The 229,173-nt window shown below is 72.8% G+C and carries 215 protein-coding genes, 4 tRNA genes and 2 pseudogenes (2 of these 221 cut by a window edge); 131 read left to right on the top strand and 90 right to left on the bottom strand.

The window, feature by feature from the left end:
- The 3 genes from AB0F89_RS07775 to AB0F89_RS07765 form a co-directional block, all read left to right on the top strand.
- Positions 1–36, top strand: the end of a protein-coding gene (locus AB0F89_RS07775; protein WP_367134012.1) for a hypothetical protein. It extends 441 nt beyond the left edge of the window; only the last 36 of its 477 coding nucleotides appear in the window; its start codon lies off the left edge, out of view; it ends in the stop codon at positions 34–36.
- Positions 37–157: 121 nt separating this feature from the next.
- Entirely contained in the window at positions 158–1,321 is a 1,164-nt protein-coding gene (locus AB0F89_RS07770; RefSeq protein WP_367138765.1) for a sensor histidine kinase, read from the top strand.
- A 28-nt stretch (positions 1,322–1,349) separates the two neighbouring features.
- Positions 1,350–2,006: a response regulator gene (locus AB0F89_RS07765; protein WP_367134010.1), complete on the top strand. Its 657-nt coding sequence runs from the start codon at positions 1,350–1,352 to the stop codon at positions 2,004–2,006.
- Between the two features lie 53 nt (positions 2,007–2,059).
- Here AB0F89_RS07765 and AB0F89_RS07760 read toward each other — a convergent pair whose 3' ends face one another.
- Positions 2,060–2,962, bottom strand: coding sequence for an SDR family oxidoreductase (locus AB0F89_RS07760; protein ID WP_367138763.1), 903 nt, complete (start codon positions 2,960–2,962; stop codon positions 2,060–2,062).
- 15 nt (positions 2,963–2,977) lie between these two features.
- Complete coding sequence (locus AB0F89_RS07755) at positions 2,978–3,550, bottom strand: TetR/AcrR family transcriptional regulator (RefSeq protein ID WP_367134008.1); 573 nt, start codon at positions 3,548–3,550, stop codon at positions 2,978–2,980.
- A gap of 50 nt (positions 3,551–3,600) precedes the next feature.
- Here AB0F89_RS07755 and AB0F89_RS07750 point away from each other — a divergent pair, with 50 nt between their 5' ends.
- The 4 genes from AB0F89_RS07750 to AB0F89_RS07735 all read left to right on the top strand — a co-directional run bounded on the left by AB0F89_RS07750 (position 3,601) and on the right by AB0F89_RS07735 (position 7,316).
- Positions 3,601–4,395, top strand: coding sequence for an HAD family hydrolase (locus tag AB0F89_RS07750; protein ID WP_367134006.1), 795 nt, complete (start codon positions 3,601–3,603; stop codon positions 4,393–4,395).
- 196 nt (positions 4,396–4,591) lie between these two features.
- Entirely contained in the window at positions 4,592–5,512 is a 921-nt protein-coding gene (locus tag AB0F89_RS07745; protein WP_367134004.1) for an ABC transporter ATP-binding protein, read from the top strand.
- A gap of 6 nt (positions 5,513–5,518) precedes the next feature.
- The gene (locus tag AB0F89_RS07740) at positions 5,519–6,277 is read left to right on the top strand and encodes a hypothetical protein (protein ID WP_367134002.1); all 759 of its coding nucleotides are present in this window, start codon (positions 5,519–5,521) and stop codon (positions 6,275–6,277) included.
- 133 nt (positions 6,278–6,410) lie between these two features.
- On the top strand, positions 6,411–7,316 hold the full coding sequence (locus AB0F89_RS07735; RefSeq protein ID WP_367134000.1) for an ABC transporter ATP-binding protein: 906 nt from the start codon (positions 6,411–6,413) through the stop codon (positions 7,314–7,316).
- A 52-nt stretch (positions 7,317–7,368) separates the two neighbouring features.
- Here the strand turns inward: AB0F89_RS07735 and AB0F89_RS07730 are convergent, their stop codons facing one another.
- A complete protein-coding gene (locus AB0F89_RS07730) occupies positions 7,369–8,571 on the bottom strand; it encodes a S8 family serine peptidase (protein WP_367133998.1) in 1,203 nt (400 codons plus the stop codon).
- 326 nt (positions 8,572–8,897) lie between these two features.
- Here AB0F89_RS07730 and AB0F89_RS07725 point away from each other — a divergent pair, with 326 nt between their 5' ends.
- The 4 genes from AB0F89_RS07725 (at position 8,898) to AB0F89_RS07710 (ending at position 12,820) form a co-directional block, all read left to right on the top strand.
- Positions 8,898–9,383 carry a hypothetical protein gene (locus AB0F89_RS07725; protein WP_367133996.1) on the top strand — a complete coding sequence of 162 codons (486 nt, stop codon included), beginning with the start codon at positions 8,898–8,900 and terminating at the stop codon, positions 9,381–9,383.
- 92 nt (positions 9,384–9,475) lie between these two features.
- A complete protein-coding gene (gene trmB, locus AB0F89_RS07720; RefSeq protein ID WP_367138761.1) occupies positions 9,476–10,117 on the top strand; it encodes a tRNA (guanosine(46)-N7)-methyltransferase TrmB in 642 nt (213 codons plus the stop codon).
- A 145-nt stretch (positions 10,118–10,262) separates the two neighbouring features.
- Positions 10,263–11,384, top strand: coding sequence for a nitric oxide synthase oxygenase (locus AB0F89_RS07715; protein ID WP_367133994.1), 1,122 nt, complete (start codon positions 10,263–10,265; stop codon positions 11,382–11,384).
- Positions 11,385–11,653: 269 nt separating this feature from the next.
- Positions 11,654–12,820: a sensor histidine kinase gene (locus AB0F89_RS07710; RefSeq protein WP_367133992.1), complete on the top strand. Its 1,167-nt coding sequence runs from the start codon at positions 11,654–11,656 to the stop codon at positions 12,818–12,820.
- Positions 12,821–12,840: 20 nt separating this feature from the next.
- On the opposite strand, the gene AB0F89_RS07705 is transcribed toward AB0F89_RS07710, so the two are convergent.
- Complete coding sequence (locus AB0F89_RS07705) at positions 12,841–13,719, bottom strand: hypothetical protein (RefSeq protein ID WP_367133990.1); 879 nt, start codon at positions 13,717–13,719, stop codon at positions 12,841–12,843.
- A gap of 174 nt (positions 13,720–13,893) precedes the next feature.
- On the opposite strand from AB0F89_RS07705, the gene AB0F89_RS07700 reads away from it, so the two are divergent.
- Positions 13,894–15,198: an amidohydrolase family protein gene (locus AB0F89_RS07700; protein ID WP_367133988.1), complete on the top strand. Its 1,305-nt coding sequence runs from the start codon at positions 13,894–13,896 to the stop codon at positions 15,196–15,198.
- A gap of 4 nt (positions 15,199–15,202) precedes the next feature.
- Here AB0F89_RS07700 and AB0F89_RS07695 read toward each other — a convergent pair whose 3' ends face one another.
- From AB0F89_RS07695 to AB0F89_RS07685, 3 genes are all read right to left on the bottom strand, one after another.
- A complete protein-coding gene (locus AB0F89_RS07695; protein ID WP_367133986.1) occupies positions 15,203–15,892 on the bottom strand; it encodes an SDR family oxidoreductase in 690 nt (229 codons plus the stop codon).
- 150 nt (positions 15,893–16,042) lie between these two features.
- Complete coding sequence (locus tag AB0F89_RS07690; protein ID WP_367133984.1) at positions 16,043–18,130, bottom strand: PhoX family phosphatase; 2,088 nt, start codon at positions 18,128–18,130, stop codon at positions 16,043–16,045.
- 170 nt (positions 18,131–18,300) lie between these two features.
- Positions 18,301–20,328: a PhoX family phosphatase gene (locus tag AB0F89_RS07685; protein ID WP_367133983.1), complete on the bottom strand. Its 2,028-nt coding sequence runs from the start codon at positions 20,326–20,328 to the stop codon at positions 18,301–18,303.
- 165 nt (positions 20,329–20,493) lie between these two features.
- Between AB0F89_RS07685 and AB0F89_RS07680 the strand changes: the two genes are divergently transcribed.
- Both AB0F89_RS07680 and AB0F89_RS07675 read left to right on the top strand, forming a co-directional pair.
- Positions 20,494–21,129, top strand: coding sequence for an HAD family hydrolase (locus tag AB0F89_RS07680; RefSeq protein WP_367133981.1), 636 nt, complete (start codon positions 20,494–20,496; stop codon positions 21,127–21,129).
- Between the two features lie 10 nt (positions 21,130–21,139).
- The gene (locus tag AB0F89_RS07675) at positions 21,140–21,868 is read left to right on the top strand and encodes an SDR family NAD(P)-dependent oxidoreductase (protein ID WP_367133979.1); all 729 of its coding nucleotides are present in this window, start codon (positions 21,140–21,142) and stop codon (positions 21,866–21,868) included.
- A 62-nt stretch (positions 21,869–21,930) separates the two neighbouring features.
- On the opposite strand, the gene AB0F89_RS07670 is transcribed toward AB0F89_RS07675, so the two are convergent.
- Both AB0F89_RS07670 and AB0F89_RS07665 read right to left on the bottom strand, forming a co-directional pair.
- A complete protein-coding gene (locus tag AB0F89_RS07670; protein ID WP_367133977.1) occupies positions 21,931–23,022 on the bottom strand; it encodes an inositol-3-phosphate synthase in 1,092 nt (363 codons plus the stop codon).
- A 40-nt stretch (positions 23,023–23,062) separates the two neighbouring features.
- Positions 23,063–23,608, bottom strand: coding sequence for a PadR family transcriptional regulator (locus AB0F89_RS07665; protein WP_141979900.1), 546 nt, complete (start codon positions 23,606–23,608; stop codon positions 23,063–23,065).
- A gap of 166 nt (positions 23,609–23,774) precedes the next feature.
- Here AB0F89_RS07665 and AB0F89_RS07660 point away from each other — a divergent pair, with 166 nt between their 5' ends.
- The 3 genes from AB0F89_RS07660 (at position 23,775) to AB0F89_RS07650 (ending at position 28,850) form a co-directional block, all read left to right on the top strand.
- A complete protein-coding gene (locus AB0F89_RS07660; RefSeq protein WP_367133975.1) occupies positions 23,775–24,179 on the top strand; it encodes a DUF5318 domain-containing protein in 405 nt (134 codons plus the stop codon).
- Positions 24,180–24,272: 93 nt separating this feature from the next.
- Positions 24,273–27,158, top strand: a complete 2,886-nt coding sequence (locus tag AB0F89_RS07655; RefSeq protein ID WP_367133973.1) for a transglycosylase domain-containing protein — start codon at positions 24,273–24,275, stop codon at positions 27,156–27,158.
- Between the two features lie 123 nt (positions 27,159–27,281).
- On the top strand, positions 27,282–28,850 hold the full coding sequence (locus tag AB0F89_RS07650) for a glycosyltransferase family 87 protein (protein WP_367133971.1): 1,569 nt from the start codon (positions 27,282–27,284) through the stop codon (positions 28,848–28,850).
- Positions 28,851–28,904: 54 nt separating this feature from the next.
- Here AB0F89_RS07650 and AB0F89_RS07645 read toward each other — a convergent pair whose 3' ends face one another.
- Positions 28,905–30,308, bottom strand: coding sequence for a glycosyltransferase family 87 protein (locus AB0F89_RS07645; RefSeq protein WP_367133969.1), 1,404 nt, complete (start codon positions 30,306–30,308; stop codon positions 28,905–28,907).
- A complete protein-coding gene (locus AB0F89_RS07640) occupies positions 30,305–31,075 on the bottom strand; it encodes a deoxyribonuclease IV (protein WP_367133967.1) in 771 nt (256 codons plus the stop codon). The genes AB0F89_RS07645 and AB0F89_RS07640 overlap by 4 nt, the downstream gene beginning before the upstream one ends.
- A gap of 154 nt (positions 31,076–31,229) precedes the next feature.
- Here AB0F89_RS07640 and AB0F89_RS07635 point away from each other — a divergent pair, with 154 nt between their 5' ends.
- From AB0F89_RS07635 to AB0F89_RS07595, 9 genes are all read left to right on the top strand, one after another.
- Positions 31,230–32,249, top strand: coding sequence for a hypothetical protein (locus tag AB0F89_RS07635; protein WP_367133965.1), 1,020 nt, complete (start codon positions 31,230–31,232; stop codon positions 32,247–32,249).
- A 116-nt stretch (positions 32,250–32,365) separates the two neighbouring features.
- Positions 32,366–32,719 (top strand): 30S ribosomal protein S6, encoded by a 354-nt coding sequence (gene rpsF, locus AB0F89_RS07630; protein ID WP_367133963.1) that lies wholly within the window; start codon positions 32,366–32,368, stop codon positions 32,717–32,719.
- Positions 32,720–32,734: 15 nt separating this feature from the next.
- The gene (locus tag AB0F89_RS07625) at positions 32,735–33,232 is read left to right on the top strand and encodes a single-stranded DNA-binding protein (RefSeq protein WP_367133961.1); all 498 of its coding nucleotides are present in this window, start codon (positions 32,735–32,737) and stop codon (positions 33,230–33,232) included.
- Positions 33,233–33,283: 51 nt separating this feature from the next.
- Entirely contained in the window at positions 33,284–33,523 is a 240-nt protein-coding gene (rpsR, locus tag AB0F89_RS07620; RefSeq protein ID WP_015805710.1) for a 30S ribosomal protein S18, read from the top strand.
- A 13-nt stretch (positions 33,524–33,536) separates the two neighbouring features.
- Positions 33,537–33,995, top strand: a complete 459-nt coding sequence (gene rplI / locus AB0F89_RS07615; protein ID WP_367138759.1) for a 50S ribosomal protein L9 — start codon at positions 33,537–33,539, stop codon at positions 33,993–33,995.
- 431 nt (positions 33,996–34,426) lie between these two features.
- Entirely contained in the window at positions 34,427–37,000 is a 2,574-nt protein-coding gene (dnaB, locus tag AB0F89_RS07610) for a replicative DNA helicase (protein WP_367138757.1), read from the top strand.
- Positions 37,001–37,093: 93 nt separating this feature from the next.
- A complete protein-coding gene (locus AB0F89_RS07605) occupies positions 37,094–38,320 on the top strand; it encodes a cytochrome P450 (RefSeq protein WP_367133959.1) in 1,227 nt (408 codons plus the stop codon).
- Positions 38,321–38,401: 81 nt separating this feature from the next.
- Positions 38,402–39,343 (top strand): ATP-binding cassette domain-containing protein, encoded by a 942-nt coding sequence (locus tag AB0F89_RS07600; protein WP_367133956.1) that lies wholly within the window; start codon positions 38,402–38,404, stop codon positions 39,341–39,343.
- Positions 39,344–39,369: 26 nt separating this feature from the next.
- Entirely contained in the window at positions 39,370–40,092 is a 723-nt protein-coding gene (locus AB0F89_RS07595) for an ABC transporter permease (protein WP_367138755.1), read from the top strand.
- Here AB0F89_RS07595 and AB0F89_RS07590 read toward each other — a convergent pair.
- Positions 40,076–43,210: a BTAD domain-containing putative transcriptional regulator gene (locus tag AB0F89_RS07590; protein ID WP_367133954.1), complete on the bottom strand. Its 3,135-nt coding sequence runs from the start codon at positions 43,208–43,210 to the stop codon at positions 40,076–40,078. The two genes, AB0F89_RS07595 and AB0F89_RS07590, sit on opposite strands and share 17 nt — an antisense overlap.
- A 180-nt stretch (positions 43,211–43,390) precedes the next feature.
- On the opposite strand from AB0F89_RS07590, the gene AB0F89_RS07585 reads away from it, so the two are divergent.
- Both AB0F89_RS07585 and AB0F89_RS07580 read left to right on the top strand, forming a co-directional pair.
- Complete coding sequence (locus tag AB0F89_RS07585; RefSeq protein ID WP_367133952.1) at positions 43,391–43,948, top strand: TetR/AcrR family transcriptional regulator; 558 nt, start codon at positions 43,391–43,393, stop codon at positions 43,946–43,948.
- 25 nt (positions 43,949–43,973) lie between these two features.
- Positions 43,974–44,813 (top strand): exonuclease domain-containing protein, encoded by an 840-nt coding sequence (locus AB0F89_RS07580; protein WP_367133950.1) that lies wholly within the window; start codon positions 43,974–43,976, stop codon positions 44,811–44,813.
- Positions 44,814–44,873: 60 nt separating this feature from the next.
- Here the strand turns inward: AB0F89_RS07580 and AB0F89_RS07575 are convergent, their stop codons facing one another.
- The 3 genes from AB0F89_RS07575 to AB0F89_RS07565 form a co-directional block, all read right to left on the bottom strand.
- A complete protein-coding gene (locus tag AB0F89_RS07575; protein ID WP_367133948.1) occupies positions 44,874–48,251 on the bottom strand; it encodes a beta strand repeat-containing protein in 3,378 nt (1,125 codons plus the stop codon).
- Between the two features lie 199 nt (positions 48,252–48,450).
- Positions 48,451–49,266, bottom strand: coding sequence for a hypothetical protein (locus AB0F89_RS07570; protein WP_367133946.1), 816 nt, complete (start codon positions 49,264–49,266; stop codon positions 48,451–48,453).
- 168 nt (positions 49,267–49,434) lie between these two features.
- The gene (locus tag AB0F89_RS07565) at positions 49,435–51,615 is read right to left on the bottom strand and encodes a hypothetical protein (RefSeq protein WP_367133944.1); all 2,181 of its coding nucleotides are present in this window, start codon (positions 51,613–51,615) and stop codon (positions 49,435–49,437) included.
- Between the two features lie 142 nt (positions 51,616–51,757).
- Between AB0F89_RS07565 and AB0F89_RS07560 the strand changes: the two genes are divergently transcribed.
- The 7 genes from AB0F89_RS07560 (at position 51,758) to AB0F89_RS07530 (ending at position 59,236) form a co-directional block, all read left to right on the top strand.
- The gene (locus AB0F89_RS07560) at positions 51,758–52,948 is read left to right on the top strand and encodes an AI-2E family transporter (protein ID WP_367138753.1); all 1,191 of its coding nucleotides are present in this window, start codon (positions 51,758–51,760) and stop codon (positions 52,946–52,948) included.
- Between the two features lie 129 nt (positions 52,949–53,077).
- Positions 53,078–54,220, top strand: coding sequence for a MacS family sensor histidine kinase (gene macS, locus AB0F89_RS07555; protein ID WP_367133942.1), 1,143 nt, complete (start codon positions 53,078–53,080; stop codon positions 54,218–54,220).
- Positions 54,217–54,867 carry a response regulator gene (locus tag AB0F89_RS07550; protein ID WP_367133940.1) on the top strand — a complete coding sequence of 217 codons (651 nt, stop codon included), beginning with the start codon at positions 54,217–54,219 and terminating at the stop codon, positions 54,865–54,867. The genes macS and AB0F89_RS07550 overlap by 4 nt, the downstream gene beginning before the upstream one ends.
- 3 nt (positions 54,868–54,870) lie before the next feature.
- Complete coding sequence (locus AB0F89_RS07545) at positions 54,871–55,443, top strand: DUF1707 domain-containing protein (protein WP_367133938.1); 573 nt, start codon at positions 54,871–54,873, stop codon at positions 55,441–55,443.
- A 74-nt stretch (positions 55,444–55,517) separates the two neighbouring features.
- Positions 55,518–56,981: an SDR family oxidoreductase gene (locus AB0F89_RS07540; RefSeq protein ID WP_367133936.1), complete on the top strand. Its 1,464-nt coding sequence runs from the start codon at positions 55,518–55,520 to the stop codon at positions 56,979–56,981.
- Between the two features lie 36 nt (positions 56,982–57,017).
- On the top strand, positions 57,018–58,052 hold the full coding sequence (gene tdh, locus AB0F89_RS07535) for an L-threonine 3-dehydrogenase (protein ID WP_367133934.1): 1,035 nt from the start codon (positions 57,018–57,020) through the stop codon (positions 58,050–58,052).
- Positions 58,052–59,236: a glycine C-acetyltransferase gene (locus AB0F89_RS07530; protein ID WP_367133932.1), complete on the top strand. Its 1,185-nt coding sequence runs from the start codon at positions 58,052–58,054 to the stop codon at positions 59,234–59,236. The genes tdh and AB0F89_RS07530 overlap by 1 nt, the downstream gene beginning before the upstream one ends.
- A 48-nt stretch (positions 59,237–59,284) precedes the next feature.
- On the opposite strand, the gene AB0F89_RS07525 is transcribed toward AB0F89_RS07530, so the two are convergent.
- Together AB0F89_RS07525 and AB0F89_RS07520 are read right to left on the bottom strand one after the other, a co-directional pair.
- Complete coding sequence (locus AB0F89_RS07525; RefSeq protein WP_367133930.1) at positions 59,285–59,755, bottom strand: hypothetical protein; 471 nt, start codon at positions 59,753–59,755, stop codon at positions 59,285–59,287.
- A gap of 209 nt (positions 59,756–59,964) precedes the next feature.
- On the bottom strand, positions 59,965–60,165 hold the full coding sequence (locus tag AB0F89_RS07520) for a hypothetical protein (RefSeq protein ID WP_367133928.1): 201 nt from the start codon (positions 60,163–60,165) through the stop codon (positions 59,965–59,967).
- Positions 60,166–60,219: 54 nt separating this feature from the next.
- On the opposite strand from AB0F89_RS07520, the gene AB0F89_RS07515 reads away from it, so the two are divergent.
- On the top strand, positions 60,220–61,089 hold the full coding sequence (locus AB0F89_RS07515; RefSeq protein WP_367133926.1) for a LysR family transcriptional regulator: 870 nt from the start codon (positions 60,220–60,222) through the stop codon (positions 61,087–61,089).
- Here the strand turns inward: AB0F89_RS07515 and ptsP are convergent.
- Positions 61,086–62,717, bottom strand: coding sequence for a phosphoenolpyruvate--protein phosphotransferase (ptsP, locus tag AB0F89_RS07510; RefSeq protein ID WP_367133924.1), 1,632 nt, complete (start codon positions 62,715–62,717; stop codon positions 61,086–61,088). The two genes, AB0F89_RS07515 and ptsP, sit on opposite strands and share 4 nt — an antisense overlap.
- A gap of 3 nt (positions 62,718–62,720) precedes the next feature.
- A complete protein-coding gene (locus AB0F89_RS07505) occupies positions 62,721–63,620 on the bottom strand; it encodes a ribokinase (protein WP_367133922.1) in 900 nt (299 codons plus the stop codon).
- Between the two features lie 136 nt (positions 63,621–63,756).
- On the opposite strand from AB0F89_RS07505, the gene AB0F89_RS07500 reads away from it, so the two are divergent.
- Complete coding sequence (locus AB0F89_RS07500) at positions 63,757–65,736, top strand: DUF2339 domain-containing protein (protein WP_367133920.1); 1,980 nt, start codon at positions 63,757–63,759, stop codon at positions 65,734–65,736.
- A gap of 267 nt (positions 65,737–66,003) precedes the next feature.
- Positions 66,004–67,020 (top strand): YncE family protein, encoded by a 1,017-nt coding sequence (locus AB0F89_RS07495; RefSeq protein ID WP_367133918.1) that lies wholly within the window; start codon positions 66,004–66,006, stop codon positions 67,018–67,020.
- 10 nt (positions 67,021–67,030) lie between these two features.
- On the opposite strand, the gene AB0F89_RS07490 is transcribed toward AB0F89_RS07495, so the two are convergent.
- Positions 67,031–69,136, bottom strand: coding sequence for an MMPL family transporter (locus AB0F89_RS07490; protein WP_367133916.1), 2,106 nt, complete (start codon positions 69,134–69,136; stop codon positions 67,031–67,033).
- A gap of 122 nt (positions 69,137–69,258) precedes the next feature.
- Between AB0F89_RS07490 and AB0F89_RS07485 the strand changes: the two genes are divergently transcribed.
- Together AB0F89_RS07485 and AB0F89_RS07480 are read left to right on the top strand one after the other, a co-directional pair.
- The gene (locus AB0F89_RS07485) at positions 69,259–70,005 is read left to right on the top strand and encodes a TetR/AcrR family transcriptional regulator (RefSeq protein ID WP_367133914.1); all 747 of its coding nucleotides are present in this window, start codon (positions 69,259–69,261) and stop codon (positions 70,003–70,005) included.
- A gap of 127 nt (positions 70,006–70,132) precedes the next feature.
- Entirely contained in the window at positions 70,133–70,771 is a 639-nt protein-coding gene (locus tag AB0F89_RS07480; protein ID WP_367133912.1) for a hypothetical protein, read from the top strand.
- A gap of 6 nt (positions 70,772–70,777) precedes the next feature.
- Here the strand turns inward: AB0F89_RS07480 and leuS are convergent, their stop codons facing one another.
- Positions 70,778–73,576, bottom strand: a complete 2,799-nt coding sequence (gene leuS / locus AB0F89_RS07475) for a leucine--tRNA ligase (protein ID WP_367133910.1) — start codon at positions 73,574–73,576, stop codon at positions 70,778–70,780.
- Positions 73,577–73,821: 245 nt separating this feature from the next.
- On the opposite strand from leuS, the gene AB0F89_RS07470 reads away from it, so the two are divergent.
- Complete coding sequence (locus tag AB0F89_RS07470) at positions 73,822–74,229, top strand: SdpI family protein (RefSeq protein ID WP_367133908.1); 408 nt, start codon at positions 73,822–73,824, stop codon at positions 74,227–74,229.
- Here the strand turns inward: AB0F89_RS07470 and AB0F89_RS07465 are convergent, their stop codons facing one another.
- A complete protein-coding gene (locus tag AB0F89_RS07465; protein WP_367133906.1) occupies positions 74,230–74,811 on the bottom strand; it encodes a YqgE/AlgH family protein in 582 nt (193 codons plus the stop codon).
- Positions 74,812–75,074: 263 nt separating this feature from the next.
- On the opposite strand from AB0F89_RS07465, the gene AB0F89_RS07460 reads away from it, so the two are divergent.
- On the top strand, positions 75,075–76,370 hold the full coding sequence (locus AB0F89_RS07460) for an MFS transporter (RefSeq protein WP_367133904.1): 1,296 nt from the start codon (positions 75,075–75,077) through the stop codon (positions 76,368–76,370).
- 174 nt (positions 76,371–76,544) lie between these two features.
- Here AB0F89_RS07460 and AB0F89_RS07455 read toward each other — a convergent pair whose 3' ends face one another.
- Both AB0F89_RS07455 and AB0F89_RS07450 read right to left on the bottom strand, forming a co-directional pair.
- Positions 76,545–76,802 carry a response regulator transcription factor gene (locus AB0F89_RS07455; RefSeq protein ID WP_367133902.1) on the bottom strand — a complete coding sequence of 86 codons (258 nt, stop codon included), beginning with the start codon at positions 76,800–76,802 and terminating at the stop codon, positions 76,545–76,547.
- Positions 76,803–76,899: 97 nt separating this feature from the next.
- Positions 76,900–78,303 (bottom strand): CCA tRNA nucleotidyltransferase, encoded by a 1,404-nt coding sequence (locus tag AB0F89_RS07450; protein ID WP_367138751.1) that lies wholly within the window; start codon positions 78,301–78,303, stop codon positions 76,900–76,902.
- Positions 78,304–78,487: 184 nt separating this feature from the next.
- On the opposite strand from AB0F89_RS07450, the gene AB0F89_RS07445 reads away from it, so the two are divergent.
- From AB0F89_RS07445 to AB0F89_RS07405, 9 genes are all read left to right on the top strand, one after another.
- On the top strand, positions 78,488–79,006 hold the full coding sequence (locus AB0F89_RS07445) for an NUDIX hydrolase (RefSeq protein ID WP_367133900.1): 519 nt from the start codon (positions 78,488–78,490) through the stop codon (positions 79,004–79,006).
- A complete protein-coding gene (locus tag AB0F89_RS07440) occupies positions 79,003–81,264 on the top strand; it encodes a DUF6049 family protein (RefSeq protein ID WP_367133898.1) in 2,262 nt (753 codons plus the stop codon). Before AB0F89_RS07445 ends, AB0F89_RS07440 begins: the two co-directional genes overlap by 4 nt.
- Positions 81,261–82,895 carry a murein biosynthesis integral membrane protein MurJ gene (gene murJ / locus AB0F89_RS07435; protein WP_367133896.1) on the top strand — a complete coding sequence of 545 codons (1,635 nt, stop codon included), beginning with the start codon at positions 81,261–81,263 and terminating at the stop codon, positions 82,893–82,895. The genes AB0F89_RS07440 and murJ overlap by 4 nt, the downstream gene beginning before the upstream one ends.
- Before the next feature lie 37 nt (positions 82,896–82,932).
- Positions 82,933–84,462, top strand: coding sequence for a protein kinase family protein (locus tag AB0F89_RS07430; protein ID WP_367133894.1), 1,530 nt, complete (start codon positions 82,933–82,935; stop codon positions 84,460–84,462).
- A gap of 49 nt (positions 84,463–84,511) precedes the next feature.
- The gene (sigM, locus tag AB0F89_RS07425; RefSeq protein WP_367133892.1) at positions 84,512–85,129 is read left to right on the top strand and encodes an RNA polymerase sigma factor SigM; all 618 of its coding nucleotides are present in this window, start codon (positions 84,512–84,514) and stop codon (positions 85,127–85,129) included.
- Positions 85,126–85,872: a hypothetical protein gene (locus AB0F89_RS07420; RefSeq protein ID WP_367133890.1), complete on the top strand. Its 747-nt coding sequence runs from the start codon at positions 85,126–85,128 to the stop codon at positions 85,870–85,872. Before sigM ends, AB0F89_RS07420 begins: the two co-directional genes overlap by 4 nt.
- A gap of 116 nt (positions 85,873–85,988) precedes the next feature.
- Positions 85,989–86,981 (top strand): thioredoxin-disulfide reductase, encoded by a 993-nt coding sequence (gene trxB / locus AB0F89_RS07415; protein WP_367133888.1) that lies wholly within the window; start codon positions 85,989–85,991, stop codon positions 86,979–86,981.
- 28 nt (positions 86,982–87,009) lie between these two features.
- Positions 87,010–87,336: a thioredoxin gene (gene trxA, locus AB0F89_RS07410; protein WP_367133886.1), complete on the top strand. Its 327-nt coding sequence runs from the start codon at positions 87,010–87,012 to the stop codon at positions 87,334–87,336.
- Positions 87,337–87,507: 171 nt separating this feature from the next.
- Positions 87,508–88,650, top strand: coding sequence for an N-acetylmuramoyl-L-alanine amidase (locus AB0F89_RS07405; protein WP_367133884.1), 1,143 nt, complete (start codon positions 87,508–87,510; stop codon positions 88,648–88,650).
- A gap of 11 nt (positions 88,651–88,661) precedes the next feature.
- Here AB0F89_RS07405 and AB0F89_RS07400 read toward each other — a convergent pair whose 3' ends face one another.
- Positions 88,662–88,886 carry a hypothetical protein gene (locus AB0F89_RS07400; protein WP_367133882.1) on the bottom strand — a complete coding sequence of 75 codons (225 nt, stop codon included), beginning with the start codon at positions 88,884–88,886 and terminating at the stop codon, positions 88,662–88,664.
- A gap of 40 nt (positions 88,887–88,926) precedes the next feature.
- Here AB0F89_RS07400 and AB0F89_RS07395 point away from each other — a divergent pair, with 40 nt between their 5' ends.
- A complete protein-coding gene (locus tag AB0F89_RS07395) occupies positions 88,927–89,346 on the top strand; it encodes a hypothetical protein (protein ID WP_367133880.1) in 420 nt (139 codons plus the stop codon).
- A 4-nt stretch (positions 89,347–89,350) separates the two neighbouring features.
- Here the strand turns inward: AB0F89_RS07395 and AB0F89_RS07390 are convergent, their stop codons facing one another.
- Positions 89,351–89,983, bottom strand: a complete 633-nt coding sequence (locus AB0F89_RS07390; protein ID WP_367133878.1) for a GNAT family N-acetyltransferase — start codon at positions 89,981–89,983, stop codon at positions 89,351–89,353.
- A gap of 145 nt (positions 89,984–90,128) precedes the next feature.
- Between AB0F89_RS07390 and AB0F89_RS07385 the strand changes: the two genes are divergently transcribed.
- Together AB0F89_RS07385 and AB0F89_RS07380 are read left to right on the top strand one after the other, a co-directional pair.
- Entirely contained in the window at positions 90,129–91,445 is a 1,317-nt protein-coding gene (locus AB0F89_RS07385; RefSeq protein ID WP_367133876.1) for a PLP-dependent aminotransferase family protein, read from the top strand.
- 14 nt (positions 91,446–91,459) lie between these two features.
- Positions 91,460–92,404, top strand: coding sequence for a D-alanine--D-alanine ligase (locus AB0F89_RS07380; RefSeq protein WP_367133874.1), 945 nt, complete (start codon positions 91,460–91,462; stop codon positions 92,402–92,404).
- Positions 92,405–92,716: 312 nt separating this feature from the next.
- On the opposite strand, the gene AB0F89_RS07375 is transcribed toward AB0F89_RS07380, so the two are convergent.
- From AB0F89_RS07375 to AB0F89_RS07360, 4 genes are all read right to left on the bottom strand, one after another.
- The gene (locus AB0F89_RS07375; RefSeq protein WP_367133872.1) at positions 92,717–93,712 is read right to left on the bottom strand and encodes a ParB/RepB/Spo0J family partition protein; all 996 of its coding nucleotides are present in this window, start codon (positions 93,710–93,712) and stop codon (positions 92,717–92,719) included.
- Positions 93,709–94,617 carry a ParA family protein gene (locus AB0F89_RS07370; RefSeq protein ID WP_367138749.1) on the bottom strand — a complete coding sequence of 303 codons (909 nt, stop codon included), beginning with the start codon at positions 94,615–94,617 and terminating at the stop codon, positions 93,709–93,711. Before AB0F89_RS07370 ends, AB0F89_RS07375 begins: the two co-directional genes overlap by 4 nt.
- A gap of 116 nt (positions 94,618–94,733) precedes the next feature.
- Positions 94,734–95,411, bottom strand: a complete 678-nt coding sequence (gene rsmG / locus AB0F89_RS07365) for a 16S rRNA (guanine(527)-N(7))-methyltransferase RsmG (RefSeq protein ID WP_367133870.1) — start codon at positions 95,409–95,411, stop codon at positions 94,734–94,736.
- A gap of 176 nt (positions 95,412–95,587) precedes the next feature.
- Complete coding sequence (locus AB0F89_RS07360; protein ID WP_367133868.1) at positions 95,588–96,046, bottom strand: NUDIX hydrolase; 459 nt, start codon at positions 96,044–96,046, stop codon at positions 95,588–95,590.
- 46 nt (positions 96,047–96,092) lie between these two features.
- Here AB0F89_RS07360 and AB0F89_RS07355 point away from each other — a divergent pair, with 46 nt between their 5' ends.
- Positions 96,093–97,085, top strand: coding sequence for a methyltransferase domain-containing protein (locus AB0F89_RS07355; RefSeq protein WP_367133866.1), 993 nt, complete (start codon positions 96,093–96,095; stop codon positions 97,083–97,085).
- Between the two features lie 97 nt (positions 97,086–97,182).
- Here the strand turns inward: AB0F89_RS07355 and AB0F89_RS07350 are convergent, their stop codons facing one another.
- The 5 genes from AB0F89_RS07350 to rpmH are packed head-to-tail and all read right to left on the bottom strand — an operon-like array spanning position 97,183 to position 99,618.
- Entirely contained in the window at positions 97,183–97,725 is a 543-nt protein-coding gene (locus AB0F89_RS07350; RefSeq protein ID WP_367133864.1) for a protein jag, read from the bottom strand.
- Positions 97,726–97,743: 18 nt separating this feature from the next.
- Positions 97,744–98,847: a membrane protein insertase YidC gene (gene yidC / locus AB0F89_RS07345; RefSeq protein ID WP_367133862.1), complete on the bottom strand. Its 1,104-nt coding sequence runs from the start codon at positions 98,845–98,847 to the stop codon at positions 97,744–97,746.
- Between the two features lie 3 nt (positions 98,848–98,850).
- Positions 98,851–99,123, bottom strand: a complete 273-nt coding sequence (gene yidD, locus AB0F89_RS07340; protein WP_367133860.1) for a membrane protein insertion efficiency factor YidD — start codon at positions 99,121–99,123, stop codon at positions 98,851–98,853.
- Complete coding sequence (gene rnpA, locus AB0F89_RS07335; protein WP_367133858.1) at positions 99,120–99,461, bottom strand: ribonuclease P protein component; 342 nt, start codon at positions 99,459–99,461, stop codon at positions 99,120–99,122. Before rnpA ends, yidD begins: the two co-directional genes overlap by 4 nt.
- 13 nt (positions 99,462–99,474) lie before the next feature.
- Positions 99,475–99,618 (bottom strand): 50S ribosomal protein L34, encoded by a 144-nt coding sequence (gene rpmH, locus AB0F89_RS07330; protein WP_073897783.1) that lies wholly within the window; start codon positions 99,616–99,618, stop codon positions 99,475–99,477.
- 477 nt (positions 99,619–100,095) lie between these two features.
- Here rpmH and dnaA point away from each other — a divergent pair, with 477 nt between their 5' ends.
- From dnaA to AB0F89_RS07275, 11 genes and pseudogenes are all read left to right on the top strand, one after another.
- Positions 100,096–101,784 carry a chromosomal replication initiator protein DnaA gene (gene dnaA / locus AB0F89_RS07325; RefSeq protein ID WP_367133856.1) on the top strand — a complete coding sequence of 563 codons (1,689 nt, stop codon included), beginning with the start codon at positions 100,096–100,098 and terminating at the stop codon, positions 101,782–101,784.
- 1,349 nt (positions 101,785–103,133) lie between these two features.
- A complete protein-coding gene (dnaN, locus tag AB0F89_RS07320) occupies positions 103,134–104,270 on the top strand; it encodes a DNA polymerase III subunit beta (RefSeq protein ID WP_367133854.1) in 1,137 nt (378 codons plus the stop codon).
- A 45-nt stretch (positions 104,271–104,315) separates the two neighbouring features.
- On the top strand, positions 104,316–105,230 hold the full coding sequence (gnd, locus tag AB0F89_RS07315) for a phosphogluconate dehydrogenase (NAD(+)-dependent, decarboxylating) (RefSeq protein WP_367133852.1): 915 nt from the start codon (positions 104,316–104,318) through the stop codon (positions 105,228–105,230).
- 4 nt (positions 105,231–105,234) lie between these two features.
- The gene (recF, locus tag AB0F89_RS07310) at positions 105,235–106,365 is read left to right on the top strand and encodes a DNA replication/repair protein RecF (protein WP_367133850.1); all 1,131 of its coding nucleotides are present in this window, start codon (positions 105,235–105,237) and stop codon (positions 106,363–106,365) included.
- 118 nt (positions 106,366–106,483) lie between these two features.
- Entirely contained in the window at positions 106,484–106,984 is a 501-nt protein-coding gene (locus AB0F89_RS07305; protein WP_367133849.1) for a DciA family protein, read from the top strand.
- Positions 106,985–107,220: 236 nt separating this feature from the next.
- On the top strand, positions 107,221–109,191 hold the full coding sequence (gene gyrB, locus AB0F89_RS07300) for a DNA topoisomerase (ATP-hydrolyzing) subunit B (RefSeq protein ID WP_367133847.1): 1,971 nt from the start codon (positions 107,221–107,223) through the stop codon (positions 109,189–109,191).
- A gap of 58 nt (positions 109,192–109,249) precedes the next feature.
- On the top strand, positions 109,250–111,787 hold the full coding sequence (gyrA, locus tag AB0F89_RS07295; protein ID WP_367133845.1) for a DNA gyrase subunit A: 2,538 nt from the start codon (positions 109,250–109,252) through the stop codon (positions 111,785–111,787).
- A 26-nt stretch (positions 111,788–111,813) separates the two neighbouring features.
- Entirely contained in the window at positions 111,814–112,662 is an 849-nt protein-coding gene (locus AB0F89_RS07290) for a DUF3566 domain-containing protein (protein ID WP_367133843.1), read from the top strand.
- A 63-nt stretch (positions 112,663–112,725) separates the two neighbouring features.
- A tRNA-Ile gene (locus AB0F89_RS07285) sits at positions 112,726–112,799 on the top strand.
- Positions 112,800–112,834: 35 nt separating this feature from the next.
- Positions 112,835–112,951 (top strand): annotated as a pseudogene (locus tag AB0F89_RS07280) (DLW-39 family protein); the annotation flags it as partial.
- 36 nt (positions 112,952–112,987) lie between these two features.
- Positions 112,988–113,060: transfer RNA gene (locus tag AB0F89_RS07275), tRNA-Ala, on the top strand.
- 276 nt (positions 113,061–113,336) lie between these two features.
- Here AB0F89_RS07275 and AB0F89_RS07270 read toward each other — a convergent pair.
- Positions 113,337–113,753 (bottom strand): DoxX family protein, encoded by a 417-nt coding sequence (locus AB0F89_RS07270; RefSeq protein ID WP_367133841.1) that lies wholly within the window; start codon positions 113,751–113,753, stop codon positions 113,337–113,339.
- Between the two features lie 127 nt (positions 113,754–113,880).
- Here AB0F89_RS07270 and AB0F89_RS07265 point away from each other — a divergent pair, with 127 nt between their 5' ends.
- Positions 113,881–114,435: a DUF2020 domain-containing protein gene (locus AB0F89_RS07265; RefSeq protein WP_367133839.1), complete on the top strand. Its 555-nt coding sequence runs from the start codon at positions 113,881–113,883 to the stop codon at positions 114,433–114,435.
- 59 nt (positions 114,436–114,494) lie between these two features.
- Here AB0F89_RS07265 and AB0F89_RS07260 read toward each other — a convergent pair whose 3' ends face one another.
- Positions 114,495–115,097 (bottom strand): hypothetical protein, encoded by a 603-nt coding sequence (locus AB0F89_RS07260; RefSeq protein WP_367133837.1) that lies wholly within the window; start codon positions 115,095–115,097, stop codon positions 114,495–114,497.
- A gap of 94 nt (positions 115,098–115,191) precedes the next feature.
- On the opposite strand from AB0F89_RS07260, the gene AB0F89_RS07255 reads away from it, so the two are divergent.
- Positions 115,192–115,740 (top strand): peptidylprolyl isomerase, encoded by a 549-nt coding sequence (locus AB0F89_RS07255; protein ID WP_367133836.1) that lies wholly within the window; start codon positions 115,192–115,194, stop codon positions 115,738–115,740.
- Complete coding sequence (locus AB0F89_RS07250) at positions 115,741–116,625, top strand: rhomboid family intramembrane serine protease (RefSeq protein ID WP_367133834.1); 885 nt, start codon at positions 115,741–115,743, stop codon at positions 116,623–116,625.
- Positions 116,626–116,685: 60 nt separating this feature from the next.
- Here the strand turns inward: AB0F89_RS07250 and AB0F89_RS07245 are convergent, their stop codons facing one another.
- Together AB0F89_RS07245 and crgA are read right to left on the bottom strand one after the other, a co-directional pair.
- Entirely contained in the window at positions 116,686–117,099 is a 414-nt protein-coding gene (locus AB0F89_RS07245) for a PH domain-containing protein (protein ID WP_367133832.1), read from the bottom strand.
- Positions 117,100–117,315: 216 nt separating this feature from the next.
- Positions 117,316–117,582 (bottom strand): cell division protein CrgA, encoded by a 267-nt coding sequence (gene crgA / locus AB0F89_RS07240; protein WP_367133830.1) that lies wholly within the window; start codon positions 117,580–117,582, stop codon positions 117,316–117,318.
- A gap of 522 nt (positions 117,583–118,104) precedes the next feature.
- Here crgA and AB0F89_RS07235 point away from each other — a divergent pair.
- Both AB0F89_RS07235 and AB0F89_RS07230 read left to right on the top strand, forming a co-directional pair.
- Positions 118,105–119,787 (top strand): class E sortase, encoded by a 1,683-nt coding sequence (locus AB0F89_RS07235; protein WP_367133828.1) that lies wholly within the window; start codon positions 118,105–118,107, stop codon positions 119,785–119,787.
- The gene (locus AB0F89_RS07230) at positions 119,787–119,945 is read left to right on the top strand and encodes a hypothetical protein (RefSeq protein ID WP_170185175.1); all 159 of its coding nucleotides are present in this window, start codon (positions 119,787–119,789) and stop codon (positions 119,943–119,945) included. Before AB0F89_RS07235 ends, AB0F89_RS07230 begins: the two co-directional genes overlap by 1 nt.
- Positions 119,946–119,982: 37 nt before the next feature.
- Here the strand turns inward: AB0F89_RS07230 and AB0F89_RS07225 are convergent, their stop codons facing one another.
- On the bottom strand, positions 119,983–121,344 hold the full coding sequence (locus AB0F89_RS07225) for an FAD-dependent oxidoreductase (RefSeq protein WP_367133825.1): 1,362 nt from the start codon (positions 121,342–121,344) through the stop codon (positions 119,983–119,985).
- Between the two features lie 65 nt (positions 121,345–121,409).
- Here AB0F89_RS07225 and AB0F89_RS07220 point away from each other — a divergent pair, with 65 nt between their 5' ends.
- Positions 121,410–122,054: an aminodeoxychorismate/anthranilate synthase component II gene (locus AB0F89_RS07220; RefSeq protein WP_367133823.1), complete on the top strand. Its 645-nt coding sequence runs from the start codon at positions 121,410–121,412 to the stop codon at positions 122,052–122,054.
- Positions 122,055–122,111: 57 nt separating this feature from the next.
- On the opposite strand, the gene pknB is transcribed toward AB0F89_RS07220, so the two are convergent.
- The 7 genes from pknB to AB0F89_RS07185 all read right to left on the bottom strand — a co-directional run bounded on the left by pknB (position 122,112) and on the right by AB0F89_RS07185 (position 131,701).
- Positions 122,112–124,121 (bottom strand): Stk1 family PASTA domain-containing Ser/Thr kinase, encoded by a 2,010-nt coding sequence (pknB, locus tag AB0F89_RS07215; protein WP_367133821.1) that lies wholly within the window; start codon positions 124,119–124,121, stop codon positions 122,112–122,114.
- A gap of 72 nt (positions 124,122–124,193) precedes the next feature.
- Positions 124,194–125,618 carry a serine/threonine-protein kinase gene (locus AB0F89_RS07210; RefSeq protein WP_367133818.1) on the bottom strand — a complete coding sequence of 475 codons (1,425 nt, stop codon included), beginning with the start codon at positions 125,616–125,618 and terminating at the stop codon, positions 124,194–124,196.
- Complete coding sequence (locus tag AB0F89_RS07205) at positions 125,618–127,081, bottom strand: peptidoglycan D,D-transpeptidase FtsI family protein (protein WP_367133816.1); 1,464 nt, start codon at positions 127,079–127,081, stop codon at positions 125,618–125,620. Before AB0F89_RS07205 ends, AB0F89_RS07210 begins: the two co-directional genes overlap by 1 nt.
- Positions 127,078–128,541, bottom strand: coding sequence for an FtsW/RodA/SpoVE family cell cycle protein (locus AB0F89_RS07200; RefSeq protein ID WP_367133814.1), 1,464 nt, complete (start codon positions 128,539–128,541; stop codon positions 127,078–127,080). The genes AB0F89_RS07205 and AB0F89_RS07200 overlap by 4 nt, the downstream gene beginning before the upstream one ends.
- 4 nt (positions 128,542–128,545) lie before the next feature.
- On the bottom strand, positions 128,546–129,976 hold the full coding sequence (locus AB0F89_RS07195) for a PP2C family serine/threonine-protein phosphatase (protein WP_367133812.1): 1,431 nt from the start codon (positions 129,974–129,976) through the stop codon (positions 128,546–128,548).
- The gene (locus AB0F89_RS07190) at positions 129,973–130,434 is read right to left on the bottom strand and encodes an FHA domain-containing protein (RefSeq protein ID WP_367133810.1); all 462 of its coding nucleotides are present in this window, start codon (positions 130,432–130,434) and stop codon (positions 129,973–129,975) included. Before AB0F89_RS07190 ends, AB0F89_RS07195 begins: the two co-directional genes overlap by 4 nt.
- A gap of 70 nt (positions 130,435–130,504) precedes the next feature.
- The gene (locus AB0F89_RS07185) at positions 130,505–131,701 is read right to left on the bottom strand and encodes a DUF3662 and FHA domain-containing protein (RefSeq protein WP_367133808.1); all 1,197 of its coding nucleotides are present in this window, start codon (positions 131,699–131,701) and stop codon (positions 130,505–130,507) included.
- Between the two features lie 116 nt (positions 131,702–131,817).
- On the opposite strand from AB0F89_RS07185, the gene AB0F89_RS07180 reads away from it, so the two are divergent.
- The 3 genes from AB0F89_RS07180 (at position 131,818) to AB0F89_RS07170 (ending at position 133,910) form a co-directional block, all read left to right on the top strand.
- Positions 131,818–131,903, top strand: a tRNA-Leu gene (locus AB0F89_RS07180).
- Positions 131,904–132,645: 742 nt separating this feature from the next.
- Positions 132,646–133,263: a hypothetical protein gene (locus AB0F89_RS07175; protein WP_367133806.1), complete on the top strand. Its 618-nt coding sequence runs from the start codon at positions 132,646–132,648 to the stop codon at positions 133,261–133,263.
- A 14-nt stretch (positions 133,264–133,277) separates the two neighbouring features.
- A complete protein-coding gene (locus AB0F89_RS07170; protein ID WP_367133804.1) occupies positions 133,278–133,910 on the top strand; it encodes an NAD(P)-binding oxidoreductase in 633 nt (210 codons plus the stop codon).
- A gap of 34 nt (positions 133,911–133,944) precedes the next feature.
- Here AB0F89_RS07170 and AB0F89_RS07165 read toward each other — a convergent pair whose 3' ends face one another.
- Entirely contained in the window at positions 133,945–135,222 is a 1,278-nt protein-coding gene (locus AB0F89_RS07165) for a D-arabinono-1,4-lactone oxidase (RefSeq protein WP_367133802.1), read from the bottom strand.
- 71 nt (positions 135,223–135,293) lie between these two features.
- Here AB0F89_RS07165 and AB0F89_RS07160 point away from each other — a divergent pair, with 71 nt between their 5' ends.
- Positions 135,294–136,481, top strand: coding sequence for an amino acid deaminase/aldolase (locus AB0F89_RS07160; protein ID WP_367133800.1), 1,188 nt, complete (start codon positions 135,294–135,296; stop codon positions 136,479–136,481).
- A 33-nt stretch (positions 136,482–136,514) separates the two neighbouring features.
- On the opposite strand, the gene AB0F89_RS07155 is transcribed toward AB0F89_RS07160, so the two are convergent.
- Entirely contained in the window at positions 136,515–137,129 is a 615-nt protein-coding gene (locus AB0F89_RS07155) for a TetR family transcriptional regulator (protein ID WP_367133798.1), read from the bottom strand.
- Between the two features lie 118 nt (positions 137,130–137,247).
- On the opposite strand from AB0F89_RS07155, the gene AB0F89_RS07150 reads away from it, so the two are divergent.
- The 3 genes from AB0F89_RS07150 to AB0F89_RS07140 are packed head-to-tail and all read left to right on the top strand — an operon-like array spanning position 137,248 to position 140,512.
- Positions 137,248–138,489 (top strand): glycoside hydrolase family 1 protein, encoded by a 1,242-nt coding sequence (locus AB0F89_RS07150; protein WP_367133796.1) that lies wholly within the window; start codon positions 137,248–137,250, stop codon positions 138,487–138,489.
- Between the two features lie 47 nt (positions 138,490–138,536).
- Entirely contained in the window at positions 138,537–139,709 is a 1,173-nt protein-coding gene (locus AB0F89_RS07145; protein WP_367138747.1) for an MFS transporter, read from the top strand.
- Between the two features lie 11 nt (positions 139,710–139,720).
- A complete protein-coding gene (locus AB0F89_RS07140; RefSeq protein ID WP_367133794.1) occupies positions 139,721–140,512 on the top strand; it encodes an SDR family NAD(P)-dependent oxidoreductase in 792 nt (263 codons plus the stop codon).
- Between the two features lie 261 nt (positions 140,513–140,773).
- On the opposite strand, the gene AB0F89_RS07135 is transcribed toward AB0F89_RS07140, so the two are convergent.
- Both AB0F89_RS07135 and AB0F89_RS07130 read right to left on the bottom strand, forming a co-directional pair.
- A complete protein-coding gene (locus tag AB0F89_RS07135) occupies positions 140,774–141,133 on the bottom strand; it encodes a hypothetical protein (RefSeq protein WP_367133792.1) in 360 nt (119 codons plus the stop codon).
- 13 nt (positions 141,134–141,146) lie between these two features.
- Positions 141,147–141,470, bottom strand: coding sequence for a hypothetical protein (locus AB0F89_RS07130; RefSeq protein WP_367133790.1), 324 nt, complete (start codon positions 141,468–141,470; stop codon positions 141,147–141,149).
- Between the two features lie 275 nt (positions 141,471–141,745).
- On the opposite strand from AB0F89_RS07130, the gene AB0F89_RS07125 reads away from it, so the two are divergent.
- The 3 genes from AB0F89_RS07125 (at position 141,746) to AB0F89_RS07115 (ending at position 144,366) form a co-directional block, all read left to right on the top strand.
- A complete protein-coding gene (locus AB0F89_RS07125; protein ID WP_367138745.1) occupies positions 141,746–143,068 on the top strand; it encodes a helix-turn-helix domain-containing protein in 1,323 nt (440 codons plus the stop codon).
- Between the two features lie 20 nt (positions 143,069–143,088).
- Positions 143,089–143,979 (top strand): aminoglycoside phosphotransferase family protein, encoded by an 891-nt coding sequence (locus tag AB0F89_RS07120; RefSeq protein WP_367138743.1) that lies wholly within the window; start codon positions 143,089–143,091, stop codon positions 143,977–143,979.
- Positions 143,980–144,072: 93 nt separating this feature from the next.
- Positions 144,073–144,366, top strand: a complete 294-nt coding sequence (locus AB0F89_RS07115; protein WP_367133788.1) for a hypothetical protein — start codon at positions 144,073–144,075, stop codon at positions 144,364–144,366.
- Positions 144,367–144,432: 66 nt separating this feature from the next.
- Here the strand turns inward: AB0F89_RS07115 and AB0F89_RS07110 are convergent, their stop codons facing one another.
- Genes AB0F89_RS07110 through AB0F89_RS07095 form a run of 4 tightly spaced genes read right to left on the bottom strand, consistent with a single transcriptional unit; the run spans position 144,433 to position 147,354 of the window.
- Positions 144,433–145,455 carry a copper resistance D family protein gene (locus tag AB0F89_RS07110; protein ID WP_367133786.1) on the bottom strand — a complete coding sequence of 341 codons (1,023 nt, stop codon included), beginning with the start codon at positions 145,453–145,455 and terminating at the stop codon, positions 144,433–144,435.
- Complete coding sequence (locus AB0F89_RS07105; RefSeq protein ID WP_367133784.1) at positions 145,452–146,027, bottom strand: copper resistance protein CopC; 576 nt, start codon at positions 146,025–146,027, stop codon at positions 145,452–145,454. The genes AB0F89_RS07110 and AB0F89_RS07105 overlap by 4 nt, the downstream gene beginning before the upstream one ends.
- Positions 146,024–146,782 (bottom strand): YcnI family protein, encoded by a 759-nt coding sequence (locus AB0F89_RS07100; protein ID WP_367133782.1) that lies wholly within the window; start codon positions 146,780–146,782, stop codon positions 146,024–146,026. The genes AB0F89_RS07105 and AB0F89_RS07100 overlap by 4 nt, the downstream gene beginning before the upstream one ends.
- Before the next feature lie 47 nt (positions 146,783–146,829).
- The gene (locus AB0F89_RS07095) at positions 146,830–147,354 is read right to left on the bottom strand and encodes a hypothetical protein (RefSeq protein WP_367133780.1); all 525 of its coding nucleotides are present in this window, start codon (positions 147,352–147,354) and stop codon (positions 146,830–146,832) included.
- Positions 147,355–147,447: 93 nt separating this feature from the next.
- On the opposite strand from AB0F89_RS07095, the gene AB0F89_RS07090 reads away from it, so the two are divergent.
- Positions 147,448–149,115: a BCCT family transporter gene (locus AB0F89_RS07090; RefSeq protein WP_367133777.1), complete on the top strand. Its 1,668-nt coding sequence runs from the start codon at positions 147,448–147,450 to the stop codon at positions 149,113–149,115.
- Here AB0F89_RS07090 and AB0F89_RS07085 read toward each other — a convergent pair.
- Positions 149,096–149,527, bottom strand: a complete 432-nt coding sequence (locus tag AB0F89_RS07085) for a DUF6474 family protein (protein ID WP_367133775.1) — start codon at positions 149,525–149,527, stop codon at positions 149,096–149,098. The genes AB0F89_RS07090 and AB0F89_RS07085 overlap by 20 nt on opposite strands.
- Before the next feature lie 105 nt (positions 149,528–149,632).
- Between AB0F89_RS07085 and AB0F89_RS07080 the strand changes: the two genes are divergently transcribed.
- Entirely contained in the window at positions 149,633–151,267 is a 1,635-nt protein-coding gene (locus AB0F89_RS07080; RefSeq protein ID WP_367133773.1) for a TM0106 family RecB-like putative nuclease, read from the top strand.
- A 47-nt stretch (positions 151,268–151,314) separates the two neighbouring features.
- Here the strand turns inward: AB0F89_RS07080 and AB0F89_RS07075 are convergent, their stop codons facing one another.
- A complete protein-coding gene (locus AB0F89_RS07075) occupies positions 151,315–152,067 on the bottom strand; it encodes an SDR family NAD(P)-dependent oxidoreductase (RefSeq protein ID WP_367133771.1) in 753 nt (250 codons plus the stop codon).
- Positions 152,068–152,347: 280 nt separating this feature from the next.
- Here AB0F89_RS07075 and AB0F89_RS07070 point away from each other — a divergent pair, with 280 nt between their 5' ends.
- Both AB0F89_RS07070 and AB0F89_RS07065 read left to right on the top strand, forming a co-directional pair.
- The gene (locus tag AB0F89_RS07070; protein ID WP_367133769.1) at positions 152,348–153,646 is read left to right on the top strand and encodes a UDP-glucose/GDP-mannose dehydrogenase family protein; all 1,299 of its coding nucleotides are present in this window, start codon (positions 152,348–152,350) and stop codon (positions 153,644–153,646) included.
- Between the two features lie 85 nt (positions 153,647–153,731).
- Entirely contained in the window at positions 153,732–155,528 is a 1,797-nt protein-coding gene (locus AB0F89_RS07065) for a gamma-glutamyltransferase family protein (RefSeq protein ID WP_367133767.1), read from the top strand.
- A 435-nt stretch (positions 155,529–155,963) separates the two neighbouring features.
- Here the strand turns inward: AB0F89_RS07065 and AB0F89_RS07060 are convergent, their stop codons facing one another.
- Complete coding sequence (locus AB0F89_RS07060; RefSeq protein WP_367133765.1) at positions 155,964–156,248, bottom strand: hypothetical protein; 285 nt, start codon at positions 156,246–156,248, stop codon at positions 155,964–155,966.
- Positions 156,249–156,422: 174 nt separating this feature from the next.
- Between AB0F89_RS07060 and AB0F89_RS07055 the strand changes: the two genes are divergently transcribed.
- Entirely contained in the window at positions 156,423–157,322 is a 900-nt protein-coding gene (locus tag AB0F89_RS07055; protein ID WP_367133763.1) for a sensor histidine kinase, read from the top strand.
- On the top strand, positions 157,219–157,878 hold the full coding sequence (locus AB0F89_RS07050) for a response regulator (protein WP_367133761.1): 660 nt from the start codon (positions 157,219–157,221) through the stop codon (positions 157,876–157,878). The genes AB0F89_RS07055 and AB0F89_RS07050 overlap by 104 nt, the downstream gene beginning before the upstream one ends.
- A 131-nt stretch (positions 157,879–158,009) precedes the next feature.
- Here AB0F89_RS07050 and AB0F89_RS07045 read toward each other — a convergent pair whose 3' ends face one another.
- The gene (locus AB0F89_RS07045; protein WP_367133759.1) at positions 158,010–158,384 is read right to left on the bottom strand and encodes a hypothetical protein; all 375 of its coding nucleotides are present in this window, start codon (positions 158,382–158,384) and stop codon (positions 158,010–158,012) included.
- A 364-nt stretch (positions 158,385–158,748) separates the two neighbouring features.
- Between AB0F89_RS07045 and AB0F89_RS07040 the strand changes: the two genes are divergently transcribed.
- From AB0F89_RS07040 to AB0F89_RS07030, 3 genes are all read left to right on the top strand, one after another.
- Positions 158,749–160,053 carry a hypothetical protein gene (locus AB0F89_RS07040; protein ID WP_367133757.1) on the top strand — a complete coding sequence of 435 codons (1,305 nt, stop codon included), beginning with the start codon at positions 158,749–158,751 and terminating at the stop codon, positions 160,051–160,053.
- 81 nt (positions 160,054–160,134) lie between these two features.
- Complete coding sequence (locus AB0F89_RS07035; RefSeq protein ID WP_367133755.1) at positions 160,135–161,619, top strand: polysaccharide pyruvyl transferase family protein; 1,485 nt, start codon at positions 160,135–160,137, stop codon at positions 161,617–161,619.
- Complete coding sequence (locus AB0F89_RS07030; RefSeq protein ID WP_367133753.1) at positions 161,616–163,574, top strand: glycosyltransferase; 1,959 nt, start codon at positions 161,616–161,618, stop codon at positions 163,572–163,574. Before AB0F89_RS07035 ends, AB0F89_RS07030 begins: the two co-directional genes overlap by 4 nt.
- A gap of 39 nt (positions 163,575–163,613) precedes the next feature.
- Here the strand turns inward: AB0F89_RS07030 and AB0F89_RS07025 are convergent, their stop codons facing one another.
- From AB0F89_RS07025 to AB0F89_RS07015, 3 genes are all read right to left on the bottom strand, one after another.
- Positions 163,614–164,729 (bottom strand): hypothetical protein, encoded by a 1,116-nt coding sequence (locus AB0F89_RS07025; RefSeq protein WP_367133750.1) that lies wholly within the window; start codon positions 164,727–164,729, stop codon positions 163,614–163,616.
- A 130-nt stretch (positions 164,730–164,859) separates the two neighbouring features.
- Positions 164,860–166,530 carry a hypothetical protein gene (locus AB0F89_RS07020; protein ID WP_367133748.1) on the bottom strand — a complete coding sequence of 557 codons (1,671 nt, stop codon included), beginning with the start codon at positions 166,528–166,530 and terminating at the stop codon, positions 164,860–164,862.
- Positions 166,530–167,621 carry a hypothetical protein gene (locus AB0F89_RS07015; protein WP_367133746.1) on the bottom strand — a complete coding sequence of 364 codons (1,092 nt, stop codon included), beginning with the start codon at positions 167,619–167,621 and terminating at the stop codon, positions 166,530–166,532. The genes AB0F89_RS07020 and AB0F89_RS07015 overlap by 1 nt, the downstream gene beginning before the upstream one ends.
- A 319-nt stretch (positions 167,622–167,940) precedes the next feature.
- Between AB0F89_RS07015 and AB0F89_RS07010 the strand changes: the two are divergent.
- Positions 167,941–168,282: pseudogene (locus AB0F89_RS07010) on the top strand (ATP-binding cassette domain-containing protein); the annotation flags it as partial.
- A gap of 21 nt (positions 168,283–168,303) precedes the next feature.
- Here AB0F89_RS07010 and AB0F89_RS07005 read toward each other — a convergent pair.
- The 5 genes from AB0F89_RS07005 to AB0F89_RS06985 form a co-directional block, all read right to left on the bottom strand.
- Positions 168,304–168,978 (bottom strand): hypothetical protein, encoded by a 675-nt coding sequence (locus AB0F89_RS07005; RefSeq protein ID WP_367133744.1) that lies wholly within the window; start codon positions 168,976–168,978, stop codon positions 168,304–168,306.
- Between the two features lie 45 nt (positions 168,979–169,023).
- Positions 169,024–169,425 (bottom strand): hypothetical protein, encoded by a 402-nt coding sequence (locus tag AB0F89_RS07000; RefSeq protein WP_367133742.1) that lies wholly within the window; start codon positions 169,423–169,425, stop codon positions 169,024–169,026.
- A 122-nt stretch (positions 169,426–169,547) separates the two neighbouring features.
- Complete coding sequence (locus AB0F89_RS06995; protein WP_367133740.1) at positions 169,548–169,976, bottom strand: OsmC family protein; 429 nt, start codon at positions 169,974–169,976, stop codon at positions 169,548–169,550.
- A gap of 119 nt (positions 169,977–170,095) precedes the next feature.
- Positions 170,096–170,168: transfer RNA gene (locus AB0F89_RS06990), tRNA-Gly, on the bottom strand.
- A gap of 13 nt (positions 170,169–170,181) precedes the next feature.
- Complete coding sequence (locus AB0F89_RS06985; RefSeq protein ID WP_367133737.1) at positions 170,182–170,592, bottom strand: hypothetical protein; 411 nt, start codon at positions 170,590–170,592, stop codon at positions 170,182–170,184.
- 248 nt (positions 170,593–170,840) lie between these two features.
- On the opposite strand from AB0F89_RS06985, the gene AB0F89_RS06980 reads away from it, so the two are divergent.
- The 5 genes from AB0F89_RS06980 (at position 170,841) to AB0F89_RS06960 (ending at position 175,459) form a co-directional block, all read left to right on the top strand.
- The gene (locus AB0F89_RS06980; protein WP_367133735.1) at positions 170,841–172,214 is read left to right on the top strand and encodes a sigma-70 family RNA polymerase sigma factor; all 1,374 of its coding nucleotides are present in this window, start codon (positions 170,841–170,843) and stop codon (positions 172,212–172,214) included.
- A gap of 84 nt (positions 172,215–172,298) precedes the next feature.
- Complete coding sequence (locus AB0F89_RS06975) at positions 172,299–172,733, top strand: DUF983 domain-containing protein (RefSeq protein WP_367133733.1); 435 nt, start codon at positions 172,299–172,301, stop codon at positions 172,731–172,733.
- Between the two features lie 27 nt (positions 172,734–172,760).
- A complete protein-coding gene (locus AB0F89_RS06970; protein ID WP_367133731.1) occupies positions 172,761–173,624 on the top strand; it encodes a DNA-formamidopyrimidine glycosylase family protein in 864 nt (287 codons plus the stop codon).
- A gap of 92 nt (positions 173,625–173,716) precedes the next feature.
- Complete coding sequence (locus tag AB0F89_RS06965) at positions 173,717–173,983, top strand: hypothetical protein (RefSeq protein ID WP_367133729.1); 267 nt, start codon at positions 173,717–173,719, stop codon at positions 173,981–173,983.
- Positions 173,984–174,199: 216 nt separating this feature from the next.
- Positions 174,200–175,459: a sensor histidine kinase gene (locus AB0F89_RS06960; RefSeq protein WP_367133727.1), complete on the top strand. Its 1,260-nt coding sequence runs from the start codon at positions 174,200–174,202 to the stop codon at positions 175,457–175,459.
- Positions 175,460–175,469: 10 nt separating this feature from the next.
- On the opposite strand, the gene AB0F89_RS06955 is transcribed toward AB0F89_RS06960, so the two are convergent.
- Positions 175,470–175,637: a hypothetical protein gene (locus AB0F89_RS06955; protein WP_367133725.1), complete on the bottom strand. Its 168-nt coding sequence runs from the start codon at positions 175,635–175,637 to the stop codon at positions 175,470–175,472.
- Between the two features lie 72 nt (positions 175,638–175,709).
- Here AB0F89_RS06955 and AB0F89_RS06950 point away from each other — a divergent pair, with 72 nt between their 5' ends.
- The 8 genes from AB0F89_RS06950 to AB0F89_RS06915 all read left to right on the top strand — a co-directional run bounded on the left by AB0F89_RS06950 (position 175,710) and on the right by AB0F89_RS06915 (position 183,396).
- Complete coding sequence (locus AB0F89_RS06950; RefSeq protein ID WP_367133723.1) at positions 175,710–176,576, top strand: S49 family peptidase; 867 nt, start codon at positions 175,710–175,712, stop codon at positions 176,574–176,576.
- 61 nt (positions 176,577–176,637) lie between these two features.
- On the top strand, positions 176,638–177,498 hold the full coding sequence (locus AB0F89_RS06945) for a LytR/AlgR family response regulator transcription factor (RefSeq protein WP_367133721.1): 861 nt from the start codon (positions 176,638–176,640) through the stop codon (positions 177,496–177,498).
- Positions 177,495–177,935: a hypothetical protein gene (locus AB0F89_RS06940; protein ID WP_367133719.1), complete on the top strand. Its 441-nt coding sequence runs from the start codon at positions 177,495–177,497 to the stop codon at positions 177,933–177,935. Before AB0F89_RS06945 ends, AB0F89_RS06940 begins: the two co-directional genes overlap by 4 nt.
- Positions 177,932–179,734, top strand: a complete 1,803-nt coding sequence (locus tag AB0F89_RS06935) for a cation acetate symporter (protein ID WP_367133717.1) — start codon at positions 177,932–177,934, stop codon at positions 179,732–179,734. Before AB0F89_RS06940 ends, AB0F89_RS06935 begins: the two co-directional genes overlap by 4 nt.
- 377 nt (positions 179,735–180,111) lie before the next feature.
- The gene (locus tag AB0F89_RS06930) at positions 180,112–180,462 is read left to right on the top strand and encodes a DUF485 domain-containing protein (RefSeq protein ID WP_367133715.1); all 351 of its coding nucleotides are present in this window, start codon (positions 180,112–180,114) and stop codon (positions 180,460–180,462) included.
- Positions 180,459–182,045, top strand: coding sequence for a cation acetate symporter (locus tag AB0F89_RS06925; protein ID WP_367133713.1), 1,587 nt, complete (start codon positions 180,459–180,461; stop codon positions 182,043–182,045). Before AB0F89_RS06930 ends, AB0F89_RS06925 begins: the two co-directional genes overlap by 4 nt.
- A 96-nt stretch (positions 182,046–182,141) precedes the next feature.
- Positions 182,142–182,489, top strand: a complete 348-nt coding sequence (locus tag AB0F89_RS06920) for a rhodanese-like domain-containing protein (protein ID WP_367133711.1) — start codon at positions 182,142–182,144, stop codon at positions 182,487–182,489.
- A 1-nt stretch (position 182,490) separates the two neighbouring features.
- Positions 182,491–183,396 carry a DUF4328 domain-containing protein gene (locus tag AB0F89_RS06915; protein WP_367133709.1) on the top strand — a complete coding sequence of 302 codons (906 nt, stop codon included), beginning with the start codon at positions 182,491–182,493 and terminating at the stop codon, positions 183,394–183,396.
- On the opposite strand, the gene AB0F89_RS06910 is transcribed toward AB0F89_RS06915, so the two are convergent.
- Positions 183,338–183,643 carry a hypothetical protein gene (locus tag AB0F89_RS06910; protein WP_367133707.1) on the bottom strand — a complete coding sequence of 102 codons (306 nt, stop codon included), beginning with the start codon at positions 183,641–183,643 and terminating at the stop codon, positions 183,338–183,340. The genes AB0F89_RS06915 and AB0F89_RS06910 overlap by 59 nt on opposite strands.
- Positions 183,644–183,734: 91 nt before the next feature.
- On the opposite strand from AB0F89_RS06910, the gene AB0F89_RS06905 reads away from it, so the two are divergent.
- Both AB0F89_RS06905 and AB0F89_RS06900 read left to right on the top strand, forming a co-directional pair.
- Positions 183,735–184,571 carry a helix-turn-helix domain-containing protein gene (locus AB0F89_RS06905; RefSeq protein WP_367133705.1) on the top strand — a complete coding sequence of 279 codons (837 nt, stop codon included), beginning with the start codon at positions 183,735–183,737 and terminating at the stop codon, positions 184,569–184,571.
- Complete coding sequence (locus tag AB0F89_RS06900; RefSeq protein ID WP_367133703.1) at positions 184,571–184,771, top strand: DUF397 domain-containing protein; 201 nt, start codon at positions 184,571–184,573, stop codon at positions 184,769–184,771. The genes AB0F89_RS06905 and AB0F89_RS06900 overlap by 1 nt, the downstream gene beginning before the upstream one ends.
- 29 nt (positions 184,772–184,800) lie before the next feature.
- Here AB0F89_RS06900 and AB0F89_RS06895 read toward each other — a convergent pair whose 3' ends face one another.
- Positions 184,801–186,033, bottom strand: a complete 1,233-nt coding sequence (locus AB0F89_RS06895; RefSeq protein WP_367133701.1) for a cytochrome P450 — start codon at positions 186,031–186,033, stop codon at positions 184,801–184,803.
- A gap of 93 nt (positions 186,034–186,126) precedes the next feature.
- Here AB0F89_RS06895 and AB0F89_RS06890 point away from each other — a divergent pair, with 93 nt between their 5' ends.
- The 4 genes from AB0F89_RS06890 (at position 186,127) to AB0F89_RS06875 (ending at position 188,695) form a co-directional block, all read left to right on the top strand.
- Positions 186,127–186,834 carry a glycerophosphodiester phosphodiesterase family protein gene (locus AB0F89_RS06890; protein WP_367133699.1) on the top strand — a complete coding sequence of 236 codons (708 nt, stop codon included), beginning with the start codon at positions 186,127–186,129 and terminating at the stop codon, positions 186,832–186,834.
- A gap of 17 nt (positions 186,835–186,851) precedes the next feature.
- Positions 186,852–187,799, top strand: a complete 948-nt coding sequence (locus AB0F89_RS06885; RefSeq protein WP_367133697.1) for a DUF5926 family protein — start codon at positions 186,852–186,854, stop codon at positions 187,797–187,799.
- Between the two features lie 63 nt (positions 187,800–187,862).
- Positions 187,863–188,183, top strand: coding sequence for a DUF952 domain-containing protein (locus tag AB0F89_RS06880; RefSeq protein ID WP_367138741.1), 321 nt, complete (start codon positions 187,863–187,865; stop codon positions 188,181–188,183).
- A gap of 14 nt (positions 188,184–188,197) precedes the next feature.
- Positions 188,198–188,695, top strand: coding sequence for a hypothetical protein (locus tag AB0F89_RS06875; protein ID WP_367133695.1), 498 nt, complete (start codon positions 188,198–188,200; stop codon positions 188,693–188,695).
- 48 nt (positions 188,696–188,743) lie between these two features.
- Here the strand turns inward: AB0F89_RS06875 and AB0F89_RS06870 are convergent, their stop codons facing one another.
- Both AB0F89_RS06870 and AB0F89_RS06865 read right to left on the bottom strand, forming a co-directional pair.
- Positions 188,744–189,304 (bottom strand): ferritin, encoded by a 561-nt coding sequence (locus AB0F89_RS06870; RefSeq protein WP_367133693.1) that lies wholly within the window; start codon positions 189,302–189,304, stop codon positions 188,744–188,746.
- Positions 189,305–189,400: 96 nt separating this feature from the next.
- Positions 189,401–190,648: an arginine deiminase gene (locus AB0F89_RS06865; protein WP_367133691.1), complete on the bottom strand. Its 1,248-nt coding sequence runs from the start codon at positions 190,646–190,648 to the stop codon at positions 189,401–189,403.
- Positions 190,649–190,848: 200 nt separating this feature from the next.
- Between AB0F89_RS06865 and AB0F89_RS06860 the strand changes: the two genes are divergently transcribed.
- Together AB0F89_RS06860 and AB0F89_RS06855 are read left to right on the top strand one after the other, a co-directional pair.
- Complete coding sequence (locus tag AB0F89_RS06860; protein ID WP_367133689.1) at positions 190,849–191,208, top strand: hypothetical protein; 360 nt, start codon at positions 190,849–190,851, stop codon at positions 191,206–191,208.
- Between the two features lies 1 nt (position 191,209).
- Entirely contained in the window at positions 191,210–193,279 is a 2,070-nt protein-coding gene (locus AB0F89_RS06855) for a TCP-1/cpn60 chaperonin family protein (RefSeq protein ID WP_367133687.1), read from the top strand.
- 4 nt (positions 193,280–193,283) lie between these two features.
- Here AB0F89_RS06855 and AB0F89_RS06850 read toward each other — a convergent pair whose 3' ends face one another.
- From AB0F89_RS06850 to AB0F89_RS06840, 3 genes are all read right to left on the bottom strand, one after another.
- Positions 193,284–194,546 (bottom strand): alpha/beta hydrolase family protein, encoded by a 1,263-nt coding sequence (locus tag AB0F89_RS06850; RefSeq protein ID WP_367133685.1) that lies wholly within the window; start codon positions 194,544–194,546, stop codon positions 193,284–193,286.
- Positions 194,547–194,645: 99 nt separating this feature from the next.
- The gene (locus tag AB0F89_RS06845) at positions 194,646–195,404 is read right to left on the bottom strand and encodes a CPBP family intramembrane glutamic endopeptidase (RefSeq protein ID WP_367133683.1); all 759 of its coding nucleotides are present in this window, start codon (positions 195,402–195,404) and stop codon (positions 194,646–194,648) included.
- Positions 195,405–195,428: 24 nt separating this feature from the next.
- Positions 195,429–196,187 (bottom strand): DUF2470 domain-containing protein, encoded by a 759-nt coding sequence (locus tag AB0F89_RS06840; protein WP_367133681.1) that lies wholly within the window; start codon positions 196,185–196,187, stop codon positions 195,429–195,431.
- Between the two features lie 141 nt (positions 196,188–196,328).
- Here AB0F89_RS06840 and AB0F89_RS06835 point away from each other — a divergent pair, with 141 nt between their 5' ends.
- Both AB0F89_RS06835 and AB0F89_RS06830 read left to right on the top strand, forming a co-directional pair.
- A complete protein-coding gene (locus AB0F89_RS06835; protein WP_367133679.1) occupies positions 196,329–196,802 on the top strand; it encodes a hypothetical protein in 474 nt (157 codons plus the stop codon).
- A 60-nt stretch (positions 196,803–196,862) separates the two neighbouring features.
- Entirely contained in the window at positions 196,863–197,327 is a 465-nt protein-coding gene (locus AB0F89_RS06830) for a hypothetical protein (RefSeq protein WP_367133677.1), read from the top strand.
- Position 197,328: 1 nt separating this feature from the next.
- Here the strand turns inward: AB0F89_RS06830 and AB0F89_RS06825 are convergent, their stop codons facing one another.
- The 6 genes from AB0F89_RS06825 to AB0F89_RS06800 form a co-directional block, all read right to left on the bottom strand.
- Positions 197,329–198,504: a VWA domain-containing protein gene (locus AB0F89_RS06825; RefSeq protein ID WP_367133675.1), complete on the bottom strand. Its 1,176-nt coding sequence runs from the start codon at positions 198,502–198,504 to the stop codon at positions 197,329–197,331.
- Positions 198,505–199,048: 544 nt separating this feature from the next.
- Positions 199,049–201,265, bottom strand: coding sequence for a DUF5682 family protein (locus tag AB0F89_RS06820; protein WP_367133673.1), 2,217 nt, complete (start codon positions 201,263–201,265; stop codon positions 199,049–199,051).
- Entirely contained in the window at positions 201,265–202,353 is a 1,089-nt protein-coding gene (locus tag AB0F89_RS06815; RefSeq protein ID WP_367133672.1) for an AAA family ATPase, read from the bottom strand. The genes AB0F89_RS06820 and AB0F89_RS06815 overlap by 1 nt, the downstream gene beginning before the upstream one ends.
- The gene (locus AB0F89_RS06810) at positions 202,350–203,819 is read right to left on the bottom strand and encodes a DUF5691 domain-containing protein (protein WP_367138739.1); all 1,470 of its coding nucleotides are present in this window, start codon (positions 203,817–203,819) and stop codon (positions 202,350–202,352) included. Before AB0F89_RS06810 ends, AB0F89_RS06815 begins: the two co-directional genes overlap by 4 nt.
- Positions 203,820–203,835: 16 nt before the next feature.
- Entirely contained in the window at positions 203,836–205,113 is a 1,278-nt protein-coding gene (locus AB0F89_RS06805; protein WP_367133670.1) for an SWIM zinc finger family protein, read from the bottom strand.
- Positions 205,114–205,152: 39 nt separating this feature from the next.
- Positions 205,153–206,331, bottom strand: a complete 1,179-nt coding sequence (locus AB0F89_RS06800) for a homogentisate 1,2-dioxygenase (protein ID WP_367133668.1) — start codon at positions 206,329–206,331, stop codon at positions 205,153–205,155.
- A 174-nt stretch (positions 206,332–206,505) separates the two neighbouring features.
- Between AB0F89_RS06800 and AB0F89_RS06795 the strand changes: the two genes are divergently transcribed.
- The 4 genes from AB0F89_RS06795 to AB0F89_RS06780 are packed head-to-tail and all read left to right on the top strand — an operon-like array spanning position 206,506 to position 209,742.
- Entirely contained in the window at positions 206,506–207,267 is a 762-nt protein-coding gene (locus AB0F89_RS06795) for a hypothetical protein (RefSeq protein ID WP_367133666.1), read from the top strand.
- Positions 207,264–208,436 (top strand): fumarylacetoacetate hydrolase family protein, encoded by a 1,173-nt coding sequence (locus AB0F89_RS06790; RefSeq protein WP_367133664.1) that lies wholly within the window; start codon positions 207,264–207,266, stop codon positions 208,434–208,436. The genes AB0F89_RS06795 and AB0F89_RS06790 overlap by 4 nt, the downstream gene beginning before the upstream one ends.
- Positions 208,437–208,439: 3 nt before the next feature.
- Positions 208,440–209,108: an IclR family transcriptional regulator gene (locus tag AB0F89_RS06785; RefSeq protein ID WP_367133663.1), complete on the top strand. Its 669-nt coding sequence runs from the start codon at positions 208,440–208,442 to the stop codon at positions 209,106–209,108.
- Positions 209,109–209,157: 49 nt separating this feature from the next.
- Complete coding sequence (locus AB0F89_RS06780) at positions 209,158–209,742, top strand: Uma2 family endonuclease (protein WP_367133662.1); 585 nt, start codon at positions 209,158–209,160, stop codon at positions 209,740–209,742.
- 204 nt (positions 209,743–209,946) lie between these two features.
- Here the strand turns inward: AB0F89_RS06780 and AB0F89_RS06775 are convergent, their stop codons facing one another.
- Positions 209,947–210,546, bottom strand: a complete 600-nt coding sequence (locus tag AB0F89_RS06775; RefSeq protein ID WP_367133661.1) for a TMEM165/GDT1 family protein — start codon at positions 210,544–210,546, stop codon at positions 209,947–209,949.
- 324 nt (positions 210,547–210,870) lie between these two features.
- Between AB0F89_RS06775 and AB0F89_RS06770 the strand changes: the two genes are divergently transcribed.
- Genes AB0F89_RS06770 through AB0F89_RS06755 form a run of 4 tightly spaced genes read left to right on the top strand, consistent with a single transcriptional unit; the run spans position 210,871 to position 217,575 of the window.
- Positions 210,871–212,355, top strand: a complete 1,485-nt coding sequence (locus tag AB0F89_RS06770) for a cytochrome ubiquinol oxidase subunit I (RefSeq protein ID WP_367133659.1) — start codon at positions 210,871–210,873, stop codon at positions 212,353–212,355.
- An 11-nt stretch (positions 212,356–212,366) separates the two neighbouring features.
- Positions 212,367–213,368: a cytochrome d ubiquinol oxidase subunit II gene (cydB, locus tag AB0F89_RS06765; protein ID WP_367133657.1), complete on the top strand. Its 1,002-nt coding sequence runs from the start codon at positions 212,367–212,369 to the stop codon at positions 213,366–213,368.
- Positions 213,365–216,457, top strand: coding sequence for a thiol reductant ABC exporter subunit CydD (gene cydD, locus AB0F89_RS06760; protein WP_367133655.1), 3,093 nt, complete (start codon positions 213,365–213,367; stop codon positions 216,455–216,457). The genes cydB and cydD overlap by 4 nt, the downstream gene beginning before the upstream one ends.
- Positions 216,458–216,462: 5 nt before the next feature.
- Positions 216,463–217,575, top strand: coding sequence for a GAF domain-containing sensor histidine kinase (locus AB0F89_RS06755; RefSeq protein WP_367133653.1), 1,113 nt, complete (start codon positions 216,463–216,465; stop codon positions 217,573–217,575).
- Positions 217,576–217,600: 25 nt separating this feature from the next.
- Here the strand turns inward: AB0F89_RS06755 and AB0F89_RS06750 are convergent, their stop codons facing one another.
- The gene (locus tag AB0F89_RS06750) at positions 217,601–218,230 is read right to left on the bottom strand and encodes a response regulator (protein ID WP_367133652.1); all 630 of its coding nucleotides are present in this window, start codon (positions 218,228–218,230) and stop codon (positions 217,601–217,603) included.
- A gap of 60 nt (positions 218,231–218,290) precedes the next feature.
- Between AB0F89_RS06750 and AB0F89_RS06745 the strand changes: the two genes are divergently transcribed.
- The gene (locus tag AB0F89_RS06745) at positions 218,291–218,773 is read left to right on the top strand and encodes a GNAT family N-acetyltransferase (protein WP_367133650.1); all 483 of its coding nucleotides are present in this window, start codon (positions 218,291–218,293) and stop codon (positions 218,771–218,773) included.
- A 44-nt stretch (positions 218,774–218,817) separates the two neighbouring features.
- Here the strand turns inward: AB0F89_RS06745 and AB0F89_RS06740 are convergent, their stop codons facing one another.
- On the bottom strand, positions 218,818–219,420 hold the full coding sequence (locus tag AB0F89_RS06740; RefSeq protein ID WP_367133648.1) for a macro domain-containing protein: 603 nt from the start codon (positions 219,418–219,420) through the stop codon (positions 218,818–218,820).
- Between the two features lie 113 nt (positions 219,421–219,533).
- Between AB0F89_RS06740 and pheA the strand changes: the two genes are divergently transcribed.
- The 3 genes from pheA (at position 219,534) to AB0F89_RS06725 (ending at position 221,459) form a co-directional block, all read left to right on the top strand.
- Entirely contained in the window at positions 219,534–220,427 is an 894-nt protein-coding gene (gene pheA, locus AB0F89_RS06735; RefSeq protein WP_367133646.1) for a prephenate dehydratase, read from the top strand.
- Positions 220,424–221,038 carry a histidine phosphatase family protein gene (locus AB0F89_RS06730; protein WP_367133644.1) on the top strand — a complete coding sequence of 205 codons (615 nt, stop codon included), beginning with the start codon at positions 220,424–220,426 and terminating at the stop codon, positions 221,036–221,038. The genes pheA and AB0F89_RS06730 overlap by 4 nt, the downstream gene beginning before the upstream one ends.
- Before the next feature lie 79 nt (positions 221,039–221,117).
- Positions 221,118–221,459, top strand: a complete 342-nt coding sequence (locus AB0F89_RS06725) for a metallopeptidase family protein (RefSeq protein ID WP_367133642.1) — start codon at positions 221,118–221,120, stop codon at positions 221,457–221,459.
- Positions 221,460–221,463: 4 nt separating this feature from the next.
- On the opposite strand, the gene AB0F89_RS06720 is transcribed toward AB0F89_RS06725, so the two are convergent.
- Entirely contained in the window at positions 221,464–222,534 is a 1,071-nt protein-coding gene (locus tag AB0F89_RS06720) for a septum formation family protein (RefSeq protein WP_367133640.1), read from the bottom strand.
- 120 nt (positions 222,535–222,654) lie between these two features.
- On the opposite strand from AB0F89_RS06720, the gene AB0F89_RS06715 reads away from it, so the two are divergent.
- From AB0F89_RS06715 to AB0F89_RS06705, 3 genes are all read left to right on the top strand, one after another.
- The gene (locus AB0F89_RS06715; protein ID WP_367133638.1) at positions 222,655–223,323 is read left to right on the top strand and encodes a hypothetical protein; all 669 of its coding nucleotides are present in this window, start codon (positions 222,655–222,657) and stop codon (positions 223,321–223,323) included.
- Positions 223,324–224,487 (top strand): glutathionylspermidine synthase family protein, encoded by a 1,164-nt coding sequence (locus AB0F89_RS06710; RefSeq protein ID WP_367133637.1) that lies wholly within the window; start codon positions 223,324–223,326, stop codon positions 224,485–224,487.
- Positions 224,488–224,578: 91 nt separating this feature from the next.
- Positions 224,579–225,031: a DUF350 domain-containing protein gene (locus AB0F89_RS06705; RefSeq protein WP_367133635.1), complete on the top strand. Its 453-nt coding sequence runs from the start codon at positions 224,579–224,581 to the stop codon at positions 225,029–225,031.
- Between the two features lie 53 nt (positions 225,032–225,084).
- Here AB0F89_RS06705 and AB0F89_RS06700 read toward each other — a convergent pair whose 3' ends face one another.
- Genes AB0F89_RS06700 through AB0F89_RS06690 form a run of 3 tightly spaced genes read right to left on the bottom strand, consistent with a single transcriptional unit; the run spans position 225,085 to position 226,567 of the window.
- Complete coding sequence (locus AB0F89_RS06700) at positions 225,085–225,684, bottom strand: hypothetical protein (protein WP_367133633.1); 600 nt, start codon at positions 225,682–225,684, stop codon at positions 225,085–225,087.
- Between the two features lie 35 nt (positions 225,685–225,719).
- Positions 225,720–226,169: an Imm1 family immunity protein gene (locus AB0F89_RS06695; protein WP_367133631.1), complete on the bottom strand. Its 450-nt coding sequence runs from the start codon at positions 226,167–226,169 to the stop codon at positions 225,720–225,722.
- Positions 226,157–226,567 (bottom strand): DddA-like double-stranded DNA deaminase toxin, encoded by a 411-nt coding sequence (locus AB0F89_RS06690; protein ID WP_367133629.1) that lies wholly within the window; start codon positions 226,565–226,567, stop codon positions 226,157–226,159. The genes AB0F89_RS06695 and AB0F89_RS06690 overlap by 13 nt, the downstream gene beginning before the upstream one ends.
- Positions 226,568–227,052: 485 nt before the next feature.
- On the opposite strand from AB0F89_RS06690, the gene serS reads away from it, so the two are divergent.
- The gene (gene serS / locus AB0F89_RS06685) at positions 227,053–228,303 is read left to right on the top strand and encodes a serine--tRNA ligase (RefSeq protein ID WP_367133627.1); all 1,251 of its coding nucleotides are present in this window, start codon (positions 227,053–227,055) and stop codon (positions 228,301–228,303) included.
- Between the two features lie 22 nt (positions 228,304–228,325).
- Here the strand turns inward: serS and AB0F89_RS06680 are convergent, their stop codons facing one another.
- On the bottom strand, positions 228,326–228,727 hold the full coding sequence (locus AB0F89_RS06680; RefSeq protein ID WP_367133625.1) for a ribonuclease domain-containing protein: 402 nt from the start codon (positions 228,725–228,727) through the stop codon (positions 228,326–228,328).
- Positions 228,728–228,834: 107 nt separating this feature from the next.
- Positions 228,835–229,173, bottom strand: partial view of a hypothetical protein gene (locus AB0F89_RS06675; RefSeq protein WP_367133623.1) — the 3' portion only. Its footprint extends 426 nt past the window's final position; only the last 339 of its 765 coding nucleotides appear in the window; its start codon lies beyond the right edge, outside the window; it ends in the stop codon at positions 228,835–228,837.

Genomic DNA, 229,173 nt, shown 5'->3' with positions numbered 1-229,173 from the left:
ACCGTCGACCCGACGCAGATCAAGACCGTCCGGTAGGCGGGCGGAGCGGGACCTCCGCTCATCCGCCTGGAGGACTAGGACCGGGTCAGCCCGTGGCGCGACGCGCCCGGGTTCGACCGGTGCCTAACCTGGTGACGTGCGGCGACTGAGCCTGTGGATGCGAGCGCACCCGGTCTTCGGGGACTCCCTGATGGCCGGGTTGCTGCTCGTCTTCGACCTGGGCACGCTGACCGTCGAGCGCATGCCGGTGCCCGGCTCGACGCTGCTGTTCGTCGGCGCGGTGATGATCGTCCCGGTGGTGTTCCGCCGGAAGTACCCGCTCGGCTCGTCCTACGTGATCCTGTTCGGCGGGGCGGTCCAGCTCCTCACCCACGGCGACCTGGAGACCGGGCTGCCGTTCCGGTTGTCGGACTTCGCGCTGGCCATCGCGCTCTACACGGTGGTGGCGTACGTCGGCAGGCGGCAGGGGCTGCTGTACGCGACCTGGCTGGCCACCGGCACGTTCGTGTGGGCGCTGTGGCCGATGGGCGCGACCACCGAGGCCGCGTTCATGGTGTTCGTGATCGCCGTCGTGTTCGGGTTCAGCTGGGCGATGGGCGAGTTCGTCGGCGCCCGCCGCGCCTACAACCGGGAGCTGGAGCAGCGGCTCAAGCTGCTGGAGACCGAGCGCGACCAGCAGGCCAGGATCGCCGTCGGCGAGGAGCGGTCGCGGATCGCGCGCGAGCTGCACGACGTGGTGGCGCACGCGGTGAGCGTGATGGTGGTGCAGGCCGACGGCGCGAGCTACGCGATCAAGTCCAACCCGGACCTGGCCGAGGCCGCGGTGCGGACCATCGCCGACACCGGCAGGCAGGCGTTGACCGAGCTGCGGCGGCTGCTGGGCGTGCTGCGGTCGGAGGACCGGTCCGGCACCCAGTGGACGCCCCAGCCGGACGCGGGCGACCTGCGCGAGCTGGCCGAGAACTGCCGGGCCGCCGGGCTGCCGGTGCGGCTGGAGACGGCCGGCGACCTCGACGCGCTGCCCGCCGGCCTCGGCCTCGGCGTCTACCGGATCGTGCAGGAGGCGCTGACCAACACGCTGAAGCACGCGGGTTCCGGCGCCTCGGCGACCGTCCGCGTCGAGCGGGACGACGACCGGGTGGCGGTGGAGGTGGCCGACGACGGGTTCGGCACGCCCCACGACCTGGTCGCGGTGTCCGGCGGGAACGGGCTGATCGGCATGCGCGAGCGGGCCGGCGTGCTCGGCGGCACGCTGGAGGCGGGCCCCAACCCCGGCGGCGGCTGGCGGGTCCGCGCCGTGCTGCCGCTGGCGCCGTCATAAGGTGCCCGTCGTCGATGGAAGGTGATCCGTGATCCGAGTGCTGCTCGTGGACGACCAGGAACTCATGCGCATGGGGTTCCGGATGGTGCTCGGCGCGCAAGAGGACGTCGACGTGGTCGGTGAGGCCGCGAACGGGCTCGACGCCGTGCAGCTGGCCGACCGGATGCGGCCCGACGTGGTGCTGATGGACGTGCGCATGCCGGTGCTCGACGGGGTCGAGGCGACCAAGCGGATCGCCGAGGCGGGCACCGCGAAGGTGCTCGTGATGACCACGTTCGACATGGACGAGTACGCGTTGTCGGCGTTGCGCAACGGCGCGTCGGGGTTCCTGCTGAAGGACACGCCGCCGGGCGACCTGGTGTCCGCGCTGCGCGCGGTGGCCAGCGGTGACGCCGTGGTGTCGCCCTCGGTGACCAAGCGGCTGCTGAGCCGGTTCCTCGGCGACGGCGGCGGCGAGCTGCGGGACGCGGCGGTGCTGGAGGCGCTGACCGAGCGGGAGCGGGAGGTGCTGGTGCTGATCGCCAAGGGCCTGTCGAACACCGAGATCGCGCGCAAGCTGTTCCTGTCCGAGGCGACGGTGAAGACGCACGTCGGGCGCATCCTGGCGAAGCTGGAGCTGCGGGACCGGGTGCAGGCCGTGGTGCTGGCCTACGAGACGGGGCTGGTCCGGCCCGGCGACGTCTGACCGGGCGAACGCCCGACCGGTCGAACACCTGGCCGGACCGGACCGGCGGCGCGTCACCGGTAGCGCGACGCGTCCACCGTCGTCGGGTCGACGCCCGCCTTGAAGACCTCCTCGTACCAGCGGCCCCAGTCCGGCTGCGAGCCGTCCAGGTCGGTGAAGCCGTACTCGCGCATCAGGGTCCACGACGCGAGCGCCTTGCCGGTGAACCGGTTGCGGTCCGGGTCGGCGGCCAGCGCCGCCACGCCGCGCCCCACGTAGTGCGGCGACTCGGCCATCGCGTAGTGCGGCTCCTTGGCGATCGCGTCGCGCCAGTTCCGCTCGGTCACGCCGAAGTGCTCCAGCATCTGCTCCGACCGCAGGAACCCCGGCGTGACCGCGACCGACGTGCCGCCGAACGCCTCCAGCTCCTTCGCCAGCACGGTGCCGAAGCGCCGGATCGCGACCTTCACCGAGTCGTAGGCCAGCGACCCGCTGTAGAACTCGTCGCTGTCGCCGTCGGTGACCTCGACCAGCAGCCCGCCCGGCCTGCGGACCAGCAGCGGCAGCAGCCGGTGCAGGGTGACCAGGTGCGCCTGCACGCTGTTGCGCCACAGCCCGAGCTGCTTGTCCAGGTCCTGCTCCCAGAAGACCTCGAACTCGGTGTCCGCCTCACCGCCCCACACGTCGTCCACCAGGACGTCCAGCCGTCCGTCCACCTCGGACTCGATCCGGGCGCGGAACGCGTCCACGTCCTCGGGCACGGTGAAGTCGCACCGCACCGGGACGCCCCGGCCGCCGGCCGCCGTGACCAGCTCCGCCGTCTCCTCGATCGTCTCGTCCCGCCCGATCGGCGACTTCCGCCCGCGCGTCGAGCGACCGCCGACGAACACCGTCGCGCCCGCCGCGCCCAGCTCGACCGCGATGGCGCGCCCCGCGCCCCGCGTCGCCCCCGTGACCGCCGCGACCTTGCCGTCCAGCGCCTTGCCGTCCACTCATCTCCCCTTCCACGCGTCCAGCACCGCGTCCACGTCCTGCGCCAGCCGGTCGGCCAGCTCGCCGCGCGGCCGGACCGACCAGTCCATCGACACGCCGTGGAGCAACCCGGTGAGCACGCGCGCCGCGCGTTCCGGCGCCGGGCCGTGCGGCAGGTCCACCCGTCGGGTGAGCTCCAGCACGGTCCGCTCGGTCGCCTCGTACAGCTCGGCGAGCAGCGCGCGCAGCTCCGGGTCGATCAGGTCGACCCCGAGCTGGGCCAGGTGGTTCTGCGCCTCGACGGGGTCCGTCATGCCCTCGAACCACGTCAGCAGCGCCGCCCGCAGCCCGTCGACCGGGTCCGCCGCGCCGGCCGCCGCCGCCCGCATCCGCTCCACGTTCCCGGCCATGACCTGCTTGGTCAGGGCTTGGAGCAGGCCGCTCTTGGAGCCGAACCGCCCGGCCACCGTGCCCACCGAGACGCCGGCCAGCTCCGCCACGTCGGCCACGGTGAACCCCGGGCCCTTGCGCCCGATCACCAATGCCACGGCGGTCAGCAGCCGCTCGTCCGTGATCGTCCTCGGTCGTGCCACCCGGTTATTGAACCATGGTTCAGTAACCATCGCCCAGTAGGGTGACGTCAGTGACTTGGAGACCCCGCCTCATCGCCCTGGACATCGACGGCACGATCACGCCAGTCGGCCGCGAGGACGTCGCGCCCGCCGTGCGCGCGGCCATCGACCGGGCGGTCGGCCACGGCTCGCACGTCGTGCTCTCCACCGGCCGCAGCCTCGTCGGGACCAGGCCGATCATCGACGACCTGGGGCTGCGCGGCACCACCGCGATCTGCTCCAACGGCGCGGTCTGGTGGGACACCGACACCCGCGAGGTGGTCCGGAAGGTCGAGTTCGAACCGGGCCCGTCGGTCGAGCGCCTGCGCGCCCAGCTGCCGGACTCGGTGTTCGCGGTCGAGCTGACCGGCGTCGGCAACCTGTCGCTCGGCCGGTTCCCGGACGGCGACCTGTGGGGCGAGGTGCGGGAGGTGTCGTTCGCCGAGCTGGCGGCCACGCCGACGTCCCGGCTGGTGATGCGCTGGCTCGGCGGCACGCCCGCGGAGCTGGCGCTGCGGCTGCTGGACGTGGAGCTGCCGGGCGTGACGGCGTCGTGCGACCACAACGAGCCGTGGCTGACGCTGTCGCCCCCCGGCGTGACGAAGGGCGCGGCGCTGGAGGTCCTGCGGACCGCGCTCGGGGTGTCCGAGCAGGACACGCTGGCCATCGGCGACGGCTCCAACGACGTGGAGATGCTGCGGTGGGCCGCGCACGGCGTCGCCATGGGCCAGGCGCCGGCGACCGTCCAGGAGGTCGCCGACTCGGTCACCGGGACGATCCTGGACGACGGCGCGGCGACCGTGCTGGACCGGTACTTCGCCGCCTGAGGACGCCCCTCCCTGAGAGTCACCCGGTGAATCCCCGGGGAACAACTCAGGGTGAACACGGATTACTACAACCGAGGTAGCGGGGACGATAAGACGGAAGTCGCACCGACGAGTCAACTACAGACCGATGTGCGAGCCGCCGGAACCGGGCAGGGTTGAGCCCAGTTCGGGGGATGTGCCTTCCAGGGGAGAAACCATGATCGAGGCTATCGGCCTCACCAAGCGCTACGGGAAGACGGTCGCGGTGGACGACCTGTCGTTCACCGTCGAACCCGGTCGGGTCACCGGCTTCCTCGGCCCCAACGGCGCGGGCAAGTCCACCACCATGCGGATGATCCTCGGCCTCGACCGGCCGAGCGCGGGCCGGGTGCTGATCGACGGCAAGCAGTACGCGCAGCTCGACCGGCCGCTGCGCACGGTGGGCGCGCTGCTCGACGCCAAGTGGGTGCACCCCAACCGGTCCGCGCGGGCGCACCTGCAGTGGCTGGCCAAGTCCAACGGCCTGTCCGACCGGCGGGTGGACGAGGTGCTGGACATGGTCGGCCTGACCAAGGTCGCCAAGCGCCGCGCCGGTGGTTTCTCGCTGGGCATGTCGCAGCGCCTCGGCATCGCGGGCGCCCTGCTGGGCGACCCGAGGGTGCTGCTGTTCGACGAGCCGGTCAACGGCCTGGACCCGGAGGGCATCCTCTGGATCCGCCGGTTCATGCAGGGCCTGGCCGCCGAGGGCCGGACCGTGCTGGTGTCGAGCCACCTGCTGTCGGAGATGGCGCTGACCGCCCAGGACCTGGTGGTCATCGGCCGCGGCAAGCTCATCTCGCAGTCCAGCACCGCGGACTTCGTGGAGCGGTCGAGCGAGAACACCGTCCGGGTGCGCAGCCCGCACGCGGACAAGCTGGGCGCGATGCTGGTGGACAAGGGCTTCACCGTGCGTGAGGACTCGGACGGGTCGCTCACCGTTTCGGGCGCCACCAGTGACGAGATCGGGGACATCGCGGCGGCGAGCGGCGTGGTGCTGCACGAGCTGAGCCCGCAACGCGGTTCGCTCGAACAGGCATTCATGCAGCTCACCGGCGATTCCGTCGAGTACCACGCCGAACTCGCCGAGACGGGGAAGTGACCACCGATGACTCTGCTCGCCGTTGAACGGATCAAGCTCTTCTCCACCCGCTCGCCGTGGTGGTGCATGCTGCTGGCGCTCGGGTTGACCGTCGGCCTCACCGCGCTCATCTCGGCCAACTGGACCGGACCGCTGCCGGTGATCGGCGCGGTGTTCACGCACACGTTCGGCCTGTACGTGGTGATGGTGATGGCCGCGCTGGCGGTCACCACCGAGTACCGCTTCGGCACGATCAAGTCGACGTTCCAGGCCGTGCCGGACCGCACGTCGCCGCTGGTCGCCAAGGCCGTCGTGGTGATGCTGCTGTCCGCGCTGGTCGGCGAGGCCGCCGCGTTCGGGTCGTGGGGGTTGAGCTGGCTGCTCGCCGACGACACCTCGCAGCTCGCGCTGACCTCGGCCAACGACTGGCGGCACGTCGCGGGCGTCGGCCTCGTCTACGCGGCGGGCGCGCTGCTCGCCCTGGGCGTCGGCGCGCTGGTGCGGCAGACCGCGGGCGCCGTGTCGATCATCCTGGTGTTCGCGCTGGTCATCGAGAGCGTGATCGGGTTCATCCCGAACATCGGCGACGACATCCAGAAGTGGATGCCGTTCACCGTGGTCGGGAAGTTCATCTTCGGCGACCCGGACGCGAGCGACATCCCGAACGGCGCCGGGCCGCCCGCGATCGGCGAGCTGAGCCCGTGGGGTTCGTTCGCCTACTTCGCCGCCATCGCGCTGGCGGTGTACGTCATCTCGCTCGTCGTGGTGAAGCGGCGGGACGCGTGAGGGGGACCGCGCGCCCGCCATCGGGGGTCGGCGCGCGGTCGGCTGGAAGGGGGAGCTCGGGTCACCTTCGGGGGGTGGCCCGGGCTCTCCTGCTCTAGGTTCGCCACGAGCGTTAGATCGGACGGGAGAAGTCATGATCGAAGCGACCGGCCTCACCAAGCACTACGGCAGGACCGTCGCCGTGGACGACCTGTCGTTCACCGTCGAGTCGGGCCGGGTCACCGGCTTCCTCGGCCCCAACGGCGCGGGCAAGTCCACCACCATGCGGATGATCCTCGGCCTGGACGACCCGACCAGGGGCCGGGTCACCGTCAACGGCCGGGACTACCGGTCGCTGCGCCAACCGCTGCGCGTCGTCGGCGCGCTGCTGGACGCCAAGTGGGTGCACCCCAACCGGTCGGCGCGGGCGCACCTGCAGTGGCTGGCCCGCTCCAACCGCATCCCGGTGGCGCGGGTGGACGAGGTGCTGGAGATGGTCGGCCTCACCCAGGTCGCCAAGCGCCGCGCCGGCGGCTTCTCCCTCGGCATGTCCCAGCGCCTGGGCATCGCGGGCGCGCTGCTCGGCGACCCCGAGGTGCTGATGTTCGACGAGCCGGTCAACGGCCTGGACCCGGAGGGCATCCTCTGGATCCGCCGGTTCATGCACCGGCTCGCCGACGACGGGCGCACCGTGTTCGTGTCCAGCCACCTGCTGTCGGAGATGGCGCAGACCGCGCAGGACCTGATCGTGATCGGTCGCGGCAGGCTCATCGCGCAGACCAGCACCGAGCAGTTCATCAAGGACGCCACCGAGGACACGGTCCGCGTCCGCTCGCCGCAGCTCGACCGGCTCCGGCAGCTGCTGGACGGCCGGGCCCGCGTCGCCGACGCCGCGTCCGACGGCGCGCTCGTCGTGCACGGCGTCGAGCCCTCGGCCATCGGCGAGCTGGCCGCGGCGAACGGCATCACGCTGCACGAGCTGAGCCCGCAGCTCGGCTCTTTGGAGGAAGCCTTCATGCAACTCACGAAGGAATCCGTGGAATACCACGCGCCCGAATGACTGACGCCCCGTCACCGGGTCGGGTAAACGGCCCGGATTTCGCCGGGAGCGCTCAGAACCGGTCGCTGCGCCAGAAGTCGTCGGACGGCGGCGGGATTTCGGTCACGACCGGAACGGGCGCCCGGCGGATTCGCCTGCGGCGGACCACCAGCAGGGTCGCCGCGGCCACCACGACGACGGCCGCGGCGATGCCGGCGACCACCGGCAGCAGCCCCGTCCCGCCGCTCGGACCGGGCTCGGGGAGCGCGTTCCCGGCCGACGTCGGCAGCGGGGCCGTCGCGGTCGAGGACGGTCGCGGCGGCGGCGCCAGCGGGTTGCGCTCCACCGGCGGCACGTCGGCGGTCAGCGCCGCGACCGGGTCGACCTGGCCGAACCCGGTCGCGTTGTCCCGACCGGGTGTCAGCAGGTCGGTGGCGGTGGTGACGAGCCGGTTCACCACGTTGCCCGCGTCCAGCCCCGGGTGGCGGGCGCGGACCAGCGCGGCCACGCCGGAGACCAGCGCCGTCGCCGCGCTCGTGCCGTCGACCTCGGCGTAGCCGGTGTCGGACACCCCCAGCGGCAGGGCGGTGACGATCCGCTGCGCGGGCGCGGCGAGCACGGTCTCCGGCCCGGTGTTCGACTCCGGCCACGGCCCGTTGCCCTCGACCGTGCCCGAGACCGCGATGACGCCCTTGATGTTGGCGGGCGCGCCGACGTGCTCCTCACCGGCGTTGCCGGTGCCCGCGACCACCACGGCGTCGTGGTCGAACGCGTAGTTGACCGCCCGCAGCAGGTCCGGGGTGAGGGTCGCGAGCGAGGTCAGGGACAGGTTCACCACGTCGGCGCCGTGGTCGACGGCCCAGGTCACGCCCTCGGCGACGGACGAGGTGGTGAACTTGTCGCCGTCCGCGCCGACCGAGACCGGCAGGATCATCGCGCCGGGCGCCACGCCGAGCGCGCCGCCGTCCACGCCCCGGCCGGCGATCAACGTCGCCATCGCGGTGCCGTGGCCGTCGTTGTCCGCCGTGCCGTCCGTGCCGCTCGCCGAGCCGAACCCGGAGCCGGGCAGCAGCGCGCCCGCGAGGTCCGGGCGGGTCGCGTCCACGCCCGAGTCCACCACCGCGACGACCACCCCCTCGCCGCGCGAGGTGGCGTGCGCGGTGCGGACGTCCAGGGCGGCCAGGTGCCACTGCTGCTCCTGGATCGTCTGCGCCGCGGCCGTGCCGGGCGCGCTCAGCGCGATCAGGACCGCGACGACAACCGCTCTCCCGGTCACCCGATTCCCCCTGTGGTCGGCATCACAGATATTCCAGCTGAATGATGTTTCACAGTTCCGGGTTCGGGCAAGCGGAGTAATCGGCTCGTTAAGACGTCGTGAACTCGCGCACAGCCCCATGACAAGAGCTTCTGAACCGGGTCAGATGGAAAGCGCGAATCGTGAGGTGGGCGCCTGCCCGCACGCGAATTCGGCTGTCCCCCGTCAAGGAACCCACCGGAGGTGAACCCGTGACGGTGCTCGATCCAGATCTGAACGCCGACCGCTCGGCAACCGGGTCGAAGGAGTTGCCACGGCAACGCGACCACGCCCTTCGCGTCGAACCGATGTTGGCACTGGAATGGTCGCACGCCATCGAAGCCGCGGGACCGGTCGGTGTCGCCGACTCACCCGCGCAGACCCGTCGCGCCTGGATCCACCGGGCCGACGAGCAACAAGTGCTCTCGCTGTTCCGCGCGGTCGGTCCGGACGCGCCGGCGCCCTGGTGGCTCCGGGCCCTGGACCGGGGCCGGATCGCCTCCCGCGCGGCGGCGTTCGCCGTCGAGGACGAGGTGACCCGGTTGCTGGGCGCCCGACCGGGTTGGGTGTTCGTCCCGTGGGCGAACGAGGGTGAGGTCGGTTACTGGGAGTTCGTGCCGTCGGAGAGCGGCGTGTACGGGCCCGCGGAGCCGACCACCGTGCAGTTCACGGACCGGCACACCGGTTTCGTCGACCTGCTCCCGGCGCACCGGGGCCCCGGTCAGCGCCAAGCCATCGAGTTCACCACCGCCGAGCTGCGCGAGCAGATCGAGGACCTGGAGAACATCGCCTAGCGCACCACCTAGGCTGTACGCCCGTGACGTCCAGCCACCAGCGACCGCCCCACCACCGTTCCGTCGTCAGCTACGTGCAGCGCGGCGAGCGGATGACCGTGGGGCAGCAGCGCGCATGGGACCGCCACTGGGAGCGCTTGGGCCAAGAGGTCAAGGCGCTCCCGGCCGGTCCCGTGCGGTTCACCGAGTGGTTCGGGCGCGAGGCGCCCGTGGTGCTGGAGATCGGCTCCGGGATGGGCGAGACCACCTCGCGGCTGGTGGCCGCCGCGCCCGACGTCAACTACGTGGCCGTCGAGGTCTACAAGCCCGGCCTGGCGCAGCTCCTGCTGCGCGCCGAGGCGCTCGACGTGACCAACCTGCGGGTCCTGCGCGGTGACGCGGTCGACCTGCTCACCGAGCACGTCGAGCCGGGCGCGCTGGCCGAGGTGCGGATCTACTTCCCCGACCCGTGGCCCAAGAAGAAGCACCACAAGCGGCGGCTCGTGCAGCCGGAGTTCGTGCGCCTGCTCGCCGGCCGGCTGGCCGTCGGCGGCACGCTGCACCTGGCCACCGACTGGGAGGAGTACGCCGAGCAGATGCTCGACGTGTGCTCGGCCGAGCCGCTGCTGCGCAACCGGTTCGACGGGTGGGCGCCCCGGCCGGGGTGGCGGCCGGTGACCAAGTTCGAGCAGCGGGCGGTCGAGGAGGACCGGATCAGCCACGACTTGATGTTCGAACGGGTCGAACTCACCTGACCGAGGCATGAAGTCACGGGGCTGACCCGCCGAAGCTACGACGGCCAGTGGTTTCGTCACCACATCGAGTGGGATTTGTTGATCACCCGATGTGCCCCGTCTGGCAGTGACGCGTGACAGCGGAACGCAACTACGGTTGCCGCCCGTGACCGTAGTCGACAACGAACCGATAACGTTCGACCTGGACGCGGCGGAGGGCTTCCTCCGCATGTTCCACATCGCCCACCCCGAGGCCGGGCCCGTCGGGCCGCGGCTGGCGCAGGTCCGCGACGAGGTCGCCGCGACCGGCGCCTACCGGCACACCGGCGAGGAGCTGGCCTACGGCGCGAGGATCGCGCTGCGCGACTCCGGCTGGTGCACCAGCGGCGTGCCGTGGCGCCGGCTCAAGGTCCGCGACCTGCGGGGGTTGCGCAACGCCGCCGCCGTGGCCGCCGAGTGCGTCGAGCACCTGCGGCTGGCCACCAACGGCGGCGAGATCCGGCCGCTGGTGACGGTGTTCGCGCCGGACACCCCGACCGCGCCGGGGCCGTGCGTCTGGAACGAGCAGCTGGTCCGGTACGCGGGCCACGGCGACGGCGCCGGCGACCGCCGCTACCGGGCGTTCACCGATGCCGTGCGGGGCATGGGCTGGCGACCACCGGCCGCGCCCGGCCGCTTCGACCTGCTGCCGCTGGTGGTGGAGACCGCGCACGAGGGCGTGCGGCTGTTCCCGGTGCCGCCGGACGTGGTGCAGGAGGTGCCGATCTCGCACCCGGAGCTGCCCTGGTTCGACCAGCTGGGCCTGCGCTGGCACGCCGTGCCGGTGATCACCAACATGCGGCTGGTCATCGGCGGCGTCACCTACCCCGCCGCGCCGTTCAACTCGTGGTTCGTCGGCGCCGAGATCGGCGCCCGCAGCCTGGCCGACGAGAACGCCTACGGCGCGGCCAGGCCCGTCGCCGAAGCCCTCGGCCTGGACACGTCCACCGAGCGCTCGCTGTGGCGCGACCGCGCCGTGGTGGAGCTGAACCGGGCCGTGCTGCACTCGTTCGACCTCGCCGAGGTCACCATCACCGACCACCACGCCGAGGCGCTGCACCGGCTGTCGTGGCTGCGCTCGCGGCAGCGCCACTCCGGCAACCGCCCCGCGTTCCGGCTCGACCCGGCGGCCGCCCGCCGTGCCCGCGCGGGCGGCCCCACCCGCTTCGCCCCCGCACCCGCGGAGACGACCCGACCCCACTCACCCGGACGGCTCGTCGAACTGCTCCGGCAGCGCGTCGGGGGCTGACCGCTCAGCGCTGGGAGTCGACGAGCACACCCGCCAACGCCATCAGGACCAGCACCAGCAGGCCCAGCAACGCTCCCGCCCAAGTTGCCACCACTCCGAACATGGTTCCTCCGTTCCCCGACTCGCAGTTCAAGAGTCACCCCGGCCCTCGTCATCCGACATCGGCCACTGGTGTGTTTCGGCGGGCGTTCGGGTCAGCCTCCCGGTGGATGCCCCGCCCGACCGGGGTCGGACGCGCAGGGGGACGCGACCACCTACCGTGAGGACCCGTGGACAGCACTCACCTCGGGTGGCGGACCCTGCTCCGCCGCCAGTGGCCGTTGGGCTGCGCCCTGCTCTTCTTCTTCGGCGGCGAACTGCTCGGCCACCCGAACTGGTGGCAGCTGCCCGGCTCGGCCGTGGTGTGCGTGCTGGCCGTGCTCGCGCCGCGGCGCCCGTTCGACGCCGCGCTGGCCGCCGCCACCGCGGTGGCCGCGAACTCCGTCGTGCTGCGGGTGGCCGACTCCGCGCCCGTGGTGCCCGCGATCAGCGGCCTGGTGATCTCCGAGACCGCGGCGGTGATGGCGATCGTCGCGGTGGTGGTGCGGCAGGCGCCGCTGGTGCGCGCCGCGGTGGGCGTGGCGCTGCTCGTCGCGGTGGCGGCGGCCACCCAGGCCGTGCGGCCGGACTACTGGTCGCGGCACTGGCCGGAGGAGTACGCCGGGCCCGGCGCCTGGCAGCAGGTGGTCGGCGGCGCGGTGCTGCTGGCCCTGTCGGTCGGCACCGGCCTGTACTTCCGCGCCCGCGACCGGGAGCGCGCGACCGCCGTCCGGGCCGAGGTCGCCGCCGCGCAGCACGCCGAGCGGATGGCGCTGGCGCGCGAGCTGCACGACGTGATCGCGCACTACGTGACCGGGATGGTGGTGCACGCGCAGGCCGCGCAGGCCGTGCCCAGCGCCGCGCCGGAGGCGTTGCCGATCATCGTGCGCAGCGGCAACGAGGCGTTGACCGAGATGCGCCGCCTGGTCGGCACGCTGCGCGGCACGGACGCCGACGCGCCGGAGGCGACCAACGACCTCGCCGACGACGTGCGCGGCGTCGTGGAGCGGTCCGGCCAGCCCGTGCGGCTGCACGTCGACCTGCCGACGCCGGTGCCGCCGTCGTTGGGGCGCTCGGTGCTGCGGCTGGTGCAGGAGTCGCTGACCAACGCGCGCAAGCACGCCGGCGGGCTGTCCACCGTGGACGTCTCGGTGTCCGTTTCGGACGACCTGGTGCACGTGGTGGTCGCGGACGACGGTCGGACCCAGAGCGCGAGCCCCGCCGGCGGGACCGGCGGGTACGGGCTGGTCGGCATGCGGGAGCGGGTCGAGCTGCTGGGCGGCACGTTCAGCGCGGGCAAGCGGGCGGGCGGCGGCTGGGAGGTCCGGGCGGCGCTGCCCGTCGCGGGCGGCCGGTGAAGCCCGCCGCCCGCCGCCGCTCAGCGCGCGCCGGGCCGCGACTCCGGCAGCCCCGCCGGGAGCGGGTAGGTGAACGCGCCCGCCGGGTCCGACAGGGCCAGGTGCCGGTCGGCGACCGGCCGGCGGGACCGCGGCCCCCGGGCCTGGCCGGGGATGCTCGGCTGGTAGTCGCCCAGCCAGCTGGTGACGTCACCGGACAGCCGGGCGTTCTCCTCGTGCAGCTTGCGCAGCTCGTGCTCCAGCTCGGCGATCCGCGCCAGCGCCTCGCGGTGCACCCGCACCACCGTCCACAGCAGCTCGTACGCGCTGCCCTCCGGCCGCGGCGGGCTGTCGACCTCCAGCCGCGCGGGCCCGGCGTCCGGGGTCGGCAGCTCGGGGACGGGCAGGCCGTGGTCGCGGGCCCAGGCGGGGCCGCCGATCATCGCCGTGGTGACGTCCCGCACCGACGGGTCCAGCCAGTGCGGGTGGCGGGCCGGGTCGACCCCGGTCGCGCCCGTGGCCAGCTCGTGCAGGTAGCGGGCGGTCGCCAGCACGTCGGCCGCGAGCGCGGGGTGCACGGCGTCGCGGAGCAGGTCCACGACCCGCTCCCACGGCGGCGGGCTGTCCGGCCGCGCGTGCAGGCCGATCCAGCGGGTCACCTCGGCCCGCACCGCGCCGAGCGACCGGCCGTGCGCCCAGTGCTCCGGTTCCCGCGCCGCGTGCCGGAGCACCCGGCGGTACGCGGTGCCCATCCGACCGTTCTGGTCGACCAGGTGCACGAGCAGGAACAGGCCGAGCCACCGGCGTTCCCGGGACAGCCCCGGGTCGGTGAAGTCGGCCTCCGACCTCAGCACCTCCACCGCGGGCTGCCCCTTGCCGCGCCGTTCGCCGGATCGGACACTCCCAACACCACGAGCCACAGTCACTCCTTCGCCGGATCAGCGGGACGACCACCTCTCCCAACGACCCGGAGATTACGTCCACCTGGCGGGTGAACACCCGCCCCAGGAGGTCAAACCCTCTTTTCGGGTTACCGCGCGACGCGGCGCCTCCACGTCGGGTGTAGCTCGATCGAGTGGGGCAGGATCAGGGCCATGTCGCTGCGCCTGCACGCCCCCGTCGTCCTGCCCTGCGATCCCGAGTGCACCGTCCTGCGCGACGCCGTCGTCGACGTCGTCGACGGCCGGGTCGCGCACGTCGGCCCGGCGGCCGACGCGCCGGAGTTCACCGGCGAGGTGCGCCGGTTGACCGGCATCCTGCTGCCCGGCCTGGTGAACACCCACGCGCACAGCCCCATGGTGCTGCTGCGCGGCATGGGCGGCGACCTGCCGCTGCTGCGCTGGCTGCGCGAGGCGATGTGGCCCGCCGAGGCGCGGATGAAGCCCGAGGACATCCGGGTCGGCATGCTGCTGGGCGCGGTCGAGATGCTGCGCAACGGCGTGACCACGAGCGCCGAGATGTACTTCCACGGCGAGCAGCTGGCGGACGCCGTGCTGGCGGCCGGGTCGCGGGTGCTGTTCGGCGCGGCGATCATGGACCTGCCGGGGATGCCGTGGCGGCCGATGACCGACGAGATCACCCGGTGGATCGACGCCGACGGGCTGCGGTTCGGGCCGGACGAGCGGGTCGAGCTGAGCTACGGGCCGCACTCGGCGTACATCCTGTCGCCCGAGGCGCTGGGCGAGGTCGCCGGCGAGGCGCGCGAGCGCGGCGCGCTGCTGCAGGTGCACGTCGCCGAGTCGGTCCAGGAGGACCTGGCGCAGCGGGCGTCGCACGGCTCGGTGCCGCGGTTGCTGGAGCGGGCGGGCGTGCTCGGCGGGCGGGTGCTGTCCGCGCACTCCGTGCACCTGTCGCCGGAGGACGTCGCGATCTACGCGCGGCACCGGGTCGGGATCGCGCACTGCCCCGGTTCGAACACCAAGCTGGCGTCCGGCATCGCGCCGCTGCGGTCCTACCTGGACGCGGGCCTGCCGGTCGGGCTCGGCACCGACGGGCCGGCGTCCAACGACGACCTGGACCTGTTCGAGGAGGCCAGGCTGGCGGCGCTGCTGGCGCGCGTGACGTCGGGCGACGCCACGGCGATGCGCGCGGCGGACGCGTTGCTGCTGGCGACGCGGGGCGGTGCGGCGGCGCTGGGCCGGGACGACCTCGGCGCGCTGGAACCCGGCCGGTGGGGCGACGTGGTGCACGTGGACGTGGACGACCCGGCGTTCGCCACCGGGTTGGACGCGCCGGACGAGCAGGTGCTGGCGAACCTGGTGTGGGCGTCGGGCACCCGGCGGGTCAAGGACGTGTGGGTGGCGGGCAGGCAGGTCGTGGCCGACGGCGAGACCACGAACGTGGACCGGCGCGCGGCGCAGGCGGGCGTGCGCGAGGTGGCGGCCCGGCTGCGCGGCTGACCGCTCACCCGTCGGCGCGCGGCCTCGGCCGGACGACGACCTCGGTGAAGTGGGCGTCGTCGCCGGCGAGCACGGCGGTGGCGACGGCCCGCGCGACGGAGTCCGCGTGCAGGTAGAGGTGCGGCTGGTAGTCGCCGCTCTCCTGCGCGCGGACGCCGCGCTGCATGTCGGTGTCGACGCGGCCGGGGTGGACGGACGTGACGCGGAGGTCCGGCTCCTCGGCGCGCAGGGCGTCGCCGAAGGCCCGCAGGGCGAACTTGCTGGCCGCGTAGACGCCCCAGTCCGGGTTGGCCCGCAGCCCCGCGCCGGAGTTGACCAGCACCACGTGGCCGCGGGTGGCGCGCAGCAGCGGCAGCACCAGCCGGGTCAGCTCGGCGACCGCGACGACGTTCACGTCGAGGGTGCGGCGCCAGACGTCGGCGGTGGCGTCGGCCAGCGGGCCGAGCTCGGCGATGCCGGCGCTGTGCACCAGGACGTCCAGGCGGGTGAGGTCGGCGGTGGCGGCGGCCAGGGCGTCGGCGTCGGTCAGCTCGACCGGCCAGGGCCGGGCGGACCCCAGCGAGCCGGCCAGCTCGGCGAGCGCGCCCTCGTCCCGACCGCCCAGCAGCAGGTCGTGCGTCGGCGCGAGGACGCGGGCCACCGCCGCGCCGATACCGCGCGACGCACCGGTGATCAGGGCGACTGGTCGACTCATGCGACGACCCTAACCGGTGCTCTGAGCGTTCAACTCAGGTGTTCCGAGCGTAGGACTCTCGCGTCCTGAACGTAGGACTCTCGCGTTCCGAGCGTAGGACACGCGAGGGTGTGGAGGGCTCGGCGGTGAGCGCGAGCCCTCCACCTCGGGTCAGCCGCAGATGCGGCCCTTGTCCTTCTTCCACACGGCGACCACGGACGGGCGGGGCTGGCTGGCGCCGCCGTCCGGCCAGTGCGACAGCGGGTTGGCCGCCGAGGCGCCGTCGATCTCACCGGGGTGCTGCACGGCCACCAGCACGAAGTCGTCCTCGATGACCGGGCCGCACGTCTCCGCGCCCCTCGGCACGGTCAGGAACTGCTTCACCCGACCGCGGTACTTCCCCTCGACCGGCACGGCGAACAGGCCGTCGTTGGACTTCAGGGCGTTGCCGTCGGTGGAGATCCACAGGTTGCCCCGGGCGTCGAACGCGACGTTGTCCGGGCACGAGATCGGCGACACCTGGGTCTTGTCGTAGCCGCCGAAGTACGTGTCGGGCGACGACGGGTCGCCGCACACCAGCAGCAGCTTCCAGCTGAACGCCGTCGCGGTGTTGTCGCCGCGGCGCTCCTCCAGCTCCAGCACGTGCCCGTGCCGGTTGTTCGGCCGCGGGTTGGGCTCGGTCGGGCCCTCCTTGCCCGCCTTGCCGCGGTCGGTGTTGTTGGTCAGCGCCGCGTACACCCGGCGGTTGCGCGGGTTCGGCTCGACGTCCTCCGGCCGGTCCATCCGGGTCGCGCCGACCTGGTCCGCGGCGAGCCGGGTGAACACGTAGACCTCTTCGGCGGTGAAGCCGGGCACGAACGACCGGTTGCCCGACGCCAGCCGGATCCACTCGCCGGCGCCGTCGAACTCGCCGTCGGCGGGCAGCTCGCCGGAACCGTCGATCTCGACGACCGGGCTGTCGCCGGTGAACTTCGCGACGTACAGCGTGCCGTTGTCGAGCAGCTTCTTGTTGTGCTCGCGGGCGTGCTTGCTGTTGCCCGGCTTGTACCGCTCGTCGGAGACGAACTTGTACATGTAGTCGAAGCGCTCGTCGTCACCCATGTACGCGACCACGCGGCCGTCGCGGGCGATGATCACGTTCGCGCCCTCGTGCTTGAACCGGCCCAGCGCGGTGTGCTTGACCGGGGTCGAGTCCGGGTCGAGCGGGTCGATCTCGACGACCCAGCCGAACCGGTTGACCTCGTTGGGCTCCTGCGCCACGTCGAACCGCTTGTCGAACCGCTCCCACTTGCGGGTCGACGCCGCGCCGGACAGGCCGTACCGGGCCAGCCGCGCCTTCGCCGCCGGGTCGGTGACCGAACCCGCGTTGGCGAAGTACTGGTTGAAGTTCTCCTCGCCGGACAGGATCGTGCCCCACGGCGTCACGCCGCCGGCGCAGTTGTTCAGCGTCCCCAACACCTTCGTGCCGGTCGGGTCGGCCGACGTCTTCAGGTGCGCCGAGCCCGCGGCCGGGCCGGTGACCCTGAACTCCGACTTCGCGGTGATGCGGCGGTTGTAGTGCCGGTCGAGCCTGGGCTCCAGCTTCCCGCTGCGCCGGTCGCGCTCGACCCGCACCACGGACAGGCCGTGCGCGGCCCACGCGATCTCGGTCTGCTCGCGGGTGGGGTTGTCGGCGTTCCAGTCCTTGAACAGGAACTCCTCGGTGGTGTACTCGTGGTTGGCCACCAGCAGCCACTCGTCGTGCCCGCCGATCGGCACCAGGCCGAGGAAGTCGCAGTTGTAGCCGAACTGCTTCGCCTGCGCCGCCGCCGTCTGCCGGTCGAAGTCGAACGCGGGCGCGCCGGGCAGCACCGGGTCGCCCCACCGCAGCACGACGCCCTGCTCGTAGCCCTCGGGCGCGACCAGGCGGTCCTCGGTGTTGGGCGCGACGGCGGTGAAGTTCAGGCCGTCCTTGCGCCGCCCGCCACCCAGGTCCACGTCGACGTCGACGTCGCGGCCGGGCTTCGCGGCGGCGGAGCCGGCACCGAGCAGCCCGACACCCGCGCCCGCGACGGCGAGCACCGCGCCCGCCTTGAGCAGGCCGCGCCGACGCACCACTTCGCCGACGACGTCACCGAAGTAGGCGTTGCCGGACGTGTTGGGGGCCTCGTGCGCGCAGGCGTCGCCGCAGCGGTACTTGCAGGTGATCGCCGAACGCCCGAGGGGGTGGTTGGGCAGCAGGGGCAGCAGTCGCCGCCCCAGGTCGGTGGACGAGGGCACGCGGACCTCCGAGATCGCTCAGTGGGAACCGGGCGAACCTAAGAGGGCAATTCCTCCTCCAGTGGGCTGCGAGGTGAACGCGGCGCGAACACCTCGCGCGACAACCGTTGCACGGCACCGGATCCCACCGCGCGTGGTCGCCCGGTCGCACCGGGCGACCACACGGGACCTCATTCGCCGATGCGACGCCCTTCGCGCCACACCGCGACGACCGACGGGCGCGGTTGCGAGTCGCCGCCGTCGGGCCAGTGCGAGGCGGGGTTGTCCGCGCTCGCGCCGTCCACCTCGCCGGGGTGCTGCACGCACACCGTCACCACGCGTTCGCCGATCACCGGCCCGCACGTCTCCGCGCCGCGCGGCACGGTCAGGAACGCCTTGAGGTGGCCGCGCCGCGCCCCGGACACCGGCACCGCGTACAGGCCGTCGTTGTTGCCGTCGAGCGCGCCGGCGGAGTCGCTGGAGATCCACAGGTTGCCGTGCCGGTCGAACGCCACGTTGTCCGGGCTGGAGATCGGCGACACGCGGCTCTTGTCGTAGCCCGCGAAGTACGTGTCCGGTGACGCCGGGTCGCCGCACACGAGCATGAGGCCCCACGCGAACGAGAGCGAGAGCGGGTTGCCGCCGCGCTCGGTCAGCTCCAGCACCTGGCCGTGCTTGTTGTTCACCCGCGGGTTCGGCTCGGTCGCGCCCTCCTTGCCCGCCTTGCCGCGGTCGACGTTGTTGCTCAGGGCGCAGTAGACGACGCCGGTGTGCGGGTGGGTCTGGATGTCCTCGGGGCGGTCCATCCTCGTCGCGCCGACCTTGTCCGCCGCGAGCCGGGTGAACACGTAGACCTCTTCGGCGGTCATGCCCGGCACGAACGACCTGTCGCCGGCGGCCAGCGGCACCCACTCGCCGCGGCCGTCGAACCGGCCGTCGGACGGCAGCCGGCCCGAGCCGTCGACCTCGGCGGGCGGGCTGTCGCCGGTGAAGCGGGCGACGTAGAGGGCGCCGTCGTCCAGCAGGGTCATGTTGTGCCTGCGGGCGGCCTTGCTGCCGCCCCGGCGCACCCGGCCGGTGGAGATGAACTTGTAGATGTACTCGAACCGCTCGTCATCGCCCGAGTAGGCGACCACCCGCCCGTCGGCGGCGACGCGGACGTTGGCGCACTCGTGCTTGAACCGGCCCAGCGCGGTGTGCTTGACCGGGGTGGAGTCGGGGTCGTTCGGGTCGAGCTCCACGACCCAGCCGAACCGGTTGACCTCGTTGGGCTCCTGCGCCACGTCGAACCGCTTGTCGAACCGCTCCCACTTGCGGGTCGACGCCCCGCCGGTCACGCCGTAGCGGGCCAGCCGCGGGTCGGCGAGCGCGTCGGCGTTGCCGAAGTAGCCGTGGAAGTTCTCTTCGCCGGACAGGATCGTGCCCCACGGCGTCACGCCGCCGGCGCAGTTGTTCAACGTGCCTAACACCGTCGTGCCGGTCGGGTCGGCTGAGGTCTTGAGCAGGTCCGAGCCCGCGGCCGGACCGGTGACGCGGAACGGCGTGGTGGCCGTGATGCGGCGGTTGTAGCGGGAGAACCGGGTGCGCAGGCGGCCGTTGCGGGCCTGCTCGACCTGCACGACGGACAGGCCGTGCGCGGCCCACGCGATCTCGACCTGCTCGCGGGTGGGGTTCTCCTCGTCGTAGCCGCGGAACATGAACAGCTCGCCGGTGTACTCGTGGTTGGTCACCAGCAGGTTCGTCCGGCCCGCCGCGTCCTGCGGCAGCAGCGCGGCGAAGTCGCAGTTGTAGCCGAACTGGCGGGCCTGCGCGGCGGCGGTCTGGTGGTCGAAGTCGAACGGCGGCGCGTCCGGGAAGAGCGGGTCGCCCCAGCGGATGACGACCTCCTGGTCGAACCCCTCGGGCACGACGACGGCGTCGAGGGTGTTCGGCGCGACGGGTTCGAAGTCCAGGCCGAGCGGGTGCCGACCGGCCGCGCCGGCCTTCCCGGCGACGTCGGCCACGTCGGCTTCATCGGCGCTCGCGCTGCCGGTGACGCCGGCGAGGGCGCCGACGACGACTGCGGCTTTGATCGCCGTGCGCCGGTCGACCAGGTCGTTGAAGTACGGGTTGCCCGAGGTGTTGGGCACGTCGTGGAAGCACGCGTCACCGCAGCGGTACTTGCAGGTGACGGCTGCGCGCTTGGGGGAGTGGTTGGTCAGCAGGGGCAGGTGTTTCACCACTCGGACGCCTCCTACGATCGGTGGGGGACCAACGGACCGTAGGCCGGCGTTCACCTCTTGTTAACCCACTCGTTCCTCTCCGACGAGAATCGCTTCGGCCGGGCGGAGGGGGCGGGGCGACCTGCGCCGCTGAGCGGGTGCGCTCGCACTACGGTCTGGGGTGTGGATGCGGTGGTGTTCGACCTCGACGGCGTGCTGGTGGACTCCGAGCGGATGTGGGACGAGGTGCGGCAGGCGTTCGCGGCCCGGCACGGCGGCGCGTGGCGGCCCGAGGCGACCCGGGCGATGCAGGGCATGAGCACGCCCGAGTGGGCGGCCTACCTGGTCGGCGAGGTCGGCGTCCGGCTGACCCCGGCCGAGGCGGCGGCGGGCGTGATCGGCGAGATGGCCGAGCGCTACGCCGAGGGCCCGCCCGTGCTGCCGGGCGCGGTGCGGGTGGTGCGCGAGGTGGCGTCCCGCTACCCGGTGGCCATCGCCAGCTCCTCGCCGCCGGTGCTGATCAAGTCGTTCCTCGCGGCGACCGACCTGACCGACGTCGTGCCGGTGGCGCTGTCCAGCGAGCAGGCGGGCGCCGGCAAGCCCGCGCCCGACGTCTACCTGCTGGCCGCCGCGAAGCTGGGCGTCGAACCGCCGCACTGCGCCGCCGTGGAGGACTCGACCAACGGCCTGCGCGCCGCCCTGGCCGCCGGGATGACCGTCTACGCCGTCCCCAACCCGCACTTCCCCCCGGACCCGGCGGTGTTGGAGCAGGTCACGGTGTTGCACGACCTCTCGGACCTGCCCGCCGCCCTGCCCTAGCCTCGCGCTCATGCAACGACGAGTAGCGGTGGTCACGGGCGCGGCGCGGGGGATCGGGGCGCGGGTGGCCGAGGTGTTGCGCGCGGACGGGTACGAGGTGGTCGGGTTCGACCTCGTGGAGACGCCGGGCGGGGTGGTCGGGGACGTGTCGTCGCCCGAGGACGTGGCGCGGGTGGCCGAGCGGGTCGCGGGGCGGGTGGACGTGCTGGTCAACAACGCCGGGATCAGCGGGATCGCGGCGTTCGAGGAGACGTCCCTGGAGCAGTGGCAGCGGCTGCTGGCGGTCAACCTGACCGGGCCGTTCCTGCTCACGCAGGCGCTCGGGCGGGTGATGCTCGGCGCGGGCGCGGGGTCGGTGGTGAACATCGCGTCCGTGGCCGGGCTGCGCGGCGTGGCGGACCGGGCCGCCTACAACACCAGCAAGCACGGGCTGATCGGGATGACCCGCACGCTCGCGGTGGAGTGGGGCGGGCGCGGGGTCCGGGTCAACGCGGTGTGCCCCGGCTGGGTGAAGACGGGGATGGACGTCGAGGACCAGGCCGGCGGGAACTACGACGACGCCGACATCGCCGACCACGTGCCGATGGGCCGGTTCGCCGCGCCCGACGACATCGCCCAGGCCGTCGCCTTCCTGGCCGACCCCGCCCGCAGCGGCTTCGTCAACGGGGTCGCGCTGCCGGTGGACGGCGGGTGGACGGCCGACGGCTCGTGGCAGTCGCTGCGGCTGTCGAAGCGCTGAACCGCGACACCCCCGCACCCGGCGGCACGAGCCGGGTGCGGGGGCACGTCACCTGAACGGGGTCAGCGCTCCACGTCGCCGCGGATGAACGCCTCGACCGCCTCGTGCGCCGCGGAGTCCGAGTACTGCTCCGGCGGGGACTTCATGAAGTACGAGGACGCGGACAGGATCGGGCCGCCGATGCCCCGGTCCAGCGCGATCTTCGCGGCGCGCACCGCGTCGATGATGATGCCCGCCGAGTTCGGCGAGTCCCACACCTCCAGCTTGTACTCCAGGTTCAGCGGCACGTCGCCGAACGCCCGGCCCTCCAGCCGCACGTACGCCCACTTGCGGTCGTCCAGCCACGGCACGTAGTCGGACGGGCCGATGTGCACGTTGCGCTTGCCGAGGTCGCGGTCGACCTGAGAGGTCACCGCCTGCGTCTTGGAGACCTTCTTGGACTCCAGCCGCTCCAGCTCCTTCATGTTCAGGAAGTCCATGTTCCCGCCCACGTTGAGCTGCATGGTCCGGTCGAGCTGGACGCCGCGGTCCTCGAACAGCTTGGCCAGCACGCGGTGCGTGATGGTGGCGCCGACCTGCGACTTGATGTCGTCGCCGACGATCGGCACGCCGGCCGCGCGGAACTTCTCCGCCCACACCGGGTCGGAGGCGATGAACACCGGCAGCGCGTTGACGAACGCCACACCGGCGTCGATGGCGGCCTGCGCGTAGAAGCGGTCGGCCTCCTCCGAGCCGACGGGCAGGTACGACACCAGCACGTCGACCTCGGCGTCGCGCAGCGCCTGCGCCACGTCGACCGGCTGCTCGTCGGACTCCTCGACGGTCTCCCGGTAGAACCGGCCGAGCCCGTCGAGGGTGTGCCCGCGCTGCACGACGACGCCGAGCGGCGGCACGTCGGCGATCTTGATCGTGTTGTTCTCGCTCGCCCCGATGGCCTCGGACAGGTCCGTGCCGACCTTCTTGGCGTCGACGTCGAACGCGGCGACGAACTCGACGTCGCGGACGTGGTAGTCGCCGAACCGGACGTGCATCAGACCGGGCACGCGGGTGCTCGGGTCGGCGTCGCGGTAGTAGTGGACGCCCTGCACCAGCGACGCCGCGCAGTTGCCGACCCCGACAATGGCCACTCGAACGGTGCGGCGGTTGTCGCCCATGCCGAGTCCTCCTTGGTTTCTTTCCGTGCTGATTCGGGGGTTATTGGTCCCGCTCGCGCTGCTCGGCCTGCTCGTGGGCGATCAGCTCGTTCAACCACCGCACCTCGCGCTCGGTGCTCTCCAACCCGAGCCGGTGCAGCTCCCGGGTGTACCGGTCGATGCGCTCGCTGGTGGCCGATAACGAGGTGCGCAGCCCTTCACGGCGCTCCTCGACGCGGCGCCTGCGGCCTTCGAGGATGCGCATCCTGATCTCGGCGGGGGTGCGGGAGAAGAACGCCAGGTGGACGCCGAACGAGTCGTCGTCCCACGTCTGGGGGCCGGCGTTGGCCAGCAGTTCGGCGAACCTCTCCTTGCCCTCGGCGGTGAGCTTGTAGACCTTGCGCGCCCGTCGGCCCCAGCGGGCCGAGTCGTCCTCGGGCACTTCCTCGACGATGAGGCCACCGCGTTGCAACTTGCGCAACGTGGGGTACAGCGTCCCGTACGAGAACGCGCGGAACGCCCCCAACAACTCGTGCAAGCGCTTGCGCAGCTCATAGCCGTGCATGGGCGCTTCGTGCAGCAGGCCGAGCACTGCGAACTCCAGCACGGAGCACCTCCTCGCTCAGGTGAGCCGATGGGTGTGGTGAGTATATCGGCCCGATACATCCACGCGGGCCCTCACGGTGTCGCGTGGCCCACAGCCGCGCCTGCCTTCGGCCTACTGCCCTGAACGGCCCATCACCGGGGTTGGGGCGGCACGTACTCTGGTCGTCGTGTCGACCCAACGCCAGGTCGTGGACTACGCCTTGCAGCGCCGTGCGCTGCTGGCGGAGGTCTACGCGGGCCGCGTGGGCACGATGGAGGTCTGCGACGCCGGCCCGTACCTGCTGCGGGCCGCGAAGTTCCACGGCCGTCCGAGCGAGGTGACCTGCCCGGTCTGCCGGAAGGAACCGCTCACCCTCGTGTCCTGGGTCTACGGCGACGAGCTCAAGCACGCGGCCGGGTCCGCGCGCACCGCCGACGAGCTGGCCCGCATGGCGACCCTCTTCGAGGAGTTCACCGTGCACGTGGTCGAAGTTTGCCGCACATGTAGTTGGAACCACCTGGTGCAGTCATACGTCCTGGGAACGCGTGGCCTGAACTCTCGGAAGCCACGCAGGAGGACCGCGGCGGAGTGAACCGCTCCGACCACGGGCGCCGCTCCGGCGAGGAGCAGCGGCGTACGACCACCGAACCGCGTGCGACTGCACGCCGGTCTGGGAGGCCATTTCGTGAACGACCAGCATGACGACAGGCATCGTGGCGCGGAGCCGCAGTGGCCGACCGGGGAGGACCCGGACGGCGGCGGTCACCCACCTCGCCACGGCGCCGGGGATCAGCCGGAGCGTCCGAACACCCCGCCAGGTGGCTTCGGGCGTGCTCCCATCGACGGCCCCGGAGCCAGGCACGGCACCCCGCCGGGCGGTTTCGCCCGGCCGGGCACGCCCCCGGGCGGCTTCCCCCAGGCCGGGGGACCCCCTCCCGGCGGCGTCCCCCGCGGCGGCCCGCCCCCGCGCCGGATGGTCGGCCCCAACGGCCCCGTCCCGCCCGGACCCCAAGGCGGTCCCGTCCCCGGCAGGCCGGGTCCGAACGGTCCCGGCGCGCGCCCGGACGGCCTCGGCGGCCCGGCGGCGGCGGGCAGCGCTCCCGGCGGTCCGCCCCAGCGACCCGGCACCCCGCCCGGCGGCGTGCGCCGTCCGGGCGCGCCCGGCGGCCCGGTGCCGCCCGGCGGACGCCCACCCGCGGCGGGCCCCGGCGGTCCGCGCAGGCCGGCGGGCCAGGGTCCCCAGCGGCAGCCCGGCGAGGAGCCGACGGACCTGCTGCAACCCGTCTACCAGACCACGCCGCGCGAGCCGGAACTGCTCACCCACCGCGAGGACGAGGTCGAGCTGGAGCCGTTCTACGACGACGAGTACGACGAGGAGCTGACCGAACAGGAGGCCCGCGTCGTGCGCAAGAAGAAGGTCTGGCGCCGCGTGCGCCGCTCGACCTACGTCGCCTTCGGCGCCATGCTGCTGGCCCCCGTCGTCGCGTTCGCCGTCGCCTACCAGGTGGTGGAGGTGCCGAACCCCGAGGTCGTCGCGGCCGAGCAGGGCAAGGCCATCACCATCCTCTACGCCGACGGCTCGGAGATGACCAAGATCGCCTCCGGCGACGCGAACCGCACCCTGGTCAAGTACGAGGACCTGCCGGAGTCCATCAAGCACGCCGTGATGGCCGCCGAGGACCCGACGTTCGAGACCAACGTCGGCTTCGACCTGACCGCCATCGCCCGAGCCGCGTACTACCAGCTCAAGGGCGAGCAGAGCGGTGGCTCCGGGCTGACGCAGCAGTACGTCAAGGAGGCCACCGACCAGGCCGACATGACGTTGACGCGCAAGTTCACCGAGGCCGTCACCGCCTACAAGATGTCCCAGCAGCAGGACAAGAAGGACATCCTGACCGCGTACCTGAACACGATCTACTTCGGCAAGGGCGCCTACGGCATCAAGACCGCGGTCAAGGCGTACTTCGGGCTGGACGACCTGAAGGCGCTGACGTACTCGCAGGCCGCCCTGCTGGCCGGCATGGCCCAGAACCCGGGCCGGTCCGAGCAGCCCGCGTACCTGCAAGAGCGCTGGAACTACGTGATGGACCAGATGCTCGAGTACAAGTGGATCGACCAGGCGTACCGCACCGCCGAGCCGTTCCCGGCGCCGATCGAGCAGGTGGACCAGTCCGGCCTCAGCGGCGGTCGCCTGCACATCAAGCAGCAGGTCATGCAGGAGATGGCCCGGCTGGAGTGGGACGTGGAGCGGCTGCAGAAGATCGGCGGCACCGTCTACACCACCATCGACCCGGTGATGCAGACGGCGGCCGAGGAGTCGGTGGCCGAGGTGCTGAAGGGCCAGCCGGAGGGGCTGAAGTCCTCGCTCACCGCGATCGACCCGAACAGCGGCGCGGTCAAGGTGTACTACGCCGGTGACGAGGGGACGGGCCTGGACTACGCGCGCGGCACGCTCCAGGAGGCGGGCTCGTCGTTCAAGCCGTTCGACCTGGTGGCCGCCCTCAAGGCGGGCAAGGGCCTCGGCTCGACCTACGACGGCCGGTCGCCCAAGACGTTCAACAACGTCGGCGACCAGCCCATCACCATCCGCAACGCGTCGGACCCCCGCAACGAGTGCGGCGAGGAGTGCCCGATCCGCGACGCCATGGAGATGTCGCTGAACACCGTGTTCTACGAGCTGGTCCTGGAGATCGGCACCCAGCCGGTCGCGGACGCGGCGTTCGCGGCGGGCATCCCGAGGACCGTCGAGCTGGACGGCGTCGAGAAGAAGCTGCTGGTCAACCCCGACACGGGTGGCCCGCCGAACGCCGGTATCGCGATCGGCGGCGGTGAGGCGCAGGTGCGGCCGTTCGACATGGCCTCCGCCTACGCCTCGTTCGCCGCGCGCGGCGTCTACCACGAGCCGTTCTTCATCTCGAAGATCACCAACACCGAGGGCAAGGCGATCCACCAGCACGTCGACCAGACGCGCCCCGCCTTCGACCCGGACCCGACGACGAGCCGGAACATCGCCGACAACGTCACCGAGTCGCTGAAGCCGGTCCTGACGTACTCCAAGATCCCGTGCACGGGCCGCGAGTGCGCCGGCAAGACCGGCACGCACGAGCTCCCGGGCAGCACCGGGCAGAACTCGAAGGCGTGGATGGTCGGCTACACGCCGTCGCTGTCGGCCTCGGTGTGGATGGGTCGCAACGCGGGCAACGAGCCGCTGCAGGACGCCAAGGGCAACCCGATCTTCGGTGGTGGCCTGCCGGGCCAGATCTGGAAGAGGTTCATGGACCGGGCGCTGGCCGGCACCCCCGCGGAGACCTTCCCCAAGGCCGTCCCGATGGGCCAGTACAACAAGCCGGTCAAGACGACGACCGCGACGACCACCACGACCACGACCAAGCGGGACGAGGAAGACCGCCCGACCACCACGGAGCAGCGCGAGACGACGACCGCGACGACCACCACGACGCGCCCCACGCGGCCGTGCCAGGGTCCGCTCTGCCCGACCAACCCGAGCACCACCACCGAGGACAAGCCCGACCCGATCGGCGGCGGCAACGGCGGTCCGCCGACCGGCTAGCACCGGTCGCCCCCGAAGGGCCCGGCTCCGGCGTCGCGCCGGGGCCGGGCCCTTCGGTGTTCCGGGCCGGGGTCGACCGGACCTCACAGCTGCTGTTGACCGGTGCCCGTAGCATCCGTGCCCGTGGCCAGCCCTTCGCAGCACCCGCAGGCGAACGCCGACGACGTGGACTCGCTCGGTCCGGACGAGCGGGTCAACCCGACCTGGACCGAACCGCTGGCGCGGGGTGCCAGCAAGCCCATCGGCGGCCCCGTCGGCAGGCACGCGTCGGTCGGTCGGCACTGGTTCTGGACGCCGCTGCGCGTGGTGCTGCTGTTCGCGGTCGTGACGCTGGCGCTGTCGTGGTTCCAGAAGTCGCCGTGCATCCAGCAGTACACCGACTCCAACGGCGTGCTGCAGCTGGACTGGCGGGGCAGCAAGCAGTTCACCGCGATGTGCTACTCCGACACCGTGCCGCTGTACACGGCGGAGCGGTTGGACAAGCCGGACACGTTCCCCTACAAGACGTCGTGGGTGGACGACGAGGGCAAGCCGACGGCGCACGTGCGGTACATGGAGTACCCGGTGCTGACGGGCATGTTCCAGCTGCTCAACGCGCGCATGGCGCAGGGCTGGTCGGCGATCGCCGCGTCCGGGTGGCTGCCGAACCCGATGACGGTGATCGTGTACTTCAACATCACCGCGCTGTGGCTGGCGCTGGCGTGGCTGGTGACCGCGTACGCGGTGGCGCAGCTGGCCAGGCGGCGGCCGTACGACGCGGTGCTGGTGGCGGTGTCGCCGCTGGTCGTCGTGCACGCGTTCACCAACTTCGACACGCTGGCCACGGCGTTCGCGACGGCGGGGATGCTCGCGTGGGCGCGCAAGAAGCCGGTGCTGGCGGGCGTGCTGCTGGGGTTGGGCGGCGCGGCCAAGCTGTACCCCCTGTTCCTGCTCGGGCCGTTGCTGCTGCTGTGCTGGCGGTCGGACCGCATCCGGGCCGGGTTGACCACGCTGGGCGCGACGCTGGCGACGTGGGCGCTGGTGAACGCGCCGATCGCGCTGCTGTACCCGGACGGCTGGCGCGAGTTCTTCCGGTTGAACACCGAGCGCGGCGTCGACCCGGACTCGCTGTACAACGTGGTCGCGCAGTGGACCGGCTGGCCCGGCTTCGACCCGGGGCTGGCCCACGGCGAGGCGCCTGAGGTGTTGAACGCGGTCAGCGCCGTGCTGTTCCTGGTGTGCTGCGCGGCGATCGGGTTCGTCGCCATGTCCGCGCCGCGCCGGCCGAGGTTCGCGCAGCTGGCGTTCCTCGTGGTGGCCGCGTTCCTGCTGACCAACAAGGTGTGGAGCCCGCAGTACTCGCTGTGGCTGGTGCCGCTGGCGGTGCTGGCGCTGCCGCGGTGGAAGCTGCTGCTGGCGTGGATGACGGTGGACGCGCTGGTCTGGGCGCCGCGGATGTTCTTCTACCTGGGCGAGGAGAACAAGGGCCTGCCGATCGACTGGTTCCTGGGCGCGGTGGTGGCCCGGGACATCGCGGTGGTCGTGCTGTGCGTGCTCATCGTCCGCGAGATCTACCGGCCGGAGCTGGACAAGGTGCGGCAGGCGGGCGACGACGACCCGTGCGGCGGCTTCATCGACGGCGCGCCGGACCGGTACGTGCTGCGGTTCGGCCGGCGGGAGAAGCCGGTCGCCGCCGCCGCCCCGGCGGACTGACGGCGAGCGGCGCCCTCGCCCCGGGTCGAGCCACGCGCGCTCGACCCGGCGGGGTCAGGACGCCTCGGCGGGCGCCGGCCGGCGGGTGGGCTCGCGGTCGGTGAAGGTGACCTCGGAGCGCAGGAAGACCAGGAACAGGGCCACCAGCAGCGCCGCCCGGCCCCACACGCCGATCACCACGGCCTGCGCCGAGAACCCGTCGTAGATGCCGGACGGCTCGCCGAACTCGATCGCGTAGTACCAGCGGAAGATGCCGACGCCCATGGCGAAGTCGGCCGCGAAGTACGCCGCCACCCAGCCCCAGTTCACCCGCAGCAGCACGAACATCGGCACCAGCCACAGCGTGTACTGCGGCGAGTGCACCTTGTGCAGCAGCAGGAAGCCGCACAGCATCGCCGCCGACACCGGCACCCACGGGTAGCTGCCCTCGCGCAGGTACCGCCGCCACCCGATCCAGCACGCCAGCCCGAACGACGCCAGCATGCCGACCGGCGACAGCACGCCGACCAGCGACTGCATCGCGCCGTCCGCCATGAACGGCCGCATCGACCAGAACCAGATCGAGTTCGTGGTGATGTCCACCCGGCGCAGGCCCTGGAACGCGAACGACGCCTTCCAGCCCTCCGCCCCGGCGATCACGAACGGCAGGTTGACCAGCACCACCGTGACCACGGACGCCACCGCGACCTTCACCGCGCCCGCGAAGTCGTACCGCACCCCGCGCGGCAGCCACCGGCCGCCCGGACCGCCGGTCAGCACGTACAGGCACAGCGGCAGCACGAAGATCGCCGGGTAGATCTTGAACGCGAACCCCAGGCCGAGCAGCACCGACGCGGCCACCGCGCGGTGCGCCAGAGGCCGCTCGCGCCGTCCCCAGCCGCGGTGCACCACGTACACCGCCGCCACCGCGCAGAACACGACCGGCAGGTCCCAGTTGTGGAACGCGTAGAGCACCATCGGCGGGCCGAGCGCCCAGATCAGCGCCCGCCACCGGCTCAGCTTGCCCAGCAGCCACCCGGTGGCCAGCCCGAACGGCGCCATCAGCAGCGCCGAGAACAGCAGGAACGCGGCGTCGGTGTGGGCGAAGATCGCGCCCGCCCAGATCAGCAGGCCGGTCAGCACCGGGTACTCGACCACGCCGCCGATCAGCACGCCCTTGCTGTTGATGCTGCCGTGCACGTACGGGAACACGTGCCGGTCCACGTCCCGGCCGATCCACAGGTGCTGGATGTCCGAGTAGCAGACCTCGGCCTTGTTGCGCTCCTCGTAGTCCGGCGCGCTGCGGCCCCACTGGTCGAACTCGGGACCGGTGCACCGGTCCTTGTTCAGGAAGCCGGCGAACATCGTCAGCCCGCACAGGAGGACGACCGCGGCGAGCGCGACCCGACCGAACCGCGGCAGCCGCGACCCGGCGTCCGCGCGCTCCGGCACGGTCACCACCTCCCGTGTCGCCCTCATCGGCCCAGGTGCTCGCGGAGGAACGCGATGTCCTCCGCTTGCCCTTCGTCCGGTGTCTCGACCAGCACCGGGCAGCCCGCCGCGGCGGCGACCGCGACCAGCTGCCCCGGGTCGATCGTGCCGGACGCGATGTTGGCGTGCCGATCGCGCGCGGAGCCGAACGGGTCGCGCGAGCTGTTCAGGTGGACCAGGTCGATCCGGCCGGTGATGGCCCTGACCCGGTCCACGATGCCGACCAGGTCCTCGCCGGAGGCGAACGCGTGGCAGGTGTCCAGGCAGAACCCGGCGTCGAACTCGCCGACCGCGTCCCACAGCCTGCCGAGCATGTCGAACGTCCGGGCCATGGCGTTCTCGCCGCCCGCGGTGTTCTCGATCAGGATCGGGACCGCGAAACCGCCGCTCCCGGCCTGCCGCTCGAACATCTTCCGCCAGTTCGCGATGCCGTCGCCCGGGTCCTCGCCCTTGGCGACGTGCCCGCCGTGCACGATCAGGCCCTTGGCGCCGACCTTCGCCGCCGCGTCGGCGTGCTGGAGCACGATCTTGCGGGACGGGATGCGGATGCGGTTGTTGAGCGACGCGACGTTGGCCAGGTAGGGCGCGTGGACGAAGACGTCCAGGTCGGAGGCCAGCAACCCGTCGGTCTGCGGGTGCGGCTTCGGCGCCTTCCAGCCCTGCGGGTCGGCCAGGAAGAACTGCACCACGTCGGCGCCGCGTTCGACGGCGGCGCCGAGCGGGTCTTCGTCGCGGACGTGGGCCCCGATGCGCATGACTGTGGAGGGTAGTCGGGCGCTGCAACGGTCCGCCGACCGCCGCCGATACCAAATTTGTCAGCGAGGAGGGTGGTCGGCGTCACCGCCACGACCTACGCTCGTTACTTGTAAGTAGGAAACCGGCGATCGACCGCGGCGCAGGAGGCCAGACATGCGGATCCGGCTCACTCGGCTGGTGGGTGCGGCGGCCGTCGTGCTCGCGGTCGGCACGGCCGGCGCCGCCGCTGGTTCCGGGTCGGCCGCGGCCGCCGAACCCGTCGTGGTCGGCGACTGCGCGGCGACCGTGCGGGGCGCGCCCGGCACGCCGGTGTCGCTGAGCCCGTCCGCCGTGCTCGACCCGGTGGTGCAGCTCATCCGGGCGGTCCCGCTGCTCGGCCCGCCGCTCGCCGCGCCGTTCCGGCAGGCGTTCTCGGCCCTGCCGCCCATCCCGGTCGGCGCGATCCCCACCGGGTCCGGCGTCATCACCGGCGGCGAGATCGCGAACAAGGTCAACGCCGAGCTGGCCAAACTGCCGCTGCTCGGACCGATCATCGTCACCCTCTCCAACGGCGTGCGCACGACGCTGACCGGCCTGTGCGGCATCACCGTGCAGGGCGTCAACGCCGTCGCCGCGCCCGTCCAGGACGGGTCGAAGGCGCTCGCGGAGGCCTCGGAGAAGGCCACCGAGCAGTTGCCTGGCCTGCCGGCCGGCACCCCGGCCCCCAACAAGCCGCCGCAGACCGGTCAGCCGGGCGGCACCCCCGGCACCCCCGGCACCCCCAACCCCGGCGGCACGCCCGGCGCCCAGCCCCCGGCAGGCTCGGCCGACGCGCCCGTCGGCGGCGTCGGCGCCATCGACCTGCGGCTCTACGGCCCGAACCCGTGGGGCGGCAACTTCGGCCGCGTGCCGCTGTTCAGCTACGGGTCCCTGCCGTTCGCCGTGCCCGGCCAGTACGCGCCGTCACCCGGCGTGCGCTACGGCGGCGGCGTGAGCGGCTACCGGCCCGGCTACGGCGTGCCCGGCGCGGAGGACTCGGACGGCGTGCAGACCGCGGGCCGGGCCCAGGCGCTGCCCGGCGTCGGCCGGATGGGCGGCGGCGTGGCGGCCCCCGTGCTGCTGGCGGTGCTGCTGCTGTCCTGCGTGACGGGCGCGCTGGTGCGCACCTGGGTGCTGCGCCGGGCGGTCGCCTGAACCCGGCCGCGGGACCCGCGCGCACGGCCTGTTACGCTCCTTCGGTTGCTGACGCGACGACCCTCCTGCCACGGAACGTCCGTGGCCGCCGAGTCCACAGGAGGTGAGTGGTCTTCATGCGTCATTACGAAGTGATGGTCATCCTCGACCCCAGTCTCGACGAGCGCACGATCGCGCCGTCCCTTGACACGTTCCTCAACGTCATCCGCACCACGGGTGGCAACGTGGAGAAGGTCGAGGTGTGGGGCAAGCGCCGGCTGAGCTTCGAGATCAGCAAGAACGCCGAGGGCATCTACGCCGTCCTCGACCTGATCTCGACCCCCGACGCGGTGAAGGAGCTGGACCGCCAGCTCGGCCTGCAGGAGACGGTGCTGCGCACCAAGGTCATCCGCCGCGAGCCCGCCAAGGCCGCGAAGACCGCAGCGCGGATCGCCGCCAAGGCGGCGGTCAAGGCCGCCAAGAAGGCTTAAGGGGCGTCTCACACCATGGCAGGCGAGACGACGATCACGGTGGTCGGGAACCTGACCGCCGATCCCGAGCTCCGCTTCACCCAGTCTGGCGCCGCGGTGGCGAGCTTCACCGTGGCCTCCACCCCCCGCACGTTCGACAAGGCGAGCGGTGAGTGGAAGGACGGCGAAGCGCTGTTCCTGCGGTGCAACGTGTGGCGGCAGGTCGCGGAGAACGTGGCCGAGTCGCTCACCCGCGGTTCGCGCGTCCTCGTGACCGGGCGGCTGCGCCAGCGCTCCTTCGAGACGAAGGAAGGCGAGAAGCGCACCGTCATCGAGCTGGAGGTCGACGAGATCGGCCCCTCGCTGCGCTACGCGACCGCGAAGGTCAACAAGGTGAGCCGCGGGGACGGCGGCGGCGGCTTCGGCGGCGGCGGTCAGTCCCGTGGTGGCGGCGGTGGCGCCCCGGCCGACGACCCGTGGGGCTCCGCGCCCCCGGCCGGCTCCGGTGGCTTCGCCGACGAGCCCCCCTTCTAGACCGGCACCGGTCCACTCCACACTTCACTGCGTAATACCAGGAGTCCACACATGGCCAAGCCGCCTGTGCGCAAGCCCAAGAAGAAGGTCTGCGCGTTCTGCAAGGACAAGAACGCCAACCTCATCGACTACAAGGACACCACCCTGCTCCGGAAGTACATCTCGGACCGGGGCAAGATCCGCGCCCGCCGGGTGACCGGCAACTGCTCCCAGCACCAGCGCGACGTCGCGGTCGCCGTCAAGAACGCCCGCGAGATGGCGCTGCTGCCCTACACCTCGACCGCTCGCTGAGAAAGGGGACGGCATCGTGAAGCTCATCCTCACCGCTGACGTGACCGGCCTCGGCGGCCCCGGCGACATCGTCGAGGTCAAGGACGGCTACGGCCGCAACTACCTGCTGCCCCGCGGCCTGGCGATCGTCGCCACCAAGGGCGCGGCCAAGCAGGTCGAGGTCATCCGCCGGGCGCAGGACACCCGCCGGATCCGCGACCTGGACCACGCCAAGGAGGTCAAGGCCTCGCTGGAGGGCCTGGGCTCCGTGACGCTGAAGGCCAAGGCCGCGGCCGGCTCGAAGAAGCTGTTCGGCTCCGTCACCTCGTCCGACGTCGTGTCGGCCGTGCGTGCGGCCGGCGGCCCCACGCTGGACAAGCGGGCCGTCGAGATCGCGGGTCACATCAAGACCCTCGGCAAGCACTCGGTGAACGTCCGGCTCCACCCGGAGGTCACCGTGTCGCTGTCCGTCGAGGTCGCGAACGCGAGCTGAGTTCCCGGGAGCGCCGTTCGACCAGGTGTTCTGGTCGGGCGGCGCTTTCGCACGTCCGGCTGTGGACAACTCGTGTGACACGTCGGCCGCGACACGCCGAGCCGGCGGTCACACGCGACACGCCGGGGTTGTGACGAAGGAGTTTTCCACAAACTTATCCACAGGGTCTGAGCTGGCAAAACTTTTGTCTTGACCCGAGTTGTACCCAGGTTGTCCACAGGTTTCCCCAGCCCTGTGGTCAGCTCGGCGCACCCATCCCCAAGCTGTCCACCGAGTTGTCCACAGGTGCGTTTGCCTACGCCATCCAGGTGGCTCTAGCGTCGCTGGACCACGAGCGTGGCGTGGCGTGAAATGTCGGACCCACGAGGTACAACATCCGCACGGCAGCAGATTGGGGTGAGCTCACGGTGGCGCTGGTGGACGACCGGGGCATGGCAGAGCCCGGCTTCGAACGGCAGCCGCCGCAGGACCTCGCCGCCGAGCAGTCGGTGCTGGGCGGGATGCTGCTGAGCAAGGACGCGATCGCCGACGTGGTCGAGGTCCTGGCCCCCAACGACTTCTACCGGCCCGCGCACCAGGCCGTGTACGACTGCGTCCTCGACCTGTACGGGCGCGGCGAGCCGGCCGACCCGATCACGGTGTCCGCCGAGCTGGAGCGCCGGGGCGAGCTGCTGCGCGTCGGCGGCGCGCCGTACCTGCACACCCTCATCGCCACCGTGCCGACGGCGGCCAACGCGTCCTACTACGCCGAGATCGTGGCGGAGAAGGCCGTGCTGCGGCGGTTGGTGGAGGCGGGCACGAGGATCGTGCAGCTCGGCTACAACGGCGCCGAGGGCGCCGACGTCGACGAGGTGGTCGACCGCGCGCAGGCGGCGATCTACGAGGTCACCGAGCGCCGGACCACCGAGGACTACGTGGTGCTGGAGGAACTGCTCCAGCCGACCATGGACGAGATCGACGCCATCGCCTCGCGCGGCGGCTCGTCGCTCGGCATCCCCACCGGCTTCGCCGACCTGGACGAGCTGACCAACGGCCTGCACCCCGGCCAGATGATCATCGTCGCGGCCAGGCCGGGTGTCGGCAAGGCACTGGCGCTCGACACCCCGCTTCCCACTCCCACCGGGTGGACGACCATGGGCGAGGTCGCCGTCGGCGACCGGCTCATCGGCGCGGACGGCCGGCCGACGACCGTCGTGGCCGCGACCGACGTGCTGCGCGGCCGACCGTGCTACGAGGTCGAGTTCTCCGACGGCTCGGTGCTGGTGGCCGACGCCGAGCACCAGTGGCTCACCGAGACGCGTGCCTCGCGCCGGTCGGCGAAGGAGTCCGCGGCCGGGTCACGCCGGCGCGCGTTCCCCGCCGTCCGCACCACGCGGGAGATCGCCGCGAGCCTCCGCTGCGAGACCGCCGACCGCCGCCTCAACCACTCGGTGATCAACGCCGAACCGCTCGACCTGCCCGACGCCGACCTCCCGCTCGGTCCCTACACGCTCGGCGTGTGGCTGGGCGACGGTCACTCCGCGAGCGCCCGGTTCACCACGGCGGACCCGGAGGTCGCGTGGCACGTCGAGGCCGAGGGCTACGACGTGGTGCGGCAGAGCGGTGAACTGCTCTACGGCATCAAGCTGCCGGCGCCGGAGCCCGTCGCGGTGCGCGGCTGCGTGGTCTGCGGCACGCCCTTCACGCCCAAGACCTCCCAGGTCAAGACCTGCGGGCGCAGCTGCGGCGGTCGTTCGAGGTTCGTCTCGGCCCCGGTCCCGGCTCCGACGTGCCCGGACTGCGGTGGACCGTCGTCCGGCCTGCGCCTGTGCCAGGACTGCCACGACGACCACGGCACCGTGCCGGCGATCCTGCGCCGGCTCGGGGTGCTCGGTGACAAGCACGTCCCGACGGCCTACCTCCGCGCGTCCACCGCGCAGCGGCGCGCGCTGTTGGCCGGGTTGCTCGACACCGACGGCACCGTGACGGTAGGCGGGTCCGTGCAGTTCTCGGTGACCAACCAGCGCCTGGCCGAGGGCGTGCGCGAGCTGGTCGTGAGCCTGGGCTACCGGTGCTCGACCACCACCAAGCGGGTCGCCGGTCGCAGTGAACGGACCTCCACCGCCTACACCCTGACGTTCGGCACCGACGACGACGTGTTCCGGTTGGAGCGCAAGCGCCTGGCGCTGAAGGAGCGGCGACGCGCGCAGGGCACCGCTCGGACGGGATCGCGGTTCATCGTGGACGTGCGCCCGATCCCGAGCGTGCCGGTGCGCTGCGTGGAAGTGGACAACCACGACCACCTGTACCTGGCGGGTCGGTCGATGATCCCCACCCACAACTCGACGCTGGGACTGGACTTCGCCAGGTCGTGCTCGGTGAAGCACGGGTTGACCAGCGCGATCTTCTCGCTGGAGATGTCGCGCACCGAGATCGTCATGCGCATGCTGTCGGCCGAGGCGCGGATCAGGCTCGGGGACATGCGCGGTGGGCGGATGAGCGACGACGACTGGACCAGGCTCGCGCGGCGGATGAGCGAGATCAGCGAGGCGCCGCTGTTCGTGGACGACTCGCCGAACCTGACGATGATGGAGATCCGGGCCAAGGCGAGGCGGTTGAAGCAGCGGCACGACCTGCGCCTGGTGGTGGTCGACTACCTCCAGCTGATGTCGTCGGGCAAGCGGTCCGAGTCGCGGCAGCAGGAGGTCTCGGAGTTCTCCCGGAACCTGAAGCTCATCGCCAAGGAGCTGGAGGTGCCGGTGATCGCGATCAGCCAGCTGAACCGCGGTCCGGAGCAGCGCACCGACAAGCGCCCGCAGCTGTCCGACCTGCGTGAATCCGGCTCGCTGGAGCAGGACGCCGACATGGTCATCCTGATCAACCGCCCGGACGCGTGGGAGCGCGACGACCCGCGCGCGGGCGAGGCGGACCTGATCATCGCCAAGCACCGCGCCGGCCCGACGGCCACCATCACCGTGGCCCACCAGCTGCACTACAGCCGGTTCGCCGACCTCGCCCAGGGCTGATCCGCCGACGCGCGCGAGGTGTCCGGGCCGTGTCAGCCCGGTGTCAGGCGCGTCGGTGATCGTGGTCGTAGTACCGCCACGAGAGGAAGTCCGATGAGTCGCACGGTTCCCGTACCGCACGGCCTGCCCATGGAGCGCGACGCCGGCCCCTTCGACCCGCCCCGCGCGATCACGCGGTTGCGGGCGGTGCGGCCGGTCAGTCCGATGATCTTCCCGGACGGGCACGAGGGCTGGTTGGTGACCGGGTACGACGCGGTCCGCCGGCTGCTGGCCGACACCCGGTTCAGCTCGCGGCAGGACCTCGGTGTCCTGCACGTGCCGTACGAGACGCCCGGCATGCCCGTGGCCACCGAGCCGTCGCCGCAGGTGCCGGGCCTGTTCATCGCCATGGACCCGCCGGACCACGCCCGGCTGCGGCGCAAGCTCACCGGGGCCTTCACCGTGAGGCGGATGAAGGCGCTCGAAGAGCACGTGGTGGAGGTCGTGGAGCGGCAGCTGGACCAGCTGGCCCGGTTGACGCCGCCGGTGGACCTGGTCCGGGAGTTCGCGCTGCCGGTGCCGTCGCTGGTGATCTGCGAACTGCTCGGCGTCCCGTACGAGGACCGCGACGCGTTCCAGGGCAACTCCGCCAAGTTCATGGAGAAGGACGTGGAGCTGGACGAGAAGGTGGCGGCGTACGGCGCGATCACCTCGTACCTGGCCGAGCTGGTCACCCGCAAGCGCGCCGACCCGGGCGAGGACGTCCTGTCCGACCTGGCCCGGCACGACGACCTCACGGTCGAGGAGCTGACCGGCATCGCCTTCCTGCTGCTGCTCGCGGGGCACGAGACGACCGCGAACGTGCTGGGGCTGGGCGCCTTCGCGCTGCTGGAGCACCCGGAGCAGCTCGCCGCGCTGCGCGCCGACCCGGACCTGCTCCCCGGCGCCGTCGAGGAGCTGATGCGCTACCTGTCGGTCGCCGACGTCTTCTACCGCTACGCCACCGAGGACGTCGAGCTCGGCGGTGAGACGATCGCCGCGGGTTCGACCGTGGTGGTCTCGCTGCTGGCCGCCAACCGCGACCCCGAGCGCTTCGAGGACCCCGACGCCCTGGACCTGCGGCGCACGGCCCGCGGTCACCTGTCCTTCGGGCACGGCGTCCACCAGTGCCTCGGCCAGCAGCTGGCCCGCGTCGAGCTGCGCGCCGGCTTCGAGGCGCTGCTGCGCCGCTTCCCGACCCTCGAACTCGCCGTGCCCGCCGGCGACGTGCGGCTCAGGACGGACATGAACATCTACGGCGTGCACGCGCTGCCGGTCACCTGGTCGGGAGCAGCCGGGTAGATCCCGTGCCCGGCGGTCGTGTCAGCGTTCGTGTCAGGCGGGGAGCAGGTCCGTGTCAGGGCCGCGGGCGACGGTGGTCGCATGACGAGTTCCGCGATCGTGGCCTCGGGGCTGCGCAAGGCGTACGGCGGCAGGACCGTGCTCGACGGCATCGACCTCGACGTCCGGGCCGGCACGGTGTTCGCCCTGCTCGGCCCGAACGGGGCGGGCAAGACGACGACGGTGAACGTGCTGACCACGTTGGCCCGGGCGGACGCCGGGGAGGTGCGGGTCGCCGGGCACGACGTCGCCACCGACGTGAAGGCGGTGCGCGCGGCGATCGGGGTGACCGGGCAGTTCGCGGCGGTGGACGACCTGCTGACCGGGCAGGAGAACCTGCGGCTGGTGGTGGACCTGAGCCGCCGCCCGGCCGCCGACGGCAGGCGGGTGGTCGCCGAGCTGCTGGAGCGGTTCGAGCTGGTGGAGGCGGCGCGGCGGCCCGTGTCGACCTACTCGGGCGGGATGCGCCGCAAGCTGGACCTGGCGATGACGCTGGTCGGCGACCCGCGGGTGATCTTCCTGGACGAGCCGACGACCGGCCTGGACCCGCGCAGCAGGCGCGCGGTGTGGTCGATCGTCCGCGACCTGGTGGCCGACGGCGTGACCGTCTTCCTCACCACCCAGTACCTGGAGGAGGCCGATCAGCTCGCCGGTCGGGTCGCGGTGCTCGACCAGGGCCGCCTGGTCGCCCAGGGCACCCCGGACGAGCTCAAGCGCCAGGTGCCCGGCGCGCACGTGCGGCTCCGGTTCACCACCGCCGCCGAGCTCGACGCGGCCGCGCGGGTGTTCGCCGACGCCTCCCGGGACGACGAGGCGCTGGCGCTGCGGGTCCCCGGCGACGGCGGCACGAGGTCGTTGCGCGCCCTGCTGGACCGGCTGGACCGGCACTCGATCAACGCCGAGGAGTTCTCGGTGCACACGCCCGACCTGGACGACGTCTTCCTCGCCCTGACGGGCCGCACCGCGGAGGTGGCCTCGAAGTGAGCGCCAAGAAGTCCCACTGGGCCGTGATGCTGCGGCGCAACTTCAAGCACATCGCCCGGAACCCGACCTCGGTGTTCAACGCGGTCCTGATGCCGATCGTGGTGATGCTGATGTTCGTCTACATGCTCGGCGACGCCTTCAGCGTGGGCGTCGACTACGTCGACTACGCGACGCCGGGGCTGATGCTGCTGGCCGTCTGCTACGGCTTGGGCGCCGTCGCGACGACGGTGAACTCGGACATGACGAAGGGGATCATCAACCGGTTCAAGGTCATGGACGTCTCCCGCGGCGCGGTGCTGACCGGTCACGTCGTGGCCAGCGTGCTGACCAACCTGGTCGCGATCACGGCCCTGGTCGGGGTGGCGTTCCTGCTGGGCTTCCGCCCGGCGGCGGGTCTGCTGGACTGGCTCGGGGTGGTCGGCCTGGTCGTCCTGCTCGGTTTCGCGGCCGGCTGGTTCACCGTCGCCCTCGGGTTGGCGGCGAAGTCGCCGGAGACGGCGGGGCTGGCCGCCGTGCCGCTGGTGATGCTGCCGTTCTTCAGCAGCGCGATCGTGCCCGCCGAGAAGATGGGCCCCGGCCTGCGGCAGTTCGCCGAGCACCAGCCCTTCACCCCGGTGATCGAGACGCTGCGCGGGCTGCTCGACGGCGCGCCGTCGGCGGGTGACGCGGTCGTCGCGGTGGCCTGGTGCGTCGGGATCGCCGTCGTCGGCCACACGTGGGCGCGGGCGAGGTTCAACCGGCGAGCGTGACGGCGGCCAGGTCCTGCCAGTCCGTCCGCGCGCCCTCCAGCGCCGCCTCGGTGAACCCCTGGTCGCCGAGGTGGCGCCGCGCGGCCCGCTCGACCCGGGCCACGTCCGGTTGGAAGCGGTCCGGCTGCCCGCGCACGACGTCGGCCGCCGCGAGCAGCCGCGCGGCCTGCTCGTGCCGGCCCTGGCGCAGCGCCAGGTCCGCGATGCCGACGACGGTCTGCGCGACCAGGGGCGCGTACCCGGCCCGGGTGGCCGCGCGGAGGGCGGCGGCGCGGTGTTCGCGGGCTTCTTCGAGCCCTTCGGCGAGGTAGCCGAGCAGGTCGTGCGCCACGGCCCGGATGTTCGACCGCTCGCCGTCGTCGTCCAGCACCGCGGTGACGGCGTCGAGCTGCCGGCGCACCTGCCCGTCGTCGCCGCTCCAGTGCGCGAGCACCGCTCTCGCCACGGTCAGCTCGACCTGTGCTTCCGGCCAGGCGGCCCGTTCCGCGAGCCGCCTGGCCTCGGCCATGGCGGCCGCGCTCGCCTCCCGGTCGCCCGCCAGCCAGTGCAGCTGGGCCTGGCGCGACCGCATCCGCACGACGTCCTCGATGGCGCCGACCTCGGTGATGACCGCGATCGCGTGCTCGTAGTGCTCGCACGCCTCGGCGAACCCGCCGCGCCGGGCGACCAGGTCGGCCAGCTCGGTCTGGGCGAACGAGGTGCCCCACCGCTCGCCGAGCGCGCGGAACTCGGCGAGCGCCAGCTCCAGGTGCGCCTCCGCCTCCCGGCCGTCGTGGCCGAGCACGATCCGCATCTTGCCGAGGTGCAGCCTGGCCATCGCCCGCACCCAGGGGTCGTCGTCGGAGAGCAGGGGTTCGAGGCCGTGCAGGAACGCCTCCTGGGCGCTCAGCATGCGGGCCAGCGGCGGGATGAACCGCAGCGCCGGGTGCCCGTCGACGACCCGCCGGCCGAACTCGTCCGCCTTGCGGATCCACTCCTCGGCCCGGTGCTGGTCGCCGAGCCCGGTGACGACGAACTGCACGACGGCCGAGTACACCACGGCCCGGACCTCGTCGGTCACCTCGCCCGGCACGGCGGTGGCCGCCACGACCAGCTCGTAGCCCTCGGCCTTGCGCCCGCCGAGCCACCAGTACGAGGCGGCCGACGCCGCGAGCCGCATCGCGCCCTGCGCGTCACCGGCCGCGATCGCGCCGCGCACCGCCGCGGTGAGGTTGTCGTGCTCGACCGCGAGCACGGCGAGCCAGTCCAGCTGCTCGGCGCGGCGGAGGTGCGGTTCCGCGGTCTCGGCGAGGTCGGTGAAGTGCGCGAGGTGCGCCCGGCGCGCCGAGTCCGACTCGCCCGCCTCGGCGAGCCGGTCGCCCGCGTACTCCCGGACGGTGCTCAGCATCCGGTAGCGCGGCGTCCCGTCGGCGGCGGTGACCACCAGCGACTTCTCGGTCAGCGCGGTCAGCAGTTCGAGCACCTGCCCCGGTTCGACGCCGTCGCCCGCGCAGACCCGTTCGGCCGCGTCCAGGCTCGCGCCGCCGGAGAACACCGAGAGCCTGCGCAGGACCACGCGCTCGGCGGCGTTGAGCAGGTCCCAGCTCCAGTCGATCACCGCGCGCAACGTCCGGTGCCGGGGCAGCGCGGTCCGGCTGCCACCGGTCAGCAGGCGGAACCGGTCGTCCAGCCGGTCGGCGACCTGCTCCAGGGACATGGTGCGCAGCCTGGCCGCGGCGAGTTCGATGGCCAGCGGCATCCCGTCCAGGGCCTGGCAGACGCGCGCCATGGTGGACAGCGCGGCGGCGTCGACCACGAGGTCCCGGCGCACCGCGGCGGCCCGGTCCCGCAGCAGCCGGACGGCGGGCGAGCCCTCGATCCGATCGGGGTCGGCGTCCGGCGCGGGCAGGGCCAGCGGCTCGACCTGCCACAGCGCCTCGCCGGTGATGCCGAGCGGTTCCCGGCTGGTGGCGAGGACCCGCAGCCGGCGGCACTCCCCGAGCACCCGGTGCGCGAACGCCGCCGCCGACTCGATCACGTGCTCGCAGTTGTCCAGGACCAGCAGCGCCTCCCGCTCGCGGAGCGCGGCGACGACCCGGTCCACCGGGTCGGTGTCGGGCGCGCCGAGCAGCGGGTCCCGCTGCCCGAGCACGGCGAGCGCCGTCTGCGCCACGTCGCCGCCCGCGCCGATGGGCGCCAGCTCGACCAGCCACGTGCCGTCCGGCACGGCGTCGAGGAGCGTGCGCGCGGTTTCCGCGGCCAGCCGGGTCTTCCCCGAGCCGCCGGGCCCGATGAGGGTGGTGAGCCGGTGCCCGGTGACCAGCTCGCGGACCGCGGCGACGTCGTCGTCCTTGCCGACGAAGCTGGTCAGCTCGGCGCGCAGGTTCGTCCGCCGGGCCCGCGCCGGTCGTCCCAGCTCGCCGCGCAGCAGCGCGACGTGCAGCGCGGACAGCTCCGGCGAGGGGTCGACGCCGAGCGCGTCGGCGAGCGCTTCCCGGGCCCGCTGGAACACCACCAGCGCCTCGGTGCTCCGGCCGGCCGCGCCGAGGGCGCGCATCAGCGCGCCGACCAGCCGCTCCCGCACCGGGTGCGCGGCCACCAGCCCGGTCAGCTCCGCGACCAGCTCCGCGCCGCGGCCCAGGCGCAGCTCCGCCTCGACCCGGTCCTCCAGCGCGACCAGGCGCAGCCCGTCGAGCCGGGTGACCGCCGCGTCGAACGCCGAGCTGCCCTCCAGGCCGACGTCCTGCATGGCCGTGCCGCGCCACAGGTCCAGTGCCTCGCCGAGCAGTCGCGCCCGCCGCGGCTCCTCCGCGCCGCGGGCCAGGCCGACGAGGCGTTCGAACCGCACGGCGTCGACGGCGTCGGGCCCCACCGCCAGCCGGTAGCCGCCCGCCTGCCCGTCCACCACCCCGTCCGGCAGCACCCGCCGCAGCCGGGAGGCCAGGCGCTGCAGGGCGTTCGCCGCGTCGGACGGCGGGTGCTCGCCCCAGATCCAGTCGACCAGCGCCGCCTTCGGCACCACCCGGCCGGGTTCGAGCGCGAGGGCGACCAGCAGCGCCCGCAACCGGGCCCCCGGCACGCCCGCCGGGGCGCCGTCGTCCAGGTGGACCTCGAACGGCCCGAGCACCCCGATCTGCACGACGGTGATTCTGCCCGCGCGCCGGAACACCGCGGCACCCAGCGCTCCCGGGGCCGCCCCCTGAGGTGGACGGCACCGCGTCGACCGGGGAGTTCCACCGCGCCGACGACCGGCGCGGTCACCGGTTCGGCCGGTTGCGAGTCATTCCCGGACCGCAGTACTGCGCCTTACGATCGGAAGATGCCACCCGACGCGGCGCGGCGCAGCGACCGTTCGAGGCGGGCGATCCTCCTGGCCGCGCTGGAGTTGGTCGAGGCGCTCGGCTACTCCCGGTTGACCATCGAGGCGGTCGCCGCCCGGGCCGGGGTCGGCAAGCAGACGATCTACCGGTGGTGGCCGTCGAAGGGGCCGCTGCTGTTCGACGCGTTCGTGGAGTTCGGCCCGACCGAGGCGGACGTGCTGCCCAGCGGTGTGCTGGCGCTCGACCTCCAGCGCGAGCTGCGGGGCGCGGCGGAGGAGCTGGCCGAGCGGCGGTTCGACCAGGTGTGCCGGGTGCTGGTGCACGAGTCGCGCACGGACCTGGTGACGCTGCTGCTGATGCCGCGCCGGGTGGCGCTGGAGGAGCGGCTGCGGTCGGCCCAGCGGTTGGGCGAGGTGCGGGCCGACGTGGACGTGCCGGCGGCGGTGGAGTTGTTGCTGGGCCCCGTCTACCAGCGCTGGTTCCTGCGCTCGGCGCCGTTGACCGGCGAGCACGCCGACGCGGTGGTGGACCTGGTGCTCCGCGCGCTGTGCCCGTGAGCCCGGTCGGTAGGGTCCGTCGATCATGGGGTACGCCGTGGTCGACGTGGAGACGACCGGGTTCGCCGCGCGCGGTTCCGACCGGGTGGTCGAGGTGGCCGTCATCGGGTTGGACGACGCGGGCCGGGTGACCGACGAGTGGTGCACCCTGCTGAACCCCGGCCGCGACCTCGGACCGCAGCACGTGCACCGGATCAGGGCGGCCGACGTGTGGCACGCGCCGACGTTCGCGCAGGCCGCGGGCGCGCTGGCGGCGCGGCTGGCCGACCGGGTCGCCGTCGCCCACAACCTGTCGTTCGACGCCCGGTTCCTGACCGCCGAGTTCGCCCGGATCGGGGTGGACCTGCCGGTGACCGGGCTGTGCACGATGCGGCTCGCCGACCGGTACCTGCCGCACCGGGTCGGGCGGTCGCTGCGGGCGTGCTGCGAGGCGGCCGGGGTGGTGCTGGACTCGGCGCACTCCGCGTTGCACGACGCCCGCGCCACGGCCCGGTTGTTCGCCCACTACCTGGGGTTCGGCGCGCCGGAGGCCGACCCGCTGCCGCGGGTGCCGCTGGCCGACGACGTGGTCGAGGTGCGCCGGGGCGTCGCCGCGCCGGAGTCGCAGCGGCCCCGGTTGGTCACCCTCGTGCGCGGTGACCGGGTGGTGTTCACCGGGCAGATGGGCGCGCCGCGCGAGGTCTGGGTCGACCGGGCCGCGTCGGCGGGCCTGGTCAGCCAGGGGTACGTCACCAGGCAGACCCGCCTGGTCGTCGCCGCCGACCCGTTCACGCTGTCGACCAAGGCGCGGCGGGCGCGGGCGTACCGGGTGCCGATCGTGTCCGAAGAGGACTTCGCCGGGATGCTCGACCGGCTGGGCCGCTGACCGCGCGCAGAAACCGGGCCCCTGGCGTGGAGTGCCAGGGGCCCGGTCGCGGGGGGTGGATCAGATGCGCGGCATCACGGTGGTGGTCTCCAGCGCGTTGAACATGCTGCGCGCGTCCATGTCGGCCAGCGCGGGAGCGCCCTCGGCGAACCGGGTCGGGCCGACGTCACCCTGCACCGGGTTGACGTTCAGACCGCTCAGCGACAGCGGCGGCACCATCGGCACGTCGGTGCGCGGCTGCGCCACACCGGGGACCGGCACCACGAACGGCAGCGGCGCCGGGGAGGCGATGGGCAGCGACGACAGGTGACGGCCACCGGCGGGCACGCCGGCCACCGGCAGGCCGTCCACGGCCGGGATCACCTGGGTGGCGTCGAGGTCGCCGGCCACCGGCAGGGTGCCGCCGAACGAGCGCTCCTCGTCGCCGTGCCGCACCGAGCGGTACATGCCGGGCACCGCGGACAGCGCGGTGGCGGCGGTGCGGGCCACGTCGGCGACCTCGGGCAGGCCGTGCTTGGCCTGCTTGGCCTGGCGGACCTGGCCCAGGCCGCCGAAGCGCGGCAGCTGGTCGCTGACGTAGGGCAGCGCGGTCACGGCGGGCACGACCGGCAGCTGCTCGGTCGGCAGCTCGGCCTTCGGCAGCAGCGTCCGCGGCGCGTCGAGGCGCGGCGCGTCCGGCTTGGGCAGCTCGGGCTTCGGCATGTCGGGCAGGTTCACGTCCGGCATGTCCGGCAGGTCGACGTCGGGCGCGTCCGGCAGGTCCGGCTTCGGCGCGTCGGGCAGCACGCGCTGGATCGGCGTGCCGCGCAGCTCGTCGAGGCCGGGCGTGCTCAGCGGCGCGCGGTGCGCCGGCAGCTGGCGCAGGATGCCCCAGCTCGGCAGCTCGGTGACCCGCAGCAGGCTGTCGATCCCGGCCGGGAGCTGGATGCCCCTGGTCGCGTCGGTGGCCCGCTGGTCATCGCCCTGGTCGTCGCCGGTCCGCACGTCGTTGCGGTCGTGCGCGTTCGCGGTGGCGGTGCCGACCACGTCCAGCGGGATGCCGAACACCCGGGCGAACGCCTCGGTGGGCGCCTCGAAGTCGTGCGCGGAGACCGCGCCCCGACCGGAGGTGGTGGTGACGCCGCCGGACTGGCTCTGCGACCGGCTGGCGGTCGCGGCGTCCGCGAGGCCGCCGACGGTCACGGCGTCGCCGTGCACCGACGGGGTGACGCCCGCGGGCGCGGTGAGCAGGTTGCCCGACCAGGAGCCGTCCTCGGCCGAGGTCAGGTGCTCGCCACCGGCGACCAGGCCGGTCTTGTTGTCGGTCTGCGACTGGCCGTTGCCCGCGGCGGTGACGGCGTCGCCGAACACCTGCAGCGGGACCGCCGGCTGCGCGCCGATGCCGTTGCCGGAGAACGAGGCGTCGTCGCCGGAGGTCTGCACGTCGCCGCCGGAGTGCGAGCCGAACTGGTTGCGGCTCTCCGACTCGACGTTGCTGCCCGCGCCGACCGCGCTGCCGAACACCTGCGGCGAGGACGCCTGGGGCAGCGAGAGCACGTTGCCCGAGAGCGAGCCCTCGTCACCGGTGGTGGTGGCCGTGCCGCCGGACTTGGAGTCCAGCTTGCTGTCGGTCCGCGACGAGCCGTTGCCGACGCCGACCACGGAGTCGCCGAACACCTGGGCCGGGTTCGAGGTGGGCACGTGCACGATGTTGCCCGACGCGGAACCGTGCTTGCCGTTGGCGTGCGGCGGGTTGCCGAGGTCGATTCGGGTGTCGCTGTCGGTCTCGGACGTCGGGTTGGCGACCACGCCGCCCGAGTTGCCGAACACCTGGCCGCCGAGGGCGGTCGGGGCGGACACCACGTTGCTGGACACCGTGCCGTTGTCGTCGACGCTGGTCGCGACCCGGCCCGAGTTGATGACCTTGTCCTCGGTGGCCCGGCCGGTGGGGGTGCCCGCCGCGCCGACGCCGTTGCCGAACGCCTCGGCGGGCAGGCCCACCGGCACCTGGCCGACGTTGCCCGAGCCGACCGCGTCGTTGCCGGTCGTGCCGTTGTAGCCGCCGGCGTCCGCGGTGACCGCGTTGCCGCAGTCCGCCTCGGCGATGCCGCCGCCGGTCAGGCCGTTGCCGCAGACGTCGGCCGCGCCGGCGGGCGGCAGGTTCGCCGAGTTCGCCGACAGCACGGACCGGTCGCCGTTGGTGTAGGTGTCGCCGCCCGCGACCGCGGAGGCCGCGTTGGTGTGCCGGGCGCTGGTGTTGCCCAGGCCGGACGTCGCGTTGCCCGCGCCGGAGACCGGCAGCGCGATCGGGGTGTCGGCGTAGTTGCCGGACAGCACGGCGTCCTGGCCCGCGGTGTAGCTGTCGCCGCCGGCTTCGGCGTCGTGGGCCATCGAGTTGTCGACCCGCGCGTTGCCGACGCCCGCCAGCGTGTTGTCGCCGGCCGAGATCGGACCGGCCAGCGCGGGCTGGACCACGTTGCCCGCGACCGTGCCGTCGTTGCCGGAGGTGGCGGTGTCCATCCACGTCGGGCCCTCGTCACGGCCGGCGCGGTGGCCGCCCGCGACCGAGGAGGCCCGGTTCTCGGTGACCGCGTCCGCGTTGCCCACCGCGCCGACGCCGTTGCCGGTGACCGCGACGACCGGGGCGAGGGGCGCGCCGACGACGTTGCCACCGCCGGTGCTGCGGTTGCCGGTGGTGGTCAGCGAACCGGACGCCTCGGCGTCGTTGGACGACCTGGCCTCGCTGTAGGAGTTGCCGCCCGCGGCGACCGCGTTGTTGGTCACCTGCGCGGGCAGCGCGCCCTGCACGGCGGCGATGTTGCCGGACAGCGAGCCGTCCTGGCCCGAGGTCCTGATGTTGTCGCCCGCGAGCGCGCTCTGCTCGGAGGTGGTGCGGGTCTCGGCGTTGGCCAGCGCGGCGACCGCGTTGCCGTTGACCTGGGGCGAGATCGCGGCGGCGCCGTGCGCCACGTTGCCCGCCAGGGGGCCGTACGAGCCGTCGGTCCTGATGTCGCCGGCGCTGGTGGCCGACTGCGTGCACAGGCCCTCGCTGTAGGCGTCGCCGGTCGCGGCGATCGCGTTGCCGCAGGCGCTGACCGGCACGACCACGTCGGCGTCGGCGGTGTTGCCGCGGGACACGCCCGTGGTGTCCACACCGGTCAGCCGCTCCTGCGCGGTGCGGACCAGCGGGTTGGCCGGGACGTCGAGGTCGCGGACCGGCATGTCCGCCGCGCTCGGCGTGGCGATCTCCTGGTGGATCGCGGGCAGGTCGTGGTTGCCCGCCAGGGTGCCCAGGTTGTTGTGGTCGACGTCGACCGGAACGCGGACCTTCGCGTCGAGCGGGTTCGGTTTCGCGTCGGGGTTGACGTTCTCCTGGGCTGAAGCGATGCCCGTGCCGAGCATCAGCAAACCACCCGTGACAAGTGCGGTCTGGAGACCGCGCTTGGCCCAGGTTTGCATGGGTTCTCCTTCTTCCGGTTTCCCTTGCGGGAGGTGAAGGGTGGTCGGACGCGGCGACCGCGTCGGAGATGACGACCACCCGGATCAGAGGGGGTGGGAAGCGCGGCATCTCGACCGGAGGGGGAGCGCACGCGAAGCGGCGCGACGGTCGATTACCGGGTCAGCTCGACGTTGAGCTGCCGCGGACCGCGCGCTGTGGTCAGTCGGGCGTGATGCCGGGCTGCTTGCCGGGCATCACGACGTTCCGCTCGGTGGCGGGCAGCAGGGCCCGGGCCACCGCGGGGTCGGTCTGGCCGGCGGAGCCGGCCGTGAACGGGCCGCCGCCGCCGGAGGAGGAGCCGGAACCGTCGCCACCGCAGGAGCAGTGGGCGGGCGCGCCGAGGGGCGCGACCGGCATCGACGGCAGCCCGGACGGGTCTCCCGGCAGGGAGGGGGCGCCGGTGTCGGACAGCGCGGTCACCGGCTGCCGCGGCGCGGCCTGCCAGGTGCGGCTGAACTTGTCGAACACCCCTTGCACCACCGGGGTACCGGCGGAAACCGGTACGGCGGTGGCGGCCGGGGTGGTCTCGGTGGCGCGCCGCGCCGCGGCCACGCCGACGACGTCCGCGCCCACCGGCTCGGGCGAGCGCGGCTGGAGCACCACGCCCACGTGCCCGACGGTGTCGCGGAGGTCGTCCGCGACCCGGCGCAGGTCCGGCCGGCTCGGCTCGGGCACCCGCGGCGCGCCCAGCGCCGCGTCGAGGCCCTGCACGGCCCGGCCGACCGGGGTCTCGCCGACCGGGGTCCCGCGGACCCCGGACAGCACCTCGACCGGGACGTCCACCGCACGGCCGGCGAGCGCGACGTCGGTGACCGCGTCGTGCTCGACCGGCGCCTGCGCGGAGGCCGCCGAGGTGGACAGCGCCCAGGCCGCGGCGGTGCCGGCCACGGTGCCGCCGACGACCAGCAGGGCCCGGGAGAGCAGCCGCCGAACGCGGCTCGCCCCCGTTCCCACTCGCTGGTCACCGCGCGACATCGCTGCTACCTCCGCCTAGAGCTCCGGGTTTCGCCGGCACCGTGATCGTGGTGATCAAGCCGACGACGAGAGAGTGCCAGTCGGTGCGGTCGGCGCGCACTCCTTCGACCGCTGGTTCGCCGGATCGTGTGACGGTGGCCCGGTGTCGCCCCGCACGGTTGCGGGTAGTCAGACCCGCTTGAGCACCCGGGCCGCGCCCGCGGCGGCCGTCGAGGCCAGGATCCAGCCGACCGCGATCAGCGTGCTGGAGATCCACTGCGAGGCGCCGGCGAACCGCCACTTGCCGTCCTGGCCCAGGTCGACGATCGGGATGAGCAGGTCCATCGACAGCAGCCACGCGTTCCACGACGGCGACTCGTCGTCGTTCAGCTTGGGCATCTCGTGGCCGAGGAACCAGAGCGCGCCGAACAGCCAGAACGCGGTCAGCCAGGCGATCGCGAGCCACGGCCGGTAGCCGTAGCCGACCGTCCAGCGCTGGAGGGCGCCCCACACCCGGCCCGCCACGCCCAGCTCCGAGTAGCGCCGGTGCTGCTTCTCCAGCTGCACGCGCTGCGCCAGCTCCTCCTCGCCGCCGTCGCGGTAGACCGCGGCCAGCTGCTCGTAGGGCCCCGGCGCGAAGTCCGGCTGCACCTCGCGCAGCCAGCGCAGCCGGGTGCGCACGTCGACGTGCGGCGCGGACGCGATCGAGCGGAACGTGAAGTCCTCCACGTCCACGCCGCCGGTCGCCGCCCACAGGCCGGGCCCGTCCAGCACGGTCGCCGCGGCGACCCTGGTCAGCACCACCCGGCCGACCGGGACCCGGTCCTCGGACAGCCGCAGCACGAGCTGGCCCACCGCGAGCCCGTAGGCGTTCAGCGCGATGTCGCTGCCCGGGCCGCCCAGCCGGGCGCCGGCGAACGTGGCCATCTTGCCGACCTCGGCCAGCCTGAGGCGCACGCCGCCCGAGGCGGTGAAGCCGTGGCTGCACAGCAGGTCCTTGCCGATGGTGGCCACCCGCGCGTCCAGCGACGGCTTGACCGTGCCGTCCGGCCGGCGGCGCGGCGCGAGCAGGGACGCGCCGGAGCAGTCGAGGGTGGAGCCGATCTCGGCGTTCTGCAGGCGCAGCGAGCCCCGGGCGCGCAGGTCGCGGAGGAACAGCGTGCCGCCGACCCGCAGCCGGTCGGCGAACAGCACGTCGATGCCGGGTCCGTGCAGCTCGACGCCGGACAGGGACGCGCTGCCGCGCACGTGCGCGTCGACCAGGCGCACCTGGCCGTAGGCCCGGAACGCGCCCTCGCGCTCGCCGGCGCTGTTGCGCGTGCCGCGCGCTTCGAGGTCGCCGCGGACCTGGATGCCGTCCGCGTGCAGGGCCACCGGGATGCGCTGGACCACCTCGCCGGTGTGGCCGGCCAACTCCTCCACCACGTCGCGGCGGCCGATCTCGGCGCCGGACAGCCGCAGGTAGCCGCCGATGTCGGCGTTGGGCAGCCGGACCGTGCCGGAGGAGGTGAAGCCGTCGTCCAGCTCGACGTTGCCCTCCACCCGGACGCGGTCGGCGACCAGCGCGGCGGCCTCGTCGGCGGTGCCGCGCGGGAGCACCAGGACCGGGTGGTCGACCACGCTGGCGCGCAGCCGGGCGCCGGAGAGCACGACGCTGCCGCCGACCCGCGCGCCGTCGAGCAGGATGCGGCCCTCGGCGGTGAACCGGCCGCCCTCGGCGTCGCAGAACAGGGTGCCCGCGATGGTGACGCCGGTGGCGTCGAGGGCGTTGCGGCCCGCGTTGAGCAGGCGCGCGCCGCCGAGGTGCACGTTGCCGCCGACGTTCGCGCCGCGCAGCCGCACCTCGCCGCCCGCGCGCAGCGCGACGGCCTGGAGCGAGCCGGACAGCCGGATGCGGGCGGCGAGCAGGGCGTGGTCGCCCGCCCGGCTCCGCAGCACCGCGCCAGCCAGCCGGAACGTGCCGTCGACCGAGGCGTCGGTCAGGTCGACCACGCCGTCGCTGGTGAAACCGGCCTCCAGCGCCAGGTCGCTGCCGATGCGGGCGTTGCGGCCCCACAGGCCGGGTACCCGGCAGCCGCGCATCCGCAGGCCGACCAGGCGGGCCATCCGGAAGTCCGGCGGCCGTTCGAACGCGCAGTCCAGGAAGTCGACCACCCGCTCGACGCGCGCGCCTTCGAGCGAGAACGAGCCGACGACGTTCGCGCCGACCAGCCGCAGGGCGCCCGCCCGCGAGCCGTCGGTGAGCAGGGACGCCAGCAGCTCGCCGCGGACCGTGCGCTCCCGCGCGGGCTTCCTCGGGTCGAACCGCAGCACGCGCCCGGCGGCGAACGCGGCGCGCACGGCGTCCTCGACGGTCCCCTCGGCGCTCACGTGCCGATCCGATCACCCGCGGCGCGGGTTCCGCCAGGGTTCCCGGAAATCCGAAACGTGGTGTCCGCCATGCGCCGCCGGCCGATCGCGCCGCTCGACCGGCCCACCGGGGGCGGTCCGGCGGGCTACCGTGATCGGCGTGATGGGGACGGAACGGAAGATCGCTGACAACGTGCCGGGGTTGCTGCGCGTGTCGGCGGCGCTGAGCTGGCGGTTCGTGGCCGTCGTGGCCGCTCTTTACGTGGTGTTCCACGTGGTCGGGTTCCTGGCCACCATCGTCATCCCGACCGGGATCGCCCTGCTGCTGGCCGCGCTGCTGTCGCCCGCGGTGTCCCAGCTGACCAGGGCGGGCATCCCGCGCGGGCTGGCCACCGGCGTGGTGCTGGTCGGCGGCATCGCGGTCGTCGGCGGCGTGCTGACGTTCGTCATCAACGAGTTCTCCAAGGGCCTGCCGCAGCTCCAGCAGCAGGTCGGGGCGAGCCTGGAGCAGATCCGGGACTGGCTGCGCGACGGACCGCTGCACCTGAGCGACGTCCAGCTCCAGCAGTACCTGGACGAGATCGTGAAGACCATCCAGGACAACCAGGCCGACATCACGTCGGGCGCGCTGACCACGGCGGCGACCCTGGGCGAGATCCTGACCGGGCTGATCCTGGCGCTGTTCACGCTCATCTTCTTCCTGCACGACGGCGACGGGATCTGGCGGTTCCTGGTCCGGATCGTGCCGCGCGACGTGCGCGACCGGGCGGACGTGGCCGGGCGGCGCGGGTTCGCCTCGCTCGTGTCGTACGTGCGGGCCACCGCGCTGGTGGCGGTGGTGGACGCGGTCGGCGTCGGCATCGGCCTGTGGATCGTGGACGTGCCGCTGGTCGTGCCGCTGTCGGCGCTGGTGTTCCTCGGCGCGTTCATCCCGATCGTCGGCGCGGTGATCACCGGCGCGGTGGCGGTGCTGGTGGCGCTGGTGGCGGTGAGCCCGGTGGCGGCGCTGGTCGTGCTGGCCATCCTGATCGGCGTGATGCAGCTGGAGAGCCACGTGCTCCAGCCGCTGCTGCTGGGCCGCGCGGTGAAGCTGCACCCGCTGGCCGTGGTGCTGGCGATCACCACCGGGTTGGTGGTCAGCGGCATCGCGGGCGCGCTGCTGGCGGTGCCGCTGCTGGCGGTGCTGAACTCCGGGATCAGGTCGCTGCTGTCGCAGTCGGACAAGGGTGTGGAGCCGGCCCGGGTCGACGTGCTGGAGCCGCAGGAGAGCGGGCCGGTGGACACCGGCGGCGACCGCGTCGAGGACGTGGACGACACCGAGGAGCCGACCGCGGACCACAGCGGGCGGCAGTAGGGCTCGGGCCGTCTCGACCGGGCCGCGGGGCCGCGGCCCTTCCGCAGGTGTCGGTATCGGAACAGACGTGCGCCCGGGGGTCGGTCGGGCCGCTCCGACACGGCAAGATGGCCGTGAAAGGAGCACACCGTGCGCACAAAGCCATCCGACCGGGGGACGTCGGTGCTGGAGGACCCGGTCGCCCACCTCTGGCGCGGAACCGTCGCGCTGCGCGTGGTGACGTTCCTGTTCGCCCTCGGCAACGCGGTCGTCAACCACGGCGGGTACGAGCGGCCCTGGCTGGCGTGGGCGGTGATCGCGGCGATGGCGCTGTGGTCGGTGTTCACCATCCAGGCGTACAGCCGGGAGGACGGGCGGCGGCCGTGGGTCGTGGTGGCCGACCTGGTGGTGGCGTGCGGCCTGATGTCCCTCTCGCCGCTGATCATGACGGACGCCCAGTTCCTGTACGACGTCCCGCTGATCACCACCATCTGGGCGTGCGGGCCGGCGGTGGCGGCGGGCGCGCTCGGCGGTCAGGTCGCGGGCGCGGCGGCCGGGTTCGCCGTCGGGCTGAGCACCTACCTCAACCGCGTCGAGCTGACCGTGGACCTGGTGCGCGACGTGGTCCTGCTGACCGGCGCGGGCTTCGTGGTCGGCATGGCGTCGACCACCGCGCGCCGCTCGGCGGTGCGGCTGGCGCAGGCGTTGCGGACCGAGGCGGCCACGGCGGAGCGGGAGCGGCTGGCGCGCTCGATCCACGACGGCGTGCTCCAGGTGCTGGCCAGGGTGCGCAAGCGCGGCCTGGAGCTGGGCGGCGAGGCGGCCGAGCTGGCCGAGCTGGCCGGTGAGCAGGAGGTCGCGCTGCGGTCGCTGGTGGCCGCCGCGCCCACCGAGTCCACCCCGGGCGGTGACGCGGACCTGCGGCCGGCGCTGCAGCTGCTCGCGTCGTCCCGGTTCCAGGTGTCCACCCCGGCCACCAGGGTGATGCTGCCCGCCTCGACGGTGTCCGAGCTGACCGCCGTGGTGCGCGAGGCGCTGTCCAACGTGGACAAGCACGCGGGCGGCGAGGCGCGGGGTTGGGTGCTGCTCGAAGACCTCGGCGAGGAGGTCGTGCTCAGCGTCCGCGACGACGGTCCGGGCATCCCCGAGGGCAGGCTGGCCTCCGCCGAGGCCGAGGGCCGGATGGGGGTGGCCCAGTCCATCCGGGGCCGGGTCGAGGCGCTGCGTGGGACGCTTGAGCTGCAAACGGGGCCGGGGGAGGGCACCGAGTGGGAGGTTCGAGTCTTCAGATGAGCGTTTCCGTGATGGTGGTGGACGACCACCCGCTGTGGCGCGACGGTGTCGCGCGCGACCTGGCCGAACGCGGCTTCGAGGTGGTCGCGACCGCCGGCGACGCCGCGTCGGCGGTGCGGATCGCCCGCGCGGTGCGGCCGGACGTGGTGCTGATGGACCTCAACCTGGGCGAGACGACGGGGGTGGAGGCGACCACGGTGATCACCGGGTCGCTGGAGGGGACCAGGGTGCTGGTGCTGTCGGCCAGCGGCGAGCACAGCGACGTGCTGGAGGCGGTGAAGGCGGGCGCGTCCGGCTACCTGGTGAAGTCGGCCTCGGCCGAGGAGCTGGTGGAGGCGGTCAACCGGACCGCGGCGGGCGACGCGGTGTTCACCGCGGGCCTGGCCGGGCTGGTGCTCGGCGAGTACCGGCGGATGGCCGCCACGCCGGACGAGGACAAGCCGCAGCTCACCGAGCGGGAGACCGAGGTGCTGCGGCTGGTGGCCAAGGGGCTGACGGCGCGGCAGATCGCGAACCGGCTGGTCATCTCGCACCGCACGGTGGAGAACCACGTGCAGTCCACGTTGCGCAAGCTGCAGCTGCACAACCGCGTCGAGCTGGCGCGGTACGCGATCGAGCACGGGCTCGACGTCGAACCGGAGGGCTGAGCCATGACCGACCCCAGGGACTTCCGGGTGTCCGACGCGGAGCGCGAGCACGTCGTCGGGCTGCTGCAGAAGGCGATCGGCCGCGGGTTGATCACGCTGGACGAGTTCACCGAGCGGACCGACACCGCCCTGGCCGCGCGCACCCGGGGCCAGTTGAACGCGGTGCTGCTGGACCTGCCGGGCATGGTGCACGACGAGCAGGTCCTGGCCGCCGCGCAGGACCGCCAGGAGCTCAGGTCGACCATGTCGACGGTCAACCGCAAGGGCAACTGGACGGTGCCGCGGCAGCTGGTCGTGCGCAACCGGATGGGCACGACGGACCTGGACTTCCGCGAGGCGTCCATCCCGCACGCGGTGGTGGACATCGAGCTGGACGTGACCGCGGGCTCGGTGAAGCTGCTGCTGCCGGACGGCGCCACGGTCAACGCCGAGGGGGTCGAGCTGGCCGCGAGCAACCTGAAGGACAAGGTCGGCACGGGGCTGAACGGCCGCCCGCACTTCGTCGTGCGCGGTCAGGTGCGCGCGGGCAACGTGGAGATCAAGAAGAAGAAGCCCCGCTGGTTCCGGCACGCGTGACGGCCGAGGGCCGGGCGGCCACCGCCGCGTGACGTCGTCCTGCGCGTCGGCGCGCGGCCGACGATGATCGTGCTGTGCACTGCCTCGTCACCGGAGCGACCGGCTACCTCGGCGGACGGCTCGTGCCCCGGCTGGTCGCGGCGGGCCACCGGGTCAGGTGCCTGGTCCGCGACCCCGGCAAGCTGCGCGACGTGCCGTGGGTCGACCGGGTCGAGGTGGTCCGCGGCGACGTGCTCGACCCGGCGACGCTGGGCGCGGCGATGCGCGACGTCGACGTCGTGCACTACCTGGTCCACTCGCTGGGCGACCCGGACTTCACCGACGCGGACCGCCGCGCGGCCGAGAACACCGCCCGCGCCGCGGAGGACGCGGGCGTGCAGCGGATCGTCTACCTGGGCGGGCTGCACCCGCCCGGTGTGCCGCTGTCGCCCCACCTGGCCTCGCGCAAGGAGGTCGGCGACGTGTTCCTGCGCGGCTCGGTGCCCGCGGTGGTGCTGCAGGCGGCGGTGATCATCGGGTCCGGGTCGGCCAGCTTCGAGATGCTGCGCTACCTGACCGAGCGGCTGCCGGTCATGGTCGCGCCGCGCTGGGTGCGCAACCGCGTCCAGCCGATCGCCGTGCGGGACGTGCTGCGCTACCTGGTCGACGCGGTGCGGCTGCCCCCCGACGTGAACCGCGCGTTCGACATCGGCGGGCCGGACGTGCTGACCTACCTGGAGATGATGCTCCGGTACGCGCGGGTGGCCGGGCTGCGGCCGCGGCGCGTGCTGCCGGTGCCGCTGCTGACCCCGCACCTGTCCGCGCACTGGGTCAACCTGGTCACGCCCGTGCCGCGCTCGATCGCCGCGCCGCTGATCGAGTCGCTGGTGCACGAGGTGGTGTGCCGGGAGCACGACGTCCGGGAGCTGCTGCCGGGCGAGAACACCGGCTACGACCGGGCGGTCGGGCTGGCGCTGGCGAAGGTCCGCGACGCCGACGTGGAGACCCGCTGGTCCGGCGCGTCGGTGCCGGGCGCGCCCGCCGACCCGCTGCCCACCGACCCGGACTGGTCCGGCGGCTCGTCCTACGTGGACGTCCGGGAGCGGCGGACCGCGGCCACGCCGGACCGGCTGTGGCAGGTCGTGGAGGGCATCGGCGGTGAGCACGGCTGGTACTCGTTCCCGCTGCTCTGGGCGGTGCGCGGGTGGCTGGACCGGCTGGTCGGCGGGGTCGGCCTGCGCCGCGGGCGGCGCGACCCGAGGCGGTTGCAGGTCGGCGAGGCGCTGGACTTCTGGCGAGTGGAGGAGATCGACCGGGGCCGGCTGCTGCGGTTGCGCGCGGAGATGCGGGTTCCCGGACTGGCGTGGTTGGAGCTGCGGGTCGCGGCGGAGGACGGCGGCGGGTCGACCTACCGGCAGCGGGCGGTGTTCGTGCCGCGCGGGTTGGCCGGGCACGTCTACTGGTGGCTGGTCTGGCCGTTCCACGGGCTGGTGTTCGGCGGCATGGCGCGCAACATCGCCTGTGAAGCTGAACTTACGAGTGAATTCAGAAAGTCCTGATGGACTGCACAAGGGGGTGAGGGCACACTCGCCCGCATGAAGGCACTGGTCAAGGCCGCCGCCGGGCCGGGTCTGTCGCTGACCGACGTCCCGGACCCCGCCCCCGGACCGACCGACGTCGTGGTCCGGGTGCTGCGCACCGGCATCTGCGGCACGGACCTGCACATCGACTCGTGGGACGAGTGGGCCGCGCACAACGTCCACGCGCCCCTGGTGCTCGGGCACGAGTTCGTCGGCGAGGTGGTGGAGACCGGCGCCTCGGTGACCGGCGTCCGGGTCGGCGACCTGGTCAGCGGCGAGGGCCACCTGGTCTGCGGCACGTGCCGCAACTGCAAGGCGGGCCGGCGGCACCTGTGCGCCAACACCCGCGGCCTGGGCGTGCACAGCGACGGCGCGTTCGCGCAGTACGTGGTGCTGCCCGAGCAGAACGCCTGGGTGCACCGCGCGCCCGTCGACCTGGACGTCGCGGCGATCTTCGACCCGTTCGGCAACGCCGTGCACACCGCGCTGTCGTTCCCGGTCATCGGCGAGGACGTGCTGATCACCGGCGCGGGCCCGATCGGGATCATGGCGGCGGCCGTCGCCAAGCACGCGGGCGCGCGCAACGTCGTCATCACCGACGTCAGCGAGCACCGGCTGGAGCTGGCCCGCAAGATCGGCGTCGACCTGGCGCTGAACGTCGCCGAGCGGACGATCTCCGAGGCGCAGTCCGAGCTGGGCATGACCGAGGGCTTCGACGTCGGCATGGAGATGTCCGGCAGGCCGATCGCGCTGCAGGAGATGATCGGCAACATGGCCCACGGCGGCCGGATCGCCATGCTGGGGCTGCCGGCCGAGGAGTTCGCCGTCGACTGGAGCAGCGTCGTGCTGAAGATGCTGCACGTCAAGGGCATCTACGGCCGCGAGATGTTCGAGACCTGGTACTCGATGTCGGTGCTGCTGCAACGCGGCCTCGACCTGTCCCCGGTGATCACGCACCGGTTCGACCACGCGGAGTTCGCCGAGGCGTTCGCGACGGCTCGCGAGGGCAAGTGCGGCAAGGTCATCCTCGACTGGACGGGAGCTCACTGATGTACGGCGCGATGCGCGAGGACCTGCGGGCCGGCCTGGACGAGATCCGCGCGGCCGGGCTCTACAAGGCGGAGCGGGTGATCGGCACCCCGCAGAACGCCGCCGTCCGGGTCGGCTCGGGCGACGAGGTGCTGAACTTCTGCGCCAACAACTACCTGGGCCTGGCCGACCACCCCGAGCTGGTCCGCGCGGCGCACGAGGCGCTGGACCGGTGGGGCTTCGGCATGGCGTCGGTGCGGTTCATCTGCGGCACGCAGGAGCCGCACAAGGAGCTGGAGCAGCGGCTCTCGCAGTTCCTCGGCACCGAGGACACCATCCTGTACAGCTCGTGCTTCGACGCCAACGGCGGCCTGTTCGAGACCCTGCTCGGCGCGGAGGACGCGATCATCTCCGACGCGCTGAACCACGCGTCGATCATCGACGGCGTCCGGCTGTCGAAGGCGCGCCGCTACCGGTACGAGAACCGGAACATGGCCGACCTGGAGAAGCAGCTCGAGGACGCCGCCGACGCGCGCTACCGGCTGATCGCGACCGACGGCGTGTTCTCCATGGACGGCTACCTCGCGCCGCTGGACGAGATCTGCGACCTGGCCGAGCGGCACGACGCGCTGGTCATGGTGGACGACTCGCACGCCGTCGGCTTCACCGGCCCGAACGGCCGCGGCACGCCCGAGCTGTTCGGCGTGCAGGACCGGGTGGACGTCGTCACCGGCACGCTCGGCAAGGCGCTGGGCGGCGCTTCCGGCGGCTACACGTCCGGGCGGGCGGAGATCGTGGAGATGCTGCGGCAGCGGTCGCGGCCCTACCTGTTCTCCAACTCGCTGGCGCCGTCGATCACCGCCGCCGCCATCGCCGCGCTCGACCTGCTCAGCTCGTCCGGCGAGCTGCTGACCAGGCTGCGCGAGAACACCGCCCTGTTCCGCTCGCGGATGACCGAGGCGGGCTTCGACCTGCTGCCGGGCGAGCACCCGATCATCCCGGTGATGATCGGCGACGCGGCGGAGGCGTCCCGGATGGCCGACCTGCTGCTGGAGCAGGGCGTCTACGTGATCGGCTTCTCGTACCCGGTGGTGCCGCACGGCAAGGCCCGGATCCGGACCCAGATGTCGGCGGCCCACTCGACCGACGACGTGAACCGGGCGGTGGACGCGTTCATCGCGGCCCGCGAGCGGATGGCGGACTGAACTCCGCGTTGGTGGGCACACGCGTGCCCACCAACGCTTGTTCGAGTTCTACGCGGACAGGTTCAACAACTCGTCGGGGACACGGAAAGCAGTAGCCTGGACCCCGCCGTTGTAGACCGGGGCGAGCAGATCGACGGCGGTGGCGGGAATGGTGCCCTTGGCACGCATGCGGCTCACCACGCGGTTGACCGGCCTTGTGAATCCACGCAGCATTCTGGTGGACTCGTACTGACCAATGGCGTAGACCTGCTCGCGGGAGACCGTGCCGCCGTTGTCGATCGCCGCACGGATGACTCCGGCCTGCACCCACCCGTTGTCGCGCTCGAGCGCGAGGAGCGCTTCTTGCACGGTCTCCTGTGTCCAGCCCGCCGCGGAAGCCTCTTCGGTCCCCTGGCCATCGAGGTACTTGCCGAGCAGGTCGGTGACCTCTTCGGTGAAGCGCAGTCGGTCGGCGTCACTGAGGTCAGTGACATCGACGGACAGGGTCAGCCGCGGGTTGGCCATGTCGTCTCTGTTCATGCACACTCCTGATGTCGGGGGCTCGGCCGTCCTGCTTGCCGGCTGCGCGGTCGAGCCTCGGCTTATTTCTATATAAAGAGTACATGAACCCCGCCCGGCCGTCAACCGATCATGCTCGTACCAGCAAGCTGATAGTGCCTCAACTATATAAATGAGGCTACTGTAATACTTAACATTCACCTGGCGGCAGCTGCGGAGAGATGCGGCGGTCAGCCCTTCTTCTCGGACCGCTTGCCCCAGATGCCGAGGAACACCAGCAGGATGGCGGGCACGATGATCGAGAGCAGCACGGCCGTGCCGTCCACCTGGAACCCGCCCGCCCGCGCGCTCGGCAGGACGAAGCCGAGGACGACCAGGGCGAGCAGGCCGAGGCCCGAGATGACCAGTTCCGCCGTGCGGTGGGAGCGCATGACACTTGGTACCGCACGGGCGGATCGGCCGCAGGGCGGTCCGGTGGTCGGCCGGTGATCGACCCGAGGCGGTTGCGGGTGCTGCGCGCGCTCGCCGACCACAGCACGGTGACGGCGGCGGCCCGGGCGCTGCACCTCACGCCGTCCGCCGTGTCGCAGCAGCTGGCCGCGCTGGAGTCCGAGGTGGGGCAGGAGCTGCTGCGGCGGCGGGGGCGGCGGGTGTCGCTGACGGCGGCGGGCGAGCTGCTGGTCCGGCACGCCAACGCGGTGGCGGCGGAGCTGGAGCGGGCGCAGGCGACGCTGGCCGCGTTCGCCGCGGGGGCCACCGGCCTGGTCGAGGTCGGCAGCTTCGCGTCGGCGATCACGCAGGTCGTCGCGCCCGCGCTGGCCGCGCTGCGGTCGTCCGCGCCGGGCGTGACGCTGCGGGTGCGCGACGTGGAGGGGCACGCCAGCGTGCCGCTGCTGCTGGACGGCGAGATCGACGTGGCGATCACCGAGGAGTACCGGCTGCGCACCGACGACCGGCGGCTGACCCGGTTCCCGCTCTACACCGAGCCGTTCGACGTGGTGCTGCCGCCGGGGCACCGGCTGGCGGGCCGGGCCGAGGTGGGCCTGGCCGACCTGGCGGACGACGACTGGGTGGCGCCGCTGCCCGGCAACCCGGTGCGGGACGTGGTGGAGCTGGCCTGCGAGCAGGCCGGGTTCGCGCCGCGGATCACGCACACGTCCGACGACTTCCGGGCCGTGGGCGCGCTGGTGCGCGCGAGCGCGGCCGTGGCGCTGGTGCCGCGCAACGCCGAGCCCGGTCTGCCGGTGCGCGGCACGGCGCCCCTGCGGCGGGTGGTCGCGGCGGTGCGCCGCGGCAGCGAGCGGCACCCGTTGGTCGTCCTGGTCCGCGACGCCCTGCTGGCCGCCGTGGTCTAGTGCGGGGCGCGGGCGGCGAGCTTGGCCGAGGCCGGGTCGGCGGCGGCCACCGCGCCGCGGGCCGCCAACTGGCACAGGTCGAAGCTGGTCGTCGCGAGCTTCGCGCCGACGCCCGCCAGCGCGGTGTGGTTCATCGACAGGCTCGTCACGCCCAGCCCGGTCAGCACGCACGCCAGCAGCGGGTCGGCGGCGGCCTCGCCGCACACGCCGACCGGCTTGCCCAGGGCGGCCCCCGCGTCGCCGACCAGCCGCACCAGCCGGAGCAGGGCGGGCTGCCACGGGTCGTTGAGCGCGGCCACCGCGCCGACCTGCCGGTCCGCCGCGAACACGTACTGGGCCAGGTCGTTCGTGCCGATGGACACGAAGTCGACCACGGCCAGGACCTCGTGCGCGACCAGCGCCGCCGCCGGGATCTCGATCATCACGCCGGCCCGCCGCAGACCGGCGGCGCGCGCCCGTTCCACGAACCAGGCGGCCTCGGCGGCGGTGGCCACCATCGGCGCCATCACCGACACCTCGGCGCCGGTGTCGGCGGCGGCCAGGGCGATCGCCTCCAGCTGGCGGTCCAGCACGTCCGGGCGGTCGAAGGCGACCCGCAGGCCGCGCACGCCCAGCGCCGGGTTCGGCTCCGGCTCGGGCGCCAGGAACGGCAGCGGCTTGTCCGCGCCCGCGTCCAGGGTCCGCACCACCACGGGCTTGCCCGCGAACGGCGCGAGCACCGCCGCGTAGGCCGCGCGCTGCTCGTCGACGGACGGCTCCGACGACGCCGACAGGAAGCAGAACTCGGTCCGGAACAGGCCCACGCCCTCCGCGCCACCGGCCGCGGCGGCCACCGCGTCGGCGGGCGAGCCGACGTTGCCGAGCACCTTCACCCGGTGCCCGTCGCGCAGCGCGCCGACGCCGTTCCACTCCGCCCGGCCCTCGGCGCGCGCCGCGCGGACCGTGCCGTCGGACGCCCGCACCTCGCCGGTGTCGCCGTCCACGAGCAGCGACGGCACGTCGAGGTCGAGCACGCCGCGGCACGCGACCACGGCCGGGATGCCGAGCGCGCGGGCCAGGATCGCGGTGTGCGAGGTGGGCCCGCCCTCCTCGGTGACCAGGGCCAGCACCTTGGCCGGGTCGAGCCCGGCGGTGTCGGCGGGCGCGAGGTCGCGGGCCACCAGCACCGACGGCGCGGCCAGCGCGGGCACGCCGGGCGCGGGCACGCCGAGCAGTTCGGCGACCAGGCGGTCGCGCACGTCGCGGACGTCGCGCGCGCGTTCGGCCATGTACCCGCCGGCCGCCTCCAGCGCGGAGATGAACCCGGCGGCGGCCTGGTGCACGGCCCGCGCGGCGGGCAGCGAGTCGGTGGTGACCAGCTTCTCGGACTGGGACAGCAGCGCCGGGTCGGCCGCCATCGCGGCGGTCGTCTCCAGCACGTCCTTGGCGTCGCCGCTCGCCGCGGCGGCCCGGTCCCGCAACCGGGTCGCGACCACGTCGGCGGCGGGCCGGATGCGCGCGGCCTCGGCCGCCGGGTCGGCGGGCGCGGGTCCGGCGTCCGGCTCGCCGAGCGGTTCCGCCACCCGGACCACCGGCCCGGAGGCCCGACCGGAACTGACCCCGACACCACTCAGGCGCGCGCTCGACATGGTCTAGACCATACCCTTCGGATCGTGGGGCCGTGAAGGACGAGACGCGTCCCGGACCCGCTCCGACGTCGGGTAGGACGGTTGCGCGCCGGCCGACGTCACCGACAGCGCGGCCACCCGGGCGGCGAACCCGGCCGCGTCCACCAGCGACGAGCCGGACGACAGGCCGGCCGCCAGCGCGCCCGCGAACGCGTCGCCCGCGCCCGTCGTGTCCACGACGGACACCTCGGGCGCGCCGACCTCGACCACACCGGACGGCGTGACCACGGCCGCGCCGCGCGCGCCCAGCGTGACCACGGCGGACTTCGGGCCGAGCGCCAGGAGCCCGGCGAACGACGGCGCCAGCGCCGCCGCCTCGTGCTCGTTCACGATCAGCGGGTCCAGCGGGGCCAGCGCCGAGGCGGGCACCTCGACCACCGGGGACAGGTTCAGCACCGGCCGCACCCCGTGATCGGCCGCCACCCGGATCGCGTGCGCGACCGTCGCCGCCGGGACCTCCAGCGAGCACACCAGGACCGACACGCCGTCCCAGGTGAGGGCGTCCACATCGGACGGGCCGACGTCCGAGTTCGCGCCGGGCGCGACGACGATCGAGTTCTCGCCGTCCGGGGTGACGGTGATGTAGGCCAGGCCGGTCGGCCGCGCGGACGTGCGGACGAAGTCGGTGCGCACGCCCGAGGACGACAGCGAGTCCAGCAGCAGCTCGCCGTACTGGTCCGCGCCGACCGCGCCGACCAGCGCGACGGTCGCGCCGAGCCGGGCGGCGGCCACCGCCGTGTTCGCGCCCTTGCCGCCGGGCAGCACGGCGGTGTCGCCGCCGAGCACCGTCTCGCCGGCCGCGGGGCGGTGCGGCACCGGGACGACGAGGTCCGCGTTGGCCGAGCCGAGCACCAGGACAGTCACGCCGACGACTCTGCCAGGTCCCGGCGCGACCGGTTCGGCACGCGGCCGGGCACGCGACTGAGTAGAGGTACGGATTCCGGATACCACCCGACCGGGCGATGCTGGTCACATGACCGGGACTGGGCAGGAACCCCTGATGAGGTTGGCAGACGAACTCGGCCACCTGGGCCGCCGCCTGGAGGCGGTGGGGCAGGAGCTGCACCGGGTCGGCAGCACCCAGGCAGTGGCGACGCTGCCGGCCCCCGCTGCTCCTGTGACCAGCACGGATGCCACAGCCCAGCCACCCACACCAGCACCACAGGCCGCACCGCACCCCGCGCCACAGCCGGCCGCCCCGGCCACGCCACAGCCGGCCGCGCAGGCCGCTCAAGCAGCACAGGCCCCGCAGGTGCCGCAGGCCCCGGCCCAGCCGACCACCCCGGCGCCACAAGCCGTGCCCCACCAGACCGGCCACCCGGCCGGTCACCGGCCCTTCCCGCCGAACCCGCACACCCCGCCGCACGCCCCACCCCCACCTCCCTCGGCCTGGGGTCCGACGCCGGGACCGCACTGGACCCCCACCCCGCCGCCGCCACCGGGCCCGACCCTCTTCGACCGCCTCGCCAAGGACGGCGCGGGCAGCAAGCTGCTGGCCTGGGTCGGCGGCGCGGTCACGCTGCTCGGCGTCGTGCTCCTGCTCGTCCTCGCCGTCCAGCGCGGCTACCTCGGCCCGCTGCCCCGCGTCCTCGGCGGCGCGGCGCTGGGCGGGGTGCTCGTCGGCCTCGGCCTGTGGCTGCACCGCACCCCGACCGGCCGGACCGGCGCGTTCGCCCTGGCCGCCACCGGCATCGCGGTGCTCTACCTGGACGTCGTCGCGGCCACCTCGATCTACGCGTACCTGCCCGAGGGCGGCGGCCTGGCGGCGGGCCTGCTGGTCGCGGCCGGCGGGCTGCTGCTGGCGCTGCGCTGGGACTCCGCCACCCTCGCCATCGGCGTGGTCGCCGCCTGCGTGGTGTGCGCGCCGGTCCTGACCCAGGGCTTCACGCCGCTGCTCGTCGCGTTCCTCCTGGTCCTCAAGATCGCCGCCGGCCCGGTGCACCTCAAGCGCGACTGGCCGTGGCTCGCCGTCACCGCGGGCGTCCCGCCGCTGCTGGCCGCGGTCCTGGTGATCGGTCGCACGGACGGGCGCGCGCTGGCCGGGATCGCCCTGCTGGCCGCCGCGGTCGGCGTGGCGTCGGCGGTGCTCACGATCAGGGTCCGGCCCGGTGACCGGACCGCGCTCGCGCTGGCGGTCGGCTCGCCGGTGCCCGCCCTGCTCACCACCGCCGTCCTCGACCGGCTGCTCGGCGCGGGTGTCGCGGGCGTGGTCGCGGTGGTGATGCTCGCGCTGTGGGCGGCCGGTCGGCGGTCGTTGCCGCGCGACTTCACCGCGGCGGTCGGCGGGGTGGGCGTGTTCGCCCTGTTCCAGGCGACCGCCCTCGCCCTGGACGGCAGCACGCGCGCCGCCGTGGTGCTGGCCGAGGCGTTGTTGCTGGCGTTCCTGGCGAAGGTCCTGTCGTCCCGCGGTCCGCTGATCGGCTCGGCGGTGTTCGGCGCGATCGGCTTCCTGCTCACCGTCGACGACGCGGTGCCGCCCCGCCTGCTGCTGGAGGAGCCGTGGCGGGTGGACAGCAGCGGCTACCTGGTGTCCGGCACGCTGACCTCGCTGGTCCTCGGCGCCCTGATGGTGGTGCTGCCGTGGGTCGCGTCGAGCCTGCGCGTCCTCGGCAGGCACCCGCTCCCGTGGGTCGCCTCGGGTGTCGTCCTGCTGTACGCGGCGGCCGGCGTGGTGCTGTGCGGTGCGCTGCTGGTGTCGCAGGACGTGACCGGATTCCTCTTCGGTCACTCGATCGTGACGGTGTCGTGGACGGTCGCCGCGCTGGTGCTGCTGGTGCGCGGCATCGACCGGAAGCCCTTGCGGGTGGCCGGGTTGGTGCTGGTCGGAGCGGCGGTGGCGAAGCTGCTGCTGTTCGACCTGGCCGCTCTGGACGGCATCGCGAGGGTCCTCGCGTTCATCGGCGCGGGCCTCGTCCTCCTGACGGCGGGCACCCGTTACGCCAAGCTGGTGGCAACTCGAAGAATTTCGGCTGATTCGTAGCTCTCGGGATCCAAAACGGCCCGGACTGCGTCAACCTGGTGGTAGTCCTACGTCGTCGGGGTCATGACCACCGGTGCCCAGCACCGGCAGGGGCCCGGCGTCGGTCGTTTCGCCCCCCGAGCGACCGGCGCCGGGCGCACAGGCCCCCGCGCTGCCGCCCGTCCCGCCGTCGCGGGCGGCAGTCGGCTCACCCGGTCCGGCACAAAAGGAACTCGTCCGTGGGACGAGGGTGGAAGCCGGCGGGCCGGCGGTGTTCCCATCCCAGCCATGTGGGGACGTCGACGCACCGCAGCCCTGGGCACCGCCGCTCTCCTCGTCACCGCCGCGCTGTCCGCCGCGGGCGGCGGGAAGTCGCACGTCGTCGCCGCCGCCGGCACACCCGCGCCCAGGGCGTACGTGGTCGCGCACAACGGTCGCGTGCAGGTCCTCGACACCTCCGACGGCGAGGTCGTGGCCAGTGCCAACACCGGCGCGTGGACCACCGGCGCGGTGGTCGGACCGGGCGGCGACCGGGTCTACGTGGTCAACGGCTGGGCGGGCGTGATCACCGCGGTCGACCCGGGTTCGGGCGAGGTGGTCGGCCGCATCCACGCCGGCGCGCAGCTGGCCCAGGCCGTGCTGCGGCCGGACGGCAAGCGCCTCTACGTCACCGGCAGCGGCGCGGTGGCGGTGGTGGACCCGGAGCGGTTCCGGCTGGTCGCGGCGATCAAGGCGGGCGGTCAGCCGCAGGGCATCGCGATCACGCCGGACGGCCGCAAGCTGTACGTGGCCAACGCGCAGGACGGCACGGTGAGCGTGATCGACACCGCCACCGCGAGCCCCCTGACGACGGTCGACGTCGCCGACATGCCGCAGCACGTCGCGGTGAGCCCGGACGGCGACGCGGTGTACGTCAGCTCGCTCGACGTCGGCGAGGGCGTCGGCTCCGTCTCCGCGATCGACCCGCGCACCGACGAGGTGCGCTGGTCCGCGTCCACCGGCAAGGGCGCGGCGGGCGCCATCGCGGTCTCGTCGGACGGCCGGCGGGTCTACGTCGCCCAGGACCGCCGGGTCGCGTTCGTCGACACCGCGACGCGCACCACCAAGGCGTTGCGGTTCAAGGCGAAGACCCTGGCCGTCGCACCCGGCGACCGCCGCCTGTTCCTGTCCAGCGGCAGCACCGCGACCGTGCTGGACAGCGCGGACCACCGGGTGCTGACCACGTTCCAGCTCAGCGGCCTGGACGACGACGGCCGCGGCTTCGCGGCCACGGCCATCGCGTTCGAGCCACCGGACCCGTCCTAGACGGTCTGCCCTAAACGGTCTGGGCGACCTTCGGCCCGTCCTCCGCCGGGGCCTCGTCGTGGATCGCCATCCGCTCCTGGATCCGCCGCAGCGGCCCGGGCGCCCACCACACGGCGTCGCCGAGCAGCTTCATCACGGCGGGCACCAGCAGCATCCGCACCACGGTGGCGTCCAGCGCGAGGGCGAGGATCATGCCGACGCCGACGAACCGCATCATCGTGATCTGCGAGAACGCGAACGCGCCGGTCACCACGATCAGCAGCAGCGCCGCCGCGGTGATCACCCGGCCGGTCTTGGCCAGGCCCGCGGTCACCGCCTCCTCGGTCGACGCGCCGCGACCGCGCGCCTCGACCATCCGGGACAGCAGGAACACCTCGTAGTCGGTGGACAGCCCGAAGACCACGGCCGCCATCAGCACCACGATCCCGGACTCCAGCGGCGCGGGCGTGACGCCGAGCAGCGACGCGCCGTGCCCGTCCTGGAACACCCAGACCAGCACGCCGAACGTGGCGGACAGGCTCAGCGCGCTCATCACCACGGCCTTGATCGGCAGCAGCACCGAGCCGAACGCCAGGAACATCAGCACGAACGTCGCGCCGACCAGCAGCGCGACCATCAGCGGCAGCTTGTCGCCGATGGCGTCGAGGCTGTCGGACACCATCGCCGTGCTGCCGCCGACCAGCACCTCGTCGCCGGGGCCCGGCAGGGCGCGCACGTCGCGCAGCGCCTGCTTGGACTCGTCGCTGAGCGCGTCCTGGTCCAGCCCGGCGTTGATCAGCCACACGCCGTCGGCCGGTTCGGCGGCCACCTGCGCCTCGCCGACGCCGGGCACCGCGCCGACGTCGGCGACGAACGCCTGCACGTCGGCGGGCGCGGGGTCGCCGGTGACCACGATCTTGAAGCCCGCGTTGGACAGCGCGGCGAAGTCGGTGTTGATCGACTCGGCGGCGACCCGCGCCGGGTTGCCCTCGGGCAGCACCTTCTCGGTGACCTCGCCGAACTTCACGCCCAGGAACGGCGAGCCGAGGGCGAGCAGCACCAGCACGATCGGCAGCGCGACCAGCACCGGCCGCTTCATCACGCGGCCGGCCAGCCGGCGCCAGCCGTCCTCGGTCGGGGCCTTCTTCTTCCGCCACGGCAGGGCGAGCTTGTCCACGCGGGGGCCGAGGACGGCGAGCAGCGCGGGGAGCAGGGTCAGCGACACGACGGCGGCGATCGCCACCGCGGACATGCCGCCGTAGCTGAGGGACTTCAGGAAGCCCTGCGGGAACAGCAGCAGGCCGGCGAGCGCGATGACCAGCAGCGTCGCGGAGAACAGCACGGTGCGTCCCGCGGACATGACCGTCCGGCGCACGGCGTCCGGCGTGCTGCGGCCGTCGGCCAGCTCCTCGCGGAACCGGCCGACCATGAACAGGCCGTAGTCGATCGCCATGCCGAGGCCGAGCAGGCTGGCGACGTTGACCGCGAACGAGTTCACGTCGGCGACCAGCGAGACGGCGTGCAGCACGCCCAGCGAGCCCATGATCGCCAGGCCGCCGACCAGCACCGGCAGCGACGCCGCGACCAGGCCGCCGAAGATGACCACCAGCAGGAGGAGGACGATCGGCAGCGAGACGGCCTCGGCCTTGGTGAGGTCGGAGGCGGACATGTCGCTGATCGCCTTCTGGGTCGGCACCAGGCCGCCGACCTGCGCCTGCAGCCCGTCGACCGGCAGCTGGTCGGCGATCTGCTCGTACTGCTTGAGCTGCGTGTTCGAGTCACCCGAGCGCAGCGTGATCACGACGAGCGACTTGCCGCCCTCCGGGGAGGGGAACGGCGGCTGCACCTTCAGCACGGCGTCGGCGGGCAGGTCGGCCAGCTGGTCGGCGATCTTCGCCAGCTGCGCGGGGTCGGCGGTGTCGTAGACGACGAGCACGTCGCCGCCCTGCCTGCCGAACGCGTCCTGCGCGACCTCGTTGGCCCGCGCCGCCTCGCTCGTGGGCGCTTCGTAGCCGCCCTGGCTCAGCCGGTCGAACACGCCGAGGCCCCAGATGCCGCCGACCACCGCCAGGACCGCGGTCGTGATCAGCACCGCCCACCTGCGGCGGTGCGCCAACGACCCCCACTTCGCGAACACGCGTCCTCCCAGGCAGATGGGTTACCGTTGCGTGAATGGCGTCAACTCCGTAAACACCGTTCACTAGACCTATCGGGAAGTTATACCCGGTGAACACTGTTTACAACCTGATTGGGTGACATATGACCGAGGCCACCCGCCGAGAACGGCTGCGCGCTGAGACCGAGCGTGAAATTCGGCGACAGGCCCGTGCCCTGCTCGTGCAGCACGGCCGGGACGCCGTCACCCTGCGTGCCATCGCCCGCGAGGTCGGCATCACCGCCCCGGCCCTGTACCGGTACTACGACTCCCGCGAGGACCTGCTGCGCAGGCTCGCCGAGGACATCTGCACCGACCTCGCCGCCGAGCTGAACGCCGGCCTGGCCGCCGTCGACCAGGGCGACACCAGCGCGCAGGTCTACGCGGTGTGCCGGGGCTTCCGGCGCTGGGCGCTCGCGCACCCGCAGGAGTTCACGCTCGTGTTCGCCTCCGCCGAGGACGCCCTCGGCACGTGCGGCCCCGACGCCGGCCGCGGCCAGGTCGGCGACCAGTTCGGCCGGGTGTTCCTGGAGGTCGCGGGCAGGTTGATCGCCGACCACCGGCTGCCCGAGGACGTCGGCGACGACGTGCCGGAGGAGCTGCGGGCCGACCTGGCGGCGTTCCAGCAGGTGCTGCTCGCCACCGTCAACGACCGCGGCGTCGTGGTCGGCGAGGACGTGCTGACGCTGGGCGCGGTGCACCACGTGACGCAGTCGTGGGTGCGCATCTACGGGCACGTGGCCCTGGAGGTCTTCGGCCGCTTCCCGTTCGCGGTGACCAACCCCGAGCCCATGTTCGACTCGATGCTGGCGCAGATCCTCGGCGAGCTGGGTCTCCCTCCGCAACCGTGAAGTGCGCCTTCCAGGCATACCTGCTGGTCCGTTCGAGCGCTTTTCACCTCCGCACCGCAACCGGGGTCACCCGGACGGGGTTGCATGGGTGGGCCGCACGGCGAGGGCTTCGCGGGGAGGGGGGACGGTGGCGGGTAAGGGTTCCGACAAGGGTTCCGGCGGCGTCGCGCTGATCGCCGCGGTGCTCGTCGTCCTCGCGGGCGCGGGCGGCGCCGGTGGCGCGGCGCTGAACTCGGGCGCGGGCGGCGCGGGTGGCGCGGCCCCGGTGGAGAGCATCGGCGTGCGCAAGTGGGACGCCAAGCGCGCGGCCCGCGGTGGTGACGCCGAGGGCGCGATGAGCCACCTCGGGGTCGGGATCAGCAAGCAGGCGCTCCGGCAGGAGCTCGACTGCCTGGCCAACTCGTTCGGCCAGGTCCAGGACTTCTTCACCCGGACGCCGTGCACGTCCCTCAACCGCCTGCTGCTGGCCGTCGGCGACCAAGCGGGCAACGCCGCGTTGGTCTCCGTCGTCTGGGTCACCTTCCCCGGCCGCAACCAGGCCAGGCAGTTCGACCGGGTCATCGACACCGCGGGCTCGGGCGACGTCCGACCGCTGGCGGGCGGCGTGGTGGGCCTGCCGGAGGTCGAGTTCACCGCCCGGCACTACTGGTCGGAGACCAGGGACACGACGATCACGATCGCCGAGTCGGAAGCGGCAACCGGGCACGTCGAGCCGGACCTGCTCGACGCGATGACCGAGGTGGCCGCCCAGTTGCCGCGTCCCTGACGCCCCCTACAGCACCACGTTGACCAGGCGGCCCGGCACGACGATCACCTTGCGCGGTTCGCCGCCGGTCAGCAGCTCGGCCACCTTGGCGTCGCCCAGCGCCGCCGCCTTCACCTCGTCCGCCGACGCCGACGCGGGCACGACGACCCGCGCCTTCACCTTGCCGTTGACCTGGATCGGGTACTCGACCGTGTCCTCCACCAGGTACTTCTCGTCCGCCGCCGGGAACGGGCCGTGGGCCAGCGACTCGGCGTGGCCCAGCCGCGACCACAGCTCCTCGGCGACGTGCGGGCTCAGCGGAGCCAGCATCAGCGCCATCGGCTCGGCCAGCGCGCGCGGCGCGCCGGCGGGGAAGTGCTTGGTGACGTGGTTGTTCAGCTCGATCAGCTTCGCGCCCGCCGTGTTGTAGCGCAGGTTCGCGAAGTCGTCGTGCACGCCCGCGATGGTCCTGTGCAGCAGCCGCAGCGCGTCCTCGCCCGGGTCCTCGTCGGTGACCCGCAGCTCGCCGGTGGTCTCGTCCACCAGGTTGCGCCACAGCCGCTGCAGGAACCGCTGCGCGCCGACGACGTCCTTGGTCGCCCACGGCCGCGAGACGTCCATCGGGCCCATCGACATCTCGTACAGCCGGAACGTGTCGGCGCCGTACTTCTCGCACATCTCGTCCGGCGTGACGACGTTCCGCAGGCTCTTGCCCATCTTGCCGTACTCGCGGCGCACCTCCTCGCCCTCGAAGAAGTACTTGCCGTCGCGCTCCTCGACCTGCTCGGCGGGCACGGGCGTGCCGCGCGAGTCGCGGTACGCGTACGCCTCGATGTAGCCCTGGTTGAACAGCCGCCGGTACGGCTCGTCGCCGGACACGTGGCCCAGGTCGAACAGCACCTTCTGCCAGAACCGCGCGTACAGCAGGTGCAGCACCGCGTGCTCCACGCCGCCGATGTACAGGTCCACACCGCCCGGGTCGGACGCGCCGTGCTCGGCCGTGCGCGGGCCCAGCCAGTACCGCTCGTTCTCGGCGTCGACGAACCGGTCCGGCTCGGTCGGGTCCACGTACCGCAGCTGGTACCAGCACGAACCCGCCCAGTTGGGCATGGTGTTGGTCTCGCGCCGGTACCGCTTCGGCCCGTCGCCCAGGTCCAGCTCGACGGTGACCCAGTCCTCGGCCCGCGACAGCGGCGGCGACGGCTCGGAGTCCGCGTCCTCCGGGTCGAACGTCCGCGGCGAGTAGTCGTCCACGTCGGGCAGCTCGATCGGCAGCATCGACTCGGGCACCGCGATCGGCGTGCCGTCCTCGTCGTAGACGACCGGGAACGGCTCGCCCCAGTACCGCTGCCGGGAGAACAGCCAGTCGCGCAGCTTGAACTGCACGGTGCCCTCGCCCCGGCCCCGCTCCTCCAGCCAGGCGATGATCTTCTTCTTGGCCTGGTCGACGTCCAGCCCGTCCAGGCTGGTGCTGCTCTCGTGGCTGGAGTTCACCGCCGGGCCGGCGCCGGTGTACGCCTCGCCGTCGAAGTCGGCGGGCGGCTGCACGGTCCGCACGACCGGCAGGTCGAACGCCTTGGCGAAGTCCCAGTCGCGCTGGTCCTGGCCGGGCACCGCCATGATCGCGCCCGTGCCGTAGCCCATCAGCACGTAGTCGGCCACGTACACCGGGATCGGCTCGCCGTTGACCGGGTTCGTGGCGTGCGCGCCGGTGAAGACGCCGGTCTTCTCCTTGTTCTCCTGCCGGTCCAGCTCGGACTTGCGGGACACCTCGGCGCGGTACGCGGCGATCGCGTCGGCCTGCTCGGCGGACGAGATCACGTCCACCAGCGGGTGCTCGGGCGCCAGCACCATGTACGTGGCGCCGAACAGCGTGTCCGGCCGGGTGGTGAACACCTCGACGTCGACGCCGTCGTGCCCGACCACGGCGAACTTGACCCGGGCGCCGGACGAGCGCCCGATCCAGTTGCGCTGCATCGCCTTGATCTTGTCCGGCCAGTCCAGCCGGTCCAGGTCGTCGATCAGCCGGTCGGAGTAGGCGGTGATCCGCATCATCCACTGCCGCAGCGACCGCCGGAACACCGGGAAGTTGCCGCGCTCGCTGCGGCCGTCCGCGGTGACCTCCTCGTTCGCCAGCACGGTGCCCAGGCCGGGGCACCAGTTCACCGGCGCCTCGGACAGGTACACCAGGCGGTGCTGCCCCAGCAGCCGCTCCCGCTCGGGGCGGGTCAGCTCGGCCCACGGCGCGCCCGGCGTCGCCCGCTCACCCGACGCGAACTGCGCCTCCAGCTCGGCGATCGGCCGCGCCCGGCCCGCCGCCGGGTCGTACCAGGAGTTGAAGATCTGCAGGAAGATCCACTGGGTCCACTTGTAGTAGTCCGGGTCGATGGTGGAGATGCGCCGGCGCTCGTCGTGGCCCAGGCCCAGCCTGCGGATCTGCCGCAGGTAGGTCTGGATGTTGTCCTCGGTGGTCTTGCGCGGGTGCTGCCCGGTCTGCACGGCGTACTGCTCGGCGGGCAGGCCGAACGCGTCGAAGCCCATCGTGTGCAGCACGTTGCGGCCGTTCATCCGGTGGTACCGGGCGAACACGTCGGTGCCGATGAACCCCAGCGGGTGCCCGACGTGCAGGCCGGCGCCCGACGGGTACGGGAACATGTCCTGCACGAACAGCTTGTCGGCGGGGACGTCGCCCTTGAGCGGTCCGACCGGGTTCGGCGCGTGGAAGGTGCCCTGCTCCTCCCAGTGCAGCTGCCAGCGCCGCTCGATCTCGCCAGCCAGCTCGGCGGTGTAGCGGTAGGCGGGCGTCGCGTCCGCGTCGGTGCTCATCGGGATGTCCCTCTCCATCGGTACCTGCCCCTGACATGACGAAACCCCCCAGCCCGGAAGGGCATGAGGGGTTGCCGCGCGGACCCGGCTGACGTGGTCTGCGCGGCTAGCTAAGGAGCAGGCGGGCCTTGCTCATGCCGTCAACGGTATCAGCGCAGCGCAAGCGGGGAGCACGGGGTGAACGCGGCGGCGGGCGGTCGGGGCTGGTTCGACCGGGGTCGAAGGAGCCGCCTACCCTCGTCAGGGTGAACATCGTGCTGCCTGTTGTGCTGGGTCTGATCGGCGTCGCGTTCGCGGCGGTCGGCTTCCTCGGCGTGCGGGGCCTGCTGCACCGCAACCGCTTCTTCGGCGTGCGCACCAAGGCCACGCTGCGCGACGACGAGACGTTCGCACTGGCCAACAAGGTCGCGGGCGTGCCCAACGCGGCCGCGGGCGCGATCGCGCTGGTGGCGGCCGCCGCGACCGCGGTGAACCCGGCGTCCGCGCTGGTCGTCGGGCTGGTCGGGCTGGTCGGCAGCGTGGTGGTCGCGAGCGCGGGCGGCGTGCTGGGCCACCGGGCCGCCGAGGCGCTGCCCGAGCAGGCGCCCGCCGGGTGCGGCGGGTGCGCGTGCTCCGGCGCGGGCGGCGGCTGCGGCGTCCTGCAGCGCGCCTGATCAGTTCCGGCGGATGTCCGCCGGGAACGTGGCGAGCAGCGCCGTCGGCATGCCCTGGCGGCGCAGCACCCGACCCCACAGGTCGACGTTCGGCGGCGTGAGCACGTCGTCGGGCAGGCCCTTCACCACGATCCAGTCGCCGCGCGAGACCTCGCCGTCCAGCTGGCCCTCGCCCCAGCCCGAGTAGCCCGCGAACACGCGCATCCCGCGCACCTTCGCCACCAGCACGTCCGGGTCGGCGTCCAGGTCGACCAGCGCCACCGGACCGTGCACGCCGACCACACCTTCGAGTGACGACAGGTCCTCGCCGGTGCGCAGCGCGGCCAGGCACAGCGCCGTCTTCTGCTCCACCGGGCCGCCGATGTAGACGGCCTGCGGGCGGCTGACGTGCGGGCCCCACGCGGGCAGCACGTCGTGGACCGCGACCTCGCTCGGCCGGTTGAGCACCACGCCGAGGCTGCCCTCGTGCCGGTGGTCGATGACGTAGACCACCGTCCGGCGGAAGTTGGAGTCGGTCAGGCTCGGTGCCGCGACCAGCAGGGAACCCGGTTCGACCTCGGCATCAGGGCGCACACCGAGCATGATCCCAGACAACACCGGTGGGACGTCCGACACAGCACTTCACCGCGCGGTGGAACATCCGGGCTACGGTGTTCGTTGCAGTGACTGTCAGGCGCCATCGAGTCCCCCGGGCCCACTTGACAGCCTGCGCGGAATACCGTTCGGCTGGAGCCGCGCAGTGCCACCCGCCGAGAGGCGACCGGGCGCCTGGCACCAGGGAGGCCGGACCCCACGCGGGGTCCGGCCTTCGTGGTCCGGCCCGCCGGAAGGCTTAGGCTCTGCACGTGACCACTGCCGGCACCACCGCGGCGAAGCACCACCTCGGTGTCCGGAAGCTCCTCGCGGTGGCGGACTTCCGCAGGCTGCTCGCCTCCCGGCTGGCGGCCCAGTGGGGTGACGGCCTGTTCCAGGCCGGCCTCGCGGGCGCGGTCCTGTTCAACCCGGAGCGCCAGGCCGACCCGCTCGCCGTCGCGGCCGGGTTCGCCGTGCTGCTGCTCCCGTACTCCGTGGTCGGCCCGTTCGCGGGCGCCCTGCTGGACCGGTGGGACCGCCGCCGGGTGCTGGTGGTGGCGAACCTCACGCGCGCCGTCTTCATCCTGCTGACCGCGGCGGCCGTCGGGCTCGGGCTGAGCGGCGTGCCGCTGTACGCGGCGGCGCTGTTCGTCACCGGGGTGAGCCGGTTCGTCGGCTCCGGCCTGTCCGCCTCGCTGCCGCACGTGGTCGGCAGCGACCACCTGGTGGAGGCGAACGCGTTCGTCACCACGCTCGGCGCGCTGACGTCCGTGCTCGGCGCGGGGTGCGCGGTGGGGTTGCGGTCGGTGCTCGGCTCCGGCGACGACGGGTCGGCGGGCACCACCGCGTTCGCCGTCGTGGGCTCGCTGGGCGCCGCGTTCCTGGCCGCCCGCTTCGCGCGTGGAGCCCTCGGACCCGATGCGGTGGACGAGCCCAGTCGGACGCTCACCGCGGTCGCCATGGGCCTGCTGGACGGCGCGCGGGCCGCGTGGCGCGCGCCCGCCGTGGCCGCCGCGCTGCTGGCGCTGCTCGCGCACCGGGCCGCGTTCGGGGCGTCGCTGCTGCTCACGCTGCTGCTGATGCGCAACGCGTTCACCGACTACGGGCCGTTCAAGGCGGGGATGGCGGGGCTCGGCGAGGTCGCGCTGGCCGGTGGCGCGGGCATCCTGCTCGCGGGGCTGGTGACCGACCGGATCGTGGACGTGCTCGGCCGGCGCGGCACGGTGTGCGGCGCGCTGCTGCTGGCGGCGGCGACCCAGCTCGGCCTCGGCCTGCCCATGCTGCTGCCGACCGTCCTGGCCGCGTCGTTCGTGCTGACGTTCGCGGGCCAGGTGGTCAAGCTGTGCGTGGACGCGGCCGTGCAGGGCGACATCGGCGACGAGGTCCGCGGCCGGGTGTTCGCCCTCTACGACACGCTGTTCAACGTCACGCAGGTCGCAGCCGTCACCGCCGCCGCCGCGGTCGTGCCCCTGGACGGCCGCTCACCGGCCCTCGTCCTCGCCGCCACCGCCGCCTACCTCTTCGGCCTCCTGGGCTACCTGCTCCTCAACAAACGCTCCACCCCCTGACCCCCTTAACCCCCTGCCCCTCTACCCACTCACCGCTGACCCCTTGACCCGCGAGGTCGCGTCGACCGTTCACGCCCGTTTTCCCGACGATCACGCCCTTCGATCGTCGGGAAAACGGGCGTGAACGGTCGACTTCCCAGCGACCGAGCCGCCGCCTGCGAAGCAGCGGCCATGTCACCGCGGCAGCGGCAGCCGGATCACGCCCGTCTCGTGGGCGTAGACCACCGCCGCCATCCGGTCACGCAGGTTCAGGGCCCGGAGGATCTCCGAGACCACCGCCCCCACCTGGTGCTGGCTCAGCGCCAGCACCCGCGCTATCTCGTGGTCGGCGAGCCCCCTGGCCAGGCAGCGGAGCACGGCCCGCTGCCGGTCCGACAGCTCTGCCAACCCCGGTGCCCGGGTGCCCCCCTCGGACAGTCCCCAAGCGTTCATGCGACACCACCCCCAGTGCGCGTCCGGCGCACACAGTCATGGTCCCGCAACTGGCTGTCACTGGCCAACCCAAAAGTACGAGATTGGTCACTCGGTGTCAGTCGCCCGGCGGCTGGACGCCTTCCGCGCGCGCCCACGCCAGCAGCTCGGCGACCGCCTCGTCGTGGTCCAGCGGACCGCGGTCGAGCCGCAGCTCCTTCAGGAACTTCCACGCCCGGCCGACCAGCGGCCCCGGTGGCAGGCCCAGCAGCCGCATGATCTCGTTGCCGTCGAGGTCCGGCCGGACCCGGTTCAGGTCCTCCTCGGCGGCGATGCGCTCGATGCGCCGCTCCAGGTCGTCGTAGGTGCGCTGCAGCGCGTTGGCCTTGCGCCGGTTGCGCGTGGTGCAGTCGGCCCGGACCAGCTTGTGCAGGCGGGGCAGCAGGTGGTCCGCGTCGGTGACGTACCGGCGCACCGCCGAGTCGGTCCACTCGCCGCCGCCGTAGCCGTGGAAGCGCAGGTGGAGGTACACGAGCTGGGCGACGTCCTCGATGATCTCCTTGGAGAACTTGAGGGCGCGCAAGCGCTTGCGGACCATCTTCGCCCCGACCACCTCGTGGTGGTGGAACGACACCCCGCCGCCCTCCTCGAACCGCCGGGTGTCCGGCTTGCCGATGTCGTGCAGCAGCGCCGCCAGCCGCAGCACGAGGTCCGGCTCCGGCCCGTCCTCCAGGTCGACGGCCTGGTCCAGGACGACCAGCGAGTGGTGGAACACGTCCTTGTGCTGGTGGTGCTCGTCGATCTCCAGCTTCATCGCGGGCAGCTCGGGCAGCACCACGTCGGCGAGCTTGGCCTCGACCACCAGCTCCACGCCGGCCCGCGGGTGCGCGCCGGTCAGCAGCTTGGACAGCTCGACCTGCACGCGCTCGGCGGTGATGCGGGTCAGCTCGCCCGACATGGCCGTCATGGCGTCCAGGACGCGCGGCGCGACGGTGAAGCCGAGCTGGGAGACGAACCGGGCCGCGCGCAGCATCCGCAGCGGGTCGTCGGAGAACGACTCCTGCGGGGTCGCGGGGGTGTCCAGGACCTTCGCCCGCAGCGCCGCGCGCCCGCCGGTCGGGTCGATGAGCCGCCGGTCGACCACGTCGTAGGCCATCGCGTTGACGGTGAAGTCCCGGCGGACCAGGTCGCCCTCGATGGAGTCGCCGAAGGTCACCTCGGGGTTGCGGGTCACGCCGTCGTAGCTGTCGGCGCGGAACGTGGTGATCTCGACCGTCCGCCCGTGCTTGGTCGCGCCGACCGTGCCGAAGGCGATGCCGGTGTCCCAGATCGCGTCCGCCCAGTCCTTGACCAGCGCCACGATCCGCGGCGGCCGGGCGTCGGTGGTGAAGTCCAGGTCACCGGACAGCCTGCCGAGCACGGCGTCGCGCACGCTGCCGCCGACCAGGTACAGCCGGTGGCCCGCGGCGGCGAAGCGGGCGGCCAGGTCGTCGGCGAGGGGGAGGGCGCTCAGCAGTTCCACCGCGGCGTCGTCCTGCCCGGCAGGAGCAGCGGTGGAGGGGTCGGGTCCGGACACGAGGAGCCAGCCTACTGGTCGCCGGCGCGCGGCCCGAACGACTTGCGCTGACGGGGCGCCGGAAGTTGATCACCACTCGCTACCTGCCGGTCACGTCCCGTAATCGCTGGTCGCCACTACCATCAGGGCCATGCCCCAGTCGTCCGGTCGCTCCGGCGGTCCCAAGCCGAGGCGCCGGAACCGGCGTCGCGGTCGCCGGCTGAAGACCGTCGACGAGACGTCGGCGGGCGGGTTGGTGCTGGACTTCGAGCGGCGCGCCGCCGCGGTCATCGGGCGGCTGGACCGCCGCGGCCGGCTGCTGTGGTCGCTGCCCAAGGGCCACATCGAGGCCGGTGAGACCGCTGAGCAGACCGCGGTGCGCGAGGTCGCCGAGGAGACCGGTATTCATAGCAGGGTGCTGCGCCCGCTCGGCTCGATCGACTACTGGTTCGTCGCCGAGGACCGGCGGGTGCACAAGACCGTCCACCACTTCCTGCTGGAGGCGCTGGGCGGCGAGCTTTCCGACGAAGACGTGGAGGTCACCGAGGTGGCGTGGGTGCCCCTTGGCGAACTGGACGACCGGCTCGCCTACGCGGACGAGCGTCGACTGGTGCGCCGCGCCGCCGAACTGCTCTCCGAGTACCAGACGGACGGAGCGGAGTCGGCGTGAAACGGCTGCTGTCCGCACTAGCGGCGGCGGGGATCCTCCTCGTGACGACGGCGTCCGCGGCGCCCGCGGCCCCGGCCGACGGCGGCAGGCTGCCCGTCCGCCCGGCGCCCGCGACGCAGGTGTGGTCCACCAGGGCGCTGTCCGGCCAGCCCGGCCAGCAGTCGCAGGTCTGGCTGCGCCTGGACGTCGAGGAGATGACGCCCCGGGTCGTCACGTCGGACGTGCCCGACGAGATCACCATCTCCGGCAAGGTCGTCAACATCGGCGACCGGCGGCTCGACGACATCGAGCTGCGCCTGGAGCGCGGCGACCCCATGACCAGCGAGGAAGAGGTCCGCAAGGCGCTGCGCGAGCCGACCGACGCCGAGGTCGTGCAGCCGAGCTTCACCCCCGTCGCCGAGCGCCTGGAGCGGGGCGAGTCGAAGCCGTTCCGGCTCACCGTCCCCCTGCGCGGCGCCGGGCCCACGTCGCTGCAGATCACCGAACCGGGCATCTACCCGATCCTGGCCAACATCAACGGCGTGCCGGAGTACGGCGGCCGGGCCAGGCTGGCCGCGCTGAGCACCCTGCTGCCGGTGCTCGCGGTGCCCGGCGGGCAGGCGGCGACGCCACCCGCGAACCCGGCCAAGCTCACCGTGCTGTGGCCGCTGGCCGACCGGCCGCGGCTGGTCGGCGTCGGCCCGACCGTGCTCACCGACGACGAGCTGGCCGGTTCGGTGGCCATGGGCGGGCGGCTGTACGGCCTGCTGACGGCCTACTCGTCGGCGTTGGAGGGCCCGCTGTCGACCAGCGTGTGCCTCGCCGTCGACCCGGACCTGCTGCGCACGGTCGCCGCGATGAGCGAGGGCTACGAGGTGCGCGGCCAGGGCGAGGGCAAGGGCCGCAGCGGCGCCGAGCTGTGGCTGGCCCGGCTGCGCCTGCTGACCGCCGGGCGGTGCGTGATCGCGCTGCCGGACGCGGACGCCGACCTCGTCGCGCTGTCCCGCGCCGACCTGACCGGGCTCCGCGAGATCGCGCTCGACGGCGCCGCCGTCGTCCGCGAAGTGCTCGGCGTCCAGCCCACCCAGGGCCTGACCTGGCCCGAGGACGGCGTCCTCGACCAGCGGACGCTGACCGGCCTGACCGGGCAGGGCGTCACGTCCCTGGTGATCGACCAGGCGGCGGTCGCCGGCACCCCCGGCACCGGGCCGGTCCGGTTCGACGTGGCCGAGAGCGCGCCGGTCACCGCCGTGCGCATCGACGGCATGGTGTCCGACGCGCTGGGCGGCGCGGCCGAGGCGCGGCCGGTCGCGGGCGTGAGCACGCCGAGCGAGACGCGACCGGTGTCGGTGCAGAACGCGCTGGCCGCGCTCACCTTCCGGGCCGGGTTCCAGAGCACCGGCCAGCACGTGGTCGTCGCGCCACCGCGCCGGTGGAACGCGCCGACCGGTGAGGTCGACAAGCTGCTGCGCACGACGGAGTCCCTGGTCGCGAACGGGTTCGTGAGCGCCGTCGGCCTCGGGTCGCTGCTGACGGCTCCCCCGGAGCAGGCGGCGACGTTGAGCTACCCGATCGAGGCGGGCGCGCGCGAGGTGCCGCCGCCGATCACCGCCGCGGTCTCCGACGCGTGGTTGCGGTTGCACCACCTGTCCGAGGCGATGAGCCAGCCGGACGCGGCGTCCGCCGAGCCGGGCGACCTGGTCGACCCGCTGCGGATGAGCCTGCTGCGGTCGGTGTCCGGCGCGTGGCGCGGCGACGAGGACGGCGCGCAGGCCGCGCTGTCGATCGGCCGCGAGCAGATCGCCGCGCTCCAGGGCCAGGTCACGGTGACCGAGCCGAACAGCCCGATCCTGCTCGGCTCCGGCGACAGCCCGATCCCGCTGTCCATCAAGAACCGGCTGGACGTGCGGGTCACGGTCCGGATCGTGATCGAGGACACGCCCGGCATCGTGACCAAGGAGCTGTCCGACATCGAGCTGCCCGCGCGCGGCGACCGCCTGGTGCGGGTGCCGGTCGAGGTGCTGCGGTCCGGCCGGTTCCCGGTGCACGTCCGGCTGGTCACCACCAACGGGGTCGAACTGGGTGAACGGGCCCGGCTGGAGGTGTCGTCCTCGGCGTACGGGACGATCACCGTCGTCATCACCTGCCTGGCCGGCGCCGCGCTGGTGCTGCTGTCCGCCCGGCGGATCTACCGCCGGGTGAAGGCGGCGCGCGCCACCGTCCAGGTGCCGAACGACGCGAGTGGGGTCACGCCGCCGGAGAGGTCGAGCACGAGTTGAGCGGAACAACCACGGTGACGCAGGAGCAGCAGCCGCAGGGCCCGTCGCTGGCGCGGGCCAGCGGCTCGATGGCCGTCGCCACGATCGTCAGCCGCGCTTCCGGACTGCTGTCCAAGCTGCTGCTGATCACGATCATCGGCGTCGACGTGCTCAACGACTCCTACCAGGTCGCCACCACGCTGCCGACGATGATCAACGAGCTGCTGCTCGGCGGGGTGCTGACCAGCGTGGCCATCCCGCTGCTGGTGCGCGCCGAGAAGGAGGACGGCGACGGCGGCGAGGCGTACGCGCAGTGGATGATCACGATGTCCGCGGTGGTGCTCGGCATCGGCACGGTCATCGCGGTCGCCTGCGCGCCGCTGCTGACGGCGCTGTTCATCGACTCCTCGAACGCCAAGCCCGAGCTGGTCACCGCGTTCGCGTACCTGGTGCTGCCGGGCATCGTCTTCTACGGGCTGTCCGCGCTGATCAGCGCGGTGCTCAACACCCGGCACGTGTTCGGCCTGCCCACCTGGGCGCCGGTGCTGAACAACCTCGTGGTGATCGTCACGCTGGTCGTGTACTGGCTGGTGCCGGGCGAGATCTCGATCGACCCGGTGCGGATGGGCGAGCCGAAGCTGCTGGTCCTCGGCCTCGGCACGATGCTCGGCGTGGCGCTGCAGGCGTCCGTGCTGGTGCCCGCGCTGCGCCGGACCGGCTTCCGGTTCCGCTGGCGGTGGGGCTGGGACCGGCGGCTGTCGGAGTTCGGCGGCCTGGCGTTCTGGGTGCTGCTGTACGTGGCGCTCGGCTTCGTCAGCATGGTGGTGCTGACCAAGGTCGCCACCCACGACCGGGGCGCGATCACGGTCTACAACATGCAGTGGCTGATCGCCCAGGTGCCCTACGGGGTGCTCGGCGTGTCGCTGCTGACGGCGCTGATGCCGAAGATGAGCCGCGCGGCGGCGGCCGACGACAAGGACGGGCTGGTCGGCGACCTGTCGCTGGGCAACCGGATGTCGTCGATCCTGCTGATGCCGTTCAGCGCGCTGATGACGGTCGCGGGCATCCCGATCGGCCTCGCGCTGTTCTCGTTCGGCAACTCGGGCGTCGAGGGCGGCGAGAAGATCGGCACGGCGCTCGCGCTGTCCGCGTTCGGCCTGGTGCCCTACGCGATCACGCTGCTGCAGCTGCGGGTGTTCTACGCGTTGAAGGACGCCCGGACGCCGACGATCATCCAGGCGATCATCGTGGTGGTGCGGATCGGCCTGCTGTACGGGTTCCTGGCCGTCTCGCCGCCGGACAAGCTCGCGGTCGGCGTGTCGATCGCGATGTCGCTGAGCTTCGTGGTCGGCGCGCTGGTCGGCCAGCTGTGGCTGCGGTTCCGGCTCGGCCGGCTGCGCACCGGCTACACCGCGTGGACGATCTGCCTGACCGTGGTGGCGTCCGCGATCGCGTTCGGCGCGGCGACCGGCCTGGCGTGGCTCGCCGTCCGCCTGTTGGGAATCGAGTCCCGCGTGGTGGGCGCTTGGGTCGAGGTCGTGATCCAGGCGGTCGTCGGGTTGCCGCTGAGCTTCCTGCTGCTGGCCCTGTTCCGGGTGCCGGAAGTGAAGCCCGCGATCGCCAAGATCAGTCGTTTGGTGGGTCGTCGGTGACGCATGTGGCGCGGCGCGGTCACGTACCCTCGGCCCCGTGAGCAGTGGCCCGATCCACAACACCTCGCTGGTCCCCGGCGGGGTGATCGGCGACGGCCGGTACCGGCTGCTCGCGCAGTCCGGTGTGGACCGCAGGTGCGACGCGCACCTGTGGCGGGCCAGGGACGGCCAGCTGAACCGGGACGTGGCGCTGACCGTGCTGGTGGGCAACCCGGCCGACCACACCGCCGCCGCGCGCGCCAAGCGGACCGCGGAACGCGCGATGCACGCGTCCAGCTTCACCCACCCGGGTGTTTCCCGGGTGATCGACGTGCTGACCCCCGGGGCCGGGATCAAGCCGGACGAGGGCATCCTCGCGGTGATCGTGGCCGAGTGGACCCAGGGCACCGACCTGATGGACCTGATCGCCGAGGGCCCGCTGCCCGCGGGCGCGGCGACGCGCCTGCTGGAACCGCTCGGCGCGGCGATCGAGGGCGCGCACCACGCCGGCCTGGTGCTCGGCGCGGACCACCCGCAGCGCATCCGGGTGACGTCCGACGGCCGGCTGCGGCTGGCGTTCCCCGGCCCGCGGCCGGAGGCCATCGCCCGGGACGACGTCAAGGGCCTCGGCGCGATCCTGTACCTGCTGCTCACCGGCAAGTGGGCGCTGCCGAACGGCCCGGACGGCGTGCCCGTCGCGCCGACGGCGCCGGACGGCTCGGTGCTCGCGCCGAGCGCGCTGCACCCGCACGTGCCGCACGAGCTGTCGTCGGTCGCGGTGCGCAGCCTGGAGGACACCAGCGTCGGCGGCATCCGCACCAGCGCCGCGATCCTGCAGGTGCTGGACCAGATCTCCCAGTCCGAGGCGCAGACCGCGCTGATCCGCCCGGTGCCCGACGACCAGGCGGACGACGGCGCGGTGTGGACCACCCAGCGCCCGGTCCGCGACAAGGGCCGCAAGCGCAAGCTGCTGATCAGCGTGGCGGTGCTCGCGGTGGCGACGCTGGCCGTGATCATCTGGCTGGGCGTGCAGATCGTCAGCTTCTTCAGCGACGAGCCCTCGCGCGGTGGCGGTCCGACGGTGGTGATCGGCCAGTCGAACGCGCCGGGGGAGAGCGGCCAGCCCGCGCCGCCCGCGCCGCAGCCCGCCGGTCCCGTGCAGCCCGCGTCGGTCGGCGTGTACGACGTGACCAACCAGCCGGACAACGCGAACCGGGCCAGCCGGGCGGCGGACAACAACCCGACCACGGTGTGGCAGACCGAGAACTACTTCGAGCCGTTCCCGGCGCTGAAGCCGGGCATCGGTCTGATGGCGGGCTTCGCCGAGCCGGTGAAGCTGTCGTCGGTGACCATCACCTCGCCGAGCGAGGGCACGGTGGTGGAGATCCGGGTGGCCGGGGCGCCGGGCTCGCCGCTGCCGGAGACGAAGGTCATCGCGACCGCGACCCTGTCGCCGGGGCAGACCCAGATCCAGCTCGGCGACCACGAGCCGACCCAGCACGTGCTGGTGTGGATCACCAAGCTGGCGGGCGGCGGCAAGAACAACCGCTCCGAGATCGCGGAGCTCGTCTACACCCGCGCGCAGTAGCCCTCAGGTCCCGGTCCGGGCCTCGGCGCGCGCCCGCTAGGCTCCCGGCGTGACCGCCGCAGCCAGCTCGGACGCAGACCTCATCGCGGCGCACGCCGCGGGTGACCCGCACGCCTTCGCCGAGCTGGTGCGCCGGCACCGGGACCGCCTGTGGGCCGTCGCGCTGCGCACGCTGCGAGACCCGGAGGAGGCCGCGGACGCGCTCCAGGAGGCGTTCATCTCGGCCTTCCGGGCGGCGGCCGGCTTCCGCGCCGAGTCCCAGGTCACCACCTGGCTGCACCGAATAGTGGTGAACGCCTGCCTGGACCGGATGCGCAGACGACAAACCAGGCCGACGGTGCCGCTGCCCGAGGCGGGCCCCGGCGAGCCGGTGGCGCCCCGGGACGCGATGGCCGAGCGGGAGACCCGCCTGGTGGTCCAGGCGGCCCTCAACGAGCTGCCGGAGGAGCAGCGCGCGCCGATCGTGCTGGTCGACGTGGAGGGCTACTCGGTGGCCGAAACGGCGCAGATGCTGGGCATCGCGGAGGGCACGGTCAAGTCGCGGTGCGCCCGCGGGCGGGCCAAGCTCGCCAAAGTTCTGGGGCACCTCCGGAACCAGGGTGCAGATGCGAACGTCCCACTGAACGATGTGCAGGTGCAACAGGGACGTCAGTTGGAGGAACGATGACCGGCAATGCGCGGCGTTCGGGGCCGCCGTGGTCCGTCGACCTGCTGGCTGACCTGCACGCCGGGGCGTTGGACCCGCGGACCGAGGCCGAGCTGCGGCCGCTGGTCGAGAACGACCCGGAGGCCAGGGAGGTCCTGGCCGCCCTCGACGCGACCCTCGCCGACCTGCACGACCTGCCGCCGATCCCCATGCCCCGCCACGTCGCCGACCGGATCGACGCCGCCCTCGCCGAGGAGGCGCGCCCGACCGCGCCGGTGGTCGACTTCGCGCGGGCCAAGGCCCGTCGCGCCAAGCGCCTCGGCTGGGGCGCCGGGCTGCTCGCGGCGGCCGCGGTCGCCGTCGGCGTCGCCGTGGTGGCGATCCCGCGGGACGACGCGGCCGACGACGGCGGCATGGCGCAGCCCGACCAGACCTCGACGCCCGCCACCGGCAGCGCCGCGCCGCCCGGGATGCCCGCGGTGCGCGGCGAGAACTACGGCCCGGTGTTCGGCGACGTGCTCAAGGCCCAGAACTACGGGCCGCTGGAGAACCAGGACAAGCTGGCCGACTGCCTGCGCGGCGCCAACATCTCCGCGGGCAAGCCGCTCGGGGTCAGCCCCATCACGCTGGACGACAAGCCGGCCGTGATGGCGATCCTGCCCGCGGGCGCGCCCGGGGCGTACCGGATCGTGGTGGTCGACCCCCGGACCTGCGGTCCGGACAACCCGGACGGGGTGCTGGCGAACAGCACGATCGAGCCCTAGCACGGCCGGGTAGCCCAACTCACCGCGGCGGTGCGGAATTACCGCACCCTACGATCCGTTGTGCGAAGAGCCGGGCCGGGTGATCCGGGCCCGGGAGCGACTAACGGAGGTCGAGGGTGTCGGACGTTCGGAACCTGATCGTCGTGGGATCGGGGCCCGCCGGGTACACCGCGGCGGTCTACGCGGCACGTGCCCAGCTCGAACCGCTGGTGTTCGAGGGCTCGCAGTACGGCGGCGCGCTGATGACCACGACCGAAGTCGAGAACTACCCCGGTTTCCGGGACGGCGTCATGGGCCCCGACCTCATGGAGCAGATGCGCGAGCAGGCCAAGCGCTTCGGCGCCGAGCTGCGCGCCGAGGACGTCGACGGCCTGGAGCTGGACGGCCCGGTGAAGTACGTCACCGCCAACGGCCGGCGGTACGCCGCTCGTGCGGTGGTGCTGGCCATGGGCGCGGCGGCGCGCTACCTGCACGTCCCCGGTGAGCAGGAACTGCTCGGCCGCGGCGTGTCGTCCTGCGCGACCTGCGACGGCTTCTTCTTCCGCGACCACGACATCGCGGTGATCGGCGGCGGCGACTCGGCGATGGAGGAGGCGACGTTCCTGACCAAGTTCGCCCGGTCCGTCACGATCATCCACCGCCGCGAGGAGTTCCGCGCCTCCAAGATCATGCTGGAGCGCGCGCGGGGCAACGAGAAGATCAAGTGGCTGCTCAACGCCGAGGTGGTCGAAGTCCTCGGCGAGGGCTCGGTGTCCGGCGTGAAGACCCGCGACACCCGCACCGGCGAGGTGACCGAGCACCCGTTCACCGGCTTCTTCGTCGCCATCGGCCACGACCCGCGCAGCGAGCTGGTCAAGGGCCAGGTCGAGGTGGACGGCGAGGGCTACGTCCAGGTCGTCGGCCGGACCACCCACACGAACGTGGACGGCGTGTTCGCCGCGGGCGACCTCGTCGACCACACCTACCGCCAGGCGATCACCGCCGCCGGCTCGGGCTGCGCCGCCGCGATCGACGCGGAGCGCTGGCTCGCCGAGCACGGGACCACGGAGGCCGCCGTCACCGCCGAGCACGTCGGCGGCGGCTACGGCGAGCCCGTCACCACCAGCTGAACCCACTTTTTCGCGAGGAGAACACGACATGGCAGGCTCCACCGTGGTCACGTCCGCCAAGACGTTCACCGATGACGTCCTGACCAGCGACAAGCCCGTGCTGGTCGACTTCTGGGCCACCTGGTGCGGCCCGTGCAAGATGGTCGCCCCGGTGCTTGAGGAGATCGCCGCCGAGCACTCCGAGAAGATCACCGTCGCGAAGCTCGACATCGACGCCAACCCGTCCATCGCCCGGGACTACCAGATCATGTCGGTGCCGACCATGATCCTGTTCCAGGGCGGCAAGCCGGTGAAGCAGATCGTGGGCGCCAAGCCGAAGGCCGCGCTGCTCAACGACCTCTCCGACGTGCTCTGAGCACACCCACCCGAGTGACCCGTCCGTCTGCAGAAGAGACGGGCGGGTCACTCGTTCGTGGAATAACGACCACTCCGAGTAGCCCCGTCCGTGGCACCGGCGCGAGCAAGGCACAATAGGGCCGTCAAGTTCGCGTCGATGGATGTCGACGCCTTAGTGAGCGAGGGGTGCATGCTGCTACTCCGCCGCGGGGATTTCGGTCCGGACGTCGCCGAGGTCAGGGCAACGCTGACGAAGCTCGGTCTGCTGTCCGATCCGCAGCCGTCCCAGGTGTTCGACCTGCCGGTCGAGCACGCGGTGCGCGCGTTCCAGCAGCAGCGGGGGCTCATCACCGACGGGATCGTCGGCCCCGCCACCTACCGCGCGCTGCGCGACGCCACCTTCCGGCTCGGCGACCGCCCGCTCGCGTTCCTGATGGCGCAGCCGGTGACCGGTGACGACGTGTCCGCGCTGCAGGAGCGGCTGCTGGAGCTCGGCTACGACGCCGGGCGGGCCAACGGCGAGTTCGGCCAGCAGACCGAGCAGGCGCTGCGCAGCTTCCAGCGCGACTACGGCCTGATCGTGGACGGCATGTGCGGTCCCGACACGGTGCGCGCGCTGCGCCAGCTCCAGCCCAAGGTGCGCGGCGGCCGACCGGTGTTCCTGCGCGAGCAGGAACGCGTCCGGCGGGCCGGGCCGAGGCTGTCCGGCAAGCGGATCATCATCGACCCGGGCCACGGCGGCGACGACCGCGGCGTGGTGGTCGACGGCGTGGCCGAGGCCGACGTGATGCTGGACCTGGCCAGGCTGCTGGAGGGCAAGATGGCCGCCACCGGCATGGAGGCCCTGCTCACCCGCGGGCCCAACCACAACCCGGACGAGGGGGAGCGGGCGCGGTTCGCCAACGAGGCGGGCGCCGACCTGATCCTCTCGCTGCACGCCGACGGCAACTCCTCGCCGCTGGCGTCCGGGGTGGCGACGTTCCACTTCGGGACGGGCAACGGCACGTCGTCCACGGTCGGCGAGGCGCTGGCCGGGTTCATCCAGCGCGAGATCGCGGCGCGGACCGGGATGCTGGACTGCCGCACCCACCCGAAGACCTGGGACATGCTGCGGATGACCCGCTGCACGGCGGTCCGGGTGGAGGTCGGCTACCTGACCAACGCGGGGGACCGGCAGCGGCTGGCGAACCCGTCGTTCCGCGACGTCGTGGCCGAGGGCATCCTGGTCGCGGTGAAGCGCCTGTACCTGCTGGGCAAGGACGACCAGCCGACCGGCACGTTCACCATGGACGACCTGCTGCGGCACGAGGTGGCCACCGGCAAGCTCCGCTGACCGCCGGTCGGCTACCAGTCCGCGACCACGTCCAGCACGTCCAGCAGCGCGTCCTCGTCGTCCGCGCGGTTCTGGGCACGCAGGTCGAGCGCCAGGTCCGTCAGCTCGTCGACCAGGCGCTCGGCCGGGACGCCCTGGGCCTGCCAGCCGTCGAGCAGTGTGCGAATCTTCTCGAAGTCGCGCGATCCCTCGATGATCGCGAGTACCTCGCGCTGGATCTCCACCCCCACGTCCACGAGTCGATCTTATTGGCCGGCCGAGCCGGTGAGGAGCAAGATGGAGTTCTACCGCCTCGAACCCGAGGTCGCCGGTGCGCTGGGCGAGGGAACCGTCATCGACGCGGCCGCGCACCCGCCGCGCATCGAGGCCGTGCACTACGAGATCACCGACTGGGCCGGTGACGACCTGGTCGAAGCCTTCCCGGTCTACCTGGTGACCGACGACCTGGCCGACACGCTGGTCGACAGCGGCCTGGACGCGTTCCGGGTGCGCCGGGCCACCATCACCCTCTCCGACGAGGCCACGGAGATGCTGGAGGGCCGGGAGCTGCCGACGTTCCACTGGCTGGAGGTCACCGGTCAGGCGGGCGTGGACGACCTCGGCGTCACCGACCAGGGGCAGCTCGTGGTCAGCGAGCAGGCGCTGGACCTCATGCAGGGCGGCACGCTGGAGAACTGCGAGATCGACCGCTTCTAGCCCGTCAGACGGGCTTGAAGCTCGGCTCCGCGGTCGACACCGTCACCGAGTTGAGCAGCTGCTCCAGCGCCGCCTCCACGTCTTCCTTCCAGGAGGACGCGCTGCGCAGCTCGAGTCGCAGCCGCGGCCACCGCGGGTGCGGTCGCACGGTCTTGAAGCCGACCTGGAGCAGGAAGTCGGCCGGCGTGACGCAGCTCGGCCCGTCGTCGGGCGACCGGTTGTCGCCGAACGCCTCGATCGCCTTCACGCCGCGCCGGGTGAGGTCCTTGGCCACGGTCTGCACCAGCACCCGCGCCAGCCCGCCACCGCGGAACTCGGGCAGCACCTCAAGGCCCGTCATCAGCACCGCGTCGGCGCTGACCGGAGACGTGGGGAAGGCCAGCGACCTGGGCACGGCCGCGGGCGGCGCGTAGAACACGGACCCGGCGGGAATGCCGTCGGCGTAGACGATCCGGCCGCAGGAGCCCCACTCCAGCAGCACGCTGGAGACCCAGGCCTCCTTCTCGAACTCGGTGTCGCCGAACTCCTCGGCCTGCTCCTTCAGGTGCGGAGCGAGCTCCCAGAACACGCACGTCCGGCTGTGCTTGGAGAGGTGTTCCAGGTTGTCCAAGGTGACGCCCACGGCACGACGCGACACCCGAACCTCCAAGCCCCCGACACATCCTCCTCCGAGGATAGGCGGATGTGACCCCCGCCCGGAAGGCAGATGCCCCGAACGGGACGGCCGTTACACTCGGGCGGGAACAAACCCGCCGGTAAACAGCCCACCTACGGAGTTTCCCGTGAACCTACCCGGACAGCCCCCGAAGCAGGGAGCCAGAAGCCTCGACCCCCACCTGCGCAGGTACGCGGCGCGCACGGCGGGCATGACGGCGTCGGAGATCCGGGCGCTCTTCGCGGTGGCGAGCCGGCCTGAGGTGGTGTCCCTGGCGGGAGGGATGCCCCACCTGGCAGCACTGCCGCTGGACTCCCTCAGCGCCGAGGTGGCCGACGTCGTGGCCACGGAGGGCCTGGTCGCCCTCCAGTACGGCAGCGCGCACGGCGTCCCCGAGCTGCGCGAGCAGATCTGCGACGTGATGGCGCTGGAGGGCATCAACGCCCACCCGGACGACGTCGTGGTGACCGTCGGCTCCCAGATGGGCCTGGACATGGTCACCCGGATCTTCTGCGACCCCGGTGACGTCGTGCTGGCCGAGGGCCCGTCGTACGTGGGCGCGCTCGGCTCGTTCGCCGCCTACCAGGCCCAGGTCGTGCACGTCGGCATGGACGCCGACGGCCTGGTGCCGGAAGCCCTCCGCGAGGCCATCGCCTCCGTCGAGCGGTCCGGCGGGCGGATCAAGTTCCTCTACACGATCCCGAACTTCCACAACCCGGCCGGCGTGACGCTCGCCGTCCAGCGCCGCGCCGAGGTGCTGGACATCTGCCGCGCGCACGGCATCCTCGTGGTCGAGGACAACCCGTACGGCCTCCTGGGCTTCGACGGCGCCACCTACCCGGCGCTGCGGTCGACCGACCCGGACAACGTCGTCTACCTGGGCTCGTTCTCCAAGACCTTCGCCGCCGGCCTCCGCGTCGGCTGGGTCCTCGCGCCCCACGCCGTCCGCGAGAAGCTGGTGCTGGCCGCCGAGTCGGCCACCTTGTGCCCGCCGACGCTCAACCAGCTGATCGTGTCGCGCTACCTGTCGACGCACGACTGGAAGGGCCAGATCAAGACCTACCGCGAGGCCTACCGGGACCGGCGCGACGCCGCGATCTCCGCCCTCGAACAGCACATGCCGGTTGGTTCCACGTGGAACAAGCCGACCGGCGGGTTCTACGTCTGGGTGACCGCCCCGGAGGGCGTCGACACCAAGGCCATGCTGCCGCGCGCGATCACCCAGCGGGTGGCCTACGCGTCCGGCACCGGTTTCTACGCCGACGGCCTCGGCAGCCGCCAGCTCCGGATCTCGTACTGCTACCCGACGCCCGAGCGCATCCGCGAAGGGGTGCGGCGGCTCGCCAACGTCATCAAGGACGAGATGGAGCTGCACGAGACGTTCGGCCCCACGGTCGGCCGCGCCGTCTCCGGTCCGCACAGCCCATCGCCCGACACCGCTTGATTCAGGAGCACAAGTTGTCCAACCGCTGGGTCGCAGTCCTGTCCGGGGGCCTTTCGCACGAGCGGGAGGTGTCCCTGCGATCCGGCCGCAGGCTCTCCGCCGCCCTCCGCTCGGTCGGCCTGGTCGTGGAGGAGTGGGACGCCGACGGCAACCTGCTCACCAAGCTCAAGGAGCACCGCCCCGACGCCGTCGTCGTCGCCCTGCACGGCGGCGAGGGCGAGAACGGCTCGGTGCAGACCGTCCTGGAGCTGGTGGGCGTGCCGTTCGTCGGCACGGACTCCCGGGCGTGCCGACGCGCGTGGGACAAGCCGACCGCCAAGGCCGAACTGGCGAGGGCGGGCCTGTCCACCCCGGAGTGGGCCGTCCTGCCCCACGCGACCTTCCGCGAACTGGGCGCCCAACCGGTCCTGGACGCCATGGTCGACCGCCTGGGCCTGCCCCTGATGCTCAAGCCCGACCAGGGCGGCTCCGCACTGGGCGCCCAGGTGGTCCGCGACGCCGCCCAACTACCGGCCGCCATGGTCGGTTGCCTGGCCTACGGCGACACCGTCCTCGCGGAGCGGTTCGTGGAGGGCGTCGAAGTCGCCGTAGCCGTCGTGGACGGTCCCGACGGCCCCTACGCCCTACCCCCGGTGGAAATCGTCCCGGAGAACGGCATCTACGACTACACCGCCCGCTACACCGCCGGCCTGACCGACTTCCACGCCCCCGCGCGCCTGGACGAGAAGTCGGCCCAGGCCGTCGGCGAACTCGCCGTCTCCGCCCACCGCCTGCTGGGCCTGCGCGACGTCTCCCGAACCGACGCCATCGTGGCCACCGACGGCACCGTCCACTTCCTCGAAGTGAACTCGTCCCCGGGCCTGACCGAAACCTCACTCCTGCCCATGGCCGTCGAGGCAGCAGGCAAATCCCTAGGCGAAATCTACGCGGCTCTGATCGAACGCGCCGTCTCCCGCTAACCCTCAACACCACTGACGGCCCGTGTCCGCTAGGACACGGGCCGTAATCATCACCGTGACATAAGACCCTGGGGTGATCCCTTGCAGCCCCAACGAGTCCGTTTTGCCCGTTTCAACAACCCACCCCCATCGGACCCGCAACCACCCCTCCGAGGCTCGATTTGACATGGGTTCGGGTGCCTTGGGCCTGCCGGCTTTGGCCAGCCTGGGGTGCCCGTAAGGGCCCCATGTCAAATCGAGCCGGAATCTCTTCCTTGACCTCTGAATGTTGAACTCGCGGTACCTGAACGTTCGACTCGCGAGGGGGAGGGGTCAGCTGGGGTTGCGGGTGCGCTGAACCGCCTCCGGGGACATGAGCTGGATGATGCGCTCCAAGTCGTCCACCGACCCGAACTCCACCACGATCCGCCCCTTCCGCTGCCCCAACTCGACCTTCACCCGCGTGTCGAAGTTGTCCGACAACTTCTCCGCCAACTCCTGCAACCCGGGCGCCTGCATCGGCTTGCGCCGCACCTGCTTCGCCTTCGCCGGTTCCGCGCCCTTCGCCAGCGTCACCGCTTCCTCGGTCGCCCGGACCGACATCCCCTCCGCGACGATCCGGGTCGCCAGCTCCTCCTGCACGCCGGGGTCCTCGATCCCCAGCAGCGCCCGCGCGTGCCCGGCCGACAGCACCCCCGCCGCCACCCGCCGCTGCACGGGCAGCGGCAGCTTCAGCAGTCGGATCGTGTTCGTCACGACCGGCCGGCTGCGGCCGATCCGGTCGGCCAGCTCCTCGTGCGTCACGCCGAACTCCTCCAGCAGCTGCTGGTAGGCCGACGCCTCTTCCAACGGGTTCAGCTGCACGCGGTGGATGTTCTCCAGCAGCGCGTCGCGCAGCATCACGTCGTCGGCGGTGTGCCGGACGATCGCCGGGATCGTCTTCAGCCCGGCCAGCTGGGTGGCCCGCCACCGCCGCTCGCCCATGACGAGCTCGTAGTGGTCCGGGCCGATCGCCCGGACCACGATCGGCTGCATCAGGCCGAACTCGCGGATCGAGTGCTCCAGCTCGCGCAGCGCCTCCTCGTCGAAGACCTGGCGCGGCTGCTTCGGGTTGGTGCGGATCGACGTGACCGGCAGCTCCTGGTACACCGCACCGGCCACCTCGCCGGACGGCGCCGAGGTGTCCACGCCGGAACGGTGGAGCACAGGGGCGGACGACGAGCCGCCGCCCACCCGGACCGGCGTGGGCGCCGGTGTGCCCGGGGGAGGGCCGCTCGGGATCAGGGCCGCGAGCCCGCGGCCGAGGCCACCCTTGCGCTGTTCCGTCATGCCGACCCCATCCTCGCGCCGAACTCGGCGATCTCCCGTGCCGCGTCGAGGTAGCTCATCGCGCCTCGTGAGCCGGGATCGTAGGCGAGCACCGTCTGGCCGTACCCCGGAGCCTCGGAGACCTTCACGCTGCGCGGGATGACCGTCCTGAGGACCGTGTCGCCGAAGTGGCCGCGCACCTCGCTGGTCACCTGGTCGGCCAGCTTCGTGCGGCCGTCGTACATCGTCAGCAGGATCGTCGACACGTTCAGCGTCGGGTTCAGGTGCGCCTGCACCAGCTCGATGTTGCGCAGCAGCTGCCCCAGCCCCTCCAGCGCGTAGTACTCGCACTGGATCGGGATGAGCACCTCCTGCGCGGCGACCATCGCGTTGACGGTCAGCAGGCCGAGCGACGGCGGGCAGTCGATGAACACGTAGTCCGGCTTGATCGGGTCCAGCGCCTCGGGGCTCAGCGCCTCCTTCAGCCGCGACTCGCGGGCCACCATCGAGACGAGTTCGATCTCGGCGCCCGCCAGGTCGATCGTGGCGGGCACGCAGTAGAGGTTCGGGGACGCCGTGCTCACCTGGGCGGCCTCGGCGACCGACATCTCACCGATCAGCACCTCGTACACCGACGGCGTGCCGGAGCGGTGCTCGACGGCCAGCGCGGTGCTCGCGTTCCCCTGCGGGTCGAGGTCGATGACGAGGACCTTGAGCCCGTGGATGGCGAGTGCGGCGGCCAGGTTCACCGTGCTCGTGGTCTTGCCGACGCCACCCTTCTGGTTGGCGACGACCATGACGCGGCGACGGTCGGGGCGGGGGAGTTGGAGGGAGTCGGGGTGCAGGACGCGGGTGGCGCGTGCCGCTTCTTCCGCGATGGGGGTCCACACGGTGCTGTCTCCTGCCGGTTCCACGTTGTTGGCCAGGGTCGACTCAGGTGCCGGGCGGCGCACTTCGCCTGCGCCCACCGCACCGCCAAGCTCGGTTTCACGTGAAACACCGGCCGCTTGGAACACCGGTTGCAGGGGGTCGGGGTACACGTTCACCGATCCTTCCTCTTGCGACGCGCGCCTTCACGGCGGGTCGCCTGCTCATCGCGCTCCACCAGCACGACCGTCGTCGGCAGTTCGAGCACTTCGGCGCCGCAGGTGGTGACGCGCGGTCGGATACCTCCGGCCCGGCGCACCGCCTCGGCGTCGCGTTCCAGTTCTTCCGCGGCGCTCTCGCCCTTGAGGGCGACCAGCCGCCCACCGGGCCGCAGCAGCGGCAGGCACCACCGCGTCAGCCGCTCCAACGGGGCCACCGCACGAGCCGTCACGACGTCGCTGCCGGACAGCTGCTCGCGCACCGGCCCCTCCTCGGCCCGTCCCCGGATGACCGCGACCTCCAGACCGAGCACCCCGACGCACTCGGTCAGCCACGCCACCCGGCGAGCCATCGGCTCCAGGAGCGTGAGGTCCAGGTCGGGCCGGGCGATCGCCAGGGGGATGCCCGGCAGTCCCGCGCCCGAGCCCACGTCCACGACCTTCGCGCCCTCGGGAAGCAACTCCGCGACGACGGCCGAGTTGAGCACGTGCCGCTCCCAGAGCCGGTCGACCTCCCGCGGACCGATCAGGCCGCGTTCGACGCCGTGCTGCGCGAGCAACTGCGTGAAGGCGACCGCCTTGTCGTAGTGGTCACCGAAGACCTTCTTCGCGCGGTCTTCCACCTCTGCGGCCATGTCTCCGTCCGGGACGTTTCACGTGAAACCACACCAGACGCGGCGGCGACCGGGTGTGGGCGATGGGGGTGGGCGCCTCGTTGGAGGAGGCGGTGAGCCCCACGAGATGTACCGGTCCCCACTATGACGGATCACCCCGGCGACACGCCAAATCCGAGTGGCGCGTTTCGCGTGTTTCACGTGAAACTGGCGATCCGACCGTCCTTGGGCGAGGTCCGCAGGAGTTCCAGCGCGTAGTCCACCGACTCCACGTGATCCAGCGCGGGCACCTCCGAGACCGGGAACCACGCCGCCTGGTCCGTGCTGCCGCCGACCTCGAACGTCAACTCCCCGCCCACCACCCGCGCCTCGTACATGATCCGGATGCGGTGGTAGTCGACCTCCACCCCATCGCGGACCATCGGGCCGTGGACGTTCTGGATGCCCAGCAGCCGATCGACCTCGGCGCGGTAGCCGGTCTCCTCGAACACCTCCCGGACCACCGCGTCGTACGGGTCCTCGCCGTGGTCGAGCCCACCGCCGGGCAGGATCCACCGCGGCCGGTCCGACCCCAGCCAACGGGACAGCAGCATCCGGTCGTCCTGGATGATCACGGCGTAGGCGGCGACGCGGAGGTTGCGGATGATCTCAGCCATGCCACGACCGTTTCACGTGAAACACGACGAAGGGAAGAGACTCGCGATGTACGCGATCCGGCCGGGCGCGTTGAGCACCATGGGGCACCCGCACGGCCTAGCGCACATCGACCGGCTCGCCGCCGCCGGCGTGGACGTGATCGTGTGCGCGCTGACCGAGGCCGAACTGGCCGAGCTGGACCTCGCCGACGAAGCCGAAGCCGCCCGGAACGCCGGCATCGCGTTCCACTGGCTGCCCATCCCGGACTTCGGCGTACCGCCCACCCACACCCCGGACCTGACCCCGGCACTGGCCGACCTGCGCGCCGGCCGGCACGTCCTCGTGCACTGCTGGGCGGGCATCGGCCGGTCCTCGCTGATCGCCGGCGCGCTCCTGGTGCTGGACGGCGCGTCACCCGAAGCCGCGTGGCAGGCGATCGCCGCGGCACGCGGGCGCGACGTGCCCGAGACCGCCGAGCAGCGCGCGTGGCTGACCGCGTTCGCGCAGGCGCGGTTCTGGGACGACCGGGCGGCGACGTTCGACGAGGACGCCGACCACGGCCTGCGCGACCCGGACGTCCGGCGCGCGTGGGCCGACCTCCTGCTGCCCGTGCTGCCGCCCGCGCCGGCCGCCGTGGTCGACCTCGGCTGCGGCACCGGCAGCCTCACCGCGCTGCTCGCCGGAGCCGGTTATGACGTGCGCGGGCTGGACGTGTCCGAGCGGATGATCGCCGCCGCCAGGGCGAAGGTCCCGACCGCCGAGTTCCGGCAGGGCGACGCCGCCCACCCGCCGTACGCGCCGGGCTCGTTCGACGTGGTGCTGGCGCGGCACGTGCTGTGGGCGCTGCCCGACCCGGCCGCCGTGCTCGACCGGTGGCGCGCGCTGCTCAAGCCGGGCGGCCGACTCGTCCTGGTCGAGGGCCGCTGGTCGACCGGCGCCGGCCTGACCGCCGCCGAGTGCGTGGCGCTGCTGGGGGAGGGGGACGTCCGGCCGCTGACCGACCCGGCGCTGTGGGGCCGCGAGATCGACGACGAGCGCTACCTCGTCCTGGCTCGCTGACAGCACCCGGGCTTTGCCCCGCCCCCGACCCCGACCCCCCGGAACGACGAACGGCCCCGACTCCCTCACGGGAACCGGGGCCGTTCGGTGAAACCGCTCAGGGCTTCGGCAGCACCACCACGCGGCGCTGCGGCTCCTCGCCCTCGCTCTCGCTGTGCACGCCCGCCACGGCGGCGACCGCGTCGTGCACGACCTTCCGCTCGAACGGCGTCATCGGGTGCAGCCGCACCCGCTCACCGGACGCCAGCACCTTCTCCGCCGTCGTCCGGCCGAGGTCGGCCAGCTCGGCCCGCCGCCCGGCGCGCCACCCGGCGATGTCCAGCATGAGCCGGCTGCGCACGCCCGTCTCCTGCTGGACGGCGAGCCGGGTCAGCTCCTGCAACGACTCCAGGACCGTCCCGCGGGGACCGACCAGCTTCTCCAGGTCGTCACCGCCGTCGATGCTCACGATCGCCCGACCCGCCTCGACGTCGAGGTCGATGTCGCCGTCGTAGTCGAGCAGGTCCAACAGCCGCTCGAGGTAGTCCCCGGCGATGTCGCCCTCCTGGACGAGCAGGTCCTCCGAACTCCCCGACCGCGCCGGGGGGACCTGGTCGGCCTCCGGTGCGTCAACGTCGGCCGCCTGCAACGTCTCCGACACGATGTCTCCTCTCCAGGGTCAACGACGCTTCTTGTTGCCCTGCTTCTTGCTTGGGGATCGGTCTGGGCTCAGACCGGGAACCTCGGTGGACGGCTTGGCGGTCCCGTTGGACCCGCTCGCGTCCGGCGCCGGCTTCTCGTCGGCGGGCTTCGCGGGGGAGGCGCCTGCGGCCGACCCGGCCGCCGTGCCCGACGCCGACGCACCCGGCGACGACGTGCCCGCGGGCTTGCGCACCTGCGGCTTCTGGCCGGGCTTCGGCTTGGTCGCGGGCTTCACGCCGGGCTTGGGCGCGAGCGCCTGCCGCTGCGTGGTCACCTCGACCTTCTTCGCCTCTTCCTCGCGGTCGATGCGGTGGTACACGACGTACTGCTGGCCCAGCGTCCACGCGTTGTTGCTCAGCCAGTAGAGCAGGATCGCGATGGGGAAGAACAGACCACCGACCAGCACGCCCACCGGGAAGATGTAGAGCGTCAGCTTGTTCATGATCGCGGTCTGCGGGTTGTCGGTCGCGGCCTGCGTCTGCCGGGCGACCGAGTGGCGCGCGGTGAAGTGCGTCGCGATCGAGGCGATGATCATCAGCGGGATGGCCACCAGCAGCACCGCGCTGCGGTCCGTGCCGAAGTCGCTCAGCGAGGGCGTGCTCGGGTCGTCCCACGGCATCGTGATGAACGTCGACAGGTTCGCGCCGAACAGCTTCGCGTTGACGAACGACTCGACGCCCTGGGCGTCGAAGAAGTAGACCTCGCCCCAGCCGGGCTTGAACGAGCGCAGCACGTGGAACAGGCCGATGAACACCGGGATCTGCACCAGCATCGGCAGGCAGCCGCCCAGCGGGTTGACGCCGTGCTCCGACTGGAGCTTCTGCATCTCCTGCGCCTGGCGCTGCTTGTCGTTCGGGTACTTCTTCTTGATCTTCTGCAGCTCGGGCGCGAACTCCTGCATCTTGCGCATCGAGCGGACCTGGCCGACGAACGGCTTGAACAGGATCGCGCGCAGCGTGAAGACGAGGAAGACCACCGCCAGGGCCCACGCGAACCCGCTCGCCTCGCCGAAGACGTGGCCGAACACCCAGTGCCAACACCACAGGATGAAGGACACCGGGTAGTAGATGAAGTTGAGCACTGGCTACTCCTCGGCAGGAAGGTCGGGGACCGCGTTTCGCCTCGGCGGAACCGGGTCCAGGCCACCAGGGTGCCAGGGTCCGCAGCGACCCAGCCGGCGCAGGGTCAGCCACGTGCCCCGCAGCGCACCGTGGACGGTCAACGCCTCCACCGCGTACGCGCTGCAGCTCGGGTGGAAACGGCAGGTCGGGGGCAACGCCGGCGAGATGAACTTCCGGTAGAAGCGCACCGGCAGCAGCAGAGCCCGGACGACGGGGCTCACCTGGGCGGTCGTCATCGCAGCACCTTGTGCAGCGCCGCGTCGAGGTCCCGGCCGAGCTCGGCGCTGTTCGCATCGGCTGACGGTGCCAACGCGCGCACGACCAGGGAAGTTCCGGGCGGCAGGACGCCGAGGCGGTCCCGCGCCACGTGGCGGAGCTTGCGGCTCACCCGGTGCCGGACCACGGAGTTGCCCACGGCCTTGCTCACGACGAAGCCCACCTTGGACGGGTCCAAGGTGGGCTGCGCCGACGTCAGGACGTGCACGACGAGCCGCGACCGGCCGGCCCGGCGGCCTCGGCGGACCACCAGGCCGAAGTCCTGGCTGCGGGTCAGCCGGTTGGCCGCGGGTAGCACGGCGCTGCGGCGATCAGGCGGACAGCTGCTTGCGACCCTTGCCACGGCGCGCGGCCAGGATGGCGCGACCGGCGCGGGTGCGCATGCGCAGCCGGAACCCGTGCGTCTTGGCACGGCGACGGTTGTTGGGCTGGAAGGTGCGCTTACCCTTGCTCACGGTCGGACTCCCGGTGCTTAACTGCCAAGCAGGTCTGTGGTTGTCCCCAGCGAACTAGCCTTAAGGCGCGCGAAAAGCACCCCACGCAAGCGGGAGACGGTTACGAGGGTACGCAGCCCCGGGGGCGCGGTCCAAATCGGGGTGGCGCCCCGGGGCGGGACGGGGCGTCGCGGGCGTGGAAACCACTTGCGCGCCGGAACGCCTTGTGGCAGGGCCCCCGCCTTGTTAGCGTGCGGCGTTCACGGGTGGCGCGGTGCGCGCGGGCCGGGTCCGGTCGAGTGCCGGGGGCCTGGTCACACCCGGCGGCGCGGGCCGCAGGTGCTCGGGGCGCGGCCGGGGGGATCCGGTGCGACCCCGTGCCCCGTTCGTGCACAGTTGTGGATAACTCTGTGGATGCCTCTATTCTCCGTGTCCACGTCGTGGAAGTTCCCCCGGGGACTGACCGCGGAGTCGTCACGAGGGGAGGGGAGCGCGGAGGTGTCCGACCACCAGGCCGATCTGGGTCTCGTGTGGGAGCAGGTCGTGCAGGAGTTGGCTGCCAGCACGTTGTCTCCCCAGCAGCGCGCGTGGATGCGCGTGACCCGGCCCATCGGGCTGCTCGACGGGACCGCGCTGCTCGCCGCGCCGAGCGACTTCGCGAAGGAAGCCATCGAGCGCGCGCTGCGCGAGCCCATCACCGCGGCCCTGTCCCGCCGGCTCGGCCGAGCGGTGTCACTGGCGGTGAAGGTCGATTCACCCGATCCCGTGACGGCGCCCATCCCGGTGCCGACCGCCGTGCCCGGATCCGTCCCCGGTCCCATGCCGGGTCTCGGCGTGGTCCCCGTGCCGGTGCCCGGCCCCGGCCCCGGCCCCGGCCCCGGCCCCGGCCCCGGCCCCGGCCCCGGCCCCGGCCCCGGCCCCGGCCCCGGCCCCGGCCCCGGCCCCGGCCCCGGCCCCGGCCCCGGCCCCGTTCCCGTCAACGGCGGGTGGGCGGTCGAGGTCGAGACCGAGGGCGACACCGAGGACGAGGTGGACGAGGAGGGCGAAGCGCTCGCCGCCGTCACCGAGATCTGGCCGACCTACGGCGGCGGCCACGCCGCGCCGAGCGGCACGCCGTACACCCGGCCCGCCAACCCGGCGTCCTCGCAGACCAGGCTGAACGAGAAGTACAACTTCGACACGTTCGTCATCGGCGCGTCCAACCGCTTCGCGCACGCCGCCGCGGTGGCCGTCGCCGAGGCGCCGGCCCGCGCGTACAACCCGCTGTTCATCTGGGGTGAGTCCGGGCTCGGCAAGACCCACCTGCTGCACGCCGTCGGGCACTACGCCCAGCGGCTGTTCCCCGGGATGCGCGTGCGGTACGTGTCGACCGAGGAGTTCACCAACGACTTCATCAACTCCCTGCGCGACGACCGCAAGGTCGCCTTCCAACGCCGGTACCGGGACATCGACGTGCTGCTCGTCGACGACATCCAGTTCCTGGAGGGCAAGGAAGGCACGCAGGAGGAGTTCTTCCACACCTTCAACACCCTGCACAACTCGAACAAGCAGATCGTCGTGTCGTCCGACCGGCCGCCCAAGCGGCTGGAGACGCTGGAGGACCGGCTGCGGACGCGGTTCGAGTGGGGCCTGATCACCGACATCCAGCCGCCCGAGCTGGAGACCCGGATCGCGATCCTGCGGAAGAAGGCGGCGCAGGACCGCCTGGCCGCGCCGGCCGAGGTGCTGGAGTTCATCGCGGCCAGGATCGAGCGCAACATCCGGGAGCTGGAGGGCGCGCTGATCCGCGTGACGGCGTTCGCGTCGCTCAACCGGCAGCCGGTCGACGTCCAGCTGGCCGAGATAGTGCTGCGCGACCTCATCCCGGACTCGCACGCGCCGGAGATCACCGCGCCGACGATCATGGCCGTGACGGCGGAGTTCTTCAGCGTGTCGATAGACGACCTGTGCGGGCCGGGCAAGACGAAGGTGCTGGCGCAGGCGCGGCAGATCTCCATGTACCTGTGCCGCGAGCTGACGGACCTCTCGCTGCCGAAGATCGGCCAGACGTTCGGCGGGCGCGACCACACGACCGTCATGCACGCGGACAAGAAGATCCGCAAGGAGATGGCCGAGCGCCGCCGGGTGTACGAGCAGGTCCAGGAGCTGACGTCGCGCATCAAGCAGCGCGCCCGCCACACCCCCTGACCTCGCAAACGCTTGCGCCTTCCCGCTCGGCCCCCGAGCAGCCGCTCGCACTGAACTACCGGCCAGGCGCCTGAGCCCGCCGCACTCTTCGCACCGAGCAGTCGCCCGCGCGCTCACCGGCCGCTCCCGCCCACCGCCGACCCCATCGGCTGCTCGCCGACCCATCGGCCGATCCACCGGCGACAGGTCGCCGACCCGTCTGCAGACCGCCGGCAGACCTGTCGCCGCCCCACCGACAGACTCGCCTCCAGCCCGCCGGCAGACCCACCGCCGACGCACCGCCGACGCACCGCCCGGCCCGCTGCCGACCCGCCTGCGGACCTACCGCCAGCTCACCGCCGGCCCACCGGCATACCCACTGCCGGCCTACCGCTCGACCCGCCGGCCGACCCACCGCCCGACCGGCCGGCCCACCGCCAGCCCGCCGCCCGGTCCGCCGTCGACCCACCGCCGACCCGCCGGCAGCCCCTCGCGCGGACCCCCGCCTCGAACCGCTCCGCACCCGGGTGCGACCCCTCCCGTCCCCGGGTGCCGCCGCCGCACCCGGGTGCGACCCGGACCCCACCCCGACCGCACCCGGGTGCGACCGCCACCCACCCCCCGACCGCCGCCCACCGCACCGCCGTCACCCGGGCGCCACCCACCGCACCCCTCCCCACCGGGACCGGGCCCCCACCTCCCCACCGCCCGAAAAGTCCTCTTCGCCCGTGGGGCCAACGGGGGTTGTTTCGAGTCGCCCGTGTGAGGTACCCCCGCCCCACCCGGGAGCGGTCGAACGCCTCGTCACCACGCCCCGACCTCCCGGACGCCCGCCGGAGCGCAGGTGAACGCCCGGCCGCGAGTTGTCCACAGCCTCAGAAAAGTGCCCCGTCGGGGGAGATCCGGCCCACCATCACCCTGTGCAGCACCCGGGTACAACTCGGCCCACACCCGGGGATTAACCCGGGGACAACTCGGCCTTCCTGTGGACCGAACGGAGCACCGCCGGAGTTCTCCCCGGGTGCGCCGAGTTGTCCCCGGGTGACACCCCCCGTTCATCCACACCTCCGCGCGGCCCGCGAACTGCGACAACCGGGGTTGTCCACACAATCCACAGCCCTTACTGCTGTTGCTGTTGTCTTCCCTTGAAGAGAAGAACAAAGAAAAAACAGGCGGGGGCCGGCCCCGGGGACGAGCGCTCGGCAGCGCTCCGCCCCGGGTGTGCCCCGAGGTGACGAGGACGGCCTCGACGCTCTACGGTGGGGAGCCTCCGCGCCGAGGGTCGGAAGATCCGGCGAGGGCCGCGGCTCCCCAACCCCCACCGCAACGCATGCTGTTGTTGGTCATGCCGACTTGAGGAAGGACGCCCCATGAAGATCCGCGTCGAGCGCGACGGCTTGGCCGACGCCGTCGCCTGGGTCGCCCGCAGCCTGCCGTCCAGGCCGCCCGTGGCGGTGCTCGGCGGGATCCTGCTCGACGCCGGGGCGGAGGACGGCTCCGGCGAGGCGCTGACCGTCTCCGGCTTCGACTACGAGGTGTCCGCCCAGTGCGGCGTGCCGGCCACCATCGCCGACGGCGGCAAGGCGCTCGTCAGCGGTCGGCTGCTGGCCGACATCACCAAGGCGCTGCCCAACCACCCGGTCGAGATCGCGGTCGACGGCTCCCGGATGACGATCTCCTGCGGCAGCGCCCGGTTCAGCCTGCCGACCATGCCGGTCGAGGACTACCCGCAGCTGCCGTCCATGCCGCAGCTCGCCGGCGAGCTGCCCGGCGAGGTCTTCGGCGAGGCCGTCGCCCAGGTCGCCGTCGCGGCGGGCAAGGACGACACGCTCCCGATGCTGACCGGCGTCCGGCTGGAGATCGGCGAGGGCAAGGTGACCCTGGTCGCCACCGACCGCTTCCGGCTCGCGATGCGCGAGTTCGCGTGGGAGCCGAACGAGTCCCTGGGCGAGGTCGCGGTGCTCGTCCCGGCCAAGACCCTGAACGACTCGGCGAAGACGCTCGGCGCGTCCGGCGCGAAGGTCGAGCTGTCCCTCGCCGCGAACGACGGCCTGCTCGGCCTGTCCGGCACCGGCCGCCGCACGACCACCCGGCTGCTCGACGCCGACTTCCCGAAGTACCGCCAGCTGCTGCCCTCCGAGCACTCCTCGGCCGCGATCATCGAGGTCGACGCGCTGGTGCAGGCGATCAAGCGGGTCTCGCTGGTCGCCGAGCGCGGCACGCAGGTACGGCTGGAGTTCGTGGACAGCGGCCTGCGCCTGTCGGCGGGCGGCGACGACGAGGGCAGCGCCGAGGAGGAGCTGCCGGTCGAGTACACCGGCGACCCGGTCACCATCGCGTTCAACCCGGCCTACCTGCAGGAGGGCCTGCAGGCCGTCCGCACGCCGCGGGCGCACTTGTCCTTCACCACACCCAGCCGGCCCGCGCTGCTCAAGCCGGTGGACGAGGATGGGAACGTGGCGCCGGGCTACCTCTACCTGCTGATGCCCGTGCGCCTGCCCGGCTGATCGACCAGGATCACGACCACAGACGCCAGGAAAGAGGAAACGACCGTGCAGCTCGGACTCGTCGGCCTCGGCAAGATGGGCTTCAACATGCGCGAGCGGATCCGCCGCGCGGGGCACGAGGTGGTCGGCTACGACCGCAACCCCGAAGTCTCGGACGCCGACTCGCTCGCCGACATGGTCGGCAAGCTCGCCGCACCGCGCGTGGTGTGGGTGATGGTGCCCGCCGGCGACATCACCCGCCAGACGATCGCCGACCTCGGCGACCTGCTGGAGCCGGGCGACGTGGTGATCGACGGCGGCAACTCGCGCTTCACCGACGACGAGCTGAACGCCAAGGCGCTCGGCGAGAAGGGCGTCGGGTACATGGACGCCGGCGTGTCCGGCGGCGTGTGGGGCCTGGAGAACGGCTACGGCCTGATGGTCGGCGGCGACGCCGAGCACGTCGAGCGCGCCATGCCGATCTTCGACGCGCTGCGCCCGGAGGGCCCGCGCGAGGAGGGCTTCGCGCACGCGGGCGGCATCGGCGCGGGCCACTTCGCGAAGATGGTGCACAACGGCATCGAGTACGGCCTGATGCAGGCCTACGCCGAGGGCTTCGAACTGCTGGAGGCCTCGGAGCTGGTGCAGGACGTGCCGGCCACGATCAAGGCGTGGCAGCGCGGCACCGTGGTCCGCTCGTGGCTGCTGGACCTGCTGGTCCGCGCGCTGGAGTCGGACCCGGAGCTGGACGACCTGCGCGGCCACGTCGAGGACTCCGGCGAGGGCCGGTGGACGGTCGAGGAGGCCATCAAGCACGCGGTGCCCGCGCCGGTGATCTCCGCCGCGCTGTTCGCCCGGTTCGCGTCCCGCCAGGACGACTCCCCGGCCATGCGGGCGGTCGCGGCGCTGCGCAACCAGTTCGGCGGCCACGCGGTGCAGACCGCGGGTCCCTCGTCCGGTTCCGGCAGCACCCAGAGCTGACCCGTTGTACGTCCGGCACCTGCAGGTCACCGACTTCAGGTCGTGGGAGCACGCGGACCTGGCGTTCGAGCCGGGCGTGAGCGTGCTGGTCGGGCGCAACGGCCAGGGCAAGACGAACCTGGTCGAGGCGCTGGGGTACGTGGCCACCCTGGGTTCGCACCGGGTGGCCACGGACGCGCCGCTGGTCCGGCACGGCGCCCCGCGCGCCGTGGTCCGGACGGCGGTGGTCAACGAGGGGCGCGAGCTGCTGGTCGAGCTGGAGATCACGCCGGGCCGGGCGAACCGGGCGCGGATCAACCGCGGCCCGGTGCCGCGCCCGCGCGACGTGCTCGGCATCCTGCGCACGGTGCTGTTCGCGCCGGAGGACCTGGCGCTGGTGCGCGGCGACCCCGGCGAGCGGCGGCGGTTCCTGGACGAGCTGCTGACCACGCGCGCGCCGCGGTACGCCGGGGTGCGCAGCGACTACGAGCGGGTGCTCAAGCAGCGCGGCGCGTTGCTCAAGAGCGTCCGCGCGTCGCGCAACGCCGACATCAGCACCCTCGACGTGTGGGACGGCCACCTGGCCCGGCACGGCGCGGAGCTGCTGGCCGCCCGGCTGGACCTGGTCGCCGACATCGCGCCGCACGTGACCGCGGCGTACGCGGAGGTGGCGCCGGAGTCGCGGCCCGCCCGGATCGCGTACCGGTCGAGCCTGGGGGAGGCGTTCCCCGACCCGGTCGCCGGCGGTCCGCACGACCGGGAGGCGCTGGAGGACGCGCTGCTGGCCGAGCTGCACCGGGTGCGCGGGCAGGAGGTCGAGCGGGGCGTGTGCCTGGTCGGCCCGCACCGCGACGACCTGGAGCTGGCGCTCGGCGAGCTGCCCGCGAAGGGCTACGCCAGTCACGGGGAGTCGTGGTCCTTCGCGCTGGCGCTGCGGCTCGGCGGGTACGAGCTGCTGCGCGCCGAGGGCGCCGAACCGGTGCTCGTGCTGGACGACGTGTTCGCCGAGCTGGACCGCGGCAGGCGTCGCCAGCTGGCGAAGGTGGCCGCCGGCGCGGAGCAGGTGTTCATCACGGCGGCGGTCGCGGAGGACGTGCCCGAGGAGCTGGACGGGTTGCGGTTCGACGTCCGCCACGGGGAGGTGCGCCGTGTCTGACGAATTGCCCCGAACGGGTGTGACGCCTGGCACATCTGGGGACAACCCTGTGGATGGTGTGGATAACTCGTCCCACGAACCGGACATATCCACAGCCGAGGTCACTCAAGAGAGTGGATTGCGCGGAGCGGACCTCGCCCGCGCCGCCCTGGAGGCCGCCCGCGCGTCGGCCAAGGAGCGCGGTGTGCGGGGTGTCCGCAAGGGCGCCGCGGGCGCGACCGGTCGCCGTCGGCGTCGCCGCTGGTCGGGTCCCGGGCCGGACGACCGCGACCCCCAGCCCCTCGGCAGGCTCGCCTCCCGGATCGCCGCCGACCGCGGCTGGGCCGAGCGGCTGGCCGGCGGCCAGGTGTTCGCCCGGTGGCCGAAGCTGGTGGGGGAGGACGTGGCCGAGCACGCCCAGCCGATAGCGCTCAACGACGGCGAGTTGACCGTCCAGGCCGACTCGACCGCGTGGGCCACGCAGCTGCGGCTGCTCCAGCGCGACCTGCTCAAGCGGATCGCGGCGGGGGTCGGCAACGACGTCGTGCGGACGTTGAAGGTGCAGGGCCCGGCGGCGCCCAGCTGGCGCTACGGCCCCAGGCACGTCCCGGGCCGCGGCCCACGTGACACCTACGGGTGACCGGCGTCAGGGCCGCAGCGGCGATCCTGTGGCGCGGTGAGCGCTCACCAGCCGATTCCGACCCCGCGACCAGCCGTCGGCACCCGTGCGCGTTCACTTCGGGCCGCCTGTGAGCGAACCAGGGGTGTCCTCAACGCGTTTCTGTCGGTCTGCCCCGGTAGAATCGTGGGGTAGCGCAACCCAGCGTCGCCCGGCGACGGTCCCAGTCGCGTGAAGTCCGAGGAGACACCAGGCCCGTGGCAGCCAAGAAGAATGAGTACAACGCGTCCTCGATCACCGTCCTGGAGGGCCTGGAAGCGGTCCGCAAGCGCCCAGGCATGTACATCGGTTCCACCGGCGAGCGCGGTCTGCACCACCTGATCCAGGAGGTCGTGGACAACTCGGTCGACGAGGCCATGGCGGGCTACGCGACGCTCGTGGACGTGACGCTGCTGGCCAACGGCGGCGTCCGGGTCGTCGACGACGGCCGCGGCATCCCGGTCGGCATGCACCCGGTCGAGAACAAGCCGACCCTGGAAGTGGTGCTCACCAAGCTGCACGCGGGCGGCAAGTTCGACAGCGACTCCTACGCAGTGTCCGGCGGCCTGCACGGCGTCGGCATCTCCGTGGTCAACGCGCTGTCCACCGCCGTCGACGTCGAGGTCAAGACCGACGGTTTCACGTGGAACCAGCGCTTCGAGAACACCAAGCCCGCGCACGAGCTGGCCAAGGGCGAGCCGACCGACGAGACCGGCACGACAATCACGTTCTGGGCCGACCCGGAGATCTTCGAGACCACCGAGTACAACATCGAGACGATCTCCCGCCGGCTGCAGGAGATGGCGTTCCTCAACAAGGGCCTGACCATCGTCCTGCGCGACGAGCGCGTGCAGGACGCCGACGCCGAGGCCGACGCCGAGGGTCACGTGGCCGCCGTGCGCGAGCGGCGCTTCCACTACCCCGGTGGCCTGGAGGACTTCGTCCGCCACATCAACCACACCCGCGAGGCCGTGCACCAGAAGGTCGTCTCGTTCGAGGCGAAGGGCGAAGACCTCGAGGTCGAGGTGGCGATGCAGTGGAACACCGGCTACACGCCGTCGGTGTACACGTTCGCCAACACGATCAACACGCACGAGGGCGGCACGCACGAAGAGGGCTTCCGCGCCGCGCTGACCCGCGTGGTCAACGAGTACGCGCGCGACAAGAAGCTGCTCAAGGAGAAGGACAGCAACCTCACCGGGGACGACATCCGCGAGGGCCTGGCCGCGATCATCTCGGTCAAGCTCAAGGAGCCCCAGTTCGAGGGCCAGACGAAGACCAAGCTGGGCAACAGCGAGGCCAAGTCGTTCGTCCAGAAGTCGACCAACGAGCACCTGGCCGACTGGTTCGAGCGCCACCCCAACGAGGCGAAGACGATCGTCACCAAGTCGGTGTCGTCGGCGCAGGCCCGCATCGCCGCCCGCAAGGCCCGCGAGCTGGTCCGCCGCAAGGGCGCGCTGGACATCGGCGGCCTGCCCGGCAAGCTCAAGGACTGCCGCTCCACCAACCCGGAGGAGTGCGAGATCTACGTCGTGGAGGGCGACTCCGCGGGCGGCTCGGCCAAGGAGGGCCGCGACTCCATGTTCCAGGCGATCCTGCCGATCCGCGGCAAGATCATCAACGTGGAGAAGGCGCGCATCGACCGCGTGCTGAAGAACAACGAGGTCCAGTCGCTGATCACCGCGTTCGGCACGGGCATCCACGAGGACTTCGACATCGCCAAGCTGCGGTACCACAAGATCGTGCTGATGGCCGACGCCGACGTCGACGGCCAGCACATCCGCACCCTGCTGCTGACCCTGCTGTTCCGCTTCATGCGCCCGCTGATCGAGCACGGCCACGTCTACCTGGCCAACCCGCCGCTGTACAAGGTCAAGTGGCAGCGCGCCGAGCCGGAGTACGCCTACTCCGACCGCGAGCGCGACGGCATCATCAAGGCCGGTCTCGCCGCGGGCAAGAAGATCGGCAAGGACGACAACATCCAGCGCTACAAGGGCCTCGGCGAGATGAACGCCGCCGAGCTGTGGGAGACGACGATGGACCCGGCCAACCGGGTGCTGTCCCAGGTGACGATGGACGACGCCGCGACGGCCGACGAGCTGTTCAGCGTGCTGATGGGCGAGGACGTGGAAGCCCGCCGCGCGTTCATCACCCGCAACGCCAAGGGCGTGCGGTTCCTCGACGTCTGACCCGCACCCGCCCGAGCCCGCCGGCGTGCCCGTGTGCCTGTTTTAAGGAAGTAGAACTGTGAGCGAGACGACGCTGCCCCCGGCCGGTGGAGACCGCACCGAGCCGCGCGACATCCAGCAGGAGATGCAGAACTCGTACATCGACTACGCGATGAGCGTGATCGTCGGACGAGCCCTGCCCGACGTGCGCGACGGCCTGAAGCCCGTGCACGTGCGCGTGCTGTACTCGATGTTCGACTCGGGCTTCCGCCCGGACCGCAGCTACAACAAGTGCGCCCGCGTGGTCGGCGACGTGATGGGCAACTACCACCCCCACGGCGACTCCGCGATCTACGACGCCCTGGTCCGCCTCGCCCAGCCGTGGTCGATGCGCTACCCGATGATCGACGGCCAGGGCAACTTCGGCTCCCAGGGCAACGACCCGGCAGCCGCGATGCGCTACACCGAGTGCCGGCTCACGCCGCTGGCCATGCAGATGCTGGCCGACATCGAGGAAGACACGGTCGACTTCCGCGACAACTACGACGGCCGCATCCAGGAGCCGACGGTCCTGCCGTCGCGCGTGCCCAACCTGCTCATCAACGGCAGCTCGGGCATCGCGGTCGGGATGGCGACGAACATCCCGCCGCACAACCTGCGCGAGGTCGCGGACGGGGTGTTCTGGGCGCTGGACAACCCCGACGCCCCCGACGAGGAGACGCTGGAAGCGGTCATCCAGCGGGTCAAGGGGCCCGACTTCCCGACCTACGGGCAGATCCTGGGCACCGCCGGCATCGAGGACGCCTACCGCACCGGTCGCGGCTCGGTGAAGATGCGCGCGGTCGTGGAGATCGACGAGGACGCCAAGGGCCGCACGATCCTGGTCGTCACCGAGCTGCCCTACCAGGTGAACCCGGACAACCTGGTGGAGAACATCGCCACCCTGGTCCGGGACCAGAAGCTGGTCGGCATCGCGAACATCGCCGACGAGTCCAACCGCCGCTCGGGCATGCGCATCGTGGTCACGCTCAAGCGCGACGCGGTGGCCAAGGTGGTGCTGAACAACCTCTACAAGCACACCCAGCTGCAGTACTCGTTCGGCGTGAACATGCTGTCGCTGGTCGACGGCGTGCCGCGCACGTTGCGCCTGGACCAGATGATCCGGCACTACGTGAAGCACCAGATCGAGGTCATCGTCCGGCGCACCCGCTTCCGGCTGCGCAAGGCCGAGGAGCGAGCGCACGTCCTGCGCGGCCTGGTCAAGGCGCTCGACCACCTGGACGAGGTGATCGCGCTGATCCGCCGGTCGCAGACGCCGGAGGTGGCGCGCACCGGCCTGATGGAGCTGCTGGACGTCGACGACGTCCAGGCCAACGCGGTCCTGGAGATGCAGCTGCGCCGGCTGGCCGCCCTGGAGCGGCAGAAGATCGTCGACCAGCTGGCCGAGATCGAGCTGGAGATCGCCGACTACCAGGACATCCTGGCCAAGCCGGAGCGGCAGCGCGCGATCGTGCGCGAGGAGCTGGCGGCGATCGTGGACAAGCACGGCGACGACCGGCGGACGAAGATCGTGCCGTTCGACGGCGACGTGTCGATGGAAGACCTGATCGCGGTCGAGGACGTCGTCGTCACGATCACGCGGACGGGTTACGCGAAGCGCACGAAGACCGACCTGTACCGGTCGCAGAAGCGCGGCGGCAAGGGCGTCCAGGGCGCCCAGCTCAAGCAGGACGACATCGTGCAGCACTTCTTCGTGTGCTCCACGCACGACTGGATCCTGTTCTTCACCAACAAGGGCCGGGTGTACCGGGCGAAGGCGTACGAGCTGCCCGAGGCCAACCGCAACGCGCGCGGCCAGCACGTGGCGAACCTCCTGGCGTTCCAGCCGGAGGAGGAGATCGCCCAGGTCATCCAGATCAAGAACTACGACGTGGCGCCGTACCTGGTGCTGGCCACCAAGAAGGGCCTGGTCAAGAAGTCGAAGCTGTCCGACTTCGACTCGAACCGGTCCGGCGGCCTGATCGGCATCAACCTGCGCGACGACGACGAGCTGGTGGGCGCGGTGCTGTGCTCGGCGCAGGACGACCTGCAGCTGATCTCCGCCGACGGCCAGTCGATCCGGTTCCACGCCAGCGACGAGGCGCTGCGCCCGATGGGCCGGGCCACGTCCGGCGTGCTGGGCATGCGGTTCAACACCGGTGACGAGCTGCTGTCGATGGGTGTCGTCCAAGAGGGTCTGTTTGTTTTGGTCGCCACCGACGGCGGGTACGCCAAGCGCACGCCGATCGAGGACTACCCCGTCCAGGGTCGTGGTGGCAAGGGTGTGCTCACCATCCAGCACGACCGCAGGCGTGGCAGGCTGGTCGGCGCGCTCATCGTCGACGTAGACGACGAGCTGTACGCGATCACCTCTTCGGGCGGGGTCATCAGGACCAGCGCCAAGGAGGTGCGCAAGGCAGGGCGGCAGACGAAGGGCGTCCGGTTGATGAACCTCGGTGAGGGGACCACCCTGATCGCGGTGGCGCGCAACGCCGACGAGCCCGCGGACGTCACCAGTGGTGACGGGGATCGGCTCGTCGACTCCGCCGACGGGGACCAGGCCGAGCCTGCCAACTAGCGCGAACGAGAGGTTGAGGACTGCTCGTGACTCCACCCGAGAAGCAAGAGGACAAGACCGCGGTGATCACCCGGCCCGGCAAGGAGCCGAAACCGGCGGCCGACGCCGCGCCGAGCGGCGCCGAGAAGCCGGCGGTCGACGCCTCGGGGGCGTCCGAGCAGCCCGAGACGCCCGCGGCCGGCGCGACGGCGGCCGACGCCGCGACCCAGAAGGTCGACCGGTCGGCCGTCGACGGCGAGCACGCTGCCGCCGCGCCGCCGCCGTGGCAGCGCGTGACGAGCGACACCCGGTACGGCGAGGTGCAGGAGGTCGGCCCGGCCGACCTCGTGTCGTCGCCGGACCAGCCGGCGGCGGACGAGCCGCAGCCCGCGTACCCGGCCAGCGACCCGGACACGGTGGCGGTGCCCCGGTCCGCGCTGGCCGGTCAGGGCTCGGCCCGGACGCAGGTGAACCTGGGCGGGCCGAACGGCCGGCCGGCGGCCTCGGCGCCGACGTCGCGCCGCCCGGGTCGCGGGCCGCGGCGGGCGAGCCTGCAGGTGAAGCGGGTCGACCCGTGGTCGGTGCTGAAGCTGGCGCTGGTGCTGAGCGTGGCGCTGTTCTTCGTGTGGCTGGTGGCGGTCGGCGTGCTGTACGGCGTGCTGAACGGCATGGGCGTCTGGGACAAGATCAACAACACCGCGAACGACCTGCTCCAGGGCAACGAGCCCAGCGGTGACCCGCTGATCAGCGCCGGTCGCGTGTTCGGCGTGGCGGCGATCGTGGGCGCGGTGAACATCGTGCTGTTCACCGCGCTGGCGACGGTCGGCTCGTTCGTCTACAACGTCTCGGCCGACCTCGCGGGCGGTCTGGAAGTGACCTTGTCCGAGCGGGAGTGATCTACGACCAGCCGATTTGGGGCGGCGACGGGAGGTGCTGTAGTCTTGCCGTCGTTGCCCCGAGGGCCTATAGCTCAGACGGTTAGAGCGCTTCGCTGATAACGAAGAGGTCGGAGGTTCGAGTCCTCCTAGGCCCACCGGAAGTTCACAGGTGTTGCAGAGGGGAATCGCCGTGAAGAAGATCATCGCACTTGTCGCAGTCGCTGGTGCGGTTCTGTTCTTCGTCAAGCGCAACCGCTCGGCGAAGGCCGACGCGGACCTGTGGCGCGAGGCCACCGCTCCCACCGACTGACCCGCGAGGGCGGTTCGCCTGCCGCCCCCGTGAGGGGACGTAGCTCAATTGGCAGAGCACCGCCTTTGCAAGGCGGGGGTTAGGGGTTCGATTCCCCTCGTCTCCACTCGCTGCGAGCGAGGTGTGCCGACGGAAAGCGTCGGCCGCCTCGCTCGTCGTGTTTGCGGGGTGCGACCCCCAGGCCCCGCCCGGAGGGGCGTGCCCCTCGGACCCCCCAGCGCGGTGGTCGGGTTGAGCGGTTCAGGGGCGTAAGAGTTTCGACGGCGTGTTTTACTGGGCGGGCGGGCCGAAGGCGAGTGAGCTTCGGGTCGCGTTCGCGGATCGGCAACAAGTGAGGGCCCGCACCCAATGCCGCTGGGTGCGGGCCCTCGTTGTGCCGCTGCTATGCGTTGACCAGCACGGGTTCCCGCTTGCGGGAGGCGATCACCTTGTCGACGGCCCAAGCGCCGGGACCGGTGAACGCCAGCAGCAGGAACACCCACGCGTACACCGCGGCCAGTTCGCCCTTGTTCTGGATGGGCAGGAGCCCGGCGGGCTGGTGGACGACGAAGTACGCGTAGGCCATCGCACCGGATGAGATCAGCGCGGCGGTCCGGGTGCCGAGACCGATGGCGATCAGCGCGCCACCGACGAACTCGATCAGACCGGCCGGGCCGGACGGCCAGTCGGTGATCGACACGGCACCCTTGGACCCCAGCACGCCGAAGAGCTTCTGCGCGCCGTGGCACATGAAGAACACGCCCACGACGATCCGGAACACAGCGATGGCATGGTCTCGACCGCGGTCAAAGATGTTCATCTTGACTCTGTCCTCACATTGCAGGGGCGGCCGGCAGGGTGAGGACAAAGCTAACGGGGATGACGTTACGTGCCTAGATGGTCACCGTGTCGATTCGCTGTCACTCATCTGATTGACTGGCGCCCCTATGAACCGAGTGCTGCTCACCGCCCTGCCATCCCTGCTGGTCGTCGGCGCGCTGACCGCCTGCGGCGGCGCCGAACCCCTGGCGGGACCCACGACCGGTCCCACCAGCGCGGTTGTGACGACGACAACGACGACGGCGCCCGCCGGGCCGCCCGCCGCGCCGGAGCCCGCCACCGACGGCCAGTGCCCCTACCTCGCCTCCACCGCGGTGCAGGAGGCGAACGGGCAGCTGGTGCGGAAGGTGCGGTTGTCCGCGGACCAACCCGACCCGGCGTGCTTCTTCTACGCCGACGCCACTGACGTGCAGCTGTCCGTCTGGGTGTTCACCGGCGAGCCCGCCACCGCGAAGGCCGTGGTCGACCGGGCCGCGCCGGTCTCCGGGTCGAGCCCGGCGACGGCGCCCGCGGGGTGGGCCGGCGGGTCGCTCACCACCGACGCCGGCGCGGTCTACGCGGTCGCCAAGGACGGCAAGGCGGTGGTCGTGACCAGCAACCAGAAGCAGACGATCAAGGCCCGCCGGATCGCCGAGACCGTGGTCGGCAACCTGGGCCTGTAGGAGGGCGAGACTTCGCGCCCGTCACCGGTGCGGGACGGGCGCGAAGTGCTGCGTTCCGGTCAGCTGCGGCTGTGCTGGTCGGAGACCTGGCCGTTGCGGGCCGCGTGCGGGCGCACCGGGTCGGTGGTCGAGCCGGTGGCCGCGTCGGTCGTCCCGGTGGAGTCGGGCGTGGGCCGCACGTCCTCCTCCTCCAGCCGGACCTCCTGCGGGCGCTTGGTCAGCGCGAGGTAGCCCGCCACCGCGGCGGCGGCGAACACGCCGAGCACCCACGGCCAGCGACGGCTCTTGGGGTGCTTGGCCGCCGCCAGCTCCTTGCGCGCCTGCTTGGCCCGCACCTTGGCCTCCTTGCGCGCCCGCTCGGCGGCCTTGGCGAGGTCCTTGCGGACCCCCTTGGCCCGCTTCGCGAGCTGCTTGCGACCGCGCCGGGTGGACTTCTCGTACTCCTCGGCCCTCTCCACCAGCGCACCCGCCTTGTCGGCGACGACACCGCGGACGTAGTCCCTGGTGACGCCACGCTCGGCGAGCTTGCCCTCGGCGCGCTCCGCGAGTTGAACAGCCGCGTCCGCACCGACGTGACCAGCGCGGACGGCGCTGCGGCGCACTGCCCGCACCGCCTTGCCGACCGACTCCCCGGCCCGGGTCATGGCGTCTACCTCATCCATATCGCGCTCCAGAAGCTGTCGGTCAGTCACGCACAGGCAATACCCATCGTGCCCCTTCCCCAACCACGTCGCCCGGTGATGGCACGATGGGTGTGTGGCAGACAGCAACGAATCGTTCGTCGGGACCAAGGTGACGGCGACCCTGCACACCTCGCAGGGCGACATCCGCATCACCCTCTTCCCCGACCACGCCCCCAAGACGGTGGCCAACTTCGTCGGCCTGGCCGAGGGCACGAAGGGCTACACCGAGTCCAACGCCAAGGGCGAGTCGTCCGGTCCGTTCTACGACGGTGCGATCTTCCACCGGGTGATCGCGGGCTTCATGCTCCAGGGCGGCGACCCCACCGGCACCGGCCGAGGCGGCCCGGGTTACAAGTTCGCCGACGAGTTCCACCCCGAGCTGCAGTTCAACAAGCCCTACCTGCTGGCGATGGCGAACGCCGGGCCCAACAGCAACGGCTCGCAGTTCTTCATCACGGTCGCGCCGACCACGTGGCTGAACTTCAAGCACACGATCTTCGGCGAGGTCGCGGACCAGGAGTCGCGCAACGTCGTCGACGCGATCGGCAAGGCGCCGACCGGCGCCAACGACCGCCCGGTCACCGACGTGGTGATCCAGAAGGTCTCGGTGGAGCGGGCCTGAGTGGCCGACTCGCCGATCTCCCCGCCGCCCGGTGAGCCGATCGGAGCGCGGCCAGACCTGCCGGTCTGCGCGCGCCACCCCGATCGGGCCACCGGGCTGCGGTGCGTCCGCTGCGACCGGCCGGCGTGCCCGGAGTGCCTGCGCGAGGCGTCCGTCGGCTACCAGTGCGTCGACTGCGTGAACGAGGGCCGGGCCACCGTGCGCCGGCCGCGCACGTTCGTCGGCGCCGAGGTCAACCAGCGCATGGTGGTCACTCCGGTGCTGCTGGCGCTGAACGTGCTGGTGTTCGCGATCACCGCGGCGCAGGCGGGCAGCCTGTCGCGCAACCAGGCGTCGCCGCTGTTCGGCGAGTTGGTGCTGTACACGCCCTACATCGCGGTCGACGGCGAGTGGTGGCGGCTGCTGACGTCCGGGTTCCTGCACTTCGGGCCGCTGCACCTGGCGTTGAACATGATCGCGCTGTACGTGCTGGGCCGTGACCTGGAACCGGTGTTCGGCAGGCTGCGGTTCGCCGCGATCTACCTGGTGTCGCTGCTGGGCGGCGGGGTCGCGGTGTACCTGTTCGGCGGGGTGCACACGGTGGTGGCCGGCGCGTCCGGCGCGGTGTACGGCCTGATGGGCGCGATGCTGGTGGCCGTGCTGCGGCTCAAGCTCAACCCCGGGCCGGCGCTGGGCGTGATCGGGTTGAACGTCGTGCTCAGCTTCACCCTGCCGGGCATCTCGCTGCTCGGGCACCTCGGCGGCCTGGTGATCGGCGCGGCGCTGACCGCCGGGCTGGTCTACGCGCCCGCCGCGAAGCGGAACAACTGGCAGGCGGCGGCCGTGGTGGTCGCGGTCGTGCTGCTGGTCGTGCTGGCGATCGTGCGGACCGGGCAGCTGCTCTGACGGGCGCTTCGGGCCCGGCCGCCCGCGACTTCGGCCGGGCCGGGTCCGGGTGCGCCGGGATCAGGGGCGCAGGGCGTGCAGGACGTCGGCCACGTCCCGCGGGTCGGTGCCCAGGTCCATGGGGGTGAGGACGAACAGCGCCTCGTCCTCGCCGCGCCGCCAGTCCAGCTCCAGGGTGACCGTCTCGCGGCCGAGGCGGCGGGTGCGGGCCAGTCGCACGTTCACCTCGTGCCACGGCAGCAGCCGCGCCCCGGACAGGGTGCGCACGGTCAGGCCCGAGTCGTCCACCAGCAGCCTGGGGCGTACGAGGGCGCCGTAAGCACCCAGCGCGAGCAGCATGAGCGTGGCGAGGCCGAGGAACACCCGACTGGTCGTCGCCGAGCTGAGGATGGTGACCAGCAGGAACACGGCGGCCAGGCCCCAGGCGAGGCCGACCATGCCCGGTTGCGGTGACCAGGTGCGCGGTGGGTTCACGCTTTCGAGTCTGCCGTACTTGTGGACAACTGGAGCCCTCCACCGGGGCTTGTGCAAATTGGCGCAAAGTTGTCCACAGGAGTTGTCCCCATTGGGGATGACTTACAGCTGTGTGCTTCGGTGACTGCGAGGTGAACCCGGTGAACTACGGGGTAACGCGGAACGGCCCGGACGTGGTGCACGTCCGGGCCGTCCGCCACTTGGCGTAGTGAGTGGTCAGCGCCACTTCATCGTCATCAGAAGGCCGACGATCATCAGGGCGAACCCGATGCCGAAGTTCCAGGACCCGAGGTCCATCATCACCGGGATCTTGTCACCCGCGATGTAGTTGACCACCAGCCACGCCAGCCCCAACAGCATCATGCCGAGCATCACGGCGATGTAGACGGGGTGCGACGGCCCCGCTGCCTTGACCTTCACCGGGGTGCGGCGATCGGCAGGCGCCGTGTAGACGGCCTTCTTGCGGACCTTGGACTTGGGCATGCTGTCCTCGCCTGACGGGTGGATAGGCCTCCAGTGGCCGTGAGTTCACGTCCACTGCTGGATGAACACGTTAACGTAACCGAGCAGGTCCCTGAAGCACCGTGTAGTTCTGGAACGTTCGGCTTGGGAGGTTTTCCGGTGAGCTACGACCCGCCCCCGCCGCAAGGCGGCCCGCCGGGCCGGCCGCCTCGCCCCAGGCCCCAGCCACCCCGGACACCCGGCGAGCCACCGGTCCCGGGCCACCGGCCGCCGACGCCCCCGGGCGGTTTCAGCAGGCCAACGACCCCGCCGGGTGGTTTCGACCCGGCCGCGGGCCGCCCCGGCGGTCCGGAGCGACCGCCCGCGGCACCCGCCGGTTCCGGCCGCCCGCCCACCCCTCCGGGCGGTGTCGACCGACCGGTGGGGCGTCCCGCCGACTCGGACCGGCCGGCGACGCCTCCCGGCGGTTTCAGCCGTCCGGGGGAGTACCCCGGGCCCCGCGCCGAGCCGCCGGCGGGTGGTCGACGTGCCCGCCGGGACGATGTGGCGCCGCCCACGGAGGCGGTCGCCGAGCCGCCCGCCGGCCGCCGGGCGAGGCGGGACGACGTGCCGGTCGAGCCTCCGGCCGGGCGTCGCGCGCGCAGGGACGACGTGCCGCCGGCCACGTCGCCTGCCGAGCCGCCGGCGGGTCGCCGTGCCCGGCGCGACGACGTGCCGCCGGTCGAGCCACAGGTCGAGCCACCGGCAGGTCGCCGCATTCGGCATGACGACGTCCCGCCGGCCGAACCGCCGGTGGCTCGTCGTGCTCGACGTGATGACTCGCCGCCGGTCGAGCCGCCGTACGCGGAGCCGGTCCGGAGCGAGCCCCCGGCAGCCCGCCGGGCGCGCCGGGCCGACCTGCCGGTCGAGTCGGCTGCCGGGACCGTGCACGCCGAGACCCTGCACGCCGAGACCGTGTACGTCGAGCCGGTCCGGGTCGACCCGCCCCCCGGCCGTCGTGCGCTGCGCGACGACTCCGCCCCGCGCGAGCCCGTCCCGCCGGCCGGAGCCCGTCGCCACCCCTCCGAGGACCCGGCGAACCGGCCCGCGCCCGTCGACGTGGCCGCACGGCTCGGTGGCGCGCCACTCCCGCAGCCACCCCAGCAGCCACCCCCGTCGCCCGGTCCCCACGGCCGGCCCGGGCCGCGCCCCCACCCCGGCGCACCCCTGGACGCCGACGCCACCCGCTACACCAACGCCTTCTCCGGCAGCCTCCCGCCGCCGCCCGGCGCACGTCCACCCGCCCCACCCCGCCGCCCCCGACCCGTCGACCCGCCCACCGAGGTCATCGCACCCGTGGCCGACGACGAGCACGACGAGCACGACGACTACGAAGACGAGTACTACGAGGACGACGACTACTACGACGACGAGGACGACCAGCCGCCACCGCCACCACCGGACAGCACCGCCCGCAAGGCCGTCCGGACCGTCGGCGAGCTGCTGATCACGATGGGCCTGGTCATCCTGCTCTTCGTGGTCTACGAGGTGTACGTCACCGACCTCATCTCGGCCGGCAAGCAGGACGACGCCACCCAGGCGCTGGACGACCAGTGGAGCTCGAACACCGTCGAGGTCGACCAGGAGCGCCAGGCCCAGTACGACCTGCTGGACGGCCAGGCGTTCGCCAAGATGTACATCCCGGTGTTCGGCCCGGACTACAAGTTCTCCGTCGTCGAGGGCACCACGGACAAGGACCTGGAGATCGGTCCCGGCCACTACAAGGGCACCGCGCTGCCGGGCGACCCGGGCAACTTCTCGGTGGCGGGACACCGGGTCGGCAAGGGCGCGCCGTTCAACGACCTCGACCTGCTCAACTCGTGCGACGCGATCGTGGTCGAGACGCAGACCCAGTGGTTCGTCTACCGGGTGCTGCCGAAGGCGGGCGAGGTGGCGGGCTGGGCGCAGAAGCAGGCCACGCCCCAGTGCGAGAAGGTCTCGCCGCTCGGCGCCCCCTACGACAGGACGGTCGGCCAGGAGATCGTGCTGCCCACCCAGGGCGAGGTGATCGACCCCGTGCCGCACTTCGCCGGCGAGGTGCCGGTGGCGCAGCAGGCGGCGTTGATGACGCTGACCACCTGCCACCCGCGGTTCTCCGACAAGCAGCGGCTGATCGTGCACTCGGTGCTGACGATGAGCTACCCGAAGGCGCCCGGTTTCGTGCCCGAAGAGATGAAGGAGCAGTGATGTACGGGTGGATCTGGCGGCACCTCCCCGGCCCGCTGCCCGTGCGCGTCCTGGAAGCGCTGGTGCTCGTGGCCGGGGTGGTGGCGCTGCTGATGTTCGTGGTGTTCCCGTGGGCGGAGCCGAAGCTGCCGTTCAACAACGTGACGACGCCCCAGTGAGCCGGGCGCCCGGTGGCCGGGCGCCCGGCAGCGGGGACTAGGACCGGCAGATGCCGGTCATCTCCGCCCGGTCCACGACCTTGACCCGGTCGCGGCCGCGGGCGGCGCCGAGGGCGATCTCGTGCGCGTCCAGCTTCCGCCACCCGTCGACGGTGGTGAACGGCACCGCGCGCTGCTCCAGGAACCGGACCACCGAGTCCGGCTCGCGGCTCGGCGCGGTCGGCAGCAGCGGCGCGTCGGCGAGCAGGCTGGTCACGGTCTCCAGCGCGTCGCCCTTGGTGTGGCCGATCAGGCCGACCGGGCCGCGCTTGACCCACCCGGTCACGTAGACACCGGGCACGGCCCGCTCGTCCAGGTCGAGCACCCGGCCCGCCAGGTGCGGCACGGTGCCCGAGGCGTGGTCGAACGGCAGGTCGACCAGGGGCGTGGACAGGTAGCCGACGGCCCGGTACACGGCCTGCACGGGCCAGTCGGTGAACTCGCCGGTGCCGCGCACGCCGCCGTCGCCGGTCAGCTCCATCCGCTCGGTGCGCAGCCCGCTCACCGAGCCGGAGCCGGACCCGAGCACTTCGACGGGCGCTTGGAGGAAGTGCAGGTGCAGCCGGCGCGGCCGGTCGCCGACGTCGCGGATCGCCCACTCCTGCAGCGTCCGGACCACCATCTCGACCTGCTTGTTGGACCGGATCGCGGCCAGGCTCGCGGCGTCGAAGTCGATGCCCTCGGGGTGCACGACGACCTCGACGTTGGGCGAGTGGTCGAGTTCGCGCAGCTCCAGCGGGGTGAACTTGGCCTGCGCCGGGCCGCGGCGGCCGAACACGTGCACGTCGGTGACCGGGCTCGACCTCAACCCCTCGTGCACGTTGTCGGGGATGTCGGTGCTCAGCAGCTCGTCGGCGGTCTTGGCCAGCACGCGGGCGACGTCGAGCGCGACGTTGCCGACGCCGAGCACGGCGACCTCGCGGGCCCGCAGCGGCCAGGTGCGCGGCACGTCCGGGTGGCCGTCGTACCAGGAGACGAAGTCGGCCGCGCCGTACGAGCCGTCGAGGTCGATGCCCGGCACGTCCAGCGGCCGGTCCTTCTCCGCGCCGGTCGAGAAGACGACGGCGTCGTAGAAGTGCCGCAGGTCGTCCAGCTTGAGGTCCACGCCGTACTCGACGTTGCCGAAGAACCTGATCCCCGGCCGGTCCAGCACCCGCTGGAGGGCGTTGACGATGCCCTTGATGCGCGGGTGGTCCGGCGCCACGCCGTACCTGATCAGGCCGTACGGCGCGGGCATCCGCTCGAAGAGGTCGATGCCGACGTCGATCCCCGTCTCGGTCGCGGACTTGGTGAGGATGTCGGCGGCGTAGATGCCGGCGGGGCCGGCGCCGACGACGGCGACGCGCAGGGATCGGGTCATACCTCAAGGTTAGGTGAGGCTCACCTCACTTCTGGCGAGAGGTTCGTCACGGCTACGCTGGCGGCATGCGCGTGCTCGTGGTCGACAACTACGACAGCTTCGTCTACAACCTCGTCCAGTACCTGGCCCAGCTCGGGGTCGAGTGCGTGGTCCGGCGCAACGACGCCGTCGAGCTGGACGAGATCGGCGAGGTCGGCGGCGTCCTCGTCAGCCCCGGCCCCAGCACGCCGGACCGGGCGGGCCGGAGCATGGACGTCATCCGCCACTGCGCGGACAACGGCGTCCCGGTGTTCGGCGTGTGCCTCGGCCACCAGGCCATCGGCGCGGTGTGGGGCGGCACGGTCGACCTCGCGCCGGAGCTGCTGCACGGCAAGACCAGCGTGGTGCACCACAACGGCGGGGGCGTGCTCAAGGGCGTGCCGAGCCCGTTCACCGCGACCCGCTACCACTCGCTGACCGTGCTGCCGGACACCATCCCGGCCGAGTTCGAGGTGACCGGCCGCACCGAGTCCGGCGTGGTGATGGCCATGCGGCACCGCGAGCTGCCGGTCGAGGGCGTCCAGTTCCACCCGGAGTCCGTGCTCACCGAGGGCGGCCACCGGATGCTGGCGAACTGGCTCGCCGGGTGCGGGTTCGAGGTGCCCGAGGCGACCGTCGCCCAGCTGGAGAACGGGATGCGCCGGCTCGCCGCGGCGGCCCTCGCGAAGTAGCCCGGGACGACGAAGGCCCCCTCCGCGCGATCGTGGAGGGGGCCTTCCGCCGTTGCGCTACCTGGTGGTCGTCGGCCCGCCGCCGCCCACCTTGAACTCGCCGACGATCACGTTGATCCGCGCGTTCTTGGCCACCGGGGCGTCGGCCTTGATCTCCTGGTCCTGGATCTTGCCGTTCTGGCTGATGTCGTTGACCGCTTCCCGGTCGCTGACGGTCAGGTCGTTGCCGGTCCACCCGGCCTGGCTGAGCTTGCTGCGGGCCTGGTTCTCGGTGAGCCCGCGCAGGTCCGGCATCTTGAACTGGTTGTTCTTCGACACGCTCAGCGTGACCAGCGCGCCCTTCTCGAACCGGCCCGGCTGCGGGTTCTGGGCGATGACCTCGTTCAGCGGCTCGGCGCTGTCGACGTCCTTGGTCTGCACCTTGAACCCGTTGCCCTCCAGGGTCGCCCTGGCGTTCTCGACCGTCTGGCCGGTCACGTCCGGCAGCTGCACGGTGTCCGGCGCCCGGCCCAGCGTCACCGTGATGGCGCTGCCCTTGGGCGCGGTGATGCCGGCGTTCGGCGACTGCGCGACGACCTTGTTGACCAGGTTCGGGTCGTCGACCTCGGTGGTCTCGGTGGCCTGCTGGTAGATCCAGCTCTCGGCCTCCAGCCGCTTCTGCGCGTCGGTCGCGCTCAGGCCCTTGACGTCGGGCACCGGCGCGGGCTCGGGGGCGGCGCCGATCACCAGCCTGACCGTGCTGCGCTTGTCCACTTCCTTGTTCGCCGGCGGGTCGGTCGAGATCACCTTGCCGATCTGGTCGGCGGTGCAGGTGGGCGTCGTCCCCGGCTGGCACGGCAGCGTCTCGACCACGCCGGTGAGCTCCTTGGCCTGCAGCTCGGCGTTCGCCGCCGACTGCTCCTTGCCGACCAGCACCGGCACCTTCACCTTGTCCGGGACGGCGGTGGTGTCGTCGCCGCCCATCAGCGAGGTGGTGATCCACGTGGCCAGCGCCAGCACGGCGACGCACAGCAGGACGACCAGGGCGATCATGATCGTCTTCTTGCGCCGGGCGCGCCGCTCCTCTTCCTCCTCGGTGAGGGGGTCGTACTCGTCCGGGTCGTCGCGCTGCGCCGCGGGCCGGTGCCTGCCGCCGCCGGTCGAGGCGACCTCGGTGCGCGGCGAGGAGGTCTGGTTGAGCACCGCGGTGCGGTCCTCGGCGGTCATCACGGCGGGCGCCGACGGGCGCTGGCCGGACAGCACGCGCACCAGGTCCGCGCGCATCTCGGCGGCCGACTGGTACCGGTTGGCCGGCCCCTTCGCCATCGCCTTCAGCACGATCGAGTCCAGCGCGGGCGTCACCTTCGGGTTCAGCGACGACGGCGGCTTCGGCTCCTCGCGCACGTGCTGGTAGGCCACCGCCACGGGCGAGTCGCCGGTGAACGGCGGCTCGCCGGTCAGCAGCTCGAACAGCACGCAGCCCGACGCGTACACGTCGGACCGGCCATCCACCGCCTCGCCGCGGGCCTGCTCCGGCGACAGGTACTGCGCGGTCCCTATCACGGCGGCGGTCTGGGTCACCGCGGCCTGCCCGTCGTGCACGGCGCGCGCGATGCCGAAGTCCATCACCTTGACCGCGCCCGACCGGGTGATCATGACGTTCGCGGGCTTCACGTCCCGGTGCACGATGCCGTGCCGGTGGCTGAAGTCCAGCGCGGCCGACACGTCGGCCATGACCTCCATCGCCCGCTTGCCCGACAGCGGCCCCTGCGTCTTGACGATGTCGCGCAGCGTGCGGCCGTCGACGAACTCCATCACGATGTAGGGCAGCGGGCCGTACTCGGTCTGGGTCTCACCGGTGTCGTAGACCGCGACGATGGCCGGGTGGTTCAGCGCCGCCGAGTTCTGGGCCTCGCGACGGAACCGCTCCTGGAACTGGGCGTCCCGGGCGAGGTCGGCGCGCAGCACCTTGATGGCCACGTCGCGGCCGAGCCGGACGTCCCGGCCCTTGTGCACCTCCGACATACCGCCGTAGCCGAGCGTCTCACCCAGTTCGTAGCGGTTGGAGAGCAGTCGCGGAGTGCTCATCAGTGCTTCGTCCCGCTCCTCGTCAACGGTCTCACCATCAAGCCTTGCGTTCGCGTTCGTACCGTTTCGGCGTTAAGTCGGCACACACGTCACCGTGACCCGTGAGCCGATCGCAACCTCACCGGCCGGCGCCAGGTCCGACACCAGGCACCGCTCCGGATCCCGCGGCGCGCCCCCGTCCTCGGAGCGCACCTCGGGTTCCAGGCCGTGCCCGGAGAGCTCCTTCGCGACCTCGTCCACCGGCAGGTCGACGTAGTCGGACTTCATGATCGTCACCTTCGGCTTGCCGGGCAGCCGGTCGGTCGAGTCGTCCAGCGGGCGGGCGCTCGTGGTGCCCTGCTGGTTCGCCCCACCGGGCACCTCGTCATCCTTGACCACCCAGCGCAGCACGACCACGCCGAGCACCAGCAGCGCGACCACCAGCACAGCGACCATAACCCACAGCACGGCGCGATTGCGCCCCGGTTGCCCGCCTCCCGGCGGCAACGGACGGAAAGCGCCCGTGTGCGGAGTGTTCATGCCTGGTGGGACGGGTTGCATCCCCGGACGGGACCCGGGGTGGGTCACCGGGACGCCGGGATGGGCGCGCTGGGTGGGCGGCGGCGTCATCGGACCCATCGGCGCGCCGACCGCCATCGCGAGCCCGGACGGCGCCGGCAGCGGCTGCCCCGCGCGCACCGCGCCCACCGCGGACGCGAACTCGCCGCCGTTGCGGTACCGCTGCCGGGGGTCCTTCACCAGGGTCGCCTCGATCAGCGCCCGCGGGCCGGGCGGCACGTCCGGCGGCAGCGGCGGCGCGATGTCGCGGATGTGCATCATCGCGACCGTCACCGCGTTCTCGGACAGGAACGGCCGGTGCCCGGTCAGGCACTCGTAGCCGCACACCGCCAGCGCGTACACGTCCGACGCGGGCTCGGCGGCGTGCCCGAGGGCCTGCTCCGGCGCGATGTAGTGGGCCGTGCCCATCACCATGCCGCTGTGCGTGACCGGCGCGGCGTCGGCGGCCTTCGCGATGCCGAAGTCGGTGATCTTCACCGTGCCGGTCGGGGTCACCAGGATGTTGCCCGGCTTCACGTCCCGGTGCACGAGCCCGCGCTCGTGCGCGGCCTGCAGCGCGTTGCCCGCCTGCTCCAGCAGGTCGAGCGTGCGGTCCGGGCCGAGCCTGCCGCGCGCGATGATCGCCGCCAGCGGCTCGCCCTCGACCAGCTCCATCACCAGGTAGGCGGTGTCCTCCGGCCCGTCCGGGATCGACGCGGTCTCGCCGTAGTCGTGCACGGCGGCGATGCCCGGGTGGTTGAGCGAGGCGGTGGTCCGCGCCTCGATCCGGAACCGGTTCAGGAACTCGGCGTCGCCGCTCAGCTCCGCCTTCAGCACCTTCACCGCGACCTTGCGGTCCAACCGGGTGTCGTCCGCCTCCCAGACCTCGCCCATGCCCCCGACCGCGATCCGCTTGCTGAGGCGGTACCGCTCGGCGAGCAACTGGCCGGAGGTCAGCATCAGCGTCCCCCGAGGTAGGCGCCGATGACCGCGCGGCCGATCGGGGCGGCGACCCGGCCGCCGGTGGCCGACAGGCCCTGCTGGCCGCCGTTCTCCACGATGACCGCGATCGCGATCTCCGGTTCCTCGGCCGGCGCGAACGCCACGTACCAGGCGTGCGGGTTGGTCGAGCGGACGTCGTCACCGTGCTCGGCGGTGCCCGTCTTGGACGCGATGGTCACGCCGCTGAGCTTGCCGCCGCCGCCGGTGTTGTTCTCCGAGGCGATCATCATGTCCCGCAGCGCGGTGGCGTGGTCGGGCTCCATCGCCTCGCCCGCCTCGTCCGGCTTGGTCTCGCTGATCACCTGGAGGTCGGGCGCCAGGATCTTGCCGACCAGGTGCGGCTCCATCCGCACGCCGCCGTTGGCGATGGTCGCCGCCATCATCGCGTTGACCAGCGGCGTCACCCGGACGTCCTTCTGGCCGATGCCCGTCTGGTAGATCGACGGCTTGTCCGGGATCGGGCCCAGCCCGGAGGGCACCACGGACAGCGGGATCGTCAGGTCCTGCTCGCCGATGCCGAACTGCGCCGCCTGGTCGCGCAGCTTGTCCACGCCCAGCTCGGCGGCCAGCACCGCGAACGCCGTGTTGCACGACTTCGCCAGCGCTTCCTGCAGCGACGCGGTGACGCCGTTGCCGCAGTTGGTGTCGTTGAAGTTCGGCAGCGGGGTGTTCGTGCCCGGCAGCGTGATCACCGGCCGGCCGTCGACCTCGCTGTCCTTGGTCTTGCCCTCGGCCAGCGCCGCCGCCGTCACCACCAGCTTGAACGTCGAGCCGGGCGGGTAGTTCTCGTGGATCGCGCGGTTGAGCATCGGCTTGGACGCGTCCGCGTCGAAGCCGACCCACGCCTCCTCCTGCACGTCCACGTCGTGGCTGGCCAGCACGTTCGGGTCGTAGGACGGGGTGCTCGCCATGGCCAGGATCTCGCCGGTCTGCGGCCTGATCGCGACCACCGTGCCGGTCACGCCCTGCAGCTGCGCGAACGCCGCCTCCTGCAGCTTGGCGTTGATGGTCAGCTGGAGGCTGCCGCCCTTGGGGTCGCGGCCGGTGATCAGGTCCGACAACCGGCGCGCGAACAGCCGGTCGTCCGAGCCGTTGAGCAGGTCGTCCTCGACGCGCTCCAGGCCGCCCGCGCCGTACAGCGTGGAGAAGTAGCCGGTCACCGGCGCGAACGCGGGCCCGTTGGCGTAGGTGCGCAGGTACCGCAGCCGGTCGTCCACCCGCTGCACGCCCGCCAGCGGCACGTCGTCGGCGGAGATGATCTGGCCGCGCTCGCGCGAGTACTGGTCCAGGATCACCCGCCGGTTCAGCGGGTTCTTGCGGTAGTCGTCGGCCTTGATGACCTGCACGTACGTGGCGTTGCCCAACAGCAGGAGGATCATCGCCATCATGGCGAGGCCGACCCGGCGGAGCGGTGTGTTCATTTCGGACGCTCCACCATCACTGTGAACTGGTCGGCGATGGCCGGCTGCTGCGGTCGCGGCTTCGGCGTCGTCTTCGGCGCGCGGGCCGCGTCCGAGATGCGCAGCAGCAGCGCGACCAGGATGTAGTTGGCCAGCAGCGACGAGCCGCCGTAGGACAGGAACGGCGCCGTGATGCCGGTCATCGGGATCAGCTTCGTCACGCCGCCGACCACGATGAAGATCTGGAACGCCACCGCGAACGCCAGGCCGCCGCCGAGCAGCTTGCCGAACGTGTCCCGCACCGCGAGGGCGTTGCGCAGGCCGCGCAGGGCGAACACGGTGTAGATCACCAGCACCGCGGCCAGGCCGACGAAGCCCAGCTCCTCGCCGATCACCGCGGTGATGAAGTCGGTGTTGGCCTCCGGGATCTGGTCCGGCCGGCCGCCGCCCAGGCCCGCGCCGAACAGCGCGCCGGTGCCGAGGCCGAACAGCGACTGCACGATCTGGTAGCCGGAGCCGGACGGGTCGGCGAACGGGTCCAGCCAGTTCTGCACCCGGATCTGCACGTGCCCGAACAGCTTCCACGCCACGAACGCGCCGACGCAGAACATCAGCACGCCGAGCACCACCCACGCGGCCCGCTCGGTCGCCACGTACAGCAGCACCAGCACGATGCCGAAGAACAGCAGCGAGCTGCCCAGGTCCTTCTGCAGGACCATGATGCTCACGCCGACCGCCCACGCCGCGATCAGCGGGCCGAGGTCGCGGGCGCGCGGCAGGTCCAGGCCGAGCACCCGGCGGCCCGCGATGGTGAACAGGTCCCGCTTCGACACCAGGAACGCCGCGAAGAACACCATCAGCAGGATCTTCGCGAACTCGCCCGGCTGGATGGAGAACGCGCCGAAGCTCAGCCAGATCTTCGCGCCGTTGATCTCCGGCGCGATGAAGCTCGGCAGCACGCCCGGCAGCACCAGCGCGACCAGGCCGAGCAGACCCGCCGTGTAGCCGTAGCGGGCCAGCGTGCGGTGGTCGGACAGCACCTTCAGCACGGTGCAGAACAGCACCAGCGCTATCGCCGTCCACAGCACCTGCTTGGGCGCGGCGGACGACCACACCTGGTTGTTCGGCAGCTTCACGTCCGCCATGGCCAGGTCGATCCGGTGGATCATGACCAGGCCGAGGCCGTTGAGCAGCGCGACGCACGGCAGGATCACCGGGTCGGCGTAGGGGGCCCAGGCGCGCACCGCGAGGTGCGCCACGGTCAGCAGCCCCAGGTACGCCAGCCCGAGCCAGAGGATGCGCAGGCTCAGCTCCTGCTCCTGGTTGGCCTCCACCAGGATCAGCGCGCCGGTCACCAGGACGGCGGCGAACGCGAGCATGAACAGCTCGGTGGTGCGTCGCGTGGGCGGCTTCAACCCGGGCGACGTGCTGCTCGCCGCCGCGAGCGGTGTGCCCTCAGCGCCGGTGACCGGCGAACCCATGCGACTACTGGCCCTTTCGACAATCCGTGCCCGGCTTCTGCACGGGCGTGGGGAGGGGTGTTCCCTCCACCGTGGTGGACGTCGGCGCCTCGGTCGAGGCTGCCGACGGGTCAACGGCCGTGGTGGGCGACCCGGTGGTGGTCGTGCCCGCGGTGGACGTGCCCGAAGTGGACGTGCCCGGGGTGGTCCCGGTGTCGTCCTTCGGGCAGAGCTGCAACGTCTGCTCGGTGCGCAGCCTGCGGATCGCCTCCCGGGCGCCCTCCAGGCCGTTCACGTCGGTGATGCCGTTGCGCACCACGTCCCGGGTGGCGACCTTCAGGTCGTCCACCGTGATCGCCTCGCACGCCTGCGCGCCCGGCGGGCACGAGCCCTCGACCCAGCGGTGCAGGTCGAAGCCGAACACGCTGCCGGTGACGCCCCGGAACACCGAGATCTCGCCGTTGTCCGCCGTGCCGACGTAGTACTGGCGCAGCACGTACCAGCGGGTGCCCAGCCCGGCCGCGACCACCAGCAGGAGCAGGAACACCACCAGGGCGAGCGCCTTGAGCCGGTTGCCGCGACCGCGCCGGGGGTTCGGCGGCGGCGCCTGCTCGACCCGCGGCGGGAGCGGCCGGGGCCCGGTGATGGAACTCGCCCGCGAGGCGGGCGAGTCGGGGGGTGGTGGGTCTTCGCTGCCGTCGCCGGCCGCGCCGCCCACTATCGGGGCGTCGTCCCCGAAGTCGATGTCGACCACGTCGGCGATGACGACGGTGACGTTGTCCGGGCCGCCGCCCTTGAGCGCCAGCTCGATCATCCGGTCCGCGCACGCCTGCGGGTCCGGGATGCGGATCGCCTCTTCCAGCGTCTCCATGCTGACCACGCCGGACAGGCCGTCCGAGCACAGCAGGTAGCGGTCGCCCGGCCGGGCCTCCCGCACCATCAGCCTCGGCTCCACCTCGTGGCCGGTCAACGCGCGCAGCAGCAGTGAGCGCTGCGGGTGCGTGGCCGCTTCCTCCTCGGTGATCCGCCCCTCGTCGATCAACGACTGGACGAACGTGTCGTCGTGCGTGATCTGCGTGAACGTGCCGTTGCGCAGCATGTAGGCGCGGGAGTCGCCGATGTGCACCATGCCCAGCCGCGTGCCCGCGAACAGCACGGCGGTGAGCGTGGTGCCCATGCCGTCCAGGTCGGGGTCGCTCTGCACCAGCTCGGAGATGGCGCCGTTGCCGGCGATCACCGCGTCGCGCAGCTGACCGAGCAGGTCGTCGCCCGGCTCGTCGTCGTCCAGCGGGGCCAGGGCGGCGATGACGACCTTGCTGGCGACCTCGCCCGCGGCGTGGCCGCCCATGCCGTCGGCGAGCGCGAGCAGGCGTGGGCCCGCGTACACGGAGTCCTGGTTGTTGGAACGGACCAGACCCCGGTCGCTGCGGGCCGCGTATCGGAGGACGAGGGTCATGAGCGCAGCTCGATCACCGTTTTGCCAATTCGGATCGGGGAGCCGAGCGGGACCCGGATGGGGGCCGTGACCTTCGCCCGGTCGAGATAAGTGCCGTTGGTGGAGCCCAAGTCCTCCACGTACCAGTCCGTGCCGCGCATCGACAGCCGCGCGTGCCTGGTCGACGCGAAGTCGTCGTCCAGCACGAGCGTGGAGTCGTCCGCGCGGCCGATCATGATCGGCCTGCCGTCCAGGGAGATGCGCGTGCCCGCCAGCGCGCCGTGCGTCACGACGAGCTGCCGGGCAGCCTTGTTGCCCCGGGCGGCCTTGGCGGCGCCCCTGCCGAACTTCGGCGTCGGGACGCGCAGCCCCGACGCCGCGTACAGGTCGGAGCGGACCACTCGAAGCGCAGCCAACACGAACAACCAGAGCAGGACGAGGAAACCCGCTCTGGTCAGCTGCATCACCAGCTCTGGCACCGGTTGTAACCGCTCCTGACTTGAGTGCCGTAACGCCTACGCCCGAATCGACGCGCCCAGAATGTACTGGTCAGCCCTGGGTGCGGTAGACCAGCGAGGAGTGGCCGATGCGGACGACGTCGCCTTCCGCGAGCTGCCAAGTCTGCACTGGTGTGCCGTTCACCGTGGTGCCGTTTGTCGAACCGAGATCAGCGAGCATGGCACTGTGCCCGTCCCAGGTGATCTCCAGGTGCCTCCTGGAGACCCCGGTGTCGGGGAGCCGGAAGTCCGCTTCCTGGCCGCGGCCGACCACGTTGCCGCCCTGCTTGAGGTTGTAGGTGCGGTTCGAGCCGTCGTCCAGGTGCAGCGTCGCGTTCAGCTGGCGCGGGCCGGACTGGACCGCGGGCGGGGCGTAGCCCTGGGCCGGGTCGCCGTAGCCCTGCTGGCCGTAGCCCTGGTCGTAGCCGGGCTGCTGCCCGTAGCCCTGCTGGCCGTAGCCCTGGTCGTAACCGGGCTGCTGGCCGTAACCCTGGTCGTAGCCCTGCTGGCCGTACCCGGGCTGCTGCTGGCCGTAGCCCTGGTCGTAACCGGGCTGCTGGCCGTAACCCTGGTCGTAGCCTTGCTGCTGCTGCTGGCCGTAACCCTGGTCGTAGCCCTGCTGGCCGTAACCCTGGTCGTAACCGGGCTGCTGCTGCTGCTGCTGCTGTTGGCCGTAGCCCTGCTGGTCGTAGCCGGGCTGCTGGCCGTAGCCCTGCTGGTCGTAGCCCTGCTGCTGCTGGCCGTAGCCGCCCTGCGCATAGGGGTCGTAGGCGGGCTGGCCCTGTCCTTGTCCGTAGCCGGGAGGCTGGCTCATGGATCCGTCTCCTGCAGTGCGAGGTGGTGCTGACCGTCGGCTGGCAACTTTCACGTCGGGGTCGACGGACGAGCTGGTTCGGAACTGTCCCGTGTGCAGCGCGTCGGAGCGCTCCAGGGAGACTACGACGTCACCATAGGTATCCCATCCGCTCTCTTCGAGGTGCTCCCGGATGGAGTCGCCCAGAAGCTGGGTGATGCGTAGTTCATCCTGACCGTCCCCGGCAAGCCGATCGTGGTCCTGCGGACCCAGCAGGACCTGGAAGTGGTTCGGAGCGAGCAGCCTGCCACCCGCCAACTCGCGGATGTTGCCCTCCGCCTCCCGCTGCAGTGCCTGGGCCACTTCCTGCGGGACGACGTTGCCGCCGAACACACGCGCGAAGGTGTTGCCGACGATGCCTTCGAGACGGCGCTCGAAGCGCTGTACGAGGCCCACGGCAACCCTCCGACCCGGTCGACTTCTACTACCGATCGTATCCGGGCCGACGTGGCGGTACACGGGGCAATTGGTAACTCGGACGGGGACCGTGCTAGTGTTCTCCACGTCGCTCCGGGCGAGTGGCGGAATGGCAGACGCGCACGGTTCAGGTCCGTGTGTCCGAAAGGACGTGGGGGTTCAACTCCCCCCTCGCCCACCAGCAAGATGCGAGGCCCCGCAATCGCGGGGCCTCGTTGCTGTTTCCGGCCCTTTTCCGACCGGCCTGGATGATCTTGCGAGATCACTCGTTCGGCGCACCGCCGGGACCGGCGGGGTTGGGCCGTTCGTGAGGTGGTCGCCGGTGTCGCGGCCAGGGCCGTTCCAGGGCCTTCGGGCGTGGATGTGCGATGTGTGATTAGCGTTACTCCGCTTCGGGGTCGCGCAGGCGCCGCTCGGCCGATCACCCCCACCGGCACCGTGAGCACCGTCACGCTTCGTCATCGGTCGATCGCGGGCGGTCGGTCGGGTTCCCGTTTCCGGAGTCGGCGGAATTCGCGCTTTCGCGGAAAGCGCCGGAACGCCGCGCGCGCGGCCGGATGGCGTTTCCACTCGGCGTGACGGCCGTCACGTGGTTGGGTCGGTCGGTCGATTTCACGCGGCGAGCGGTCGGCGATGCGGTCGGCGGTGTCGCCTTGTGTGTGGTTTGGGGTCCTTCCCAGGCGGGGGAGGCACACGCTGAGCATCATCGGCGGGCCGGGAGCACCGGTGGGTCACCCAGACGGCAGCACCGCCGGACCGAACTTCCCCGCGCGGTCCGCGACCGGTTACCGACCGCTCGACGCCGTCGATCGCAGGACGCCCGGTGACCTGGGGGTGCGACCGTTCCCACCTGGTACGCCTTACCCAGAGCACGAGTCGAAACGCGGCGGACAGCCCGCCGTGGTTCCCGAGGAGGCCCTGGCGTGAGCAGCACACCAGCACGGATCGCGGACACCGACGACGCCAGGGCGTTGCCGACGACCGCGGTTCCGGTTCCCGAACTGCCCGGTTCCGTCGAGGAGCTGGCTGCCGCGGCGGCTGTCCGCCTCGGTTGGCACGGCGTGGTGCTGCCCGAGATGGTCCTCATGGGTCGCAAGGTGATCGTGGTCGCCGAGCTGATGGCCGACGCGCACGCCGAGCGGCTGTGCCTGGGCGCCGGTCCCGAGACGGACCGCACCACGGTGTCCACCTGGGTGTGGCCGGAGATGGACGGCCGGGTGCCGCCCACCGCGGTGCGGATCGTCGGCGTGCTGGCGGTCGCCCGCCACTGGCGGACCGCGCTGGCGTCCGCGGTGCCGTTCGCCCGCTTCGGCAACGCCGCCGCCGTGCTGCCCGACTCGGTCGTGTTCACCCACGACTACCTCGCCAACTGCCTGCCGCGGGTGCGCCGCTACGGCGTCTCGGTGCTGCTGGCCGACGAGGAGCTGCAGCTGAGCACGGACGTCGCCGGCCGCAACGAGACGGTGCCGGTCGAGGACACCGCGACCACCCGCTGGGTGAACGAACTGGTCTACGAGCGGGTGCTGGCGACCGCGTCCTGACCTACGGTCGGACCATGCGGGTAGTGATCGCGGGTGGGCACGGCAAGATCGCGTTGCGGGTGGGGCGGCTGCTGGCCGCGAGGGGTGACGGCGCCACGGCGCTGGTGCGCAACCCCGACCACCACGCCGACGTGCTGGACGTGGGCGGGGTACCCGTCCACTGCGACCTGGAGGCGACCGACGTCGCTTCGGTCGCGGACTTCCTGAACGGAGCGGACGCGGCCCTCTTCGCCGCGGGCGCCGGGCCCGGCAGCGGGGTGGCGCGCAAGGACACCGTGGACCGGGCCGCGGCGGCGCTGTTCGCGCAGGCCGCCGAGCTGGCGGGGGTGCGGCGGTTCGTCCAGATCAGCACCGGCGGCATCGGTCGCACGACCGGTGACGAGGTGTTCGACGCGTACCTGGCGGCCAAGGGCGCGGCCGAGGACGACCTGAGGGCGCGTGACCTGGACTGGACGATCCTGCGGCCCGGTCGGCTGACCGACGACGAGCCGACCGGCCTGGTGGAGCTGGCCGAGGCGCCGCTGCGCGGCTCCGTGCCGCGGGCCGACGTGGCGGCGGTCGTGGTGGCCCTGCTGGACCGCCCCGGCACCGCCCGGCGGACCTACGAACTGGTCAGCGGCGGCACGCCGATCGCCGACGCCTTCTGAGCGCGCTGCCCGGACCGGGTGGCGATCCGGCAGGTCAGCCGAGCACGCGCGCCAGGTAGTCGTTGCCGAACTTGCCGGTCGGGTCGACCTCGGCCCGGACCCGGCGGAAGTCGTCGAAGCGGGGGTAGAGGCCGCGCAGGTCGTCGGCGGCCAGGCTGTGCACCTTGCCCCAGTGCGGGCGTCCGCCGACCGCGCCCGCGATCCGCTCGAACGCGTCGAAGTACCGCCGGTACGGCATCCCCAGGTACTGGTGCACGGCGATGTACGCGGTGTCGCGGCCGTGCGCGGTGGACAGCCAGAGGTCGTCGCCCTGCGCCACCCGCACCTCGACCGGCACGATGACGCCGTGGTCCAGCCGGTCGACGGCCGCCCGCAGCTCCCGCAGCACGTCGTGCAGCGCCTCCCGCGGCACCGCGTACTCGGACTCCACGAACCGCACCCGCCGGGGCGTGACGAAGACGCGGTGCGACGCGTCCCGGTAGTCGCGCTCCGAGATCAGCGAACCGCACACCCGGTTCAACGTCCTGGTGGTGGCGGGCACGGCCTTCGCCAGCCGGCACACCAGCCCGAACGCGCCGTTCTCCACCACCTCGTACTCGTAGAACCGGCGCGCCCGCGACAGGGGCTTGGCGGGCAGGTCCACCCGGTTGTTCCGCTTCACGATCACCCGGTCGGAGTGCGGGAACCAGTGGAACTCCACGTGGTCCTCCACCGCGGTGAGGTGGTCGAACTCCTCCAGCACCGCGTCCAGCCGGCCGGGGGACTCGCGCGCGTGCAGCACGAACGCGGGCACGCACCGCAGGGTGACGGTGCTGATCACGCCCAGCGCGCCGAGCCCGACCCCGGCCGCGTGGAACAGCTCGGGCCGCTCCTCGGCCGAGCACCGGACCAGCGACCCGTCGGCTCGCACGAGTTCCAGCGCGGCCACCTGGGTGGCCAGGCCGCCGAGCTTCGCGCCGGTGCCGTGCGTGCCGGTGGAGATGGCGCCCGCCACGGTCTGCGCGTCGATGTCGCCGAGGTTCGCCAGGGCCAGCCCGAGGACGTCGAGCAGGGCGTTGAGCTGCCGCAACGTCGTGCCGGAGCGGACCGTGACGAGCGTGCCGGACACGTCGACCACCCCGGTCCACGCGTCGAGGTCGATGGCCACGCCGGGCGCGACCGCGATGCCGGTGAACGAGTGGCCGCTGCCGCGCGGGCGGACGGTGGACGCTCCCGCGACCGCGGCGGCGAGTTCGTCGACGCTCGCCGGGTGCTCGACGCGGTGCGGGTTCGCGGACTCCGTCCGCGCCCAGTTGGTCCACGGGGTCCCCATGCCCACCTCCGGTGTGACGCGTTCCACGAACCGTAGGTGAAAGCTATTCACCTTTCAAGTACCGTGAGGCCATGCCACCCCGCACGCGCCTGGACGCCGCGACGAAGGAGCACGACCCGCCGTTCGCGATCGTCGACCTGGACGCCTTCGACAGCAACGCGGACGACCTCGTGCGCCGCGCGGGCGGCCGGCCGATCCGGGTGGCGAGCAAGTCCGTCCGGGTCCGCGCGCTGCTGGAACGGGTGCTCGCCCGGCCCGGCTTCGCGGGCGTCATGTGCTACTCGCTGGCCGAGGCGCTGTGGCTGTCCTCGGTGGACCTCGCCGAGGACCTGCTGGTCGCGTACCCGACGGTGGACCGCGCCGCGCTCAAGCGGCTCGCCGCCGACGACCTGGCGCGGTCCCGGATCACGGTCGTGGTCGACTCGACCGCGCACCTCGACCTGGTCCGCGCCGCGCTCGGGCCCGACCACCCGGAGATCCGGGTGTGCCTGGAGCTGGACGTGTCGTGGCGCCCGGCGCCCGGCCTGCACGTCGGCCCGCGGCGTTCCCCCGTGCACACGGCGCGGGAAGCGCGCGCCCTGGCCGAGGCCATCGCGCGCCGGCCGGGGTTCCGGCTGGTCGGCGTGATGGCGTACGAGGGCCAGATCGCGGGTCTGGGCGACCAGCCGCCCGGCCGGCCGGTGCGCGGCGCGCTGCTGCGCTGGATGCAGCGCCGCTCCGCCGCCGAACTGGTCGAGCGCCGCGCGGCCGCGGTGTCCGCCGTGCGCGGGGTCGCCGACCTGGAGTTCGTCAACGGCGGCGGCACGGGCAGCCTGGAGGTCACCGGGGCCGACCCGTCGGTCACCGAGCTGGCGGCCGGCTCCGGGCTGATCGGGCCGACCCTGTTCGACGGCTACCGCGGCTTCCGGCCCAGGCCCGCGGTGCTGTTCGCGCTGCCCGTGGTGCGCCGGCCGAAGCGGCACGTGGCCACGCTGTTCTCCGGCGGCTACATCGCCTCGGGCACCGCGACCGCCGACCGGCAGCCGACCCCGTACCTGCCGACCGGGTTGAAGCTGCTGCCGCTGGAGGGCGCGGGCGAGGTGCAGACCCCGGTGGTGGGCCGGGCCGCCGACCCGCTGCGCCTCGGCGACCGCGTGTGGCTGCGGCACGCCAAGGCGGGCGAGCCGGCCGAGCGGTTCACCCACTACCACGTCGTCCGGGGGGACGTGGTGGAGCGGACCGTGCCCACCTACCGGGGCGAGGGTCACTCGTTCGGCTGACCTCGGCCCGGCTGACCCCGACCCGGCCGGCCGCTAGTTCGGCAGCCTGGTCGACAGGTAGCCGCGGACCAGCGCCTTGGCCTCGTCCAGGATGCGCTGGTCGCCCGCCGGGTCGCGGCGGAACGCCAGGTTCAGCACGCCGTCCGCCGCCTCGACCGCGATCGAGATCGGCAGCTGCAGCTCGTCGAACGGGATGTCGAACTTGGTCGAGATCATCTCCGCGATGCGGTCGGAGATGACCGTGTTGTTGTCGCGCCGGTCGTCCAGCAGGCGCAGGTCGACCACGTCGCCGAAGTGCAGCTTGGAGAACGCGGGCACCTCGCGGTGCATGGTGACGTACACGTCGAAGATCGAGTCCACGGCGTCCCACCAGTGCTCCAGGGTGGTCGACGTGAACCGGCCGTCCACGGTCTGGATGAACTTCTCCAGGTTGCGCAGGGTCAACGCCTGCACGACGGCCCGCTTGTCCGGGAAGAACTGGTACAGCGAGCCGACCGCGACGCCCGCCCGCTCGGCGATCAACGTCGTTGTGACTCCGTCGTAGCCGACCGCCTCGATGAGCTGTGCGCAGGCTTCGAGCATCCGCTCGACGCGCTTGGCACTGCGCTGCTGCACCGGCTGCCGGCGCAGTGGGGTCGTACTGGTCACGGTGACTCCTGCTGGGTGGATGGCGGGACTCCATAGTGCCCGGTGATGGGCGTCTCCACTTCACTTCGCGGTGCAACACGCCTACGATCCGAATCACTTTCATGTTCTGGAGGCTCGCGTGACCTCTTCCGACGACGTCCTGGGCGCCGACTTCCTCTGGGGTGTGTCGACCTCGGCCTTCCAGGTCGAGGGCTCCTTCACCGCCGCCGGCAGGCGACCGTCCGTGTGGGACGCGTTCCCGGCGTTCGAGGGGCACGACGCCTCCGTGGCGTGCGACCACTACCGCCGCTACCGGGACGACGTCGCGCTGATGCGCTCCCTCGGCGTCGGCGCCTACCGGTTCTCGGTGTCCTGGCCCCGGGTCCTCGCGGGCGACCTGGTGTTCTACGACCGGCTGGTGGACGAGCTGCTGGAGTCCGGCATCGCGCCCGTCGTCACGCTGTACCACTGGGACACGCCGCTGACCGTGGAGGAGGGCGGCGGCTGGCTCGCCAGGGACACCGCCCACCGGTTCGCCGACCACGCCGCCGAGGTCGCCGCCCGGCTGGCCGACCGGGTCGCGCTGTGGATCCCGATCAACGAGCCCGCCATGGTGACCCTGCTCGGGTACGCCACCGGGCAGCACGCGCCGGGGCGCGCGCTGCTGTACGACGCGCTGCCGACCGCGCACCACCTCAACCTCGCCCACGGGCTCGCGGTGCAGGCGCTGCGCGCGGCCGGGGCGCGCGCCGTGGGCACGGCCAACAACCACACGCCCGCGTGGCCCGCCGGCCCGGACGACGGTCCGGCCGCCGCGGCGTACTCGGACCTGCACAACTGGCTCTACGCCGACGCGCAGCTGGCCGGGCGCTACCCGGACTCGCTGGCCGACCGCTTGCCGATCGTGGACGGCGACCTGGCGATCACCTCGGCCCCGCTCGACTTCTACGGTGTGAACTACTACAACCCCACCCGGCTGCGGCTCCCGTCCGAGGGGAACCCGCTGCCGTTCGAGCTCGTGGACATCGACGAGCACCCCAAGACCGGCTTCGGCTGGCCGGTCGTGCCGTCCGGCCTGTCCGAGATGATCTCCCTGCTGCGGGACCGCCACCCCGACCTGCCCCCGGTGTACGTGACGGAGAGCGGGTGCAGCTACCCGCACTCGCTGCGGGACACCGAGCGGATCGACTACCTCGACCGGCACATCGAGGAGGCCCTGAAGGCCGACGTGCGCGGGTACTTCGTGTGGTCCCTGATGGACAACTTCGAGTGGGACTCGGGCTACTCGCAGCGGTTCGGCCTGGTCCACGTCGACTACGCGACGCAGGAACGCACACCGCGCGCCTCCTACGAGTGGTACCGCGATCGGATCAGGCGGTGACCGCGGAGGCGCTGGCCGAACCGGTCGTCCCCGTCCGCCGGTCCTGGATGACGTGGCTGTTCCTGGCCAACCTCGGCCTGTGGCTCGCCGTCTACGCGCCCATCCAGGTGCTGCTGCCGCAGCAGGCCGAACTGCTCGACGCGGCCGGCAAGGAAGCGGTGTTCGGACTGGTCACGGGCATCGGCGCGGTGGTGGCGCTGGTGGCGAACCCGCTGATCGGGCTGTCCTCGGACCGCACCACCTCCCGGTTCGGCCGCCGCCACCCGTGGACGCTGGCCGGCGCCCTGGTCGGCGCGGCCGGGCTCGCGGTGCTGTCGTCCGCGTCCTCCGTCGGCGTGATGGTGCTCGGGTGGTGCCTGGTGCAGGCAGGGCTGAACGGGATGCTCGCGAGCCTCACCTCCGCCGTGCCCGACCGGGTGCCCGTCCGGCAGCGGGCCACGGTCGGCGGGCTGGTCGGGATCTCCCAGATGCTCGGCACCGTGCTCGGCGCGGTCGTGGTGACGGTGCTGGTCAGCGGCCTGCGCGCGGGTTACCTGGCGTGCGCGGCGCTGGTCGTGGTCGGCGCCCTCGCGTTCGTGCTGACCACCCCGGACACCCGGCTGCCGCCCGCCGCCCGCCCCGCGCTGCGGTGGCGCGAGCTGTGGGTGTCGCCCCGCAGGCACCCGGACTTCGCCTGGGCCTGGGCCACCCACTTCACGATCAACCTGGGCAACGCGTTCGGCACGCTCTACCTGCTGTACTTCCTCGGCGACGTGGTCGGGCACCCGTCACCCGAGGACGGCCTGCTGGTGCTGATGCTGCTCTACGGCGTGGCGCTGGCGATCGGCGCGTTCGCCGTCGGCGCCCGCTCCGACCGGACCGGCCGGCGCAAGCCGTACGTGCTGCTGTCGGCCGCCGTGATGGCCGCCGCCGCGCTGCTCCTCGTCGCCTGGCCGACCTGGCCCGCGGCGCTGGTCGCGGCGCCGCTGCTCGGCGTCGGCTTCGGCGGGTACTGGGCGGTCGCGCTGGCCCTGTTGACCCAGGTCCTGCCCGCCGCGTCGGACCGCGCCAAGGACCTCGGCGTGCTCAACGTCGCCAACTCGCTGCCCCAGGTGGTCGCGCCGCTGCTGACGACGTTCGTGCTGGCGTCGCTCGGCGGGTACCGGGGTCTGTTCGCGGTGTCCGCGACCGCCACGCTGTGCGCGGCGGCGCTGGTGACCAGGGTCCGATCGGTGACGTGAGGGGAGACCGGGTGAGGTTGGCGGGGAAGGTGGTCGTGGTGACCGGCGCGTCGCAGGGCATCGGCGCGGCGACGGCGCGGGCGCTCGCGGCCCGCGGCGCGGTCGTCGTGCTCGTGGCCCGCGGCGCCGAAGCGCTGGCCGAGCACGTCGAGCGGATCACGGCGACCGGTGGGCGCGCGCTCGCCGTGCCCGCCGACCTCGCGGACGTCGACCAGGTGCACGCGCTCGCCGCACGGGTGGTCGCCGAGGTCGGCGTGCCGGACGTGCTGGTCAACAACGCGGGCGTCGGCCGCTGGCTGTTCCTGGACGACACCCCGGCGCCCGAGCTGGCCGGGATGATCGCCCTGCCGTTCACCGCCGCCCTGCACCTGACCAGGGAGTTCCTGCCCGGCATGCGGGCCCGCGGCTCCGGCCGGGTGGTCAACGTCAACTCGCCGGTGTCCCGGCTGCCGATCCCCGGCGCGACCGGGTACGCGGCGGCCCGCTACGCGCTGCGCGGGCTGACCGCGGCGCTGCGGCTGGACCTGCGCGGCACCGGCGTCGGGGTGAGCGAGGTCGTGCCCGGCAAGGTGAGCAGCCGGTACTTCGTCAACAACCCCGGCGCGGAGGAGCGGATACCGGCGCTGGCCAGGGTCATCCCCACCGTGACGCCGGACGACGTGGCGGCGCGCATCGCGGTCGCGGTCGAGCGGGAGCGGGACGAGGTGGTGTTCCCGTGGCAGCTCAAGGCGTTCGAGGTGGCCGGGCGGCTGTTCCCCGGGCTGACCGGCTACCTGACCTGGCGCACCGGCACGCACCGCTGAAACGGCCCCGGGTGTCCGCGCGGGAGGGGCGGACACCCGGGGCCGGGTTGGTGCCCGCGGACCGATGTCGGTCGGGGAGGGAAGGTGTGCACAACACCGGCCCGCGGATGTCTGTGTAGTTGTGGTGCTGGCTGTAGCCGTGGTGCTAGCTGGCCGGCGATCCGATCGTCGCGGTCGGGGGTTCGCACGTCCCGGACCGCCGGCCAGTAGGCGGGTGCTCGACCTGGTCGCGTCGGGGGAACGACAGGTCGGGACCGCCCGTTAGTGGGCTCGAACCATTCCCCGGCGCGACCGGGTGACAGGAGGCGTCACCGGCGCCGATCGGAGGTGTCGAGCCGGGCGCGGGGCCAAACCGCCCGCGACCAGGTGCTCGTACGCGGCGCGCCACACCGAGCAGGGGCTCTTCTGCTGCCGCCACCGACCGGAGCACTCGGGGCAGTTGCCCTTCTCGTCCGGTTCGTGCGCGGCGAGCAGGGCCCGCCACCCCTCGGTCAGCCGGGGGAGCTCGGAACGCGCCACCGAGAGCAGGGACGGGGCGTCGGCCTCGTTGGCCAGCTCCGTGAGCAGGTCCAACCTCTCCCACACCGCGTTGCGAAGAACTTGTCCGAGGATCTCGTCCACCGAAACGTCACCGTCACCTTTCCGCCTGCTCGGCGGCTTCGCGTAGCGCGGCCCTGAGCTGTACGAGCTGGTCGGCCGAGAGGACCGCGGTCTCGCCGGGCGGGCCGACCAGGACCACGCGGCCCCGGTCCACCAGCACGGTGAGGCAGCGCTCCCGGTCGACCACGTCGCTGCAGCGGATCCGCCACCAGCGACGCTTGCCGGTCGTGCCGCGCCATCCGGAGCCGAGGTCGGTCGACTCCCGGACTGCCAGGGTTGCCGGGGAGGGGGCCGTGGTGACCGCACGCGCCGCCGAGCCACCCGTGGTGGTCGTCACCGCCCGCTCGATCAGGTCCACTGCCGTGTCCTCTCCGTGCTCACTCGCTTACCGGACCCCAGATTGCGATGATTCAACCCGGATCGGGACGTCGCAGCGCTGGCCGGTGGTCGTTCCACGGTAAGCGGTCAGCGGAGTTCGGCAGGGCCGATCAGCCTCGCCGATCGGTACTTCTCGCAGTCGGGGGAGTGCCCCTACTCTGCCGTTGACGCCCAAAGGACTGTGAGGGGGCGCAATTGAACACCATCGGTTCGCCGAGTTCTCCTGTTACACCAGACGTCTGGGACCAGCAGGAGATGCGTGACGCTCTGGCCAGACGGGAGATCAGCGCGGTCTACCGCCTGCTCCGACGGCACGGCGTCTCGCAACGCCAGATCGCGGCGCTCACGGGCCAGTCGCAGTCCGAAGTCTCGGAAATCCTCAAGGGACGCCAGGTCATGGCCTACGACGTCCTCGCGCGGATCGCCGCCGGCTTGGGTGTCCCAAGGGGGTACATGGGTCTCGCTTACGACGAGGCCACGGCAGTGCGGGTGGCCGCCACGGCGGAGTCACCCCATTCTGAGGAGGACGAGTCGGTGAAGCGAAGGAAGTTCCTCGCGCACGCCGCCGCCATCACCGTCGGCGCGGCCGTGTTCGGTACGGACTCCGGGTCTTGGGCTTCGTCGCCCGCGCAGACTCCGGCCCCAGGCCGGATCGGCATGACCGACGTCCGCCAGGTCGAGGCGGCCACCAGGGCGTTGCGCACGCTCGACTACCAGTACGGCGGCGGCTCCTGCCGCGACGCGGTCGTGGCACAGCTGTCGTGGGGGCAGCAGATGCTCGGCGCCAACGCCACCGACCTGGTCAAGGAACGCCTCTACGTCGCGCTCGCCGACCTGCACAACCTGGCCGGCTGGACCTCGTTCGACACCGGCCTGTACGACTCGGCCCGCAACCACTTCGGCCAGGCGCTCGGGCTCGCGAAGCAGGGCCGCAAGGAAGAGCTGGTGGCCAACATCCTGTACCGGATGGGCCGCGTGTACCTGCACCAGGACGCGCCGGACGACGCGCTGAAGGTGTTCCAGCTGGGCCAGCTGGCCGCGCAGAACTCCGGTTCGGAGCTGGCGGTCGGCATCCTGTGCGCCAACGAGGCGTGGGCCTACGCGAAGATGGGTTCCGACGACCAGGCGCTCAAGCTGCTCGGCCGGGCGCGCGACGAGTTCGCCCGCGCCAACATCGCCGAGGCGCCCGCGTGGGCGAAGTTCTTCGACTCCAACGACCTGTCGGCGATGATCGGCACGGTGCACACCGAGCTGGCGCAGACGGTCGACGCGAAGTACACCCGCACCGCCGTGCCCGCGCTGACCAAGGCCATCGGCGGCTACGGCGACGAGATGAGCCGCAGCCGGTCGTTCAACCTGACCTCGCTGTCGATCAACCACCTGCTGGACGGCGACATCGACCACGGCGCCCGCCTCGGCCGCCAGGCGATCGACCTGTCCGAGGGCCTGAAGTCGGTGCGCACCAAGGACCGGATGAAGCCGCTGCAGAAGGAAGCCGAGAAGCGCCGCAACAACCCGGACGCCCGCGAGCTGGCCGAACGCCTGGCCAAGTTCACCGGCAACGACAGCGCGGCCTGACGTTGCGGGGAGTCGGGGTCCTGGACGGCAGGTTCACCCCGGCCGCGTTGACCGCCGTGCTGGAGCGGTTGTGCGTCGAGCTGGGGTTGGCGCACCGCGGCGCGCGGCTCGTGAAGTTCACCAGCAACGCCGTGTTCGACCTGCCCGCGGACCGGGTCGTGGTGCGGATCGTCGGGTCGATGAACCTGCGGCACCGGGCGCGGAAGGTGGTCGACGTCGCGCGGTGGCTGGCCGCGCACGACGTGCCCGCGGTGCGGTTGGTGGAGGACGTGCCCCAGCCGCTGGTCGTGGGCGACCACCTGGCCACCGTGTGGCACACGGTGCCCTCCGGCGGCCGGCCGGTCGACGGCCGCGACCTGGGCCGGGTGCTGCGGCAGGTGCACGGGCTGCCCGCGCCGGACTTCGAGCTGCCGCGCTGGGCGCCGCTGGACGACGTGCGCCGGCGCATCGCGGACGCCGAGGAGCTGTCCGCGCCGGACCGCCGGTTCCTGGAGGACCGGTGCGCCGAGGCCGACCACCGGCTGGCGGGGCTGCGGACCGTGCTGCCGCCCGGCGTGCTGCACGGCGACGCGCACCTGGGCAACCTGATCCCCAGCCCGGACGGCCCGGTGATCTGCGACTTCGACTCCACCAGCGTCGGGCCCCGGGAGTGGGACCTGAGCACGCTGCCGGTCGGCGTCGCCCGCTTCGGCCACCCCGCCCGGTGGTACTCGCAGCTGGCCGCCGAGTACGGCTTCGACGTCACCCGGTGGGCCGGGTTCCCGGTGCTGCGGGAGGTCAGGGAGCTGAAGCTGACCACGAGCGTGCTGCCGATCATGCGCAGCCACCCCGGTGTGCGCGACGAGCTGCGCCGCCGGCTGCGGGCGTTGCGCGAAGGCGACACCGCGACCCACTGGACCCCTTACCGCTGAGCGCGGGGTCGTGGGGGAACGAACCGGTAACGCTCGCCGCTCGGCGGACGACTCAGGCATCGACGGGATGGGCGACTGGGCGGCGAGGTGGGCGTGGTCGGGAATCTGCCGGTTCTGAGGCGTCGGCGCGCCAGGCGCGCCCTGCGGGCCGCCCACGTGCTGGACCGGGTGGTCGACACCCAGCTGCCGCTGCTGGCGGCGTTCGACGAGCAGCGCCGCCGCCGCTCGGCGGACTACCTGGCCGAGCTGGTGAAGCTGGCCCAGGACTACCGGTGCTTCGCCAACGGCTGGATCGACGCCAAGGAGCTCGAACGGCGTGGTCAGGACACCGTGGCCGAGCTGACCAGGCTCCGCCAGGACCCTTCCGCGCGACTGGTCACCGACTAGGGCGTTCGGCGCAGCTCGTCGCACCGGACGGACCACTCGCCGACGATCACCTCCCGCGCCGCGCGGTCAGGCGACCGGCGCGCGGGACAGCACGACCGCCAGGCCGAACGCGATGCCCATGATGGCCAGCTCGACCGCCGCCCAGCCGACGATCGCGGTCGCCTTGTGCTGCGCGACGTGCGGCAGGAACCGCCACCGGATGTTCGCGCCCAGCGCGGCCAGCAGCCCGGCGCAGACGACCTTGCCGACCAGGACCAGGCCGTACGAGGTGGTGAACAGCGAGCCGGGCAGCCCCACGACCGGGTTCAGCGCGAGTTCGAGCACCCCGTTGAACAGCCCCGTCACCGACACCAGGACCAGCGCCGCGGTGGCGAGCTTGGAGAACTTCGGCAGCGCCTCGGCCAGCAGCCCGCGCCGGTGCGCGACCAGGACCACCAGGGCCGCCAGCCCGCCGGTCCACGCCGTCGCGCCGAGGACGTGCAGCTCCATCGAGATCATCGAGTAGTCGTGGTACTTCCAGTTCGACGCGTGCCCGGTCACCGGCAGCGGCAGCAGGCCGAACATCGAGATCAGGATGCGCAGCTCGGCGGGCACGGTCTCGCCGCGGCGCACCGCGAGGACGCCGATCCACAGGTACACCAGCGCGCACGCGGCGCTGAACAGCAACCCCTGCCCGGCGCCGACGCGCTGCACGTAGTCGACGACCATCGGCATGGTCAGCTCGGCGTCCGGGCGCGTCTCGTAGGCGCGGATCACGATCGACAGCAGCGCGGTGAACGCCCACACGGCGGCGGCGACCACGGCGGCCGGCCGGGCGACGCGCAGCACCGGCTCGGTGAGGGCGGGCCGGGTGAAGCCGAGCAGCTTGGGCAGCAGCGAGAGGCCGACGACGATCGTCGCGGCCAGGTCGAGCAGGGTCCGCACCAGCGGGTGCAGGAACCGGACCACCACCCCCGGCTCGGCCACGCCCACCGCTTCCGGTGTGGTGGACAGGCCCAGGCCCAGGAACACGCCGAGGGCGCCGCCCGCCAGCAGGCCGCCGACGACCCAGTACCTGTTCGAGGTGGTGGTGGTCCGGTTCACGGTCATCGCCCGGTGTTCTCCTTGGCGCCCGCGCCGCCCGCGCCGCCCGCGCCGCCGCGCAGCGCGAGGAACGCGCCACCGGCCAGCAGCACGGCCGCGCCGGCGATCCACACCCAGATGGGCACGCCGCCGCTGCCGCCCGGCGCCGCCGGGTCGGACTCGGCCACCTCGGCCGCCGGGGCGGGCGTGCCGCTGCCCGCCTTGGTGAGGGTGAACTTGAGCGAACCCGTCACCGGGTGCCCGTCCGCCGACAGGACCCGGTAGCCGACCGCGTACTCGGCGGCCGGGCCGAGCGGGCGGACCTGGAAGACGACGCTGTTGTTCTTGACGGTCGGCTCACCGCCCGCTTCCCAGCGCGTGCCCTCGGGGCCGGTGACGGTGATCGTGTTGAACTTCTCCCCGGCCTGCACCGGCTGGTCGAAGGTCAGCGTGATCGCCGCCGGTCCGGCCTCCAGCTGCGACCCGTCCTTCGGATCGCTGCTGACCAGCACGTTGTGCGCGAGCGCCGGTGTGGCCGTGCCGAGCACGACCGCGCCCGCGACCAGGCCGGTCAGCAGCAGCGAGACGACGCGCCTCATGCCGTCGGCTTGCCCGCGCGGCGGGACCGCAGCACGGCGCCCGCACCCAACCCGAGGCCGAGCGCGCCGACCGCCAGGCCGATGCCGCCGAGCCAGCGGGCGGTGCTGTCGGTCGCGGGAGCCGCGGCCGCGTCGTGGTCGGCGTCGGCGACCGCCGTGGCGGTGGCGGCCTCGTGCCCGTCGCCGCCGGTCTTCGGCACCAGGTTCAGCACGGGCGCGGGGCGCTCCGGCTCGTCCGCGCCCTCGGCGGGCGGCGGCGCGTTCCAGTCGACGACCTCGCCGCTGTCGTAGGTCTGCTTGGTGGCCATGATCAGCTTGTCGGTGTTGTCCGGCAGCGGTCCGACGGACAGGTCGAACTCGTTGAACTGGCCGGGCTCGATCCGGGTGCCGGGGTCGGCGGTCCAGGTGACCGTGCGGATCGCCTCGGTGACCTCGCGGCCGTGGCTCTTGACCGGGGTGGCCAGCTTCTCCTTGACCGCCTCGACCTTCCAGCCCGGCGTCGGCTTGGTGCTGACCGACGCCAGCGGGTACTCGGCGGGCAGGGTCACCTCCAGCTTCACCGTGCCCGCGTCGGGCCGCTCGTTGGGCACGCGGAACGTGACCTTGGTGTACCCGCCCTGCACGGCGTCCTTCGGCGTGGACGCGGTGACGTGGGCGGAGGCCGGGCCGGCGGTGCCCAGCGCGAGGACGGCGGCGGTGGCCAGCACGGCCCCGCCCCTGGCGAGCGTGCGCGCGCCAAATCCATATGTCGACATGAAGTCGTGACTCCTGAGACCAGAGGTGTGTTCGGGGACTCGGGTGATCAGGGGCGAGGGGGTCCGCGGCGGCCGTGCACCCGCCGCAGCAGCACGTCGACCGGCGTGTCCGCCGACGGCGCGGGCGTGAGCACCCACAGCGCGCCGACGGGCGTCACGGGCGTGAGCGGCGGCGGCGCCAGGCGGGTGACCACGCCGACCAGCGCGTGCAGCGCGGCGTCGGCCCTGGCCAGCAGCAGGCCGGTGAGCAGCGCGGCGACCACGTGCGCGGCGGTCATCGCGGTCGGGTCGAACCCGAGGCCGGGACCGTCGGCGGTGTGGTGGCCGAGGTTGAGCAGCGCGTGCTGCCCGACCTGCGCGACACCCAGCGTGGCCAGGGTCGTCCACGGTCGCCGGCCGCGCTCGGCGACCGCCGTGCCCGCGAACGCGACGAGCAGCGTCAACGGCAGCGCGGGCGCGAACTCGGTGATCGAACCGCCCGCCGCGCCGTGCGCCGCGACGCTGAGCGCCGCCGAGGTGACGGCCAACAGCGCGGCCCGCGCGAGGCGGGTCGGGGCAGGCCGACTGGTCACAGCACCAAAGAGTAGGAGGTCGCGGCTCGCCGGCGTCAGTGCCGGGGGCGAAGTATGATTTCGCTCTACTCCGGATGGGGGTAAGGGTTACTCGTGACGACCCAGGGCGAACCCGTCGAAGAGCCCCTGCCCGGCGCGCCGGAAGCCGACCGGCCGGGGCGCACGGACCGCGTGGTGTTCGGCGTGGCCGCCGCCGTCACGCTCGGGTTCGTGGCCTGGGGAGCGTTCGGCACGGCGTCCCTCGCCGCCTCCTCCCGCACCGCCCTGGACTGGGTCATCGGCAACCTGGGCTGGGCGTTCGTGCTCAGCGCGTCGGGGTTCGTGCTGTTCGCCCTGTGGTTGGCGGCGAGCCGGTACGGCCGCGTCCCGCTCGGCCGCGACGACGAGGCGCCGGAGTTCCGCACGATCTCGTGGGTCGCGATGATGTTCAGCGCCGGCATGGGCATCGGGTTGATGTTCTACGGGGTGAACGAGCCGCTGTCGCACTTCGTCGCACCGCCGCCCGGCACCGTCGAGGGCGGCACCGACGAGGCGCTGCAGACCGCGATGGCCACCACCCTCTTCCACTGGACGCTGCACCCGTGGGCGATCTACGCGGTCGTCGGCCTGGCCATCGCCTACGGCAGCTTCCGCCGCGGCCGCAGCCAGCTGATCAGCGCGGCGTTCGAACCCCTGCTCGGACGCCGCCGCGCCGCCGGTCCGGCCGGCCGGGTCATCGACGTGCTGGCCATCTTCGCGACGCTGTTCGGCTCGGCCACCTCGCTCGGGCTCGGCGCGCTGCAGATCGGCAGCGGCCTGGAGGTCGCCGGGTGGCTCGGCGAGGTCGGCAACGGGGTCGTCGTCGGCGTGATCGCCGTGCTGACCGCGGCGTTCGTCGTGTCGGCCGTGTCCGGCGTCGCCAAGGGCGTCCAGTGGCTGTCGAACACCAACATGGTGCTGGCCGTGGTGCTGGCGGCGTTCGTGTTCGTGGTCGGGCCGACGGTGTTCGTGCTGAACCTCGTGCCCACCGCCATCGGCGACTACTTCCGCGACCTGGCGGACATGGCGGGCCGCACCGCCGCGTCCGGCGGCGACGCGACCGAGGCGTGGCTGTCCGGCTGGACGATCTTCTACTGGGCGTGGTGGATCTCGTGGACGCCGTTCGTCGGCACGTTCATCGCCCGCATCAGCCGCGGCCGGACGATCCGGCAGTTCGTGGCGGGCGTGATCGGCGTGCCCGGCCTGGTCAGCCTGGCCTGGTTCTGCGTGTTCGGCGGCACCGCGATCTCCGCCCAGCGGTCCGGCGCGGACCTCGCCGGCACGGCCTCCGCCGAGGGGCAGCTGTTCGCGCTGCTCGACCGGTTCCCGCTGGCCGCCGTCGCCGGGGTGCTGGTCGTGGTGCTGGTGGCGATCTTCTTCGTGTCCGGCGCGGACGCCGCGTCGGTGGTCATGGGCACCCTGTCCCAGCGCGGCTCGATCCGGCCCGCCAAGGGCGTGGTGGTGTTCTGGGGCGTGCTCACCGGGCTGGTCGCGGCGGTGATGCTGCTGGTCGGCGGCTCCCGCGGGCTCACCGGGCTGCAGAACCTGACGGTCATCGCCGCGCTGCCGTTCGCGGTGGTCATGGTCGGGCTGTGCGCCTCGCTGGCCCGCGACCTGCGCAGCGACCCGCTGGTCCGGCGCGAGGAACGGGTCGCCGAGGTGGCGCGCGGGGTCACCGCGCGGCACGACCCCGAGGAGACCGCCTACCGGGCGGTCGAACGGCTCACACGCCGAGGCGTTTGAGCAGGGCCGCCTCCACCGCGTCCAGGTCGGCCGCCACCGCCCGGTGCGCGGCCCGGCGCCGGGCCGCCGGCATCCGCTCCGACGCCCGCACCGCCGCCAGCAGCTGCGACAGGCGCCTCTCGGTGTCCTCGACGTACGACGGCTCGGTGTCGCCCACCTGCCGCAGCGCCTCGCCGACCCCCACGATCCGGGCGTGCAGGCCCGCGCCCCGACCCGAGTACAGGGTCAGCTGGTCGACCGGCACGCCGAGCCGCGAGGCGCGGTAGCGGTCGTAGCGGTCGCCCAGCAGCGCGGCGGCCCTGGCCGCGACCGGCGCCACCACCGGGATCAACGCCGGCGCCAGCACCTTGGCCAAGCCGACGAGGTTCTTCGCCCGGCCGGGGGTGAACCCCTTGCCCTTCGCACGCGCCACGGCGGCACCTCCTCACCCGAACCCTAGAGCCGTTCCGGAAAAAGATCGACTCGACTCCACGAGGTTGCCGGCACGACCGGCCGCCCGGCGTCCTACGCTGCACGCGTGACTTCCCAGGTGCAGCTCGACGCCGGCGTGGTCACTCGTTGCCGGCGGCGGGTGCACCTCGAACACGATCCGACCATGCGCGACGTGCCCAAACCGCCGCCCGACCCCACCGGCCTGCAGCGGCGGGACGACGCCAACAAGCACCGCCGCGCGGTCGCCGCCGCCCTCGGCCGGATCGTCGGGTCCGACCTGATGGAGGTGCCGCAGGACGTCCCGTCGGCCGACCGCGAGCGCGTCACCGCCGCCGCCATGCAGGCGGGCATCCCGTACATCTGGGGCGCCGCCCTGCCGCGCGACCCGCTCGGCGGCCGGCGCGGCGGCATCGACCTGCTGGTCAAGGAGAAGACCGGGTACGTGCCGGTGCTCGTGGTCCGGCACAAGGTCAGCGACCCCGGCCAGGGCGCCCGCACGTCGCCGCTGTCCCACCCGCTGCCCGGCGGCGCGCGGGTCGACCCGCTGCGCAAGGTCCGCCCGCAACCGCGCGACCAGCTCCGGCTCGCGCACGCCCAGCGGCAGCTCCAGGCGTCCGGCTTCGCCGCGCACGGCCGCGCCACCGGCGGCGTGATCGGCATGGACGCCGACGTCGTCGTGTGGCACGACCTGGAAGCGCCGACCTGGCCCGGCGGCAGGCACGCGCTCGCCGAGTACGACAACCGGTTCTCCGACCGGCTGGCCGTGGCCGCGGCCGCCGCCACCGGCGCCGACCCGCTGGCCCGCCCCTCCCGCATCGTCGAGTGCCGCAGCTGCCCGTGGTGGCCGGTGTGCGAGACCGACCTCAAGGCCGAGCGCGACGTCAGCCTCGTCGTGCGCGGCGAGGACGCCGCGGCGCTGCGCAAGGTCGGCGTCCACACGGTCGACCAGCTCGCCGCCCTCGACCCGGCCGAGCAGGTCGTCCCCCTGGTCGGCATGCTGCACGCGGACGCGGTCGTCCTCGCCCGCGCCTGGCTGCGCGACCTCACCGTGGTCCGCCGGGTCTCCCGGATGGACGTGCCGCGCGCCGACGTCGAGGTCGACGTCGACATGGAGAGCTTCGGCGACCTCGGCGCCTACATGTGGGGCTGCTGGCTGTCCGGGCAGGACGTCGGCGAGGAGCACGGCTACCGCGCGTTCGCCACCTGGGACCCCCTGCCGTGCGCCGACGAGGCCCGGTCGTTCGCCGAGTTCTGGGGCTGGCTCACCGGCGTCCGCCTGCGCGCCCGCGCCCGCGGCCTGTCGTTCAAGGCGTACTGCTACAACGAGCTCGCCGAGAACCGCTGGCTGCTCGGGTCCGCCGAGCGGTTCAAGGGGCAGCCCGGCATCCCCACCGCGGCCCAGGTGCGCGAGTTCATCTCGTCCGACTCGTGGGTCGACCTGTTCGGCATCGTGCAGGAGCAGTTCCTGTGCGCCCACGGCAAGGGCCTGAAGACCATCGCCCCGGTCGCCGGCTTCCGCTGGCGCGACCCCGAGGCGGGCGGCGAGAACTCGATGCGCTGGTACCGCGACGCCGTCGGCCTGGACGGCCGACCGGCCGACCCCGCCCAGCGCCGCCGGCTGCTGGAGTACAACGAGGACGACGTCCGCGCCACCCACACCCTGCGGCTGTGGATGACGTCGGACGCCATGGACGACCTGCCGTTCGCCGGAGATCTGTGACTCTGTGACATTGGCCGCCGCTTCGCGGGTGGTTCTGCGGGCAGCCGTTACCGCGGCGCCATCCTGAGGGCGCCGTCCATGCGGATGACCTCGCCGTTCAGGTAGTCGTGCTCCACGATCGCCACGGCCAGCCGCGCGTACTCCTCCGGCAGCGCCAGCCGCTTCGGGAAGGGGACGCCGGCCGCCAGGCCCGCCCGGAACTCGTCCGACACGGTCGCCAGCATCGGCGTGTCCACGATGCCCGGCGCGATCGTCATCACCCGCACGCCCACCGACGACAGGTCGCGCGCCGCCGGCAGCGTCATCCCGACCACCGCCGCCTTCGACGACGCGTAGGCCACCTGCCCGATCTGCCCGTCGTACGCCGCGATCGACGCCGTGTTGATCACCACGCCGCGCTGCCCGTGCTCCAGCGGCTCGGTCGTGCCCATCGCCGCCGCCGCCAGCCGCAGCACGTTGAACGTGCCCACCAGGTTGACGTCGATGACCTTCCGGTACAGGTCGAGGGGGTGCGGGCCGGACTTGCCGACCGTCCGCGTCGACGGACCGATCCCCGCGCAGTTCACCACGACCCGCAGCGGCGACCCCGAACCGGCAGCCGCATCGACAGCGGCCTGGACGTCGTCCTCCGAGGTCACGTCCGCCGCCAGGTAGGTCACGCCCTCCACCTCGGGGGCGCCGTCGATCGAGAGGTCCAGCGCGAACACCGCCGCGCCGCGCGCCGCCAACGCGCGCGCCGTCGCGTGACCAAGGCCGGACGCGCCGCCGGTGACGATCGCCGCGGTACCCGAGATCTCCATACATCCTCCTGTCCTGGGGACAGGAGGTTAACGGTCGTTCAGCCCCCGGCGCGCGGAGAAGTGCAGCATTGCGACCAACGGCACGGCCGCCAGCGCCGCCAACCCCACGAAGAGCAGCAAGAAGAGGACGAGTTCCATACCCAAGACCTTGCCTTCGTGCGGACGAAACCGCGTCCGCCGCGAGGGGTGTTTCCCCGTACACCCAGGGGACTACCCACCTCACTCTCCGCATACGCCTGGTGTTTGACCCACGGCCAACTCCGGGTGGGACCGTCACGGCATGTTCGTCCGGCGGATCGCGGTCGTGGGAACGGGTTACGTGGGCCTGACGACGGGGGCGTGCCTCGCCTCCCTCGGACACCGGGTCGTGTGCGCGGACGTGGACGCGCTGAAAGTCGCCCGGCTGCGCGCCGGGCAGGTCGACATCCTCGAACCCGACCTCGCCGACCTGGTCGCGGCCGGCCAGGCGGCGGGCAGGCTCCGGTTCGTGGAAGGCGCGCGCGACGCCGTCACCGACGCCGAAGTCGTGTTCCTGTGCCTGCCGACACCCATGGGCGCGGGCGGCGCGGCCGACCTCGGCGCGGTCGAAGCGGTCGCCCGGGAGATCCGCGACGTCCTCCCGTACGGCGCGGTCGTCGTGTGCAAGTCCACCGTCCCGGTCGGCACGTCGGTCCGGGTCGCGGCGCTGCTCGGCCGCGAGGACGTCGCCGTCGTCTCCAACCCCGAGTTCCTGCGCGAGGGCAGCGCCGTCCGCGACTTCCTGCACCCCGACCGGATCGTCGTCGGCTCCGACTCGCCGCAGGCCGCCGAACGCGTCGGAGCCCTGTTCACCAGGCTCGGCGCGCCCACCGTGCTCATGGACGCCGCCAGCGCCGAGATGGTCAAGTACGCCGCCAACTGCTTCCTGGCGATGAAGCTGTCCTACGTCAACGCGGTCGCCGAGCTGTGCGAACTCGTCGGCGCCGACGTCACCTCCGTCACCGAGGGCATGGGCTACGACAAGCGCATCGGCCAGTCGTTCCTCCGGCCCGGACCCGGCTGGGGCGGGTCGTGCCTGCCCAAGGACACCCACGCCATGGTCCGCATCGCCGACGCCGTCGGAGTCGACTTCTCGCTGGTCAGGGCCACCATCGAGACCAACGCGCGGCAGCAGCGGCGGGTGGTGGGCAAGGTGCGCGCGGCCGTCGGCGCACTGGCCGGCGCGCGCATCGGCGTGCTCGGGCTCGCGTTCAAGGCGGGCACCAACGACCTGCGCGACTCGCCCGCGCTGGCGGTCGCGGAACTGCTGGCGTTCGAGGGCGCCGAACTCGTGGCGCACGACCCGGAGGTCAGCCGGCCGCTCGTCGGCATGACCGTGGTCGACTCGCCGTACCAGGCGGTGCGCGACGCCGACGCGGTCGTGCTGCTGACCGACTGGCCCCAGTTCCGCGCGCTGGACTGGTCGCTGGTCGCGTCGGCGATGGCCGGCTCGACCGTGGTGGACACCCGCAACCACCTCGACCCCGACGCGCTGGCACGAGCCGGGCTCGTCCTCCACGGCATCGGGCGTGACCTGCGCGTTCCCGACCAGGCCAGGTGAGCGGACGTCGGGTTCAGCGGATCTTCAGGACACTATCTCGTTAGCGGGGGTAACAAAAACGGGTGGTGCGACGTAGGTTGTCGCAGTGTTCACCACCCGCCCTGAACTAGTCGGCACGCACGGCATGGTCGCGTCGACGCACTGGCTCGCCTCCAGCGCGGGCATGGCCGTCCTGGAGGACGGCGGCAACGCCTTCGACGCCGCCGTCACCGCAGGCTTCGTGCTGCAAGTGGTGGAACCGCACCTCAACGGACCCGGCGGCGAGGTCCCCGTGGTCTTCGCCGCCGCCGGCGAGACCGCGCCCCGCGTGCTGTGCGGCCAGGGCGTGGCCCCCGCCGGCGCCACCACCGACCACTACCGGTCGCTGGGCCTGGACCTGATCCCCGGCAGCGGCCTGCTCGCCGCCACCGTGCCCGGCGCCTGGGACGGCTGGCTCACCCTGCTGCGCGACTACGGCACCAAGACGCTGCGCGAAGTGCTCGGCTACGCGATCGGCTACGCCCGCGACGGCTTCCCGCTGCTGGAGCGCTCGGCGTTCACCATCTCGACGGTGGCCGACCTGTTCAAGGACCACTGGACGTCGTCGGCGGCGCTGTGGCTGCCCGGCGGGAGGCCGCCGGTCGCGGGGGAGCGGTTCCGCAACCCCAAGCTGGCCGACACGTGGGAGTGGCTGCTGGCCGCCGCCGAGGCCGCCGGGTCCGACCGCGACGCGCAGATCGAGGCGGCGCGGCGGGCGTGGTCGCAGGGGTTCGTCGCGGCGCAGGTGGACGAGTTCTCCCGGATCGCGCACCGGGACGACTCGGGTGGCGACCACGCCGGCGTGCTGACCGGTGAGGACATGGCGACGTGGGAGGCGGGGTACGAGGACGCCGTCTCGGTGGACTTCGGGTCGTGGAGCGTCGTGAAGCCGGGGGCGTGGACGCAGGGACCCGTGCTGCTGCAGCAGTTGCTGCTGCTGGAGGGCTTCGCCGACCGGCTGGGCTACGTGGGCGGGGTGCCGACGGCGGAGACCGTGCACCTGGCGGTGGAGTGCGCGAAACTGGCGTTCGCCGACCGTGAGGCCTGGTACGGGGACAGCGGCGACGTGCCGCTCGATCTACTTCTTTCGAGGGAGTACGCGGCCGAACGCCGGCAACTCGTCGGTGATCATGCTTCACTCGATCTGCGACCCGGATCACCTGGGCGAGTGGATGCACGGCTCCCCGGGCACATTTCGCGCGGTCCGCGCGTTGCCAGCCAAAGAGACAGCGGCGGGGCGCTCGGCGAGCCAACCGTGTCGCGAGCGGGCACGGTCAAGGGTGACACGGTCCACGTCGACGTCGTCGACCGCTGGGGCAACATCGTGTCGGCCACCCCGTCGGGCGGTTGGCTGCAGTCCTCGCCGACCATCCCGTCCCTGGGCTTCTGCCTCGGCAGCCGCGCCCAGATGTTCTGGCTGGACGAGGGGCTGCCGAACTCCCTGGCCCCCGGCAAGCGCCCCCGGATCACCCTGTCCCCGAGCCTGGCCCTGCACGACGGCCTGCCCGCGATGGCCTTCGGCACACCGGGCGGCGACCAGCAGGACCAGTGGCAGCTCGGGTTCTGGCTCGCGCACACCGTCGGCGGGATGAACCTGCAGGAGGCCATCGACTCGCCGATGTGGCACACCAACGCGTTCCCCAGCTCCTTCTACCCGCGGACCTGGACGCCCGACGAGGTCGTGGTCGAGTCCCGCGTCGGCGAGGCCGCGCTGGCCGAACTCCGCGACCGCGGCCACGCCGTCGTGGACGCGGGCCCGTGGGCGCTGGGTCGGATGTCGGCCGTGGCCCGGGACTCCCGGGACGGCCTCCTGCGCGCCGCCGCCAACCCGCGCGGCGCCCAGGGCTACGCCGTCGGCCGGTGACGCTCCGGTCGGTGCTCCGCTCGGTGATCCGGTCGGTCGGTGACCCGCTCGGCCGGTGAGGTCCGGCCGATGGCGCCCAGACGGCCAGGCGGGGGACCTGCTCGGGCAGTGATCCGCTCGGCTGGTGCCGCTCGGCGGTGCCGCTCGGGCGGTGACCCGCTCGGCCGGTGCCGCTCGGGCGGTGACCTGCTCGGTCAGCGATGCTCGGCCGGTGACGCGCTCGGGCGGTGTGCTCGGGCGGTGGCGTGCGGCTGGTGACCCGCTTGGCCGGTGACGTTCGGCCGGTAGTGCTCGGGCGGTGAGGTTCGGGCGGGGAACTGCCTGGCAGGCGACCTGCTCGACCCTGCGGCGGGCGGGAGGTTGGAACGGCCCCGGCCCGAGGGGGAGGGGGCCGGGACCGTTCCGGCTCGAGGTGTGCGGGCGGACCTGGTGGGGTCAGTCGCGCGGGGTGGAGCCGAGGGCCAGGCGCAGGTCCAGGGGGGCGTCCCCGACCACGTTGCCGGGGCCGCTGCCGTCGCCCAGGACGACCGGGCCGGCCGGGTGGGCGGTGTCCACGCGGACGACGTCGGCGATGTTGGCGAGCTTGCCCAGCTCGCTGTCCACGCTGGGCGTGGTGTGCGCGCCCGCGTCGACGGCCTGAGCGGTGCCGCCCAGGCCGAGCATGACGGCCGTGCCGCCGAGGGTGACCGCGGCACCCGCGATGGTCTTCCTGAGGTTCATGGGCCGGAAAGTTTCGCAACCGGCCCCTCCGGATCAAGCTCGCTACTCCCGCCGAGTGGAATAGTTCACCCCCTCCGGTGGAGTCCGGCCCCGACGACTACGTCGGCTGACGTACGGCCCCGGGCCGCCCGTCGACCGACGCCACCGCCGACCCGCCTCCCGTACCGTCACCCCGTGGCCTGGTTGGCGTGGCTCTGGTTCGCGGCGACGTTCGCGCCGCTCGCCTGGCGCAGGCGCTTCCCCGTGGCCGTCATCGCGCTGACCGGCGCCTCCACGTGGCTCTACTACCTCACCGGCCACTGGGGCCCGCTGATCGCGGCGCCCGCCATCGCCGTGCTCTCCCTGCGCCGCACCCGCATCGCCGAGCAGCGCAGCCGCCAGGTGGAGGAAGAACGGCTGCGGATCGCGCGTGAGGTGCACGACGTCGTCGCGCACAGCCTCGCCATGATCAACGTCCAGGCCGGGGTGGCCGCGCACGTCGCCGACCGCCGCCCCGAAGAGGCAGTCAAGGCGCTCCGGGCGATCAAGCGGGCCAGCGGCCACGCGCTGGACGACCTGCGGGCCACCCTCGGCGTCCTGCGCACCGGCGAGGGCGCCACCCCGGCGCCCGGCCTCGCCCGGTTGGACGAGCTGGTCCGACCGGTGCCGACGGCCAGGGTCGTCGGCACGCCGGGCGCGTTGCCCGCGCCGGTCGACGCCGCCGCCTACCGGGTCGTGCAGGAAGCCCTCACCAACGCGGTGCGGTACGCGCCGGACGCGTCCGAGATCGTCATCTCGTTCGAGCGCGCCGACGACGCCCTGGTCCTCACCGTCACCGACGACGGCGGGGGCGCCGAGCACCAGCCGCAGGGCGCGGGCGCCGGCCTCCGGGGCATGGCGGAACGCCTCGAAGCGCTCGGCGGCACGTTGGAAGCCGGGCCGTCGGCGCACGGCTTCACCGTCAGGGCAGTCCTACCGCAGGGGGTTCGTGGTGATCAGGGTGGTGCTGGCCGACGACCAGGCGCTGGTGCGCGCGGGGTTCCGACTGCTGCTGGACACCGAGGACGGGTTCGAGGTCGTCGGCGAGGCCGGTGACGGCGAGGAGGCCGTCCGGCAGGCGCACGAGCACCGGCCGGACGTCGTGGTGATGGACGTCCGGATGCCCGGCGTGGACGGCCTGGTCGCCACCCGGCGCGTCTGCGCCGAGCTGCCGGGCGTGAAGGTCCTCATCCTCACCACCTTCGACGTGGACGAGTACGTGTTCGAGGCGCTGCGCGCCGGCGCGTCCGGCTTCCTGCTCAAGGACACCGAGCCGGTGGAGCTGCTGCACGCCCTCCGGGTGGTCGCGGAGGGTGAAGCGCTCCTCGCACCGAGTGTCACCCGGAAGTTGATCGAAGAATTCGCGAGCCGACCGGAGCACCGGCGGCCGGAGCCCGGCGCGCTGCGCGAGCTGACCGCCCGGGAACGCGAGGTGCTGGCGCTCGTGGCCGCCGGCCTGTCGAACGAGGAGATCGCCGAGCACTTGGTGATCAGCCCGGCCACGTCGCGCACCCACGTCAGCCGGGTCATGACCAAAGTGGGCGCGAGGGACCGCGCGCAACTCGTCGTGCTCGCCTACGAATCAGGTTTGGTGGCACCGCGCCGAGGGTGAATATTCATTGTTGGCGGGCGCGGTGAGCGCCGGCGAAACTTCTTCGAATAGCCACTAAAATTACGGACAGTGACCGTAACGCCGATACCCGCCGCATTGTGTGTGCGGCGGGTGACGTTAACGGGGGATGGCTAGGCGATGGCGCCCGGCGGCAGCTTCAGCTTGAACGGCAGCGTGGTCACGACCGCGAGGTCCGACGCCGTCCGCTTCATCAACGTCGGCGCGTTGCGCGAACCGGGCTCCGGCAGGTCGAGCAACCGGTCGACGGCCTCGACCAGCGGCCCCTCGTAAATCCACACCGCCTGGGCGGCCCGCTGGCTGTCCCGCACGGCGGGCAGCCTGCCGGCGCGCGCCTCGGTCTCCGACCAGAACAGGATCGAGTCGATGAACCCTCTGCGCTGCTTGAACGCCATGATGCGGTCGAGCTGTCCGTCCTCGTCCCGGAGGTGGAGGAACTGGAAGCCGCTTTCGCGCAGCTCGATGACTTTGCTCAGTGCGAGATCCATGGCGCACCTACCTCTGTTCTGAGGTCCCCTAGCAGGCACAGGTCGTACGACCCGAAAATGATCGTACGGCAAGCGGACAAGCCGCCATAGGGGCTAGACCGGCGGGGCGGCCTCAATACGGGGTTCAGCACCGCCGGATTTCGATGCGGATCGCAGTACGCGAACGGTTCGCACTAAAAACGCCAGTGCTCCTGTGGTGACCAGCATCACAGTGGGCCACATGCCGTTCCTCCGCTGGGTGGGGACTGCTGTCACCGGTGAGACGCCCGTCATGGGTGCTGGGTTGCACTGGTTCACGTTCTTGAATCCACACCTTGTGCTGATCCTCGAACGGGCGACGACATCGCCAACTACCCTGATCGGCGTGAGCGTCGACCCGCCCAAGAGCCTCCCGGCGGTGCCCGAGTCGCTGCTACCCCGCGAGCACGCCTTCTACCGACCGCGCCACAGCGAGCGCCAGCGCGGCGCCCTGGTGGCCGCCGTCGTCTTCTTCTGCACGCCGCTCCTGCTGCTGGTCGTCGGCGTGCGGCCGGGCGAGTTCGAGAACCGCAAGCTGGCCGAGTTCCCGGCGATCACCCAGGGGTGGGACTTCTTCGTCGGCCTCGACCGCTGGGCCACCGACCACCTGCCGCTGCGGCAGCAGGCGGTGATCGCGGCCGACGGGATCAGCCGGGGCGTGTTCGGCGAGCCGCCCAAGCTCAAGCGCGAGACCAAGGTCGACGGCCCGGTGCAGCTGCCCGCGCCGCCGCCGACGACCACGTCGGCGCCGCAGGACCGGGACGCGCCCATGCCGTCGGACTTCCCCGACGTGATCGAGGGCAGGCGCGGCTGGCTCTACCTCGGCCAGGACGTGCGCGGCGCGTGCGAACCCGCCATGGCGCTGGACGACGTGTTCGCCCGGCTGCGCGCGCTGCGCACCGCGGTCGAGTCGTCCGGCCGGAAGTTCGTGCTGGTGGTCGCGCCGAACAAGTCCACGATGGTCCCGGAGAACCTGCCCACCCGGTACTACGGCGCGGACTGCGCCGCGCCCCGGCGCGAGGAGTTCTGGAACCGGCTCTCCGCCGAGACCGGCGCGCTCGACCTGCGGCCGGGGCTGCGCGCCGCCGCCCAGAAGGCGGGCGGCCCGGTGTACTCCCGGCTCGACACGCACTGGAACCACGACGGCGGCCTGGTCTACACCCGCGCGCTGGTCGAGCAGATCCGGCCGGGCGCCACCGCCGGCTGGAAGGTCGAGAAGGGCGACGTCGTCGACGTGCCCGCCGACCTGCCGAGGCTGCTCGGCCGCACGGAGAGCGAGCGGGTGCAGACCTACACCGTCGCGCCGGACGGCAAGCGGTCGCGGTCGCGCGCGGTGGACCGGCCGCTGGAGGAGCCGAAGCGGTTCGTCCAGCTGCCCGGCACCGGCATGGTGAACACGCAGGTCGGGATGCTCGGCGACTCGTTCAGCATGCACGTGCTGCGCGACCTGGTCGCGCCGTTCTCCGACCTGACCCTGCAGGACTCCGACCAGCTCCCGAAGGACCCGCGACGGGTCGCCGACATGCTGGCCGGCAAGGACGTGGTGGTGGTCGAGGCGTCCGAGCGCAGCCTGGTCGCGGGCGTGCACCCGCTGCTGGACCAGGACGTCCTGGGCACGATCACCGCCGAGCTGGCCGCCCGGCCGAAGTGAGAGCGGGGTGGGCGCCGTGGTGAGTAACGACATGGCGGATCCCCCCACCCCGCCGGAACGGCGTCATTACAGTCTCGGGCTGTGAGCAACAGCCAGGACACGACCCGGCCGGTCGGCACCGTCGCGGTGTGGGGGACGTTCGACCTCGACAACTTCGGCGACCACCTGTTCCCCAGGGTGACCGAGCGGGAGATCCTCCGCCGCTTGGACGGGTGGCAGGTCCGCCCCTACTCGCCGTACGGGCAGGAGCACCCGTGCCGGATGGACGGCGGCTTCGTCGCCGACGCGCTCGGCGAGTGGAGCCCGCCGCGGGTGGCGGAGCTGGCGGCCGAGGCGGACCTCACCCTCATCGGCGGCGGCGAGATCATCCACTTCAAGGACGAACTGCTCGCCGGCGCGTACCACACGACCCCCGAGGCGCTGGCCGCCCGGGCGCCCGGCCGCTTCTTCGTGGACGGGCTCGGCGAGTACGAGGCCGACCACCCGGTGGTCTGGAACGCCGTCGGCATCCCGTTCGTGCCGACGCCCGAGCAGGCCGGCATGGTCAAGGACGCGACCGAGCGCCGCGAGTACGTGGCGGTGCGCGACGAGCTGTCGCTGGAGCGGCTGCGCGCGTGCGGCGTGGAGACCGACGTCGCGGTCGTGCCCGACCTCGGCTTCCTGCTGGACCGCCTGGTCGAGCCCGAGGTGCTGGCCGAGCGGCTGCGGTACTTCAAGTTCATGGGCTGGTACCCGGAGGACCGCCCGGCGCTGATCGTGCAGGCCAACCGGTCCGCCGTGCACCGCGCCGCGGAGCTGGCCAAGGTGCTGGAGTGGGCGCTGGACGAGGCGGTGCCGGCGGACGTCGTGCTGCTGGAGACCGGCCCGTGCCACGGCGACGACCTGTTCGCCGACGCGCTGACCGCCCGCCTGCCCGGCCGCGACGTGTACCGGCTGCCCGGCGGCATGCCGCCCGAGGACGTGCTGGCCGCGATCCACGGCTCGATGGGCGTCGTGGCGATGAGCTTCCACGCCAACATCGCCGCGTTCGTCTACGGCAAGCCGTGGGTGGTGCTCGACCTGTCCGACCAGAGCAAGCTGCGCGCGCTGGCCGAGACCATGGGCGCGCCGGACCAGCGCGGCGTCGACGGCGACACGCTGGCCAACGCCATCCGCGCCGCCTTCGGCCGCCGTCCCGACCCGGAGCGGCTGCGCGGGCTCCAGGCCGCCGTGGACGCGCACTTCGACCGCGTCGCCGAGCTGGCGCTCAAGTCGTGGCAGCAGCGCGGTGGTGACGCCGCCGCCCGGATCGCCGAGCTGACCCGGCAGAACGAGCTGCTGCGCCGCGCCTACCAGCAGCTGCGCAAGCGCCAGGTGGTGGAGCGCACCGCGCTCGTCACGCGGTTGGAAGAGGCGACCGAGGAGCGCGACGAGGTGCGCGCGCAGTGGCGCGCGGCGGTGGACGAGATCAACCAGAAGCTCGCGCACGACAGCCGCGAGCTGGCCGCGCTGCGCAACACCAAGCTGATGCGGTGGTCCGACCCGCTGCGCAACGTGTACGGGCGCATCCGGAAGGCGGGATCGTGACCGACACCGCGTACGACGCCGAGACCCCTCCGCTGGTCTCGATCGTGCTGGTCTCCTACGGCGGTCGCGCCATGCTCAACCACTGCCTGTACCTGGTGGCCAAGCACACCGCGGTCCCGCACGAGGTGATCGTGGTGGACAGCGGCTCGACCGACGGCACCGACCAGTGGGTCGGCCGGAACATGCGCGGCGCGCGCGGCCACGTCATGGGCCGCAACATCGGCTTCGGCGCGGGCTCCAACCGCGGTGTCCTCGACGCGCGCGCGCCGTACGTGTGCTTCCTCAACGCCGACGTCGAGGTCGGCCCGCACTGGCTGGAACCGCTGGTCGAGGTGCTGGACGGGCAGCCGTCGGTCGGCGCGGTCGCGCCGGTGCTGCGCGATCAGAGCGGTGACATCCAGGAGTTCGGCTCGGTCGTCGGCGCCGACGGCTGGTGCCGGGCGTGGGGCGACGGCGCGCCGGTGGGCCCGGAGAACGCGCTGTTCCCGCACGCGGTCGACTACGCCTCCGCGGCCTGCCTGCTGGTCCGCCGGCGGGCGTTCAACCAGGTCGGCGGCTTCTCCAACGACTACGACACGGCGTACTTCGAGGACGTCGACCTGTGCTTCGCGCTGCGCGCCGCCGGGTGGTCCACCGTGGTCGACCCGCGGACGACCGTCGTGCACCAGCGGCACGGGTCGTCCAACAGCGACGTCGCCACCGACCTGATGAAGGTCAACCACAGCACGTTCCTGCGCCGCTGGGCCGACGAGCTGGAGGGGCGTCCCGCGCTGCCCGCGCCGGACCGGAAGTCGCCGCTGTTCTACCTGGCCCGCGACGTGCTGGTGGACGAGCGGGTGCTGGTCGTGGACGACCGGGTGCCCAACGCCGACCGCGGCAGCGGCGACCCGCGCACCCACCGGCTGCTGGAGGCGCTGGCCGCGCCCAACCGGCGGATCACGTTCCTGGCCCGCGACATCCTGCGCGCCGAGGCGTACGCGCCCGCGCTGCTGGAGCTCGGCGTCGAGGTGGTGTGGGTGCACTCGAACCCGTTCCAGGTGCTCAGCGAGCGCGCCGGGCTCTACGACGTGGTCATCGCGATGCGCCCGCACAACTACCAGTGGATCGCCGACGCGGTGGCGCAGAGCCAGCCGCAGGCGGTGAAGGTCTACGACTCCGAGTCGCTGTTCCACCGGCGCGTGGAGCAGTACGTGGACGACGCCACGTCCCCGGCGCAGCGGGCCAGGCTGTCCGCCGAGGCCACCCGCCAGCGCGAGGTGGAGGAAGCCGCGTTCCGCTGGGCCGACGTGGGCGTGTGCGTCACCGACCTGGAGGCCGAGTGGGCCCGCCGGGTCGCGCCGGACGCCTCGATCAAGGTGGTCGGCTACCCGGTGGAGAGCCCCGCGGCGGTGCCGGGCGTGGCCGACCGGTCGGGCATCGCCTACTTCGGCGGCTTCATGGCCGGGCCGGGCAGCCCGAACGAGGTCGCGGTGCTGGAGCTGGTGCGCGACGTGCTGCCGCCGCTGCTGGCCCACCACCCCGAGCTGCGACTGGGCGTGGTGGGCGCGGACCCGACGCCCGCGGTGAAGGCGCTGGCGTCGGCGAGCGTCGAGGTGGTCGGGCGGGTGCCGAACCCGTCCTGGGCGCTGGGCCGCTACCGCGTGCAGGTGGTGCCGATGCGCCTGGGCGCGGGCATCAAGCTGAAGTTCCTCGACTCGATGGCCGCCGGCCTGCCGTTCGTGACGACCCCGGTCGGCGCGGAGGGGCTGCGGCTGGAGGGGCTGACCAAGCACCTGGTGGCCGAGTCGGCCGCGGAGATGGTGGAGCTGGTCGACGCGCTGCTGTCCGACGACGTGCTGTGGCAGGACGTGCAGCACGCGCTGCTCGACATCTCCCGGACCTGGTTCTCGTGGACCGCGTTCCGCCGCGAGGTGGACGACGTGCTGGCCGAGTGCGGGGTGTCGCCCCGGCGGTGAGCGGGTGGGGGGCGTGCGGTCACGCCCCCCACCTCCGCGTCACGTGGTCGGCGGGAACTCCTCCAGCTGCCGGGTGAGCAGCGCGTCGAACGCGGCCTTGGCGGTCGGCTCGTCCGGCGAGTACGCCTCGACCCGCACCACGAACCCGTCGCTGAGGTAGTGCGCCCGGTAGGTCGCCATGGTGTTCACCGAGGTCAGCGGCAGGTGCCTGGCCTGGACGCCGGTCGGCGAGTCGGGCAGCAGCTGGAAGCTCGCCGCCTGGTACAGCGCGTCGACCTGCTCCAGCGCGGTGGTCGCGGCCGCCGGGCTGTCGGCGTTGAACGCCCAGATGCCCTGGGACAGCGAGGTCGCGTCGTCCGTGCTCACCGCGAAGCGCACGTCCTTCACGCCGACGCTCTCCAGCAGCTGCGCCTCCTCCAGGGTGGGCACCTTGGCGGCCAGCGCCTCCTCGATGGTCAGCGTCTTGAACTGCCGGACGCTGCCCTTGACCTCGACGAACGGGCCGTCCGGCACCGTCTTCGGCTTGACCGTGGTGGTCGTGGTGGGCGTGCTCGACGTGGGCGTGCCGCCGCCCGCGTTCGGGTCGGAGCCGCCACGGCCCCAGATGAAGTAGGCGCCGACGCCGAGCCCGGCCACCAGCAGCACCACGACCGCGATCAGCGCGATCTTGCGGCCCGAGCCGGACGGCTTGTCGTCGAAGACCTCGGGACCCTGGGCGCCGCCCCACACGTCGGTGCCGCCACCGCCCCACGGCGGGGCCGCGTCACCGCTGCCCGTGCTCCAGTTCGGCTGCGGGAACTGCTGCGCCGGGAAACCGCCGCTGCCGGGGCCCGCCTGCTGCTGACCGGGCGGCACCACCTGGGTGCGGTCCGCGTCCGGCGGTGGGACCGGGCGGATGTGCTGGGTGCGCTCCGCGTCGACCGGGCGCGCGCCGCCGGGCACCACCTGGGTGGCGTCCGCGCCGGGCTGCCTGCCCTGGTTCGGGGTGGCGTCCCAGCTGAACGGGGGCGGGAACGGCCCGCGGTTGTCCGGCTCCGCCGACGCCGACTGCGCGGCGCTGAGGACTTCGTCCCGGCGGCGGCGGTAGTCGTCCGCGGAGATCTGCCCCGTGGCCAGCGCGGAGTCCAGCTCGCGCAAATCGTCTTGCCACGCCATCTGGCGGTTCCCTCCCCTGTTGCTTGAGCACTGGACATTGTGGCCCCACCCGGTGGGGCGGTCCGCACCGGTGGACGACATCGCAACCATCTTGAGTCGCCACGACGACCGCCGGGGGCGTCCGGCCGGGTCACTCCACGTCGATGACCAGCGTCGTCCGGTAGAGCTTCCCGCCGGAGGAGACGAGCACCACACCGCCCTGCGTGCCCGGCTCCGCGACCACCTGCCAGCCGGCCCGGCCGGTCGCGTGGATCGTGTCGACCACGTCCTTGCGCGGCAGGCCGACGGCGCCGCCGCCGACCACCTCGCTGCCGCTGTCGACCACGAGCACGCAGTCCGCCGCGTGGCCGTCGACGGCGGCCCAGCCGTACACCTTCGCGTCGCCCTCGACCGGCCCGGTCTCCACCGCGCCCGCGGTCTTCGCCGAGCCCTTCGGGCCGGGCAGCTCGCCGACCTGGCTCATGTCGATCACCGAGCCCAGCTCGTGCGGGCCGCAGCCGAGCGAGAAGTCCTCGGTGAACGGGTACGCCCGCAACGACTTCAGCACCGGGATGACGTTCGGCGTGGAGTTCATCGACTCGATCACGGACAGCGCGCCGACCCGCATCGCGACCGCCAGCACCGGCTGCTTCGGGTAGTTCGCCCGCACCGCCGCGGCGTTCGCGCTGCCCACGGCGTACGCGGTCACGCCGAACACCAGCGCGATCGGCACCGCGTGCCTGCGCGCCAACACCGGGCCGCGGACCACCAGCAGCACCAGCAGCGCCGCCGCGCCCAGCAGCGCGACCATCGCGTACCGCGGGCCGAGCGCTTCGCCGTTGCCGAACCGCGCGCGGCTCGCGCCGACCATGCCCGCGACCAGCACGACGTGCACGGCCAGGCCGAACCAGCCGGAGTCGGTCACCGGCGCGTCGCCCAGCCGGGCGCGGACCAGCGCGGTCAGCGCGAACACGACCGTGACGGCGCCCGCGACGGCGGCGACCTCCACGTCCCGCGCGGCCCACACCTGGCCGAGCATCGCCAGCGCGGTGCTCAGCAGGCTGTCCGCGCCGAGCAGCGTCGGCGCCGGGTACTCCGGCGGACGGCTGGGCAGCAGCCACAGCACCACCGTGACGACGCCGAGCGCGATCGGCAGCAGCACCTGCCAGAGGCGGTCGCGGCGCAGCCAGGCGACGACCGCCAGGGCGGCCCACACCGGGAACGCGCTGCCGTGGCCGAAGCAGCCCACGACCGCGAGCACCGCGGCGACGGCCGTCTGCCCGCGTTGCGCGAAGCCGATCGCCAGCACCGCGGGCACCAGGCCGACCAGCCAGTGCAGGCCGCTCATGCCCATGCCGAAGTACTCCAGCGCGGCGGACGAGAACAGCAGCGTGGACAGCGCCACGACGACCGCGAGCCGGGTCCGTCCGGTCAGCGCGGGTGGCAGCATCCGCACCAGCCCGGCGAGCATCACCGCGACCAGCACGACGTTGCCGACGCCGAGGACCCAGTTGTAGGCGCTGAAGAACTTGGCGTCGAGCCAGAACAGCGGGCCCGCCAGCGTGATCGGGTGCTCGTTGTAGAGGTCGAGCAGCACGTCCGCGCGCAGGCTGCCGTCCTCGTTCGCGACCTTGGCCAGGACGGCCCAGTAGTCGTTGAAGTTCATCCGGGGCGAGCGGACGGCCTCGGCCAGCGCGATCAGCGCGGGCACCGGCACGAGGGCGAGCAGCAACCAGCGCAACGGGTCGCGGGCGGGCGCGGGCGCGCTCCCGCCCGCGCTCTCGCCGCTGCCGTCGACCGGTGTGCGCTCCACCGTGGTCATCAGCTCGGTTTCACCGATTCGGCGACCTTGGCGACGTACGCCTGGAACGCCTCCCGGACGGTCTTGTCCGGCACGGACGCGGGCGCCGCGGTGGCGATCCGGATCGTGACGTCGCCGGAGGTGTAGACCGCGCGGTACAGCGACTGCTGGGCGGTCGCCAGGGTCATCACCGAGACCGACTCGGGCAGCGAGGTGCCGGTGACCGGTGTCATGCCCGCGGCGGCCTGGTTCTGCACCAGGGTGTCGGCCAACTCGACCGCCGCGGTGGCGTCCTTGGCGACGAACGCGGAGCCCGCGAAGCTCATCCCGTTCCTGCCGGCGACCTTGTCCACCAGGCGCTCCACGCCCGCGGTCTCCAGGGCCTTGACGTCCTTCTCGCTGACGACCTTGGCGGACTTGGCGTCGGCCAGGGAGTACTCGCCGTTCTTCGGGCCGGGCTTGCCCTCCGGGTCGGGCAGCTTGTCGGCGGTGAACCCGCTCTCCGCCGCGGTCGGGGCGGCGGAGGACGTGCCGCCGGTGCCGGTGGCGGTGTCGTCGGAGGGCTTGAAGCCGAACCACCAGACCGCGCCGCCGATCAGGGCGACCACCAGGACGCCGACCACGACGCCGACCCACTTCTTCGAGCCGGAACCGGTGTCGGAGAACACCTCCGGGCCCTGCATGCCCTGCATCTGCCAGGACGGCGCGCTGTCCGCCCACGGCGGGGCGGGGAAGCCGCCCGACTGCGGGCCCTGCTGCTGGTGGGGGTGCGGCGGCTGCTGCTGGGGCGGCCACGGGCGCTGCTGCTGCGGCGCCGGCGGTTGCTGCTGGGGGAACCCGCCGGTCACCGGCCGCACGACCTGGGTCTTGTTGGGGTCGACCGGGCCGGGGCTCGGGACCACCTGGGTGCGCTCGGCCTCCTGGCCCTGGTTCTGGCCCTGGTTCTGGCCCTGGTCACCGGCCGGGTTCGTCGCCGACCACCGGGGGCTCGCGGGCCCGCCGCCGGACACGGCCGCGAGCAGTTCGTCGCGCTGAGAGCGGTGCTGGTCCGGGGTGATCTTCCCGGACGCCAGCGCGTCGTCGAGAGCCTTGAGTTCTTCCTGCCAGCCCATCCCAGTCCCTCTCACCGCGCCCGATCGGGCGGAGCCTAACCGCACCGACCCGCCGGACGTGCCGGATCACACCAGCTTGTGACGTTCCGCCCAGCCGACGGCGATGGGCACTCCTGGCGTGGCTCGGGCGCACCGCCCGCCGGTCCACTCGCACCGGCTGTCACGCTGCCGGGTCGCCGGGAACACATGGTAGTTGCGCCCCTCCGACGAGCGTCCCCCGACCGGGTCGATGCCGCCGCCATCGTGGCAAAAGCGGTGGATCGGCCGACCTGGGATGCGGGAGCGCTCCTCACACGGCGCGGGGGCGTTCGTCGACCGGCTGCCGGCCGGGCTGGACACCGTGGTCGGCGAGCGCGGAGCGCGGCTGTCCGGCGGGCAGGAGCAGCGCCTGGCCATCGCCAGGGCGCTGACCCGCGACCCGCGCGTGCCGGTGCTGGACGAGGCGACCTCCGCGCTGGACAACAACTCCGAGGCGCTGGTGCAGCAGGCGCCGGCCCGGCTGGTGCGCGGCCGGACCGCGTTCGTGGTGGCGCACCGGCTGTCCACGATCCGCAACGCCGACCGCATCGTGGTGATGGACGACGGGCGGATCGCGGAGATCGGCTCGCACGACGAGCTGCTGCGGTCCGGTGGCCTCTACGCGCGGGCGCAGACCGCGTGAGACCGGTGGCCCCCGGCCGCCTCAGCCCTTCTTGGTGAGCAGGTTGGGCCCGACGATGCGCCGCGCGATCCGCCGGAACCGGCTGCGCGGCTTGGCCGGTGGGTTCGGCTTGGCGGCGGCGGCTGCGGTCGGTGCGGGGTTCGGGGGAGCGGGGTTCGGGGAGGAGGGGGCGGAGAGGACTTCGGTCGGCTCGGCGACGGGCGCGCCCGACCCGGTGACCGGTGCGGGCGCGGCGACCGGCGCGGCCGGAGCCGGGACGGCGGTGTGCGGTGCGCCGGCGGGGGCATGCGGCGCGGAGGCGGCGTTGTGCGGCGCGGCCGGTGCCGGTGCTGCGGCGAGCGGCGCGGCCGGTGCCGGGGCGGCGGCCTGCGGTGCGGGGGTGGGGGGTGCGGTGAGAGGGGTGGCGGGCGCGCCGTTGGCGTAAGCGTTCGGGGTGCCGTTCGGGGCGCCGTTCAGCCGGCCGTTGAGCGAGCCGTTCGGGAAACCGTTCGCAGAACCGTTCGGGAAACCGCTGCCCGGCGCCACCGGTTCGAACTTCGTGGTCACCGCCGTCATCGGCACGACCGGGGGGAGGTTGGTCGCGGTCATCGGCTCGGCGGTGGGCCAAGCGGGTTCGGCGGTGGCGGCGGGCTGGATGCGGATCGTGGGAGTGTCGTTGCTTCGCTGGGGCTGGGTGGGCACCTGGCTTGACGTCACCCCTCGATCTTGCCAAAACACGCTCGGTGATCCGGTGCCGGGCGATCAGCAGAACAGGATTCCGCACGGTCTGCGCGTCGTCGTGGTGGTCGTGGTCGTCGTCGTGGTGGGCCGCCGGGTGGTGGTCGTCGTCGGCCGCTTCGTGGTCGTCGTCGTCACGTTCGTGGTGGTGGTGGCGCTGGTGGGCTCGGTCGTCGTGGTGGTCGTGCCGGACGACGACGTCGTCGTGGTGGTCGTGGTGGTGGTGACCGTGGTCAGCGTCACCGTGGCGTCGGTCACGGTGGCCGTCCGGCTCGGCTGCTCGTTGCGCTTGACCACGACGATCTCACCGCCGTCGGACGGCGGCAGGCCGCGCGGCGTCCTGTTCACGGCGGCGTGCGTCGCCAGCAGGGCGGCGACCGCCGCGCCGATCAGGGCGCCGAAGGCGAGCCGACCCGGACCACTCAACGCCGTGAGCATCCCCAACGACTACCGGCCTCACCCGTTGGGGTCAAATCCTCCGGGACATCCGGTACCGGCCTGACACTTCGGGTATCGGGCCGGTACCAGAGGTCATCCGAACACCCCGGTCACGCCTGGAGCGTGGCCGTCAGCGTGATCTCGGTGCCGGCGAGCGCCTTGCTGACCGGGCAGTTCTGCTTGGCGTTCTCGGCGGCGGCCGCGAAGCCGTCGGCGTCCAGGCCGGGCACGACCGCGGTGACGGTCAGGTGGATGCCGGTGATGCCCGTGCCGGGCTGGAACGTCACCTCGGCCGAGGTGTCGACCTGCTGCGGCGGGGTGCCCGCCTGCGCGAGGCCGTGCGACAGCGCCATCGAGTAGCAGGACGAGTGCGCGGCGGCGATCAGCTCTTCCGGGCTGGTCTTGCCATTAGCCGCCTCGGCCCGGGACGGCCAGCTCACGGCGTAACTGCCGACGCCCGAGGACTCCAGGGCAACGGTGCCGTTGCCCTCCATCAGGTTGCCTTCCCAGTGCGTGGTCGCCTTGCGGGTGGTGGCCATATTTCTGCAACTCCGTCTTCGACGAGGAACCTTCGACGCCAACCTAATGGGGAACGCCGGGGCGCGCCTTGACCGGTGCACGAGAAAGGCCCCGGTGCGAACACCGGGGCCTTTCGCAGAGCGGATGACGAGACTCGAACTCGCGACCCTCACCTTGGCAAGGTGATGCGCTACCAACTGCGCTACATCCGCCTGTTGGAGATAACTATAGCCCACCTTCCGACCGGGTTTCGACGGGGGGTCCCTTCCGGTCGAGCAGCTGGTCGACCTCGGTCAACCGCTCCTTCGGCCAGCGCCACTCCCACAGCGGCCGGACCCGGTCGACGACCTCGGCGGGCAGCCACGGCGCCACGTCGTCGCGCAGCTCCCACTCGTCGAACACGTGCTCGTAGAAGCTGACCACCGACGCGTCGGCCAGGAACCGCTCGGGCTGCCGGAAGCACCAGTGGGCGAAGCCGTACACCCGGCCGAGGACCTCGCGGTCGCCGTCGCGGTGCGCCTCCAGCGCGAGGTGCACCAGCTCGGACAGGAACACGTGGCAGGACCACGACTCGCGCTCGACAACGGCGCTCAGCTCGGGGAGGAGGGCGGAAGCCCTTGTGCGCCAATCGACCACGCGGCAGGAGACTACTCGTCGCCGCCGCGTTCGCAGCGCCGTCGCCCACCACCTGACGCCCACCCGTGACCGGTCCGTCACCGACCGCGAGCGCGCTTGATCCGGTGGGCAGCCGCCGCCGGTACCCCGAACGGCCCACTCCAACCGTCGGTTGTTCGGTATCGGCTCGCTATCACTTCGGGCCGACCGGGGCCGGTTGTGGCATCTTGACCCTGGAGCACAGGCATGGCGGGAGGTGCCGGGGCGGGATGGCCGGAGAAGCCGATTTCGACCGGGAACTGCTCGCCAGGGTCAGGGCGGGCGACGACGGCGCGTTCGGCGAGCTGTTCACCCGTCACGCCGACGCCGTTCGCCGGTTCGCCCTCCGGCACGTGCGTGAACACGCCGAGGCCGACGACCTGACCGCGGAGGCGTTCTTCCGGGTGCTCCAGGCGATCCGCCGGGGCACCGGCCCGACCGACCACGTGCGCACCTACCTGCTGACCGTCGCGCGCCGGGTGGCGTGGGAGTGGAGCGGTCGCCGGCGGGACGTGCCGGTGGAGGACGAGGAGCTGAGCCGCCGGGTCGAGCCGTTCCCGGACGTCACCGCGCGGCGGCCGGAGCACGCGCTGATCTCCCGCGCGTTCACCAGCCTGCCCGAGCGGTGGCGCGCGGTGCTGTGGCAGGTCGAGGTGGAGGGCGAGCGGCCGGCCGCGGTCGCGCCGAGCTACGGCCTGAGCCCGAACGCGATGGCGGCGCTGGCCCGGCGGGCCCGCGAGGGGCTGCGGGCGGCGTACCTCCAGGCGCACCTGGCCGAGGACACCGGGCCGCGGGCGTGCAGCTCGGTGCTGGCCAAGCTCGGCGCGTACACGGCGGGCGGCGCGCAGGGCGCCGAGCAGAAGCGCATCCGCAAGCACCTGCGGGTCTGCTCGTCCTGCAACGCGCTGCACGCCGAGCTGGTCGAGGTGTGCTCGACGCTGCGCGCGCACGCCGCGAGCATCGCGGTGCCGGTGCTGGCGACCGCGCTGGTGGGTCCGGCGGCGCTCGGCACGGGGGCGCTCGGCCCGGTGGTGCTGGGCAAGGCCGCGTGGCTCACCGGCCGGGTGAAGCTGGCGCTGGCGGCCACCGCGTCGGCCGCGGCCGTCGGGCTGTTCGGGGTGGTGGCCGGCACGTTCACCGGTGCGCCCGGCCCGGCGCTGCTCCAGCCGGGGCCGGACGGCGCGCCCGGCGACAACGTGCTGGCGCTGTGCTCGACCGAGCCGACCACGACCGCGACCGGCGCGGCGACCAGCGAGCCGTCACCGGCGCCGCCCGCCGACGCGCGCGACGCCGGGCGCGCCGAGGTGGTGCAGGTGGTGCGGACGGCGCCGCCGGTGACCACGTTCGTCACCGTCACCGCGCCCGCGCCGCCGCCGGTGGAGCCGACCGGGGCGACCGCGTCGGCCGAGGCCCGCTCCCTGGTCGTGAGCACCACGTCGGAGCCGGTCACCACGTCGCACCCCGGTTCGGTGCTGGTGGTCACGACCACCACGACCACCACCGGGGCGCCCAAGGTGGCCGTGACGACCACCGGCCGGCCCAGGCCCGTCACGACGACGACGGTGACGCTGCACCCGACGCCGACCTCCCTCGACCCCGCGTGAGCGCGTGGTTCACCCACGAGGTGCAAGACTTCACCGGTAGCGTGGGAAGCGCTGAGTGATCGCTCGACGTCTGAGGAGACGGTGATGACGCGGCTGGTGCGCGGCGCTGACGGCCGGATGTGGACGGTGCGCAGCCAGATCGAGTGGCGCAACCCGTCCCGGGACGCCGACTTCGAGCACGACGTGAGCGGCGGTTACGGCCCGGGGGTGCTGCTGCTGGGCATCGTCATCGCCATGGGCGTCATCCTGGTGGCGTGGACGCCCGCCGAGGTGGTCGTGCCCGCGTGGCTGCTCGTGGCGCTGGTCCTGGTGTTCCTGTTCTTCCCGGTGCGCTGGGCGGTGCGCAGGCCGTGGCTGGTGGCGGCCGAGTCGAAGAAGACCGAGGAGCTGCCGCCGGAGCGGTGGGTCGGCTCCGTGCGCGGCTTCCTGACCGTGCGCAACGAGGTGGCCAACGTGGCCCGCAAGATCGAGATGTACTCGCTGCCCGACCTGGACGGCCCGCTGCAGCCGGTCGACTGATCGCCGTTCGCGGGTGACACTGGTCGGGTGCCGGAGCTGCCCGAGGTCGAGGCCCTTGCCCACCACCTGCGCGAGCACGCCGTCGGACGCCGCGTGCACCGGGTGGACGTCGCGTCGTTGCAGGTGCTGAAGACGTTCACGCCGCCGTGGACCGATCTCCAGGGCCGCGAGGTGACCGGCGCGGGCCGGTTCGGCAAGCACCTGGACCTGGACTGCGACGGCCTGCACCTGGTGGTGCACCTGGCGCGGGCCGGGTGGCTGCGCTGGTCGGAGCACCTGGCGGTGGCGCCGCCCAAGCCGGGCCGCGGTCCGCTGGCGCTGCGCGCGCACCTGGGTCCGCCCGGCGAGGGCCCCGGGTTCGACCTGACCGAGGCGGGCACCAAGAAGGGCCTGGCCGCGTGGGTGGTGCGCGACCCGGCGGAGGTGCCGGGCATCGCCCGGCTGGGGCCGGACGCGCTGTCGCTGACCCGCACCCAGCTGGAAGACCTGTTCTCGGGCCGCACCGAGCGGCTGAAGACCGCGTTGACCGACCAGACCGTCATGGCGGGCGTGGGCAACGCCTACTCCGACGAGGTCATGCACACCGCCCGGCTCTCGCCGTACGCGACGGCGGGGAAGCTGGACGCCGAGGCGCTGGACCGGCTGCACGAGGCGTTGATCACCGTGCTCACCGACGCGGTCGCCCGGTCCGTGGGCCAGTCCGCGGCGACCCTGAAGGGTGAGAAGCGGTCCGGGCTGCGGGTGCACGCGCGGACCGGCCTGCCGTGCCCGGTGTGCGGTGACGTGGTGCGCGAGGTCTCCTTCGCGGACAAGGCGTTCCAGTACTGCCCGACCTGCCAGACGGGCGGCCGGCCGCTGGCCGACCGGCGGATGTCGCGGTTGCTCAAGTAGGTCACACGGTCGAGTGGCTTGCTCCGTTCGTCGGCTGATCAGGGCCGGCTGGGGAATGCCTCCAGGTGTCCGCCCGACCACCTGGAGGAGCCATGAACCAGCGCATCGCCGCCGCGCTGCTCGGAGTCACCATGGGACTGGCCACGTTCGCCGGTTCGCACATCGCCGTCTCGGCCGCCGCGCCTGAGCGGGACGAACCGCACCTGACGCAGGACCAGGTCTCGAAGACGATCTGCCGCGTGCTGGAGGAGCTGGACCTCCTGGACCACCCCGACCTGGCAGACCTGGTGGAGAGGCTGGAGTGCGAGAAGTCGGGCGACCCGACGGAGACCACGACGTCCACGACCGGCGCCCGTTGAGCGACCGGGCGCCTGGTGAGCGGTCGGCGCTGACGCGGGGTGAGCGCCGGAGCCGTCGGTGCGGCCCGAGTGATCGGGTCGCACCTACTCTCAGTGATCCTTTGACCCGTTGATCACCCGTTCGGGTAGCCGATCTGCCACGGTTGCCCCCAATTCATCCGATGTGCACGTCTCCCCACGGCGATCCCCTTGCCTTGACCGCCCCCACGGCACAGCATGGACGCCGTGCGGGACCTCCTGACCGAGCGCGCTGTGCTCGGACTCATCGCGACCTTGGCCGTCCTCGGCCTCTTCGTGATGCTGTGCCGCGCCCGCCGCGTGAGCACGTCGGTCGAGGACGCCGTGATGGACATGCTGCACCGCATGTCCAAGGCGTCGGCCGACCTGCGCGAGGGCTTGACCGAGGAGGCGGCGAACAAGGCGACGCCGCACCTGCGGGAGATGCTGCGGTGCGTCGCGGTCGGCATCACCGACCACGAGGGCACGCTGCTGTCCTGGGACGGCGGCGCCAACGACCACTACGAGTTCCTGCGCGGCCACGTCGAGAGCGCCATCGGCGAGGGCCACAAGGAGCACGTCGAGCACCGCAAGCTGGACTGCGAGCTGCCCGGTCCGTGCGCGCTGCACAGCGCCGTGATCGTGCCGCTGGTGGTGGAGGACGACGTCGCCGGCACGTTGATCGTGATCAGCGGGGTGGCGAACAAGCGGCAGATCCGGATGGCCGAGGAGACGGCGCGGTTCGTCTCCACCCAGCTGGAGCTGGAGGTGCTGCAGAAGTCCCGGCAGGCGCTGGCGCAGGCCGAGGTCCGGGCGCTGCGGGCGCAGATCTCGCCGCACTTCGTCTACAACGCGCTGAACACCATCTCGTCGCTGATCCGCACCGACCCGGCGCACGCGCGGGAGCTGCTGCAGGAGTTCGCCGAGTTCACCCGCTACTCGTTCCGCACCGACGGCTTCTTCACCACGCTGGCCGACGAGCTGACCAACATCCACCGCTACCTGACCATCGAGCAGGCGCGGTACGGCGCCCGGCTGAACGTGCGGCTCAAGATCGCGCCCGAAGTCCTCCAGGTCGTGCTGCCGTTCCTGGTGCTGCAACCGCTGGTGGAGAACGCCGTCCGGCACGGCCTGGCCAAGAAGCCCGGCGGCGGGCTGCTCACGATCATCGCCGAGGACAACGGCGCGGAGGCGTTGATCTCGGTCGAGGACGACGGCGTCGGGATGGACCCGGACCGGCTGTTCGAGGACCTGAAGGACGCCCACCAGACCGGCGCCCACGTCGGCCTCGGCAACATCAACCACCGGATGCGGGCGGTCTTCGGCGACGACTACGCGCTGGTCGTCGAGACCGCGCCGGAAGCGGGCATGAAGATCATCCTGAAGATCCCGAAGTACAGCCGGGGCGTGCGGACGAACCTGCCGCTGGTGCCGCCGCGGCTGGAGGACACCACCGAGCAGCCCGTCGTCCGCGCGTGACCCGACCGGGTCACCTCGCGGCGACCGCCAGGACGGTGACGACCATGACCGCGCACACGCCCCAGGTGATCCACATCCAGTAGACGTGCATCGCGGGCGGGCCGTCCGGGTTCTGCCTGCCCCGGTCGTCCCACCACTCGACGTAGCGTTCGAGCCACCGGATCGGGTTGAACGTCACCGCTCGATATTAGCCGCGCCGGCCGCGCTTCCCGGGCGCGCTCACCGCGCGGGCACACGTAAGGTCGAGGGCATGAGCGTCACGGACAAGATCGCCGCCCGGCTGCCCAAGATCGTCGGCGAGCGGACCGAGCGCGGGCCCGTCGTGGCCGCCGTCCGCCTGCACGGCGTCATCACCCCGACGCCGACGCCGATGGCCCGCAACGCCATCAGCCTGCAGACCGTGGAGAGCGCGCTGACCCGCGCGTTCGAGCACGACCGGCTGGTCGCGGTCGCCCTGCTGATCAACTCGCCCGGCGGCGCGCCGACCCAGTCCGCCCTGGTCGCCGAGCGCATCCGCGAGCTGGCCGCGAAGAAGAAGGTGCCGGTCCTGGCGTTCTGCGAGGACCTGGCCGCCTCCGGCGGCTACTGGCTGGCCTGCGCGGGCGACGAGGTCTACGCGCACGGCACGTCGCTGGTCGGCTCGATCGGCGTGGTCAGCGCCGGGTTCGGCCTCAACGGCCTGATCGAGCGCTACGGCGTCGAGCGCCGCGTGCACACGGCCGGGGACAACAAGGTCCGGCTCGACCCGTTCAGCCCGGAGAAGCCCGAGGACGTCGAGTGGCTCAAGGGCCTGCAGGTCCAGCTGCACGAGCAGTTCGTGGAGTGGGTCAGGGAGCGCCGGGGCGTGAAGCTCAAGGCGACCGACGACGAGCTGTTCAACGGCGAGGTGTGGACCGGCGCGCGGGCGGTCGAGCTCGGGCTGGTCGACGGCATCGGCACGCTGCGCGGCGTCGTCGCCAAGCGCTACCCGGACGCCGAGATCGCCGTCGCCGAGCCGCGCCGACCCCTGCTCGCCCGCCTCGGGTTCGCCGGCGCGACCACCCGATCGGGCGATCTCCTGCTGGAGGGGTTGGCGGCGCTGGAGGAGCGGGCGCGCTGGTCGCGATTCGGCTTGTGAGGTCACAGCCTCGCGGCCGTCCGGCAACCGGCGTAGACAGCGACCCCGCCGGGTCGGCAAGATGCGCGGCACAGTGAGTACCCCAGTGAACAGTCGCGCGGACGGCACCGGCCTCCTCGTCCTGGCGGTGGACGACGAGGCGCCCGGTCTGAGCGAGATCAAGTACCTGCTCGAGAGCAGCCCGCACATCCGACGCGTGCTCACGGCCTTCGACGCGGCCGAGGCGCTGCGCATCCTCCGGGGTGACTACGACGTCGAGGTGATGGACCGCACCCGGGCCGGGCTGCCGCCGGTCGACGCCGTGTTCGCCGACATCAACATGCCCGGCCTGAGCGGCACGGACCTCGCGCGCGTGCTCGGCGCGTTCCGCGCGCCACCGGCGCTGGTGTTCGTGACGGGCGTCGAGCACTCGGAGGCCGTGGTGGCGTTCGAGGTGGGCGCGCTCGACTTCGTGACCAAGCCGATCAACGAGGACCGGGTCAACAAGGCGATCTCGCGCGTGGTCGACCGGGTCGCCGCGACACCGGCGGTCAACCCCGAGCCCGCCGCGGCGGAGCCGCAGGACGACGAGGTGATCCCGGTCGAGCTGGGTGGCACCATCAAGCTCGTGCCGAGGGCCACCGTCCGCTACGTCGAAGCGCAGGGCGACTACGCGCGCCTGCACACCAGCGACGGCGGGAGCCACCTGGTGCGCATCCCGCTGGCGCAGCTGGAGGAGCGCTGGGAGAACGCGGGCTTCGTCCGCATCCACCGCTCCTTCCTGGTGGCGCTGCCGCTGGTGACCGAGCTGCGGATGACGTCGAACGGGTACGCGGTGGTGATCGGCTCGGGCGAGGGCGCGAAGGAGCTGCCGGTCAGCAGGCGGCACACCCGCGAGCTGAAGGAGAGGATCGTGCGGCCCCCCAAGAGCAGTTGGGGATGACCAAGCACTCCGGCCCACCCGGCCAACCGGACCAACCGCAGCCGGCCGAACGCGACGCCTGGCTGTCGGTGTCGGCGCGCAAGAACCGCCGCCGGCGGGTGGTGCTGGCCGACCCGCGCGGGCGCGGGCGGGTGCTGCGCACGATCATCGAGCTGGAGGAGCAGACCAGCGTCGGCGAGAAGCTGATCCGCGACCTGATCCGGACCCAGTTCCGCACCGGCATGGCGCTGGGCGGCAGCACGCTGCTGCTGCTGGCGCTGCTGCCGCTGGTGTTCTACCTGCTGCCGGCGCTGTCGGAGGTGCAGCTGCTCGGCGTGCGGCTGCCGTGGCTGCTGCTCGGGCTGCTGCCGTTCCCGCTCTGCTACGGCGTCGGCTTCGCCTACCGGAGACTGGCCGAGAGGCACGAGCAGGACTTCGTGAGCTCGGTGGACCGGTGATCCAGAACCCCTGGAGCCTCGTGCTCGTCGGCGTGATGGCGGTGCTGACGTTCCTGCTGGGCTACGTGGGCTCCCGCCGGGCGAACACGACACCGGACTTCCTGGTGGCCCGCCGCGGCGTCCCGGCCACCCGCAACGCCGCCGCGATCTCCGGCGAGTACCTGTCCGCCGCGTCGTTCCTCGGCGTGGCCGGGCTCGTGCTGAAGGACGGCGTCGACGCGCTGTGGTACCCGATCGGCTTCACCGCCGGGTACCTGGCGGTGATGCTGTTCGTGGCCGCGCCGCTGCGGCGGTCCGGCGCCTACACCCTGCCGGACTTCGCCGAGGCGCGGCTCGGGCCGTCGAAGCTGCGGAAGTACTGCACGTTCTTCGTGATCTGCATCGGCGTGCTGTACCTGGTGCCGCAGCTGCAGTCGGCCGGGCTGACGCTGCACACGATCACCGGGCTGCCCGCGTGGCTGGGGCTCGTGGTGGTGGCGGTGATCGTCGCGGTGAACGTCCTCGGCGGCGGGATGCGGGCGATCACGCTGGTGCAGGCGTTCCAGTACTGGGGCAAGCTGTTCGCCATCGCCGCGCCGACGTTCGTGATCTTCGCGCTGTTCCTGACCGGTCCGGGCAACGGGGCGCAGCCGGTGGACTCCGCGGGCGTGCTGCGGTTCCCCGAGGACGTCGCGGTGACGACGGTCGACCCGGTGCGGGTGCGGGTCGACGTGGCCGTGCGGCTGTCCGCGACCGGTTCGGTGAACGGCGCGCCCGCGGCCGGGCCGGTGTACTGGACGCCCGGCCTGCACGAGGTCGGCGCGGACACCGAGCTGCGGTTCACCGCGGGGTCGCCGGTGCCGGTGGTCGAGGGCGCGCCGACGTCGAACCACGACTGGCTGCGACCGCAGACCGAGGGGCTGTCCGGGCTGTTCGAGACGTACTCGCTGATCTTCGCGACGTTCCTCGGCACGATGGGCCTGCCGCACGTGCTGGTGCGGTTCTACACCAACCCGGACGGGCGGGCGGCGCGGCGCACGGCGCTGCACGTGCTGTACCTGCTGGGGCTGTTCTACCTCTTCCCGACCGTGCTGGGCGTGATCTCGCGCCAGTACCTGCCGCAGCTGCTGGTGACGGGGAAGACCGACGCGGCGGTGCTGCTGCTGCCGACCACCATGCAGCCCAACGTGCTGGGCCAGGTGCTGGGCGCGGTCGTCGCGGCGGGCGCGTTCGCGGCGTTCCTGTCCACCTCGTCGGGGCTGCTCGTGTCGGTGGCCGGGGTGGTGTCGACGGACATCCTGCCGGGCAAGGTGCGCGACTTCCGCTGGGCGACGGTGCTGACCGGCGCGGTGGCGATCGGGCTGGCGCTCGTGCTGCCGCGGTCGGACGCGTCGTTGACGGTGGCGATGTCGTTCGCGCTGGCCGCGTCGACGTTCTGCCCCCTGTTGCTGCTGGGCATCTGGTGGCGCGGGCTGACGTGGGTCGGCGCGGTGGCCGGGCTGGTGGTCGGCGGCGGCATGGTGATCCTGGCGCAGGCGGTGACGGTGGTCAGCTCCTACACCGGGCAGTGGGCGCCGTCGGTGCTCTCCCAGCCGGCGCTGGTGACGGTGCCGGCCGCGTTCCTGACCATGGTGATGATCAGCAAGCTGACCGCGCGCCGCAGGCCCGACGACGTGAACCAGATCCTGCTGCGGCTGCACGCGCCGGACCCGCTCGGCTTCATGCGCGACCGCGACGTGCAGCGGTTCGGGACGGCCGAGGAGAAGGCCCGGCTGACGGACGGGAAGCACCGCGGCGGAACGGCGCCGTCGACCTCTTGATCGTGAGCTGACTCACATCCCGGCGTCGGTTCCCGGCGTGGGTCTGGACCACTTCGCCGCGTTGCCACCAGGGGTCGCCACCCGATGACCTGCGGTGACCCCGCTCGGCCTCCTCAGTGGTAGCTAAGAGTGGGAGCAGGTCTCGAACGGGTGAAGAAATGCGCACCGATCCGGTTACCGGTGATATCGATCACCTGAGTGGCTGTTCGTCTCAGCATTACTACCGCTCATCGCATCACTCGACTGTTGAGCGCAGGACCACCCGAAAGGTCTTTCAGGCGTGAGCCAGGTCTCCCTACGGTGCACGGCGTATCAGGAACGCACCAGGAGGACTTACGTGCCGTTCACACCGTCGTCAAGAACGCGAGGAGGGGACCGTGAGCACCTCTGAGCAGCACACCCCAGCCGACGCCCCGGGCAATCACAACTGGGTGGAAGTGCAGGAGAGCCCGGACTTCCGCGAGCTGCGCCGGCGGCTGCGGAGCTTCGTCTTCCCCATGGCCGGCCTCTTCCTGGCCTGGTACCTGCTGTACGTGCTCCTCGCCGATTACGCACACGGGTTCATGTCGACGAAGGTCATCGGCAACATCAACTGGGGCCTGATCCTCGGCCTGCTGCAGTTCGTCTCGACGTTCGCCATCACCACGCTGTACGTGCGGCACGCGAACAAGAACCTCGACCCCAAGGCGGAGAAGCTCCGCAACGAGCTCGAAGGGGGTCACGCGTGAACGGCAGCGCCCTGCTCAACATCGGGATCTTCGCACTCTTCGTCGCGGCCACCCTGGTCGTCGTCATCCGGGCCAGCCGCAACACCAAGACGGCGGCCGACTACCTGGCCGCCGGCCGCGCGTTCACCGGCCCGCAGAACGGCGTCGCCATCGCGGGCGACTACCTGTCCGCCGCGTCGTTCCTCGGCATCGCGGGCGCCATCGCGCTCAACGGCTACGACGGCTTCCTGTACTCCATCGGCTTCCTGGTCGCGTGGCTGGTCGCGCTGCTGCTGGTGGCCGAGCTGCTGCGCAACACCGGCAAGTACACGATGGGCGACGTGCTCAGCTTCCGGATGAGGCAGCGCCCGGTGCGCGCCGCGGCGGCGACGTCCACCATGGCCGTGTCGTTCTTCTACCTGCTGGCGCAGATGGCGGGCGCAGGCGGCCTGGTCGCCCTGCTGCTCGGCATCACCGGCAAGTTCGGCCAGGCCGTCGTGATCGCGGTGGTCGGCGCCCTGATGATCGCCTACGTGCTCATCGGCGGCATGAAGGGCACCACCTGGGTCCAGATCATCAAGGCCGTGCTGCTCATCGTCGGCGCCGGCGTGATGACGGTGTGGGTGCTGGCCAAGTTCGGCTTCAACCTGTCCTCGCTGCTCGGCGCGGCCGTGGACGCCGCGCCGAAGGCCGGCGAGAAGCTGCTCGGCCCCGGCCTGCAGTACGGCGCGACCGGCACGTCGAAGCTGGACTTCCTGTCGCTGGCCCTCGCGCTGGTGCTGGGCACGGCCGGCCTGCCGCACATCCTGATGCGCTTCTACACCGTGCCGACCGCCAAGGAAGCCCGCCGCTCGGTGGTCTGGGCGATCTGGCTGATCGGCCTGTTCTACCTGTTCACGCTGGTCCTGGGCTACGGCGCGGGCGCGCTGGTCGGCGCGGACAAGATCCGGGCGGCCCCGGGTGGCGCCAACTCGGCGGCCCCGCTGCTCGCCGAGGCGCTGGGCGGCCCGCTGCTGCTCGGCCTGATCGCGGCGGTCGCGTTCGCCACGATCCTCGCCGTGGTGGCCGGTCTGACGATCACCGCGTCGGCGTCGTTCGCGCACGACATCTACGCCAACATCATCAAGAAGGGCGAGGTGGAGGACAAGGACGCGGAGGTCAAGGTCGCGCGCCGGACGGCGATCGTGATCGGCATCGTGTCCATCCTCGGCGGCATCGCGGCCAACGGCCAGAACATCGCGTTCCTGGTGGCCCTGGCGTTCGCGGTGGCGGCGTCGGCGAACCTGCCGACCATCCTGTACTCGCTGTTCTGGAAGCGGTTCAACACCTCCGGCGCGCTGTGGAGCATCTACGGCGGCCTCGCCGTCACGATCACGCTGATCGTGCTGTCGCCCGCGGTGTCCGGCAAGCCGACCTCGATGTTCAAGGACGTCGACTTCGCGCTGTTCCCGCTGTCCAACCCGGGCATCGTGTCGATCCCGGTCGCGTTCCTCCTCGGCTACATCGGCACCGTGATGTCGAAGGAGAACGACAAGGAGAAGTACGCGGAGATGGAGGTGCGCGCCCTCACCGGCGTCGGCGCCGAGAAGGCGGTGGCCCACTAGCCGCGCTCCCCGCTCCTGCCGCGCGCCGGCCGTCACCCCGTCCCGGGGAGGCGGCCGGCGTGCTCCTTATCCCCCGTTTATGACCCCCGTGGCAGCATGGGCACCGTGACCGTTCCCAGCGTTGAAGTGTCCGAGGTGCCGGCGGAGCTGCCGGCGGGCAAGGTGCTGCTCGACGTCCGCGAGGCCGACGAGTGGGCGGCGGGCCATGCCCCGGGCGCAGTGCACATCCCGATGAGCGAGCTGGCCGGTCGGCTGGCCGACCTGCCCGGCGACTCCGAGTTCTACGTCGTGTGCCGCGCCGGCGGCCGTTCCGCGCGGGTCACGCAGTACCTGAACGCCAACGGCTGGGAGGCGACCAACGTCGACGGCGGCATGCAGGTGTGGGCCGCGTCCGGCCGCCCGCTGGTCGGCGAGGTCGACGGCGCGGAGCCCGAGGTCATCTGACATGGCGCTGCGACCGCTGCGGGTGGACTGGGTGGCGACCCCGCCACCCGGCGCCTACCCGCACCGTCGCCAGGGCGCGCCGCGCCGGCCGTACACCGGCCCGCCGTCGTACCCGGTGCCACCGCGCTGGGGCTTCCCGCTGCTGGCGTGGCGCTGGCCCACGTCCGTGGCCACGGACGACGACCGGCCGGTGGACGGCGTCGACCAGGTGCAGCGCCTGGCGCGCACGGCGTCCCACGCCCTCGGGCTGGCCGGGCTGACCGCCGTCTGGGCGGCGGGCAGCGAGGTGTGGCGGTACGTGCTGCTGCTGCTCAGCCGGTACGGGGCGATGTCGGGCACCACGGTCGGCGTGTCGGACGCGATGGTCGTGGCGTCGTCGGTGGTGATGTTCGTGGCGTCCGCGACAGCCCTGGTCTTCACCCTGCTCTGGCTGCGCCGCGCCCGCAACGCCGCCGCCGCCGAAGCGGGCTACGGGCCGTCCAGGACCGACCGGGAGGTGCTGGTCGGCCTGGTGGTCCCCGGCGTCAACCTGGTCGTGCCCGGCTCGGTGCTGGCCGAGCTGGAGCACGCCGCCCTGCGCGAACCGGCCACCACCCGCCCGACCCCGTCCAAGCTCGTCCGCTGGTGGTGGGGCCTGTGGGCGGCGGCCGGCCTGTTCTCGGCCTTCACCCTGGCCTGGGGCTTCCGCGCCGGTGTCCAGGCGCTGGCGGACGGCGTGCTGCTGCACGCCGTGGCCGACCTCCTGGCCGCCGCCGTGGCCATCCTGACGGCCGCCGTGGTCCGCCACGTCACCACCCTCCTGCTGCCGGTCGACGTGGCCGCCATCCGCCGGATGCGGGTGGTCGACGTCAGGGACGCCCCGGAGCCGACCCTGCGCCCGGTCCGGTCGTCGGGCTCGCCCCGCTGACCTCGCCGATCCCGAACGCCTCCAGGACGTCCTCGTACTCCCAGACGAGCGCGAGGGGCACGCGCCTGCCGTAGCGACCGAGGGCCGACTCGGCCGAGGCGTGCTGCCCGATGAACGTCCTGCCGGTGTCCGGATCGCGCCGGTAGACGATCGCGCTCGTCGCGTCCCCCTCGATGACCTCCATCCCCCAGGCGAAGATCCGGTTCCGGTCGGTCGCGTCCACCAGGCTGAACAAGTTCGCTTCCACGGGACCGACTGTCCCGCCGGGAGATCCACCGGATGCGGTGAAGCGGGGCGGGATTCCCGCATCCGCGCGTCCCGCCGGACCATGCTGCCCTGTGCCCACTCCGCCACCGTTCCGCCGCCGTCGGCTGGGGCGCAAGCTCGCCCGGATGCGGACCAGCGCCAAGCTGACCCTGGACGAGGCGGCCCGTGCCCTCTACCGCACCAAGTCCACCCTGCACCGGTTGGAGAGGGGCGAGACGATCCTGGACGTCCACCTCGCCAAGTCGATGATGGACCTCTACGACCAGTACGACCCCGACCTCCTCGACCAGGCGCTGAGGGCCCGCGAGCCCGGCTGGTGGACCACCTACGGCATCGAGAACCAGGGCTACATCGACGTCGAGACCGAGGCGTCCGACGTGCGCGACCTGTCGCCGTCGATCATCCCCGGCCTGCTCCAGACCTCCGGCTACATGCGTGCGGTGTTCGAGGCGCACCGGCTGAAGCGGACCAAGCGCTGGCTGGAGAACGACATCCGGGTCCGGCAGATCCGCCAGGAGCGCCTGACCGACCGGGAAGATCCGCTGCGGCTGCACGCGATCATCGAGGAAGCCGCGCTGCGCAAGATGGTCGGTGGCCGGGAGGTCATGCACGAGCAGCTGGCGCACCTCCTCGACATGGCCGAACAGCCCAACGTGACGATCCAACTGGTGTCCGCCGAACAGGGCGTGGTCGACGGCATGGTGACCGCGTTCACGCTGCTGGGCTTCCCCGGATCGGACGAACCCGAGGTGCTGTACATCGAGTACCTGACCGGAGCGCTGCACATCGAGGAGGAGCGGGAGCTGCAAGAGGCTAGACTGACGTTCGATTTCGTGGCCTCCCGGGCGCTGGGCACGGAGCTTTCGGTGGCCTTGATCGAACGGGTTCTGGCCGAGGGGGAAAGGTGATGGCTGTGTCCACAGTGGACTTCCCCGGTGCGTCGTGGCGGAAGAGCAGCCGGAGCAACGGCGCCAGCAACGCCAACTGCGTCGAAGTGGCGTTCACGGGACCGGCGGTGGCCGTGCGGGACTCGAAGAACCCCGACGCGGCGACGCTCGCGTTCCCCGCTGTCCAGTGGTCGTCCTTCCTGCGGCACTGGGGCTCCTGACCGACTGGCGGAAGGGCGCCCGGTCGGGGTCAGCGCCCAGCCAGCGGCAGGTCGTGCAGGCCGCGCATGACGAACTCGGCCCGCCGCCGCGGTTCGGCGGCCAGCTCGGCGGTCGGCAGCTTGCGGACCAGGGCGGACAGGGCGGCCTGGACCTCGATGCGGGCCAGGGGCGCGCCCAGGCAGTAGTGGATGCCCATGCCGAACCCGAGGTGCGGGTTGGGGTCGCGGGTGATGTCGAAGGTGTCCGGGTCGGTGAAGACCTCCGGGTCGCGGGCCGCCGCGCCGAGCAGCGCGGCGATCCTGCGGCCCGGCTCCACCTCGTACCCGGCGATGGTGACGGGCTCGGTCGCGGTGCGCTCGAACAGCTGCAGCGGCGAGTCGTAGCGGATCAGCTCCTCGACCGCCGTCGGCAGCAGGGAGTGGTCGGCCACCAGCCGCCGCCACTGGTCCTGGTGCAGCATCAACGCCCGCACGCCGTTGCCGATGACGTTGACGGTGGCCTCGTGACCGGCCATGAGCAGCAGCACGGCGGTCGCCACCAGCTCGTCCTCGGTCAGCTTCGCGCCGTCCGCGCCGGTCACCGCCACCAGGTCGGACACCAGGTCGGCGCCGGGCGACGCGCGCCGCAGCGCGACCAGTTCCCGCAGGTAGGCGACGAACTCGGTGGCCGCGTGCTCGGCTGCCGCCCGCCGGTCCCCGGGCAGGCCGTACTCGTACATCTTCACGATGGCGTTCGACCACGGCTGGAGCAGCGGCCGGTCGCTCGCGGGCACGCCGAGCAGTTCGGCGATCACCTCGACCGGCAGCGGGGCGGCGACGTGGGACAGCAGGTCGGCCTGGCCCTCGGAGCCGATCTTGGCCACCAGCTCGTCCACCAGCCGGTCGGCCAGGTCGGCGATCCACGGCCGCAGCCGCTCGACGTGACCGCGGCCGAACGCGGCGGCGACCAGCCTGCGCAGCCTGCTGTGCGTCGGCGGCTCGTTCTCCAGCATGGAGTTGCGGTGCAGCAGGTTGAACGAGGCGAACCGGTCGACGGGCTCCGCGTCGGTCCAGATCCGGCCGAGCGACCGGTGCCGGAGCACGGCCGACGCCGCGCCGTGCGACACCGCCACCGCGATGCCCATCCCCTCGTGCCAGTGCACCCCGCCCTGCGCGCGCATCGCGGCGAACGCCGGGTACGGGTCCGCGATGAAGGCGGCGTCGTGCTGGTCGAAGGAGGCCACGGTTGCGGACGGTAGGTGGTGAGCGCCGCTCGCGTCCATCCGAGACTGGTTGTCCGTTCAAACATTCAGGTGGCCGTGACATGGTGTGGTCGAGTTGACCGCGTCGGCGGTCCACCAGGAGCATTGCCAGGCGTGCCACCTGAAGTCGTCGCCCACCGCGGCGCGTCCACCCGACGCCCGGAGCACACCCTCGCCGCCTACGAACTGGCCCTGCGGCAGGGCGCCGACGGGCTGGAGTGCGACGTGCGGCTCACCAAGGACGGTCACCTGGTGTGCGTGCACGACCGCACGATCGACCGCACCAGCGGCGGGTCGGGCGCGGTCGGCGCGATGACGCTGGCGGAGCTGCGGCGGCACGACTTCGGCAGCTGGCACGGCGGCGAACCGGCCGAGGTGCTGACCCTGGAGGTGCTGCTCGGGCTGGCGGCCGACCACGGCAAGCGGCTGTTCGTCGAGACCAAGCACCCCGTCCGGCAGGGCGGCGGGGTCGAGCGCAGGTTGGCCGAGGCGCTGGCCGGGCACCGGGTCGACGCGGTGATGATGTCGTTCTCCGTCTTCGCCGTGCGCCGGTTCAAGCTGCTCCGGCCCGAGGTGCCGACGGTGCTGCTGTACGACCGGCTGTGGCCGAAGGTGACACCGTACTTCGTCGACTTCCCCGGTCCGGGAGTTCACCTGCTCAGGCGTCACCCGGACCGGGGAGAGGGCGCCTACGTGTGGACGGTGGACGACCCGGCCGACATCGCGCTGTGCCGCGCCCGCGGCGTCCGGTTCCTCGCCACCAACAACCCGGAGGAGACGCGGGAGCGGCTTGCGGATAACTTGACGCCCGACCAGCCCTGAGACCGAGGAGGCGCGCGGTGGCGAAGCGGACGGCCGTGAAGAACAAGCCGGCGGACGGCGTCAACCCGCGGCAGCCGTGCCCGTGCGGGTCCGGCAAGCGCTACAAGGCGTGCCACGGCGCGGCCGGCGGCGCGGCGGACGTGATCGTCTCCCGCCCGTTCCAGGGGCTGGCCGCCGAGGCCGAGCTGATCGCGCTGCGCGAGTTCGTGCCGTCGGCGACGGTGGAGCTGCCGCTCAAGGACGACTCCGGGCGCGCCATCGTGCTGGCCACCGTGCTGCCGATGGCCGCCGCCGGCCTGGTCCGCGCGGACGGCACCGCGTTCGTCGGCCTGCAGGTGCAGACCCGGTCCGGCGACCTGAGCCGCGACCTGGCGCGGGCCGTGCAGTGGGCGCTGACCGCCGAGACCGGCGACGCCCTCTCGGTCGTCGGCCCGGACGACGGCGCCAACCCCGGCCGGTTGCAGGACCTGCTCGACCCCGAGGCCGCGCTGAGCCCCGAGCTGCACACCGACTTCGCGTGGTGGCTGCCGCCGGACAACGAGCCGACCGGCGAGGTCGCCCTGTCCCTGGAGCGCGCCAACGCCGCCATCCTGCCCACCGAGCGCCTGAACGCGCCCGGCGTCGAGGCCGCCTACTGGGTCGACGCGGGCGACAAGGCGCACCTGCGCTGGGTCCGCCCCGAGTCGGAGGAGACGCTGCTCGCGGCGCTCGCCCGGCTGTCCGTGCGCGGCGAGCTGGACCTGGGCGAGGGCTCCCGGTACGCGGGCTCGTTCCGCGCGCACGGCCTGCTCGTCCCGGTGTGGGACCTGGACCGCGAGCTGCACTCCAGCGAGTGGGCGCCGGGCGCGGAGGCGTTGGGCAAGCGCTTGCAGGACGCCCTGACCAGCCTCGACGACGAGCCGCTGACCGAGGCGGAACGGCGTTCGCGGGACGGTCTGCGCGGTCGGCAGATCACCCTGCGCTGAACCTGTCCACAGGTATCCCCAGCTTTGTCCACAGGGACCTGTGGACAACCAGGAGGCGGAGTGATCCTGCGGATCAGCCCCAAGGCCGACTGGAGGCGCGCCCGCGAGGACGGCGCGATCCCGCTCGACCCGGACGGGTTCGTGCACTGCTCGGACCCCGGCACCGTGCACCTGCCGGCCAACCGCCTGTACCCGGCCCGGCACGACCTCGTGCTGCTGGTGATCGACCCGGAGGGCCTGCCGGTGCTGTGGGAGCCGGGCGAGACCGAGGACGGCCCGTGGTTCCCGCACGTCTACGGGCCGATCCCGGCCGACGCGGTGGTGGCCGTGCACGAGTTCACCCCGGACGCCGACGGCGCGTTCCGGCCGTTGCCCGTGCTCTGAGGGAGGTGGGCCGGGTGCGGCTGCTCGTCGTCGCCGGGGTCCTGCTGCTGGCCGCCTGCGAGTCGGCCACCCCGCCGGCCGCCCCGTCCTCCACCGCGCCCGCCACCGCGGCGGGGGAGGCGGGCGTGCTCGACTCCGGCGGGATCGGCGCGGTGCGGCTGGGGATGACGGTGGAGCGGCTGCGGGCCACCGGCGAGGTCGGCGACGACGTGACCACGCTGGAGTTCTCCTGCCCGGTGCACGAGCTGGTGGCCGTGCGGGGCTGGGTCGGCGTGCAGGACGGCGTGGCGGTGGACATCCGGGTCGAGTCCGCCGCCCGCACCCCCGAGGGCCTGCGGATCGGCGACTCGCGGGACCGGATGCGCGAGGTCTACCCGGACGTGGAGCAGACGCCGCACAGCTTCGTCCGGGTGCTCGACGCCGCGACCCGCTACCAGTTCTTCTTCCGGGACGCGGGCGACACCCTCACCGGCATGGGCCTGACCAAGGAGGGCCACGGCTGCCTGAACTGACGACGCCCCCCTCGGCGGGAGGGGGGCGTCGCCGGTTCCACCGGCTGGTTACAGCGCGCCGCCCGCGGCCCGCGGGGCGCCGCCGTCGACGTCCTCGCCCACGCTCTCGCGGGTCAGGAAGTTCTCCACGTGGAACAGGTTGCCGTCGGCCCGGTCGATCACGGTGAGCAGCGTGCTCATCGACGCGACCTCCTCCACCTGCTCCTTGAGGAACCACTGGAGGAACTGCTCGCCGATGTAGTCGCCCTCGTCGCGGGCCGTCTTGGCCAGTGCCACGATCTGCTCGGTGACCGTCTTCTCCTGCTCCAGCGCGAGCGCGACCGGCTCCCGCGGCGCGGTGAAGTCGTTGCGCACCGCGTCCACCCCGGGAATGGTGACCGGCAGGCCGTTGTCCATCAGGTACTGCACGATCATCATGGCGTGGTTGCGCTCTTCCAGCGCCTGCTTGTAGAAGTGCGAGGCGAGCCTGGGCAGGTCGCCGGCGTCGAACCAGACCGCGATGGCCACGTACTGCTGCGAGGCCGTGAACTCGTTGCGCACCTGCTCCTGAAGCAGGTCGTGGAACTTGGAGGCACGCGAGGAGGCGATTTTCTTCAGGTTGACAGCCATGCCGCAAGAATAACCGAAAGTGCGATTAAATGCATTCAGGTAAGGCTTGCGAACATTAGGTGAGGGTTCCCGAAGAAAGCTTAGGCAAACCTGCTCTCACACCAGTGGCGCGCGGTCGATCGGGCACGACATGCAGCGCGGCCCGCCCCGGCCGGAGCCCAGTTCCGAGCCGCTGATCCGGATCACCTCGACGCCCGCGTCCTCCAGCCGCGCGTTCGTCTCCACGTTCCGCTCGTAGGCCACCACCAGGCCGGGCCCGACGGCCAGCGTGTTGTTGCCGTCGTCCCACTGCTCCCGCTCGGCGGTCACCGCGTCCAGCCCGGTGTCGATCACCCGCAGCCGCTCGATGCCCATCGCCTCGGCCGCGGCCGCCAGGAACGGCCGCCGGTCCTCGACCACGACGCCGCCGTCGCCGTCGGACCGGACGGGGTAGGCGTCCAGGTTGTCCCGCACCGCCGGGTACATCACCACGGCGTCCCGGTCGACCATCGTGCACACCGTGTCCAGGTGCATGGTGGCCCGCTCCTGGGTGATCGGCACCGCCAGCACGGTGTGCGCCAGGCCGTCGGCCAGCGCGGACCGGGCGAACGACTCCGCGCCCGCCGGCGTGGTCCGCTCGCCGACGCCGATCGCCAGCACGCCCGGCGCGAGCAGCAGCACGTCGCCGCCCTCGACCGGCGCGGAGTGCGCCCCGTACGCGCGGCCGGTGCGGCGGAACCGCGGGTGGTAGGCGTAGATCAGGTCGGTCAGCGCGGTCTCCCGGTCGCGGGCGGGCAGCGCCAGCGACGTGATCGCGACCCGGTCGCCCACCCACACCGACGAGTCGCGGGTGAACAGCAGGTTCGGCAGCGGGTCGACCGCGAAGTCGATCGGGTGGTGCATCTTGCGCACCAGCGACGCGCCCTCGGCCGCCGGCAGCTCCTCGAACGTCATGCCGGTCATCAGCGCGGCGGCCAGCTGCGCCGGGCCGATCGACGCCAGGTGCGAGCGCAGCGCGTCGGCCAGGTCGATGCCCAGCCGCCGCTCGTTGACCGCGCTGTGGATGCCCGCGATCCGGGCCCGGTCGTCGTGCAGCGCGGCGACCAGCAGGTCCGCCAGCAGCAGCACCTCGACGCCGCGCCCGCGCAGCAGCTCGGCGAACGCGTCGTGCTCCTCCTGGGCCCGGTCGACCCACGGCACGCCGTCGAACAGCAGCTGGTCGTTGTTGCGCGGGGTGAGCCGCTTCAGCTCGGCCCCCGGCCGGTGCAGCAGCACCGTGCGCAGCGGGCCGACCTCGCTGTCGACCCTGGGGGCCGGAGCCGGCTCGTCGTCGGTGGACGCGGTCTGGGCGATGTGCGCAGTCACGCTTCCGAGGGTAACTCCAGAACGGTCGGATCAGCAGCTCTGAGTGATCCATTCCAGCGAAACTCGATCGTATGACCCCTCAGGAATGACGATTCATTGCGCACTTCGCAGGTGGAGCTGCTGAAACGTTGCGTTGTGCTGCGCTTGGGCGGTTCGTTGCCGTGGTTGCGGGATGATCGTGTTCTACCGGGGGAGGATCAGTGGCGGACTTCCACTTGTTCATCGACGCGCCGGGCCAGGCCGCTCCGGCGACCGGCCGGCTGCTCCAAGAGCTGGTCAGGGGCGCCAGGGTGGACGCGCGGCCCGCGCCGGCCGAGTCGCCGGAGGGCTCCAAGAGCGGCACGGCCGCGAGCGTCGCCGAACTCGTCGTGAACGGCGCGCTGCCCGCCGCGGTGGCCGCCGCCGTCGCGTCGGTGATCACGTCGTTCGTGCAGCGCGGCGGCGCCCGCAAGGTGACGATCAAGAACGGCGACGACGAGATCACCGTCGAGGGCGTGGACGCCCGGTCGCAGAAGGCGCTGCTGGAGTCGTGGCTGCGCGAGCACGAGGGCGAGGGGTGACGTGGGGCGGCACGCCCTGCTGGTCGCGACCGGCGAGTACGAGGACGTCCGGCTGAGCCGGCTGCGCGCCCCCGAGCAGGACGTGGAACGCCTCGCCGCCGTGCTGGAGGACCCCGACGTCGGCGGCTTCACGACGGTCGAGGTGCTGCGGGACAAGGCCGACCACGAGATCCGCCGCGCGGTCGCGGACGTGCTCGACGCGCGGGAGGCCGACGACCTGGTGCTGCTGTACTTCTCGTGCCACGGCCTCACCACCCCGGCCGGGAGGTTGTACTTCGCCGCGTCGAACACCGTGCAGGACCGGCCCGCGGGCACCGCGATCCCGCGCTCGTTCCTCAACGAGCAGCTGGAGGACTGCCGGGCGTCCGGCCGGGTCCTGCTGCTGGACTGCTGCTTCAGCGGCGCGTTCGTCGAGGGGTTCAAGTCGGGCGGGACGACCGTGCTGGACGACGTGGACTCGGACGGCGTCGGCTCCGGCTACGTGGTGATGACGGCGTCCAACGCCTACGAGTACGCGTTCGAGCAGGACTCGCTGTCCCTGGACGCGCCGCTGGCGTCGCTGTTCACCGACGTGCTGATCGAGGGCCTGGCGGGCGGCGGCGCCGATCTCGACGGCGACGGGTGGATCGACGTCGACGAGCTGTTCAAGTACACCCGGGCCGAGGTGCGCGTCCGGCGCCCCGACCAGACGCCGCAGTACTTCGCGCACGGCTCGTCGCAGCCGCTGCGGATCGCGCGGGCCGGCGGCTCACCGGGTCGCAAGCCGCGGCGCACGGCGTCCTACACGTCCGGGCAGCTGCTGGTGGCGCGCGGTTTCCGGGCCGCCGCCGAACCCGTCTGCCGGACGCTGGGCCCGATGGGCCGGCGGGCCGTGGTGTTCGTGGACCGGCGGCCGGTCGAGCTGGCGGACGCCTCCGGGATCGTCGCCGCGTTCCAGCCGGACGACCCGCGCGACTCGCTCGGCGCCGGGTACGTCCGCGACCTGGTGCGCGAGGTGCGGCGGGACGCCGGTGACGGCGCGGCGTCGGCGGTGGCCGTGGCGCGCGGTGCGATCGACGGGCTGGTCGAGGCGATGCGCGACGGGCACGACCCGGTGCGGCTGATGCGCGGCGTCACGGCCGCCGCCACCCGCGCGGTGGAGCTGATCGGCGAGCTCGCCGTGCCGCTGGAGCCGTCGGACGTGCCCGCGCTGGCCGCCGCCGCGGCCGGTGACGTCGGGGTCGGCAGGCTGGTGGGGAACGTCGTCGCGGTGACCGGGCGGCGCGGGACGGTCCTGGTGGAGGAGGGCGTGGGGTTCGGGCTGGAGTACGAGATCGGCCGCGGCCTGTGGTTCGACAGCGGGTACGCGTCCAGCCTGTTCGTCACCGACCCGACCCGGCGCGAGGCGGTGCTGGTGAACGCGCGGGTGCTGCTGCTGAGCGGGCACCTGCCGCGCGCCGTCGACAAGGTGGTCGACTCGTTGGGCGTCGCCGAACAGCTGCTGGTGGTGTGCGAGGAGATCTCGCACGCGGCGCTCACGGCGTTGCTGAAGCTCGGGGAGCGGCTGCCGGTCGTCGCGGTCGTGACCGACCACGACCGGCTGAACCGGCTCCAGGCCGTCGTCGGCGGCACGATCCTCGACGTCGACCTGCTGGAGGCGGTGACGGCGCGGTCGTTCGGCCAGGCGGAGAAGGTCGTGGTCACCGCGTCGGAGACGCTGGTCTACGGCGGCCGGTCGCAGACCGGCAACCCGGCCGGCCTGATCCGCGCCGCCGCCTCCGAGGTGGGCAAGGTGGAGCGCGCCGTCCGCGCCGTGCGCAGCGCCGCCTTCGAGGGCGTGCTGCCCGGCGGCGGGCTCGGCCTGGCCGAGGTCGGCTCCCGGCTGGCCGCGTCCGCCACCGGCGCCGTCGAGGAGGTCGCGGGGTGGCGGGCGTTCGCCGCCGCGCTCGCCGAACCGGCGCGCCGCGTCGCCGAGAACGCCGCGGTCACCGTCGCCGACCTGGACCGCGGCCTGCTGGACTCGGCGGGGGTGGCGCGCGTCGTGGTGACCGCGGCCGTCCGCACCACCTCCCGCTTCCTCCTGGTCGGCTGACCCGTCACCGGATGAATCGCACGTCCGGGTGTCGTGGCGGGTCGCCCCGGAACAGCCGGGTGTCGCGCCCCTTCAGGTGCAGGTCGAAGAACGCGGCGAAGTAGTCGTGCTGCGCCGCCAGCGACCGGGTCGGGTCGATCGCGCCCACCGCCTCCCGCCGCTCCTCCGGGCTGAGCAGGTCGCCCACCTGCGGCACCGCGAACTGCAGGTCGGTGAAGCTGTAGTGGGTGGACCGGTCCAGGTGCAGGTCGCGCTTCCACCCGCGCTGGTTCGGCCAGAAGTCCGCCCACGTCCGGTCGAACTCGGGCGTCCGGTGCGAGTGCTCGACCACCAGGCCGGTGTCCGGGTCCACGAAATCCGCGCCCACCAGCATGAACGGCCGGTCCAGGCCCCGCGTCACGACCTCGCCCGGTCGGCCTTCACCGTGCCCCATGGCGCCGTCCACGTTGATCCCGGCGTCGACGCGCCGGTCGTGCACCATCGTCTCGCCCGCCGTGTAGCCGCCGTAGGAGTGGCCGAACGCGCCGACCCGCGACAGGTCCAGCGCCCGGTCGAGCCCGCGCGGCAACGGGTCCCGCTCGGCGTCCGGGTTCTGACCGCGGGCGATCAGCGCGAGCTGGTCGAGCACGAACCGGGTGTCGCCCACCCGCACGTCGATCGCGGTCTTGAGGGTCGTGGGCTCGGCCGGATCGGCCAGCGGCGGCTCGACCCGACCGCCCGGGAACTCGACCGCGAGCGATTCGTGGGTGTGCGACACGGACACGACCACGTACCCGCGGGAGGCGAGGTCGTCCACGAGGCCCGCGTTCAGCTCCCGCGCCGACCCGAAGCCGGGCGAGAACAGCACCACCGGCCAGTGGCCGCGAGCGGGCGCGCCCGTCCGCGCGTGCCGCCGGGTCGAACCCCAGTCGACCGAGCCGGGCGGCAGGCCGAGGCTGTCCGGGCTCGCCGCGACGGCGTCCACCGCCGCCGCCACGCCCGGCGTCATCCACGGCGCGCGGTCGGCGGCGGCGCGGTGGTCGTTGGCGCGGTGGTCGGTCGGGTAGGAGACGGTGGCCATCACCTCGCGGGCCCGCGCCGGCTGCCACGGGTCGGGGCGCCGGTCGACCAGGTGCAGCTCCACCGTGCCGACGGCGTGGCTCCCGCTCAGCTCCGGCATGGTGATCCGCACGCCCGTGGCGGCCGAGGCTGGAACGGCGGTGGACAAGGCGGCGGTGGCTAGTGCGGCGGTGGCGATTGCCGCCACGCCCCGTGCTGCGATGCGCATCAGGTTCCCCTCTGTCAGGTGACCCGATGCTTCCGGGCGCGACGTGGCGCACGCGTCAGTCTCGGGGCTGAACAGCGGGTACTCCGCGCGGAGGACCCCCTACGGCAGCCACGACACGTGACCGCGCAACGCCGCGTAACCGACGAACGCGACCACGTCCAACAGCGCGTGCGCGATGACCAGCACCCACAGCCGGTTCGTGCGCTGCCACACCTTGCCGAACACCAGGCCCATCACCACGTTCCCGATGAACCCGCCGAACCCCTGGTACAGGTGGTACGACCCGCGCAGCACCGCGCTCGCCAGCAACGCCGTGTTGTCCCGCCAGCCGAGCTGCCGGAGCCGGGTGATGAAGTACCCGACGACCAGCACCTCCTCCGCCCACGCGTTGCCCGCGGCCGACAGCACCAGCACCGCGCTGCGCCACCACGACTGGTCCAGGGTGGACGGCAGCACGGCCAGGTTCAGCCCCAGGTTCCACGCGACCAGGTAGAAGACCAGGCCGGGGATGCCGATCACGGCCGCCAGGCCGAGGCTGCCCAGCGCGTCCGGCCCGATCCGGGTGCGGTCCAGGCCCAGCGCCCCCAGCTTGATGCCGCCCTGCCACAGCAGGTACAGCCCGAGCCCGCCCCACGCGGCCAGCTGCACCACGCCCAGCAGCTGCGCGACCAGGTCCAGCAGGTCGAACCGCGCCTGCGGGACGTTGATCGCGACCTTCTGCTCGTTGAGCGGCACCGGGTCCAGCAGGCTGTCCAGCAACCGCACCAGGCTCCGCACCCCGGACAGGCCGAGCGTCACGGCGAAGACGAGCAGCAGTTCAACCTGGTAGCCGCGGCGCGTCCGGGCGTCCTCGATCACGCGCCTACGGTAACCGCGCGGCCCTCACCGGCGTTGCGCCAGGAACGGGCAGCCCATCAGCCGGCGCAGCTCGCCCGCCAGCTCCTGCGACGTGGCCACCGGCTGCGAGAACGCGATCCGCACGTCGTGGTCCACGTCCGCCATCTCCACCCGCAGCCGCAGGCCGAAGCGGTCCAGCCCGAGCGGCCGGACGTGGCCGCCCCTCAGGTCGTCCGGCAGGTGCTTCGCCAGCAGGCCGACCACGTCCCGGTGCGACAGCTCCAGGTGCCGCAGCCAGTGGTCCTCGTAGGCCGCGAACGGGTCCGGCTCGGCCTGCGCGAACAGCTCCGGCCGCAACGACGTCGTGCTCTCGGCGTCGGCCACCACCAGCGACGCGGGGGTCAACCGCAGCACCGACGCGCCGTGCCCGACGTCGAGCAACCTCGGGTCCGGGCGCGCCTCGGCGACCTGGAGCGCCGCCTCCCGCGCCTCGTCCGGGCCGAGCGCGCGCAGCCAACCGGTGATCCACAGCAGGCCGCGGACCGGCTCCCGCAACTGCACGGGCGCCTGGTCGGCCACCTCCAGCATCGCGGTCACCTCGGCCGCGCGGGCCGCCTCGACCAGCGGGTGCCCGTCGGGCAGCACGATCGTCGCCTCACCCCGCGGGTGGACGTGGTGCAGCACCGGCGTGACCCGGTTCTCCGTGCCGCCGGACGGCAGCAGGGCCGCCCGCCCACCGCGGGCGGCGATCGTGCGGGCCCGCTCCGCGGGGTGCGGCGCCGGCGGTCGACGTGTCTCGCTCAACCGCTCACCTCCTGAACTTAGGTGAGCCTAACTTGGTGGGGGTCGGCGGCGGAAGTCCCACGACCGGCGGAACGGTCCGGTTGGGCGATTCGGCGGCCCGCGCGCCCGTCGTAACCTGGGCTCGCCTGGCGGAGGTGGCTCGTGGTCGTGCCGAACAAGCCGTCCACCGGGGGCGCGGCCCTCGACGACCGGTGGACCCGGTACTGCCTGGAGATCGCCGGCCGACGCGCGTTCGGCCGGGTGGTCCTCGGCGCGCTCGCGTTCGTGCTCCAGCTCGCGCTCACCTTCGTGTTCCCGGTGCCGGCCACCTGGCCGTTCGCGCTCCTGCTGTTCTCCGCGCTGGTCCTCGGGCTGGGGCTCACCCGGCGGCGGTCGTCCACCGACGTCCTCGGCGACCGCGAGTGGGTCCACGTGCGCGTCCACTGGCGCGGCGGCCGGCTCGTCGTCCACGGCCCCCGACCCCTCGTGCTCGACGTGAGCGCCGGGCCTGTCGTCCGCGGTCGGATCACCCGGCACCGGCGGGCGTGGGTCGTGGAACCCGACCGCGCGGGCAACACGGTGGTCACGTTCCGCGGCGTGCCCAGGCTGTTCACGGCGAAAGTCGTGCGCGGATGAGTTTGCTGATCATCTATTCGGTTACCCAGGGGGCGTACTTCTGGTTGGCTGGGAGCAGTGGTGGGTGAGACGTGGGTGCACAAGTGCCTGGCCAGCGCGGATCGCCGCGCCGTCGGGTTCATCGGGCTGTCGTTGTTCGCCCTGCTGACGCTGTGGGTCGTCTCGGAGTGGATCGGCTCGCGCTGGGTGTTCCTGCTCACACCGCTGTGCGTCGAGTTCGCCGTGCCCGGCCTGCGGCACTTCTTCTCCCGGCGCTCCCTGCGCCGCCTGCTCGCCACCTACCCGCGGCACCAGGTGTCGGTGCACTTCGTGCCGGGCCGGACCCGCGTCGGGCGGCAGACCTACCTGGAGACCGCCGGGTCGGACCGCACCTTCCTCCGACTGGCCGAGATCCCCGAACGCGCCCGCGAGAACATCCGCCGCGGCGGCCGCGTCTGGTTGGCCGGACCCGACCCGCGCGGCCGGGCCGCCGTGCTGACCCGCGGCGCGCCGTTCATGACCCTCGGCAGGGTCGTCATCCGCTGAGCTAGCGCCCCACCGGGATGCCGCTCTGCTCGGCCCACGCCCCGACGTCCTCCCGCCGCAGCGCGGTCGCCAGCAGGTCCGGGAACAGGTCCGGCGTGCAGGCGAACGCCGGCGCGCCCAACTCCGACAGCTTCGCCGCCAGCTCGTGGTCGTACGCGGGCGTGCCGCTGTCGGACAGCGCGAGCAGCACCACCACCGTCACCCCGCTCTGCACCAGCTCCCGCACCCGCCGCTGCAACTCCCGCGCCACACCACCCTCGTAGAGGTCGCTGATCAGGACCATCACGGTGTCCGTCGGGCGGCGCACCAGCGACTGGCCGTAGGCGACGGCCCGGTTGATGTCCGTGCCGCCACCCAGCTGGGTGGAGAACAGCAGGTCGACCGGGTCCTTCAGCTGCTCGGTCAGGTCGACCACCTCGGTGTCGAACACGACCAGCTTGGTGTCCACGGCCTTCAACGAGGCCAGGGAGGCCCCCAGCACGGCGGAGTAGACGACCGACTCGGCCATCGAACCGGACTGGTCCACCAGCAGGACGACGTCGCGCAGGGACGCCTGGCGGCTGCGCCGGCTGTTGCCGACCAGGTCCTGGACGATCACCGTGCCCTGGTCGGGCTGGTAGTGGCGGAGGTTCTTGCGGATCGTGCGGTTCCAGTCCACGTCGGACAGCCGGGGGCGGCTGGTGCGGCGGGAGCGGTCGATCGCGCCGTGGACGGCGGCGAGGAGGCGGTCGGCGAGCTTGCGCTCGATGTCCTCGACCACCTTGCGGACCACGGCCCGCGCGGTCTCTCGGGTGCGCTCGGGAATGGCGCGGGAAAGGGACACCAGCGTGCCGACCAGGTTGACGTCGGGTTCGACGCTGGAAAGCAATTCGGGTTCGAGCAGCAATTGCCGGAGACCGAGCCGTTCCACGGCGTCCTTCTGCATCACCTGGACGACCGAGGTCGGGAAGTAAGTGCGGACATCCCCCAACCACCGGTGCAGGACGGGCGACGAACCACCCAACCCCGCACCGCGCTTTCCCCCGGCCTCCACCGGGTCCCCACCACCCCCGTACAACCCGGTCAACGCCCCATCCCGCCGCAGGTCATCCTCCCCAAGCCCCCCAAGATCCCCCGCCGCCGCCCCCAACAACAACCGCCACCGCCGCTGCCTCTCAACCGCGTTATCCTGCGTCACAGGAACACCCACCAATCCCGGCCACCCGGCCTGCTCTAACACGATCGGGTGATCATCGCCCGAATATGTACGGAAACGCTGTTACCAGACCTCGGTTAAAACGAGAGGCCGCCCCGACCAACCACCCCACGTACCCCTCGACCCCGCCGCCCACCAATCCGCCACCCCTCGACCCGCCACTCATCGACCCGCCACTCATCGACCCGCCACCCACCGGCCCACGCCACTCGTCGGCACCCGCCGAGCCGGCGAGCCGCCTGCGCCGGGCATCGCGCGGAAATTGCGCGAACACCTGCGGAAGATCGCGCGAGGCTGATGCGGGCAGGGCGCGGACACCAGCGGACATCTGCGGCAGATCGCGCGCGGAGCCGACGCGGGCAGCGCGGGGCTGGCGCGGCGCAGCGTGGAGCTGGTGCGGGCAGCGCGAGGGGATGACGCGAGGCAGCGGGGGCTGGGGCGAGACAGCGCGGGGGCCGGCGCGGTGTAGGGCTGATGCGGGCAGCGCGGGGGCTGGTGCGCGGCAGGGTGTGGGCAGGGCGGGGTGTCATGCGGTGGCGCCCAGGAGGTTGCGCACGTGCCCGGCGAGCCGGGCGGCCAGGTCCTCGTCCCAGTCGCCCGACCCCGACCCGCCGCCGCCCGCCGCCGTGCCCTTGACGCGGTCGCCGAGCATCCGGCGCTCGGCCGGGTTGAAGTCGACCACGGCGCGCCGCAGCAGCGGCAGGGCGGCGGCGAAGTCGGTGGGGGAGAGGCCCGTCAGCCACTCGTCCACGACGGCGAACAAGCGCGGGTCGGCGGTCAGCAGCGCGGCCGAGCCGCGCAGGAAACCTGCGACGAAGGCGGTCGCGCCGGCGGCCAGGGACACGGCCCGGTGGAGGCGGGCGGCGACGTCGTCGGAGTCCAGGGCGCCCGTCTCCCACAGCAGCCGGGTGGCGCGGCCGGTGGGCAGGCCGTGGGCGTCGGGCATGGCGACCAGCGCCGCCAGCGCCCGCTGCCAGGTGTCCCGGTGCTCCTCGTCGGCGGCCAGGCGGACCGCCTCGTCGGCGCCCTCGACGGCCCGCACGGCGCGTTCCGCGGTGTCCTCGTCCACGCCCCGGCACGCCAGGGGCAGGCCGACGGCGCCGCGCGCCAGCAAGCCGTGGAGGGCGACGCGCAGCAGCTCGGGGTCGGTGCCCCGAACGGAGCCGTAGCGGACGGTGGTGGCCAGGTCCGGGAGGGCGGCCAGCAGTTCCAGCGCGTCCGTCGCGGCGGCGGCGCAGCGGTCCAGGGCTCGGCGGGCGGCGGTCACCGCGGCCGGGATCTCGCAGCCGACCGACTGGCTCAGCACCTCGGCGGCGTCGACCACGCGGGTGGCGTCGGCGGCGCGGGCGGCCAGGACGGCGCCGGCCGCCGCCTCGACCGTCGTGCCGTGCCGGGCGGCCACGGCGAGGGCCACCGCGAACTCCGGCTTCCAGTGCAGCTGCCACGCCTCGGCGAACGTGCCCAGCGTCCGGGTCGTGTCCGGCGTGCCCCACGGGACGCCCAGGACCTCCAGCCGCCGCAACAGCTTCGAGCGCTCGCGGTCGGTGTCCTTGCGCAGGTCCAGCCGGATCGGCTTGATCGCCGCACTGGCCGGCAGGCGCAGCCTGCGCTGCGACCGCGCCAGGTCGGCGGCCAGCGGCGAGGTCGGGACGTCGTCGCCCACCTCGCCCAACCGCTCGCCGACCACCAGCTGCTCGTGCACCAGGCGCAACGGGGTCGCGTCGCCGCCGCACAGCACCGCCAGCGACGCCTCCATCACCTCCGACAGGCCCGGCGACGGCCGCCCGCGCAGCGCGGCCAACGCGTCCGCCAGCCGCACGGCCTCCACGGCGCTCGCCGTCGACGCGGGCAGGTCCTCCGCCCGCAGCACCGCGCACGCCTTCGCGAACCAGCGCGGCACGGCGTCGCCGCGCTCGGCGCAGTCCCACAGGTGCGCGTACCAGCCGGGCGAGGCGACGCCCGCGCCGTAACCCGACGACGCGGCCAGCCTGCCGTGGCTCCACGGCACCCACGTGCCGGACACCTTCCGGCGCGGCAAGCCCTTCAGCGCCGCGGCGTCGACCGACGCGGGCGGCAGCGCGCGCAGCGCGGGCACGTGCCACGCACCGGCCACCACCGCGATCGGGCCCTCGACGTCCTTCAACGCCTGCCGGACGTTCTGCCGCATCGCGGCTTCCCGGCGCAGCGTGCGCGCGTCCACCTGGTCGGCGAACTCCTCGCGCAACGCGCCCATCGCCTCCGCGACCGCCTCGGCCAGGTCCCGCGGGTCGGTGTGGTGCTCGACCACGTCCTCCCACCAGCGCTCCGGGTCGTCGAAACCGGCCGCCTCGGCCAACGTGCCCAACGGGTCCAGCGCCGCGCGCGGGGCCCCGTCGTCCGGCTCGGTCCCAGCCCCGGTCCCCGGCTCGTCGCCCAGCGAAGCGGCGGCCGGCAGGTCGAAGAACCGCACCGGGACGTCGTTGGCGTGCGCCCACCTCATCGCGCGCCACTCCGGCGAGAACTCGGCGAACGGCCAGAACGCGGCCCGCGCCGGCTCCGCCTCGTCGTGCAGCAGCAACGCCACCGGCGGCGTCAGGTGCGGCACGTGGGTCAGCAGCGCGTCGGCCTCCGGCGGACCCTCGATCAGCACCACCTCCGGCCGCACGGCCGCCAGCGCCGACGCGACCATGCGCGCCGAGCCCGGACCGTGGTGCCGGATGCCGAGCAGCACCACCCGCTCCGGCAACGGCTGTTCCCGCGCCATCAGCCCACCATGTCCTGGCACGCCCGGTACAGGTCGCGCCACTCGGCGCGCTCCTTCACCACCGCCTCCAGGTACTCCTGCCACGCCGCCGTGTCCGACACGCGGTCCTTCACCACCGCGCCGAGCAGGCCGGCCGCCAGCTCGTCGGCGGTGATCGTGCCGTCGCCGAAGTGCCCGGCCAGCGCCATGCCGCTGGTCACCACCGAGATCGCCTCGGCCGTGGACAGGCTGCCGCTCGGCTTCTTCAGCTGCGTGCGACCGTCCACGGTGGACCCGTTGCGCAGCTCGCGGAAGATCCGCACGACCCGGCGCACCTCTTCCAGCGCCGGCGGCTCGGCGGGCAGCTGCAGCGCCCGGCCGAGCTGGGCGGCCCGGGCCGAGACGATCTCCACCTCGTCGTCCTCGGTCGCGGGCGGCGGCAGCACGACGGTGTTGAAGCGGCGGGCGAGCGCCGACGACATCTGGTTCACGCCCCGGTCGCGGTCGTTCGCGGTGGCGATCACGGTGAACCCGGGCACGGCCTGCACCTGGGTGCCCAGCTCCGGCACCGGCAGCGTCTTCTCGGACAGCACCGTGATGAACGAGTCCTGCACCTCGGCGGGCATCCGGGTCAGCTCCTCGACCCGCACCACCGCGCCCTCGCGCATCCCCGTCATGACCGGGCTCGGCACCAGCGCCGCCTCGGACGGGCCCTCGGCGATCAGCCGGGCGTAGTTCCAGCCGTAGCGGACCTGGTCCTCGCCGGTGCCCGCGGTGCCCTGGACGACCAGCGTCGAGTCGCCGCTCACCGCCGCCGCGATGTGCTCCGACAGCCAGGACTTCGCCGTGCCCGGCACGCCGACCAGCAGCAGCGCCCGGTCGGTGACGAGCGTGCCGACGGCGACCTCGACCAACCGCCGGTCGCCGACGTACTTCGGCGTGATCACGGCGCCGTCCGGCAGCCTGCCGCCCAGCACGTAGGTGACCACCGCCTGCGGCGACATCCGCCAGCGCGGCGGGCGCGGCCGGTCGTCCGCCGCGGCCAGGGCCGCCAGTTCGGCTGCGTACTGCTGCTCGGCGGCCGGCCGCAGCACGGATTCGGTGGTCACTGGCTTTCCTCCCGGGTAGCGGACGGGGCGGTGTGGTTGGCGAACGCCTCGCGCAACTGCATGCGCAGCCGCAGGACGTCCAGCTCGACGGTGTGCTCCGGCCAGCGCTCGGTGATGCGGGCCCAGTTCGCGCCGAGGACCTCCGCGTCACCCCTGGCCAGCAGCACGGCGGGCGGCCGGCCGGCGCGCCACCTCGGGTCGCGCATCCCGGAGTAGCGGTCGAGCAGGTCGGCCGTCGCCCGCGCGCCCCACGGCGCGGGCAGCTGCGAGCAGGCGTGGTCGAGCAGGTCGTAGTTCCACTGCCGGGACACCTCGACCACGGTGCGCGCGGCCAGGTCGGCGGGCAGCCCGCCCAGCATCTCCAGCTGCTCCATGCCGGTCAGCGAACGGGTCGCGGCGACCGCCCACGGGCGGGCGTCGTCGGCCAGCTTCAGGTTCTGCGCGACGCCGCGCAGCAGCGAACTCGCCCACGGGCCGCGCGCCAGTTCGGCCGCCGCGCCCTCGTCGTCGGTGTCCAGGCGGCTGGTCCAGTGCCGCGGCGGCACGCTCGCCGCCGCGCCGCGCAGCCGACCGGCCACGCCCGCCTCGGAACCGTCCCGCATCAGGTCGCGGGCCTCGTCCGGCTCGGGGGACAGTTCCGCCCACAGCTCGTCGGTCTGCACGTCGAAGCCGTCGGCGGTGAGCCACAGGCCGCGGTGCAGGCGTTCGGCGGCGCGGGCGGCCAGGTCGGACGTGGGCACGCCGCGCAGCAGGCGCAGCGCCTCGTCGTGCACGCCGATCGCCCGGTCGTCCAGGGCGCGTTCGAGCAGCGGCTCGTCCTCCGGGCCGAGGTTCGCCTCCAGCGCGCTGATCAGCACCTGCCGGTCGGTGGCCCGCCGCTGCACCTCGAACTGGGCGGCCAGGAACGCGCGCGCCCGCGCCGGGTCCTGGTTGCGGGCGCGGCGCAGGGCCGCCAGGCGGGACGTGCCGGGCAGGTCGAGCGCCTGGTCGAGGTCGACCTCGTCCACCACCACGCCGGTCGCCGCCCACGACCAGGCGGGGCGGATCGCCGCCAGCCACCGGCCGCGGGCGCCGAGGACGGCGGTCACGGCCGGGCGCAGGCCGGGGTGCGCGGTGCCCAGGCCCAGCAACGCGGGCAGCTCGCGGTGGTCGGCGACCACGCCCGCCGCCCGCGCCATGCCGCACCACTCGGTGAGCAGCACCTGGTCGTCCAGCGCCAGCACCTGCACCAGCACCGACCTGGCGGCCGGGTGGGCCCGCACGTCGTCGGACGGCGGCGCGGCGGGCAGCAGCGGCGCGTCGACCGCCGGCGGCAACTGCGCGCCGTGGGCCGCCACCCCCAGGGCCGCCACGCGGTCCAGCAGCTCGGTCGACGTGACGCCGGCCCGGTGCGCGCCCACCAGCGCCGCCTGCACGGCCTCGTCCCACTCGGCCTGGAGGGTCATCGCCGACCACCCCGGGCGCACGTCGGGCAACCGGTGCTCATCCCACCACCTCCGGCGCGCCGCCGGGCTCCGCCACCGCGCCCAGGCGCAGCTCGCGGCCGTTCCACAACCCCCACGCGTCGAACGGCTCACCGCCCGACAGCGCCAGCGCCTGGTCCAGCGCCAGGTCCGGGCGGACCCGCACCCCGCGGCCCGTCGCGTCGACCAACCGGCCCGTGTCCCCGGTGACCCGCACCGACCCGCACCCCAACGGGTGCAGGCGCTGCCACGGGTCGGCCGTCAGGTACTCCTCCAACCCGGCCAGGGCCGCCCGCCACGACTCCGGGGCGGGCACGGCCCCGGGAGGCCGCTCCGCCAGCAGCTCGCCGACCGCCACCCGGTGCGGCGGCACGCCGGGGTACGGGTGCAGCACCCCCTGGACCTGCACCCCGTGCGTCAACGGCGGCACGGGCCGGGCGCCACCGCCGGCGTGCCGCACCGCCACCACCCACCCGTGCGAACGCCCCCACGCCCACTGCCGCACGGTCCGCACCAGGCCCTCGTCGGACTCCACCTTGAGCAGCGGCACCCAGTGGTCCGACCAGCCCGGACCGCCGCGCACCTCCTCCTCGGCCACGGCGAACCCCAGCCGCCGGCGCACCACGGGGTCGGGCGACTCCGCCAACCGCGCCAGCAGGTGCAGCCCGCCCAACCGGTCGGCCGCGTCGTGCGCCCAGTGCGGCCCGCCCGCCGCGACGACGCCGCGCACACCGGCCACCGCCGACGCCAGCCCCTTGGCCTGCGCGTCGACCATCCGCGCCTCGATCGAGTGCCACCAGGCCGCGTCCCGCGCGGGCAGCCCCGCGATGCCCGCGCCCGCCACGTCGGCCAGCCAGTCGGTCATCCCGGCGACCCCGGCGCGCACCGCGCCCTGCCGGGCCAGGGCCGTCTTCTCCTTGGCCCTCGCGCGCCGCAGCACCGCCTCCGGCGAGTCGTCGGAGGACCCGGCCGGAGCGGCGGCGCGGGTGCGGCGGGTCAGCCACTCGTCCACCCAGTCGGGGGTCTCGGCGACCGGGAACGGCTCCCGCGCGTCGCGCAGCTGCAACGCCAGCGCGTGCTTGCACGGGAACTTGCGCGACGGGCACGAGCACTTCGTCGCGCGGTCGCCGAGGTCGACGCACACCTGGTACGGGTTCTTGCCGCTGCCCTTGCACAGCCCCCACAGGGCCGTGTCGCTGCGACCCGTCCCCTGCCAGCCGGAGGACCCCGCCAGCCGGGTGGCGCTGCTCGCCACCTGGCCGTCCGGGGCCTGCTCCAGCAGTGCTCGTGCGTCCATGCCGGCAGACGTTAGAGGCACCCACCGACAAAGAGGTGATCAACCCAGGTCAGGCCCCCGGCGCGCCCACGACCAGGCGTACTTCGGGTCCTCGGACGCCAGCGCCGCCTCGCCCAGCTCCAGCGGCCGGAAGGTGTCCACCATGACCGCGGTCTCGTCGAAGTGGTCCGCGCCCAGGGATGCCTCGACCGCGCCCGGCTGCGGCCCGTGGGTGCAGCCCGACGGGTGCAGCGACAGCGAACCGATGCCGATGCCCGAGCCCTTGCGGGCCTCGTAGTTGCCGCCCACGTAGAACATCAGCTCGTCGGAGTCGACGTTGGCGTGGTTGTAGGGCACCGGGATCGCCAACGGGTGGTAGTCGACCTTGCGCGGCATGAACGAGCACACCACGAAGTTGGGGCCCTCGAACGTCTGGTGCACGGGCGGCGGCTGGTGCACGCGGCCCGTGATCGGCTCGAAGTCGCGGATGTTGAACACCCACGGGTACAGGCAGCCGTCCCAGCCGACTACGTCGAACGGGTGGTTGGCATAGGTGAACCGGGTGAGGCCGGCGCGGTGCCGCACGAGCACGTCCACGTCCTCGCCGTCCACCAGCAACGGCTCCGCGGGCCCCCGGACGTCGCGCTCGCAGTACGGCGAGTGCTCCAGGAACTGCCCCTTGGCCGACAGGTACCGCTTCGGCGGTCCGATGTGTCCGGTGGCCTCCAGCACGAGGATGTTCATCGGCTGGGACGGCACCACGCGGTAGGTGCACGACGTCGGCAGCACCACGTAGTCGCCCTCGGAGACGGCCAGCGCGCCGTACACGGTCTCGACCACGCCCTCGCCGGTCTGCACGTACAGCAGCTCGTCGCCGGCCGCGTTGCGGTACAGCGGGCTGGGCGCGGTGGCGGTCACGAAGCCGATCACCACGTCGGCGTTGCCGAACAGCGTGCGGCGCCCGGTGACCGCGTCCACCTCGGAGCCGTCCCAGGTCAGAGCCGGTGTCTTGAAGTGCCGCGGCTTGAGCGGGAGGTTCGGCGCGAGCGCGCCGCGCGACTCCTCGACGGTGACCGCGTCGACGATCGCGGTCGGCAGGTGGCGGTGGTAGAGCAGGGCCGAGTCGGCCGAGAAGCCCTCGACGCCCATCAGCTCCTCCGCGTACAGGCCGCCCTCCGGCGTGCGGAACTGCGTGTGGCGCTTTCGGGGGATCTCACCCACCTGGCGGTAGTACGCCATGGTTCACTCCGGGCGTTCGATAGTCGGACATCTTTGTTCATTGACCGGTACGCCACTAGCGTGTCAGCCGTGTCAAGCGCCTTCGAACTCCGTGCGCCCGGTCCACGCGGCACTCCGCCCCTGCTCGCGAGGCTTGTCGATGACGCCGCACTGTTCCCGCCGGGCAACGCAGCCATGCCCGACGCGGTCCGCGGCCACCTCGAAGCACGTGCCGGGGACTGGGCCGGCGCGGTCGGCCTCTTCCTGTGCCCCGCGTCCCGGCTGGCCGAGCTGATCACCGAGCTGATCAAGGTCAAGCCGGTGAAGCCCGTCGCCCTGTCGCTGGTCATCGACACGGGCCTGGGGGGTGTGCCCAAAGCCGTGTCGATCGTGGAGTCCCGCAGCGAGCTGCTGGCGCTGCGGATGGTCGAGATGCCCGCGCCGTCCGACGTGGACGAGGTGTGGCTGGAACGCGTCTCGGAGTTCGTGCCCGAGGACGTCATCAGGGTGGTCGAACCCCGGCGCGGCGGCGCGGAGTGGCTGGACGGCGTCCGCCGCGTCATCGAGCACGGCAGCTGGCCCAAGCTGCGCTGCGGCGGGGTCAGCCGGGAGAACTTCCCCAGCGTCGACGAGGTCGCCGACTTCCTCGCCGTGGTGAGCAGCGGCGGGGTGGCCTTCAAGGCGACCGCCGGCCTGCACCACGCCGTCCGGCACACCGACGACGCCACCGGGTTCACCCACCACGGCTTCCTCAACCTGCTCGTCGCGACCGCGCGGTCGCTGTCCGGCGGCGACGTGCGCGGCGCGCTGTCCAGCACGGACGCCGTCGCGCTCGGCGAGGAGGCGGCCGGGCTGTCCGACCAGGCGGCGCACGCCGTGCGCGGCGTGTTCGCCTCCTACGGGTCGTGCTCGCTGGACGAGCCGATCACCGACCTGGAGGAGCTGGGTCTGCTGTGAGCTGGATCGAGGACCCCGCGTTCACCGCCGACGCGCCGTTCGGGCCGCAGACGCTGCCCTACGGCGTCGTGCCCGGCGGTGTCGCGGTGCGGGTCGGCGACCGGGCGCTGCTGCTGCGCGGGCTGCGCCTGGGCGAGCGGCTGGAGCCGCTGGTGGCCACCGGCTCCCTGGACGCCCTGCTGGCGGCCGGGCGGCCGGTGTGGAGCGAGCTGCGGGCGCGGCTGGTCGAGATCGTCTCGGCCGCCTCCGCGCCGCGCGGTGTCGAACTGGTCGGGCTCGACGGCGCCGTGCTGCCGTTCGCCGTGGCCGACTACGTCGACTTCTACTCGTCCCGGCACCACGCGGAGAACGTCGGCCGGATCTTCCGGCCCGACGGCGACGCGCTGCTGCCGAACTGGACGCACCTGCCCATCGGCTACCACGGCCGGGCCGGGACGGTCGTCGTGTCCGGCACGCCGGTCGTGCGGCCGCACGGGCAGCGGCGGTCGTCGTCCGGGCCGGTGTTCGGGCCGACGGGCCGGCTGGACATCGAGGCCGAGGTCGGGTTCGTCTGCGGCGGGCCGGTCGCGTCCCGGCTGACGCCCGCGCAGGCGGTGGACCACGTGTTCGGCGTGGCGCTGGTCAACGACTGGTCCGCGCGCGACGTCCAGGCGTGGGAGTACCAGCCGCTCGGGCCGTTCCTCGGCAAGTCGTTCGCCACGTCGGTGGCCGCGTGGATCACGCCGCTGGAGGCGTTCGCGGTGGCCAGGGTGACCCCGCCGCCGCTGGGCAACGACGTGCTGCCGTACCTGGTCGAGGACCAGGCGTGGGGGCTCGACATCGACATCGAGGTCGAGTGGAACGGCGCCGTGGTGTCGCGGCCGCCGTTCCGCGAGATGTCGTGGACGTTCGCGCAACAACTCGCGCACCTGTCGGTGAACGGCGCTACGGTTCGGCCGGGCGACCTGATCGCGTCGGGCACCGTGTCCGGTCCGAACCGCGACGAGCGCGGCTCCTTCCTGGAGCTGAGCTGGGGCGGGAAGGAGCCGGTGGTGCTCGACGGCGGCGAGCGGACGTTCCTGGAGGACGGCGACACGGTGCGGATCACCGCGACGGCTCCGGGGGAGGGTGGTTCGGTCGTCGGGCTGGCCGAGGTGGTCGGCACGATCGCGCCCGCCGACGAGAGGTAGAGCGTGGTCAGACCTGATCCGCGCGGCCGGGTGCCCGCGCCCGCGTCCAAGGAGAGCTCGCTGACCCTGGAGCGGGGCCTGGCCCTGCTCCAGGCGGTGGCCGACGCCGAGTCGGAGGCGCCGTCGATCAGCGAGCTGGCGGCCGCCATCGGCGCGTCGCGGGCCGCGGTGTACCGGCTGCTGGTGCCGCTGCAGTCCCGCGGGCTGGTGCGGCGCGAGGGGTCGAAGGTGCGGCTCGGGCTGGGGGTGCTGCGGCTGGCGTCCAACGTGCTGCCGCAGCTGCGGATGGCCGCCCAGCCCGCGCTGCGGACGCTGGCCGAGCAGGTCGGCGCCACCGCGCACCTGACCGTGGCCGACGGGAGCGAGGCGCAGGCGGTGGCCGTGGTCGAGCCGTCGTGGACGGCGTACCACGTGGCGTACCGGGTCGGGTCGCGCCACCCGGTGCACCGCGGCGCGGCCGGCAAGGCGATCGGGCTGTCGCCGGAGGGCCGGCAGTGGGTGCCGTCGACGGGTGAGCTGCAGCCGGGCGCGTTCGGGGTGGCGGCGCCGGTGCGCGGCGTGCCCGGATTGCGGGCCAGCGTGGGCGTGGTGGCGTTGGAGAAGCTGGACGGTGAGGTCGTGGGGCCCCAGGTGGTGAGGGCGGCTCAGGAGGTCGCTGAGGCGTTGCGCTGACGCACACCCCCCTGGTGCGACACTCGGAGTCGGATCTAAGGAGAACGAAGTGACCGCTCTGCCAGAGGACGTCGAGAACTCGGCCGGCGAGCCGCACTTGTTCACGGTCGCCGAGTACTCCGAACTCGGAGAATTCGAATCCGGTTACTCCGAGCTGCAAGAGGGTCGCATTTTGATGTCGCCGAGCCCCGGCCCGCGCCACATGATGGCTTCAGGTGAGTTGTTCGTGCAGTTGCGGGACCGGTTGTCCGAGGAACTGGTCGCGATCCAGGACGTCGACGTCGACCTCGAACTCGTGCCCTACGGGGATCCCGGGTTCTCCCGGCGGCCCGACCTGGTCGTCGTGCCCCGCGTGGTGGCTGAGAGCGGGCGGATGCTGCGGGCGTCCGAGTTGCTGCTCGTGATCGAGATCGTCTCGCCGGGTTCGAAGCGTCTCGACCGGGTGATCAAGCGTGGTGAATACGCGGACGCGGGTATTCCGCACTACTGGATCGTGGACCTGAGCCCGCCGGTCTCGCTGGTCGCCTGCCACCTCGCCGGCGAATTCGGCTATCAGGACGCCGGCGACGTGACAGGCGAGTTCACGACCTCAGTGCCGTTCCCGGTGACCCTGAAGCTCGACGGGCTCGTCTGACGGGTGGACTTCGAGGGCGCCGTCCTCGGTGAGGACCACCCGGCGGCCGGGGTAGGTGCGCTCGGCGATCTCCACGTCACGCTGGTCGAAGTCGCCGTAGAACACCGGGACCCCGCCCGTCAGCTCGCACTTCTCGGTGCCCGTCGGCCACCGGTACGCCCCGGCGTCGATGGTGAACCCGTCGTGCGGGACCGCGGGTACGGCCTACCCGGAGATCACCTGCCACAGCGCGAACAGCGCGAACGCGGCGAACAGGAAGCCGCTCACCCGCTGGATCAGGTGCGTCGGGATGCGGGTGGCGATCCTGCGGCCCACGAGCACGGCGATGGCGGCCACGGTGGTCAGGGCCAGGAACGCGCCCAGGCCGACGAACACCGGGCTGGCGTAGCGGGCGGACAGGGCGGCGGTGGCCAGCTGCGAGGCGTCGCCCCACTCGGCGGCGAACAGGACGCCGAACGACGTGAGCGCGGCGCGCAGGAACGTCACCTGACCGGCGCCGGAGGCGTCCGCGCCCGACTCGTCGTCGTCCTGGGAGAACCCCTCCTTGAGCAGCAGGAACGCGCCGACGCCGAACAGCGCCGCGACCACCCCGGCGACCACCCGGTCGGGCAGCAGGGTCAGCACGCCGCCGAACGTGGCGGCCACCACGCACTGGATCGCGAACGCCGCGGTGACGCCCGCGAACACCGGCCACGGCCGGTAGCGGGTGGTGAGCACGAGCGTGGCCACCATCGTCTTGTCCGGCAGCTCGGCCAGGAAGATGATGGCGAAAGCCGTCGCCAGGGCGATGAGTTCGGGTGCCACGGGTACCTCCGACGTCCGATGTGAACCCGGACGGAGGCAGCACGACCCCGACCGGGCGTGGTGCGCTGCCCGGCCGGAGGTCTCGTTCGCCCGCTCGTGGAGCTGGAGCGGGTGAGGGGCCGGGTCCGCGCGCGGCGGACCAGTGTGTCGACCCTCTCGCCCCGGTCGTGGAGACCCGGGGGAACTACTCCCCTCTGGCGCCCACAGCGTACCGGGCGGGGGCGCTCCCGCCGGACGTGACGGTGGACACCGGGACCTTGGTCCCGCCCCGGAGGGGACCCTCGTACCTGAGGCGGGACCCCCTCGCGGACCTACGTTCGTCCCGTGGACGTCCTCGACCTGGCGCGGTGGCAGTTCGGCATCACCACCGTCTACCACTTCCTGATGGTGCCGCTGACCATCGGGCTCTCCCTGCTGGTGGCCGGGATGCAGACCGCGTGGGTGCGCACGGGCGACCGCAAGTACCTGGCCATGACCAAGTTCTGGGGCAAGCTGCTGCTGATCAACTTCGCCATGGGCGTGGTGACCGGCATCGTGCAGGAGTTCCAGTTCGGCATGACCTGGAGCGCCTACTCGCGCTTCGTCGGCGACGTGTTCGGCGCGCCGCTGGCGATGGAGGGCCTGGTCGCGTTCTTCGTCGAGTCGACGTTCCTCGGCCTGTGGATCTTCGGCTGGGACCGGCTGCCGAAGAAGGCGCACCTGGCCTGCGCGTGGGCGTTCTCGCTGGCCACGATCGCGTCGGCGTACTTCATCCTGGCCGCGAACTCGTGGATGCAGCACCCGGTGGGCGTGGAGCTGGTCGACGGCCGGCCCCGGCTGACGTCGATCTGGGCCGTGCTGGGCAACAGCACCGTGCTGGCCGCGTTCCCGCACACGATCTTCGGCGCGTTCGCCGTCGCCGGGTCGTTCCTGGTCGGCATCGCGGCCTGGCACCTGTGGCGGCGCACCGACGAGGGCCCCGTGTGGCGCGCCTCGGTGAAGCTCGGCACGTGGGTGGGCGTGGTGGCGTTCACCGGCCTGGCGATCAGCGGCGACCTCCAGGGCAAGCTGATGTTCGAGCAGCAGCCGATGAAGATGGCGGCGGCCGAGGCGCTGTGCCACACCGAGTCGCCGGCGGCGTTCTCGGTGTTCGCGATCGGCGACGTGTCGCGGCCCGACTGCGAGAACGTCAAGAGCGTCACGGTGCCCGCGCTGCTGTCGTTCCTGGCGCACAACGACTTCACCACCGAGGTGAAGGGCATCGAGGAGCTGGTGCCCCTCTACCAGGAGAAGTACGGCGCGAACTACCCCGTCGACCCGAAGCTGGGCGAGCTGTCGGGTCAGCCGATCGACTACGTGCCGAACCTGCCCGTCACCTACTGGGGCTTCCGGCTGATGATCGGGTTCGGGGCGGTCGCGGTCGGCGCCGGGCTGCTCGTCCAGTGGCTGACGCGCGGTGGGCGGGCGCCGCGCGGCCGGTGGTTCAAGTGGCTCGCGCTGGGCAGCGTCGCGACGCCGTTCCTGGCCAACAGCTTCGGCTGGATCTTCACCGAGATGGGTCGGCAGCCGTTCGTGGTGGTGCCGAACCCGAGCGGGGTGGACGGGGTGTGGATGTTCACCGCGCGAGCTGTGTCGTCGTCGACACCGGGGGAGGTGTTGACGTCGCTGGTCGCCTTGACGCTGGTCTACGGGGTGCTGGCCTGCGTCGAGGTGTTCCTGGTCCGGCGGTACGTCCGCGCTGGGGTCGCGGGCGTGCTGCCGGCGCGACCACCCGGTGACGCCGGGCCCGGCGCCAAGACCGACGACGACGTCCTGTCGTTCGCGTACTGAGAGGGGGAGCCGTGGAGACGTTCTGGTTCTGCGTGATCGCCCTGCTGTGGCTGGGCTACCTGTTCCTGGAGGGCTTCGACTTCGGCGTCGGGATGCTGCTGCCGGTGCTCGGGCGCTCGGAGCGCGAGCGGCGGGTGCTGATCAACACCATCGGGCCGGTGTGGGACGGCAACGAGGTGTGGCTGCTGGTCGCGGCCGGCGCGACGTTCGCCGCGTTCCCCGACTGGTACGCCTCGCTGTTCAGCTCGGCCTACCTGCCGCTGCTGCTGCTCCTGCTGGCGCTGATCGGGCGCGGGGTGGCGTTCGAGTACCGGGGCAAGGTCGACTCGGCCCGGTGGCGGCGGGTGTGGGACGCGGTGATCGTGACCGGGTCGTGGGTCGCCGCCCTCGGCGTCGGGCTGGTGCTGTCGGCCACCGTGTTCGGCATGCCGCTGGACGCCCTCGGCGACCGGGACGGCTCGCCGTTCGCGGCGTTCCGGCTGGAGACGCTGCTCGGCGCGGTGGCGGTGGCCGGGTACGCGCTGGTGCACGGCGCGGTGTTCCTGTCCCTGAAGACCGAGGGCGACGTGCGGGAACGGGCGCGCGCGCTGGCGCTGAAGGTCGCGCCGTTCGCCCTGCTGCCGCTGCTGGTGCTGCTGCTGACCGCGCAGCTGCGGTTCGGGTCGACCTGGACGTGGGGCGCTTCGATCGTGGTCGCGGTGGCCGCCCTGGGCGCGTACGGGCGGCTGGCGCTGCGGCGCGAGGGGCAGGCGTTCGCGCTGATGGGGGTCGCGGTGGCGGCGTCGGTGGCGGCGCTGTTCGGCGCGCTGTACCCGAACGTGCTGCCGTCCACCCTGGACCCGGCGTGGTCGCTGACGGTGGCGGGCGCCGCGTCGAGCCCCTACACGTTGACCGTGATGACCTGGGTGGCCGCGTTCGGCACACCCGCGGTGCTCGTCTACCAGGGGTGGACGTACTGGGTGTTCCGCAAGCGGATCGGCGCCCGGCACATCCCCGAGGTGCACGTGCCGTGAACTTCCCCGGAGCCCCTTCCGCCAAGAAGCCGGGGAACGGCCCGCTCGGCGCGCTGCCGGCGCTCTCGCGCTCGGCGCGCCGAGCGCTGGCCTGGTGCGCGGCGCTGGCCGCGCTGACGTCCGCCGCGCTGGTGTGGCAGGCCGTGGCGCTGGCGTCGGCGCTGGTGACCGGCGGGTCGTTGTGGGTGCTGGCGTGCGCGGTGGTGGCGCGGGCGCTGCTGGCGTGGGCGACCGAGACGGTGGCGGCGCGGGCTGCGGCGGGCGCGAAGGAGGAGCTGCGGGCCGCGGTGCTGGACCGCGCGGTGGGGCTGGGGCCGTCGTGGATCGTGGACCGGGGCCCCGCGTCGCTGGCGGTGCTCGCGACCAAGGGGCTGGACGCGCTGGACGCGTACTTCACCCGCTACCTGCCCGCCCTGGTGACGACGGCCGTGGTGCCGTTGGCGGTCGGCGGGTGGATCTTCTTCACCGACCCGACCTCGGCCGTGCTGATCGCCGTGACGCTGCCGCTGATCCCGGTGTTCGCGATCCTGATCGGCCGGTTCACGTCGGCGCGGGTGGCCGCGGCGGCGTCGGCGCTGGAGCGGTTGTCGGGCCGGCTGGCGGAGCTGGTGCGCGCGCTGCCGGTGCTGACGGCGTTCGGGCGGGCGGCGGCGCAGGCGGAGGCGGTGCGGGAGGTCGGCGAGCGGTACCGCCGGGCGACCATGGGGACGCTGCGGGTGGCGTTCCTGTCGGCGCTGGTGCTGGAGGTCGTGGCCTCGCTGTCGGTGGCGCTGATCGCGGTGGGGATCGGGCTGCGGCTGGTGTCGGGGGAGTTCGCCCTGGTCACGGGCCTGGTCGTGCTGATCCTCGCGCCGGAGTGCTACCTGCCGCTGCGGGCGGCCGGCGCGGCGCACCACGCTTCGGAGGACGGTGTCGAAGCGGTCCGCCGCGTCGCCGAGATCCCGGAGCCGGACGCCCGGGAGGTCGGCGACGCGGACGTCGAGGGGATCGAGGTCCGCGACCTCCGCGTCCGGCGTCGGGGGCGGTTCGCGCCCGACGGGGTCGGGTTCCGGGTGCGGCCGGGCGAGGTGCACCGGCTGGACGCGCCCAGCGGCGGCGGCAAGTCCACGATCTTCGGGGTGCTGCTGGGGTTCGTCCCGGCGGACGGCGGGTCGGTGTCGGTCGACCGGTCGGCCGTCGCGTGGGTGCCGCAGCGGCCCGCGTTCGCCGGCCGGACGGTCGCCGACGAGCTGGAGCTGACCACCGGGCGGGTCGACCACGACGTGCTGGCGTCGGTCGCGGCCGGGCACCTGGTGGCGCGGCCGATCGCCGAGCTGTCGACCGGTGAGCGGCAGCGGGTCGCGGTGGCGCGCGCGCTCACCAAGGTCCGGGACGGCGCGAAGGTGCTGCTGCTGGACGAGCCCACCGCCCACCTCGACCCGGCCACCGCGGCGAAGGTGATGGCCGCCGTGCGGCGGGCCGCCGAGGAGGGCGCGGCGGTGCTGCTGGCCACGCACCGGGTGGTCGGCGAGACCGCCGACGAGGTCGCGGTGGGCCACGCGGTCGAGCGGGCGGCCGACCGGCCCGCCAGGCCGCGCTCGCCCCGGCCCACCCGGCGGCTGCTGGCCGGCGCGGCGCTGGGCGTGGCGGCTTCGCTGAGCGGGGTGGCGCTGACCGCCCTGGCCGCCCACCTGATCGCCAGGGCCGCCACCCAGCCGCCGATCCTGACGTTGTCGGTGCTGGTGGTGGGCGTGCGGACGTTCGCGCTGGCCAAGGGCGTGCTGCGGTACCTGGAGCGGCTGGTGTCGCACGACGCCGCGTTCCGGCACGCCGAGGCGTTGCGGGTGCGGCTGTGGCGCGGCCTGCGCCCCGGCCGGGTCGAGCTGACCAGGCTGGTGGACGACGTCGACACCGTCCGCGACCTGGTGCCGCGCGTCCTGCAGCCGCCGCTGGTCGCGTTCGGCGTGTCGGTCGCGGCGGTGGTGCTGTTCGCGGTCATCCAGCCGGTGGCCGGGCTCGCGCTGGCGGTGGCGCTGCTGGTCGGCGGCACGCTGGCGCCGGTGGTCGCGGTGCTGACCGAGCGGCGTGCCACGGCGGTGCTCGCCAGGGGGCGGCGGCAGGTCTCGGAGCAGGTGCTGACGCTGCTCACCGCCGCGCCGGACCTGATCGCGTTCGGCGCGGCCGGCGCGGTGCGGGCCGAGCTGGCCCGCCACGACGCCGAGCTGGCCCGGCTGGCCCGCAGGCAGGCCCTCGGCGCGGGCGCGGCGATCGGCATCGTGCACCTGACGACCGGGCTGGCGGCGGCCGTCTGCACCGGCCTGGCCGGCGGCGTGGACCCGCTGCTCGTGCCGGTCCTCGGCCTGGTGCCGCTGGCGCTGGCCGAGGTGCTGGGCACGCTGCCCGCCGCCGCCCAGCACCGGGCCGCGCTGCGCGAGTCGTACGGCCGGATCGCCGAGCAGTCCGGCGGCGGGGCCGGGTCGACGCGCGTGGAGCGGGGGGCGGTCGGCGGCGCGGTGGGGCTCGAAGGCGTCACGGTCCGGTGGCCGGGCAGCGCCGAACCGGTGCTCGACCGGGTCGCGGTCGACCTGCCCGCCGGGACGAAGGCGGCCGTGGTCGGACCGTCGGGCGCGGGCAAGTCGAGCCTGTTCGCGGTGCTGCTCGGGTTCGTCGAACCCGAGCGCGGGCTGGTCTGGCGGCCCGACCGGGTGGCCTGGTGCCCGCAGGAACCGATGCTGGTCTCGACCACGGTCCGCGAAAACCTCCGGTTGGGCGACCCCCGGGCAGCTGACGAACGGCTGCGGTGGGCGCTGGACGTCGCCGGCGTCCGGCTCGACCTCGACACCGTCATCGGACCGACCCTGCTGTCGGGCGGCGAGGCGCAGCGGGTCGCGCTGGCCCGCGCCCTGCTCCACGACGCCGACCTCGTGCTGCTGGACGAGCCGACCGCCCACCTGGACGAGCCGACCGCGAGCGCGCTGCTGGCCCGCCTGGACGACGTGCTGCGGGACAAGACGGTCATCCACATCACCCACCGGCCGGCCGAGGCCGACCGCGCCGACCTGGTGCTGGACGTCAGCGGGGGGCGGCTGCGGACCAGGGCCTACCGTTGACCACCGTGGACCCCGCCCGCGTGCTCGCCGCGTCGACCGAGATCACCTCGGCCGCCCTGGCGGGCGATGACCCCGACGCCGTGCTGCCGCTCGTGGTGCGCAGCGCCGTCGACCTCGCCGGCGCCGACCTCGGCCTGGCCATGGTCACCGCGACCGACGGCACGCTGACCGTCGAGGCGTCCTCCGGCGACGACGACCCGGTCGGCGTCGTGCTGTCGAGCCGTTCGTCGGCGGCGCGGGCGGCGCGGACCGGCGTGCCGGTGGTCGCCGACGACTTCACCACCGACCCGCGCACCGCGCCGTTCGTGCCCAAGGCGCTGCGCGGCTACGGGCCGTTCGCGGTCGCGCCGTTCGGCACGAAGGAGCGCCGGATCGGGGCGCTGGCCGTGTACCGGCGCAAGGGCGCGCAGCCGTTCAGCCCGGACACCGTCGACGTGCTCACCGCGTTCGCCGCGCAGGCCGGGCTGGCGGTGGTGCTGGCCGAGGGCTCCACCGCGCGCCAGCGGGTGGCGGTCTACCAGGAGCGCGAGCGGATCGCCCGCGACCTGCACGACGTGATCATCCAGCGGCTGTACGCGACGGGCGTGCAGCTGGACCTGCTCGACCGGCGGCTCAAGCTGGAGGGGCGGGAGGCCAAGCGGCTCGCCGACGCGGTCGACCAGCTCGACCAGACGATGGCCGAGGTGCGCGCGACCGTCCGCGCCCTGCGCAGCGCCGACCCCGGCAAGCCCGCCGACGTCGACCTGAGGGGCTCGGTGCTGGCCGAGGCGCGGACGGCGGGCGAGCTGCTGGGGTTCGAGCCGGAGGTGCGGACCGAGGGCGACGTGGCCGACGTGCCCGCCGACCTGGCCGACCACGCGCGGGCGGCGTTGCGGGAGGCGTTGTCCAACGTGGTGCGGCACTCGGGCGCGCGGCACGTCGGCATCGCCCTGCGCCGCACGCCCGACCGGCTGGACCTGGAGGTCGCCGACGACGGCTGCGGCATCCCGCGCGGCGTCGCCAAGCGCGGGCTGCGGCACCTGGAGGAACGCGCGCTGGCCGCCGGCGGCGGGTGCGAGATCACCTCGTCGCCGCGCACCGGCACGACGATCACCTGGCACGTCCCGCTGCCGCGCTGACCGCGACCGCGCCCGGCCGGCCGGGTCAGCGGGACCGGCGGGCGACCCACGCGGCGGCCTGGGTGCGGCGTTCCATGCCGAGCTTCGACAGCACCGCCGTGACGTAGTTCTTCACCGTCTTCTCCGCCAGGAACAGCCGTTCGGCGATCTGCCGGTTCGTCAGCCCCTCGCCGATCAGGTCCAGCACCCGCCGCTCCTGCTCGGTCAGCGCGTCCAGCACGTCCACCTCGACCGGCCGGCGCATCCGGTCCAGGACGCGGGCCGTGGTCTGCGGGTCCAGCAGCGACCGGCCGGCCGCCACCTCGCGCACCGCGACCACCAGGTCCTGGCCGCGCACCTGCTTGAGCAGGTACCCGGACGCGCCCGCCATGATCGCGCCGACCAGCGCCTCCTCGTCGTCGAACGCGGTCAGCACCAGGCACCGCGGCCCGTCCGGCAGCGCGCGCAGCCGGCGGCACAGCTCGACCCCGCCCCCGTCGGGCAGCCGCACGTCCACCACGGCCACGTCGGGCCGCGCCGCACCCGCCCGGACCAGGGCCTCGCCCACCCCGCCCGCCTCGGCGACCACCGAGATGTCGTCCTCGTCCTCCAGCAGTTCGCGCAGCCCCCTGCGCACCACCTCGTGGTCGTCTACGAGCAACACTCGCACCGGCACGAACCAACCATAGGTCGAATGCCGGTACCCACCGCGCCCGGCCGCCAAGACAGTGCAGGAATGCTCCTTCGCGCGATCGAGGAAGCCGACCGGATCGTGGTCGGCAGGCTGGTGCTGGAGCTGTGGGGCGCGCACACCGCGGTCGCCCACGGCCACGTGTTCTTCCCGGCGAGCCTGCCCGGCTTCCTGGTGGAACAGCAGGACCAGGTCGTCGGCCTGCTCACCTACGCGACCGGCGACGGCCTCCTGGAGATCGTCACCATGGACGCGCTGCGCCGGGGCAGGGGCGTCGGCAGCTCCCTGGTCGACGCCGCCGTCCGGCGCGCCCGCGGCCTCGGCTGCTCACGCGTCCGGATCACCACCACCAACGACAACCTGGACACCCTGCGCTTCTGCCAGCGCCGCGGCTTCCGGCTCACCGCGCTGCGCCCGGACGCGGTGCGCGAGGCGCGCCGGCTCAAGCCGGAGATCCCCAACATCGGCGAGTACGGCATCCCCATCACCGACGAGCTCGACCTGGAGCGCTGGGTCGCGCCGCGCTAGTTGTCCACAGGTCCCAAGCGGGTTGTCCACAAGTTGTGCACAACTCAGCGGCTGGGCAGCGGGCTGAACACCTCGTCCCACGCCGCCGCGACCTGGCGGGCGCAGGTGGCGGGCGCGACACCGCCGACACCGGTGCCGAGACCGGGCATGGCGATCGTGCGGATCACGTCGCGCAGCGGCCTGCCGTCGTCCAGCCGGCCCGCCAGCCACAGCCGCAGCACGGCGCGCGCGGCCAGGTACGGGTGCACGGTGTCCCCGGGCAGCAGCTCGCCGGGCCGCCGCATGGTCGGCGCGCTGATCAGCCACTCGGGCTCGACCTCGCCGGTCGGCACGACCAGCGCCTCGCCGACCGGCACCTCGCCGCCGTGCAGCCCGAGCACCGCGCTGCGCACGTTGTTCTCCACCAGCGGGAACGCCCTGGCGTAGACCGCGTCGATGCCGCCGCGCATCCAGCCGGACGAGTTGGCCGGGCTCACCACGGCCTCGGCGACGATGTCGAGCACCGAGCCCCGGTGCACCTCGACCCCGTCCCGGCCGTCGGCCACCGCGAGCCAGGCGCGGGCCAGCGGTTCGTCGACGGCGCACAGCACCAGGCGGGGAACTGCTACCGGAGCGTTGATCTCACCCTCCGTATCGGCGGCGGACACAGCTCCAGCATTCCAGGCGAACCCGTTGCCGCGGAACGGGGGAAGGCGCTTGCCGGCCGGGTGATCCTCGCCTCAACACCGCCGCCGACCGCGCTGCTCGTATCGTTGCGCCCGTGCTCGCCTACTTCGGACCGCAGGGAACCTTCACCGAGCAGGCCGCACGCGGCTTCGCCTCTCCGCAGCAGGAGCTGGTGCCGTTCGACACGGTGCCCGCCGCGCTCGCGGCCACCCGCGGGGGTGAGACCCGGGCGGCGTGCGTGCCGGTGGAGAACTCGGTCGAGGGCGCGGTGCCCGCGACGATGGACGCGCTGACCGAGGGCGCGCCGCTGGTGGCGGTGGCCGAGGCGGTGCTGCCGGTGCGGTTCAGCGTGCTGGTCCGGCCCGGCGGCGAGCCGGTGCGCACGGTCGCCAGCCACCCGCACGCGCTCGCGCAGGTGCGCAACTGGCTCGGCGAGCACCTGCCGGGCGTCACGGTGGTCGCCACGACGTCCACCGCCGCCGCCGCCCGCTCCGTGCTGAACGGCGAGTTCGACGCCGCCGTGAGCGCGCCGGTGGCGGTGCGGCACTACCCGCTGGAGGTGCTGGCCACCGACGTCGCCGACGTGCGGGACGCCAAGACCCGGTTCCTGCTGGTCCGCCCGCCCGGGGCGCTGCCCGAGCCGACCGGCCACGACCGCACGTCGCTGGTCTGCACGGTGTCCGACCGGGTCGGCGCGCTGTCCGAGCTGCTGACCGAGCTGGCGCTGCGCGGCATCAACCTGACCCGCATCGAGTCGCGGCCGACCAAGGACAGGCTGGGCGAGTACCGCTTCTACATCGACTTCGACGGCCACGTGACCGAGCCGCGGGTCGGCGACGCGCTGGCCGCGCTGCACCGGCACTGCCCGAACACCCGGTTCCTCGGCTCGTACCCGAAGGCCGAGCCGGGCGGCCCGGTGGCGGGCAACGAGGCGTTCGTGGTGGCGAACGACTGGGTGGAGACGATCCGGAGGGGGCAGGGCGCGTGAGGTTGATCCTGGTCAGGCACGGGGAGACGGCGTCGAACCTGAAGATGGCGCTGGACTCGCTGCCACCGGGGCCGCCGCTGACCGAGGCGGGCGTGGCGCAGGCCGCCGCGCTGGCCGAGGCGCTGGCCGACGAGCCGGTGACGGCCGTGTACGCCAGCACGGCGGTGCGCGCGCAGCAGACCGCCGCGCCCGTGGCGGCGGCGCACGGCCTGGACGTCCGGGTCGTGGAGGGCGTGCAGGAGATCTTCTGCGGCGATCTCGAAGGGCGGCACGACCGCGAGGCGTTCGAGATCTTCATCGCCACCGTGAAGCAGTGGGCCGAGGGCGACCTGGACGTCCCGCTGCCCGGCGGCGAGAGCGGCCGCCAGGTCCTCGACCGCTACCTGGCCGCGGTGGCGGAGGTGACCGCCGGGCACGTCGACGGCGACACGGTCGTGCTGGTCAGCCACGGCGCCTCGCTGCGGCTGGCGGCCCTGGCCCTGGCCCGCAACGTCGGCCCGGCCCTGGCCGAGGCGGGCCTGCTGCCCAACACCGGCCGCGTGGTGCTGCACCGCACCGCCGACGGCTGGCGCTGCACGTCGTGGACGGGCGTGGACGTGGTCGAGGGCTGACCGGCTGACCGGCCGCTCGGCGTTCGCGTTCGGCGGAGATCACCCGGGCGCGGATCGGCGCACAATGGGTGGTGTGGAGATGACGCGCCGTGAGTTCGAGGAGCACGTTGCCGACGCCCTCGACCTCATCCCGCCGGAGCTGACGCAGGCCATGAGCAACGTCGTGGTGCTGGTGGAGGACGAGCCGCCACCGGGCAGCCCGGAGCTCCTGGGGCTCTACCAGGGGGTCTCCCTGACCCGCCGCACCACCGACTACGCGGGCGGCCTGCCCGACCACATCTTCATCTACCGGGGGCCGCTGCTGCGGTACTGCCGCAGCACCGACGAGCTGGTCGAGCAGATCGCCGTCACCGTCGTCCACGAGGTCGGGCACCACTTCGGCATCTCCGACCACCGGCTGCACGAGCTCGGCTGGGGCTGACCCGTCACCTCGTCGTGGTGGTCGGCGTGGTCGTGGCGGTCGTCGTCTCGCCCGACTTCGGCGGGGTCGACTCCGACGAGGCCGGCGTGGAGGAGGCGCTGCTCGACTGCGAGTGCAGCGGCGCGCCGGTCGGCTCGTCCTGCTGCACGGCGGTCGTCTGCGGCGGGTTCGACGTGGTCAGCGGCGGCGCGTCGGGGTTGCGCACGCTGCCCTCCCACGCGATCAGCACGTTGTCCACCGGCAGCGCGCCGACCTTGCAGTTCGCCAGCCGGGAGCCCGCGGCCCAGCTCTCCGCCACCCTGGTGTCCCACGTCACGATGAGCCCGCGGGCCTTCAGGTCGGCGCCGCCGGTGTACTCGGCGGTGATCCGGTCGCACTCGGTGGCCAGCAGGTCGTCCTGCGCCTCCACCGCCGGGAACTCGCCCGGCGGCATCGGCACCACGCCGGTGATCTCGAACGTGTGCGGCTTCGCGCACTCCACCGGGTCGGCCACCGACCCCGTCTCCGTGATGCCCAGGCACACGCCCGGGTCGTAGACGTCGGACTGGTCCTGGGTGCGCGCGGTGCCGTAGGACGGCAGCAGCCCGCCCGCGGGCCCGGCCACCTGGAGGCCGCAGCGCAGCGTGCGCTGCCCCTCGCCCCACAGCCGCTCGCCCGGGTTGAGGGGGCCGACGGTGTACTTGCCGAACGGGTCGAACTTGCCGCCGAGGTAGTCCAGCGACACCGCCGAGCACTGCTCCTGGCTGATCTCCTGCCACTGCGCGTCGTCCGGGAACGGCGCCTGCGGGCCGTGCGCGGATGAGATGTCCGCCACCCCGGTCACCTCGAACAGGTGCTGCGCGGCGCAGTCGACCTTCGTGACGTCGGTCAGGTCGCGCTTGGTCCAGTTCAGGCAGTCGCCCGCCTGCGCGGCCATGACGGGGTTAACTGGAGTGGTGCCGGCACTGCCGAGCCCGCCCGCGCCCACCGGCCACGACGTGAACGTGCTCAGCGTGAGCAGCAAGAACGCGCCCGCGAACGCGCCGAGCATGACCATGTGGTCACCACGACGGAACCAGCCTGTGGTCGCGGACATCTGCTCAATGATGCCTGTGCACGCCGAGGAACCGTTCGGCTGGGTGGCGTGTGTTGCTTTTGGGACACTCGTCACCCATTCGGCGGCCGATCTCTGTACCGTCCCCGCCGGGAGTGGCTGATGACTGAGAACGACAACACCGGTAACGCCTCGACGCCGGGTCAGAGCGGACCGAACGGACCGGCAGGGCCGGGACCGCGCGGTGGTGGCGCGTCGCCGCCGCCGTACGCGCCCCCGGCTGCTCAGGAACCGCAGGGGCCGACGTCCGGCGGGCGCGGCCAGATCCGCAGCCAGGAGCCGGGGCGGACCAAGCCCCGGCCGCCGACGCTGGCCGAGCAGCGCGCGCGGGCCGCGGCGATCGAGGAGCAGCGCGAGCAGCAGCTCGCCGTCGAGGCCGAGGCCGCACGCCGCAAGAAGCTGCGCAAGCGGCTGCTCATCGGCGGTGGCGTGGGCGTCGGCGTGGCCGGCGTGGTGGCCATCTGGTACGCCGCGTCCAGCCCCGACGACGTCGAGGCGCAGTGCACCCGTGACGACGTGGTCGTCGAGGACCAGTACTGCGACGAGAACTACGCGCGCACGCACGGCGGGTACGTCAGCGGCGGGTTCATCTACATCGGGGGCAGCTCCTACCGCTACCACTACGGCGGCTCCAGCACGCCGGTCGGTTCCAAGGTCAGCGGTGGCAGCTACACCCTGCCCAAGGGCGCGAACGTCACCACGAAGTCCGGCACCGTGGTCCAGCGCGGCGGGTTCGGCGTGTCCGGCGGCAGCAAGAGCGGGGGCAGCTGAGTGCGTCGGGAGACCTCCGCGCCCAGGCCGAACTGGCAGCGCACCGTCTCCGAGCAGGGGCTGGTGTTCGGCGCCCCGGCCCGGGCCGCGGACGGCAGCCCCCGCCCCTACTGGGACGAGTCGGCGCACTACGTGTTCGACATGAGCGACGTGCTGTCCCTGGAGGCGGACGTCGAGCTGCTGCACAACATGTGCCTGGAAGCCGTCGACAACGTGGTGCTCACCGAGCGCTACCGGGACTTCGGCATCAACGAGTGGCTGTGGCCCGCCATCGCCGAGTCGTGGAAGCGCCGCGACCCGCACGTGTACGGGCGGTTCGACCTGCGCTACGACGGCAGCGGGCCCGCCAAGCTGCTGGAGTACAACGCCGACACGCCCACGTCGCTGCTGGAGGCGTCGGTCGTCCAGTGGAACTGGAAGACCGACGTGTTCCCCGACGACGACCAGTGGAACTCGATCCACGAGAAGCTGGTCGAGCGCTGGGCCGAGATCGGCGGCCGGCTGCCGTCCAACGAGCTGCACTTCACGTGGTCGGGCGCGGACCCCTCCGGCGAGGACCACGTCACCGTGGCCTACCTGCAGGAGACCGCGGCCGAGGCGGGGATGGACACCGTCGGCCTGGCCATCGAGGAGATCGGCTGGGACTCGCTGCTCAAGCGGTTCGTCGACCTCGAGGACGCGCCGATGGGCACGGTCGTGAAGCTCTACCCGTGGGAGTGGGTGGTGGACGAGCAGTTCGGCCGCTACGCGGTCGAGAGCCTGCCCGGCACCCTGTGGGTCGAGCCGCTGTGGAAGATGCTGCTGTCCAACAAGGCGCTGCTGGCCGTGCTGTGGGAGATGTACCCCGGCCACCCGAACCTGCTGCCCGCGTTCCTGGACGACCCCGGCCTGCTCACCGAGTACGTGCGCAAGCCGCGGCTGGGCCGGGAGGGCCAGAACATCCAGATCGTCGCCCCCGGCTACGAGACCCAGACCGGCGGGGTCTACGGCAAGGAGGGCTTCGTCTACCAGCTGTTCGACCCGCTGCCCGAGTTCGACGGCTACCGGCCGGCGCTCGGCGCGTGGGTCGTCGGCGACGCCTCGGCGGGCCTCGGCATCCGCGAGACCGTCGGCCTGGTCACCGACGACGGCGCGGCGTTCGTCCCGCACAGGATCGTCGAGTGACCTCCCCGAACCCCGGAAGCGCACCACACCCGTCGTCACCGGCTCCTTCACCGGCGGCACAACCGATCAACAGGCACACCATGGAGGGTCAGTGATCACCCCACTCGCGTTGGACGCCGGTTTCGGCAGCGCCATCGGCCAAGGCGTCGGCGCCATCGCGCTCTACGCGATCGTCGGCCTCGTGCTGATGGTCGTCGGCTTCTACGCCATCGACTGGACCACCCCCGGCAAGCTGAGCGCGCTCGTCCGCGGCGGCGCGCCGAACGCGGTCATCGTGACCGCGGCGGGCCTGGTCAGCATGGCGCTGATCATCGTCGTGGCGATCTACAGCTCGGGGGGCAAGCTGGCCGAGGGCCTGCTGTCGGCCCTGATCTTCGGCTTCGTCGGGATCATCGTCCAGGTGCTCGCGGTCCGGCTGCTGGAGTGGGTGACCAGGCTCGACATCGGCTCGCTGATCGAGTCCGACCGGTTCGCCCCGGCCAGCGTCGTGGTGGCGGCGGCGCACTTCGCGCTCGGCCTCGTGGTCGCCGTCGCGATCTCGTAGTCCCGGTGGCGGAGGGGGTGCGCGCCGACCGGCACGCACCCCCTCTGCGCTGCTCAGGCCACCGGCAGGCGCTTCTGCCAGGCCATCGGCCCGACCCTGATCCGGGTGCGCACCGACCCGTCCCACTCCACCGGCAGCCCGGTCGCGGTGAGCGCGGTGACGACGTCGCGCGCCACGGCCACGTCGGCCGCCGCCGCGTCGGCCGCCTCCCCGAACGAGCCGAAGGCGAGGTACACCCCGCCGCCGTCCACCGCGCCCTCGGTGTCCTGCCGGTGGAAGAACACGTACCCCCGCGCCGCGCCCTCGACCTCGTCCCCGATCTCGGCGTGCCCGCAGGTCTGGCAGCAGGTGAAGTCGGCCCGCGCCACGATCCCGTCGTCACCGAGCGCGTCGAACACGGCCAGCAACCGGTCCACGTCGGTGCTCGCCGGCCACCCGTCCTGCTCCGCGACCCGCTCCCGCCACACCCTCTCCACCACCGCTCGCGCCGCCTCGGGCGTGACCCGGCCCTCGTCCTCGAAGTAGTCGGTCACGGCCTCCACGGCGTCGTCCAACGCCGTGAACCCACCGTGCACCACGCCGCGCGCGTGCTCCTCGACCTCCTCCAGGACGTCGGGGAGCAGGTCGGGACCAGTGTTCGCTCGTTCAACCACGGGCGCATCCTGCCGGCGGGGTCCGACAAAGCCGGCTACCGGAACGGCGTGGGGTACCACGGGGGTGGGGTGTGCCAGTCAGGGCCGGTCGGGAGCTGCCCACCGGCGGTCATGAACTCGTGCGCTGCCCGACGCACCACACCCGCCGGAATCTCCGAATCCGGCGGGTACTCGGTGTCCGAGGACATGAAGTAGTACAAGATCCGCTCGGCCTCGACCCACTCCGGACCAGGCGTGGCCTTGCTGAACCACATCCCGTCGGACGAGGAGTAGATCAAGGTCCCCTGGTCCGCGTCGCCGTGCAGACCGACGCTCAGCGAGTACCGGTGCGTGAGCCCGTCCGCCGGATCGGCCGGCCTGAGCTCGACCAGGGCGCGGTGCCCCCACTCGGCCACCCGGTCCAGCACGGTGTCCAACTCGGCCGCCGTGGTGATCACCTCCGGTCCTTCGCCCTCGGGGTCGTACGCCGCGATCAACGCCACCACGGTTCTGCTCCTCCGGTGTATCGCTTCTGAAAACGGGTGCCGTTGGGGGACTGCCCGTGGATCGTGAGCGTGGACCCCTCCGGCAGCAGGATCGGTATGAGGGTGTCGCAGCTGTCGGGAAAGTTGCGGCACGGCGTGTTGTTGATGACCACCTCGGCGTGCGTGATCCCACTGGCAGCCATGTGCGCGGCCACTTTCATCTCCACGTCGCCGGATCGCCGGGTGCCCGTGGGCAGTCCCATGCGCGCGAGTCGGCTCTGCACCAGTGCCGAACGCGGGTCGAACCCGCTCATGACCGGCTCGGTCGTGCCGTCCGCCGAGTTGATCCACCGACCTGCGGTCTTCTGCCCGCTCCCGATGACGACAGGCGGAGGCAGGGTACGACGTATGGCTTCCACCTGCTCGCGCGGTAGCGCGACCGGCTCGGTTCGGCGGACCGAGGGCCGCTGCGGCTGTGTCGGGGGTCGTTGTGGGACTGGCCGAGCAGCCGGAGCGGTCGGGGCGCGCCCTCGACCGCCAGGCGGTCCGCGTAGCGCTCAGCGGCTTTGACGGCCTCGTTGAGCAACGGCCACAGGTAGCCCTTGCACCCGTCCGCCACCTGGTTGAACGCGGACAGGACTTGTGCCGCGTCGGTTTCCAGGTGATGTGCGCCTTCCAGTGCTCCGGCGGCGCGGACCCGGACGGCCACGTCGGCTGTCGACGCCACTCCGCCCTCCCAGTGCCGGCGAGCTACCGGAAACTGACAGTAATGGAATGAAAGCGAAGAGTCTCAGAGTCGGCCTCCCCATGACCTGTGCGGTCGACCGCAGTGCGGTTCCCGGCTGTGCCGGGGGTCCGCAGAAGGCGTTCGAAAGGGTTTCCCGTCGGGTACTACGCTGCCCGTGTGATTGACCTCAAGGCAGTGCGCGAGAACCCGGAAGCCGTCCGTGCGTCGCAACGCGCGCGTGGCGAGGACGAGACCGTGGTCGACGCGCTGCTGTCCGCCGACGAGCGCCGGCGGGCGGCCATCGCCCGGGCCGACGCGCTGCGCGGCGAGCAGAAGGCGTTCGGCAAGCAGGTCGGCCGGGCCAGGGGTGAGGAGCGCGACGCGCTGCTGGCCAAGGGCAAGGAGCTGGCCGCCGAGGTCAAGGCCGCCGAGGCCGAGCAGTCCGCCACCGAGGCCGAGCTGGCCGAGCTGCACCGGGCCGTGCCGAACGTGGTCCACCCCGACGCGCCCGAGGGCGGCGAGGACGACTACGTCGTGCTCAAGCACGTCGGCGAGAAGCGGGAGTTCGACTTCGAGCCCGCGGACCACCTGGACCTGGGCCTCAAGCTCGGCGCGATCGACATGGAGCGCGGCGCGAAGGTGTCCGGCTCACGCTTCTACTTCCTGACCGGCGTGGGCGCGCAGCTGGAGCTGGCGCTGCTGAACATGGCGGTCGCCCAGGCCACGGCGGCCGGGTTCAAGCTGATGATCACGCCGACGCTGGTCCGGCCGGAGATCATGGCGGGCACCGGGTTCCTCGGCGCGCACGCGAGCGAGATCTACCGGCTCGAAGCCGACGACCTGTACCTGGTCGGCACGTCGGAGGTGCCGCTCGCGGGCTACCACGCCGACGAGATCCTGGACGGCCCGAAGCGGTACGCGGGCTGGTCGTCGTGCTACCGGCGCGAGGCCGGCTCGTACGGCAAGGACACCCGCGGCATCATCCGGGTGCACCAGTTCAACAAGGTCGAGATGTTCTCCTACGTCAAGCCGGAGGACGCCGAGGCCGAGCACGCCGCGCTGCTGGCGTACGAGGAGGAGATGCTGGCCAGGATCGAGGTCCCGTACCGGGTCATCGACACGGCCGCCGGCGACCTCGGCACGTCGGCCGCGCGCAAGTTCGACTGCGAGGCGTGGATCCCGACCCAGCAGGCGTACCGGGAGCTGACCTCGACGTCGAACTGCACCACGTTCCAGGCGCGCCGGCTGAACGTCCGCTACCGCGACGAGAACGGCAAGCCGCAGATCGCCGCCACGCTCAACGGCACGCTGGCCACCACCCGCTGGATCGTCGCCATCCTGGAGAACCACCAGCAGGCGGACGGCTCGGTCGTGGTGCCGCAGGCGCTGCGGCCGTTCCTGGGCATGGACGTCATCGAGCCCAGCTAGGAGCAGCGGCCGGGAGCGGCGTTCAGAGGCGGTAGAAGTTCCGGTAGTGGTCGCCGGTGTACCAGGTCTCCCCGGTCTCGTGGTGGACCACGATCCGGTGCGCGTCCCGGCCCTGCCCGCAGGGCCGGGCGTAGACGTCGAACTCGCGGTAGGCGCCGTGCTCCTCCTCCGGCAACTGCTCTTCCCGGTTGCCGAAGGTCCCGCCGCCGGTGAAGCACCGGTCACCCGGCAGGTGGTTGGTGACGCGGCGCGCGGGCAGCCCCTCGCCCTCCCAGTACTCGAACGCCCCCCGGGCGTCCGCGCAGGCGGGCACGGCGCAGAAGTCGTACACGGCCGCGGACGCCGGGGTGGCGCCGGCGCCGGTCATCAGGGCGAAGGTCAAGGCCAGCGCGGACAGCACGCGCCGACGTGAACGAGCGAGCATGGGACGCCTCCGGGCGAGGACGGGCGGTGGTCCCCACCATCGTCCGATCCGCCACCCCCGGCCGCGGCCCCGGCCGCGCTGATTCACCCCGACGGGTCTCCGGTGGCTCACACCCAGCTGAGCTGCCCGAACTCACCACCGAGGGGCACCGACTCCGGCAGGTCGTCGCCGGAGTCGAGTGCTTCCAGCAGGCGCAGCACGTCCACCGCCGCGTCGTCGTCCCGGAACTCGGCCAACGCCGCTTCCAGCAGCTCCCGGGCCTCCGCCGGCCGGTTCTGAGCCCACCGGACGCACGCCAGCAGCACCCGGCACTCGCCGCACGCCGACCGCATGGCCGGGTCGTCGGGCTGTTCGCGGTACAGCGACGCGGCGCGGGTGAGCCGGGTGACGGCCCGGTCGAGGTCGCCGGCCCCGATGGCGAGCACCGCCAGTTCCCGCAACGCCCA

It is taken from the genome of Saccharothrix sp. HUAS TT1 (assembly GCF_040744945.1).
GTDB lineage: Bacteria > Actinomycetota > Actinomycetes > Mycobacteriales > Pseudonocardiaceae > Actinosynnema.
This window is presented reverse-complemented; position numbering and strand designations above follow the sequence as displayed.

Excerpts from the sequence above, each read along its gene's own strand:
- AB0F89_RS07770 (WP_367138765.1), top strand. The coding sequence starts at position 158 with ATGCGAGCGCACCCGGTCTTCGGGGACTCCCTGATGGCCGGGTTGCTG.
- AB0F89_RS07745 (WP_367134004.1), top strand. The coding sequence starts at position 4,592 with ATGATCGAGGCTATCGGCCTCACCAAGCGCTACGGGAAGACGGTCGCG.
- AB0F89_RS07740 (WP_367134002.1), top strand. The coding sequence starts at position 5,519 with ATGACTCTGCTCGCCGTTGAACGGATCAAGCTCTTCTCCACCCGCTCG.
- AB0F89_RS07735 (WP_367134000.1), top strand. The coding sequence starts at position 6,411 with ATGATCGAAGCGACCGGCCTCACCAAGCACTACGGCAGGACCGTCGCC.
- AB0F89_RS07725 (WP_367133996.1), top strand. The coding sequence starts at position 8,898 with ATGTTGGCACTGGAATGGTCGCACGCCATCGAAGCCGCGGGACCGGTC.
- trmB (WP_367138761.1), top strand. The coding sequence starts at position 9,476 with ATGACCGTGGGGCAGCAGCGCGCATGGGACCGCCACTGGGAGCGCTTG.
- AB0F89_RS07700 (WP_367133988.1), top strand. The coding sequence starts at position 13,894 with ATGTCGCTGCGCCTGCACGCCCCCGTCGTCCTGCCCTGCGATCCCGAG.
- AB0F89_RS07695 (WP_367133986.1), bottom strand. The coding sequence starts at position 15,892 with ATGAGTCGACCAGTCGCCCTGATCACCGGTGCGTCGCGCGGTATCGGC.
- AB0F89_RS07675 (WP_367133979.1), top strand. The coding sequence starts at position 21,140 with ATGCAACGACGAGTAGCGGTGGTCACGGGCGCGGCGCGGGGGATCGGG.
- AB0F89_RS07670 (WP_367133977.1), bottom strand. The coding sequence starts at position 23,022 with ATGGGCGACAACCGCCGCACCGTTCGAGTGGCCATTGTCGGGGTCGGC.
- AB0F89_RS07645 (WP_367133969.1), bottom strand. The coding sequence starts at position 30,308 with ATGAGGGCGACACGGGAGGTGGTGACCGTGCCGGAGCGCGCGGACGCC.
- AB0F89_RS07640 (WP_367133967.1), bottom strand. The coding sequence starts at position 31,075 with ATGCGCATCGGGGCCCACGTCCGCGACGAAGACCCGCTCGGCGCCGCC.
- AB0F89_RS07635 (WP_367133965.1), top strand. The coding sequence starts at position 31,230 with ATGCGGATCCGGCTCACTCGGCTGGTGGGTGCGGCGGCCGTCGTGCTC.
- rpsF (WP_367133963.1), top strand. The coding sequence starts at position 32,366 with ATGCGTCATTACGAAGTGATGGTCATCCTCGACCCCAGTCTCGACGAG.
- AB0F89_RS07625 (WP_367133961.1), top strand. The coding sequence starts at position 32,735 with ATGGCAGGCGAGACGACGATCACGGTGGTCGGGAACCTGACCGCCGAT.
- rpsR (WP_015805710.1), top strand. The coding sequence starts at position 33,284 with ATGGCCAAGCCGCCTGTGCGCAAGCCCAAGAAGAAGGTCTGCGCGTTC.
- dnaB (WP_367138757.1), top strand. The coding sequence starts at position 34,427 with ATGGCAGAGCCCGGCTTCGAACGGCAGCCGCCGCAGGACCTCGCCGCC.
- AB0F89_RS07605 (WP_367133959.1), top strand. The coding sequence starts at position 37,094 with ATGAGTCGCACGGTTCCCGTACCGCACGGCCTGCCCATGGAGCGCGAC.
- AB0F89_RS07600 (WP_367133956.1), top strand. The coding sequence starts at position 38,402 with ATGACGAGTTCCGCGATCGTGGCCTCGGGGCTGCGCAAGGCGTACGGC.
- AB0F89_RS07595 (WP_367138755.1), top strand. The coding sequence starts at position 39,370 with ATGCTGCGGCGCAACTTCAAGCACATCGCCCGGAACCCGACCTCGGTG.
- AB0F89_RS07585 (WP_367133952.1), top strand. The coding sequence starts at position 43,391 with ATGCCACCCGACGCGGCGCGGCGCAGCGACCGTTCGAGGCGGGCGATC.
- AB0F89_RS07580 (WP_367133950.1), top strand. The coding sequence starts at position 43,974 with ATGGGGTACGCCGTGGTCGACGTGGAGACGACCGGGTTCGCCGCGCGC.
- AB0F89_RS07575 (WP_367133948.1), bottom strand. The coding sequence starts at position 48,251 with ATGCAAACCTGGGCCAAGCGCGGTCTCCAGACCGCACTTGTCACGGGT.
- AB0F89_RS07570 (WP_367133946.1), bottom strand. The coding sequence starts at position 49,266 with ATGTCGCGCGGTGACCAGCGAGTGGGAACGGGGGCGAGCCGCGTTCGG.
- AB0F89_RS07560 (WP_367138753.1), top strand. The coding sequence starts at position 51,758 with ATGGGGACGGAACGGAAGATCGCTGACAACGTGCCGGGGTTGCTGCGC.
- AB0F89_RS07550 (WP_367133940.1), top strand. The coding sequence starts at position 54,217 with ATGAGCGTTTCCGTGATGGTGGTGGACGACCACCCGCTGTGGCGCGAC.
- AB0F89_RS07545 (WP_367133938.1), top strand. The coding sequence starts at position 54,871 with ATGACCGACCCCAGGGACTTCCGGGTGTCCGACGCGGAGCGCGAGCAC.
- tdh (WP_367133934.1), top strand. The coding sequence starts at position 57,018 with ATGAAGGCACTGGTCAAGGCCGCCGCCGGGCCGGGTCTGTCGCTGACC.
- AB0F89_RS07530 (WP_367133932.1), top strand. The coding sequence starts at position 58,052 with ATGTACGGCGCGATGCGCGAGGACCTGCGGGCCGGCCTGGACGAGATC.
- AB0F89_RS07525 (WP_367133930.1), bottom strand. The coding sequence starts at position 59,755 with ATGAACAGAGACGACATGGCCAACCCGCGGCTGACCCTGTCCGTCGAT.
- AB0F89_RS07520 (WP_367133928.1), bottom strand. The coding sequence starts at position 60,165 with ATGCGCTCCCACCGCACGGCGGAACTGGTCATCTCGGGCCTCGGCCTG.
- ptsP (WP_367133924.1), bottom strand. The coding sequence starts at position 62,717 with ATGTCGAGCGCGCGCCTGAGTGGTGTCGGGGTCAGTTCCGGTCGGGCC.
- AB0F89_RS07500 (WP_367133920.1), top strand. The coding sequence starts at position 63,757 with ATGAGGTTGGCAGACGAACTCGGCCACCTGGGCCGCCGCCTGGAGGCG.
- AB0F89_RS07495 (WP_367133918.1), top strand. The coding sequence starts at position 66,004 with ATGTGGGGACGTCGACGCACCGCAGCCCTGGGCACCGCCGCTCTCCTC.
- AB0F89_RS07485 (WP_367133914.1), top strand. The coding sequence starts at position 69,259 with ATGACCGAGGCCACCCGCCGAGAACGGCTGCGCGCTGAGACCGAGCGT.
- leuS (WP_367133910.1), bottom strand. The coding sequence starts at position 73,576 with ATGAGCACCGACGCGGACGCGACGCCCGCCTACCGCTACACCGCCGAG.
- AB0F89_RS07465 (WP_367133906.1), bottom strand. The coding sequence starts at position 74,811 with ATGCTCGGTGTGCGCCCTGATGCCGAGGTCGAACCGGGTTCCCTGCTG.
- AB0F89_RS07455 (WP_367133902.1), bottom strand. The coding sequence starts at position 76,802 with ATGAACGCTTGGGGACTGTCCGAGGGGGGCACCCGGGCACCGGGGTTG.
- AB0F89_RS07445 (WP_367133900.1), top strand. The coding sequence starts at position 78,488 with ATGCCCCAGTCGTCCGGTCGCTCCGGCGGTCCCAAGCCGAGGCGCCGG.
- AB0F89_RS07420 (WP_367133890.1), top strand. The coding sequence starts at position 85,126 with ATGACCGGCAATGCGCGGCGTTCGGGGCCGCCGTGGTCCGTCGACCTG.
- trxA (WP_367133886.1), top strand. The coding sequence starts at position 87,010 with ATGGCAGGCTCCACCGTGGTCACGTCCGCCAAGACGTTCACCGATGAC.
- AB0F89_RS07405 (WP_367133884.1), top strand. The coding sequence starts at position 87,508 with ATGCTGCTACTCCGCCGCGGGGATTTCGGTCCGGACGTCGCCGAGGTC.
- AB0F89_RS07395 (WP_367133880.1), top strand. The coding sequence starts at position 88,927 with ATGGAGTTCTACCGCCTCGAACCCGAGGTCGCCGGTGCGCTGGGCGAG.
- AB0F89_RS07375 (WP_367133872.1), bottom strand. The coding sequence starts at position 93,712 with ATGACGGAACAGCGCAAGGGTGGCCTCGGCCGCGGGCTCGCGGCCCTG.
- rsmG (WP_367133870.1), bottom strand. The coding sequence starts at position 95,411 with ATGGCCGCAGAGGTGGAAGACCGCGCGAAGAAGGTCTTCGGTGACCAC.
- AB0F89_RS07360 (WP_367133868.1), bottom strand. The coding sequence starts at position 96,046 with ATGGCTGAGATCATCCGCAACCTCCGCGTCGCCGCCTACGCCGTGATC.
- AB0F89_RS07355 (WP_367133866.1), top strand. The coding sequence starts at position 96,093 with ATGTACGCGATCCGGCCGGGCGCGTTGAGCACCATGGGGCACCCGCAC.
- yidD (WP_367133860.1), bottom strand. The coding sequence starts at position 99,123 with ATGACGACCGCCCAGGTGAGCCCCGTCGTCCGGGCTCTGCTGCTGCCG.
- dnaN (WP_367133854.1), top strand. The coding sequence starts at position 103,134 with ATGAAGATCCGCGTCGAGCGCGACGGCTTGGCCGACGCCGTCGCCTGG.
- AB0F89_RS07270 (WP_367133841.1), bottom strand. The coding sequence starts at position 113,753 with ATGAACATCTTTGACCGCGGTCGAGACCATGCCATCGCTGTGTTCCGG.
- AB0F89_RS07265 (WP_367133839.1), top strand. The coding sequence starts at position 113,881 with ATGAACCGAGTGCTGCTCACCGCCCTGCCATCCCTGCTGGTCGTCGGC.
- AB0F89_RS07260 (WP_367133837.1), bottom strand. The coding sequence starts at position 115,097 with ATGGATGAGGTAGACGCCATGACCCGGGCCGGGGAGTCGGTCGGCAAG.
- crgA (WP_367133830.1), bottom strand. The coding sequence starts at position 117,582 with ATGCCCAAGTCCAAGGTCCGCAAGAAGGCCGTCTACACGGCGCCTGCC.
- AB0F89_RS07230 (WP_170185175.1), top strand. The coding sequence starts at position 119,787 with ATGTACGGGTGGATCTGGCGGCACCTCCCCGGCCCGCTGCCCGTGCGC.
- AB0F89_RS07225 (WP_367133825.1), bottom strand. The coding sequence starts at position 121,344 with ATGACCCGATCCCTGCGCGTCGCCGTCGTCGGCGCCGGCCCCGCCGGC.
- AB0F89_RS07220 (WP_367133823.1), top strand. The coding sequence starts at position 121,410 with ATGCGCGTGCTCGTGGTCGACAACTACGACAGCTTCGTCTACAACCTC.
- pknB (WP_367133821.1), bottom strand. The coding sequence starts at position 124,121 with ATGAGCACTCCGCGACTGCTCTCCAACCGCTACGAACTGGGTGAGACG.
- AB0F89_RS07210 (WP_367133818.1), bottom strand. The coding sequence starts at position 125,618 with ATGCTGACCTCCGGCCAGTTGCTCGCCGAGCGGTACCGCCTCAGCAAG.
- AB0F89_RS07205 (WP_367133816.1), bottom strand. The coding sequence starts at position 127,081 with ATGAACACACCGCTCCGCCGGGTCGGCCTCGCCATGATGGCGATGATC.
- AB0F89_RS07200 (WP_367133814.1), bottom strand. The coding sequence starts at position 128,541 with ATGGGTTCGCCGGTCACCGGCGCTGAGGGCACACCGCTCGCGGCGGCG.
- AB0F89_RS07195 (WP_367133812.1), bottom strand. The coding sequence starts at position 129,976 with ATGACCCTCGTCCTCCGATACGCGGCCCGCAGCGACCGGGGTCTGGTC.
- AB0F89_RS07170 (WP_367133804.1), top strand. The coding sequence starts at position 133,278 with ATGCGGGTAGTGATCGCGGGTGGGCACGGCAAGATCGCGTTGCGGGTG.
- AB0F89_RS07165 (WP_367133802.1), bottom strand. The coding sequence starts at position 135,222 with ATGGGGACCCCGTGGACCAACTGGGCGCGGACGGAGTCCGCGAACCCG.
- AB0F89_RS07160 (WP_367133800.1), top strand. The coding sequence starts at position 135,294 with ATGCCACCCCGCACGCGCCTGGACGCCGCGACGAAGGAGCACGACCCG.
- AB0F89_RS07145 (WP_367138747.1), top strand. The coding sequence starts at position 138,537 with ATGACGTGGCTGTTCCTGGCCAACCTCGGCCTGTGGCTCGCCGTCTAC.
- AB0F89_RS07125 (WP_367138745.1), top strand. The coding sequence starts at position 141,746 with ATGCGTGACGCTCTGGCCAGACGGGAGATCAGCGCGGTCTACCGCCTG.
- AB0F89_RS07110 (WP_367133786.1), bottom strand. The coding sequence starts at position 145,455 with ATGACCGTGAACCGGACCACCACCACCTCGAACAGGTACTGGGTCGTC.
- AB0F89_RS07105 (WP_367133784.1), bottom strand. The coding sequence starts at position 146,027 with ATGAGGCGCGTCGTCTCGCTGCTGCTGACCGGCCTGGTCGCGGGCGCG.
- AB0F89_RS07100 (WP_367133782.1), bottom strand. The coding sequence starts at position 146,782 with ATGTCGACATATGGATTTGGCGCGCGCACGCTCGCCAGGGGCGGGGCC.
- AB0F89_RS07075 (WP_367133771.1), bottom strand. The coding sequence starts at position 152,067 with ATGGAGATCTCGGGTACCGCGGCGATCGTCACCGGCGGCGCGTCCGGC.
- AB0F89_RS07070 (WP_367133769.1), top strand. The coding sequence starts at position 152,348 with ATGTTCGTCCGGCGGATCGCGGTCGTGGGAACGGGTTACGTGGGCCTG.
- AB0F89_RS07060 (WP_367133765.1), bottom strand. The coding sequence starts at position 156,248 with ATGAACCTCAGGAAGACCATCGCGGGTGCCGCGGTCACCCTCGGCGGC.
- AB0F89_RS07045 (WP_367133759.1), bottom strand. The coding sequence starts at position 158,384 with ATGGATCTCGCACTGAGCAAAGTCATCGAGCTGCGCGAAAGCGGCTTC.
- AB0F89_RS07025 (WP_367133750.1), bottom strand. The coding sequence starts at position 164,729 with ATGGCGTGGCAAGACGATTTGCGCGAGCTGGACTCCGCGCTGGCCACG.
- AB0F89_RS07020 (WP_367133748.1), bottom strand. The coding sequence starts at position 166,530 with ATGACCACGGTGGAGCGCACACCGGTCGACGGCAGCGGCGAGAGCGCG.
- AB0F89_RS07015 (WP_367133746.1), bottom strand. The coding sequence starts at position 167,621 with ATGGGCTGGCAGGAAGAACTCAAGGCTCTCGACGACGCGCTGGCGTCC.
- AB0F89_RS06995 (WP_367133740.1), bottom strand. The coding sequence starts at position 169,976 with ATGGCCACCACCCGCAAGGCGACCACGCACTGGGAAGGCAACCTGATG.
- AB0F89_RS06980 (WP_367133735.1), top strand. The coding sequence starts at position 170,841 with ATGGCCGGAGAAGCCGATTTCGACCGGGAACTGCTCGCCAGGGTCAGG.
- AB0F89_RS06975 (WP_367133733.1), top strand. The coding sequence starts at position 172,299 with ATGACGCGGCTGGTGCGCGGCGCTGACGGCCGGATGTGGACGGTGCGC.
- AB0F89_RS06965 (WP_367133729.1), top strand. The coding sequence starts at position 173,717 with ATGAACCAGCGCATCGCCGCCGCGCTGCTCGGAGTCACCATGGGACTG.
- AB0F89_RS06960 (WP_367133727.1), top strand. The coding sequence starts at position 174,200 with ATGGACGCCGTGCGGGACCTCCTGACCGAGCGCGCTGTGCTCGGACTC.
- AB0F89_RS06950 (WP_367133723.1), top strand. The coding sequence starts at position 175,710 with ATGAGCGTCACGGACAAGATCGCCGCCCGGCTGCCCAAGATCGTCGGC.
- AB0F89_RS06945 (WP_367133721.1), top strand. The coding sequence starts at position 176,638 with ATGCGCGGCACAGTGAGTACCCCAGTGAACAGTCGCGCGGACGGCACC.
- AB0F89_RS06940 (WP_367133719.1), top strand. The coding sequence starts at position 177,495 with ATGACCAAGCACTCCGGCCCACCCGGCCAACCGGACCAACCGCAGCCG.
- AB0F89_RS06920 (WP_367133711.1), top strand. The coding sequence starts at position 182,142 with ATGGGCACCGTGACCGTTCCCAGCGTTGAAGTGTCCGAGGTGCCGGCG.
- AB0F89_RS06915 (WP_367133709.1), top strand. The coding sequence starts at position 182,491 with ATGGCGCTGCGACCGCTGCGGGTGGACTGGGTGGCGACCCCGCCACCC.
- AB0F89_RS06900 (WP_367133703.1), top strand. The coding sequence starts at position 184,571 with ATGGCTGTGTCCACAGTGGACTTCCCCGGTGCGTCGTGGCGGAAGAGC.
- AB0F89_RS06895 (WP_367133701.1), bottom strand. The coding sequence starts at position 186,033 with ATGGACGCGAGCGGCGCTCACCACCTACCGTCCGCAACCGTGGCCTCC.
- AB0F89_RS06870 (WP_367133693.1), bottom strand. The coding sequence starts at position 189,304 with ATGGCTGTCAACCTGAAGAAAATCGCCTCCTCGCGTGCCTCCAAGTTC.
- AB0F89_RS06850 (WP_367133685.1), bottom strand. The coding sequence starts at position 194,546 with ATGCGCATCGCAGCACGGGGCGTGGCGGCAATCGCCACCGCCGCACTA.
- AB0F89_RS06820 (WP_367133673.1), bottom strand. The coding sequence starts at position 201,265 with ATGGCGCGGGAACAGCCGTTGCCGGAGCGGGTGGTGCTGCTCGGCATC.
- AB0F89_RS06805 (WP_367133670.1), bottom strand. The coding sequence starts at position 205,113 with ATGGACGCACGAGCACTGCTGGAGCAGGCCCCGGACGGCCAGGTGGCG.
- AB0F89_RS06800 (WP_367133668.1), bottom strand. The coding sequence starts at position 206,331 with ATGGCGTACTACCGCCAGGTGGGTGAGATCCCCCGAAAGCGCCACACG.
- AB0F89_RS06795 (WP_367133666.1), top strand. The coding sequence starts at position 206,506 with ATGCCCGACGCGGTCCGCGGCCACCTCGAAGCACGTGCCGGGGACTGG.
- AB0F89_RS06745 (WP_367133650.1), top strand. The coding sequence starts at position 218,291 with ATGCTCCTTCGCGCGATCGAGGAAGCCGACCGGATCGTGGTCGGCAGG.
- AB0F89_RS06725 (WP_367133642.1), top strand. The coding sequence starts at position 221,118 with ATGACGCGCCGTGAGTTCGAGGAGCACGTTGCCGACGCCCTCGACCTC.
- AB0F89_RS06720 (WP_367133640.1), bottom strand. The coding sequence starts at position 222,534 with ATGTCCGCGACCACAGGCTGGTTCCGTCGTGGTGACCACATGGTCATG.
- AB0F89_RS06715 (WP_367133638.1), top strand. The coding sequence starts at position 222,655 with ATGACTGAGAACGACAACACCGGTAACGCCTCGACGCCGGGTCAGAGC.
- AB0F89_RS06680 (WP_367133625.1), bottom strand. The coding sequence starts at position 228,727 with ATGCTCGCTCGTTCACGTCGGCGCGTGCTGTCCGCGCTGGCCTTGACC.